Raw genomic sequence first — 228,038 nt, forward strand, 5'->3', positions numbered from 1 at the left:
ACTGACGAAACCCAGCTGGACCAGTTGGCCAAGCTGGCAACGCACCCGTCCTGAAACCCCGCGCCGATCTTGCACTTGCTGCCCCGACGAAAGCCGCAAAACGGTACTCATGGGCGACCACAACTGCAAGATCGACGGGGTTTCAGCAGGGCCTGGCGGCGGGGCGGTTCAGGAAGAGCAGTCGGGCTTGCTTCTCCGGCAGGTCGATGAGAGGTCCGGGGCGGAAGCCGGTGCGTAGGAACCTGTTGATGGCGCGCTCGTTGCGGGCGTCCGGTTCGATCACGACCCGCAGCCGTGTCGGGTCGGCGAGGACGAAGTCCAGGATCGCCCCGAACAGCGCGCCCGTGAAGCCGGGCTCGACAGTTACCGGCGGCCCGATCAGCAGGTGCACGCCGACGTCGCCGGGGCGTACCTCGTAGCACTCGCCGACCGGGTCGGCCTCGGGCTGGTACGTCTGCGCCAGCGCGGCCGGCACACCGTCGCGGTGCACCAGGTACGCGTGGTGGGTGTCCAGCGAGTCGAGGTACGCGTAGATCTCGTGCACCCGCTCGCGGCTCGCGTCGAGCATCCCCCAGAACCGGGCGCGTTCCTGGGTGACCCAACCGTGCAGCAGGTCGGCGTCCTCGTCGGGTCGTACCGGCCGGATGGTGACCACCCCGAACCCGGGGACGTCCCGCCGGTAGTGGTGCCCGTCGACGGTGGAGGTGTCACTGCTCATCTGGCTCCTCGGTGAGTTCGGCCCAGTCGGTGGTCACCGGCAGCAGCTCACCGGCCAGCCACGCTGGGCTCTGGTCGTCGTGGTGCCTGTCGCCGGGCACCCCGCTGGCGCCCAGCGGGACCACCCAGCGGCTGTCCGCACGCCGCGCCAGGTCCCACACGAAACGCGCGGCGGGCCCCCGGAAGCACCGATGTGTCACCCCGGGCACGCTTGACGTCGCCAGCACGCAGTCGTGGTCGCCGTCGAGCCGGGCGCCTGGTCCGGCCGCCTGGTCGGGCAGCGCCCGCCACGGCGTCAGCCGGTGCAGGTCCCCCCAGGGCACCGGCCGTTCGGCCGCGACCTCCTCGGCCGCCGCCCGGACCAGCGCCGCAACGTCCACGCCGGGCAGCGCGGTGCCGCCGAGCAGGTGCTCCAGCGCGTAACCCACCCTCGGCGTCAGTGCCAGCCAGGGCGCGAACACCTCGGGGTACGCGGGCGGGTCGGCGAGCGCGGCCAGCGCCGGATGGGCGGCGAACCGGCGGACGACGGCGGCCCGCAGTGTGGCGAAGTCCGCGGCGTCGGTGCTGTCGGCGCTCATCCGCCGGTCCCAGCGCAGCAGCCGGTCCCGCAGCGCGGCGGCGGTCGGGGCGAGCCCGGTCAGGTTCCGCAGCACCGTCAGGAGCGCGCCGGCCGACCCCAGGTACGTGTCGGTGTGCACAGTCGCCATCCGGTCGGCCGTCCAGCGTTGCCCGGCGTCGAGCAGTTCGCCGATCCGACGCGCGCGGTGCGGTGGGGCGAACTCGACCCCGAGCGGCGCGGCCAGCCCGCGTTCGTTGGCCATCACCGCCCGGCCGGTCACCTCGGCGCGGGGCATCGGGGTGTGCCAGCCCCGCCAGGCGTGGGTGGCCTCCCAGGCCGGGACCACCCGTCGGCAGTTGTCGGGATGCCGTACCGGCACGGCGCCGGCGACCCGGTGCAGCAGTCCGCCCGTCGTGTCGGCCGCCTGCACCACGTTCACCGGCTCCACCCAGCGCTCCACAGCCGCGTCCACGTCGGCCACCGTACGGGCGCGCAGCAGCGCCGGCAGGACCGCGAAGCCCAGCTCGGAGCGGACCCGGGGCGGATAGCGCAGGCTGATGCCCGTCTCGTCGTCCGGCCCGCCGACGATCAACGGTCCCCGGTCGGTCTCCACCACGTCCACCCGTACCGGCTCCGCACCGGCCACCTCGATCGTCTCGACATGGTGGTGGGCGTCCTGCCAGCCGTCCGGGCCGAGCGCCCGCACCCGGGTCCCGTCCCGGCGCAACCGTTCGGCGTACAGGTCCTGGTAGTCGGCCATCGCGTTGGTGATCGCCCATGCCACCGTCCCGGTGTGGCCGAAGTGGGCGATCCCCGGTACGCCGGGCACGGCCAGCCCCACCACGTCGTACTCCGGGCAGGCCAGCCGGATCTGCTGGTAGACGCCCGGATCCTCGATGAAGCGGTGCGGGTCGCCGGCGAGCAGGGCGGCGCCCGTGCCGGTGCGTTCGGGGGCCAGCAGCCACCCGTTGCTGCCGGCGACGGCCGGCCCGTCGATGGCGAACAGGTCGACGGACGCCGGGCCGAGCTTGCGTGCGACGTGCTCGCGCCAGAGCTTGCCGGGGAACCCGGCGAACAGGATGTGGTGGCCCAGCCACACAGCGAGCGGCGTCCACGGCTCCCACCGGCCGGGGGTCAGCCCGACCGCCGCGAACTCCGGTGCCCTGCCCGCCCCGGCGGCGAGGCCGTCGTTGACCCCGGTGACGTACGCGCCGACCCACTCGGCGGTCGCGGAGTCCAGCGCGGCGTGGCAGCGGCGGGCGGTGTCGGCGAGCCGGACCTGCCGGGCGAAGCGGTCCCAGGCGAGCGCGTCGGCGCCGAGGAACGCGGCGCTGGTGCCCTGTGCCCGGTGCCGTTCCACCTCGATCTGCCACGCCCGGTCGTACGCGGTGACGCGGCCCTGCGCCGCCGCGAGGGCGAGCGGGTCGTCGGCGCGAAGGTGCGGCACACCCCAGCTGTCGCGGAACCGCCTGGCGGGGCGCCGCCCACCGTCCTCGGTCACGCCAACCCCGGCACCGTCACGGCGGCCCGTCGGCGGGCGGCCGGGACGACGAGCGGGGTGCCGGTCTCCGGGTCGTCGATCACCTGGCAGGGCAGCCCGAACACCTCACCCACAAGGTCGGCGGTGACCACCGTTCGCGGGTCGCCGGCGGCCACCACCCGGCCGTCGCGCATGGCGATGAGATGGGTGGCGTAGCGGGCCGCGTGGTTCAGGTCGTGCAGCACCACGACAAGGGTGCGTCCCTGCTCCTCGTGCAGTTGGGCGCAGAGGTCCAGGATCTCGATCTGGTGGGCGATGTCGAGGTACGTGGTCGGCTCGTCGAGCAGCAGCAGCGGGGTCTGCTGGGCCAGCGCCATGGCGATCCAGACCCGCTGCCGTTGCCCGCCGGACAGCTCGTCGACGGGCCGGTCGGCGAGGTCGGCGACGCCGGTGGCGGCCATCGACTCGTCGACGATCCGTTCGTCCTCGCGCGACCACTGCCGCAGCAGCCCTTGGTGGGGGTAGCGGCCCCGGGCGACCAGCTCGGCGACGCTGATGCCGTCCGGCGCGATCGACGACTGCGGCAGCAGGCCGAGGGTGCGGGCCACCTTCCGGGCCGGCAGGTCGTGGATGTCCCGGCCGTCCAGCAGCACCGCTCCGGCACTCGGGCGCAGCATCCGCGACAGCGCGCGCAGCAGCGTCGACTTGCCGCAGGCGTTCGGGCCGATGATCACCGTGAACGACCTGTCGGGCACCTCCACCGTGAGGTTCTCGGCGATGGTGCGCCGGTCGTAGGCGAGCGTCAGCCCGGTGCCACCGAGGCGGGAACTGCCGTCCATGGATGCTCCTTCGAGGGCGTCGCGGGTGTTCACAGCCGACCCGCCCGGCGTTCGACGGCAAGCAGCCACACGAGGTAGCCGCCGCCGATCATCCCGGTCACCACGCCGACCGGGAGTTGGTGCCCGGTGAACGCGCGCTGCGCCAGCAGGTCGGCGCCGACCATCAGGGCCGCGCCGAGGGCCATCGACGGCAGCAGGTTCGGGCCGGGCGACCCGGTGAGCCGCTTGGCCAGGTGCGGCGCGACAAGCGCCAGGAAGGACACCGGGCCGGCGGCGGCCGCCGAGAACGAGACGAGCAGCACCGCCGCGGCGAGCAGGACGAGACGCAGCCGGCGCACGGGCACCCCCAGGGCGCTTGCCGTGTCGTCGCCCAACTCCATCATGCGCAGGGCCGGGCCGCAGACGACGAGCACCAGCGGCGCCAGCACGGCGGTGATGGCGAGCAGCGGGCCGGCGTTGGCCCAGCCCCGCCCGTCCAGGCTGCCGGTGAGCCAGAGCACCGCGCGGGCGGCGTCCATCAGAGGGGCCCGGGTCAGCAGGTAGCCGTTGACACCCGTGAGGATCGCGGCGACGCCGATGCCGACAAGGATGAGCCGGAAGCCGTGCACGCCGCGTCGCCAGGCGAGCGTGTAGATCAGCAGGCCGGTGCAGAGCCCTCCGACGACCGCCGCGCCGGCCAGGGCCATGCTGCTGCCGCCGAGCACGACCACCACGAGCGCGCCTGTCGACGCGCCCTGGGTGAAGCCGAGCATGTCGGGGCTGCCCAGCGGGTTGCGGACAAGCGACTGGAAGATCGTGCCGGACAGGGCCAGCGCCGCGCCGACAAGCAGGGCGGTGACCAGCCGGGGCAGTCGCAGCTCGTTCACGATGAACTGCTCGGCGGGGGTGCCGCCACCGCCCAGGGTGCGCAGCACGTCGGCCGGACCCATCGGGTAGTCGCCGCTGCCCAGCGCGACCAGGCCGAGCCCGGCCGCGAGCACTGCGGCGCCCGCGCCGATGGCCAGCGCGCGGGGGCGGAACCGCAGGGACAACCCGCCGGGGGTACGGATGACAGTCATGTCGCCGCTCCGCTGCGCTCCGCGCTGGCGTGCCGCGCCGAAACGTTCAGCCCGCTCATGGGTGTGCCACCCGGGAACGGGTGACCAGCCAGAGGAAGAGCGGGCCGCCCAGCACCGCGGTCACCATGCCCACCTGGAGTTCACCGGGTCGGCCGAGCACCCGGCCCAGCACGTCGGCGCCGAGCAGCAGCACCGGCGCGAGCACCGCGCAGTACGGCAGGAGCCAGCGCAGATCGGGGCCGGTCAGGGCGCGTACCAGGTGGGGGACCAGCAGTCCGACGAACACGATCGGGCCACAGGCCGCGGTCGCCGCGCCGCAGAGCAGTGTGACAGCGACGATGACGGCCACCCGGATGAGCGCGGGTCGGGCGCCCAGCGCACGGGCGGCGTCGTCGCCGAGCGCGAGGGCGTTCAGCGGGCGGGCGGCGGCGAGGGCGACCAGCAGACCGACCACGATGAACGGTGCCACCCGCGTCACTGTCGCGGCGTCGGCGCTGGCCAGTGAGCCGACCGTCCAGAACCGCAGCCGGTCCAGTGAGGCGGTGTCCAGCATCATGACCGCGCTGACGTACGAGTAGAGAGTGGCGTTGAGTGCCGCGCCGGCAAGCGCGAGGCGGGCCGGGGTGGCGCCACGTCCGCCGCCGACGGCGTAGACCAGGGCGGTGACCGCCGCGGCGCCGGCAAGCGCGAACCAGACGTACCCGCCGATGGCGGTGACGCCCAGCAACGCCGCGGTGGCAACGGCGGCGGACGCGCCCGCGTTGATGCCGAGCAGCCCGGGGTCGGCAAGTGGGTTGCGGGTGAGGGCCTGCATCACCGCGCCGGCCATTCCGAGCGCCGCACCGGCAAGCAACCCGAGCAGGGTGCGGGGTAGGCGCATCTGGTGCACCACCGCGTATTCGGCGGCGTCGCGGTCAAGCAGCCCGGCCCAGACGTCGGCGAGCGGCAGGGACTTGGCGCCGACCCCGATGCTGAGCACCAGGACGACGCCGAGCAGCGCCACGGCGGCGATCAGGCCGGCGGCGCGTGCCGCCTGGCGGGAGCGCCGCGCCGGCTGCGGCGCGGTCGGTGATGCCGTCGACCCGGGCGCGGATGGCGCCAGGGTGCTGACGGACGGTGTGGCGTCCAGGGTGAACTCCGGGGGTGTGGCGACACGGCGTACCGCTGTTGACAATGTCCGAGGTTAGGCTAACCTAAGCCCGCTGTCCCGGTCGACCCCGGCCGTCCCTTGATCGAAAGACGACACCATGCCCGAATCTCTGTCCGCCCGTCGCCTGACCCGCCGTGGCCTGCTGGCCGCCGGAGGCGCCGCCACCCTTGCCGCTCTGCTCGCCGGCTGCGGCAAGGACGATGACGCGAAGCCCGCCGCCGGCAACACCGGTGGCCCCTGGTCGTTCACGGACGACCGCACCAAGAAGGTCGAGGCGGCGGCCCGCCCGGCACGCGTGGTGGCCTTCACCGGGGTGGCCGCGGCACTTGTCGATTTCGGTCTCGACAAGCAGATCGTCGGCGTGTTCGGTGAGACCAAGCGGGCCGACGGCACGACAGACCCGCAGGCGGGCGACCTGAACGTCGAGTCCGTGGAGATCCTGGGCAACGTGTGGGGCGAGTTCAGTGTGGAGAAGTACGCGGCCCTGCGCCCCGAACTGCTCGTCACGCACATGTACGACCCCGACGCCCTCTGGTACGTGCCGGACGAGAGCAAGGACAAGATCCTGCCGCTCGCGCCCAGCGTCGCGATCACCACGGCCCGGGTGCCGATGACCAAGCCCATCGAGCGGTACGCCGCCCTGGCCGAGTCGCTCGGCGCGGACCTGTCCGCCAAGAAGGTCACCGACGCGAAGACCCGCTTCGACGCCGCCGCCGAGAGCGTCCGCCAGGCCGTCAAGGCCAACCCCGGCATCAAGGTGATGGCCTGCTCCGGCAGCCCCGACCTGTTCTACGTCTCCAACCCCAAGGTGAGCACCGACCTCATGTACTTCGCCGAGCTGGGCGTCGACATCGTGGTGCCCACCAAGCTCGAATCCGGCGACTACTTCGAGGCGCTGAGCTGGGAGAACACCGGCAAGTTCCCAGCCGACCTGATCCTGCTTGACAACCGCAGCACCGCACTTCAGCCCAAGGACCTGGCCGCCAAGCCCACCTGGGGTCAGCTGCCGGCGGTCAAGGCCAACCAGGTGACCCCGTGGGACGCGGTGCCCCGCTTCTCGTACGCAGGTGCCGCACCGCTGCTGGAGAACCTGGCCACCGCGATCAAGAACGCCAAGAAGGTCAGCTGACGCGACGGCGCGTCTGAGCGGCGACACAACCCATAAGGCAGTACGACCCCCGGCGCGGAACCGCGCCGGGGGAGGGTTCCGGCTGCCCATCGTCGAGAACGTGGAGGACACGTGACCGTGCCGACGTACCCCGCCGAGAGCATTCCGCCGGCAACGGCCACACAGTGGCCGGCCGCCGGGCCGCCGGGGACACTGGCCGGCGCGCGGGCGCAGCTGCTGCACGACGGCTCGGTCGAGCACTACCGGCGGACGATCGCCGACGGTGTCGACCGGGTCGTCCGGCGGGTGGCCACAGTGCAGCAGCCCGGTACCGGCGTCGCCCCCGCCGACCTGGCCCCCGTGGTCGACCGGGTCGACCTGGACCGGCCCCTCGGCGACGCGGGCGCGGCACTGGACGAGCTGGAGGACGTCTACCTGCGCGACACCGTGTGGTTCCACCACCCCCGCTATCTCGCCCACCTCAACTGCCCGGTGGTCATCCCGGCGTTGCTGGGCGAGGCGGTGCTCAGTGCGGTGAACTCCTCACTGGACACCTGGGACCAGAGTGCCGGCGCCACCCTCATCGAGCGACGCCTGATCGACTGGACCGCCGCCCGCGTCGGCCTCGGCCCGGACGCCGACGGCGTGTTCACAAGCGGTGGCAGCCAGTCGAACCTCCAGGCGCTGCTGCTGGCCCGGGAGGAGGCGTGCGCCGCTGCGCTCACCCCGGCGGCCCGCGCAGAGCTGCTGCCCCGGCTGCGCGTACTCACGTCCGCCGCCGGCCACTTCAGCGTGCAGAAGTCGGCAAAGCTGCTCGGCCTCGCCCCGGATGCCGTGGTCGCGGTCCCCACCGACGCGCGGCGGCGGATGCAGCCCGCCGCCGTCCGCGACGAGATCGCCCGATGCCGGCAGGCCGGGCAGGTGGTGATGGCCGTCGTCGGCACCGCGGGCACCACCGACTTCGGCTCCATCGACCCCCTCGCCGAGCTGGCTGGGATCTGCGCGGATGCCGGCGTGTGGCTGCACGTGGACGCCGCGTACGGCTGCGGTCTGCTCGTCTCACCGACGCGCCGGCATCTGCTCGACGGCATCGAGCGGGCCGACTCGGTGACTGTGGACTACCACAAGTCGTTCTTCCAGCCGGTCAGCTCCAGCGCGCTGCTGGTCCGCGACCGGCGGGTGCTGCGGCACGCCACCTACCACGCCGACTACCTCAACCCGGCTCGGATGGCCGAGCAGCGGATCCCCAACCAGGTCGACAAGAGCCTGCAGACCACCCGCCGCTTCGACGCGTTGAAGCTGTGGCTGACGCTGCGGGTGATGGGCCCGGACGCCCTCGGCGCGCTCTTCGACGAGGTGGTCGACAGGGCCGCGGACGCGTGGCAACTGGTAAGCGAGGATCCCCGCTTCGAGGTGGTGACGCGCTCCGAGTTGAGCACTGTCGTCTTCCGCTACCTGCCCACCGGCCCGGGTCGCGACCTGGCCGACGAGGCCAACCTGTACGCCCGGGAGGCGCTCGCCGCGTCCGGTGCCGCGCTCGTGGCGGGGACCCGTGTCGACGGCCGGCACTTCCTGAAGTTCACGCTGCTCAATCCGGCCACCACCGTCGACGATGTGGGTCACGTCCTCGAACTGATCGCCGCCCACGCCGGTCGGTACGTGGCCGAGCGTACCGCCGCCGACCTGGCCTGCCATGTCGGCTGACGCCGGCGCCGAGCAGGCTGCCGCGTCCACCCGACCCGTGACACCGCAACCGCGCCGGGAGGGCCGGATGTCCACCCATGACTTCGTCGCCATCGGGCTCGGCCCGTACAACCTGGGGTTGGCCTGTCTCACCGCGCCGATCGACGAGCTGGACGGCGTGTTCCTGGAGGCCCGGCCCAGTCTGGCCTGGCACCCGGGCATGCTGCTGGAGTCGGCCCGGTTGCAGACCCCGTTCATCGCCGACCTGGTCAGCCTCGCCGACCCGACGTCGCCGTACTCCTTTCTCAACTATCTGAAGGAGATCGGCCGGCTCTACCCGTTCTACATCCGGGAGAGCTTCTATCCGTTGCGCAGCGAGTACGACGCGTACTGCCGGTGGGCGGCGGCGAAGCTGCCGAACCTGCGCTTCGGTCAGGCGGTGACCACAGTGGAGTACGACCCGGCCGACGAGCGGTACGTCGTGCGGGCCGACACCGGCGAGGGGGAGAGCGTCGAGTACCGCGCCCGGCACCTGGTGCTCGGCACGGGCACCCCACCGCACCTGCCGGCCGCCGTGGACGGACTGCCCGGCGACGCGGTGCACAACTCGCGCTACCTGGAGCACCGGGACGCGCTGCGCACCAAGCGCAGCATCACTGTGGTGGGCAGCGGGCAGAGCGCCGCCGAGATCTACCACGACCTGCTCGGCGACCTCGACCGGTACGGCTACCAGCTCAACTGGGTGACCCGCTCGCCGCGGTTCTTCCCCCTCGAATACACGAAGCTGACGCTGGAGATGACCTCACCGGACTACGTGGACTACTTCCACGCGCTGCCCGAGGACACCCGCTACCGGCTGGAGGCCGAGCAGAAGGGCCTGTTCAAGGGGATCAACGCCGACCTGATCAACGACATCTTCGACCTGCTGTACGCGCACAGCGTCGACGGTCCGGTGAACACCCGCCTGCTGACGAACACCGAGCTGGTCACCGCCGAGCACCACGACGGTGAGTACACGCTGGGGTTGCGGCACGTGGAGCAGGAACGGGACTTCACGCTGCGCACCGAAGGGCTGGTGCTTGCCACCGGCTACCACTACCGGGTGCCGGAGTTCCTCGCGCCGGTGCGCGAGAGGATCCGCTGGGACGCGCACGGCCGTTTCGACGTGGCCCGCAACTACAGCATCGACCACACCGGGCGGGGCATCTTCCTGCAGAACGCCGGCACCCACACGCACAGCATCACCTCACCCGACCTGGGCATGGGCCCGTACCGCAACTCCTTCATCATTCGGGAGCTGCTCGGCCGGGAGCACTACCCGATCGAGAAGAGCATCACCTTCCAGGAGTTCGGGGTGACGACGTCGTGACCACCGTCTTCACCCGCACCGACGGGCGGCTCGGCGAGTTCGCGCTGCGTACCCTCGATCCGGACGGTGACGCCGCGCTGCTGCACGCCTGGGTGACGAACCCGAAGGCCGCGTTCTGGCTGATGCAGGACGCCGACGAGGCGGCGGTGGCCACTGAGTACCGGCGCATCGCCGAGCACCCGCACCACGACGCGTACCTCGGGCTGTGGCGGGGGACGCCCGCCTTCCTTGCCGAGCGCTACGACCCGGCCCACGTCGAGCTGGTCGGGCTCTACGACAACCAGCCCGGCGACGTGGGCATGCACTTCCTCTGCGCGCCCACCGACGCCCCGGAGCACGGCTTCACCCGTGCGGTGATCACCGCAGTGCTGGCGTGGCTCTTCGCCGACCCGTCGACCCGGCGGGTGGTGGTGGAGCCGGACGTACGCAACACCGCCGTGCACGCGTTGAACGCCGTCGTCGGCTTCGAGGTTGTCGGCCAGATCGCCAAGCCGGAGAAGGACGCGCTGCTCAGCGTCTGCACCAGGGCCCAGTTCCACGCCGCCGTCACCGATCTCGAAGGAGCCCAGGCGTGACCGCCACCGCCGTTCCCGCGTCACCGTCCGTGCCGGCCGTCGCCGCCGACCCGGTCGGGCACCTCACGCCGCAGCGCTGGGCGCGGGCCAACCGGCTGCTGGTCCGCAAGGCGCTCGCCGAGTTCACCCACGAGCGGCTGATCACGCCCCAGCCCGTGCCCGGCGACGACGACCGGCAGTGGTACGAGGTCCGCAGCGACGACGGCACTGTCACGTACCGGTTCGCCGCCCGGCTGCTCGCCCTGGAGCACTGGCAGGTCGACGCCGACAGCATCACCCGGCGGCGCGACGGCACCTCGCTGCCGCCCGACGCTGTGGATCTCATCGTCGAGCTGCGCGGCACCCTCGGACTCTCCACGGAGGTGCTGCCTGTCTACCTGGAGGAGATCACCTCCACGTTGGCCGGCAGCGCGTACAAGCTGGCCCAGGCCGGGCCGAGCGCCGCCGAACTGGCCGTGGCCGACTTCCAGACAATCGAGACGTCGATGACCGAGGGGCATCCCTGCTTCGTTGCCAACAACGGGCGACTCGGCTTCGGGGTCGACGAATACCACAGGTACGCCCCGGAGGCCGCCGCGCCGGTGCGCCTGGAGTGGTTGGCCGCGCACCGGGACCACTCGACGTTCAGCAGCGCCGCCGACCTCGACTACGACGCGTTGATCGAGGGGGAGCTGGACCCGGAAACCCGAGCCCGGTTCGCCGCCACAATGGCCGGTCTCGGCCTGGACCTCGCCGACTACCACCTGATCCCGGCGCACCCGTGGCAGTGGTTCAACAAGCTGGCGGTCACGTTCGCCGGTGAGCTCGCCGAGCGCCGGCTTGTGCACCTCGGTCCCGGGCCGGACGAGTACCTTGCCCAGCAGTCCATCCGTACGTTCTTCAACGTCACCGAGCCGCGCCGGCACTACGTCAAGACGGCGCTGTCGGTGCTCAACATGGGCTTCATGCGTGGGCTGTCCGCCGCGTACATGGCCGCCACCCCGGCGATCAACGACTGGCTGGCCGACCTGATCGCGGGCGACGAGGTGCTTGCCGGCACCGGGTTGACGGTGATCCGGGAGCGCGCCGCGGTGGGCTACCGGCACCGGCAGTACGAGGCGGCCACCGAACGCACCTCCCCGTACCGGAAGATGTTTGCCGCCCTGTGGCGGGAGAGCCCGGTGCCGGGCCTCGCGCCGGGGCGGCGACTGACCACGATGGCCGCGCTGCTGCACGTCGACGACGACGGCGGCTCGCTGGCGGCGGCCCTGATCGCCCGGTCGCAGTTGGCGCCCGAGGTGTGGCTGCGCCGCTACCTGGACGCCTACCTCACCCCGCTGCTGCACAGCTTCTACGCCCACGACCTGGCCTTCATGCCGCACGGCGAGAACGTCATCCTGGTCCTCGACGAGACCGACACCGTCGAGCGGGTGATCTTCAAGGACATCGCCGAGGAGATCGCTGTGATGAGCGCCGACGTCGTCCTGCCGGAGGCGGTGGAGCGCATCCGCGTCGAGGTGCCCGACGACACCAAGCTGCTGACGATCTTCACCGACGTGATCGACTGCTTCCTGCGGCACCTCAACGCGGTGCTCGTCGAGGCCGGGGTGCTGCCCGAGGGCGACTTCTGGCGGACGGTCGCTGCCTGCGCGTCCGACTACTTCGACACCGTGCCGCACCTGGCCGAGCGGGTACGCCACTACGACCTGTTCGCACCGGAGTTCACGCTGTCCTGCCTCAACCGGCTGCAACTGCGGAACAACAAGCAGATGATCGACCTCGCCGACCCGTCGGCCGCGCTCCAGTTCGTCGGCACCCTTACCAACCCGTTGGCCGCCCACGCCAGACGCCGCTGACGCCGCTCGCGTCCGGTGGTGCACTGTGGTGGGCATGGGTTTCCTCCGTAGCGCGAGCCTTCTCGCCGCCACCCTCACCACCGGTCTGACCGCCGGCCTGTTCACCGCGTTCGCCTACGCGGTGATGCCGGGTCTTCGCCGCACCGACGACCGCACGCTCGTGCTCGCCATGCAGCGGATCAACGAGTCCATCCTCAACGGGTGGTTCGCCATCTGCTTCGGTGGAGCACTGGTGTTCACGCTTCTGGCGGCGGCGCTGCACCTGGACGCCGGGCACCGGGCGGTGCTGCCGTGGATCGTCGCCGGGTTGCTGTCGTACCTGGTGGTGCTCGGCCTCACCGCAGTGGTGAACGTGCCGCTCAACAACGTGCTGGCCCGGGCCGGGGACGTCGACCGGGTCGCTGATCCGGCGGCGCTCCGGGAGCGTTTCGAGACGCCCTGGGTACGCGCCAACGTGGTCCGCGCCGTCGCGTCGACCGGCGCGTTCGGGCTGCTCGCGTGGGCTCTGTTCGAGGCCGGGAGGCTGCCCGCCTGAGCCGCGGGTGTTATCGATAACACCGTCGGCATCTGACGCGCCATCAGCGGTAACAGCGCTGATCAACGGACGAACCGCACTCATCGTCTTGAATGAAGGCGGTCATCGGCCGTAACATGCCGGACACGGATGTGAGCGCTAACGCTCGTGTCTGACCGCCCTGTCGAGCCCCGTCCCGCCCGGCTGTGCTCCGTCGCCTGTTGCGCTCTCCGTGGAGGTTCCATGTCACCCCTGCCCATCAGTCGCCGCCGCGTGCTGCAAGCCGCCGGCGCCACCGCCGTCATCTCCGCCACCGGCGGGACCGTCCTGAGCGCGGGCCCCGCCGCCGCTGCCGTCGTCCCGCCGGCGCGCGCCGACCTTGGCGTCGGGGCGTACCCCTTCGAACTCGGTCAGGTTCGACTGACCACCGGCCGCTGGCTGGACAACCAGAACCGCACCCTCAACTACCTCCGCTTCGTCGACGTCGACAGGCTGCTCTACAACTTCCGGGCCAACCACCGGCTGTCCACGAACGGCGCCGCCACCAACGGAGGCTGGGACGCGCCGTCGTTTCCGTTCCGGACCCACATGCAGGGGCACTTCCTGACCGCCTGGGCCCACGGATACGCGGTGCTCGGCGACACCACCTGCCGGGACAAGGCGAACTACATGGTGGCCGAGCTGGCCAAGTGCCAGGCGAACAACGGCGCTGCCGGGTTCGGCGCGGGCTACCTCTCCGGCTTCCCGGAGTCCGACTTCACCGCACTTGAGGCGCGGACGCTGTCCAACGGCAACGTGCCCTACTACTGCATCCACAAGACCCTCGCCGGGCTTCTTGACGTGTGGCGCTACACCGGCAACACGCAGGCGCGCTCGGTGCTGCTGGCACTCGCGGGCTGGGTCGACGCACGGACGAGCCGGTTGAGCTCCAGCCAGATGCAGTCGATGCTGGGCACCGAGTTCGGCGGCATGAACGAGGTGCTCACCGACATCTACCAGCAGACCGGCGACGCGCGGTGGCTCACCACCGCCCAGCGGTTCGACCACGCCTCCGTGTTCAATCCGCTCGCCGCCAACCAGGACCAGCTCAACGGACTGCACGCCAACACGCAGGTGCCCAAGTGGGTGGGCGCCGCACGGGAGTTCAAGGCCACCGGCACCACCCGGTACCGCGACATCGCCTCCAACGCCTGGAACATCACTGTCGGCGCGCACACGTACGTCATCGGCGGCAACAGCCAGGCGGAGCACTTCCGGGCGCCGAACGCCATCGCCGGCTACCTCAGCAACGACACCTGCGAGCAGTGCAACACCTACAACATGCTCAAGCTGACCCGGGAGCTGTGGCTGCTCGACCCCAACCGGACGGACTACTTCGACTTCTACGAGCGCGCCCTGATCAACCATCTGATCGGCGGCCAGAACCCCGCCGACAGCCACGGCCACATCACGTACTTCACGCCACTGCGGCCGGGCGGGCGTCGGGGCGTGGGTCCCGCGTGGGGCGGTGGCACCTGGAGCACCGACTACAACTCGTTCTGGTGTTGCCAGGGCACCGGCCTGGAGATCAACACGAAGCTGATGGACTCCATCTACTTCTACAACGGCACGACCCTGACGGTGAACCTGTTCGTGCCGTCGGTGCTGACCTGGTCGCAGCGGGGCGTCACTGTCACCCAGACCACCACCTATCCGGTGAGCGACTCCACCACGCTCACCCTGTCCGGCACGATGAGCGGCTCGTGGAGCATCAGGGTCCGCATCCCGGCGTGGACAAGCGGCGCGACGATCAGCGTCAACGGCGTGGCGCAGTCGGTGACCACCACACCCGGCAGCTACGCCACGATCACCCGGACCTGGGCCGCCGGTGACACCATCACTGTGCGCCTGCCCATGCGGGTGATCATGCGAGCCGCCAACGACAACGCGTCCGTCGCCGCCGTCACGTACGGGCCGAGCGTCCTCTGTGGCAACTACGGCAACACCACACTGAACGCGCTGCCGTCGCTCGCCGTCTCGTCCATCGCACGGACCAGCACCAGTTCGCTCGCGTTCACCGCCTCCGCGAACGGGGCGACAGTCAACCTCGGGCCGTTCCAGGACGCCCACGGCTTCAACTACACCGTCTACTGGAACACTTCGGGCAGCAGCGGCGGTGCCAGTCACCGGCTCGTCAACGTCGGCACCGGCCTGGTCCTCGGCATCCAGAACATGTCCACCGCCGACGGTGGGCTCGCCGTGCAGTGGGGTGACAGCGGCACCGCCGACCACAACTGGGTAGTGGTGACCGACGGCGACGCCGTCCGGTTCCGCAACGTCAACAGCGGCAAGGTCCTCGGTGTGGAGAACATGTCCACCGCCGACAACGCCCGCGTCCTCCAGTGGGCCGACAACGGCACCGCCGACCACAGGTGGATCCTGGTGAACAACGGGGACGGCACCTACAAGATCCGCAACGTCAACAGCGGCAAGCTGCTGGGCATCCTGAACGGGTCGACGGCATGGGGTGCGCAGGCCGTGCAGGACCCGGACAACGGCAGCGCCGACAACCGCTGGCGGCTCGTGCCCAACGCCTGACGAGGAGCCCGACCTGGCTCAGTCGGTCGTGCCGACCCGCTCGAACGCGCGGGCCAACTGAGCCAGGTCCAGGCCCTCGAAGTGCCGCAGGAACCGCCGGCGTACGGCCGCCAGATGGCTCGGCCAGGACTCCTGGAGGCGGGCCAGGCCCGCCTCGGTGAGGATGGCGTTCCAGCCGCGGGCGTCTTCCTCGCACCGTTCCCGCTTCACCAGGCCCTGGGTCTCCAGCCTGATCACGGTGCGGGTCATGCCGCTGAGCGAAAGGTGGCAGACCGAGGCGAGTTCATGCATGCGCATCCGTCGTTCCGGGGCCTCGGAGAGGTTCATGAGCGCCGTGTACTCGGTCAGCGGCAGTTGGCGGTCGCTGACCATGTCGGCGTCGATAGTGCGGGGCAGCACGTACATCATCTGGCCCAGAGCGCGGACCAGGGCCTCCTCGTCGGGGCCGAGGGGGCGTGGACGGGCAGGGCTCTCGTGCATTCCTTCAGCATAGTTGCTTGATTGAGCAAGTGCTCGCGCACCGTGTGACGACGGTCATGGCGGCTGTATTTGCTTGACGAAGCAAGTAATGGCTACGGTTCTCGACGGCACGCAGACCACGAACCTTCGGAAAGGCGCCAACACCATGACCAGGATCGGGATCATCCTCGGAAGCACCCGCCCGGGGCGTAACGGTGAAGCCGTGGCCCGCTGGGTCCTCGATGTCGCAAGGCAGCGCTCCGACGCGGAGTTCGAGCTGATCGACCTGCTCGACTACAAGCTGCCGCACCTCGACGAGGCATATCCGCCGGCGATGGGGCAGTACACCCAGCCGCACACCCTGCGCTGGGCTGAGACGATCGCGTCGTTCGACGGGTTCGTGATGGTCACCCCCGAGTACAACCACTCCACCTCGGGGGCGCTGAAGAACGCCATCGACTTCCTCTACGCCGAGTGGAACAACAAGGCCGTCGGCTTCGTCAGCTACGGCTCGGTCGGCGGCGCACGGGCCGTCGAGCACCTTCGCCTGATCGCCGGTGAGCTCCAGATGGCCGACGTACGCTCGCAGGTTGCTCTGTCGCTCTTCACCGACTTCGAGAACTTCAGCGTCTTCACGCCCAACCAGCACCAGCTGGAGGCGCTCGGCGTGACCCTCGACCAGGTGGTGGCCTGGAGCAGCGCGCTCGCACCGCTGCGCCAGAGCTGACCCACGAGGCGGCCGCGGGATCCCGTCCCGCGGCCGCCTCAGCTCGACCCACCCGTTGATTCCGACCACCGCGACGGGGCAGAGGAACTTTTTCGGCCGTCGATGCATCCGGGCGACCTGCCTGGTGCGAAGCATGGATCGTGACGAGACGTCACGGATCCGACGCATCGACGAAAGGCCCGCTGATGAAGATCGCACGACTCGCCGCCAGGATGGCCGTGGGCGCCATGGCCACCGCGCTGGCCACCACGGCTGTCGCCGTGCCGGCCGCTTCGGCGACCGGCAAGGCCAAGCCGCTCGGCACGACGTCCCTCGCCCAGGTGCTCACCAAGGACGCCAGCGGCTTCGACCGCAACTCGCGGGACTTCGACGTGCTGACCGCCGCCGTGCTGGCCGTGCTGGAGGCCAAGCCCAACTCGCCGGTCAAGGTGCTCACCGACGGCACCGTCGCCCTGACCGCGTTCATTCCGACCGACGCCGCGTTCCAGCAGTTGGTACGCGAGATCACGCAGGCCACGAAGCTGCCGAGTGAGAGCGCCGCGTTCAGCGCCGTCGCCGGCCTGGGCATCGACACCGTGGAGAACGTACTGCTCTACCACGTGGTGCCGGGCGCCACGATCGACCGTAAGACGGCGGTCCGGGCCGACGGCACGGACCTGACCACCGCGCTCGGCTCGACCGTCGAGGTCGACGTGCGCACCTACCTGTTCATCTTCCGTCAGGTGCGGCTTGTCGACGCCGACACCAACGACCGGGACGCCCGCGTCGTCACCTTCGACGTCAACAAGGGCAACCGGCAGATCGCGCACTCCGTGGACCGGGTGCTGCGCCCGATCGACCTGCCCTGATCGGGTTCGGGTGGCGTCCGACCACACGTCGGGCGTCACCCGCGCCGATCGTCAGCCCGTGCCGTTCGTCAAGGCGCGCCGATCGTCAAGCCTGGCGACCGTCAGGCTGCGCCGGCGGTGCCCCGATCGTGCTGCGGGGCGGGGCCGGCGGTGCCCCGACGGACCAGTTCGGCGGGGAGCACCTCGACCCGTGGCGTCGGCGTCTGCGCGCCGAGCACCATGGACATCGTCCGGACTCCCATGTCGACGAGCGGCAGTCGCACGGTGGTCAGTGCCGGAGTCACGTCCCGGGCGATGGGCATGTCGTCGAAGCCGACCACGGAGACCTGCTGCGGCACGGCCAGTGAGCGGGCCCGAAGGGTGGCGAGCGTGCCGATCGCCATCGAGTCGTTGAGCGCCACGATCGCTGTCAGGTCAGGGTCGGCGTCGAGCAGCCGGGCGGTTGCCTCGGCGCCACCGTCGCGGTCGAATTCGGCGTACCGGATGCGTCGTTCGGGAAGCTCGCGGCCCTGCTCGTCAAGGGCCTGCCGGAGCCCGGCGAGCCGGTCGGTGGTGGTGGTGAGGATGCGCGGGCCGGCGACCACGCCGATCGCCCGGTGCCCCAGCTCGCACAGCTCCCGGCCGGCGAGGTAGCCGCCCGTCCGGTTGTCGGGCATCACCGCGTCGCCGAAGTGCTCGTGTCGACCGATCACCGCGACCCGCCCGCCGGTCGCCTCGTACGCGGCGAGTTTCTCGTTGAGCTGTCGGGTGAACGTGTCGTCGTGATAGCCGGAGCCGGCCAGGATCAGTGCCGCCACCTGGTGGCCGCGCAGCAGCTCCACATACTCCAGCTCGCGCTCCGGGTCGCGGTAGCTGTTGCAGATCATCAGCAGCCGGCCGCGGTCGGTGGCGACCCGTTGCAGTCCACGGGTGATCTCGGCGAAGTACGGGTCGGAGACGTCGTGCACGATCACGCCGACCGCGCTGCGGTGTGAACGGGCCAGCAGTTGCGCATGGGCGTTCGGCACGTACTGCAACTCGGCGACGGCGGCGAGCACCCGTTCGCGCAGCTCGTCGGTGACCGGCTTGCTGCTGCCGTTGATCACGCGGGAGGCGGTGGCGGGCGAGACACCCGCGCGTCGTGCCACATCGGACAGCGTCGCCATGGCCGCCCCCTTGTTCTGTTGCCGGCGTTTCGCCGTGCCGGTCGAAACGCCACGGTACCGCGTTGAAAGCCCTTTCCCGCAGGCAGGTCCGAGAGGTGTGACGTGGGCCAAGGAAAGGCCTTGCCTGGCGTCTGCGGCCCGCCTACGCTTCCGGGAAAGCGTTTGCCTGACCGCCGCCCGGCAGGCTCCACTGCTGCTGCGCCGGGCCCAGAGGAGGTTCCGCGTGACCACGACCCGTAGGTCGATCGGCATCATCGTCAATGGTGTGACCGGCAGGATGGGCTACCGGCAGCACCTGGTCCGGTCGCTGCTTGCCATCCGTGAAGCCGGCGGCGTGGCGTTGGCCGACGGCACGACCATCTGGCCGGAACCCGTGCTGGTCGGGCGCAACGAGACCAAGCTGCGGGAACTCGCCCAGCGGCACGGCCTGACCGAGTGGAGCACCGACCTCACCTCAGCCCTGGCCCGCGACGACGTCGAGATCTACTTCGACTCCCAGGTCACCCAACAGCGGGAGAAGGCGATCCGCCAGGCCATCGAGGCCGGCAAGCACATCTACACGGAGAAGCCCCTCGCCGAGGACACCGCCGCCGCGCTCGACCTCGCGCGGGCCGCCGACGCCGCAGGCGTACGCACCGGCGTCGTCCAGGACAAACTCTTCCTTCCCGGCCTGCGCAAACTCAAGCGGCTCATCGACGGCGGCTTCTTCGGCCGGATCCTCTCGGTGCGGGGCGAGTTCGGCTACTGGGTCTTCGAGGGCGACTGGCAGCCCGCCCAACGTCCGTCGTGGAACTACCGGGCCGAGGACGGCGGCGGCATCGTCGTCGACATGTTCCCGCACTGGCACTACGTGCTGGAGGAGCTGTTCGGGCGGGTCAACGCCGTCTCCTGCGTCACCGCCACCCACGTGCCGGAGCGTGTCGACGAGGACGGCCGCGCCTACGCGGCCACCGCCGACGACGCGGCGTACGGCACCTTCGAACTCGACGGCGGCGTGATCGCGCAGATCAACTCGTCGTGGGCGGTGCGGGTGTACCGCGACGAACTCGTGGAGTTCCAGGTCGACGGCACCGAGGGCAGCGCTGTGGCCGGGCTGCGCCGCTGCCGGGCACAGCACCGGGCGGTGACGCCCAAGCCGGTGTGGAACCCGGACCTGCCGGTCACCGAGAACTTCCGGGCACAGTGGACCGAGGTGCCCGACAACGAGGAGTTCGACAACGGTTTCAAGGTGCAGTGGGAGGCGTTCCTGCGGCACGTCGTGGCGGGCGAGCCGTTCCGGTGGGACTTCCTTGCCGGGGCACGCGGCGTCCAGCTCGCCGAGCTGGGGCTGCGCTCCGCCCGCGAGGGCGTTCGTGTCGAGGTACCGGAGCTGCGCTCGTGACCGCGCCCGAGGTGGTGCTGCCCGGCGGACGCCGGCACCGACTGGCCGTCGGGGCCGGCTTCGACCGTCCGGCCACGCCCGCCGCCAGCCGGATCGCGTACGCCGCCGCCCACGTCGTCGCCGACCCGGGCGCGGAGAACGTGCCCGGTGCCCCGGCCGCCGTGGACTGGGACACCACCCTCGCGTTCCGGCGGCACCTGTGGTCGTACGGGCTGGGTGTCGCCGAAGCGATGGACACCGCCCAGCGGGGGATGGGGCTCGACTATCCGGCGACCCGGGAGCTGATCCGGCGCAGCGCCGCCGAGGCCCGCGCGGTGGGCGGGCGGATCGTCGCCGGGGTCGGCACGGACCAACTGCCCGCAGGCCCGGCCACCCTGGCCGCCGTGACCTCCGCGTACATCGAACAGCTCGGCGACGTCCGCGCGGCCGGCGCCCGGCCGGTGCTGATGTGCAGCCGGCACCTGGCCGCGGCCGCGCGCGGCCCGGAAGACTACCTGCGGGTGTACGACGAGCTGCTCACCGCCGCCGACGAGCCGGTGGTGCTGCACTGGCTGGGCCCGATGTTCGACCCGGCGCTGACCGGCTACTGGGGTGCCGATGACCTGGACCTGGCCGCCGACACGGTGGTCGAGCTGATCAAGGCACACCAGTCGAAAGTGGACGGCATCAAGGTGTCGCTGCTCGACGCCGGGCGGGAGATCGCACTCCGTCGCCGGCTGCCCGCCGGGGTACGCCTCTACACCGGCGACGACTTCCACTACCCGGAGCTGATCCGGGGTGACGAGGTCGGCCACTCCGACGCGCTGCTCGGGGTGTTCGCGGCCATCGCGCCGGCCGCCGCCGCCGCGCTGGCCGCGCTCGATCGCGGCGACCTGACGGCGTACGACGAGATTTTCGCGCCGACCGTACCGTTGGCGCGGCACCTGTTCGCGGCACCGACCTGGCACTACAAGACGGGCATCGTGTTCCTGGCCTGGCTTGCCGGCCACCAGGACCACTTCACGATGGTCGGCGGCGCGCAGTCCGGCCGGTCCCCGGCGCACCTGGCCACCCTGCTCACCCTGGCCGACGCGGCAGCGCTGCTGCCCGACGCCGACCTGGCCGCAGCGCGGGCGCGGGCCTTCTTCACCGTGGCGGGGGTGGCCCAGTGAGCGGGGCGGCGGACCCATCACCGGTCGCCGGTGGGCTGGAGCGGTTCTCGTTCAACCAGGCGACTGCCCAGCGCTGGCCTCTGCCGGACGTGGTGGCCGGTTGCGTGGCGGCCGGTGTGCCGGGTATCGGGTTGTGGCGGGAGCCGGTGGCGGAGTACGGGTTGGCCCGGTCGGCGAAGCTGGTCCGCGACGCCGGCCTCACCGTCACCTCGCTGTGTCGGGGCGGCTTCTTCTCCGCCGACGACTGGCGCTCGGAGAACCTGCGGGCCGTCGAGGAGACGGCCGTCCTCGGCGCCGGTGAGTTGGTGCTCGTCTCCGGTGGGCTGGCGCCGGGCAGTCGCGACATCGACGGCGCACGGCGTCGGGTCGCCGACGCGATCGGCGAGCTGGCGCCGCACGCGGCGGCGGCCGGTGTGCGGCTGGCCATCGAGCCGCTGCACCCGATGTTCGCCGCCGACCGGTGTGTGATCGCCACGCTCGGGCAGGCGCTGGACATCGCCGAGCTGTTCGACCCCACTGCGGTCGGCGTGGTGGTGGACGCGTACCACGTGTGGTGGGACGACACGGTGTACGCGCAGATCGCGCGTGCCGGCGCGCGGATCGCCGCGTTCCAGGTCTGCGACTGGGTGACGCCGCTGCCGGAGGGGGTGCTGCTCGGTCGGGCGTTGCCCGGCGACGGCTGCATCGAGCTGCGTCGGCTGCGCGAGGCGGTCGACGCGGCCGGTTATGTCGGCCCGATCGAGGTGGAGGTCTTCTCCGCCGAGGTCTGGGCGCGTCCGGGCGCGGAGGTGTTGGACGCGGCGGTGACGGGGTACCTGCGCCACGTCGTCTGAGGTAGCCCGCCCGCGCTGCCCGCTGCCCGTCGCTGGCGCCGGGACCATGCTGACGCAGTTGCGGGAGTACCTGCCGGCGGATTCCAACATCATCCGGTTCCAGCGGAGGTTCGAGGTGGAGCCACTGCCGGGAACGGTCACCGTCGCCGTCCGGAGGACGCGGTACCAGCTCGCGGCGCTTAAAAAACGCACTTGTCGTACGCACGGTGATCTTGCAGGTACCGGCGTTTCGTAACACCGCGCAAACCCTCGTTTAACCGTGGCTGCCTTAGGTGTGGGAGCGCTGACAACGCACAAGTTGTGCAGAATGATCTTCGCTCCACAGGGGAGCACGCGAAAGGAGTCTCGTGACCAACAGCACGAGCAGAGCCAGGCTGCGGCGATTGGCGATACCGACGCTGGTCGTCGCCATGATCACCGGCACAACCGGTGTCGCGGCATCGGCAGCCCCCGGCGACCAGCCGGCCACCAGCGGCCCGGGTTACTTCTCCGCCGGGTCCGACCGGACTGTCACCCTTACCGACGGCAACGACCGCCGGCCCGGCGGCGCCGACGCGGCCAACCGCCAGGCCGCCCCGGGCGAGACCGTCCCCGGCATGTACGTCGTCGAACTGACCGACGAGCCGCTGGCCACGTACACCGGTGATGTTTCCGGGCTGGCCCGGACCCGCCCGGCGGCGGGCGATCGTCTGGACGTGACGTCGGCGCCGTCGAAGGCGTACCGGGGACACCTGGACGCGCAGCGGGCAGCCGTCGCCAAGGCGGCCGGGGTCAAGGTCAACGGGGCCTACACGACCGCCTTCAACGGCTTCTCGGCGAAGCTGACGGCCCAGCAGGTGACCGCCCTGCGGGCGGACAAGCGCGTCCGTGCCGTCACCGCTGCGCGAGCGCTCGGCATCAGGACAACGTTGCCAAGCGCGACCGCTGCCACCTCGACCGCTGCCGTTCCCCCCGGGGCCGCCGCTGTCGATTCGCCGACGCCGACCACGGGTGCGGACCGTCCCGGGCCGGACAAGCCCGGCAAGCCGGCCGAGCCGGTCAAGCCCGGTCCCGGCACGGGCGCGGGCATGGTGATCGGCGTGCTGGACACCGGCATCTGGCCGGAGAGCGCGTCGTTCGCCAAGAAGATGCCCGCTCCGGCGGGTTGGCGCGGCACCTGCCAGACCGGTGTCGCCTTCGTGGCTGAGCACTGCAACGGCAAGATCGTCGGTGCCCGGTACTTCGCCGACTCGTGGCTCGCCTACGGCGGCTCGATCCCCGAGGGCGAGATGTTGTCTCCCCGTGACATGTCCGGGCACGGCACCCACACCGCCTCCACGGCGGCGGGTCTGCCGGTGCGGAACGTCACGATCGACGGCCGCGACTTTGGTCCCGTCTCGGGGGTGGCGCCGGACGCCCAGATCGCCGTCTACAAGGTGCTCTGGGCCGGCACCGGCCTCGATGCCGACATCATCGCCGGCATCGACGCGGCCGTCGCCGACGGCGTGAACGTCATCAACTACTCGATCGGCTCCCAGTTCGGCGACTTCGAGGCCAACTCCCCGATCAACTTGGCGTTCCTCAACGCCACCGTGGCAGGGGTCTTCGTGGCGGCGTCGGCGGGCAACACCGGCATCGTGAGCGGGGCGATCAGCAACGCGGCGCCGTGGGTGACCACTGTCGGCGCGGCGGTGACGAAGCTCGACGAGGCGACCGCCACGTTGGGCGACGGCACGAAGCTCGTCGGCGGCTCACTCGACGCCATGCCCGGTGGCGGCTCGCGGCCGCTGGTCTTCGGCGAGCAGGCCGGCTCACCCGGGTTGGGTGCGGTCTACTGCGAGCCCGGCAGCCTCGACCCGGCCAAGATCAAGGGCAAGGTTGTCGCCTGCGCGCTCTCCGACCTGTTCGGGTCGGCCGCCGAGATCAAGGCCAAGGGCGGAGCCGCGATGGTGGTGTTCGACCCGGCCGGCAACTACCGGATCAACTCCATCTTCAACTTCCCGGTGCTCTACCTGCCCACCAAGAAGCAGGCCGGCACGTTCTTCACCTATCTGGTGCGCCACCTGACCGACGGGACTGTCACTCTGCGCAACGGCGGTGACGGCTCCAGCGTCCCGGGACTGCCCAGCGTCGCGGACTTCTCCTCCACCGGCCCGACCGGGACGGCCATGGGCGTCTCCAAGCCAGACCTGGTGGCGCCGGGGTCGAACATCATCGCGGCGGTGTCCCCGGCCGGCAACTTCGGGCGGAACTACGACGCGTACTCGGGCACCTCGATGGCCTCGCCGTACGTGGCGGGCGCGGCGGCGATCCTGCGCGCCACCCACCCGGACTGGTCGCCCGGCGCGGTCGCCTCGGCACTGCGCACCACCGCCACCGACACCGTCGGCACCAGCAGCCCTCTGGACCAGGGCAGCGGCTTCATCAACCTGGCCAAGGCCGCCGACCCCGGAGTGGTGATCGAACCGGCGGCGGCTGACCTGGTCAAGTTCAGCCAGACGGCACAGCCCGACGGCAGGGAACTCAACCAGCCGGCCATCTCGTTGCGCGAGTACGACGGCACCCGGCAGGTGACGCTGACCCGCACTCTCACCAACGTCGGCACGGCCCGGGAGACGTACCACTCGTCGGTGTCCGGCCTGGACGGCATGAAGGTCAACGTGACGCCGGCATCGGTGTCGCTGCAGCCGGGCCGGTCCGCGACGGTGACCATCACCCTGCGCCGGGGCAACGCGCCCTGGGACAGGTACGTGACCGGTGCGATCACCTGGAGCGGCAAGGCACACAGCGCCCGGATTCCGGTCGCCGCCCGGCCGTGGGGTATCAGCCCTCGGCCGTACGGCGACGACGGCGAGGAGTTCGGCCGGATGGTCAACGGCGCGTTCGGCTCGATCCAGCCGGGCTTCACGGGGCCGCTCGCCGCCCGCAGCACCGGCTACACGCCGATGGTGCGCAAGGCGTACTCGATGCCGGCCGGCGTCGACGGCGGGGTGTTCGACCCGAACGCCACCGGAGTGAAGAAGGTCGACTTCACCGTGCCGGCGAACACCGCCGGCATCGTCGTCCAGCTCAAGACCGACAACCCGAACGCGAACCTGGATCTGTACCTGTACAAGGGTGACACCCTGATCCATCGCAGCGACAGGGGCTGGACCAGCGACGAGCAGGCGTACAAGTTCCTGCCCGAGCCGGGGCGCTACACGGCGTACGTGTTCGCCCAGGTGCCCGGTGGTCCGGTCGTCAACTTCGAGTTGGCCCACGCCATCATCGGCCGTAACGCCACGTACTCGCCGGCCACGCTGACCGTCCCTCGCACGGCGGAGCGCGGCATGACGACCAACTTCACCCTGACGCCCAAGACGCCGCTTCCCGCTGAGGGCGAAGTCTGGGGCTACACCGAGTGGAGCACCAACGGCACGGTCATCCCCGGAAACCTCGTCTACACGCAACGAAGCTCCTGGGAGTAACAGGTACCGACCGGTGGGGTGGTGCGTCCCGCACGCGCCACCCCACCGGTGTGTCATCCGCGCCAGACCAGCGGCTGCGCCGACCGGCCGCCGTCGACGGCCACGCCCGTGGGCGGCAGTGCGAGCGTCTAGCGCTGCCAGGCGTCGAGGGTCCGCACGCCGTCGCGTACCGCCTGGTCGAGGACTGCCGGGTTGCCGCTGGTGCCCTCCCAGCCCTGGTCGTTGAACACAGTGACCGCGCCGTCGACGCGCGCCACCGCGATCTGGCTGGTGGCGGTGTCGCCGGTGCGGTCTCCGTTCAGGCTCGTCTCGGCCCACGTCCGGGTCAGCAGCAGGGCTTCGTCGCCGGCCCCGGGCAGCGCGCGGCTCTCGACTTTCACCGGGTTGTCGCCCTGCTTGTAGGTGGGGCACGCCTGCACGGCGCTGCGAACGCGCTGCATGTAGTCCGAGGCGCCGTCGCCGTCGAAGGTGAAAATGGTCTGGTGGATCATGCCCTGCGGAACGTTGGAGGGTGGTTCGTCGGCCTTCTTGTAGGTGACGGTCATGGCGGCGCTCGCGGTCACCTGCCGCCCGCCGGTGCCGAACTCGTTGGCGCACAACTTCGGTAGGGCGTTGGACACGGGCGTTGTCTGTCGAGGGGACTTGCGCAGCTCGGGAGGCAGCTCGAAGAAGGCCGACGTGGGAATCGTCGTCGGCCGGGCGCTGGCCGTCGGTGATGGTTGGTCGCTCGGGTTCGTCGAGGTCGCCACAGCCGTCGGTGACGGCGCCGCCGACCCCGAACCGGTCGGAGGCGCACCGTCGGTGCAGGCCGTGCCCATCGTGACGGTGCCGAGCAGTGGCACGATCAGCGCGAGGACCTTCGTCGCCCGGGTGGTCGGTGGTGCGTACCGGCTCATGGTTACCCCCATCTCCACACCAGCAGTTTCCGTCGATCGGTACGCCGAAACGCGCACGGCCGCATCGACACGCCGCACGACGGCGCGTTCGCGCCTCGCGTCCCCGAGCCCGCCGTCCCGGTGCCTCAGGCCAGTGGCAGCTCTGGGGTCCGCTCACCGTCACCGGTCGCGCGCACCCCGGCCCGCGCCGTGATCGGGGCCGTGATGATGCGACTCGGCAGCACCGGCGCGTCCCGGCCCGTGCCCCGCCGGCCGTCGCGGTCGCCGTCGCCGGAGGACTGCTCGTGGTAGTCCTGCTCCACGTTCACCGACCAGACGTCGTGCGTACTGCCGGTGGCGATGTTCTCGACGGTGAGCATCGCGGTGAGCATCGAATGGTCCTGGTTGTTGTAGCGGTGCATGCCGTTGCGCCCCACCGGGTGCACGTTCGGCACAGCCCCGGCCAGCCACGACCGGATCACGTCCACGTTGTGCTGGTAGCGCTCGTCGTACACCGGGTAGGCCTTCGGCATCCGCACCACGTGACCGGCCTCCACCACGCCGGGCCGGACCAACCCCAACCGCTCCAGCTCCGCGCTGGCCAGCGCCACGAGGTCGGCGTCCGGGGTACGCCACATCTCGTCGTCCTCGAACACGAAGTACTCCAGGCCCAGGCAGGTGCGGCCGTCCTTGACGAGGTACGGCGACCAGGAGCCGAAGTTCTGGATCCGGCCGACCCGCACCGCCGGATCGTGCACGTAGATCCAGTTGTCCGGGAACGAGAACTCCGCGGGCACCACCAGTGCGACAGTCAGGAAGTCCCGGTAGCGCAGGTCGGCGGCGCAGGCCAGCACCTCCGGCGGCGCGGCCGGGCGCAGCGCCGCCACCAGCTCCGAGATCGGCATTGACGAGATCACGTCGTCGGTGGGCACTGTGCGCTGCCCGCCCGTGCCGTTGACCGTCACGCTTATCGCCCGCCGTCGCACTGGGTCGCGGTGCACGGCCGTCACCCAGGTGCCGGTGGACAGTTGCCCGCCGCGCTGGCGTACCTGCTCGGCGCAGCGTTCCCACATCATTCCCGGCCCGTACTTCGGGTACTGGAACTCCTCGATCAGGCTTGTCACGTCGGTGCGCCGCCGCCGGGGCAGCACCGCGTTGCGGATCGCCGTGGCCAATGACAGGTTCTTGATTCGCTGCGCGGCCCAGTCGGCCTGCAACCGGTCCGCGGGCATACCCCAGACCTTCTCGGTGTACGTCTTGAAGAAGATCGAATACAGCCGCCAGCCGAACCGGGCCGACACCCAACCCTCGAAGTGCGACTGGTCCTTCGGCGGGCGCAGCCGAGCCCGGGCGTACGAGCCGAGACAGCGTACGGCCTCCGGCAGCCCCAGGTTGCGCAGCGCGTTCGTGGCGCTGAGTGGGTAGTTGAACAGGGCGCCCCGGTAGAAGATCCGGCTCATTCGGGGTCGGGTCAGGAAGTCCTCGTCCGGCAGGATCTCGTGCCAGAACGCCTCCACCCGGGCGACCTTTGTGAAGAACCGGTGCCCGCCGATGTCGAACCGCCACCCGTCGCGCTCCACGGTCCGGCTGATTCCGCCGACCACCTCGTCGGCCTCGAAGACCTGGACCGGCCGGCCGTGTCGGAGCAGCTCGTAGGCGGCGGTGAGCCCCGCCGGCCCCGCACCGATGACCACTGTGCCGTGCTGCTCGCTCATGTCGCCGTACTCCCTGCTCACTGCCGCTGTTGAGGCACGGCGCGTACCCGCTTTGCGGCAGTTGTCACCTTCGCGACGCCGTGGTGCTGAGTTTCCGCTCCGTCCGCGCGCGATGGGGCGTACAACAGAAAGGGGCGAACCCCCGCGCGGCGGATGGGCCGGTCGGACCGGGGGAGCGGGGCGGATGCACCGGTGGCGAAGGGGCCGGCGACCGGCGGCGCTGGCCGCGCGGGTGGTCGGCGGGGCCGACGCCGCCACGCGCCTGGCCCGCCGGGTGCCGGCGCCCTGGCCGTACGTGATCGGACTGTTCCTCGGCGCGAAGCTGCTGTTCACGCTCGTCGGGCTGCTGACCCTGCACGCCTGGGACGGCGTCCCCGGAGCGCCGCCGCCGGACGAGACGTTGATGTGGGCGCAGCAGCGGGAGGTCTCCGGGCACCGGTGGATCTCGTTCTGGTTCGCCTGGGACGCGCTGCTCTACCTGCGGCTCAGCGAACTGCCGTTGACCGGAGCGCCGTGGAACGACTTCGGGTTTCCGCTGCTGTATCCGTTCCTGGCCCGGCCGGTCGGCGCGCTGCTCGGCGGCGACAACGCGCTGGCCCTGCTCTTGATCAGCAACGTGGCGTTCCTGCTGGCCCTCTGGTACGGCTACCGACTGGCCGAGGTGCTGCTCGGCGACGCGGACGCCGCCCGCCGGTTCACCAGGTACCTGGTGCTGCTGCCGACCGCGTTCCTGTTCCAGGCGGCGCTCACCGAGTCGCTGTTCGTCTGCCTCGCGTTGGCCGCGTTCTACTACGCCGAGCGGGGCCGGTGGCTGCTTGTCGGCGTGGTCGGCTACTTCCTGGCGATGAGCCGGTCGGTCGGCCTGCTCGTCGCGCTGCCGCTGGCGCTGGTGCTGCTGCGCCAGCACGACTGGCGGCTCGGCCCTCGCAGCCTGCTCGGATACCTGCGGATCGGCTGGCCGTTGCTGCTGCTGCCCGCCGGCTGGTTCACCTTCATGGCGTTCTGCCGGTGGCGTGGCGGGGACTGGTTCGCCTACCAGCACGCCCAGCAGACCGGCTGGGGGATCGAGGTGCAGAACCCGGTGCCGGTGCTGCTTGACGGGTTGACCGGGGAACCGCGCGACGCCGTCCGGGTCGCCTTCGCCGTTGTCGTGCTGGCGATCCTGGCCGCCGGGTTCCGCCGCCGCGACGTGGCCTACGTGGTCTACGGAGTGCTCATGGTGCTGGTGCCGCTGTCGATGGGGCCGCCGGTCTACAAGAGCCTGCTGCGTTACCTGCTCGCGGTGTTCCCGGTCGCCCTGGTGCTGGCCCGCTGGGCACGCCGGGCCACCGTCGACGTGTGGTTGACAGCGGCGCTCGCCGTGGTGCAGGGCGCGCTGTTCGTGCTCTGGCTCAGTTACTGGACCCACATGATCATCTGATTGGACCGCCCTCGGCCGGGGCAGGTTGAGGCGATGACCGAGCCACGGGTGAGCCTCGACGATCTGGGCGCCTGGCTGATCAAGGGCAATGCCGACAGGGTCGACCTGACCAGCCGATTCGCCAGGGATCCCCGGGTGACCAACTGGTGCGTACGTCCCGGCTACCGGGCGCTGTTGATGCGCGCCGGGCAGCCTGTGGTGTTCTGGGCCAGCGGCAGCCGCGCCCGCCTGCCGTACGGGGTGTGGGGGATCGGCCGGGTCACCGGGCCGGCCGAGCCGGACCCGCCCGGGCAGACCTGGTCGGTGCCACTGGACCTGGTGATCCTCGACGAGGCGGACCGGGTGCCCCGGCAGCGACTGCGCGCCGACGACCGGCTCGCTGCCCTGGAGGTCTTCCGCCAGCCGCAGGCCGCCAACCCGTCGTACCTCACTGTCGCCCAGTTCGCCGCCTTGCGGACACACCTGCCGGTCTGAGCGCGGGGGCCGGCGGTGCTGCGGCGTACCGGCCTGTGCGAGTCTGCTACCCGTCGTCCGACGCGTACCTGGAGGCCCGGTGTTCGCCCTGCCGCTGACCGACGAGGTCGAGCTACGCCCGCTGGAACCCTGGCGGGCCGAGGAGTTCCTCGCCAACCTTGACCGGTCGCGGGAGCACATCCTGCCCTGGGTGTCGTCGACATTCGTCGCCACCGACCTGCCGTCGGCCCGCGCGGTCTTGCAGCGCTACGCCGACCGCTGGGCCAGCGACAGCGGCGGCATCTGGGGACTGTGGCGGCAGGGGAGGTTGATCGGCGGGGTCATGTTCGTGTCGTTCGACGTCACCATTGGCGTCTGCGAGGTCGGCTGCTGGCTGGAGCCGGCCGCGCAGGGGCGGGGCTTGATGGCCCCCGCGATCCGCCGGATCATCGACTGGGCGGTACGCGAGCGTGGCATCCACCGGGTCGAGTGGCGGACCAACGCCGACAACGCCCGCAGCATCGCCCTGGCCCGCCGGCTCGGCCTGCGCCACGACGGCACCCTGCGGCAGGTCTATCCGGGTCCGAACGGCCGCATCGACCTGCAGATCTGGTCGGTGCTGGCTCCCGAGTGGCTGGCCCGGCAGGCGGATCCGGAGTCGACCGTCCACTGACGACTGCTGATTTCTGTCGTACCCGGGCGGCACCATGCATCCATGGCCGTTCCCGCGCTCACCCCTCATTCCGACCCGCCGCGTTCCGTGCCGCTGCGTGAGGCGCGCACCCGGTTCAGTCAGCTCGTCGCATTGGCCGAGCTGACCGACGCGGTCACCGTCGTCACCCGCGACGGCGATCCCCGCCCGGTCGCCGCGATCGTCCCCGCCGCAGCCGCCCGCAGTGGCGCCCAGGCCCGCGCCGACGCCGACCGGCTCGCCGCGGTCACCGCCGGTTGGGCCCGCCGCCTCGACGAGCAGCATCGCCGCAGCAGCCAACGGCACGCCGCCGAGTTGGGCGCGGTCCGAGCGGCGCTGGCCGAGGTGTGGGCCGAGCTGGATCGTCGAGTCGTCCCGGGCAGCGACCCGTCATTGGCGCGGCTGCGCGCAGCCCACGCCGACCTGCTCGCCGGCTGACCGCGCCCGAGACCGAATGGGCCGTGCTCGCGCGCGGCTGAGCAGGTCCGCCGTGCCGGGCGTGCGGGTGTGCCGGGTCCGCGCGTGCCGGGTCCGCGCGTGCCGGTTGTGCGGGTGTGCCGGGCGTGCGAGGTGTCAGCCGGTGGCCGGGTAGGCGTTCGTTTCGGCGGCCTTGACCGCCACCCAGACCGGCTGGCCCGGAAGCAGCCGCAGGTGGGCGGCGGCGGCCGGCGTGACGTCGGCTGCCACTCCGATCGGCCCGTCGACCTGCACCCGCACGTTGTCACCGTGTCGTTGGACGCCGACGACAGTGCCAGCCCAGATGTTGCGCGGGCTGCCTTCCGGGCGGGTCGGGTGCAGGGCCACCGCGGCCGGCCGGAACGCGACGAACGCCTCGCCGTCCAGCCGGTCGGCGACGGTCAGGGTCAGCTCCGGTGCGACCCGCACGCGGTGCCCGTCGGCCCGACCCCGATAGAGGTTCAGCCCGACCAGCCGGGCCACGTAGTCGGTGCGTGGGCGGGCGGTGACGCTCGGCCCGTCCCCTTCCTGCACCACCCGGCCACCCTCCACGATGACCAGACGGTCGGCCAGCGCCAGCGCGTCCAGCGGATCGTGGGTGACAAGCACCGTCGCGCCCGGGTGCGCGGCCAGGTGTCGATGCAGCTCCGCGCGGGTGTCCAGTCGGGTACGAGCGTCCAGCGCGGCGAGTGGTTCGTCCAGCAGCAGCAGTGACGGTGTCACGGCCAGCGCGCGGGCCAGCGCGACACGCTGCGCCTGACCGCCGGAGAGCTGCCGGGGCCTGCGGTGCTCCTGACCGGTCAGACCCACCCGGTCGAGCCAGCCCTGGGCCGTGGCACGCGCGGCCCGCCGGTCGACGCCGTGCCGGCGCGGCCCGAACGCCACATTGTCCAGCGCGCTGAGGTGGGGAAAGAGCAGGTAGTCCTGGAAGACCACGCCGACCGACCGGCGTTCGGTGGGCACCCAAGCGCGCGTCGCCGGGCGGTCCAGGTCGACGCCATCGAGGGTGACGTGCCCGTCGGTGAGCGGATGCAGCCCGGCCAGCGCGCGCAACGCAGTGGTCTTGCCGGCGCCGTTCGGGCCGAGCAGCGCGACCACCTCGCCGGGCGCGACCCGCAGCGGCACGTCGAGCCGGAAGGCGGCCCGGTCGACGACGAGCCGGGCGTCGAGCAGCGGCCCGCTCATGCGCTTGTCAACCAGCGGTCCCGCAGCGCCGCCAGGATTCCCACCGAGACGACGAGCAGCACCAGACTGAGCACTATGGCGGCCTCCAGGTCGGTCTCCAACGCCAGATAGACGGCGAGCGGCATGGTCTGCGTCCGGCCGGGATAGTTGCCGGCGAAGGTGATGGTGGCGCCGAACTCGCCGAGCGCCCGCGCCCAGCACAACACCGCACCGGCGGCCAGCCCGGGCGCCACAAGCGGCAGCGTGACGTGGGTGAATGTCGTCCAACGGCTGGCGCCCAACGTCGCGGCTGCCTCCTCGTAGCGGTGGTCGGCGGCGCGCAGCGCACCCTCCACGGCGATGACCAGGAACGGCATGGCGACGAACGCCTCGGCCAGCACGACACCGGCGGTGGTGAACGGCAGCGTGATGCCGAACGTGGAGTCGAGCCAGCCGCCGAGCAGCCCGCGCCTGCCGAAGACCAGCAGCAGCGCCACGCCACCGACCACCGGCGGCAGCACCAGCGGTACGGTGACCAGCGCACGGACCAGCCGGCGACCGGGAAACTCGACCCGGGCGAGCAGCCAGGCCAGCGGCACCCCGAGCAGCAGACAGAGCAGTGTGGCGAGGGTGGCGGTCTGCACCGACAGCCGTAGCGCGGTCAGTGCACCAGGCTCGGTGAGCCGCTGCGGCAATGTCGTCCACGGCGCCCGGATCACCAGCCCGGCCAGCGGCAGGACGAGAAAGAGCAGACCCAGCCCGGCCGGGATCAGCAGCGCCGCCGGCACCCGACCGCGTCGGTGCGGCACGGCGACCGTGTGGACCCGGCTCACGGCGACTGGAAACCGGCCCCGGCGAGGACCACCTGGGCCGGCGCCGAGCGGACGTACGCGACGAAGGCCCGCGCGCCGGCCGGATTCGGCGCGTCCTTCAGCGCGACGATCGGGTAGTCGTTGACCGCCCGCGCCGACTCGGGAAACTCGACGCCCGTCACGTCCGCGCTCGCCGCCCGCGCATCCGTTCGGTAGACGAGGGCGGCGTCGACCTCGCCCAGCTTCACCTTGGCCAACGCGCCCCTGACGTCCCGCTCAAGGGTCACCGGGGTCAACGCGACGCCGGCTGCGTCGAGGGCCGACCGGGCCGCTGCGCCGCAGGGCACCTGGTCGGCGCAGAGCGCCACCTTCACGCCCCGCCGGGTCAGGTCGGCCAGCCCGGTCAACGCCTTCGGATTGCCGGCGGGCACCGCGATCACCAGTTGGTTGCGGGCGAAGGTGACAGGCGTGCCGTCGGCGTTGCCGGCCTCGGCCACCGTCGTCATGTTCCGTGGTGCGGCCGAGGCGAAGACGTCCGCCGGTGCGCCCTGGTTGACCTGGTTGGCGAGGGCGGAGCTGCCGGCGAAGTTGAAGGTCACGGTGGTGCCCGGGTTGGCGGCCTCGAAATCCGCACCGAGCCTGGTGAACGACTCGGTCAGCGAGGCCGCCGCGAACACCGTCACGGTTCCGGTGACCCGGCCGTCCGCGCTGCCGCCCGGCGCGGGATCACCGCTGTTGCCGCATCCGGTCATCGCCAGCCCGGCCACCGCCACCAGGAGGGCCACCACCCCGCGCGTCGCCCGCGTCCTCATCCGTCTGACCTTCCCCTGGTCGGTGAGGGCGCGGCCCGCTCCACCACCACGGTCGTCGACTTGATCACCGCGACGGCCATCGACCCGACCCGCAGGTCGAGCTCGTCGACGGCCTCCCGGCTCAGCAGCGACACGATTCGGAACGGCCCGGCCTGGATGTCGACCTGGGCCATCACTGTGTCCTTGCGGACGTCCACGACGATGCCGCGCAGCCGGTTGCGGGCGGAGGAGAACTCGGCGCCCGCCTCCGGGTCCGCGGCCCGGGCGCGGGCGAAGGCGGCGAGGTCGACGCCGTCGATGACGCGGTGGCCGTGCTCGTCGCGCCCGGCGGGCAGTCTCCCGGCGTCCACCCAGCGACGGATGGTGTCGGCGCTGACCCCGAGCAGGTCGGCCGCCTCACCGATCCGGAACATCGTCACCGGCTCACCCTAGCGTCCGCACCTGCAAGCAGGTAAGGCATGGGACGCCAGCATCCGCAATAGCAAACGGGCTAGGAAGACAGCAGATGCGCCGTCCGGGCCTCGACCCATCCGCATGATCGTTCTTGATCCTGGATCGAAGGGTGCCGGTGAGGCCACCTTCCTGATTCGAGCGCGATCATCAGCGCGCAGCGCAGCGCAGCGGGCGTGGCGCATTGGGGGTCAGGGGCGGCGCGGGTGGCCCTTGAGGTGCCGGCCCAGTTCGCGGGCGATCTCCCGGTTGGCGTCCCGTTCGGCAAGCGTCTGCCGCTTGTCGTACGAGCGCTTGCCCTTGGCCAGGGCCAGCTCGACCTTGGCGTAGCCGTTCTCGAAGTACATCGACAGCGGCACCAGGGTCACCCCGCCCTCGCGGACCTTGTCCAGGATCCGGTCGATCTCGGCCCGGTGCAGCAGCAGCTTGCGGTTGCGGCGGGGAGCGTGGTTGGTCCACGTGCCGTAGGCGTATTCGGCGATGTGTAGGCCGTACAGCACGATCTCGCCGTCGCGCTCGTGGGCGAACGCGTCCACCAGCGAGGCCCGCCCCTCGCGCAGCGACTTCACCTCGGTGCCGACGAGCACGATTCCCGCCTCGTACGTGCGCAGCACCGTGTATTCGTGCCGTGCCTTCTTGTTGGAGGCGATCAGTCGGCGTTGCGGCTGTTGGGACCTGCTCACGCGGTGACGATATCCGGCCGCCGGGTCAGCCGGCGCGCAGCCGGCCGGCCAGGTCCCGTACGGCCGCCGCGAACTCCTCCTGCGACTCGCAGGGCAGGTGCGCGAGGATCGGCGGCGGCACACTGTCGCTCGCCGGCGGCATGACGTCCTGCGGATCCTTCAACCGGCGGTCCACGGTCGCGGGCGGGCCGGTCAGCGTCTCGGTGGTGCCAGGCCGGTGCGCGGCGAAGATCCAGCCGCCGATCGGGTCGGTGTCGCGCCACAGGTTGAGCCAGCGCCAGCCGACCCGCTGACCGACCTCGTGCAGCACCTCCTCGTCGACGTACGCGGGAAACAGCCGCGAGTACAGCCGTTGCAGTGGGGACCCGTACGTCAACAGGGCCACCCGGTCACTGACCCGAGGTGGTAGTTGCAGCACGGTGGCGGCGAGCAGCACCGAGCCGTGACTGTGCCCGGCTAGCAGCACACCGTTGCCCTGGTCCACGAGGTAGGTGATCCGTTTGGTCAGCTCCGGCACGGCCCGCTCGGCGTAGCAGGGCGGGGCGAACGGGTGCGCGGCCCGGGGCCAGAAGGTCCCCAGGTCCCACAGCACGCCGACGTACCGGCGGAACGGCGCCGTGCGGTAGGCGAAGATGCCGCCGAGGACCAGCCCGGCGATGATGAAGGCGATCGCGTAGCTGCCCAGCCCGATCATGAAGTTGACCAGGCCGACGGGCACCCCGATGAAGCGTTGCAGCATGTCGCCGGGCTGGAGCTGCATAATGCCCAGCGCGCTTGTCGCCAGGCCCAGCGCGATCAGGCAGGCGTACACCACTGTCAGCGGCTCCAGCCGCTCGGTGAACCGGGCTCGGGCCACGGCACGCTCGACCTGCCGCAGTCGCCGCCCCGCCTCCGGCGGCGCGTCCGGGAAGTCGGCCGCCACGATCGCGGCCGCCGCCCGCCTCCGCTGCCGCCGAGTCAGCATGGTGATCGCCCAGGCGACCAGCAGCGCGGTCATCACCGCAAGGAAAAACCCGAAGATCGCCCATTTGTACGCCAGCGGTGGGCTGGTTCCCAGGGCGTCGGCGGTGTCCCCGTCGCGGTCCAGCAGGTCCGACACCCGGTAGACCAACTCGGCGGAGAACGCCACGCCGAGCCCGGCGGCGATCGTGACGAACACGGGCGTACCCAGTGCGCGCAACGCCCCACCCCGTTGCCCGGCGCCGCGACCCCAGAGGACGACCGCGGCGAGGATGAGCACCAGCACGGTCTGGCTGACGAACAGGCAGGCCATGATCGCGCTGTATCCGGGGAGTGAACCCCCCTGCGGCCAGGGTGCCGGACTCCTGACGATGTGCGCGATCACCAGGATCGTCAGACCGCAGGTGACTGTGCGCAGCGCGCGGATGAGGCCGTCCATTCGGCGTTCCCGGCCGAGCCTGTCGATGACCTGCACAGAGGTGAGCAACCCCAGACAGGTGAGCAGCACCGCTCCGCACGCCACCAGCAGCACCACCATCACCGCCGAGGAGTGCTGGCTCGACCGGGCGACCAGCAGGCTGCCGTCCAGAGTGGCGAACGCGGCCGCCACGTGCACCGAACGCAGCCGCCCGACCAGCGGAGCGGCGTCCCACTGGCCGACGCCGCTCAGCCGGTGCGCCGAAGTCTGCTGCACCGGGGTCCGGAAGGCATCGAACGACTGGCCCTGGCGCGAACTCAGCCACCAGACGAGTCCGATGGCGGCGACCGGAACCACCGACAGCACCCCCAGCCGTACCCCCGGCGACCGTCCGGAGAGCCACGACAGCCAGCTCCGCCCGTTCGTGCACGACGGGGTGCCGATGCAGCGCCAGGCGACCAGGTCCAGCGCGCCTCCGACGATGGCCAGGACGTAGAGCATCGTGAGGGTCAGCGCGAGCACCCGGCACAGCGCGAGGACGGCACGCTTCGAGGCGTGGCTTCCCGGGCGCATCCACAACGCCACATTGCAGAGCATGAAGGGCAGCAGGAACACCAGCGACAGGGTCCGCATGGCTGTCCCGGACGGCAGGTCACTCCACCGGTACGCCTCCAGCGTCACCCCGCCCGGTCCGGTGGCGCCCGGATAGCCGGCGCGGGGGCGGTAGAAGCCGCCGTTGCGGTCCCCGGCGACCTGCTCGAGGTGCGGACGGTTGAGCACCTGGTCGGCGCCCGCTCTGGAGACGCCGTGTACACGCAGCTCCACGACCTGGCCCGATGTCGTCGGTCCGGTCGGTGACGCGTCCGCCATGGGCCCCCCGAGGTGTGCGCGGCAGTCGGGCGGGTCGGCGGTGTACGCCCGACCGCGCGGCCCACCGTCTTACCCGTCCAGGGCCCGGCCAACCGTGCCTCGCGTCGGTGAGGGTGCGGGCAGGATGACGTGTTCCTGACACACCCGCACGACGCGCCGGTTACGTGAAGACATCGTGTGATTGCCCGCAGTAGTCTCGGCCGGCGTCCGTGCCCCTGCCATCGAGGAGCGTCCGTGGAGTCGATGGCCCGCCAGCGCACCGCTGGCCCGGACGACGATCCGCCGGGCGATCCGTCGGGCGACCCGCCGTCGGGCGGCACCATGCTCCCGGAGTTGGAGGACCGCGACTGGTTGCACCACGCGCAGGAGTTCGCCCACACCAGCTTCTGGGCCGTGGCCCGCCGACTGCCCCGGCTGGTCCGGGAAGCGGTCGGGCTGGCCTGGTCCACCAACCGTCGCGACACCATCGCCTCCATCGGCCTCAACATCGCCGCTGGCGTGATGACCACGTTCGGCCTGCTCGCCACCACCAGCGTGTTGCGTGAACTGTTCGCCGCCGGCCCCACGCCCGACCGGGTTCGTTCCGCTCTGCCGGCGCTGGTCGTGGCCGCGGCGGCGGTGTCGGCGCGTGGCGGCCTGACGATCGCGGCCGGCTGGGCCCAGGCCCGGCTGATCCCGCAGATCAACTACCAGGTGGAGCTGCGGCTGTTCGAGGCCACCACGGCGGTGGACCTGGCGGCGTTCGACGACGCCGGCTTCGCCGAGGAGATGGACCGTGCGCGCGACCGGGGGATGGCCGAGGCGGCGTTCATCGTCGACCACACCGTCAACCTGGTAACCGGTGTGGTCGGGATGCTCGCCACCGCCGTCGCGGTGACAGTCATCCAGCCACTGCTGCTGCCCTGTCTGCTGCTGGCGGCTGTGCCACAGGCGATCACGGCGGTGCGGATGGCCCGCCGGGAGTACCTGGCGATGCTGGCCCGGATCACCCGTCGGCGGCGGATGTGGATGCTGGCCCACCTGATGGCCAACCGGCGCACCGCCGCCGAGGTGCGCGCGTACCAGATGCGCGACTTCCTGCTCGCCGAATACCGCAGCGTGATGACCGTGGAGACCCGTGCCCACCTGCGGTTGGTCCGCGCGCAGACCGGCACGCGGGTGGGCGGCGCCGCCGTGGCGGGGCTTGCCACGTTCGGGGTGTACGCGGTCCTGGGCGGCCTGCTGCTCAACGGGATGGTCGCCCTAGCCGCCGCGGCCACCGCCCTGTTGGCCCTGCAATCCGCGCGGACCAGCCTCGGCGTCGCGGTCGTCTCCACCAACTCGCTCTACGAGGACGCCCTCTACTACCAGGACTACCGCGACTTCCTGGCCCGCGCCCACGCCCGGGTGCCGATCGGCGGCGATCGGGTGACCGACGGCGTCGACGTCATCGAGTTGGACGAGGTGAGCCTGACCTACCCGGACACCGACGCTCCAGCGGTCGACCGGGTCAGTCTGACCGTCCGCCGGGGTGAGGTGATCGCGTTGGTCGGTGAGAACGGCTCCGGCAAGACCACGCTGGCCAAGCTGATCGCGGGGCTCTACCGACCGACCGGCGGGGTGATCCGCTGGGACGGCGTCGACGCTGCCGAACTGGACCCGCGTACCCTCGGCGCGCAGGTGGCCGTGATGACCCAGGAGTGGTGGAAGTTCCCGTTCACCGCCGGGCAGAACATCCGTGTCGGTCGGCACGACCGCCCGCCGGACCGACCCGGCCCGAGCGTGCAGGAGGCAGCAGCCTCGGCGGCGGCCCACGACATGATCGTCGGTCTGCCGCATGGCTACGACACCCTGTTGGACAGGGAGTTCAAGGATGGCCAGGAGCTGTCCGGCGGGCAGTGGCAGCGGCTGGTCGCCGCCCGTGGCCTCTACCGCGACGCCGCCCTGCTCATCTGTGACGAGCCGTCCGCCGCCCTGGACGCCCGCGCCGAACACGCCCTGTTCCAGCACCTGCGCCGTCGACCCGACCGGGCGGTCGTGCTGATCACCCACCGGCTGGCAAACGTCCGACACGCCGATCGGATCTTCGTGATGGAGCGGGGTCGCCTCGTTCAGCACGGCAACCACGACGAGCTGATGGCGTCCGACGGCCTCTACCGCGAGCTGTTCGACCTACAGGCCGCCGGCTACCTGGCCAACGCCCAAGCGAGCCGTCCCGCTGACACCCGATAGCCCGCCGTGCCCGGGCTGACCTCAAGATGGTCACACTCTCCTGGGGCGCGGTCAGTCAGGCGGTGCGGCGGGCCGTGAGGAAGTCGGCGAGTACCTGCGTGTGGGTGGAGAACGCCAGCTCAACCGGGTCGGTGACCACCAGCCACTCGGTCGCCTCCTCGGTCGGCGCCGATGGCGGCAGTTCCTCGGTCGCCCGCTCGGGCAGCACTCCGAAGATCATCATCGTGCCGCCCGCGGTGGCGCTGTGCACAGCGAAGAGCCGCACGTCCTGGGCAGCTGCGATCAGCCCGGTCTCCTCCCGCAACTCCCGGACCACCGCGTCGGACCACTCCTCGCCGTACTCGATGAAGCCGCCGGGCAGCGCGAGCAGCCCGCGGGCCGGCTCGATGTCCCGGCGGACCACCACCACGCCCAGGCCGTCGGCGGTGCGGACCGGCAACACCGCGACCGCGACGGGCAGTGGATTGCGCCAGACCGTCTCGCCGCAGACGGGGCAGATCCTCGGCCACCCGGCGTCCGGCCGGTAGGCGGCGCCGCAGTAGGAGCAGTGCGAGTACGGCGTACCGGTCATGCCGCAGCACGTTACCCGGGCCGCTGCCCGCACACCCGGTCGTGCGAACGACGGAAGCCCGCCGCCCGCACGCCCGGAAGCGCCGCCGCCCGCACGCCCGGAAGCCCGCCGCAGCCGCGCTGCGGGCGCGGCAGACCGTCGGGTCGGGCTCAGCTCGCCGGGGCGCCGGTGTAGAAGGAGGTGGTGCGCTCGGCGGCGGCCTTCGCCTCGTCGGCGTCGGTGCCGGCGGCGATGCTTGCCTCGCCCCACAGTTGGCTGCTCAACTCCATGAACCGACGTCCCTCGTCGGAGGCGGTCCACTCGGCGCTGTCCTCCGGGCGGACGCCGCTGCCGTCGCCGGCCAGGTACGAGGCGAGCCCGAGCAGGCCCAGATCCCAGCCCACGCCGACGGCACCCGGCCCGAACTGGGCCCACCGGTCCTGGTCGACGTGCGCGATGTGGTCGAGTTCGAAGCGGGTGCGTTCGGTGTCGACGGGGGTGAGGCGTACCTCGATCCAGCTGACCTCGCCGCCGTACTCCCAGGTTGCGGTGAAGCGGTGCGGCGGGTCGCAGCTCTCGATGGTGCCGCCGGCGTTGTCTTTGAGCTGGTACGTGCCGTGCAGCCGCAGGTCACCGGTGATCGGCAGGAACCAGCGGGGGATGCGTTCGGCGTTGGTGCAGGCGTCCCAGAGATCCTCGACGGTCGTCTGGTACGTCTGGCTGACGGTGCTGACCCGGGCCTCGCCGGCCTCCAGGGTGCGGCTGCCGACAGTGCGCTGAACGGCGTTGATCTGCTCGATGGTGTCCATTATTAGTTCCTCTCGTCGGGTCTATCGGAGGCTTCGCGTAGCCGGCGTTCGCGTCGGCCCCGGGCCAGTTCGGTGGCGAGGGCGGCCAGCGGTGGCGTCCAGAACCGGCGGAAGTGCTCCAGCCAGCCGTCCACCTCGCGCAGCGGGCGCGGGTCGACGGCGTAGAGCCGCCGGGTGCCGTCCGGCCGTACGGTGGCGAAGCCGTTGTCCCGCAGCACCTTGAGGTGCTGGGACACGGCGGGTTGGGAGATGCCGAACTCGTCGCGGATGACCGCGCTGACCGCGCCGGCGGTCTGCTCGCCGTCGGCGAGCAGCTCCAGGATGCGGCGCCGGACCGGATCGCCCAGCACGTCGAAGGCGTGCACGACGACATTTATATCAGCGACGGCTTATTTAAGCCAAGCCTGATGGGCACCTGGCGGGTCGCGTGTCGTCGGCCAGGAACGGAGAAGGCCGCCCGGGGCGCCGACGAGGCACCCCGGACGGCCTGTCTCGCCGACCCCGTTCAGGCCACCGGCGTCACGGCGCCGGCCGCCCCGGCGAGACGCTGGTGGGCGCGGATCAGCTCCGCGTAGCGCAGGCCGCTCGCCTTGACCGTCCGACGCTGGGTCGTGTAGTCCACGTGCACGAGCCCGAAGCGCTTGTCGTAGCCGTACGCCCACTCGAAGTTGTCAAGCAGGGACCAGACGAAGTAGCCGTCCAGCGGCACGCCCCGGGCCACCGCCGCCGCACACGCCGCCAGGTGCTGCTCCAGGTGGTCGGTGCGCTCCTTGTCCTCGACCGTGCCGTCCGCGGTGACCTCGTCCGGCCACGCCGAGCCGCTCTCGGTGACGATGATCTTCCCCGGCCGGTACTCCTCGTGGACCTCGACAAGCAGCCGTTCCAACCCTGCCGGGTACGTCTCCCAGCCCATCGCGGTCTGCACCGCGCCGGGCACCGGCACCTGCCGGGCGTACGGCGGCGGCCCGGCCGGGTCGTCGACAACCAGTTGCCGGAAGTAGTAGTTCACTCCGAGGAAGTCGGTGGGCGTGGCGATGACCGCCAGGTCGTCGCCACGTACCGGGGGCTCGACCCCGTAGGTGGCGATCATGTCGGCGGGGTAGCCACGCCCGTGGATCGGGTCGAGCCACCAGCGGTTGACGTGCCCGTCGGCCCGCAGCGCTGCCGCGACGTCCTCGGGCCGGTCGGTGGCCGCCTCGATCGGGCTGAGGTTGAGCACCAGCCCCACCGACGCCGGCCGGGTGGCGTTGGCCCGGATCGCCTGGGTGGCCAGGCCGTGCCCGAGCAGCACGTGGTGCGAGGTGTGCACGGCCCGGGTCAGGTCCCGCTCGCCCGGGGCCATCTTTCCCTCCAGGTGCCCGATCCACGACACGCAGAGCGGCTCGTTGACGGTGTTCCAGTCCGCCACCCGGTCGCCGAGGCGGGCGGCGACGACCGCCGCGTAGTCGGCGAACGCCTCGGCCGTGGCGCGCAGCGGCCAGCCGCCGGAATCCTGGAGGGCCTGCGGCAGATCCCAGTGGTAGAGCGTCACGAACGGTCGGATCCCGTCGGCGAGCAGCGCGTCGACGAGCCGGTCGTAGAAGTCCAGACCGGCCGAGTTGACAGGCCCGACACCGCCGGGCCGCACCCGGGGCCAGGCCACCGAGAAACGGTACGCGTCGACGCCGAGCCGGCGCAGCAGCGCCACATCCTCCGGCCACCTGTGGTAGTGGTCGCAGGCCACCGCGCCGGTGTCGCCGTTGTCGACGTTGCCGGGCGTCGCCGAGAAGGTGTCCCAGATGGACGGTGCCCGGCCGTCGACGTCGACGGCCCCCTCGATCTGGTACGCCGCGGTGGCCACGCCCCAGAGGAAGTCGGGTGGCAGCTTGGACAGGTCCGGCACGGGTCGGCTCTCCTCTGGGGTTGGGTGGCTCACTTGACAGCGCCGGCGGTGAGACCGGCGACGAAGTACCGCTGGAGGGCCAGGAACCCGGCGACGACGGGGATGCTGACCACAAGCGAGGCCGCCATGATCTGGTTCCAGTAGACGTTGAACTGGGTGGAGTAGCCCTGCAGGCCCACGGCCAGGGTGCGGCTGCCCTCGTCGGTCATCACCGAGGCGAAGAGCACCTCACCCCAGGCGGTCATGAACGCGTACACGGTGACGGCGACGACGCCCGGCACGGCTGCCGGCAGGATGACCCGGAACAGGATGCGCAGCGGCCCGGCCCCGTCGACCTGCGCCGCCTCGTCCAGCCCTCGGGGGATCGAGTCGAAGTAGCCGACGAGCATCCAGATCGAGAACGGCAGCGAGAAGGTCAGGTACGTGATGACCAGGCCGGTACGGCTGGCGTACAACTCGATGCCTGTGGCGTTGCCCAGGTTGACGTAGATGAGGAACAGCGGCAGCAGGAACAGGATGCCGGGGAACATCTGGGTGGACAGCACAGTCACAGAGAAGACGCCCCGCCCCCGGAACCGGTAGCGGCTCACCGCGAACGCCGCGAAGATGGCCACCGTCACCGAGCAGATCGCCGCGACGCTCGACACCACAAGGCTGTTCACCAGGTAGCGGGCCAGCGGCACCGTGCTCCACATGTCGACGAACGGTTGCAACGTGGGCCGACTGGGCCACCAGGTGAAGCCGTTCTGCACGTCCTGCAACGGTTTGGCCGCCGAGGTGACCATCACGTAGAGCGGGATGACGACGAAGAGGGTGAGCAGGGTCAGCACGATGCGCCGGCCCCAGCGTTCCCCGGCGGTCTCACGCATTGTCGTCCCTCCGACGGTTGGTGATCAGCAGGTACGCGGCCGAGACGACAAGCAGGAACAGCAGCAGCGCCACGGACATCGCCGAGCCGGAGCCGAAGTCCCAGGTCTTGAAGGAGCTGCGGTAGATGTGGATGGAGATCAGGTCGGCCTGCTCCGGCGCGGAGCCGCCGAAGAGGACGTACGGAGTGTTGAAGTCGTTGAACGTCCACAGGAACAGCACGAGCAGCAGCACCAGGTTCACCGGTCGCAGCATCGGCAGGGTGACCGAGCGCAGCCGCCGCCAGAATCCGGCGCCGTCGATCGCGGCGGCCTCGTACAGCTCGCCCGGGACGTTCTGCAGACCGGCCATCAGGCACAGGAACGCGAACGGCCAGTTGCGCCACACCGACACGATCAGCAGCGACCAGAAGCTGTTGTCGCCGATCAGCCAGAACGGTCGCTCGCCGAGCACACCGAGCTGGTCGACGAGGACATGGTTGACCAGGCCGGTGTCCCGTTGCAGCAGGAAGCTCCAGGTGATCACGGCGGCGTAGACCGGCAGGGCGTACGGGGTGAGGAAGAGCGCCCGCAGGATCGCCCGACCCCGGAAGGGCCGTTGCAGGACGACCGCCGCCGCGATGCCGAGCAGCCAGGCGAACGCGACCGATAGCACGCTGTAGGCCAGGGTGATCCAGAACGAGTGCAGCAGCTCGCGGCCGGCAGCGCTGTTGAAGTCGAGCGTCGCCCGGTAGTTCTCCAGCCCGATGAAGGGCGCCGTTGACCAGTTCCGGATGTGGAACTGGGTGAGCTCCAGCAGGCTCATCCAGACCCCGACCACCATCGGAACCACGTGGATGGCGAGTTCCAGCACGACGGCCGGTGCGAGCAGCAGGTACGGCAGGAGCGATCGGCGGGGGCCACGGGGCCTGCGTGCCGGCGTCCGGGCCGATGACCCGGCGAGGGGTTCGTGCCGGTCGGCGTCCGGCGCGGTGGTGCTGGTTGCCATCGGGGTCCTCTCGGAGGCGGTGGCCGTGGCCGGGCTCAGCACCCGACCCCGGCCACCGGTGACGCCTGGGTCAGCGCATCTTCTGCTGCGCGTCGGTCAGCTTCGCCTTCACCGATTCCTCGGTGACCGGCTTGCCGCTGGCCGCGTCGGCGAACAGCTCCTTCATCGCGGTGCCGACGAGGGTCTCGAAGGTGCTCTCGTCGGGCACCTGCGGCAGCGGGGCGGCGGTGGTGGCCAGGGTCTCCTGGATGACCTTCTGCTCCGGAGCGCTGAACGCCGGGGCGGAACTCGCCGTCTTCACCGCCGGCAGCGACCCGTAGGTGCCGTTGAGGATCGTCTGCTCCTCGTCGCTGGTCATGAACTTCACGAAGCTCAGTGCGCCGTCGCGGTTCTTCGTGTGCTTGAAGACCGCCATGTTGATGCCGGCGACCATGCTGTTGACCTTCTTGCCACCGGCCGGCGGGTTGGCCAGGAACGGCACCGGGGCCACCCCGTACGCGTCAGCGGGCATGTTCTGCGTCTTCAGGTTCGATCCGGCGGACTGCCACAGCAGCATGGCGGCCTTGCCGTTGGCGAAGTCGGAGACGGACTGGTTCTGCGCGTACTCGGCGTTGCTCGGATTGGTGATCTTGTCGGCGGCCATGAAGTCGATGTACCGCTTGATGGCCGAGACGTTCTGCGGGCTGTCGAATGTCGGCTTGCCGGCCGGGTCGAACCACTCGCCGCCGTACTGCTGGCTGAAGGTGAAGGCGTGGTGGGCGTTCTCCGACGGGTTGGCCCCCTCGATCGCCAGGCCCCACTTGCCTCCGGTGCTGAGCTTCCTGCCGTACTCGGCGAGCTGTTCCCAGGTGGTCGGCGGCGCGGTGATGCCGGCGTCGGCGAACGCCTTCTTGTTGTAGTACAGGCTGTAGGCCATGCTGTAGAGCGGCACGGCGGCCGGCGGCTTGCCGGGGGCGCCGGCGGCGGCGAGCGCGGCGGGCACGATCCGGTCCTTGCCGCCGACGGCAGTCAGGGCGGCGTCGTCGAACTCGACGAGCGCGCCGGTGGCCTGCAGGGAGGCCGACCAGGTGTTGCCGATGTTGACCACGTCCGGGCCCTTGCCGGATGCGGCGGCGGCGAGCAGCCGGTTGAGCAGGTCCGACCAGGGGACGACCTCGACGGTGACCTTGATGCCGGTCTGCTTCTCGAACTTGTCCAGCTCCGGCTGGAGGATCGTCTTGTCGGCCTCCAGGCTGGCGCCCTGGTTGCTGGCCCAGTAGGTGAGGGTCTTGCTCGATCCGGCGGAGTCGTCGCCGGAGCCGCCGCAGGCCGTCAGCGAGGCGGCGGCCAGTACGGCGGCGGCGAATATCCCGAGGTGTCGTCTCGACACGGTCAGCCCTTCCGGTGCGTGGTGGGGGTCCGCCGGCGTCCGTCGTCGATAGGGGTGAGGCGACGGAGGGCCGGCTGCGGACGGAGGTCGGGGCACGTCACCGGAGGCCGGCAGCGTTTCCCCTGACTTACATCACGGCTTAATGAATGTCGTCATTAAAGTTCCTGTCCAGTGGGTCGTCAAGCACGGGGCGGTTACAGTCGCTCGAACGGCCGAGGGGAACGAGGTGCCGAGTGGAGTTGGCGCGTGCCACCAACCGCAGTGTGCGGCTGCGCAACCGGTCCGCCCTGCTGACCAGGCTCTTCCTCGACGGCCCGCTCACCCGTCAGGACCTGGTTCGCGGCACCGGGCTCAGCCAACCGGCGGTGAGCAACGTGGTGGCCGACCTGATCGACGAGAAAGTGGTCGTCGAGGCCGGCGCCGCCGAATCCGACGGCGGTCGGCCCAGCATGCTCCTGCGGGTCGCCTCCCGGTTCGCGTTCGTGGTCGGTGTGGACGTCGGCGAGACCCGGGTCCGGGTGGAACTGTTCGACTTCGCCATGGCCCTGTTGGCGAGCGTCGAGTACCCGCTCGACCCGGCGCGCACCGAACCCGACGTGGTGGCCGGGCACGTGCTGGCCGGCATCGAGGCCGTGACCGGCCAGGCGCAGGTGGCCGCCAGCGACGTACTCGGCGTCGGCATCGGTGTCTCCGGGGTGGTCGAGCAGGGCGTCGAGGCAGTGGTGCACGCCCAGGCCCTCGGCTGGGACCGGGTGCCGCTGGAGCGACTGATCGGCGCCGGCACCGACCTGCCACTGCACATCGACAACGGCGCCAAGACCCTCGGCCAGGCCGAAATGTGGTTCGGTGCCGGCCGGGGCGCGCGGCACGCCGTCTTCGCGCTTGTCGGATCCGGCGTCGGCGCGTCAGTGGTGACCAACGGCGCCACCTACCGGGGCGCGTCCAGCAGCGCGGGGGAGTGGGGGCACACCACCCTTGTGTACGGCGGGCGTGCCTGCCGGTGTGGCGCACGCGGCTGCCTGGAGGCGTACGTGGGGGCGGAGGCGATCATCGACCGCTACCGGGAGGCGCGCCGAGGTCGAGCCGTGCCGGGTGAGGACGAGGAATCGCAGCTCGCCGCGCTCGTCGCCGCAGCCGGGACCTCGGCCACCGCCCGCCGTGTGCTTGACGAGACCGCCGGTTACCTCGGCGCCGGGGTGGCCAACCTGATCAACCTGTTCAACCCGGAGCGGGTGGTGCTCGGCGGGTGGGCGGCGATGGCGCTGGGCGACCTGCTGCCCGCCGTCCGGGAGGCCGCCGGACGGCAGGCGCTGCGCCAGCCGTACGAACAGACGTCGATCGAGCTGTGCCGGCTCGGGGTGGACGCCGTCGCGTTGGGCGCCGCCACCCTGCCGATCGCCCGGTTCCTCACCGAGGGTGGCGTCCGCCGCCGAGGGTAAAGCGCCCAGATCGAACCTGCGGGATAAGAAGCAGTCACCGTCTCCCTCGGTGGCGTCGGCACCATCAACCGGGTGATCAACAACGCCGGCGGGACCGCGAACGCGGCCAACCAGCAGGTGTCCCTGACCACCTACCCCTGACCTGGGCGCCCACCGGCCCGGCACCGCCGAAGCCGGGCCGGCCGGGTCGCACCGTGGGCCAGACCGGCGTCGCACCACCTTCTGCCTCCCCGCCACGGCACGACATCGCAGCCGTACACGCTGGTCATCGGCCGTCACCGGCGTACCGCCGAAGCTGTCCGGCGGTCCCGGCGCACGCCCGCGGCCCGGACCGGCGCGAAAGTTCCTGCCGGCGGCCTGTCGTGGTGGGCGGCGGCCGTTCGTGTAGAGGATGGGACATCGGCACCGGGCCGGGTCGTCGCCGCGAGGAGGAACGATGACGCTGTACCTGCTCAGCATCCAGCAGCCCCACGGTGAACAGCCGCCGGAGCCGGAGTTCCTGGCCGGGGTGATGCGCCAGGTCGGCGAGCTGCGCGACGAGCTGTCCGCCGCCGGTTCGTGGGTCTTCGGGCAGGGCCTGCACGGCCCGGAGACCGCCACGGTCCTGCGCGCCCGCGACGGCGACGTGCTGATCACCGACGGGCCGTTCGTCGAGGGCAAGGAGTACCTCGGTGGCATCGTCGTCATCGACGTGCCGGACCTGGACGTCGCCCTGGCCTGGGGCCGCCGCTACGCGCTGGCCACCACCCTGCCGATCGAGGTCCGTCCGTTCCAGGGTGGATCCGGGGCCTGAACGTGCCTGACATCGAGGCGGTGTTCCGGGCCGAGTACGGCCGCGCGGTCGCCGTGCTGGTCCGCCTGCTCGGCGACATCGACCTCGCCGAGGAGGCCGTTCAGGAGGCGTTCACCGTCGCGGTACGGCGCTGGCCGAGCAGCGGCGTGCCGCCCAGCCCGGCCGGCTGGATCATCACCACCGCCCGCAACCGTGCCATCGACCGGCTGCGCCGGGAGGCGACCCGGGCCGATCGGCACGCCGAGGCGGCCCTGCTGTACACCGCCGAACCACCCGTCGAGGAGGGCCCGGTGCGCGACGACCGGCTACGCCTGATCTTCACCTGCTGTCACCCGGCGCTCGCCCCGGCCACCCGCGTCGCGCTCACCCTGCGCCTGCTCGGTGGCCTGAGCACCGGCGAGATCGCCCGCGCGTTCCTGGTCCCGGAACCGACGATGGCGCAGCGGCTGGTCCGCGCCAAGTCGAAGATCCGAAACGCCCGCATCCCGTACCGGGTGCCCCGCGAAGCCGACCTGCCCGACCGGCTGCACGCCGTCCTCGCGGTGCTCTACCTGATCTTCAACGAGGGGTACACGGCCAGCGCCGGCCCGAGCCTTGTCCGCGCCGAGCTGTGCGCGGAGGCGACGCGGTTGGCACGGCTGCTCGTGGAGTTGATGCCCGACGAACCGGAGGCGCTCGGCCTGCTCGCGTTGATGCTGCTCACCGAGTCGCGCCGGCCGGCGCGCACCACGCCCGACGGTGAGCTGGTGCCTTTGCCCCGCCAGGACCGTAGCCTGTGGGACGCCGCGCTGATCGCCGAAGGCCAGGCGCTGGTCCGTCGCTGTCTGCGCCGCGATCGGCCGGGGCCGTACCAGATCCAGGCCGCGATCTCCGCCGTGCACAGCGCCGCGCCGCGCGTCGCCGACACCGACTGGGGGCAGATCCTGCGGCTGTACGACCAGCTGATGGTCCTCGCTCCCGGCCCGGTGGTGGCGTTGAACCGGGCGGTCGCACTGGCCGAGGTCGCCGGGCCGGAGGCGGCGCTGGTCGAGGTGGACCACCTCGACCTGCCCGGCTACCACGTGCGGGACGCCGTCCGCGCCGACCTGCTGGCCCGGCTCGGCCGACGTGGGGAGGCGGTTGAGGCGTACCGGATGGCCGCCGCAGGCACTGACAACGCGGCCGAACGGGCCTTCCTCACCGCCCGCGCCGTGGCGTTGGCGTCGGGCTGACCGGCGGCGGCGTGCCTACTGGTCGGCCACCGCTCGTCGTCCGGCCAGGCGGACTCGGGCCCGTCCGGGTTGGCCTGCTCCCACGCCCGCAGGCGCCCCGCGACACGACGGACCCGAGCGTGGCGTCCGCCCGCGCGTTTGCCGCCTGCCTTACGCGGGAAACCGGGGCGCCCCGGCCACGGGTCCACCCGTGGCCGCAAAACCGGATGGAGGCGGCCATGGCGTACCGTCCGACGACCGTCGACACCGTGCCCGACCTGGGCATCCTCACGCTCGGCGTGGAGGAGGAATACCTGCTGCTGGACCCGGAGAGCGGGCGGAACCTGCCGGTGGCCGACAAGGTGCTCACCGCGCTGCGCGGATCCGCCCGGGACCAGAGCCGCCAGGAGTTCCGGCACAGCATGGTGGAGATGGTCTCCCCGGTCTGCGCCGACCTCTCCGAGCTGCGTGGTCACCTGGTGGCGCTGCGCCGATCCGCCGGGGAGGCCGCCGCCGCGGCCGGGGCACGGCTGGTGGCGGTCGGTGCCACGCCGGTGGCCGAACCGCACCGGACGGTGCCGGACAAGCCGCGCTACCACGCGATGTCGCGCCGGTACGGGCCTGTGGCGCACGATCCGGCGGTCTGCGGCTGCCACGTGCACGTCGGACTGCCGGACCGGGAGTTGGCCGTGCAGGTCTGCAACCACCTGCGGGGATGGCTGCCGGTGGTGCAGGCCATCACCACCAACTCGCCGCTGCACGACGGGCAGGACACCGGCCATGCCAGTTGGCGGTCGATGCAGTTGGAACGGTGGCCGAGCATCGGACCGACGCCGTACTTCGACTCCGCAGCCGACTACGACCGCACCGTCGACGAGCTGATCGCCGCGGGCATCATGCTGGACGCGGCGATGGTCTACTGGTACGCCCGGCCGTCGTCGGCGTACCCGACAGTGGAGGTGCGCGTCGGTGACGTCTGCTCCGACGTGGATGACGCGGTGCTCGTCGCCGCGCTGGTGCGCGCACTTGTCGCCTCCCTCGCCGACGACGTACGCGCCGGTGTGACCGCACCGCGTACCCGTGACTGCCTGGTGGCGGCGGCGCACTGGCGTGCCGCCCACGACGGCCTGGACGGCGAGCTGATCGATCTGCGGGCCGGCGGCACCCGACCAGCGTGGACGATGGTCGACGACCTGATGGCCAAGGTGGCCCCGGCGCTGCTCCGTCACGGCGACCTCGGGTACGTGCTGGCGCAACTGGCCCGGCTGCGCCGTGACGGCACCGGCGCGACCCGCCAGCGTGAGGTGTTGGCGCGTACCGGTGACCTGCGTGCCGTCATCGACGACCTGGCGGCCCGCACGGCCGCCGACTGACCCGACCTGGCGCGGCCTCAGCGGATGTCGTGGGTCTGCAACCAGAGTTCCAGCAGGCCGAGCTGCCACAGCTTGTTGCTGCCGGCCGCCGCCTCGGCGCGGCCCGGTTCGGCGAGCAGCCGCGCCACGTACTCCGGGCGGAACAGCCCTCGCTCGCGCGCGGCAGGCGCCTGCAACGCATCGGCGACCAGCCCTCGGACCGGCCCGTCCACATTGCGCAGCGCCGGAACCGGGAAGTAGCCCTTCGGGCGGTCGATCACCTCGGCCGGCACCACCTGCCGGGCGACCTCCTTGAGCACGCCCTTGCCGCCCTGGGCCACCTTGTGCTCCGGCGGGCAGTGCGCGGCAAGGGTGACCAGGTCCTGGTCGAGGAACGGGGTACGCACCTCCAGGCCCCACGCCATGCTCATGTTGTCCACCCGCTTGACCGGGTCGTCGGGAAGCATGAGGTGGGTGTCCAGGCGCAGCACCGCGTCCAGCGCCGACTGCGCGCCGGGTGCGGCGAGATGCCCGGCGAGCAGGTCCCGGCTGGCGTCGTGGTCCAGCGCGTACTCCGGGCCGACGACCTGGCGTAGCTCGTCGTGGTCGCGGTCGAAGAACGCGGCGGCGAACGTCTCCTCAGCGCCGTGCCGGGGTGCCTGCACCAGCGGCTGGTGGTAGCCGTACCCGGCGAACACCTCGTCGGCGCCCTGCCCGGACTGTGCCACCTTCACGTGCCGCGCGACCTGCTCGGAGAGCAGATGGAAGGCCACCACGTCGTGACTGCCCATCGGCTCGCTCATCGCAAGCACCGCCCGGCGTGCGGCGGGTACCAGGTCGTCGTTCGACAGGCGGATCCGCTGGTGGTCGGTGTCGTACGCGCGGGCCACCAGGTCGGAGTAGTGGAACTCGTCGCCGGATTCCTCGCCACGGCTGTCGAAGCCGATGCTGAACGTCCGCAGGTGCTGTTGACCGGCCTCGGCGAGCAGCGCCACGATGAGGCTGGAGTCCAGGCCGCCGGAGAGCAGCACGCCCACGGGGACGTCGGCGACAAGCCGTCGGCGTACCGCGGTGCGCAGCGCGTCGCCGACGGCGGCCCGCCAGTCGGCGGCGTCCATTCCCGCGTCGGCCGGTTCCCGTACGTAGTCGGGCCGCCAGTACACCTCCTCCCGGCTGCGCCCGTCCGCCTCGATGACCCGCAGGGTGGCCGGCGGCAGCTTGCGCACGCCGCGCAGTACGGTCCGGGGCGCGGGCACGATGGAGTGCCAGGACAGGTAGTGGTGCAGCGCCACCGGGTCGATGCTGGTGTCCACGTCACCGGCGCTCAGCAGCGCGGGCAGGGTGGAGGCGAACCGCAGCCGTCCGGGGGTCTCGGCGAGGTAGAGCGGTTTGATGCCGAGCCGGTCCCGGGCCAGGATCAGCCGCCGTCGGGTCCTGTCGACAAGCCCGATCGCGAACATGCCCACGAGGTGGTCGACGAAGCGTTCACCCCAGTGCGCGTACGCCACAAGGATGACCTCGGTGTCGCTTGTCGAGTGGAACGCGTACCCGGCGTTTCGCAGTTCCTCGCGCAGTTCCGGGTAGTTGTAGATGCAGCCGTTGAAGACCAGCGCGAGGCCCAGGTCGTCGCGCACCATCGGCTGGCCGCCGGCGTCGGACAGGTCGATGATTGTCAGCCGGCGGTGGCCGAGGGTGACCCAGTCGGCGGTGTGGAGCCCTTCGCCGTCGGGACCCCGGGTGCGCATGGCCTCGGTCATCCGGGTGACCGCCGCCGCGTCGGGCGTCTGACCGTCGAAGCGGGCCTCCCCGCTGATTCCGCACATCAGGCGGCGCGGTGGTGGTGGTTCGGGCGGGACAGCAGCGGCACGAGAGTCCTCCTGTCACGTCGTCCCGGCAGGCGGTAGCCGGTCCCGTCGACCGGACGGGGGCGGCTGGCTACCCCGATACCGGGTGGCCAAACCGTGCGGCAGTGGCTCCCAGCTGTTAGGAAGGGCCCCTTCCTATGCACCAGGCGTTAACAAGGTGCCCTTCCTTGCATCAGGCGCGCAGGGTGCGCAGGATGCGGGCCAGCTCGGCGCGGTCGGCGTCGTCGAGGTGCCCGAAGAAGCGGTCCGCCTCGGCGCGGCGAGCGGACCGGATGGCGGTGCTGACCCGCTCGCCCTCCGCGGTGAGGACGACGAGCGTCGCCCTCCGGTCGGCAGGGTCACTGCGGCGTTCGACGAGCCCTCTGGCCTGTAGGTCGTCGATGACCTCGGTGGCCGAGCGGGGGGCGATGCGCAGGTGCTCGGCGAGGGTGCCGGGGCGCACCTCGCCGTGCCGGGCCAGCACACCGAGCGCCCGGGACTGGCTGGGAGTGATGTCCCAGGGCGCCAAGGCCTCACGGGTCTGCCGGCGCAGCCGGGACGCGACGCCCCAGAACGCCTCCGCGAGGCTCTCGTCCTCGCCGCTGTCGGCGGTGTCCGCGATCACCGGAATACCGTAGCAGGCAATGCTGTTGTTCCCTCATGTTGAGGTAACCTCAGCATATCCGATCGAGAGGTGACACCCCTTGGACCCCACCCCCATGGGCCGCGACCGCGGCCACCGCACCGTCAGCGCCGAGGAGAAGTTGCAGGCCCGTCAGGTTTCCCTGCGCCGCATCGGCCGCCTGTTCACCCCGCACCGACCCGCGCTGGCCATCGTCACCGCGATCATCGTGGTCTCCTCGATCATCGCGATGGCAACCCCGTTCCTCCTACGCGCCGTGATCGACAGGGCCCTCCCGCAGGGCGACCTGACCCTGCTCGTCTGGCTGGTCCTCGGCATGGTCGCCGTCGCCGCGGTGACCGCCGCCCTCGGCGTCGTGCAGACCTGGATCTCCACCCAGGTGGGGCAGCGGGTCATGCACCGGCTGCGCACCGACGTCTTCAGCCACCTCCAGCGCCAGTCGCTGGGCTTCTTCACCCGCACCCGCACCGGCGAGGTGCAGTCCCGCATCACCAACGACATCGGCGGCATGCAGTCGGTGGTCACCTCCACCGCCACCGCCGTCGCCTCCAACCTCACCACCGTGGTCGCCACCGCCGTCGCCATGATCGCGCTCTCCTGGCAGCTCTCCCTCGTCTCCCTCGTCGTGCTGCCGCCGGCCATCTGGCTGACCCGCCGGGTCGCCCGCATGCGCCGCGAGATCACCGCCCAGCGGCAGCGTGAACTGGCCGACCTCAACGTCACGGTCGAGGAAGGGCTCTCGATCAGCGGCGTGCAGCTCGCCAAGACCCTCGGCACCGGCCCGGCGCTCATCGACCGGTTCACCGCCTCCTCGGCCCGACTCGTCGACCTTGAGCTGCGCAGCGAGCTTGCCGGCCGTTGGCGGATGGCCTCGATGAGCATCATCTTCGCCGCCGTACCGGCGGTCATCTACCTCGCCGCAGGCCTGCCCGGCGCCGCCGGCACCCTGAGCATCGGCACCCTGGTCGCCTTCACCGCCCTCCAGGGCGGCTTGTTCCGGCCACTGATGGGGCTGCTCAACGTGGGTGTGTCGCTGACCGCCTCGCTGGCGCTGTTCGCCCGCATCTTCGAATACCTTGACCTGCCCGTCGACGTGGCCGACCCCGCCGAGCCGGTCGCTGTCGACCCCGCCCGGGCACGCGGACACCTGCGCCTGGACGACGTCACCTTCGGCTACCCCGGCAGCGACACGGCAGCCCTCGCCGGGATCACGCTCGACGTGCCCGCCGGCACCAGCCTCGCCCTGGTCGGCGAGACCGGCTCCGGCAAGAGCACGCTCGCCGGGCTGATCAGCCGCCTGCACGACCCCACCGCCGGTCGGATCACCATCGACGGCGTCGACCTGCGCGACATGCGCCTTGCCGACCTGGCCGCCATCGTCGGCGTGGTCAGCCAGGAGACGTACCTGCTGCACACCACAGTCCGGGAGAACCTGCGCTACGCCCGCCCGGACGCCACCGACGCCGAGATCGAGGACGCGGCCCGCGCCGCCCAGATCCACGACCTGATCGCTGATCTTCCCGACGGGTACGACACCATGGTCGGCTCACGCGGGCACCGGTTCTCCGGCGGCGAGAAGCAACGCCTTGCCATCGCCCGTACGCTGCTGCGCGACCCGCGCATTCTGGTCCTCGACGAGGCCACCAGCGCACTGGACACCGAGACCGAGCGGGCCGTGCAGCGGGCGTTCGACGTGCTCGCCGAGGGTCGTACCACGATCACCATCGCGCACCGCCTCTCCACCGTCCGCGACGCCGACCAGATCGCGGTGCTCGACCACGGCCGGATCGTCGAGTCCGGCGACCACGACAGCCTGCTGCACCGCAACGGCCGCTACGCCACACTGGCGGCCTGACCGCTGCTCACAACGGTCTCGAAATCGTCGCTAAACCGTCTCATTATTATCGGTCAGGTGCCGGTAGACGGTGGCCCGCGAGACCCCCAGCGTCGCGGCGATCGCGTCCACCGAGTGGGTGCCCGCCGCGTGCATCCGACGCGCCGCCTCGACCTGCTCCCGGGCCAGCGCCGGGGGCCGCCCTGGCCGGCGTCGACCAGCGCCCGCCTGCGGGGCCGGCGACCCCACGGCAGCGCCCGCCGTGGCCAGGTCCCGTGGAGGTGGGGGCGCGGCGTCCGGGGTCAGCAGTCGGCGTACGCCGTCGAGCATGTCGGCGCGCAGCACCTCGTCGGGCACGTCGGTGAAGAAGACGACCGGGTCGCTGCACGTGGCCACCGCCTGGACCGCCCGGACCCGGTCCCGGCGACCGCCGTCCGGCCCGGCGATGACGTCGTTGGCGCGCATCGCGATCGTCATCAACCGGTGGTACGTGTCGCCCCGGCCCACAAGCGCGATGTCGTGGAAGAGCATGCCGAGCGGCCGGCGGTGGGCGAGCATGATGTCGACCCAGCCCTCCAGAACCGTCCACCGTGCCTGCTCGGTCGGCTGCCCCTGTGCGGAGTCGAGCAGTGCCTCCAGGTCGGCCACCAACGGTTCGACAAGGGCGCCGAGCAGGTGCTCCTTTGCCGGGAAGTGGTACAGGATGGCGGCCTTGGTCAGCCGCAGCCGTTCGCCGATCTGACGCAGCGAGGTGCGCTGGTAGCCGTGTTCGGCGAAGAGGTCGAGCGCGGCACGCAGGATCCGGGTACGGGTGTCGTCCGCGGGATCGGCGGTCATTGCGCCAGCCTAGATGAGCGCTTCCGGGTCGATCGCCGACACCGAGTGGCGGTCGCCCTCGTTCGTGTGGATGGTCACCGTTGATTCGTCTGACCGTCGGTCAGTACAGTGAGGGTGATCGACGCAGCCAACGGCAGGAGGGGCGATGCCCGTCATCTCGATCGGCAACCTGGTCAAGACGTTCGGTGCCATCCGGGCACTCGACGGGCTCGACCTTCGGGTCGAGCGGGGAGAGGTGCACGGCTTCCTCGGCCCCAACGGCGCCGGCAAGTCGACAGCCATCCGGATCCTGCTCGGCCTGCTGCGCCGCGACTCCGGCGAGGCGCTGGTGCTCGACGCCGATCCGTGGCGCGATGCCGTCCGCCTGCACCGCCGGCTGGCGTACGTGCCCGGCGACGTCAGCCTCTGGCCCAACCTCACCGGGGGAGAGGCGATCGACCTGCTCGGTGAGCTGCGCGGCGGCCTCGACCAGCACCGCCGCGACGAGCTGCTGCGCCGCTTCGACCTGGACCCCACCCGCAGGTGCCGTACCTACTCCAAGGGCAACCGGCAGAAGGTCGCCATCGTCGCCGCGTTCTCGTCGAACGTGGAGCTGTACGTGCTCGACGAGCCGACCTCCGGCCTCGACCCCCTCATGGAGGCGGTGTTCCAGGACGAGGTCCGGCGGATCAAGCGGGCCGGCGCGACAGTGCTGCTCTCCAGCCATGTGCTCGCCGAGGTCGAGGCCCTCTGCGACCGGGTCAGCATCATCCGCGAGGGTCGGACCGTCGAGTCCGGCACCCTCACCGAGCTGCGCCACCTCACCCGTACGGCGGTGACCGTCGAAACGGCCCGCCCGGCCACCGGTCTGGCCGAGCTGCCCGGCGTGCACGACGTGCACGAGGTCGACGGTCGTACCCACCTGGAGGTCGAGCCGGCGCACCTGGACGAGCTGCTCGGCCGGCTCGTCCACTTCGGTGTCCGGGCGCTGACAAGCACACCGCCCACACTGGAACAGCTCTTCCTGCGTCACTACGGCGACGACCCGGCCGCCGCGAACGGCCGCGCCGCCGCCGCCGACGCCCCAGGGGCAGGTGCGCGGTGAGCGCCCTCACCGGTACGCCCCGGCTGGCCCGCCTGGTGCTGCGCCGCGACCGGATCCGCCTCGCCATCTGGGTCCTCGGCACACCGCTGCTCGGCTACGCCCTCGCCGGCAGCGTCGCCGGCATCTACCCCGACGAGGCCGCCCGCCAGGGCTACGCCACCACCTCGGCGTCCAGCCTCGTCGCCCGCGCCTTCAACGGCCCGATCGCCGGCACCGACCTCGGAGCCGTGGTGGTCGCCGAGACATACGTGACGCTGGCCCTGATCGTCGCGCTGCTGAGCAGCTTCGCCGTGGTCCGGCACACGCGCCAGGACGAGGAGACCGGCCGGGCGGAGCTGCTCGGCGCGTCAGTCGTCGGCAGGTACGCGCCGCTCACCGCCGCGCTGACGGTCGTCGTCGCGGCGAACGTGCTGGCCGCCGCGCTGCTCCTGCTCGCGCTGGTCGGCGCGGGTCTGCCACTTGCCGGTTCGGTCGCCGCGGCCGGCGCGATCGGTGGCGTCGGGATCGCCTTCACGGCCGTGGCCGCGGTCACCGCGCAGCTCTCGGTGACCGCCCGAGGCGCCAACGCACTCGCCGCCGCTGTCGTCGGGCTCTCCTTCGTGCTGCGCGCCGCCGGTGACGTCCTCGGCGAGCAGAGCGCCGACGGCACCCGGGTACGCAGCGCCTGGCCGTCCTGGCTCTCCCCGCTCGGTTGGGGCAACCAGGTGCGCGCCTTCGGCGACGAGCAGTGGTGGGTGCTCGCCCTGCCCGTTCTGCTGCTGGCGGCAGGGGTGGCGCTCGCGTACGCCCTCGCGGAGCGACGTGACCTGGGCGCCGGCCTCATCGCACCCCGGCGCGGCCCGGCCACCGGCGCGGCCGGGCTGCTCAGCCCCGCCGGCCTGGCCTGGCGTACGCAACGGGGAACCCTGCTGGGCTGGGCGGTCGGAGTGGCAGTCCTCGGCCTGTCGATGGGCGTCGCCGCCGACGAGTTCAACGCGATGATCGACGCGAACCCGGCCGCCGCCGAGGCGATAAACGCGATGGGCGGTGGCGACAACCTGCTCGACGCGTACCTGGCCGCGATGCTGGGGCTGTTCGCGCTGACCATCGGCGCGTACGTCGTGCAGGCCCTGCTGCGCGTACGCGGCGACGAGACCGACGGGACACTGGAGGCGGCGCTGGCCACCGCCGTGGGTCGTACCCGCTGGCTCGGCACCCAGGTGCTCGCCGCCGTGCTCGGCGCTGTCGCGTTGCTGCTGCTCGCCGGCCTGACCACAGGCCTCGGCTACGGCCTGGTCACCGGCGATCCGCTCGGCTCGGCCGTCGAGCTGGCTGGCGCCGCGCTGCTGCGGCTGCCCGCCCTCCTGGTGGTCGCCGGGGTGGTGACAGCGCTGTTCGGTCTGCTGCCCCGCCGGTCGGTGGCGCTGTCCTGGGCGGTGCTGCTGGTCTTCCTGCTGCTCGGGCAGCTCGGCGCGGTCCTGGAACTACCGCAGGCGGCGCTCGACCTGTCGCCGTACACCCATGTGCCGTCCGTGCCCGCTGTCGACCCGGTGGCGCTGCCGCTCGTGGTGCTGACAGCGGTGGCCGCGTTACTGCTCGCGGCGGGCGTCGCCGGTTTCCGCCGTCGGGACGTCCCGAGCTGACAGGCGTTGCCGCGCCTACCGTTTCTCAACGCAGTGGTATTGACACGTAACGCATTGCATCCCATGGTCGATGGACCCGTTTCTCCGTCGAAGGGTCGCAGGATGGTCAGCAGCGAACACAGGTACGTCATCGTCGGGGCCGGGCCTGCCGGCCTTCAACTGAGCTACTACCTCCAGCAGCAGGGCGCCGACTACCTGACGTTCGAGAGCGGCGACGCGCCGGGCGGGTTCTTCACGCGGTTTCCGCGCCACCGCCGGCTCATCTCGCTCAACAAGGTGCACACCGACAGCACCGATCCCGAGATCCGCCTCCGCTGGGACTGGAACTCGCTGCTCAACGACGACCCGGATCTGTTGTTCCCGAAGTTCAGCGAGGAGTACCTGCCGGCGGCCGACGACCTGGTGCGCTACCTCGCCGAGTTCCAACGCGTCCACAAGCTCAACGTCCGCTACGGCACGACAGTCGAGCGGATCACCCGGACCGACGACGGCTTCACGGTGCGCACCAACAAGGGTGAGGTGCGGGCGCGCTGCCTGGTCGTGGCCACCGGCTGGGGCCAGCCGTTCGTGCCCGCCATCAAGGGCATCGAACACGCCATCGGGTACGAGGACATGGTCGTCGACCCCACGGCGTACGACGGTCAGCGGGTCCTCATCATCGGCAAGGGCAACTCCGCGTTCGAGACGGCGTCGGCAATCCTCGGGCGGGCGTCGATGGTGCACCTCGCCAGCCGGCAACCGTTGCGACTGGCATGGAACACCAAACACCCCGGCGACGTCCGTGGCCAGTACGGCGCGATCCTCGACAGCTACCAGTTCAAGACGCTGCACTCGGTGCTGGACTGCACGATCGACGAGATCCGTCAGGTCGACGGACGGTACGAGGTGTCCATCACGTACACCCACGCCCAGGGGGAGACCGCGGTCCTCGACTACCACACGGTGCTCAGGTGCACGGGCTTCCGGATGAACACCGCAATGTTCGACGAGACGGTCCGCCCCGACATGGTGCGCGACGGCCGCATGCCCGGTCTGCGCCCCGACTGGCAGTCCCGCAACGTCGACGACCTGTACTTCGCCGGCACCATCGCCCAGGACCGGGACGCCAAACACGCCTCGTCGCCCTTCATCGACGGCTTCCGGTACAACCTGCGCACGTTCACGCGGATGCTGCGGGAGCGCTACGACGGCGTGCCGCTGCCGTACGCGACGACGCCCGCCGACCCCGCGTCGCTGACCAAACTCATGCTCGACCGCGTCAACTGGTCCTCGGCGTTGTGGACCCAGTTCGAGTACCTGTGCGACGTCTTCGTCCGCGACGACGCCACCGGCGACTTCCACCACTACGAGGACCTGCCGGAGGACTACGCGGTGGAGCGCTTCGGGGCCGCCGCTCAGTGGTACACACTCGCGCTGCGGTGGGGCCGCGACGACTACGGCGACGTCTTCGCCATCGACAGGCACCCGACCCCCGACCGGGCGAGGGAGAGCGCCTTCATCCACCCGGTGATCCGGCGTTACCGTGGCGCGGAACTGGTCGCCGAGCAGCACCTGCTGGAGGACCTGCTGGCCGAGTGGCGGCGCCCGGACCGCCACGTCGAGCCCCTTGTCGAATTCCTGACCGGGGACCTCACCACCGGATCATGACCTCATCGAGGGGTTTGCGGGTCAGATCGGGCACCTGGGCGTCCGGCGCGGGATACCCGACGGGCATCACCACGTACGGGCGCTCCTCCGGCGGACGCTCGCACACCTCGTTGAGGAACCGCATCGGACTGGGCGTGTGGGTCAGGGTGACCAGGCCGGCGTGGTGCAGCGCGGTGATCAGAAGACCGACGGCGATGCCCACGGACTCCTTGACGTAGTAGGGCTTCGGGCTGTTCGGCCCCTGGTGCACCTCGAAGACGACGATGACGGCAGGTGCGGTCTCCAGGAACGGCTTCCGCCAGTCGGTGCCTAGCCTGGCGATCGCACCCAGCCACTCCGCCGAGGCGCGGCGGTCGTAGAAGGCGCGTTCCTCGGCCTCCGCCGCCTCGCGCAGCCGGCGTTTGCGTGCCGGGTCGGTCAGCACCACGAACCGCCACGGCTGCACGTTCGCACCACTGGGCGCTGTCGACGCGGCCCGGATGGCGGCCTCGATCACCCCGTCGGGAATCGGGTCGCCGGCGAAGTCACGCACGGAACGGCGTAACGCCATCCGTTCGGCGAAGGCCTCCGCGTCGCGCACCATGTCCGCCGGGGGCCTCCGGTCGTGCTGGATGGCGACAGTGGACAGCAGATCTGCGTCGTTCACCTGGGACCTCCCCTGATCCGGTGCACCGGTCTTCACGGGAGGGCACGCCCGCCGTCGACATCCGGTTTCTCAAGCATTTCCGGGGCCGGGCGGCTTGTCGTTACGCCGTTGTGCTTTCTTCGTACATGGGCCGCTTGGACGGGGTTCGAGCAGCGACAGCGTGTGCGTCTCCCGCGTGGGCGGGCGCGTACCCGCCGGTGTCGTCATCGCGTGCGGGCGTGGTCCGGGCGGCGATCTCGTCGACGACGTCGGTCAGGCGCCCGCGTCGCGCCGCGGCGGCCCGCTGCCGGGTCGCCCCATCGCCGTTCGTGGCCAGCCACCCCAGCCAGGACTCCACAGGCTCCCGGTCGCCCGTGGCGTCCAGCGCCGGCCGGGCCAGCGCCACGAGCCGCTCGGCGAGAGTCGCCGCGGGCAGCAGCCGGCCCGTGATCACGTCGACGCCGTGCCCGCCCATCCCGTCGCGGGCCGCCCGCCAGTACGCGAGCCGCATCAGCTCAGCCGTCGGCTGTGGCCCCTCGTCACCTCTGTCGACGGCCTCCCCGGCGACGATCGCCAGGGCCCGCACCAGTGCCGCCAGCGCCGCCGATTCCACGGCGGTCAGGGGTACGTCGGCCACCCGTACCTCAAGAGTCGGGTGGTTGATCGACAGGCGGAGGTCCCAGAAGATCGTGCCGTGGTCGACAAGCGCGCCCGCGTCCAGGAGCATCGCCACGTGGTCGTCGTACTGCCGTGCCGACCGCAGGAACGGCGGCGGGCCGGCCACCGGCCAGCGCCCCCACGTGACAGTGCGCCAACTCGCGTACCCGGTGTCGCGCTCGGCCCAGTAGGGCGAGTTGGCAGTGAGGGCGACGAACACCGGCAGGTGCTGGCGCAGATGGTTGCCGATCAGCACGGCGCGGTCCCGGTCGGGCTCCTCCACGTGGACGTGGACGGCGCAGATCGCCAACTCGTCATGCAGCCCACGGAACATGGCGGTGCCCCGGTCCTGCCGGGGCCCCTCGGTGATGGGCGGCGGTACGGCACAGCCGAGCACCGGTGAGCCGCTGGCGATCGCCCGCAGACCCGCCGACCGGGCCGCTGCCTGGACGGCGGCGCGACCCTCGACCAACTGCGCGCGGAGATCGTCCACGCTGCGGCACGGGTCGGTGCGGGTCTCCACCTGGAACTTGGTGATCTCACCGCCGACCCGGACGCCGAGAGCCGGGCGCGCACCGTCAACCACAGTCGCCGCCTCCGGCACGACCACACCCCGGTCGGCGTCTACGACGAGGAACTCCTCCTCGACGCCGAGCAGGGGAACCGACGATGCCGAACGGTGTCCCGTAGTCATATCGACGCCGACCCCTCGCTGCCGGACGTTCGCCGGCGTTGAGCAGGTTACTGGATGTCGCCGACAGGTTGCGATCCGAAACGCTCCATCGTGGACAGAGCGTCAACGAGCCCGGCCAGGAGCGCCGTCCGCTCGGGCATCCGGTCGAGGCAGACGTACTCGTCGGCGGCGTGCGCTCCGCCACCCACCGCGCCCAGGCCGTCAAGGGTCGGCACGCCCAGCGCGGCGGTGAAGTTGCCGTCGGACGCGCCGGCAGCGGACGCGCCCACCAGCCGCGGAATGCCGAGCTGGCCCGCGATCGACTGAGCCAACTCCAGAAGCGGCCGCGCGAGCTCGGGGGACATGGGGTACCGATTGATCCCGCCCTGCACCGCGAGCGTCGCCTCGGGCAGGAACGGCACCAACCCACGGATAGCGTGATCGACCCGTTCGAGTTCGTCTCTGGTCCAGGCGCGCACGTCAACGGCCAGGCTGGCATGCTCGGGCACCGTGTTCGTCGTGGTGCCCGCCGAGAGCAGCGTCGGCGTGACCGACGTGCCGCCGCTGTCCGCCACGCCGAGCGTCCTCAACGTGAGAACCTGATGGGCGACCTCCACCGTGGCGTTGACCCCGCGCTGCGGTTCGACACCGGCGTGCGCGGCGCGGCCCGAGACCGTGAGCCGGTACACCGAACCGCCCTTGCGAGCCACCTTCACGTGCCCCTCCGGGGTGGCCGCCTCGCAGACCAGAACGGCACCCGAGCGCCGAGCCTCACGCTCGATCAACGGTCTCGACGTGACGGAGCCGGTCTCCTCGTCGCAGGTGAGCAGCACACCGACAGCCGAGGTGTCCTCAAGCAGGCCCAGCGCCGTGAACATCTGCACGATCCCGGCCTTCATGTCACACACGCCAGGTCCCGTCGCGACGTCACCGAGTACGGTGAACGGCCTCGACCGGATCGTGCCGACCGGGAAAACCGTGTCGAAATGCCCCAGGAGCAGCACACGCTGGTCGACGGCCGGCCACAGCAGGTGCGGCAGCCCATCGACAACGACCCGGCGGGCGGGCCGGCCGAGCACCTCCTCGCCCCAGCGGGCAAGCAGGTTGGCGCAGGTTTCCAGGTGGGGCAACGAGCCTGGCGCAGACTCGCACGAGACGAGCGCGTCCAGCCGGTCGACCATGTCGGTTCGGAGCTTCTCGGCGGCGTCAAGCAGACGGAGTGGGTGCTCCATCGATCCCTCCAACCGCACGACCGACGGCCTGGCCGGACGTGCCCATCGACCATCGCAGGAGGCCGGGGCTGTGGTCATCCTTGTCTTTGCTCAGCTGGACGGTGCCGGGCGATCACGTTGGTCGAGAACCGCTTACGCCACTTTCCCGACAGCGTCCGGGGTCGCAGCGGCGTACCGTTCGCGGTCGAGCGTAGGGAGGGGCAGGATGAGCCACCTGCAGCAGGCGGAGCAGTCGCCGGACACCGAGCGGATCTTCGATGCGGACACGAGTGCGATTGGCTACCTGCCCAACTACACAAGGTTGTTCGCCCACAGCCCGGCCGTGTACCTGGCCTGGCAGCAGCTCAACGGTGCGGTGAAGGCCGAGATGGAGCTGCGCCGCTACGAGTTGGCGACCCTCGCCGCAGCCCGGGCCCTGAAGTCCTCCTACTGCGGACTGGCGCACGGGAAGATCCTGCGCGACAAGTTCTTCGACGCATCGACCGTCGCCGCCATCGCGACGGAGCACGGCAGCGCCGACCTCTCCGCGCAGGAGGTCGCAGTCGTCACGTTCGCCGGGAAGGTCGCGACCGATGCGAGCTCCGTCCGCGAGGCCGACATCGAGGTCCTACGCGGTCACGGTCTCGATGACACGGAGATCTTCAGCGTCATCCTCGCCGTTGGTGCCCGATGCTTCTTCAGCACCGTCCTCAGCGCCGCCGGGGCAGAACCCGACCCGCAGTACAACGACAGCCTCGACGAAGACCTACGGCGGGCGTTGAGCTTCGGCGGCTAGAGCCAGGCCGACGAGTGGCCCGGATCAACGATGCCGTGCAGCGCTTCGCGGCAGGGTCGGAGAATGCTCAGCGTTCGAAGAACTCGGTCAACGCCGGCGCGAGGACGTCGTCGGGAACTCCGTGCCATTCACCGGGCAAGCTCCGGTGCAAACTGTTGGGCATCGCCTTCGCAATGGTGGCAGTCATGCCGGTGAGGTCGTCACCGCTCGCCTCGCTGCCCAGGACGAGGGTCGGCACGCTTACCGACGCCAGGAGTTGGAGCGAGGTGGCCTCGCTGACCATGCAGTCGTAGACCAGGGTGTGCGCGACCGCCTCCATCGCTGACCAGGACTGACTTTCGCGCATCCCGGCCACGACCTCGTCGGGCACGCCGACGCCGGTCAGGAAGTGCTCCACCGCGGCCGTACGGCGTTCCGCCGCTATCAGTTCGGCGAGTTCGGCGGTGAAGGCTGCTTGTGCGGACCTGTCCTCAGTGGTGTCGGTCGGCGGCTCGAGAAGCGCCAGCTTGGGGATCGTGAGTCCGTTCGCGGCAGCGTGCAGGGCGAGCAGGGCGCCAGAGGAAAAGCCATAGAGAAAGGCCGAACCGCCGGCTTCGTCGATGAGCGCGGCGAGGTCGTCGACTTCGCGCTCGACGGCGTACGGCTGGGTGTCTGTGCTGTCTCCCCGACCGCGGCGGTCGTAGTGGTAGACGGTGAAGTTGGCAGCGAGCAGGTCGATCAGCCCGCCGAACGAGCTGAGCCCGCGGTAGTGCCCGGCGGCGTCCACAAGGATGAGGGCGGGCCCGCTGCCGGCCTGCTCGTAGGCGATCGAGGTGCCGTCCCTGGACGTCACCGTCCTGCTGGTCGTTGGCTTCGGCATCGCCACTAACGCTCTCCCTCAACGATGGGTGTCCGGCTGATCAGCCCTTGGTGTCTCGTCGGTGAACCAGTTCGCTGATCCAGCGGGCGGCCTCCTTCTGCGCGGCGAGCATGCTCTGGCGGGCCTCGGCCACCTCCTCGTCGGTGTCCATGTCGGGGTACTCGCTCAGGATCGTCACCCACCTGCGGCTCAGCTCCTCGGCGTACGTCGCTCTGCGAAGCTGCTCGTCGAACTGGTACTCCAGTTTTACCATCCGGTCGACGTGCGGTTGGAGCGCCGGCATGATGCGCTCGTCGAGGCGGACAGCAGCGTCGGGCCGGCAGGTGATGAGGACGTCGCCGCGTCGATAGGACCACTCCGGATCCTCGGCGAGCGCCCGCTGCAACGCCACCTCCAGGTCCGCAGCCCGGTGTGGCGGTAGATCCCGGGCTGCGTCGGAGGCGAGCCGGGTCAACCGCTGGACGGCGTTGGGCTGGAAGTACTGCACGTACCAACTCAGCACCTCGGCCCGCAGGCTCGCCGGCGACGACCAGGCGAACGTGGCGCGGATGTAGAACGAGTACACGTAGCCGCGCGCGGGAACCGGGATCAGCCGGGGCGCGTCGCGCTGTTCCACGAGCGGGCCGGACGGCGACGGACCGGCTCCGGCGCCGACGGGTGCCTCGTCCTGGAGCGCGGCGACCAGCCGGTCCCAGCTCCGTGCCCACCAGCGCCACGCGCCGACGCTCACGTTCCGGGTGATGGTCAGCCCACGGATGCCGCGCTGCCGCCACTGGTCCGCGGGGCGCGGCCTCCCGTCGGGAGCGTCCGTCATGGCACCCCTTATGGTCACGGATCCGCGTTTCACGCTAACAACCCGTGACCGATATGCCCGTAGCCACGCCGTCGACCAGGGGAGCGGCGCTGCGGCGCGGGGAGCGGATCGTCCGTAGTTCACCGAGCATTGTGGATGCGTTGAGGCGCGAAGGGGTATCGCCGCGAGCCGGCAGCGGTGAGACTGGTTCCGATCCGACAGTGACGCGGATCGATGCATCGGATGGTCTGGAGGCAGCCTGTGTCCACCCTCGTGTCCCCGCCGGCCACGCTCGGCGCGATCCGCCGGCGTACCACCACCCTCGCCCTTCTCCTCGCCATGGTCGCCGCCGCCCTTGTCGGCCCGTCCGTGGTGGCCCCCCGGTTGACCGGCTCCGCCTCGGCGGCGGTCTACAGCTCCTGCACCATGAGCCGCTGCGCGGACGCCCGCACCGCCCGCTCCGGATGGTCCGCCAAGGGCTTCCCGACCAGCCGCGGCTGGTATTCCTGGAGCGGCGGCAAATCCAACTTCGCCGGCGGCCGGTTCTACAACTACGAGGGTCAACTGCCCACCAACGCCACCTACTACGAGTACGACGTGTACCCGCGCACCCAGGGCGCCGCCCGGGACGCGTACCGGATCGTCGTGAACCGCAGCACCGGCGTCACGTGGTTTTCGCCGAACCACTACACCGACTTCTACCGGCTCTGACCAACGCCGGTGCCGGCCGCCAATCGGCCGGCACCGGTGGTCGAGCCAGATCAGGGGGTACGCGATGGTCGACCGGAACGGTGGCTCGCCACCCGAGTGGTTGACCGTGTGCCGGACGGGGACGCCGACGGTGCCCGGAGCGTCGGTGCTGGACGGCGCGGCAACCCGAACCCGACCGGCGCTCTTCGCCGCACTGGCTGCGGCGCTGGCCCTGCCGGCCCACCTGGGAAGCACCTGGGACGCCCTCGCCGACGTGCTGCGGGATCGGCTGGACGCCGGCCCGCTCACCCTGCTGATCGACGACGCCGGCCAACTGCTCGCCGACGAGCCCGCCGGTGAGTACGCCGTGCTCCTCGCGGTGCTGGGCGACCTGGCCGCCACCGCCGCACATCCGCTACGCGTCGTCCTGCGCCATGCCTCGCCCTCCTGAGCGCTGCCGCTGTCGGCGCAGTCCACGAGTCGACCCAGGATCCCGTGCCGCCGCGAACGGAGGATTCCCGCGCACGCGCCCCCTCGCGGCCACGTGCACGGTTGTCGCACCGATGACCGCGGTGCCGCCTCGACGCACTGCCGCCTCGACGCACTGCCACGTCGACCTACTGCCATGTCACCCGACGCCGATCGGCTGACCGGATTCGCGTCATCGCCGCCTGGCGCGCGCCTCCGGAGATTCCGCGACCAGAGGTCCTCCCGGGTTCGGACAGGCGGGCGTCGCCCCACGGAGCGTGAGGGTGCTGGGGCGCACATGCTCCGGTGAACGTGATGACTCTGTGGCATCAAGATGACTGTGCGGTATCAAGCTCAACAGCGACCTCGGCCCCGCGCGTTGACCGGCACGCCGCGTCGGCCGGTTTGGCACCCCGCGTGGTCGGGCACGTCGCGTCAGTCGGTTCGGCACGTCGCGTCGGCCGGTTCGGCACGTCGCGTCGGCCGGTTCGGCACGCCGCGTGGTCGGGCACGTCGCGTCGGCCGGTTCGGCACGCCGCGTGGTCGGGCACGTCGCGGTGACCGGTTCGGAACGCTGCGGTGACCGGCGTCGCGTTGGTAGTGCGCTGCGACGACCCGGCGCTGCGTTCTTATGCGACGTGTTGACCGGCGCAGCGCTGGTGACGTGCGGCGCCGCGGTGGCCGGTGGCCGGTGGTCGGGGCGTGGCGGCAGTCGCTGTGCCGATGCTCAGTTCCCGACACTCGGGGTCGCCCCGGGGTCCGGTGACGGTGGCGGTGACGGTCGGGTGACGGCCGCTTCGCAATTCTCGTGCCGAGCCGGGCGGTAGGCCCCGGCACGGGCAGCGGGGGGAACGTGCGGTGGACTTCGTCGACGGGGTGCTTGTGCGGTTGGCCGATCCGGGCACCCGCGCCGCCGTCTTCGACGACGAGTCGCTGGCCCACCTGGTCGAGGCCGCGTACGACACCGAGGCGATGCCTGTCGCGCCTCCGTACTCGGCGGTGTTCGACGAGCTGACGCTCGGTTTCGCGGCCGCGCCGGTGACCCTGGCCGAGGGAGAATGGCTGGGCTCCGGCGGCACCGCGCGTACCGAACTGCGGGTACGGCTGCACGGCCTCGGCGGGTCGGCGCTGCGCATCGACGCGCTGTGGCGGGGCAGCCTGGTGGTGCGTACCAGCGTGGCCCGGGACCGGGTCGAGGACCTCGACGTGGCGGTGCCCGCCTTCGACGTCGATCCGCAGATCGTCGCCGACCTGGGCGCGCTGCCAACCGACCCGGCGGTGCTGGAGACCGAGCGCCGTACCCGGCTGGTGGCCCGGCTGCGGGACGGCCTGCACCAGCCGGCCGCGTTCACCGACGCGCACCTGGACCGGCTGCTCGCCGGTGTGGGGGCCGCGACCGCCGGCGACCTGGTGACACGCATGCGCGGGCAGGTCGCCGGTGCCACAGTGAAGCTGCGGTACGCGGCCCCGCCAGCCGCACCGCCCACTCCGCGTCACCTGCCGTTCGCCGCCGCAGTGCTGATCCGCGACCGAGGTTTCTCCCTGGCCGACCTGCTCGTCGAAACCCGGCTCGTGCGGGCTCGCGCCGAGGAGTTGGGGCTGGACGTGCCCGCACCGGACGACGTCCGGCGCCGGCACCGGGTGGTTGCGGTCTGGGTGGTGCCCATCGAGACGTTCGACGACGACGGCTGGCCCGGCGGCGACACCGGGACCGACGCGCAGAAGCGCGCCGCCCGGTTCGCTCGCGCCGGCCAGTGGCTGGCCCGCAGCGGCATCGGGCTCGCCGCAGTGGCGACCTGAAACGCCCGCCCACCGACCACAGCGGCCCGCGAGCCGCCCACCGACCACGGCGGCCGAGGCCGCCCACCGACCACAGCAGCAACTCCGTCCGGGAGGACCCGTGGCACCGACAGCAGCATTCCCGTTCATCGAGGTCCGGATCGTGCCGCCTCCGGCGCCACTGGCCCAGCGCTCACCGGGTGTCATCGCCGTGGTCGGCAAGGCGCCGTCCACGGCCGACGGTGGCTCGGCGCCGGCGAACACGCCGGTCCGGATCGAGACCCTCGACGACGCGGTCACCAACTTCGCCCGCCGGCAGGCCGGCAACGTCGTCCGCAACGCCCTCTACAACTCGCTGGAGTTGGCGTTCCTCCAGGACCCGCGCCCCGCCAAGGTGTACGGGGTCAAGGTGTCCGGCGACGACTACGCCGCTGCCCTCGGCGCGCTGGAGGCCGCCGACGACGTCACGATGGTGTCGCTGGCCAACGAGACGAACGTCGGCAACCCGGCCGGTGCGGGGGCGCCCACCGGCCTGCACGCCCTCAAGGCGCACGTGGAGACGATGTCCGCAGCCGGCCAGCGGCGCATCGGCTTCGCCATGGTCAACCCGGCCACCGACAAGGTGCCCACCTACGTCACCGACATCACCACGGCCGCGAACCCACTCAAGAGCAGCACCAGCCGGATGATGATGATCGCGGCCCGGGGCGCCGACGGCGACGCGGCCACCGCCGCGATGGCGGCCGTGGCCGGGCTGCCGGTGCACCACAGCATCGTGCTGAAGAAGATCCGTGGGGTGGCCATCCCGGTGGCCAAGCAGTACAGCCCCGCCGAGATTAAGGGCCTGTCCGAGGCGAACCTCACGCCGATCATCGACCCGACCCTGATCACCGGGGAGAGCCTGCACTTCGCCGACGGGCGGCTGTTCACAAGCGACGCGAGCCTGCTGCACGTCGACCTGGTCCGCACCCTCGACCAGATCGAGTTCATGCTCCGCGCGGGCCTGATCGGCCTGGTGGGCGACGCGCGGATCACCAAGCCGGGGATGACACTGCTGAAGACCCAGGTCGACGGCATCCTCGGACCCCTCAAGCGGCAGGCGGTGATCGACGACTACCGCATCGAGATCCCGGTGCTGGACATCCTCAGCATCCCCGAGGTCGCCCGTACCGCCACCGACACCTCGATCGTCACCGCCGCCCGGGCCGACCGCACTGTCGACCTGGTCGTCACCGTCACGTACGGCCCAGCCGTGAGCCGCCTGCTGGTCACGCTCGTGGCCAAGTTCTGACCGGAGGAACCAGACCATGGAGTGGAAGACCCGCCTCGCGGTGCAGTACACAAAGGGCACCGAGACGGTGCTGATCAGCCCGATCGACTCGTTCAGCCCGTCCTTCTCGCTCAACGTCGAGGCGCTGCACTCGTGCGAGGTGACCCACCTGGGCGTCATCCACGCGCCGGTGTCGATGAACTTCACGATGACAGTCAAGGCGATCGGTGACGTCGCCGGCCGGCTCACCAAACTGGCCCTCGACGGCGAGCTGTTCGACATCGCGCTGCTGGAGCACACCGGCGACGACTGGGCGTTCTCGTCCTTCGTGTTGCAGGACTGCCTGATCACCAGTGCGACGCCGACGACCGCCACGATCTCCGGCGCACCGGCGGCGACGTTCAGCGGCTTCAGCCTGGCCGCCACCGTCGACCCGAAGACCGGCGACCAGTCCGTGCTGCCCTGACGCGCGACCGACCGACAGTCGACGACAACCCGCCCACGATCAACCGGAGGTAGCAGATGGCGACCGGTGCTGGCCGTGCCGCCCGGGTCACCCGTACCGGGCTGGCCCTGGTGCACGCGGGTGAGCTGGTGTTGCCGGCGGCCGGTAGCGAAGCCGAGGCCGAGCAGGTCGCCGAGGACGATCGCGCTGTCATCGCGTACCACTTCCCGGTGGAGATCGAGGTGGTCTCGGCCGGCGGCGCGGTCGACGTCGACGCCCTCGCCGACCTCGCGCTGGCCCGGCTCGCCGAGCACCTGGACGGGCGGTCCTGACGTGGCCATCTCGGTGCACGTGCCGGTGCGGATCCGGTTGGACGCGCGCTCGGTGACCGGGCGGCCGGAGGCGGTGACCGACGCGCTCGGCGCGGCCCTCGCGCGAGCTCTGGAACGCTCCCGCCGCGAGGTGGTCGCGCCCCGCGGCGGCTACCTGGAGGTACGCGCCGCAGCGCCGGAGTTCCGCTGGACCGGCGCGGGCGGCGAGAGGGTGTCCCCGGACGACAGGCGTGCCTTCGAGGCCCGGCTGCGCCAGCGCATCGACGAGGTGGTCGCTGCCGCCCGGCTGGATCCGGGGCTGCCGGCCGGTGTGGCGGCGCCGCTGAGCCGGCCGGCGGTCGAGCTGTTCGACCCGCAGCGGCTGCGCAGCCTGCTTGCGGTCTACCGGGTGCCGTCCTACGACGACGCCGGCGACGCCGCCGAGGTGCCGGTGGACGGCGACGAACCGCCGCCGATGCGCTACGAGTGGCGGTTACGCCCAGTCACCTACCTCATCGGTCACTTTGACGAACTGGCCCGCGAGGCGGTCCGGCAGCACGGGGCCCTGTCGTCGGGCAGCCCGGCTGGCGTCATCGCCCGGGTTACCGGCCCGGATGGACGGCGGGTGTGGCTGGTCATCGTCGCCACCACCCCGCTGTCCTACCTGACCTTCGACCGGTTCGGCGAGACTGTCTTCCGGGCCACCCCCCGACCGCACTTCCAGATCGTGCCGCGTACGCCAAGCCCGCAACCGGGAACGGTGGACCGTCGGCTCGTCGCCGATCGGGCCGCGCTGGTGTCCATGGTGGACGAGGAGCTCGGCGCCGACATCCGGACCCGCCTGCGCACCGCGCAGCCGCGCGGTGGCACCACCACCGCCGAGGAGTACGCGGCGCAGATCGAGCGGGCCGTCGACGCGGAGGTGAACCGGCGCGTCCAAGGGATCCTCGATTCGCTGGGCGGCGCGACACCGACCAGCCTGGTCATCGTCCAGGTGGGTGGCACGTCGTTGCTGCTGATCGGCACCGAGGCCACCGACAAGACGCTGCACTGGACCGGGCGGGCCAACCTGCTGCCGATCACCGTCGCAAAGCGCCAAACGAGACCGGTCGACCCCAACGCTCCGCCCGGTGCCGGCACCGACGCGGGCGGCGGCACCGACGGCGGCACCGACTCCGGTACCGACGGCGGCACGGGCACCGGGGCCGGCACAGCCTCGGGAACCGGCACGGGTGACGGTGGCGGCACCGGCACCGGCACCGGCACCGGCACCGGTGACGGGGGCGGCACCGGCGCTGGAGCCGGCGATACGGCACGAGGCGGGTTCGTCTTCGACCCGAGCGCCCCGAGCGCGCCGCCGAGCACCACCGCGAGCCGGTTTCCGCTTGTCACCGGTGAGCGGGCGGAGATACCGGCGTGCGGATCGCTCAACGGTGAACTCGACCTCGACGCGCTGGGCGCGGACGCCGACGGTCTGCGTCGCCTGATGGACGACATCGCGTTCCGGCTCCAGATGAACCAGCCCTGCCGCTACCCGGCGACCTTCTGTCTGCAGGCCGCCGCGGTGCTGCGCGCCCGCGCCGCAGCGATCGGCGTGATGGTCGGCTCGGCGGAGCGGGAGGGATTCAGCCGGCCCGTCCCGGAGGGCACCGGTGGGCTCGGACCACTGGACTTCCGGCCGGTCGCCTCGCCCGCCATCCAGTTCCTGCGTCACCTCGCCGGTGTGGTGCCGGGGCTGGACCACCTCGCCCAGCGGATCATGGCCGTCTACCGCAAGCCGGAGCACTGGGCCAGGATCCGCAGCGCCGCGTTCGAGCACCCGGCAGCGTGGAACCTGCACTTCCTGCACGAGTTCACACCGGCAGTGAAGGACGCCGTCGGCACGATCTTCGTGATCGGCAACAAGGCAATGCTCGTGCAGTTGCTGCTCAGCTCCCGGCAGGGCATCCAGACGCGGATCACCAACTTTTCCGCGTACGCGCCGATCTTCGAGCGGCTGATCGTCTCCCAGCTCACCGACTACGTCGAGTTGCAGGGCCTGCGGGACCGGCTGCGCCGGCACGAGACGGCCCGGACCCTCCTGAACGCCACAAGCACCGGGGGAGAGGCGCTCGCCACCGCGAGCATGGCGAACCCGTCCACCGCCTGGTTCGGGGCGGCGCACTCGCTCGCCGGCGCGTTCCTCGCCGCGGAGGCCGCGTTTGCCAGCCCCGGGGCAGCCGGTGAGATCGTCGAACGGGACGGGGTGACCCGGATCCGGGACTCCCACGGGGTGCTCTGGACCGTCGCCGACATCGAACAGGCGATGGTCATCCAGCGTGGCGAGGCCGAGGGCATCGACCCGCTCGTCAAGCAGATCACCGACCTGCCCGACGTGCTGGCTCGCTTCGCCGGTGACCGCAGTGCCATCCGCGACGAGCTGTGGCGGGTGCTCCAGGACATGCGGCGCAACAACGTCGAGATGCTCGACCGCGCCCGGGGAGACGCCGGGTTCGCGTTCCGGGCCAGCCGGATCAGCGAACACATCCCGTCGGCCACCATCCCGGGTGGCCGGTACGCCCTCCAGGGCATCCACCTCGTCACCCACCAGCAGATCGGTGAGTTTTTCGGCGGCAGCAGCTTCTACACGCTCGGCGTCGACGACCTGTTCAGCAGTGAGCTGGGCAGGCAGGCGTTGTCCGCGTTCGCGCTGACCGTCGGCATCATCGCCCTGTCGGTGCTCTGCCCACCGCTGGGCTTCGCGGTCGGGGTGGCCGTCGCGGTGGGCGACGTGGTGCACGCGCACCAGCGCGAGCGGCTGTACGGCGCGTTGATCGACCCGGAGTTGGTGCTCACCCGCGCCGAGGTGGAGGTGGAGCTCTTCGCCGCGTACCTCGGTCTGGCGCTGTCTTTGATCCCGGAGGTCGGCACCATCGGCGGCGCGGCCGTGCGCGGCGGCCGGGTCGCCCTGCGGTACGGGCTGCGTGCCGGACTGCGGTCCGGTGGTCGGTACGTGGCGCGCCGGGTCGCCCGGCAGGTGATCGAGGCGGCTTCCCGGGACCTGCTGCAGGCGTTCGTCACCGAGATCCTCCTCAACGAGGTGTTGGAGCGCGTCGTGCAGAAGCTCATGGAGCCGATCCTCGCGTACGTCGAGCGGGAGGCGATGCTGCGCAGCGCTGTCGGCGGCCCGGAGGGCGCCCGGTTCCTCCTCATGGTGCTCGACTCCCAGCCCACAGCCGCCGGTCCCCGCGTCCCGGTGGTGCGGCCGTGACCCCGCCCCGCCGGTTCCGCGCGGGCCGCTTCCTGGACTCCGCGGCGGTACACGCAGCGGCCGACGCCAACCCGCGGTTGCGCCGGTTCATGCGTACGGTTGCCGGGCACAGCGAGGCCGGTGAGGTGCGGTCCCGCCGGCTGCTGGAGCACCTCATCCGCCGCATCGTCGACGACGTCGGTGACCTGCACCTGGGCAACGCGGTGAGCAGGCTGGAGCGGATCGCCGTGCTGCGGGAGAACATCGCCTCGATCCTCGACCACGTGCTCGACGGCCGCCCCCTGCCCGAAGGGACGCAGGTGGCGGCGTTGGGGGAGTACTTCGACCAGCTCAGAACGGAGATGCGCGACCTGAGCCGACCGCGCGACGGGATCGTGGGTGACGCGCCGTTGCGCCTGGCCGACGACGCCGCCGCGTACGCCGAGTCGTTGCTGCGGGATTTCGAGGCCGGCGGCGGCCGGCACGTTGAGCCGGCCGCCGTGGTCGACGACGCGTTCCGGGCCATGCCGGCAAACCGGAAGGCCGCCGTGCGCCGTGCCGCCGAGCTGGAGCCGCAGGCGCTGTGGCGGGCGGTGGCCAGCGAGACCGAGGGCGGTAAGCGGGCCGCCGTCGCGGACCTGGAGACCCGGCTCGGTGGCCGGCTCACACCCGACGAGCTGGCTCGGCTGCGGACCGCCGTCGACGACCTCGGTCGGGCTCGCTCGCGTGGCCTGCAGATGAGCGAGGCACGCCTCGCCGAGATCCTGGCCCGCATCGCCGACCCGGACCTGCGGGCGGTGGTGGCCAGTGGCGACGTGTGGCTCACCCAGCAGCTCGCCGCGCACAACCCGGAGGCCCTGGCCACCCTGTGGCAGCGCTTCCGGGACCGGGGCGGACGCGCCGACGACGGCCCCGGTTTCCGCTCCTACCTGCGCCACGACATGGTCACCTACGGCCGGGGCGTGCTCGGCGAGTACAGCGCGGCGTTCTCGCTGAGCAGCATCGAGTTGTTCCTCAAGGGGCCGGACGCCAACGTCAAGGTCGCCGGCACCGACCTCGTCGGCATCGGCCACGACGGCTGGGCGTGGCTGATCGACGACAAGTCACACCGGTCGACGAGCGTCAGTGGAGTCAGCGCGCTCACCGAGAACCTGGCCACCAACCTGCGCCGTGACGCCGCCGACTTCCGCGACGGCATCGCACGGCTGCAACGCGGCGACCCAGGCTTCACACCGGACCCACGCATCCTCGACGCGATCTCCCGGATGGAGGACGCCGCCGCCGAGATCGACCGGATCAACCGGCGCGGCTCGGCGGCGACCCGGCCGGCGCGGATCAGCAGGGCCCTCGAAGAGCGTCGACTGAGGCTGCGGGTCACCAGCGCCGCTGGCGAGGTCCGCGAGATCAGCCAGGCGCTGCGCGACCTGGGCCTGGCCGTCGAACGCACCGGTGCGCCGGTGCCGCTGCCACCGACCGGAGGGCGCTGAGCATGGCCATCACCAGCAGCTTCATGCGGTACGGCACGGTGCCGTCGGCGATCATCAGCGACGGGGTCCTGCCGATCCCGCTGTGGGCGGTCACCGCGATCTCCCTCGCGCAGACGTACCACCTGCCGCCGATCGGCTCCACCGCGCACAAGGCGATCGTTGCCACCCACGACGACACCATCACCCTGACCGGCGTGCTCGTCGGCGCGGAACGGTACGCCTGGAAGTTCGCGCTGGAGACGATGGCCGAGGCGAGCAAACGCGGCACCGCGCTGGCCGCGTACTCCGGTGGGAAGTTCGGCGGACTCATCCTCGTCACGTCCATGACGATCCGCACCGACATGCAGGTGCAGTCGCTGACCTTCAACGCGTCGGCGGCCCGCCGCGACGTCCTGGACACCACAATCACCCTCGTCCACGTGCCCCGTCCCAGCCTGCTCGGCAAGCTGCTCGACGTGGCAAGCATCGGAGTCGGCGCGCTCGCCGACGGGTTGGGAAACTGATGCCACCGTTCCCGATCGACCGTTACCTGCTGCCGGAGACACCAGTCGAGGTGCCCGACGGGTTCACCGAGGTGCGGCAGAGCCTCACCGCCGGCCTGCCGCACCGCGTCGAACTCGGCGCGGGCGTCCACGCGGTGCTGATCCTGCCCACCGGCCTGGCCCGGCAATGGCTGAACACTGACCCCCTGGCGGTGGTCAGCAGCTCCGCCGACGACCTGGCACCCCGGCCCGCGCCGCCGGCCACACCCCGGGCCCCGGCGCTTGTCGGCCGGGTGCCGCTGCGCCTGGTCGTCCGCCAGGGCACCCGGATCCTCGGCTCGGTGCCACTGGCCACCGGCCTGCGCCGGGTCTGCCCCGACACCGGCCCATCCACCGGTGCCGGCCCGTCGACCGCCGTGGAGCTGCTTGTGCTGGCCTGGCTGCTGCACGCCGGGACGGTACGCGGCTCCGGCGACTACGGCTCGACGCTGACCCTGGCCTGGCGGCCCGCCGACCGGGCCGTGGACCAGTTCGGACCGCCGCCGATAAACGAGTTCGTCTGGCGTCGCCGCCCACCCGCGCAGCGCGTCGAATCCGAACTCGGCCCCGGCAAGCTGCGCTACCGCTACCTGCTCGACAAGAAGATGCGGAGGGTCCTGCGATGACACTCACGCCGTTCCAGACCGGCCAGGTACGCCAGGGGGCGGTCGGCAACGACGCCGGCTGGACCCTGACCTTCCACCGGGAGACCCCGACCGGGCTCAGCCAGGACGCCACGCTCACGCTGTCCAGCGCCGACTACTACGCGGCCATCGACGCCGCCCTGCCCGAGGGGCTCGGCTCCGGCGCGTACACGATCACCGTGCAGGGGCTGATCGACGAGCACTTCGCGGCGCTGCGCACCGCCGAGGGGCAACCGCCGCTGGTGGCGAAACTGCACCTGTACTGGCGCGACGCCAACACCTCCGTCGGCGCGTTCTTCACCAACCTCGTCGGCGTCAACGCCGGCCCGTCGGCGGCCGAGCTGACGCAGGCGCTTGTCGCCGTCCTGCGGGTGACGAAGGTGCGCCGACTCACCGGCGAGCGGACGTACGACACCGAGCTGACCCTCGTCGAGCAGGCGTACGCCCGGCTCGGGCAGCGGGTCGCCGAACGGTTCGAGGCGGCGAACTTCACCGCCGCCGTCCGGGCCATCGCCGAGCGGACCCGGGTGGACATCGCCACCTGGGGTGCCAACCCGGACGGCACGATGACCCGGGGTGCCAGCGAGGCGTCCGGCGACGAGCGCGTCGCCTTCGGCGCAGGGCTGCCCTACCGTGCCGCGCTGGACCGGCTCGGCGGCGCGTTGCAGCAGTCGCTCAACGCGTACGGGCGGGGCATGCTGCTGATCCGCGACGGCACCGTGCACGTCGGCAAGCGCCCCATCCCGTACCCGGAGGGCGAGCCGAAACCGCTCACCCTCGCCACCGGGCTGCTGGAGTGCACCGAGAACGGCAGCCAGGACAGCGACCCGTACGCGGCCACCGAGGCGGGGGGCACAGCGCCGCCGCGCCGCCGGGCATGGACGTTGACCCTCAAGGGCCGCCCCGATCTCAAGCCCGGCGACCTGGTGCTCTTCGACCCGCCCGCGGTGAACGAGGCCACCACGCTGGGCAGCGTCGGCGCGGCGTTGCTCGGCTCGTTCGCCGCGCCGTTCGCCCCGTCGACAGGCGAGCTGGGCGCGGGAGCGAAGCTGCTCTACCTCAGCGCGGCCCGGCACACCCTGTCGCGTACCGCCGGGTTCGTCACCGTCGTGCAGGGCGTGGAGGTCTCCTCGCCCGCGCAGGCCTGGGACAACTGGAGCGACGCCTCCGGTGTGGCCGCCGCCGAGCCGGCGGGCCCGGCGTCGTCGCCCGGTGTGGCCGCCGCCGAGGCGGTGCGCCGGACCGCCCGCGCGGCCCGCGGCGAGACCCGCGGGCTGGAGATCGGCGAGGTACGCGCGGCGGCCACCAACGCCAGCGGCGCCGTCGAGCCGCCCGCGCAGACCGAGACGGTCTGGGAGGGGCTGGTCCGCCCCGACGGCCGTCCCAATGCCGCCCGCCGCCTGCCGGTACGCCGGCAGGAGCCCGCGCCGCTGCCCGGGGTGACCTACCTGACCCCGTTCGCGTGGGGTGGCTGTGGGCTGATCCTGCCCCGCTACCCGGGCACCCGGGTGGCGCTTGCCTACCGCAACGGCGCACCGGACGATCCGGTTGACGTCGGCGCGCTCTGGCCCACCGGGCACGCCCCGGTGTCGCATCCGGGGGACTGGTGGCTGTCCCTGCCCGTCGGGGTCGACACCAACAGCCGCTCGTCGATAGGCGACACGGTGGTGCCCGCCGACCACAACGGCAAGGTGACGCACGACCTCACCGACGGCGACGGCAACCGGGTCATCGAGGTGGGCGAGCTGACCGTGCGGGTGGGACGGGACGAGCTGCGCGGCCGGGGCCAGCGCCCGGCACGCGCCGACGACGCCGACAGCATCACCATCGAGCACGCCGCCGGCGGCTCGTCGATCGTCATGAAGCAGGACGGCTCGATCACCATCACCGCCAAGAAGATCGACCTGGACGCCGGTGACGGCGCGGTGAACATCAAGGGCGGCACCGTCACCATCGCCGCCGACGACGTCGACGTCCAGGTCGGCAACGCGATGAACGTCCACTGAGGAGAGCGACATGGCATTCGTGCTCACCACGTCGAGTAACGTGCACTGCCCCAGCCAGGGGACGGTCTCCCCGGCCGGTCAGGCGAAGCTGATCGTGGCCGGTGCTCAGGTGACACGCCTCGACGGCATCACTGGTAAGTCGGTGACCGGCTGCACGATCACCGACAGCAACCCCACGATGCAGTGCAAGAAAGTCGTCTCGGCGACCGGCGCCGCCGGAAAGCTGCTCGTCGGCAACGTCGGTGTAGCGCTCGACACCCTCAGCGGCGCCACCAACGGCACCACCCCCGGCCTGTCCGCCACCGCCGGGCAGAGCAAGCTGAAGGCGGTCTGAGGTGGACCGGACCGAGCGGGAACGGCAGGCCGCCCAGCGCCGCTACCTCGGCTGGGGCCTCGCCTTCGAACCCACGATGCCCGGCGTCGACCTGGCCCGCGACATCGTCTTCGACGACGGCCCCGACGGCCGGGTGCTGGCGCTTGTCGCCGGCACCCAGAACGTGGCGCAGAGCCTCTCGGTGGCGCTCACCACGCTGCGCGGCTCGAACGTCTTCGACGCCACCTTCGGCTTCGACGGGCTCAACGCCCTCGCCGAGCAGATCGAGCCGAGCCTCATCCGCGAGCAGGTGCGCATCGGCATCATCACGCTGCTCGACCGCGACCCTCGCGTCCGCAAGATCGTGGACGTGAACCTCGACGACGGTCGACTCGGCGCCACAGGCACCGACGACGCCGCCCACGCCGCGCTGCGTGCCTCCCGCACCCTCCAGGTGCAGGTCCAGTTCGAAACCATCACCGACGACAGGCTCTCGGTGCATCTCGGGGAGCTGCCCAGTGTCTGATCCGACAATGCCGGCCGAGCTGGCCGACGTCCTGGCCGTCGACGCCGCCGCCCTGCGGGCCACCGGCTCGACAGGCTTCGGCATCGTCGAAACCGGCTTCGTGCCCAAGTCCTTCGCCCGACTGCTCGCCGAGAAGCTCGCCACCGCCCGCCTGCTCTTCGGCGAGGACGTCGACCTGACCAGCGGCGCCGTCCTGCGCAAGGTCCTCGAACTGGCCGCCCTGGAGGACGCCCGACTGTGGGCTGCCCTCGGCGCGGTCTACGACAACTCGTACGTGGTGTCGGCCACCGCCGACGCGCTGACCCGACTCGGTGAGGAACTCGGCATTCCCCGGCCGTACCTGCCGGCCCGGGGGACCGTGAAGCTGAAGCTCAAGGCCGCCCTGCCGACCGGTCGTACCCAGCTCACGCTGCCCCGGGGCGCGCGGCTGTCCACCCCCGGCGGGCACCACGTCGCACTCGACGAGACGGTAGTGCTCTCCGCCGCCGTCGCCGAACGGGAACCAGCCGTCGCCGCCTTCTACCCCGGCCCCGCGCACAACCTCGACCCCACCCAGGCCAGCCAGAAGATCGACAGGTGGAACCGGGCCGACACGCTGCTCGCCGACCTGGACGACGCCGAGCAGGCCGCCGGCAAGGACCTCGTCGAGATCACCCACACCGTCGCGCTGACCGGCGGCGAACAGCAGGTCTCCGACGCCCGCTACCGCCAACTGCTGCTGGCCGCGCCCCGCTCCATCTGGACGGCCGAGGCGATCGGCCTGGCAGTGGCCACCGTCCCCGGCGTACGCCAGGTGCAGGTCTTCGACGGCCGGGGCGGGTTGGACCTCAACCAGTCCATCTTCGGCAACTTCAACTTCATCGAGCGCGTGTTCAGCACCGAACGCGACCTGGGCAACCCGTACTACGTCACGGTGCTCGTCGCGCCCACCGCCGCGGCCATCTGGGACGGCCCCGACGGGCTGCACGCCGCCGTCGAGTCGGTCATCGAGGACCTGCGGCCGGTGGGCATCTTCGCCTCCGTTGACCGCGCCGACGAGGTCGGCATCGGCGTCGAGGCCGACCTGGTGATCCGTGGCCTGCCGCTGCCCACCGGCTCGACGGCGACGGTGAACGCCTCCACGGCCGCCACCGAACTGCGCGCCCGCCTGCACGCCCGACTCCGCCGCTACGTCGACGAGCTGCCCTTCGGCGAACCCGTCCGGGCTGCCGAGGTGATCTGGACGCTCATGAACGAGCCGGGCGTCGCCGACGTCCGGAGCCTGCGACTGGTGCGCTTCCCCGCCGACTCGGCAGTCGTGGTGACCGGCAGCGCCCCCACCGGCGACGGCGTGCAGCGGCTGCCCGTCGGCGACAACGCGGTGCTCGCCGCCAACCAGGTGCCCGTCTACGTCGACCGGGACGACCCCCGGCCGTTCCGGATCGTCTGAGCGGGGGGCGCGATGACCGACATCCGGGTACCGGTGGACGGTGCCGACCCGTCCGTCGAACGTAACCTCGTCGACCAGTTGGAAGGCCCCTACCCGGGCACTGTCCGGCGAGTGGTCGTACCGATCGCCGCCGCCGGCACCGCAGCCGTGGACTGGACCAGCCGGCATCCGCTGCTCACCGTCGTGCTGCGCCGGGATCTGGTCGAGGAGACCGTCCGGGTGGCGGTCACCGTGGCACCGGGCGCCGAGGACGAACGGGCGCTGCCGCCCGTGGTGTTCGCGCCCTGGTCGGCCGCCGGCGCGTCGATCCCCGTGTACGCGCCGGACACCGCCGACGAGCCGCTGGTCGCCGCGTTTCCCGTGACCGTGACAGCCGAACGGATCGTCGACGGCGGTTCCGCCACTGCGGTCACCGGTGCGGCGCTCACCGCACTCGTGGAGCTTGCCGTGCTGGAGGGCAACCTGGGCCGGCTGCTCTACCTGGTGTCGTACGAGAAGCACCGGTTGCGCCGGGCGGCCCGGGAGGTGCACGCGTACCGGACCCTGGCACACGCCCGGCGCGACGCCCTGGACCGGATCGGCGCCGACGTCGGGGTGGCCCGCTTCGTCGACGAGCTGGTGCACGAGCCGGCCAGCGGCGAGGTGTACGCCCGCCGGTTGGCCCCGCCGGCCCGCGAGCCGGATGCGGCGTACGCCCACCGGCTCGGGCTCTACCGCCGGTTCCTGCTGCCCACACCAGGTGCGGTGCGCCGGCTGCTCAACGGGCCGGGAGCGGACACCGACCCGAACACCGGGCTGTTCGCGGACCTGCCCGGCGGAGCCCGGTTCACACTGCGCGAGGACGACGACCGGTTCGCGGTGGCGATCCGGCTTGTCGCCGCAGGGGACCCGCAGCACCGCACCAACTTCCTCGCTCAACTGCGCCGGGACCGCCTCGTCCTGCCGGCGAACACGCCGCCGAACAACACCACGCACGCCGGCCGGGCGTTGCCGGCGAGCCGGCTGACCGAGATCACGGCGCTGCGGGCCAGCCTGCGCCAGTCGTACGCCTTCGACAGCTCGCACGGCATCGCGCCGCCGCTGGCCGTAGCCCTGGACCGGGCGGGGCGGGTGTGCCGGGCGCTCGGCTCGTCAATCGTGTGGCAGGTGAGCCGGGCGCAGGACGGCGCTGGTGGCAGCCGCTACGAGCTGGGTCTCGGTGTCGACGTGAGTTGGCCGACGCCCGCGCAGGCCACCGATCTGCGCAACCGGGTGCTGGACACCGGCCGCGCGGTCACCGCCGACCGGACGGCCGAGGCGCTTATCGCCGCCGCCCGCGCGCGCGGCGTGCCAACGGTCGGGGCCGATGGCGAGCTGGCGTGGCTGTGGCGGGTGTGCGGGCTGGCGACGACGCACCGGATCAGCACCACGACCATGTACCTGTCGCACCTGCCCACCCGAGGGCTGGCGGTGACCGCGCCGCTGAGCGCGCCGGTCGGCGCCGACACGACTGTCGAAGCGCAGTTCCACGCTCCGGGTGACCCGGGCGGCAACGCGCTGCTGCTGGCTGGGCTGAGCGCGGCCAGGGCGGCCTGGAACAACGCCGGGGAACCGGCGTGGAACCAGCTGACCGACGCTGCGGCACGTACCCGGTGGGCGGCCGTGCCGACCCGCCCGGCAGGGCAGCCGGTCGATCAGGTGCTGGCCGCCGCAGGCCTTCCCGCGGTACGGGAGCCGGCGCCCGTGGTGGCCGCGCTCAACCGCCTGCCCGACGAACTGGTGGAGACCATCGAGCTGCCGGCGGCGCTGGCCTCCGCACTGATCGCCGGGCAGCCGGACGCCGGAGACCGGCTGGCCCGGCTCGTCGGGTTGCTACGCGAGCAGCACCTGGCAGCCGCGTTGCCGCTTGTCGAGACGGGCAACCGGGTGCTGCTGGTGTGCAGCGTCATCGGCCTGCCGCAGGCCGGGCTGAACCTGGCCGAGCGCCGGGCCACCGGGTTCCGCTGGTACACCGTCGGGCTCGGCGGCGGCACAGCGGAGATCAAGGCGGTCGGCGCGCGGACCGCCCTGCGACCCACCCACACCGGGCTGGTGGCCGTGGTGGCGCTCTCCTACGTGCGGACCGGCCTGACCGACCCGTACGAGTTCCGGGTGGAGCTGCCCGACGGGGTGGCGCTGACCCTGGCGCAGTACGAGCGGCTGATGAACGCGCTGACGCGGGTGTGCCCCCTCGGCGTGGAGATCAACACGTTCGGCATCCGGCGCGACCACGTCGACCTCGACGGCAACGGCACCGCCGAGCCGCTGCGCCCCGCGGTGGCCCGTACCTTCCGCACCTTCCAGCAGCGCCGGCACCGCGGCGTGTACGACCAGCTCTGAGAGGGACACCACAATGGCGAGCGAGATCAACTACGACGGGATGACCGTCACCGAGCTGTACGAGGTGTTCACCAAGCACGGCATCCCGCCCTCGGACGCCAGCGTGCTGGTCTCCTCCTGGATCTACGAGAACGTGGGCACCGCGAAGCGGGTGTTCAGCTACGCCGAGTCGTTCCCGGCGGTGGAGCCGGGCTGCGCGCCGCCGCCGTTCGCGCGGACCTTCGCGCACACCGACTGGGTCGACGGCGAGGACGTGGTGCAGGCCGGGCAGACCCCCGGCGAGCAGGGCTTCAACGAGCGGTTCCACCGTATCGAGCACGACCTGGACCACCTCGGCACCGACCTGGCAAAGGCGTTCGCGTGCATGGCCGCGATGCGGGTGAGCCTGCGCCGTCTGCTCGACGAGATCCGTACGGAGATCAACCGGCTGCACTCGACCGTCCACGAAAACAAGATCGCCCCCGGCCCGTACACGTTCGAGCAGATCCCGAACTACATCGGCGCGCTGGACTTCGGCAAGTACATGGGGACCACGATGTTCCTGGACAAGAAGGTGAGCATCTGGCAGACCAAGGCGGGCACGATCGTGCTGCCCGCCGTGGAGACCCTCGGCGTGGACGTCATCGCCGGGCCGAAGGTCCGTGGGGCAGCCCAACTCGCCCGGTACGCCGCCGAGCACGGAGACGTCCGGCAGCGGTTTCCGCGCGAGGTGAAGCTCGATGAGTTCATCCGCCTCTTCGGCGACGACGAGATGGCCGACGGTCGACTGATCCGCGACGTGCTCAAGGTGCTGCCGGCGAACACCAGCTACCAGAGCGTGGACGCGATGCTCGCCGAGGTGAGCGAGCGAGAGGCCGTCATCGTCCGCACCACCGTCGGCGCGCAGTCGGCGGTGTCCGCCGCCCTGGGCATCGAAGCCGAGCTGGAGAACGTCGCGGACGCCGACATCGCGATGCTCGCCGGGGTGCCGACCAAGGCGCGGGCGGCGCTGGCCCGCGCCGGGATCAGCACCCTCGGCAAGCTCGCCGAAACGCAGCCTGAGCAGGTACTCGGCATCATGAAGGAAGCCGGGATCCGCGCCGACGTCGGCGACGCCGCCGAGTGGACCGGGTACGCCCAGACGCTGAGCAAGCTGCGCTGAACGGCCGGGGCCGACTCCGGCGAACGGCTGATCCGCGCCGTTCGCCGGGTCGGTGTGACGACACTGCGCTGGCGCGTCGACCATCCACACCCGAGCGTGGAACTCCCACGGGGCGACAGGGTGCGAAGGGCACATCCATGGTTGTTCAAGAGGTGACGCACGACCTCCGGACCGCAGCGGGGGAGACCGATGCGCGGCAGCCACCCAGGTACGCGCTGCGCCTGCTCGGTGGGTTCGGGCTGGAACGCGGCGGCCTACCGGTCGCTGTGCCGCAGGGCGCCCGCCGGTTGCTCGCGTTTCTCGGCGTACGCCAGCGCTGTGCCCGCGCGGAGGCCGCCGGCACGCTCTGGCCCGGCTCCCACGAGGAGCGTGCCCGCGCCAACCTGCGCACCATGCTGTGGCGTCTGCACCGGGTCACGCCGGAGCCGTTGGTGGCCGAGGACGACCAGCTCGCCCTGGCCGTCGGCGTGACAAGCGACGTGGCCATCCTGGCCGCGGCGGCCGCCGCGTTGCTGGCCGGCGCACCGCCGGTGGGCGCTCCGGTTCCGGCGATGGCGACAGGCGAGCTGCTGCCCGGCTGGTACGACGACTGGGTGCTGACCGAGCGGGAGCGGCTGCGTCAGACCCGGCTGTACGCGCTTGAGGCGCTCGCCGAACGACTCACCGCCCAGGGCCGGTTCGGTGAGGCGGTGCAGGTGGCGTTGACGGCCGTGCAGTTGGAGCCGCTGCGGGAGAGCGCCACCCGCGTGCTGATCAACGTGCATCTGGCCGAACGCAACATCAACGAGGCGGTACGCCGGTTGGAGCTCTTCCGCACCGACCTGGGCCGGGAGTTGGGCGTCGCCCCGACCCCGTGGCTGGAACACCTGGTGCGGGCCGGCAAGGCCGGTGCCACGGTCCCGTTGCCGTGACCGCCAGAACACCTTCCCGTCACGTCCTTTGCTCTGCTTCAACCAGCGCAACACTTACGCCGTGTAGGTGTAGCGCCGGTTGAAGCAGAGCAAAGGCTGGGCAGGAGGTGGGTGCGGTGGGCGCGACTCGCCCGCCGCGCCCGTCGCGCCCGCCGCCCCCCACCGCCCTCACCGGGCCTAGACCGCTCAGGGCCTCGTGTGTGGGGTGGCGTGGCCTGCGCTGCCGTCGGCTGAGTTACCCGCAGGTCAACGCGCAGGCCGCCGGTCAGTGCGTCGCGGGCGGGATGCTCTGCTCGTACTGGAAGACGTTGTGCGGGTCGTACTTCGCCTTGACCCTGCGCAACCGCGGGAAGTTGCGTCCCCAGTAGGCGGTCTCCCACTCGGCCATGCCGATGTTCGGCACGTTGGCGTAGGCGCCGCACACGTAGGGCCGTAGCGCCAGGCTGAACTCGGCGATCCAGGTCTGGGCGATCGGGGTGAGAGCGTCGTCGCTGTCGGGCTCTCCGCGGGTGCCCCAGCCGACGCCGGGCTCGGAGTAGAGGAGCACGTCGCGGTGCGGGAACGCCGAGCCGCCGAACGGCTCCTGTGTGTGCGCACCCGTACCGAACGCCTGCGAGAAGAAGTTGGTGTCGTCCGTCGGGGCGCTCTCCATGAACGTGCGAACGATGTTGATCGCCTGCTTCGGGAGCGGTTCTCTGACGAACTGCGAGTAGAACTTCCACTTGCCGGGGTCGTCCGCGCTGGGGACCTGGAAGTCGGTGTAGACGTCGCCCCAGCCTCCGATCTGCACGGTCACCTCGGGGTTGCCGATTGACAGGATCGGCGCCAAGAGCCTCCTGGCCTCTTCCTCTGTGCCTTCGGCGAGCACCCCGAACATCAGGATCTCGTTCCTGTGGACCTCGAGTTGGCTGCCGAGCCGGGGGTCGGTGAAGGGTGTGGTGCGCTGCCAGGTGTCGAAGACCGGGTGCAGGTCGTCGAGGCCCGGCCAGGTCGCCTGGAGGTAGGCGACGCTCTTGAGTGGGGCCACCTTATAGGTCAGCGAGGTGACGATGCCGAAGTTGCCGATGCCCGCTCCGCGCAGCGCCCACAGCAGGTCCGAGTGGTTCCACGGGTCGACCTCGAGCACCTTCGCGCCGTCGGCGCCCGCCGCGACGACGATCTCCGCCCCGATCAGGTTGTCGCAGGCCATCCCGAGGTAGCGGGTGAGGAAGCCGAGCCCGCCGCCGAGGGTCGCCCCGGACAGGCCGACGGTTCCCTCTGTTCCCGTCGTCGCCGCCAGGTCGTACTCGCCGAGCGCGGTGACGGCCTCCAACTGGGTGAGCCCCGCGCCGACCTTCGCCGTACGGCTCGCGGTGTCGATGTGGACGTCCTTCAACTCGCTGACATCGATCACGATGCCGTTGTCGACGTTCGACCAGCCTTCGAGGTTGTGGCGACCACTGCGTACCCGAAGCGCGACGTTGTGCTGCCGCGCCCACGTCAGGGCGTTGACCACGTCCTGGGTCTCCTGGGCGAAGACGATGACCAGCGGATAGTGCACGAAGAGCTCGTCCCAGCCGAGGCTCGCGTCGGCGTAGTTGGGGCTCTGCGGGCGGACGATGCGCCCGGTCAGCTCCGCCGGGGGGTACTTCATGCCGGACCCGGGGCCATCGGCCGCGATCGCCGAGCTGCCGGCTAGCACGACCGGGATACCGACCGCTCCGGCGCCAACGGCCGTCGCCTTGAGCAGATCGCGACGAGAAAGGTCACGCATGGTCAGAGTCCTCTCGATCGGAGTGCGCCGAAATCGGTCAAGAAGGCTTATTGCTTCTCATCTGGCGCAAACAAACCGTAAGTGCAGAGGGCTCCTCGAAGATCCGAGAACTTGTCGCAGAACCCGGTCGAGTGACGCGGCGGCAGGGTCAGTTCGGGTGGGCGGGCTGGTCGAGGATGGCGCTGAACCGCTCCTCGGCCAGGTCGAGCTGGCCGAAGATGTGCCGCTTCACCGCCGGTGCGAGCGGCGTGTCCGGCCGGCCGATCAGGTCCCGGAAGAGCGGCACCAGGGGCCGGTACTTGCGGGCCGACGAGACGACCTTCGGCCCGATCGTGTGGATCACCCCGACGCCGTTGTCGGTGAAGTCCGACACCTTGATCACCCGGGCCCAGGGCTCCCGTTCCAGGCTGACCGCCAGGTGCTCCCGGTACTGCGTGTTGCGGTCCCGCTCGGGGTCGTACACCGGGTTGGTGACGGCGGCGACCAGGGTGGCCACCCGAGGCCCGAACCGCGCGGCGAGCGTGGCGAGCGCCGCAGCGGTCGGGTCGGTGTCCGTGCCGGCGTCGCCGTCGGCAAGCTCGACCGGGTGGTCCTCCACCGCGTCGTGCAGCAGACCGGCGACGATCACATCCACGTCACGCACCTGGTAGTGGTGCATGAGCCGGATCGCCACCCGCAGCAGGTGGTTGAGGTACGGCTCGCGGACCCGCCGGTCGTCGCGGTGCAGTTCGGCGGCGAGGTCGAGCGCGGCGCTCAACCGCGCCCGGGCGTCGTCGTCGAACTGGGCGACCTCCAGCCGGAAGCGTTCCAGCAGGCCCGGTTCGCCGTGGATCTCGGTGATCGCGTGCATCGGCATGCTGCCCAGGTGCGGCGGGAAGTCCATGCGTCACTTATAGCCGATCTTCACCACATCGATGACCCCCTACGTCGGCTGTCGGTCACAGCGGTAGCCGATCGGCGCCTGCCAGCGGGCCCACCAGGAGCGGGACCAGTGGCGTCGGCAGGACGGGGTCGCGGCGCAGCGTGGGCGTCCACCCGGCGTCGGCGCCCAGGTCCGGATCGTGCGCCGCGTTGTACGCCGCCAGCAGGTCGACCGGCCGGGCCGGACCCGCGCCCTGGCGGACCCAGCTGCCCCGCTCGGTGAGCGCGGTACCTCCCCAGTCGTAGAGCAGATCGGCCGGGTCGACCGCCGCGTCGAGGGTGAAGAAGTTGTTCTGCGCGTAGATCGCCGACTGGACGCCGACGCCGAGCGCGTACTCGAAGTCGTCCCCACCGAGCCGGTAGTGGTTGTTGTAGACGTCGACCTGGCCGAACCGCACACGGGGCAGCCGTTGCAGGACGCCGTCGAAGATGTTGTGGTGCAGGGTCACCTTCAACCGGCCCACGTCCGGGCCGACAGTGTTCGACGAGCCGATCAGCATCAGCTTGTCGCGCCCGGTGAAGCGGTTCCAGGACGCGGTGACGAGGCTCGCGGTGTGCGTGACGTCCAGCGAGCCGTCGTGCACCTGGTACGGCCGCCCGAAGTAGGTCGGCTGCGCGCTGTCCGGATTGTCGCCGTCGGTGAACGTGTTGTGGTCGATCCACACGTGCTCGCTGCGGCGCACCGAGATCTGGTCGTACTGGCTGTTCCAGTTGCCGGTGTCGCCGTCGGTCGGTGACCAGGCGGGGAAGCAGTCCCGGGCGTCGACGAAGGTCAGGTTGCGCACGATCACGTTCGACGCCCGGTCGATCATCAGGGTGAGACCGGTCAGCCGGGCACCCCGCAGCCCGATGATCGTGGTGTTCGGGCCGACGTTGATCTGGGTCTGCCGGGTCTGGTTGGCCACCGAGCGCACCCGGGCCTCCTCCAGCGGGCCGGCCGGCGTCACCCGACCCCACACCGCCGGGTCGTACGCGGCCAGGTAGGCGTCCAGCCGGTACCCCGGGTCGGCCAGGTCGGCGCAGCTCAACGGCGTGCCGTCGGGTCCTTCGAAGCCGTCGACGACACCGTCGACGTAGATCAGCTTCGGGGTGGCGTCGGTGGTGTTGCCAGCGTTGTCGCCGCCCAACGCGGCGACCAGTTCGGCCCGTGTGCGGACCACCCGGGTCCGGTCGGGTGCCGCGGTCGAGCCACCTGTGGTGCCGGCGCCCTCGGCCGCCCAGCCGTCCCGTTCCGGCACCGCTTGCCGGCCGAGGTGGCGGGCCGCCCAGGAGAGACGGTCGGCGGGGTCGGGACGGTCGGCGGCCAGGGCCGGTGCGATCGGTGCGGCACCGAGCAGGAGGGTGACAAGGGTCGCGACGGTGAGTGTTCTGCGCATCGATTCTTCCCATTCGCTGGTGGTGGAGGGGAGGGTCTGTCCAATGCGGCCCGTCACAGCTCGGGCGGGGTGCGCGCTCCGGTGCCCGGCGCCTCCCTTCAATCCGTCAGTTCGGCGCGGTACGCCGGTGCTGCCCACGGCACCGCCAGTTCGCTCGGCAGCGCTCCCCGCTCGACCGCCCGCCGCAGCACGTCGACAACGCCCCGCAGGTGCAGGACGCGGCTCTCGCCGTCGCCCACCGCCGTCACCAGGTCACCGTCGAGCAGCAGGGGTTCCGGAGCGCCGCGTAACGCGTCGAGCAGCGCGGTGAACGGCGCGGTACGCGCCAGCGGGGCGATCAACGGCACCCCGGCCGGGTCGGCGCGGTGGGCGAGCAGGTTCTCCAGCAGCCCGCGCCGGCCCGGGACCAGGCGGGTCGCCACGTCGCCGGGCAACCGCAGCCGGTCCGTCGGGTACTCCAGCACCGCCTGTCCGGTCTCGCCGGTGACCACGACCTCGCCCGCCACGAACTCCTCGGCGGCGAGGGTGACCGCCGCCAGGACCGGCGGGCCGGCTCGGAACCGGACCCGCAGCACCGCCGTGTCCTCCACCTCGATCGGCCGTACCCGGTAGCGCTCCACCTCGATGGCGGCCGGCCACTGTGGAGCGCCGCCCAGCGCCTCGGCGACCGCCAGGCACTGCATCACTGCGTGCGCGAGCGGGTTGGCAAGCGCGCCGTCCAGCACCGGCCGGCCGTCCAGGCTCCGCCGGCCTGCCCATGGGGAGCGGGCGTAGTACGCGTCCGGCCGCTGCCACGCCGCCACTGTCGCTATGCGGGTGACAGTGCCGAGTCGGCTGGCCGCCAGCGCGTCGGTTAGCGCGGTCAGCGCCGCCGAGCCGAGCGCCTGGAAGCCGACCTGCGCCACCCGCCCGGTCGCAGCGAGCGCCTTGCTCAACTCCTCGTGCTCGGCCATCGACAGCACCGGAGGCTTCTCCAGCAGCAGGTCCGCGCCGGCGGCCAGGGCGTCCCTGGCGATCGGAAGGTGGGTGTGCGGCGGGGTGCAGATCACCACCACGTCCGGCCGGGTGGCGGCGAGCATCGCCCGGTGGTCGGTGAACACCTGCACGCCGGGCGGCACCGGCGCCGCCGGCTCGTCCTGCACCGGGTGGACGTCGACGAGGGCGACCAGCCGCACCTGCCCGTCGGCGTGCAGAGGTGCGATCACCCGCCGATGCCACCGGCCGTGCCCGTTCGCCCCGATCACCGCCACCCGGGGCGCCGGCGCCACCCCGTTCACCGGGCACCGGGCAGGCTCGGCCCGCTCACCCGGGCACCGACCTGCGTGAGTCCGTCCACCGGGCGCCGGCCTACGCGAGCCCGTCTCACCGGGCACCGGCCAACGTGGCCTCGACGCCGTGGCGCTCCAGCGCGGTCAGCCAGGTGATCACCTCGGTGCGTACCTCGTCGTCCTCGGCCACCTCGGCCGGGATGACGTCACGCAGCGCGAAGATCGCGTCCACGGTGCCCGCCGGGCTCTGCGTCCCGGCGTCCAGCGCCGCCCGGATCGGCCCGGCGAGCGGGTCCTGGAACGGTAGCGGCCGGCCGTCGTCGGCGTACCCCAGCGCGAAGCGCAGCCAGGCCGCCACGACGAGCGCGCCCCAGCGCGCGGGCCGGCCGGCGGCGCGCAGGTCGGCGACGGTGTGCAGGACGCGCTGCGGCAACTTCTGCGACCCGTCCATCGCCACCTGAAGGGTGCGGTGGTGGATCGCCGGGTTGGCGAACCGGACGAGGACCTGCTCGCCGTAGTCGACCACCCGGACCCCGTCCGGCGGGGTGAAGCTCGCCGCGACGTCCTCGGCGATCAGCCGGCGCAGCACGTCAGTGAGGTGCGGGATCAGCAGCGCGTCGGCGATCGTCTCGCGCCCGGCCAACGCACCCAGGTACGCCACGGCCGAGTGCACGCCGTTGAGGGTGCGCAGCTTCAGCCGTTCCCACGGGCCGGCGTCTTCGGTGAGCACCGCACCGGCGTGCTCCCAGCCGGGCCGGCCACCGGGAAAGTCGTCCTCGATGACCCACTGCATGTACGGCTCGGCGGCCACCGCCGCCAGGTCGGTCACGCCGAGCGCCCGTCGGACCGCCTCGATCGTTTCCGGGGTGCTGGCCGGCACGATCCGGTCCACCATGGTGCCCGGGCAGGTGACGTTTCCGGCCACCCAGTCGACCAACCCGGCGGGCACACCCAGCGCCTGGCCGACCGCCTGGTCGACCATGCCGCGCAGCCGCCTGCCGTTGGAGGGCAGGTTGTCGCAGCTCACCAGGGCGATAGGTCCGGCGTCAGCGGCGGCGCGTGCGGCCAGCCCGCGCAGCAGCAGCCCCGGCACTGTGCTCGGCGGACGGCCCCCGGCCAGGTCCGCCGCGAGCTGCTGGTCCGGGCACAACCGGCCGGTCACCGGGTCGAGTTGGTACGCCTTCTCGGTGACGGTGAGCGTTACGACCCGTACCGCCGGGTCGGCGAGCAGCGCCACGACGGCGTCCGGGTCGCTCGCGGCGTGGCGTACGCCGCTCAACGCCCCCACCACCCGCGTGGCGCTGCCGTCGGCGGAGAGGGTGCTGACGCTGAACAGGTTGTCCTGCGCGGCGATCGCCTCGACAAGGGCGGTGCTGCGCGGGGCGACGGCCACGATGCCCCAGTCGCCGCCGGCAGCGCCGATCGCCGCCTCGGTGTAGACGGCCTGGTGCGCCCTGTGGAACGCGCCAAGTCCGAGGTGGACGATTCCGGTCGGCACGGTGCCCGGCCGGACGATCGGTCGGGCCTCGACGGGCAGCCGGCGCAGCACACCCATGCCGAGCCGGGACGCGCCGACGGTCACCGCCATGCCGGGCCGTCCGGGAATCGGAACTCGGCGATCGACTCCTGCTTCATCGTGGCGCTGTAGCCGGGCCGCTCGGGCAGCAGGTAGCGGCCGTCGCGGGTGCGGACCGGGTCGACGAAGTGCTCGTGCAGGTGGTCGACGTACTCGACCATGCGCCCGTCCAGCGCGGTACCGACCCGCAGGTAGTCGAAGATCGCCAGGTGCTGGACGTACTCGCAGAGACCGACGCCGCCGGCGTGCGGGCAGACCGGCACCCCGAACTTCGCGGCCAGCAGCAGCTCGGCCAGGACCTCGTTGACACCACCGACCCGGCACGCGTCGATCTGCATCACACCTATCGCGTCGGCCTGGAGCAGCTGCTTGAAGATCACTCGGTTGGCGGCCACCTCGCCGGTGGCCACCCGGCACCGGCCGCCGGTCAGCTCGGTCACCGCGCGGGCGATCCGCGCGTGCCCGAGGATGTCGTCGGCGTGGGTGGGCTCCTCGATCCAGTACGGGTCGACCTCGGCCAGCACTGTCATCGCCGCGATGGCCTCGTCGACGTCCCAGACCTGGTTGGCGTCCATCATCAGCAGCGCGTCCGGGCCGATCTCCTCGCGAATGATCCGAGCCCGGCGCAGGTCGTCGGCGAGCGGGCCGCCGACCTTCATCTTCATGGCCCGCCAACCCTCGTCGTACGCCTGCCGGGTCAGCGCCCGCACCTTGTCGTCGGGGTAGCCGAGCCACCCGACCGATGTGGTGTACGAGGGGAAGCCGTCACGTTCGAGCGTGCTCAGCCGGTCGGCCAGCCCGTCGCGTCCCTTGTCGAGGATGGCGGCAGCGTCGTCGGGGGTGAGCGCGTCGGTGATGTGCTTGAAGTCGATGCTTGCGACAAGCTCGTCGGTCGGCAGGTCGGCGAGGAACCGCCACATCGGCTTGCCGGCGAGGGTCGCCCGCAGATCCCAGACGGCGTTGACGAGCGCGCCGGTCGCCATGTGGATGACGCCCTTCTCCGGCCCGAGCCAGCGCAACTGCACGTCGGCGCTTAGCGAGCGCCAGAACGCCACAGGTTCGGCGGCGATCTCCTCGACCGTGCGCCCTTGTACGTGATGGGCGAGCGCGCGTACCGCCGCGCAGGTGATCTCGTTGCCCCGGCCGTTGGTGAAGGTGAACCCCGCGCCGGTTGGCCCGGCGTCGGTGCCCAGCTCCACGTACGTCGCCGAGTAGTCGCCCCGGTTGATCGCGTCGGAGCCGTCGCCCCGCGCCGCGGTCGGAAACCGCACGTCGTGCACCTCGACGGAGGTGATAGTGACACTCACTGTGCCTGCCTTTCGTTTGCGACTGCGGGGCTCCGCTGCGCTGCACTCCTCGCGCTCACCGGGCCTGCCTTTCGTTTGCGACTGCGGGGCTCCGCTGCGCTGCACTCCTCGCGTTCACCGGTCGTCCCGCCCGAAGTTGAAGACCTGCCTCGGCAGCCGGTACGCCAGGTCGACGATGGTCTCGGCTGCCTCGTCCATGGGCAGCCGGTGCTCGGCGACGAGCCGGGCCAGGAAGCCGGCGTCGACCCGGCGCGCCACGTCGTGGCGGACCGGGATGGAGCAGAACGCCCGGGTGTCGTCGACGAACCCGGCCGTGTTGTAGAAACCGGCGGTCTCGGTGACCGTCTCCCGGAACCGGCGCAGCACCTCGGGGGAGTCCAGGAACCACCAGGGCGCGCCGAGGAGCACTGCCGCGTAGCCGCCGGCCAGGGGCGCCAGCTCACGGGTGAAGGTGTCCTCGTCGAGGGTGTAGAGCACCACCCGCAGCCGGCTGTCGTTGCCGTAGCGCTCCAACAGCGGGGCGAGCGCGTGCACGTACTCGGTGACCTGCGGGATGTCGCCGCCGACGTCGCGGCCGTGCCGGGCGTACAGCCACCGGTTGTGGTTGCGGACCGCGCCGGGGTGCAGTTGCATGACGAGGCCGTCGTCGAGCGACATCCGGGCGAACTCCACGAGCATGTGCGCCCGGAAAGCCTCCGCGTCGGCCGCGTCGGCCTCTCCGCGCAGACCCCTGTCGTACAGCCGGGCGGCTTCCTCGGGTGCCAGGTCGAGCGTCCGCGCGGTGGGGTGCCCGTGGTCGGACGAGGTCGCCCCCGCGGCGATGAACGCGGCCCGCCGGCTCCGCAGCGCCGCCAGATAACCGGCGTACGTGCCGGTGTCCTCCCCGGCCAGCGCGCCGAGGCGCTGCACGTTCGTCGACCAGCCCTCGAACTCCATGTCCACCACGTCGTCCGGGCGGAAGGTGGTGATCACCCGGCCGCCCGGCCCACCCCACCCGTCGGCGGCGAGCTTGGCGTGCTGCCCGAGGTCGTCCAGCGGCGACTCGGTGGTGGCGAGCACCTCGATGTTGAACCGCTCGAACAGCGCCCGGGGCCGGAAGTCCGGCTCGGCCAGCCGCGCCGCCAGCTCGTCGTAGACGTCGTCGGCTGTCGACGGGCGCAACGGGGTGTCCACCCCGAACACCGTCCGGAACGTCCGCTCCAACCAGAGCCGCGAGGGGGTGCCCCGGAACAGGTGCCAGTGCGCGGCGAAGCGCCGCCAGATCACCCGGCCGTCGGTCTCCGCCGGGCTGCCGTCGCGGGTGGGCACACCCAACTGCGCCGGGGGTACGCCCTGGCTGAGCAGCATCCGGGTCAGGTAGTGGTCGGGCACGATGAGCAGCTGCGCCGGATCGGGAAACGGCTGGTCCTGTGCGAGCAGTGCAGGGTCGACGTGCCCGTGCGGCGAGATGATGGGCTGCTGCGCGGCGAGGGCGTACAGCTCCCGGGCAAGGGCGCGCTGGCCCGGGTCCGCGGGCAGGAGCAGGTCGGTCTGGTCGGCTATCGGCACGGGGACGGACTCCTCGTCGGTGGGTCAGCGGAGGGCGAGCGGGTCGGCCACCGGTCAGCGGGGGGTGAGCAGGTCGGCCACCCGGACCGGCTGGCCGGTTTCGAAGGAGCGGTTGGCGGCCAGGCCGGTGAGCAGGGCCAGCGCGCCGTCCTCGGCGGTCGCGGCGCGATGCAGAGGGTCGGGTTGGCCGCCGAGGAGGACCCCTGTCATCCGGACGTCCGCGCCGCCGTGGCCGTGCCGGCTGCGACCCTCCACGGGGATCTGCCGGGGCGGTTCCCAGAACGGGCGCACTGTGAGCGTCGCGCCGCCGCCCTCGGGTGCCGCCTCGACGCCGTGCAGGGCGGCGCCCTTCACCGCGCCGGCGGTGCCCCGGTCGACGAAGTCGTTCTCGGTGACCTCCAACTCCAGCCGGCCCCGACTGCCGTTGACCATCACCCGGTAGCCCTCCCAGGGCGCGTACGCGGTGAGGTGGTAGGTCATCGTGGCGCCGGTGGAGTAGCGGGCCAGCACCGCCATGTCGTCCTCGATCGTCACACCGGGGGCGAAGACGTTGCGGTCGCGTTGGTAGCCGTCCTCGGCCTCGGCGTCGAGGTACAGCTCCCGCAGCCGGGGGTGCGCGTCCAGCCGCAGCGCGAACGGGTCGTCGGCGGCGGCGGGGGAGCCGTACGCCCTGTCGTAGTCGCGGGCGTAGCCGTGCCGGCGGCCGTCCTCGCCGTAGAAGAAGAGCCGGCCGGCGGCGTACACCTCGACGGGAGTGGCGTCCAACCACCAGTTGACAAGGTCGAAGTGGTGGCTGGCCTTGTGCACCATCAGCCCGCCCGAGGTGGCCTTGTCGCGGTGCCAGCGGCGGAAGTAGTCGGCGCCGTGCCGTACGTCGAGCAGCCATTCGAAGTGCACCGAGCCGATCTCGCCGACCGCACCCTCGGCGAGCAGACGGCGTACCTGCTCGTGCAGCGGGTTGTAGCGGTAGTTGAAGGCGACGTTGACCCGGCCGCCGGTCTCGGCCACCGCGTCCAGGATCCGCCGGCAGCGTGGTGCGTCCACTGTCATCGGCTTCTCGGTGACGACGTCCCGGCCGGCGCGCAGGGCTGCCACCACGTACTCGTCGTGGGTGACGTCCACACTGGTGACCAGTACGACGTCGACGCGCTCCTTGTCCAGCATGGCGGCGAAGTCGGCGGCCGGGTACGTCGGCACCGGACGGTGGCCCAGCTCGGTCAGCCACCGGTTGTGCGCGTCCATCCGGGCCTGGTTGACGTCGGCGAAGGCGACGAGGTCGGTCGTGTCGGCGTGGTCGAGCACCAGGGCGCGGACGAACATCTCGGCCCGCGCGCCGGTGCCCACGACGGCGTACCGGACCCGTCCGTCGGATCTCGGTGACATTCGGTCGCCTCCCGGGGTGATCCTGCAAAGGTTTGCAGTGAAGTAACCACGGTCGATCCGATGTCGTCAACGACGGCGGCACAATCGGCGGTAAATGTCAGTGTTTGCGGGCTTGAATGTCACCCCGAGGGACGTTGGCGCAACAGAACCGCAATCATTGACCGTTGACACTGGAGCAACCGTTTGCATTAATGGGCGGCACCTGCGTGACCGCCGCCACATCGGACGAAGGGGCCGCCGTGCCAGTCACCATCCGGGACGTCGCCCGCGCCTCCGGCGTGCACATCTCCACCGTGTCCCGCACCTTCTCGGCACCGCACCTGGTCAACCCCGAGACCCGGGTCCGGGTGCTGGCCTGCGCGGAGGATCTGGGTTACCGGCCCAACCGGGCCGCCAGAGCCCTGATCACCGGGCGGACGCACAACATCGGCCTGATCATCGCCGACATCGCGAACCCGTTCTTCCCGCCGCTGATCAAGGCGGCGGAGAGCCAGGCCCGCCACCGCGACTACCACGTGTTCGTGGCCGACACCAATGAGGACCCGGCGGCCGAGGAGGAGTTGGTCCACGCCCTCGCCAAGCAGGTGGACGGGGTGCTGCTGTGCAGCCCGCGGATGAGCAACAGCCTCATCGAACAGCTCAGCCGCGAGGTGCCGCTGGTAGTGGTGAACCGTCAGGTGACAGGCCTGCCCTGCGTGCTCATGGACGTCGGGCAGGGCGCCCGCGCCGCGATCGAGCACCTGGTCGGCCTGGGCCACCGCAGCATCGCGCTGCTCGGCGGGCCGCGCAGCTCGTGGACCAACCGCGAGATGCGGCGGGCGGCAACAACGGCAGCCCGGGCCGTCGGCGCGGAGCTGACGGTGCTCGGCCCCAACGCTCCCACCGAGATCGGCGGTTCCGCCGTCGCCGAGCAGGTACGCCGCAGCGGCGTGTCGGCGGTGCTCGCCTACAACGACCTGATGGCGATCGGCCTCATCGAAGGGCTGGACGCGCTCGGGGTCCGGGTACCGCAGGAGGTGAGCGTCGTCGGGGTCGACGACATCACCCTGAGTCGGCTCACCCGCCCCAAATTGACGACGGTGGCCACACCCACCGGGGCCGCCGGCCGGACGGCCGTCGACATGCTGCTGCAACAGGACATCGAGTCACCGCGCGGTGCGCGGGGGTCCGGTGCCGGCACGGCGCTCGGCGTCCGTCGCACCACCGCACAGGTAATGCTCCAGACCGACCTGGTCATCCGCGACTCGACCGGCCCGGGCCCACACGCCCGACCGGCACGTCCCCTGGCCGCACCGCTTGGCCCGGACCCGCATCGCCCTGCGGGCCCGGGCATCCCGACTGCGACCACCGGTGACGCCGTCGCCTCCTAATGCCGAGGAGTGAGCGCACATGCACCCCGCTACGCCCCCCACCACTGGCGCGCCCGCCGGGCGCGCTGGCCGTACCGCCGTACCGAGGCGGCGGCTGCTGCGCGGCCTGCTGGCCGTGACGGTCGCCGCACCGCTGATGTTCGGTGCCGCCGCCTGCGGAGACGACGAATCCGCGGCCGACCCGAACGCCCCGATCAAGCTCTCCATCTTCTGGTGGGGTGCCGACGCGCGGGCCAAGCTGACCGAGGACGCCCTGGCCCTCTACACCAAGAAGAACCCGAACGTGACGTTCGAGAAGACCTGGCAGGCCAACCAGGGCTACTTCGACAAGCTGGCCACGCTCACCGCCGGCGGCAACCCGCCGGACCTGTTCCAGATCGACGACAACTACCTGTCCGAGTACGCGGCCCGCAACACCACGCTTGACCTGACCCCGTACCAGGAGTCCGGCAAGCTGGACACCTCCAAGTTCCCCAAGAGCCTCTGGCAGTACGGCGTTGTCGACGGCAAGCTCGCCGGCCTCGCCGCAGGGGAGAACACGCAGGGTCTGGTCTACAACAAGACGCTGCTGATCAAGAACAACCTGCCCGAGCCCACCACAGGGATGACCTGGGAGCAGCACATCGCCTGGGCCGAGGAGGTGGCGAAGAAGACCGGCGTGCCCGGCACCCAGGACCCGAGCGCCGACTACAAGGCGTTCTGGGTCTGGCTGCGCCAGCAGGGCAAGGACCTCTACAAGGGCAAGGAACTGGGCTTCGGCGCCGAGGACGTGACCAAGTGGTTCGAGCTGTGGAAGGGCGCCCGGGATCGCAAGGCCACTCCGACCGCTGACGTGATCCACGAGGGCAACTCCAGCGACATCAGCAAGCAGCTGGTGGTCACCGGAAAGTCGGCGACCTCCTGGGTCTGGGCCAACCAGATGCCCGACCTGAAGAAGAACACGAAGGACGAGCTGGGCGTGATCGCCTACCCGGGTGACCCGAGCGCCCAGTGGGCACGGGCCTCCATGTACTGGTCGGTGTTCAAGGGCAGCAAGCACAAGGACGTCGCGGTTGACGTGATCAACTTCCTGAACAACGACACCGAGGCGGTCAAGCTGCTCGGCACCGACCGGGGCCTGCCGTCCAACCTGGACCTGCGCCGGGTGGTCAGCGACGACACCACCGATCCGGCCATGAAGCAGTCCATCGCCGTCGAGGCGGAGCTGACCGAGAAGTTCGGCGAGTCCCCGCAGGTGCCGATCAAGGGCCACAGCAAGGTCAAGTCCGAGCTGATCAAGGCTGCCGAGAACGCCCAGTACGGCCGGGCCACCCCTGCCCAGGCCGCCGCCCAGTTCGTCGAGGCGTGCAAGGCCGCCATCGCCTGACCGCCCCACAAGGCGAGGAGAGGAGCCGTTCGTGGCGTTGACCACGGCGCCCGACCCGACCCGACGCGGCCCCGGAACCGACCGGGCCCACGCTGAGAAGCGTGGGCCCGGGCGTATCCGGCACAGCGAAGGTCTGGCGGGGTACGTCTTCCTGTCGCCGTGGCTCATCGGCCTGATGGGCATCACGGCGGTCCCCATGCTGCTGTCGCTCTACCTGAGCTTCACCAACTACGACATCCTCACCCCCTTCTCCGAGGCGCAGTGGGTGGGGCTTGCCAACTACGAGCGGATGTTCACCGCCGACCCGTCGTACTGGCACTCGGTGCGGGTCACACTGACGTTCGCGCTGGTCGCCGTGCCGCTGAAGCTGGCCGCCGCGCTCGGCGTGGCGCTGCTGCTCAACCGCGCCTGGCGCGGGGTGGGGCTGTTCCGTGGCCTGTTCTACCTGCCGTCGTTGCTCGGCGGCAGCGTCGCGCTGGCCATCGTCTGGGTCAACATGTTCAACCGCGACGGCGCGTTCAACTCGCTGCTGAGCCTCTTCGGCATCGAGGGCAAGCCGTGGGTCAACGACCCGGACTGGGCCCTGCAGACGCTCATGGTGCTTGCCATCTGGCAGTTCGGCGCGCCGATGGTGATCTTCCTGGCCGGGCTCAAGCAGGTGCCCACCGAGCTGTACGAGGCCGCGTCCGTCGACGGGGCGGGCCGGTTCAGCCAGTTCCGCAACATCACCCTGCCGATGCTGTCACCGGTGATCTTCTTCAACCTGGTGCTGGAGACCATCAACGGCTTCCAGGGCTTCACTGCCGCGTTCGTGCTCAGCAACGGCACCGGCGGCCCTGTCGACTCCACGCTGATGTACACGCTGAACCTCTACATCACCGGCTTCACCGACCTCGAAATGGGCTACGCCTCGGCGATGGCCTGGGTGTTCCTGCTCGCCATCGCGGTGATCACCGCGATCTTCTTCAGCACCGGACGGTTCTGGGTGCACTACTCCGACGGGGAGGACCGGTGATGGTGGCGGTGACCCCGACCGCAGCGGCGCCGAACGCGCGCCGACGGCCCGGCGGCCGGCCCGTACTGCGACTGCTGATCCTGGTGGCGATCGTCGCCGTGGTGCTCTACCCGCTCATCTGGATGGTGGGCACTTCGGTGAAGTCCCAGGAGGAAATCGTCAACAACATCGGGCTCCTGCCCGAGCGGTTCACCCCGGGCAACTACACCGACGGGTGGTCCAACTTCGACGTCAGCTTCGGCCGGTTCTTCCTCAACAGCGCAATGGTCAGCCTGCTCACCGTCGTGGGCAACGGGCTCTCCTGCCTGCTGGCCGCGTACGCCTTCGCCCGGCTGCGGTTCCGGCTGCGCGGCATGTGGTTCGCCGTCATGATCGGCACGCTGCTGCTGCCCGGCCACGTGCTGATCGTGCCGCAGTACATCCTGTTCCGGACGCTGGGGCTGGTCGGCGGCGAGTGGCCGTACCTGCCGCTGCTCATCCCGCAGTTCCTGGCCACCGAGGCGTTCTTCGTGTTCCTGATGGTGCAGTTCATGCGGGGCGTCCCGCGCGAACTGGACGAGGCGGCCCGGATCGACGGCGCCGGCCCGTACGGCATCTTCCGGTACGTCATCCTGCCGCTGAGCCGTCCCGCGCTGGTCACCACGGCGATCTTCTCGTTCATCTGGACCTGGAACGACTTCTTCCGACAGCTCGTCTTCCTGTCCCAGCTGGAGGACTACACGGTGCCTGTCGCGCTGACCCTGTTCATCGACTCGACGAGCCAGAGCGCGGTCGGTCCGATGTTCGCCATGTCGGTGCTGTCGCTGCTGCCGGTCTTCCTGTTCTTCGTGGCGTTCCAGCGGATGCTCGTCGAGGGGATCAACACCAGTGGCATCAAGGGCTGAACCGGAGGGCGGCCGTCGCGACTGGCGTGACGTCGCCCGCGACGCCGCCGACCTGGCGCTGCTCGGCATCCTGCTGACGCTCGCGGCGGCACCTGTCGTGACAGCCGCCGCGGCGGCCGGCACGGCCAGCGCCGCAGTGCACGACTGGACGCGTACCGGTAGCTGGCCGTCGGCACGGACCACAGTGCGCCGGTACGGCCGGTCGGTGCTGCCCGGCGTGCCGGTCAGCCTGCTGGCGCTCGCCGTGACCGGGCTGCTCGCGGTCAACCTGGCGGCGCTGGCCACCGGGCGGGTGCCCGGCGGGGTGGTGGCGCTGGCGGTGACCGTCCTGGTCGCCGCCGGCCTGGCCGGGTACGCGGGTCTGGTCGTCGTCGAGGTCGGCGGCTGCCGGCGGTGGCGGGCGGCGGCGCGCCGCGCCGGCCGCGCCTGCCTGGACGCGCCCACCCGTTGGGCGGCGGTGAGCGGGGTGACGGCGTTGGCCGGGCTGCTCGCCGTCCTTGTCACGCCGGTGGCGGTGCCGATCCTCGCCGGCTACACGGTGGCAGCCCTGCACGCCGTCGCCGGCCGCTGGCCGGCCCTCGCCCGAGCGGAACTGCCGTGAGCACCGGGCCGGAGCCCGCACGGCTGCTTGTCGGCCCGACGGAGGTGGCCCGGTACGTGGTCGACCCGCCGCTGGACGCGCGACACGGGCCCCGCCCCTACCTGCACCCGGTACGCACCCTCGCCGGCACTGTGGTCACCGACGCGCTGCCCGCCGACCACGTGTGGCACCTCGGCGCGTCCCTCGCCGTGCAGGACGTCAACGGCGCCAACCTGTGGGGCGGGCGCACCTACGTCCGGGACGTCGGCTACACCTGGCGTGACGACCACGGGCGGATCGCGCACACCGGCTGGACCGAGCAGGCCGCCGACCGGCTGGCGCACGACGCGCAGTGGCGCGACGCCCACGGACGGGTGCTGCTCACCGAGCGCCGGCGGCTCGCCGCGTCGGCAGTCGCGCCGGACGTCTGGCGGCTCGACCTGACCTGCGCGCTCACCGCACCGCCCGGTCACGAGGTGCGCCTCGGCAGCCCGGCCACGAACGGGCGCCCCGGCGGGGCCGGCTACGGCGGGTTCTTCTGGCGGGCCGTCGCCGACGGTGAGCCGACGGTGTTCGCCGCCGACGCCACGGGGGAGGAGACGCTCAACGGCAGCGCGGTGCCCTGGTTGGCCATGGCAGGTGTCGGGGCGGGCGGTGCGACGTACACACTTGTTTTCGCGGGCCTCGGGCCCGGCGACAGGTGGTTCGTGCGGACCGCCATGTACCCGGGTGTCTGCGTGGCGTTCGCGTTCGACAGGCCGGCAGTGGTGGCGGCCGGCGACACCCGGCACGGCCACTACCGGGTGTGGGTGGCCGACGGCACCCTCGACCGGGACCAGGCCGCCGCCCTGGTCGCGGCGGCCCCGTGAGCCCTACCCACCCGTCACCGGGTGGGTAGGGCGGCTGTCACCCGCACCGACTTGACGATGGCCGGGATCGAGCCGATCAACAGCACCAGACCCCACACGATGGCGACGATGGCGAAGACCAGCGCGCCCACGTCGTCCAGGATGCTCACCACGACCACCGGCACGAGCCGGTGCAGGAACTCCAGCACGACAGTGCAGAGCAGAGTGGTGAGCGCCAACAGCACCAGGCCCTTGTTCTGGAGAAAACGGGGCTGGGCCAGCAGCAGCATCGCCACCCACACCAGTTTCAGCACCAGCACCAACCCCAGCAGCAGGCTCGCCTCGCCCACCGGGAAGAACCCCCACAGCGCCAGGTACGCCAGCGTGCCGAACGGTACGGCCACGAACAACGACACCATGATGGTCAGCTCGACGAAAGCGATGATCAGCAACACCAGCGAGCCCAGGAGAAGCAGGATCGAGAAGATCAGCGTCGCCACGCCCTGGATCCGGCCCTGCGTCCGCTCGGGCAGCACAAGGCTCAGGCAGAACAGGCCTGTCGTCCAGAGCGCCACCGCGTCGATGAGCGCCAGATAGCTCGTCCCGCGCCCGGAGGGTTCGCTTATCGCACCGGCGTCCACCTCGACCCCGAGGTCCACCGCTCCGGCGCGCAGCGCGCCGGTGGCGTCCCCGCCGCCGGTGAGCAGCGACGACCCGACCTCGACAAGCACCACGAGGGTCACCGCTACCAACGCCAGTAGGAGGAATGGCTTGCGTAGGTCACCCACGTCGGACCTCCTCGTGGCCGCTGCCGGCCGGTAGGTGGATCAGGTGGCGGCGATGGTGACAGTGCATGCCACACCTCCCGGACACCTGAGCAGCACGACTGCCGCATCGTCGACGGCGATCCGGGCGACAGCCTCGCCGTCGTCGCCCGGCTCGGCGTCGGCCCGGACGGTGAGGTCGGCGTCCCGGGGCGCCGGGGCGGTCACCGTGAAGGCCCGACCGCTGCGCAGCACCAGCGTCCGGAGCCCGCCCGGGTCGGCAACCCGCAGCTCGCAGCCACCGACGAAGCTGAGCACGTCGGCGGTGCGGTCGCAGCCGGCCCGTACTGTCGCCGGGTCGACGGTGCTGCTCCCGCCGGCCAGCCCACTCAGCCGCCCGACCACCCCGGACGGTTCGCCCGCGCGTCCCCGCTCGCCGCCGCCCACGCCGACGGCAAGCGCGAACGAAGCCACAAGCAGCACCGCAAGCGTCACCAACAACAGCTTCTGCCGGCCGCTCATCGTTGCGCGACCGCCCCGCTGACCTCGGTGAAGCGGATCTGGTCGACACCGGCGAAGTAGCGGTTGACGCCCTGGGTCCGGCCCACCGCCACAAGCGTGAGCGTGTGCCGGCCCGCGCCGAGCCGGATCGTGCCCACGTCGGTGAAGTCCTGCAGGACCACCTTCGGCGTGAAGCCGAAGAACGTGCCGCCGAGCTGCGTGCCGTCGACCTGCCAGATGGTGTTGGCGTAGTCGAACGAGGTGGTGCGGGCGGCGGAGAAGAGCCAGACCGCGTCGGCCGGCAGGTCGACGGTGAGGCTGACCCGGTCGCCCGGCGCAAGGCCCTGGAAGAACAACTGCTTGTCGTCCGACCAGGTCACCGCGCAGCAGTTCGGCTGCGACACCACAGTCGCGCCGGTTCCGGCCGGTGACTCCACCTGCGCGCCGTCGACAAGGCTCTCCGCCTCCACCGTCACCACCCGTGGCGCACCGGGCGTGGTGCCGTCCGGCCGGGTCAGCAGATAGCCGGCCACCCCGCCCACCACCAGCACCAGCACCACCGCCGCTGCGGCGATCCACGGCCACGGCGTCCGCTTCGGCGCGGCCACCGCCTGAACCTCGTACGTCACCCGGCCGCTGGAGCGGGAACTCTCCTCCGGCGCGGTGTTCGCCGAGTACGCGAAGCCGGTCATGTCGTAGCGGCGAGGCGCGGTGCCGGGCGGAACGGCGAGCCGCACCAGGAACGAGACCGAGCCCGGCCCGGGCACCACCCGCTGCGGCTCTATCACGTCGAACCAGGCACGCTGGCTGCCCTCGCCTGGCGCGACGTCGAAGACCACTGTGTCCGGCGCCTGGTGCGGATTCGAGACGGTGAAGGTCAGCTCGCCCCGGTTGCCGGCGTCCAGTGTGAACTGGGAAGCGGCGGCGGCGACGGTCCATTCGGTGGTCATGACGGCTCCTCTGCGGAAGATGGGTGCGAGACGGGGTGGTGCGGCACCGCCGCCCGGCCGATCGCCGGGCCCGGCGTCGGGGTCGCCGCGTCAAAGTCGCCGTCCGGGGCCGGCGTCGGGATCGCCGCGTCGGAGTCGCCCTCCGGGGTGGGCGAGGGCGGGCCATGCAGGGCGACCTCGGCGGTCACCGCGACGGGCTTCTCCGCCTCGACGATGCGGGTGACGAGGGCGAGCTGACCGCCGGCGGTCGCCGGCACCCGCACCACGATGTGAAAGGGCTGCTCCGCCGGTTCGTCGATGACGAAACCCGGCACGCCGGTGGCCAGCTCAAGGGCCCTGCGCATCCCGTACGGGGTGCCACGCCACCGGGCCAGCAGCGCGGCGTTGGCCACCAGGTCACGAAGCCGGCCCAGCGGCAACGGCAGCGGGGCGTCCGGCCGAGGTGCGGCCACCACGTGGTCCATCGCCACCCAGCGGGTCAGCCGCACGACAAGCCCGTCCGGCGCCCGGTACGGATCGAACAGGGCGTCCACCTCGGCGAGGATGGCCTCGTCCGGGGCGTGCAGCCCCTCCATCACCTCCAGCAGCGCCCAGAGCACGCTGCCCGGCACGCACGCCCGCTGGTACGCGGCGGGCAGCAGCCGCTCAATCGCCGAGCGTCGCATCCTGGCGCACCACCTCGATGTCGTGCTCGCCGGAGCAGAGCAGCCACGTGTCCGGAACGGTCACCACGTCGGCGGTGGCCTGGTTGGCGCTGGCGGTCCAGTCGACCGCGTCGGCGCTGCGGTACACCCCGCGCTCGCCGCCGGCCAGGACCAGCCGCTCGGCCGCCGCGGCGCCACCGGTGGGGCTGGTCGCGGGGCCGCTCACCGCGATGGCGTCGACAGGTACGAACCGGGTCCTGTCGCGCAGCGGCAACCCGCAGTTGACCATCACCGGTTGCCACTGCGGCTGCGCGGCGAGGGTGTCCAGGCGTAGCACGCCACCGCTCTGCGTGGCCGCAAGCGCCAGCGGGCCGGCGAACGCTAGGTCCCGGCAGGTGCCGCCGATCCACCCGGCCTGCATCGTCTGCCACTGCACGTCCGACTCGAACAGTCGCGTGCGGTGGCAGCCCTGGCCGGGCTTCTTCGGATCCGGCTCACCCGCGCCGCTCCACAACAGCGTCGCGGGGCCGTCGTACTGCACCGACAACACCCGGTTGTCCACATTCGACAGACCGACGTGCGCGAAGCTCCCCGGCCGGCCGCCGGCAGTCGACAGGTACACCCCGAAGCCGGCCTGCGCCGCCACCGCCACACCTGGCGCACCCCGCTCGGAGACGAACGCCCGCACCGCGTAGAAGCCTCGATCGGCGTCGGACGGGTCGACGAGGATCTGCAACGGCACCGCGCCGGGCAGCAACGACACCTCGTACAGGCCGGTGTCGGTGGCCACCAGCAGCGCACCCGCGCCGTCGCGGTCCAGCCATGCCACGTCGGAGATGCGCGAGTCCAGGTCGGTCAGCAGCGACCAGGTCTCACCCAGGTCGGTGCTCAGGTGCACCCGGGAGCCACCGGACGCACGCAGCGTCACCACTGCCACCGAACCGGGACGCGGCACGATGCCGGGCCGCACCGGAGCGGGCGCGGGCGCCACCCGCAGCACCGTCTCGTCGTCGAACCGGCCGGTCGGCTCCCAGCCCGCCCCGGCATTCGTGGACCGGAACAGCACCGGACCGCGCCCGGCGTACCAGGTGCGGGGCTGGTACTTGTCGACGGCGAGAGCGCGTACCTCCGCGTCGGGCGCCTCGTCGACAACGAACCGCACCGACTCGACGTAGCGCACGCCCGGCTCGGCGTGCTCCAGCAGCCGGTAAACGTTCGACGCCCGCAGCGGCTCGCCGAACGGCCAGCCCGTCGGGTTGAGCGCGGTGGGCAGCGGGCTCAACGTCTGGTGCAGCCGGTCGTGGATGCGCCGCCGGACCGCGTCCACGTCCTCCTCGCGCCGCACCACCACGCGCGCCCGTACCGACACCGCCTTGAACCGGGCCCACGTCGCCCGGGACCGGACTCCCATCATGCGGCGCTGCTCCAGGTCGGCCTCCACGCGATGCCGCGCCTCGGGCACCTCGTGCTCGCGCAGCACCGCCACCGACAGCCGGTCACCCGGGCGGGCCGCCGGCGGGACGTACGGCACCAGCACCACCTCCACCTCGCCCGGCCGGGCGAAGCTGTACACAGCGGCGCGGGTGAACGCCCGCGCCCGCGCCACAGCGCCCGAGGCCGTGGCCAGCACCTCGAAGTCGCGGGCGGTGACCGCGCGCTGCTGGGCGAAGAACTCGTACGGGCCGCGCAGCAGCACCGACTCCAGCGCCTCCACCTCCCGCCCGCCGGCGGCCGGCGTGGGGTTGTCCACGCGTACCCCGGGCAGGGGATCGCGCAGGCTGGTGAGCGTGCCCGCCGCCACGTTGCCGGTCGGCCCGCCGCCGGCCCGGTACCAGAGCCGGACCTGCCGCCCGGCCGGCGGCACCGCCGCCACCGTCCCTGAGGGCACGCCGGTCCGGGCCGGGTCCGCGGGCGCGTCGGCGGGCGTCGCGTCGGCGGGCGTCGCGTCAGCGGGCGTCGCGTCGGCCCGGGTCGCGTCGGCGGGCGGACGCAGGTCGAGGGCCGGGGCGAAGGTGATCGTGCCCGAACAGCGGTCCACGAGGTACGCCTTGGCCTGCCTGCCGAGCCCTGCGAAGCTTTCCACCGGCTGCCAGATCTCGAACGTGCGGCCGTCGTGCTCGCGGGCCGCCGCCCCCAACTCCACCGAGCCGGCGGGCACCTCCACACCGAGCAGCAGGTCCAGCGCCTCGGCGGTGTGCGCCAGCGGAGCCCGGGACGCCCGCAACACCTGGCCCGGCTGGCCGGTGCCGACACCAAGCATCTCCGCCTCCACCGGCTCGCAGTGGTGCATCCGGACCGTCACCGACGCCTCGCCGGCCGCCAGCAGCGCCGGCTCGGTGGTGACGAACACGACAGGCCTGGGGTCCGCGCCGCGCGCCGCCGCGACCCGCAGACCCGCCGGGATCCGTACCGCGCCCCGATCGGTGCCGCTGCGTGTGAAACGGACGTCCGCCCAGGCCGCCGTCGGCGCGTGCCGGGTCACCCCGAGCAGGTTCAGGAACGAGACGTACGCCTTCTCCGGCAACTGGTTCAGCCGGTAGATCATCACCTCGGTGAGGTGCGCGAACGCCTCCACGAGCGCCATGCCCGGGTCGTGCGCCGACAGGTCGGTCCAGGCCGGGCAGGACTGGCGGATCCGCTCGCGGGCCTCGGTGACCAGGTCGAGAAACCCCCGGTCGTCCAGGTGCGGCACGGGCAGCGTCATGACGGTCCTCCCGGGTCGTCGGCGGCGAGCAGGTCCACGGAGAACACCAACTGCCCGGGCGTCAGGCTGGCCCGCACCCGGTAGTCCAGCCGGATCACCAACCGCCACGCGTCGTCCGGGTCCGGCCCGGCGTCCACGTCGATCACCTCGACCCGGGGCTCCCAACGGGCGATCGCCTGCCGGACGTAGTGGATGGCCAGCCCGGCCGTCGTGTCGTCGTTCGGCGCGAAGATCAAACGATGCAGCCGTGACCCGTACCCGGGTCGCATCAGCCGCTCGCCCGGGGTCGTCGACAACAGCAGACACAACGCCTGGCGTACGCTCTCGTCGCCGTCGGTCATCGCCAGGCCACCTGCGGCGGTGAGCGCCAGCCCTCCGCCCCGCCCGGCGTCGAAGCCCGCGCCGACGAACCGGAACGCCCTCACCGGTCCGCCCCCAGGAACGCCTGGCGCGCATCGCGCACCGTGTGGTGGACAGCGCCCGGCGGCGTGCCGTTGGTGAACCCCTCCAGGTGCGACAGCACCACCCGGTGCCCGTCGACGCGTACCCAGTCGCTGTAGCCGACCCGGACGGTGAGCGTCTTCGTGCACGGCTTGATTGTCGGGCCGTAGTTCGGGCAGGCGACGATCTTGCGACCTTCCGGGTCGTCGTCCACCAGCACCGGTACTGCGGTGACGGTCACCCACTCCTGCGACGGCCGGTTCTCGACCCGGCCGTCGTGATCGCAGGTGATCAGCGAGTCGCGGTGGATCCAGCGCATCAGCCGCCTCCTTCGTGATGGGCGCGGGCCAGCGAGGCGGCCTGCCGCGCCGCAGTGGCCGGGTCCTCGGTCGACTCGGCGTGCAGGAAGTCCACGCTGCGGGCGCGGACCACAATGGCCCGCCCGGGCGCGGAGATGACCAGATCGGTCGCCGCGTGCAGGGTCGCCAGATCGGGGGTCAGCTCCAGGAAACTTCCGCCCTCGGTCGCCAGACGCAGGCTGCGCCGTACGTCGTCCACGACGATCGACTGCCCACCCGCCGTCCGCAGCGACCAGCGGCGGGCCCGCCCGTCGTCGACACCCGCGTCGTACGGCTCGACGGCACCGAACAGCGAGCCCAGGACGATGCCCGAGGCCGGCTCGCCGCCAGGCAACACCACAAGCACCGTGTCGTCCGGGTCGGGCAACGCCACAAGCCCCTTGCCGCGCCCCGCACCGGGGCACAGAACGCCGAGCCATCCAGCGTCCAGATCCCCGTACGCCGGCAGGGTCAGCCGTACGCGGCCCAGCCCGTCCGGGTCGGCGACGTCGGTGACGGTGCCCAGCGTCACAGTGGCACCGGCACCTGCCGGACGGGCTGGTGCGGCCGGCGGCACCGTGGAGAACCGGGTCAGGTGCCCGTTGCCGTCGACCGTGTGCACCACCTCGGTCAGCACGTACGCGCCGGCGACCGGGTCGGGCACACCGGACAGCGTGATCCGTCGGCCCGGCCGCAACGCCGGATCGCCCTCGGCCACCCCCTCGGCGGTGACCAGCGCGGCGGCGCGCGTGTCCAGGCGGGCCTGGGCCAGCGCCGCCAACTCGTCGTCGCTGCGGCCAGGCTGGTCCACAGCGGTACGTACCCCGTCGGCGCCCACGTCGGCCGGGTCCGGACGGTCGCCTGCCGGTCGGCCGCAGCGCGCCTCGTCGACCCGCTGGCTGATCGGCTCGGCCCGCTGCGGATGCCAGCCCAACGCCGCGCTGGCACCGCTGGCCTGGTCGGAGTTCGTGGCCAACCGCAGCGTGTGCACGTCCACGCCGAGAGCCAACGCGACAGGCTCGCCGTAGCCGGCCAGCGAGACCAGACGTACCCCGTCGCCGTCGGCGGCCAGGTGCAGCCCCGCCCGGCCGGTCACCTCACGCAGCAGTTCCAGGTCGCTGTGCCGGTGCTGCACCAGCCGCTCCAGCCGTGGCCCGTCGCACTCGACGGTCACCGTCAGCCCCACCTCGCCACACAGTTCACCGGCCAGTTCGGCGGCGGTCACCGACGTGAAGACCCGAAGCCCCTGTCGCTTTCGCAGCCGGTGCAACGCGTCGTACGCCCGCAGGCGCAGCACCGCCGCGCCATCGGCGGCGTACTCCACCTCCACACAGGTGACCTCCCCGGCGAACAGCGCGTCGGCATGGTCGGCGAGACGCACGCTGAGCGACGTGCCCGGCCGTACCGGGGGATCGAAGGCGCCGCTGCCGGCACCGGTGGCGAGCACCAGTTCGGCCTGGGTGGGCTGGTCGAGTCGCGCCGCCACCCGCAGCGAACGGACCCGCTGTCGGGCCGGTGCACTCAGCTCGACGCCGTCGAGCAGAACCGTGAGCGCCCGGGGCGCGATGCTCGTCACGGCGTACCCCCCGGGTTGGTGGTGGGAGACCAGGTGGCGGCGCTGGTGGCGAGCGACGTGCCCACGAACGACGCGCCGGAGCCCACCGCACCGGCCACGGCGCGGGCGATCCCGGCCAGCGCCGCCCCGCCGGCGTCGGTGCTCGTGCTGCCGCCGCCCGTGGTGCCGCTGCCTCCGATGCCGCCGGTCGGCGGCGGGACGGCAAGCGTGGTGCCCGCAGGCACCGCCAGGGGGTCGGTGATCCGGTTGTGCTCGGCCAGCAACCGCCAGCGCAGCGGCGACCCGAGCGCGTCGTTGGCCAGCAGATCGAAGCGCACCCCGGTGCTGCCCGCCTCGGCCGCCCCGTCACCGGCGGCGACCACAGCGCTGCCGGGTGCGGCGGTCGGGGTGCTCGCCGCGGCCAGTTCCTCGGCGAATCCGGCCTCCGCCTGGTCGGCCGTCTCGGCGGCCCGAACCAGCTTCAGCCGCAGCCAGGAACGCCGCGGCGAGCCGGTACCGGTGAACGCGTCGAACCGCTCGGCCACCGCGATGATCACGCCGGGCACGTTCCAGGTCTTGCCCCAGACCAGCCGGACCAGCGGAGGCCGCAGCCACCCGTGCTCGGCGCTGGAGTTCTCCGCAAGCATCCACAGTGGACGGGTGAGCACCCGTACGTCGGGCGGACGGACCTGCGCCTGCACGAAGTCGACGTCGAAGAGCAGGTCGAGCACCAGCTCGGTCCGACCGCCGCCGGTGAAGACCAGCGGGTCGTCGGCAAGCCCGGACCCGGTGAGCTGACCGCCGGCCGCGCCCCGATGGCGTACGCCGGCGAGCCGTGTCACCTGCACGGTCTCCGGGTTGAGCAGGCAGTCCACCCGCTCCCCGGAGGAGTCGATGAGGAAGGCGACGCGCTCCATCAGTCGCTCGCCTGTTCCCGGTCCAGCCGATCCACCCGGGTGGCGTCCAGCGCCTCGCCAGGCACCGCCCACAGCGATCGGTCATCCGGCAGCGTCGGCCACGGGTCGGAAGTCCTGGACGCCCATCCGTCGTCGCGATGCCCGTGCCCCGGTCCAGCGGCCCGACCAGTTGCCGCGGCCGGCTGTCCGGGCCACGCCATCTCGTCCGGAAGCGCCGGCCAGGGCCCGCTGCCGGTGGAGCGAGCCACCTCAATCGGTCGACCGCCAGCCGCGCCTCCGGCATCCGCTGCGGCAACGCCGCCACCCGAGCGGTCACCTGCCACGAACCGAGTCCGCGAGGCCGCGTCCCCGCCGGCCACGACCCCCGTCGCCCCCGCCCTCGTCGCCCCGGCCCCCGTCGCCAACGCGGTGCCCGTCGTCAACATGGCTTCCGCTCGCGGGTCGGCGCTTGTCGCCCCGGAGCCCTCGGTGACCCTCGCACCTGTCGACCGCGCGCCCTCCGTCAACGCGGCAGGCGCGGAACCGCCCCGCCCGTCGGACCAGGCGGCATTGCTCAAGCCCTGTTGAGACGAGCGGCCGACCACGACCGAGCTGTTGGAGTTCCTCCAAACGCTGGGACTGCCCGGCGCGAACCGGCCACTCTCGACGCCGCGTTGGTCAGCCCGGGCTCCGCGCCGGTCGCCGCCGGTTGCGAGTTGGTCGTCCGCAACGCTCCGCTGGTCGCCCCCATGCCCTCGCGGGTCATCGTGGAAAGCGCGCGGATCGCCTGCGAGCCCATCACCGGTGGCTCCGAACGCGTTACCTCCAACACGCTGCCCTCGACCACCCGACCCGGACCGCCCTCCACCCCGCGCAGCAGTCGCAAACCAGCCCCAGACGCCCTGGTGCCGGCCGCCCACCCGCGTCGTAACGGATCTTGGAAGGAAACTGCCCCTGGAAGGGCCGAAATCTTCCAAGATCTCTGCTGGCGGCCACGAGCCGCGCCCGGGACGGGTGCTGGTCGTGAGGTGGGGGACCGCAGGGCGGATCAGCGGCCGGGCTCCCTCGACGGATCTTCCGGCTCGGGTGTCAGGACGATGCGCTCCTGTCGCGCTGCCACGCCCGGATGACCTGCCCGCGCCACGGTGCCCTCGATCCGGCTCTCCGCCGCTCTCGCGGTTACCTGGCCCCGCGAACCTGTCAGCTCCACCACCAACAACCCAGCCGGTAGCACCGAACGAGCCGCTCGCACCGACTGAACCGCCTGTACCGAGCGAGCCGGCCGTACCGAGCAAGCCGGCTGTACCGAGCGAGCCGGCCGTACCGCGCGAGCCGCTGGCCGCACCCACCGAGCCGGCGGCGCCCGCCTGCGGCCCGTCGGCCGCCGCCGCACCATGGACCGTCGCGCCGCCAGTGAACGCCCGCCCCGGACCCGTGCCGTCGCCGGCCCATTCGACCGGATCGGGGACGTCCCGAGCGTCGTCGTGTCGGTCTGTCGGAGCCCTGTCGAGATCCAGCTCGCGCAGCAGCCCGGGGGCGTGGGCGGCGACGAGGTCCAGCCAGTGCCGAGGCGGCTCCCCGAACCGACGCGGCGCCGCCTCGCCGACCGACGCCCGTCGATCGACCGGCCGGTCCTCCGACAGCCACTGCTCCACAGGCCCGTGCTCCGACAGCCGCTGCTCCAAAGACCTGTGCTCCGACAGCCGCTGCTGCGACCGCTGGTCCGAACGGTGGCCCGGCCGCGGGTCCACCGGCCCTTCGTCCGACGAGGCATGTGGTGGGTCGGCGTGCTCGACCTGACGGGCGAGGCGCAGCGTCGCCCCGGCGGCCGAGCGCAACCGCCCCGCCAGCCAGCTACGCGGGGGTCGGCGCGGTGGCACTGCCGGACTCCAGCTCAAGGCCCTCGTAGCGCAGCGTCAGCGACGCGATGGCGATCTCGTGGCTCAGGGTGTTGAGGTGCGCGCCGCGCCACCGGGTGGGCCAGGCGTCGATGAGGTTCCAGCGCAGCACCTCGGCGGTGCCCACCGAGTCCAGCAGCACCACCGACACGTTGCGGCGGTTGAGGGTGCCCTGGGCGGTGGCATTCACCCAGTCCCACAGCTCGCGGGACGCGGTGAGGCCGAAGTGCAGCGTCACCGGCTCGTACTCGGCCTGGCCCGGGACCATCCGCATCCGGCCGAGGCCGTGCTCGCGGTACGGCTGCCCGGGGATGTTCATCTCCAGCCCGCTCATCTCGGTGAAATGGCCGTTGGTGACGCCGTTGATGAGCAGCCGGAAGTTGTACGCCCGGTACGGGTCGGCCGGGGCGCCGGGCTGCGGGGTGGCTGTGGTGGGCATGGGTCAGCCTCCGATCGTCTCGGTCTCGGTGCCGCCGGCCCACTGGCTCAGCTTGAACACCACGAACTCGGCGGGCTTGACGACGGCGATGCCGATGTGGGCGATCACCATGCCGGCGTCGCGGACGTCCGGCGGGTTGGTCTCCTCGTCGCACTTGACGAAGAACGCCTCTTCCGGGCTGCGCCCGAGCAGCGCGCCGTCGCGCCAGACCCGGGTGAGGAACGCCCCGATGTCGCGTCGGATCGAGCGCCAGAGGGTGAAGTCGTTGGGTTCGAACACCATCCAGCGGGTGCCGTTGGCGATGGCCTGTTCGATGGCGATGCTGAGCCGCCGGACGTTGAGGTAGCGCCACTCACTGGCTTCGGCGGCGAGCGTACGGGCGCCCCAGACGCGGATGCCCTCGCCGGCGAAGTAGCGGATCACGTTGACGCCCTTGGGGTTGAGCACGTCGTGCTCGGGTCGGGTGACGAGGTAGCCCAGGTCGACGGCGCCGCGGACGGGTTCGTTCGCTGGCGCTTTGTGGACGCCGCGCAGGGCGTCGGTTCGCGCCCAGATGCCAGCGAGGTGCCCGCTGGGCGGGGTGAGTTCCAGTTCTCCGCTGATCGGGTCGCGTACCCGAAGCCACGGGTAGTAGAAGGCGCCGAACTCGGACTGCCGGGGCCGGTACGCAGCACCCTCAGGCCCACCGGAGCCAGCGCCGCCGCCCGAGCCGGAGCCGCCGCCAGCGCCGCCGCCCGAGCCAGCGCCAGCCGAGCCAGCGCCGCCGCCCGTACCCTCGGCGGGTTTCGGGGGTTTGCCTGACGACGGCGTGGCGACCTTCGTCAGCGCGGCGATGTCGTCGATGTCGGGCGCCGGGTCGCAGATCGCCACCATGGTGCGGGTCCGCTCGGCCATGCTGAGCAGAGCCTCGTGGGACACCACGTCGTGGAAGCCGGGGGCGGCGATGATGGAGATCTCGTCGACAGCCTCCAGCAGTTGCAGGCCGGCGCGGCGCTGGCCGGTGCCGGTGATGGCGCCGCCCTCGCCGACGTTCACCACCCAGCAGCGGGCGCCACCGTTGTCCAGGAAGCCGAAGACGGCCCGGGCCAGTGGGGTGCTCTCGGTCTGGTCGCCGTCGGCGAAGAGCCGCAGGAACTCGGTCCAGTTGTTGACGGGCACCGCCCTGCCCAGTTGGGCGGTGCGGTTCGGGGCGACGCCGACGAACGCGGCGATGCTGGTGCTCGCCGGTCCGATCGGTCGGGCGCCGCTGGGGACCTCCTCGACATAGATGCCGGGGGAGAAGTAGCTGGGCATCGGTCCTCCTGTGCGGGTGTGCGTCAGTGGGTCGGTGGCGCGCAGACGATGACGATGTCGTCCTCGCCTGGGTCGACGTCGGCGGTGAGCACGAGACCGCGCCCGCTGAGTCGGAGCCGTACCGGGCCGGGGTTGTCGGGGTCGTGCGGGACCCCGACGATGAGGAACCGCCCGTCGGGGCCGGTTCGGGCGGCGGACGCCGTGGCGGGCAGTTCGACGCGCATCGCGGCGAGAGGTTGGTCGTCGGGGCCGACCACACGGCCGGTGAGTGTGCGGACCTCCAACTGACGCAGCCGCAGCGGTTGCAGCACCGGTGGCGCGGCAGGGGTCGGGTGGTCCACCTGCGCCGGTACATCGATCAGTAGCGCCGGGCGGGGCGCGACGCCGAACGCGCTCCACAGCGGAGCGTCGCCGGCCTCCAGCACGATCGGGTAGCTACCGTCGCTGGTGGCGGCGGTGAGCACCCGGTCGAGGTGGTCCAGCCCGGCCGGCCCGGTCACGCTGAGCAGGTAGCGGATCGTGAACCGGTACGGTTCGCGGACCGCCCCGCTGGAGCGGGTCTGCCGGGCCGGGCGCAGTTCGAGGGGCCAGAGGGTGAGCCCGGCGGCGTCGCCGTCGGTTCGGGGCGGGCCGATCGGGACGGGTTCCCCCGCCGCGCCGGCAAGCCAGGCGGCCAGCTCGGCGGTGGCCGTCGCGATCGGTCCGCGCCCGTCGCTGCTCATCGCGGTGGCGTTCCCTGGATCCGGTACGCGATGGCCTCATTCCACACGTGCGGGTAGACGCCGATCTCGAAGTACCTGGTGAAACGGTTGATCGGGGCGTTCGTGTGGTCGTGGTAGAGCAGCCAGATCGGGGCGATGGTGAACAGCACGTAGTTCGCCAGCACCAGCGGGATGTAGAGCGGCCCGAGCAGGCGTGCCTGGAAGATGTGCACGTCCTCGTGCCGCTGGATGCCGGAGCTGGAGCCGGCGCAGACGGTGCCGAGGGTGGTGGCGTAGCGCGGTGAGACGCCCTCCACCACGCTGACCCGGCCGCTGCCCAGTGAGGTGGGCCTGTCCAGCGAGTGCCCGAAGATCAGGTGCACGGCCAGGTAGATCGCCCCGACCACTGTGTTGAGCAGGCTCCACGTGTGGTCGACGACGAAGAGGAAGATGCCGCGGGCGTCCGAGGCGTACACCCCGGCGGAGGCCACCGCCCAGCCGAACACCGCGCCGACAAGCAGGCCCACGACGGCGCCGATGAGCAGGCCGACCGGACCGCCGGCCAGGAGGCCGAAGACGGCGCTGGCGCCGACCAGGACCACCGCGCTGAGAATTCCGAAGATCATGACGACATCCCCTCAGACCCACGAGCGGAAGACACGGGGCTCACGACCCTGCGCGACCTGCGTCGGCGACGCCTGGGTCGCCTGCCGGTTGCCGGGCGGGAACTGGTTGACGCCGAGCGCGGCGGAGAAGATGACGAGCGCGTTGAAGAACGCAATGATCCACTTCTCGCCGCCGGCGTCGTCGGCGAACGCCGCCGTCACGTAGGACAGCAGCAGCGCGATGGCGATGGCGATCCACTTGCGGAGCTTGTCGCCGCTCGGGCCGATCAGCCCGCCGATGACGTTCGTGGCCAGCAGGGTGGCGGCGCTCGCGCCGGCCATGCTGCCCAGGGCTGCCCAGGTGAAGAGATCGTTCACGGCGATCCCCCTTTTCTGCGATGGTGCGACCGGATTGTGGTGGGTGGTGAGGTCCGGTGCTCCCGGGTGGGAGCCCCGGTGTCGGTCGCCGTCGTCGCGGGGCGACGCCGTCGGCGAGGTCGGCGCGGCCGGCAGGGCCGGCCACCGGATGGATCAGCCGGGTGAGCCCGCCGTCGGGCCCGGCACTGTTGGAGCGGGCCCGGCAGGTGCGGCGGCGGCCGGCGCCGTCGGGCGTCGGCGTCGCAGCAGGAGTACGCCCACAGCGGCGAGCAACAGCACCAGGAGTACGCCGCCGCCGACGAGCAGCCACGGGAACCCGCCCGAGGCGGCGGCGGCCACCGGCGAGCCAGAGGGGCGGGGCGGGGCCTCGGCGACGGCCCGCAACTCGACCGGCTTGTCCTTGTTGGAGTCCACCTTCCAGGTGACCGACCGCCCGTTGACGGTGCCATTGGTGTCGATCACCCGACCGGGAAATGTCACCGAGATCTCGAATGACATCAACCTGAGGAATGCCTGCTGTTGTTGCGGATTCTGTTGGGCGATTTTTCCGCCGTATCGCTTCGGGTCGAGCGGCAAAGTGAAGCGGTAGAAATCGCCGTCCCGGACGAGTTTGACGCTCTCGCTGTCGAAGCCCGCCAGCGGTGCCCTGTGATAACTGATCTGGGTGCCGAAGAGTTGGCTGTCCTCGTAGGTGGCCTCCTCGCCTGGCGGCAGCGCGGGAATGTTCTGCCGCAGCTCCGCGAAGGCCGCCGGAACGTTCTTGTTCCGCGAGGTCAGGACGGACTTCCGGGCGGTCAGCAGCAACTGCCCGTCGACAGTGTCGTCGGCGTTGACGGTGAGCCCCATGTTGAGTTCCATGCAGCTGCTCAGGGCGGCGAGAAGAAGGAGGCACACCGCGACGCGGAGTGCCCTACCGCGGTTGAATCTCCTGTTCATGGAGTCAGTGTGTGTGATCGCTTTCACCACGAGCAGTCAGCGATCGGTCACAACGCAGTCGCCGATCTTACCGGCCGGCTGTCACATTTCCATGAGGTCGGTCCCAGCGTGAATGTCTATCCTGGAGCTTTTGGGCCGACACTATTTTGGCGCCGCCGTGCCGCCTCGGGGTGTCCCGTTGGCATACGCTGCGGGCGTGGCTATGAACGCGTGCGTGCTGCTTGTGGATCCCGACGGACGGCTGCTGCTGCAACTGCGCGACGGCAACGCCACCTTCTACCCGAACGTCTGGGGCCTGCCCGGTGGGTACGGCGAGGCGGGGGAGACCCCGCAGCAGACCGCCGAGCGCGAGCTGTGGGAGGAGACCGGCCTGCGTGCCGACGCGCCCCTGCGTCCGCTCGCCGTGCAGTCGATGCCCGAGCTGAACCTGGAGGTGCACTACTTCCTCGGCGCCACACGAGCCCGGCAGGAGGACGTGGTGCTCGGCGAGGGCGCGGCGATGGTCTTCGTGCCCGGCGACGAGGTGCTCGACGGCCGCCCCTACACCCCGGGCACCGTCGAGGTGCTCACCGAGTTCCTCGCCTCACCCGAGTACGCCGCTGTGGCCTCCCGCCGCTGAGGTCCGACCACGGAGGCGCCTGTGAAGCTCCTGCGGACGTCAGGCGCTGACCCGGGCCACCAGGGCGGACGGGAAGAGGGTCAGCGGCGCGGCCGGACGCCCGGCCAGCACGGCGGTGGCCGCGGCGGTGGCGATCGTGCCCACCGGATGGCTGGCGGTGGTGAGCGCCGGAGCGGTCATCGCGGCGAGGGGGATGTCGTCGAAACCGGCCACCGACACATCGCCGGGCACCCGCACTCCCTCGTCACGAAGCGCCGCCATCACCCCGAGCGCCGTCTCGTCGCTGATCGCGTAGATGGCGTCGACGTCCGGCCACCGACGCAGCGCCTCGCCGGCCGCCACCCGGCCACGCGCGGCGGTGAAGTCACCGGGCACCACGCGTTCAGGTAGGCCGGCCTGGCGCATCAACGAGCGGTACGCCTGCACCGGGCGTCGCGAGCACGGCAGCCAGTGCGGCCCGGCCACCATGGCGATCCGGCGGCGACCCGTGGCGTACAGGTGGCGCAGCACCTCGCCCGCGCCGGCGGTGTTGTCGACGTCGAACGACGGCACCGTCGCCGAGCCGATGCCGATCGAAGCCACCCGACCACGCAACGACTCGGGTACGGCGTCCAGCACGTCCTCGGTGGTGTTGACCAGCACCACTCCGCAGACACTGCGGTCCCGGGCGAGCTGGTCCAGGCCGGTCAGATCGCCGAGCGGCAGCCAGTGCAGCGCCACACCGACGCCGGCCGGCCCGCAGACCCGGGCGGCCGAGCCGACGACCCGGTGGACGTACGGGTCGTCGAGCACCGCCTCGCTCGTTCCCGCGACGGCCACCACCAGTCGTACGCCCCGGCCCCGGACGAGTGCGCGCGCGGCCTGGTTGGGCACGTAACCGAGCTGGTCGACAGCCGCAATGACCTGCTTGCGCGCCTGTGGCGACGCGAACCCCGTACCGGCGATCACCCGGGAGGCTGTGGAGCGTGACACCCCGGCGGCCCGTGCGACGTCGTCAAGCGTGGCCGAGCGGTGTGCGGCTGTCGTCATGGTGCCCTCCCCGTGGCGCCCGTCCCGGGCAGACGTGCGCCTGCATGGAATCATCCTCCGGCCGTGGCGTTGCTGGTAAGGGCGGTCACACGCTTGTGGTGGAAGCGCTCTCAGGTGTGCGATCGTGCCAGGAGATCACCGTCGAGGAAGAGGAACCACCCCCCGTGAGCGCCCCCACCAGCTCGGTTGCCGGCCCGGCCACCGGCCTGCCGCCGCAGGCCGTCAAGCTCGCCCGAAACGGCGTCGCCGTCACCTTCAGCCTGAACGGACTCGCCGTCGGCAGTTGGTTCTCCCGGGTGCCTGCGGTCCGTGAGTCGTTGGACCTCTCCGCCGGGCGGCTCGGTCTGCTGCTGCTGGCGATGAGCATCGGCGCGCTGCTGGCCATGCCCACGTCCGGGCTGCTCGCCCAGCTGCTCGGCACCGCCCGCACCGTACGGCTGGCCACGGTGCTGGTCGCTGGCGGCCTGACAGTGGCGGGGTTGGGCGCGACCCTGACCGGTTCGTTCGTCGTCGTCGCGGTCGGGTTGGTTGCCTTCGGCTACGGATCAGGTGCCTGCGACGTGGCAATGAACGTCGAGGCCGCTGCTGTGGAACGGCGTCTGGGACGCACCATCATGCCCCGCTTCCACGCCGGGTGGAGCCTCGGTTCGGTGGCCGGCGCGGGCCTCGGCGCCCTGGCGGCACGCCTGGACGTGGCGGTCGGCGCGCACCTCTGCGCGGTGGCGGTGGTGGTGCTGGCCGGCACTGTGCTCGCCACGCGGGCCTACCTGCCGTCGTCGGCCCACACCCCGGAGGGCGACACGGCGGACGCCACTCCGGCGGGCCGTCGTCGTGCCCAGCTCGCCGCCTGGCGGGAGCCCCGCACCCTGCTGATCGGGCTGTTCGTGCTGGTGGCGGCGTTCACCGAGGGCGCCGCGAACGACTGGCTGGCTGTCGCGTTCGTTGACGGCCGGGACCTGAGCGAGGCAGCCGGAGCGGCGGTCTTCGGCGTCTTCGTCGTCGGCATGACCCTCGGGCGTACGGCGGGCACGATCGCGCTGGACCGCTGGGGCCGGGTGCCGGTGCTCAGTACCACAATCGGGCTCGCCGTCCTCGGCGCGTGTCTCGCGGTGCTGGCCGGCTCGGGGCCGCTGGCGATCGTCGGCGTCGCGCTGTGGGGGCTCGGTGCGTCGCTGGGCTTCCCGGTCGGGATGAGCGCGGCTGCCGACGAGGAGGCCCACGCGCCCGTGCGCGTCAGTGTGGTAGCGGTGATCGGCTACACGGCGTTCCTGGCCGGCCCGCCGCTGCTGGGGCTGCTCGGTGACCACGTCGGCATCCTGCGCGCCCTGCTTGTGGTGCCGGTGCTGCTGCTGCCGACATTGGCGCTGCTGCCGGTGCTGCGCCAGCCACGCTCCGGTTCAGCACATCAAAACTAACCCGGATCGACGCTCGGCGGTATCGGGTGCGTGGCCGACTGCGCACCGCACCCGTGCTGGCTAACCTCGCCAAATGCCAACCGACGAGATCAGTGCCGCAGCGGCGGGCAGCTGGACGCTGGGCGACCGTACTGTGCACCGGATGGGCTTCGGCTCCATGCGGATCACCGCGAATCCCGACCGGAACCACGCCATCGCCCTGCTGCGTCGCGCCGTGGAGTTGGGTGTCAACCACATCGACACTGCCGCCTTCTACGTCTCACCCGGCGGCACGCTGCGGGTGGGCACCGGCCCCGCCCGGTACGCCACCGAGCTCATCCGCGCGGCGCTCGCCCCGTACCCGGAGGATCTGGTGGTCGTCACCAAGGTCGGCTTCGGGTACGACCCGCAGGCCGGCTTCACCGAGGCGTACACCCCGGCGCAGTTGCGGGCCCAGGTCGAGGAGAACCTGCGCCGACTCGGCCGCGACCAGCTGGACGTCGTCAACCTGCGCCTCGGCCGGGGGCCGGGGCCGGTGCCGCTTGTCGACCGCTTCGGCGCGCTGGCCGAGCTGCGCGCCGCCGGGCTGATCCGGCACCTCGGGCTCTCCAACGTCCGACCCGAGCAGCTGGACGAGGTGGCGGGCATCGCGCCGGTGGTCTGCGTGCAGAACAACTACGGCGTGGACGCCTACCGGGAGCAGGACGCGTTCGTGAAGCTCTGCGGTGAGCGGGGGATCGCCTACGTGCCGTTCTTCGCGCTTGCCGGCACCGGTCGGGAGGCGGGTGCGAGCGCCGAGCAGGGCGAGGCGGTCGAAGCCGTCGCCCGCGTCCACGGCGTCACCCCGCACCAGGTACGCCTGGCCTGGACCCTGCACCAGGGCCCGCACGTGCTGGCCATCCCCGGCACCAGCGACCCGACACACCTGGAGGCGAACATAGCCGCAGCCGCCCTGAACCTGACCGAGGAAGACCTAACCCTCCTCACCTGACAAGCGCCCCGCCCTGCTCTCGCTCCGTTGATCATGAGGTTGGCGGCACGACACGCCGGCATCGACGAACGTTAACCTCATGATCACCGGGGAGGGGAGGGCGGGGAGGGCTCGCGGAGCCAGACTCGGAGGGGTGCCACCGCTGTGAAGCCCGCTTCGAGGGCGGGCGTGAGGTCCGGGCCGGATTCGTAGCCGACGAGCGGCAGCCCGGGCAGGGTGGCGAGCACGCCACGCCAGATCTCGTCAGGCCCGCCGGTACCGGCGAACAGGTTGGAGACGCCGAGTACGCCATCGCCGCTGACCACCGCGCCGCCGGCGACCTCGCCCCGATCGTCGTACCGAGCCAGCACCCGTACCCGGGGGTCGGCCAGCACAGCGGGCCGGAACAGGTCCCCGCCGCCGTGCGCCGCCGCCCACGCGGCCAACCCCCGCGCCGTCGTGACCCTGCTGAGCAGCCGTCCGGCCGGAGGGTCCGTCGGTGGGCGGTGGATCCACTGGGCGTCGAAGAGCACCTTAAAGCCGTACCCGGAGAGGTCGAGGTCGGAGAAGCTGTCCTTCACCGACGCACCGGGCCCCGCGTCGATCCGGGCCAGCAGGGCGTCGGCGTCGACGCCGGGGCGCAGCGTGACGGCGTCCGGGTACCAGGTCGGGGAGCGGCGGGGCGCCGACCAGGCGTCGGCGTCGAACCAGCCGGCCACCCCGTGACTGCCGCAGACGACGTCGCACCACTCGGCGTTGTTGCGCGCCGCGGCTTTCCGCACGTCCTCGTCCACGCCCGCAGCCTAGGAGCTTGTGAGGATGACGAGTTGCTGGGTCGCTCGGGTCATGGCGACATAGCGGTCGACAGCCCCTTCGATGCCCTCGCCGAACGACTCGGGGTCGACGAGCACGACCAGGTCGAATTCGAGGCCCTTGGCCAGTTCCGGGGTCAGCGACCGGACGCGGGGTGTCGCGGTGAATGTGGGATCGCCGATGACGCAGGCGACGCCCTCGTCGTGCGTGGCGAGCCAGGCGTCGAGGACCGAGCCCAGATCAACAGCAGATCCGTGTACGACGGGGACGCCGTCGCGCCGGATCGACGTCGGCACGTTGGCGTCCGGCAGCACGGCCCGGATGACCGGCTCGGCCTCCGTCATGATCTCTGCCGGCGTCCGGTAGTTGATGCTCAGCGAGGCCAGGTCGACACGGTCCAGTCCGATTCGTTCGAGCCGTTCCCGCCACGACTCGGTGAACCCGTGCCGGGCCTGCGCGCGGTCCCCGACGATGGTGAAGCTCCGCGACGGGCAGCGCAGCAGCAGCATCTGCCACTCGGCGTCGGTCAACTCCTGTGCCTCGTCCACGACGATGTGCGCGAACGGGCCGGCGAGCAGGTCCGGCTCGACGGTGGGCAGCGCGGCCCCGTCGACAAGGGCGTCCTGGAGGTCCAGTTGACGCAGGCTCGACAGCACCCCTTCGCCGTCGTCGTAGGTGTGGGCCTCGATCAGGTCGTCCACGACAGCGGACATGCGTTCGCGTTCGACGGCGATGGTGGCGTCGTGCCGGCGTCGGCGTCCGGACGCCTCCCGGTCGCCGAGTCGCTGTCGTGCGGCGTCCAGGAGTGGCAGGTCCGACACCGTCCACGCTTGGGCGTCGCCGCGCTGGAGCGTGCGGACCTCGTCGGGGCTGAGCCAGGGCGCGCACCTGCGCAGGTACGCGGGCACCGACCACAGGTCTCCGACGAGGTCGGCCGCGTCGAGCAGCGGCCAGGCTCTGTTGAAGGCCGTCCGCAGGTCCCGGTTGCGTGCCAGCGAGCCGCGGACGAGATCCTCCGACTCGTCACCGTCGTACCTGTCGACGAGGATCGTGAGCAGCGCCTCCCAGATCTCGTCCCGCGCCTCGTTGTGCGGCGTGCCCGGTCCCGCCGCCTCGAACGCCTCGGCCCAGTCGTCGGCGCTCAGCCGGAGGTCGGCGTCCTCGGTCCCGACAGTCATCCCCGTGGCCGGTGGCTCCTCGTAGAACCGGACGGCCGCCTCGATCGCCGTCACCATCTCCACTGACGACTTCAACCGGGCCACGTCGGGGTCGGTCTCGACCGTCGCCCCGGCGCCCTGCGGGACGAGGTCGCGCAGGGTGCAGGTCTGTACGTCCTCCTCGCCGAGGCTGGGCAGGACGTCGGCGACGTACGCCAGGTAGGGCTGGTGCGGCCCGACGAACAGCACGCCGCCCCGGCGGTGACCGAGGCGCGGGTCGGCGTAGAGGAGGTAGGCGGTGCGGTGCAGCGCGACGACTGTCTTCCCCGTGCCCGGACCGCCGTCGACGACGAGCGCGCCGCTGGATCCGGCGCGGATGATGGCGTCCTGGTCGGCCTGGATGGTGCTCAGGACGTCCCGCATCCGGCTGGACCGGCTGCCGCCCAGACTGGCGATGAAGGCGGACTGGTCGTCGAGGGCGACGTGCCCCTGCAACCCGTCGGGAGTGAACACCTCGTCCCAGTAGTCGGTGATCCGGCCCAGCGTCCAGCGGTACCGGCGGCGGCTCGCCAGTCCCATCGGGTTGGCGTGGGTCGCCCCGAAGAACGGCTCGGCGGCGGGGGAGCGCCAGTCGAGGAGCAACTGTCGGCCGTCGCTGTCGGTGAGACCGCGTCGTCCCACGTACACCGGTTGGAGGTTGTCGGCGCTCACCATGCGTCCGAGGCACAGGTCCAGGCCGAAGCGCCGCAGCGTACGCAGCCGGCTTGTCAATCGGCGGACCTCCTGGTCGCGGTCCGACGCCTGCCGGCCCTTGCCCGCCGGTGCCCTGCGCGCCGTGTCGAGGCGGTCGGACAGGTCGGCGGCCGTCTCCTCCAGGCTGTGCGCGATGGCCGTGAAGTGCTGCTCGTCCGCGCCGATCAGCGTCGTGTCGGCCTTGGCGCGCAGGCGGTCGGGAAGGTCGAACACGCTTGTGGTCGAGGGCTTCACGGCATCAGGCCGCATTCTCGTGGCTCCCATTTCCGCAGGTTAGGGCGTTGGCCGGGCAATTCTGGGGCATCACCCGGGTCTTGCCACAAGGCCCCGCCTGCGATATATGTTGAGAGTGGCAGGGAGTGAGTAGTACCTCCCGCTTCTCAATCAGGGCATCTGTTCGGCGTACACGAGGGTCATCGTGTCGGTGTGGCCGGCCCAGCGGAGGTCGAGACGCCAGCAACCGGCCCGCGGCAGGTCGATGATCGACGGGCCGGGACCGCCGGCGACCTCCCGGACCACCCTGGTGTCGGTACCGTCGAGCGTCGCGGTGATCGCCAGCGGCGCCGATGGCGCGTCGGTGGACGTGCGGGCAACCCACAGGATCTTGTTGCTCGACCCGTCCTGCCTGACCTGCGCCAGTGGGTGGCCGAACAGCACGGCCACGATGTCGCCCTTCGCGCCGAGGACGTGCGGAGCGTGGGCGTCACCGCTGAACCCGGCGTCCGCCCAGTCGGGCAGGGCACCCGTCTCGACCCGCGAGCCGCAGCTTGTTGCCCCCGGGCCGTCCGGTGTGGCCGGCTGGCCTGTCGTGCAGCCCGCCAGCAGGACGACCGACGCCAGCAGAACCATGCCCCTGGAACCCATCTCGCTCCTTCCCGGCACACGTCGATGCACGTCTCACCAGGACGACACCGGCCGGATGCGGTGGGTTCCGGCTAGCGCAGCGACTCGGCGATCCCGACGGCCTCGGCCCTGGTGAGATCGCCCTCGATCCGGTAGCTCACGCCACGGTCCTGCCAGATCAGGGTCGAGGCCGCGAGCCGGGCGGTCGACATCCGGACCGTCCCCGCCCGGTCCACATAGGCGAGCGTGTGCGGGCCGTCGACCCACACGGCGAAGTCGCCGTGGACCTGCGTCCACTCCACGATCGGGCCGCTGACCCGCTTGTGGAAGGCCACGTCGAGACGACCGTCGAAGGCGTCGACGCGCAGCGCGCCCCCGTCGTAGAGCAGCGTCGCCACCCGGTACCTGCCCGCGCCGTCGGGGTCGGCGACAAGCACCTGCTCGGGTACGCCGAGCTTCGCCGGCAGTCGGATGGGGAAGCGCACCACCCGTTGTGCCTCGTCCACTGTGGTGATCCGCTGCGCCGGCAATGGCGACGGAGTGCCGGTGGGCGCCTGCGGGCCTGGCGACGTGGCGACGGTGACTCCCGCGAAGCGCAGCAACCCGGCGACGGCGTCGGCGAGCGCAGCCCGTCCCGGCGGCAGCACCGCCACCAGCACGGCGACAAGCGCTGCGGCGACGTACCGGCGCCACCGGCGTCGGCGGGGCACGGGCGGCGTGAGCTGTGCGCGTACGCGCGCGGTGACGTCGGGCGGGTCGGGTGTCTCCAGCCAGGCCGAGAGGTCGCGTAGTTCCCTTTCGAGGTCATCCATGGCGGACCTCCGCACCGTCGAGCAGGCGGCGGAGCTTCGCCAGTGCCCGCGACGTCCGCGACTTCACAGTGCCCCGGGGCCAGCCCAGCATCGCCACCGTCTCCTCCTCGCTGAGGTCGAGGAAGAACCGACAGACGATCACCTCGCGGTCCCGGCCCGGCAGTTGGCGTAGCGCCCGCACAAGCGTGGCGCGGCGCTCCCCGGCCAGCACCGCGTCGACGGCGTCGTCCCCGGTGATCTCGGACCCCGGGTGTGCCGCCGCGGCCCGCAGGACGAGCCCGTCGCGGCGGGAGCGCGTCCGGTGCAGGTTCCGGGTCTCGTTGGCGACGATCGCCAGCAGCCACGCCCGGAAGGACGACTCGCCCCGGTAGCGGGCAAGGCCGTGGTGAGCCTTCACGAACGACTCCTGGACGACGTCCTCGGAGTCCGATCCCGCCCCGAGCAGCACCGCCGTCCGGTACGCGGACGCGGTGTGCCGGGCGACCAGGAGGTCGTACGCCTCCAGGTCACCTGCCCGAGCGCGGGTGACGAGCACGTCGTCGTCCAGGAGGGCCTCCGGTGGGGATCACACTCATGACACCGCCCGCGCCCGGGAGGTTCCATCCGCGGCTTGACCAGCTCACTCCCACCCGGCGTGCAGCATATTGCCAGGATTCGGTGGTGCACTGGAGGTCGTCGAGGAGAGGGGTGGGGCATGGGCTGGTTCAGTCGACGGTCCCGGGACGCCGGAGCGACCCCGACGAAGCTGGATCGGGAGGCGACCCGGGAGGACCTCGCGGCGCTGGAGGCGTTCGTCACCAGCCGGCAAGGTGTGGAGTTCTACCTGGAGCCGGAGACCACCGCTACCGACACCACGGTGATGGCTATCGCGCACGACGGTGAGTGGATTCGCCGCCGGACGGGCACGCCCCGCGCGGCGGGCGACATCGCCCGCAGGCACGCGGTGCCGCTGTACGAGGCCGCCCGCACCGGCTACCCGGAGCGGATGCGGGTGTGGAACCGGGCGCACCCGGAGCGCCACGCCCGCTGAGGCGCATACGTCATTGGCCCGGTGGTCGCTCTCCCGACCGCCGGGCCAATGACGCTCATTCGCTGCGGGCTGTCTGCGGCCCGGTGAGGCGTTCCAGCAGTGGCAGGGTGGAGGCGATGATGCCGAGGCACGCCGCCAACCCGACGACGACGATCACGTAGAAGCCGGGCCCCGGCGCGACGAGCGTGTAGCCCATCTGTGCCCGCAGGAACAGGTGCGCGGCGACCAGGCCCATGCCGATGGCGACCGCGGCGACGGCGAGCATCGGTACGGCGCTCTCCAGCGCCACCACCCGGCGTAGGACCCGCACCGGCGCCCCGCTGAGGCGCAGCAGGCTGAACGGGCGTCGGCGTTCGCTGAGGCCGCCGATCACGCTGACCGCGAGGCTGCACCCGGCCAGCGCGAGGCTGGCGATGATTGTGACGTTTGCCAGCTGCCCCCAGCCGCGCAGCGTGTCGGCGAAGCTCGACTCGAAGTCACCTGGCACGTTCGGCGCCACCCGGAAGGCCGGTAGGGCGGTCTCCAGGACGGTACGCGAACGCTCGACGGCGGCGGCGGAGCCGTCGGTGTTGACGACGATCGACATCACCGGCAGCCGTTGAAGCTCACCGAGCGGGACCGTCGCGGCCTGCCAGACCCTTGTGGACGATGCCGTCTCCCGGAAGGGGACGAGGCCTGTCGCCACCTCGGCGACGTCCGCGCCGTCGGGGCACCGCCCGTACGCGCTCGGGAGGTCGGCGCACGCGATCAGACCGGGCTCGCTGGCGGTCCGCATGTCCGGGTTCTCCAGCACCACTGAAGCGTGCCGTACGCCGGTGACCGAGCGCAGGTCGGTGAGCAGCGTGTCGGGCATTGTCGGTGCCTTCTCGCCGAAGTCCATCGACACCGTGCCGGCTGCCGTCGAGCCGATCGGCGCCGGCCCACGGTTGTCGACGATCGTGGTGATCACGCCGACGGCCACTGTCGTGACGAAGAGCGCGAGCATGATGCCACTGATGGCCCGGAACCCGGCCTTCGGGTTGTCGGCGAGGCGTCGCGCGGCGATGAGGGTGGCCGGGCGGCTGGCGTACCGAGCCATGACGCGGGCGCCGACCATCGTCAACCAGGGGCCGGCCAGCACCAGCCCGGTCATGATGAGCAGCAGACCGGGCAGGAACACCGCCGCCTGACCGTCGGAGGTCGGTGGCCGGTAGCCCAGCGCGAACACCAGCACGCCGACGCCGAGCAGGAGCGGGATCAGCCGGTACGCGCGAGGTGGGCGTGGCGTGACCCGGCGGGTGACGCCCAGCGGCGAGATCCGTACCCGGCGCAGCGACACCGCCGCCGCCACCGCCGCGCCAGCGGGGACGCCGAGCGCGACGAGCAGGACGTCCAGGATGCCCAGTGACATGTCGCTCGGGAAGAACGGCATACCGGTGAACGGGATGCTCGCCAGCGATCCCCGGAATGCGAAGAACAGCAGGAAGCCGACGGCGGTGCCGGTGACGCCCGCTGTGGTCGCCTCCACCGCGGCGACGACCCCGATCTGCTTCGGTGTCGCGCCGACCAGGCGCATCGCGGCGAAGCGCTGCTCCCGGCGGGCGGCGCTGAGCCTGGTGGCGGTGCCGATGAAGATCAGCACCGGGAACAGCAGCCCACCGGCGACCACGCCCAGGATGAGGTTCACCGTCGTCTCGGGCAGCGCGGGCGCGTCACCGACGCTTGTGACCTGCCGGGCCAGCGGCAACTCAGCGACCTCATCGGGGGTGCCGCCCATGACGACGAGCAGGGCGTCCGGTGAGGCCAATCCGGCCGGGCCGACGGTGCCGAGGTCGCGCCCCGGATAGCGGTCGCCCAGTTGGTCGGCCGGGTGAGTGGCGAGCAGTTCCCGCAACGCGGGCGAGGTGTAGAACTCCCCGGGCCCGGGGACGGTCGGGATGCCGACCGGCGTCGGCGCGCCCGCCCCGGTGGCGGCGACATCGATCCGGGTGATCTGCTTACCGTGGAAGAAGTCGTCCCGGGTCGACCACCACAGCGGGTCGGCGTCGCCGCCCGTGGAGGCGCTGGGATACATCGACGCGTACCTGGTGAGCTGGGAGTTGACGGCGTTGACCCCGGCGAGGGTGGCGAGCAGCAGCCCGCTGCCGACAGCGACGGCGGCGGCGATGATGGCCAGGCGGGTGAGTGCCTCCCGGCCGCCGGCCACGGCAAGGCGCAGCCCGAAGCCGATCACGAGGCGATCCGGTCCGGCGCGTTCACGCGCCCGTCGCGGACCATGACCTCACGGTCGGCGTACGCGGCGATCCTGGGTTCGTGGGTGACCAGGATGACCGTGGTGCCCTGCTCGCGGGCGGCGCTGACCAGCAGGTCCATTACCTGCTCGCCGGTGAGCGAGTCGAGCGCGCCGGTCGGCTCGTCGGCGAAGAGCACCTGCGGTTCGGCGACCAGGCCACGGGCGAGGGCGACGCGCTGCGCCTGCCCACCGGACAACTCGCCGGACCGGCGCTGCTCCAGGCCGTCGAGGCCGAGGCGTTCGAACCAGGCGTACGCCCGGCGCAGCGCCCGCGGTCGACGGACGCCGCTGAGCAGCAGTGGCAGGGCGACGTTCTCCGCAGCGGTGAGCTCGGGCACGAGCTGACCGAACTGGAACACGAAGCCGAAGCGGTCCCGGCGCAGGCTGCTGCGCGCGGCTTCGGTGAGGGTGTCGACCCGGTTGCCGGCGAAGTGGATCTCGCCGGAGTCGGGCACGAGGATGCCGGCGAGGCAGTGCAGCAGTGTGGACTTGCCCGAGCCGCTCGGACCCATGACGGCGACGATCTCGCCCGCGCTCACGCTGAGGGTGGCGCCACGCAGCGCGGGCGTCCGGCCGAAGGAGAGCTTCACGTCGCGTGCTTCGATCACCACGCTCATTGCCGTACCGCCTTTCGCAGGGCGTCCAACCGGGCGTTTGTCATCTCGATCCACCGGAGGTCGGCCTCCAGGTGGTAGAGGCCGTGGTCGGCGAGCAGCGCGTCGACCAGACTGCCGGCGCGCTTGACCTCGGTGAGCTCACGCATCCGTTGCAGGTGCGCACTGCGCTGCATGTCGAGGTACTCGCCGGCCGGCCGGTCCAGCATCAGCGCGAGCACGACCTTGGCGAAGAGGACCGTCTGAAGGTGCGGCTCGGGCTCGACCGGCTGGGTCAGCCACTGCTCGACCTCGGTCGCACCGAGGTCGGTGATGACGTAGCGCTTGCGGTCGGGGCCGGCGCCGGGGGCCACGTCACTGATCACCACCTTGCCGTCCCGGGCCAGGCGGCTGAGGGTGGAGTAGACCTGGCCGAACGGCAGCGGCTTGCCCCGGCCGAAGAAGGCGTCGTAGTCGCGCTTCAGGTCGTAGCCGTGGCTGGGCTCCCGTTCGAGGAGGCCGAGAAGGGTCAGTGGGACACTCATGTCAGCAGGCTACCCCGGGTGTATACCTCGCGTATATACCCTCGGTGTGTTCGATGCGGTGGGGCACCGTTGCCTGCGGGCCAGGCGGCTGTTGTGGTCAGCCGAGCAGGGCGTGGGCCAGGGCGTAGCCGGCGACGGCGGCGGCGAGCCCGGCGGCGACGCTGAGCATCACGTTCGCCAGCGCGAGGAGCCGCTTGCCGGTCTGCGCGAGGCGCAGCGTCTCGTAGCTGAATGTGGAGTAGGTGGTCAGCGCACCGCAGAACCCGGTGCCGAGCAGGGCGCTCACCGCCGGACCGGCAGGCAGGCCGACGAGGACGCCGAGCAGCAGTGAGCCGGCCACGTTCACCGTCAGCGTCCCCCACGGAAACGCCGAGTCGTGCCGGGACTGCACGGCCCGGTCGACGAGATAGCGCAGCGGGGCCCCGACGGCGGCGCCCAGCGCGATGAGCAGCACTGTCATCGGGCCACCCGACGCCGCAGCAGTCCCGACGCGGCCGCGTCGCCCACGGCGACCGCCGCGAGCGCCCCGAACACCGTGGCAGCCAGGTAAGCCACGGCCGTGCCCGGTGCGCCCGCGACAAACGCCTCCTGGACGTCCACCGCGTAGGTGGAGAAGGTGGTGAAACCGCCGAGCACCCCGACACCGAGAAACGGGCGGGCCAGGGGGTGCCCGACGCCGAGGTGCCCGAGCACCGCCATCAGTACGCCGACGAGCAGGCAGCCGGACAGGTTGACCGCGAAGGTCGCCCACGGGAAGCCGGTGGGCGGATGCGGGGCGGCGTGTTGCAGACCGGCCCGAGCCAGCGCGCCGAGCACCCCGCCGGCCGCGATCGCGGCGAGCACCGCCAGGGGATGGACGGCCAACTCCTGTCGGTCGGCGGGGACCCGCAGGTCGACGTCCGGATCGGTACGCGGCTCGGGCGGCTCTGGCACGACTGCTCAGCGTACTGCCGCCACGGCGGCGTCCGAGCCGCCGCGCCACACCGTCCCGACCTCGGTGAACCCGGCCTCGGTGAGTGTCTTCACGTGCCAGGACACCGCAGGGGCCCACTCTGGGCTGTGCCCGGTCGGGTAGATGGCGTGCCGCTCGGCGACGAGCGGGGCCAGCGTCGGGTCGGCACCAGCCCGCGCCCACCAGTCTGACCAGGAGAGCATCGAACCGGTGGCGTACCGCGCCTGGCGGCGCTCGCGCGCCCGTCCGGTCATCCGCTTCGTCAGCTCGGGCAGGGCGTCGTCGGGCATGTGGTCGGCGTTGACGAAGATCCCGCCTGGTCGCAGGACGTCGCGGATCTCCGCGTACAGCTGGCCGAGCCGGTCGCCGGGCAGCCAGTGCAGGGCGGTGGCGGTGAGCACGCCGTCGTACTCCTGGTGGGGGAGCGCGGAGCGCCACTCGGGGGTGCCGAGGTCGGCCGTGACGATCTCGGCCCGGTCGCCCAGCGAGGCGCCGGCGATGGCAAGCAACGCCGGGTCCAGGTCCAGCAGTGTCACCTCGGCGTCGGGGAAGCGCGCCAACGCCCGCAGCGAGATGGTGCCGGTGCCGCCGGCCAGGTCGAGCAGGCGTGGCGGTCGACGATCGAGTACGGCGTCGAGGGCGTCGAGCATGGCGGTGAACCGGTGTTCCCGGTCCGGCATGTACGCCTCCTGCTGACGGTCCCAGCTCTCCTGCCAGGCCCACGGTTCCACGAGGTAAGGAGTCATGGCGAGCAGACTAGTTACCGCTGCGGAGCACTGTCCAGACCTTGTTGCACATTCTTGGCAACTGCTAAAGAATGGCAGGGCGATGATCAGAGATGCGCCGGGCTGGTCGGATGGCCAGCCCGGCGCACCGCGTACAGCCGGATCTGGCGGCCTGGTCGGCAGGGGTGCCCCGGGCCGCACGGGCATTCGGCTCCAGCTCTGTTGACATAGGATCAGCGTCCATGCGCGTGCTGGTGGTCTCCGCCCCGCTGGTCGGGCACGTCTTCCCGCTCGTGCCGCTCGCTCTCGCGCTACGCGACGCCGGCCATGACGTACTGCTGGCCACCGGTGGCGGCGGGCTGGCAGCCGCCGACGCCGGCCTGCCGGTGCACGACATCGCGCCGGGGTTCGACTTCGGCCGGATCGCGCTGCGGGTCTTCCCCCGTCATCCGCTGATCGCGCGCGCCGAGCTGGCCGGCACCGCCGGCACCCGGGGCGCCGGCCTGCTGTTCGGCAAGCTCAACGACTACCTCACCGATTCGGTGGTCGCGCTTGCCACCCGGTGGCAGCCGGATCTGGTGTTGCACGAGCCGTTCGCCGTCGCCGGAGCGGTCGCCGCCGCGCGGCTCGACATTCCGGCCGTACGCCAGGAGAACGCCCTCTTCGACGGCCGGGAACTGGTCCGTGCCACCACCGCCCGGCTCGGCGCCGCCCTGCGCCGGCACGGCCTGGCCGAGCTACCGCCGCCGGCCGCCGCGCTCGCCGTGGCTCCGCCCAGCGTGGCCGCCCAGAGCGGCTGGCCGATGCGGTACGACTCCTATGCCGGCGGCGGCGAGCTGCCGGCGTGGCTGCGTGAGCCGGGGGAGCGGCCCCGGATCCTGGTCACCCGCAGCACCCTCACCGGCCCCGGCGACCGAGGGCCGATGCCCGCCGTGGTGGCCGCGGCCGCCGGGGTGGACGCCGAGATCGTGCTGGTCCGGCCCGATGCGCGGTCGGCTCGGTCGCTGCCCGGCAACGTGCGGGTGGTCGACTGGATTCCGCTCGACGAGGCGTTGCCGGCGAGCGCGGCGCTGGTCCACCACGGCGGTGCGGGCAGTGCCCTCGGTGCTCTCGCCGCCGGCCTGCCCCAACTGGCCACCGTGGGCGCGGGGGACCGGCGGCACAACGCCGAGCTGGTGGCCCGTCGAGGTGCCGGCCTGGCCCTGCGCCCCCGCGACATCACCGCGCTGACGCTCACCCGCCTGCTCACCGACGACGGCCTCCGCATCGCCGCCGCGGAGGTCAGCCGGGAGATCGCCGCCATGCCGCCGCCGTCGGAACTGGTGGACCGGCTGACGGCGTTGGCCTGACCGCGCTCCCGCGTGGCCGCACCGGAATCGTCGTCGCGCTGCGGCAGGATGACCTGATGCGACACGTCGTGCTGTTCCATTCGGTGTACGGGCTGCGACCCGCCGTACGCGCCGCCGCCGACCGGCTGCGCGCCGCCGGGCACCGGGTCGTCACCCCCGACCTGTACGGAGTGCCCGCCACCGAAACCGTCGAGGAGGGCTTCGCGCTGCTCGACAAGGTCGGCCACGAGGTGGTGCTCGACCGGGCCCGCACAGCGCTGCGGGACCTCCCGCCGGAGACCGTGCTCGCCGGCTTCTCGATGGGCGCCGGTGTCGCAGGAGCGCTGCTCGCCGAACGCCCCGACGCCGCCGCGCTGCTCCTGCTGCACGGCACCGGTGGCGCGCCGGACGCGGTTCGACCCGGGTTGCCGGTGCACCTGCACCTCGCCGACCCGGACCCGTACGACGCGCCGGACGAGGTCGACGAGTGGCAGCGGGCCATGACCGACGCCGGTGCCGACCTGACGGTGTTCCGCTACCCCGGCGCGGGGCACCTGTTCACCGACCCCGACCTCGACGAGTACGCCCCGGACGCAGCCGACGCGGCCTGGCCACGGGTGCTGGCCTTCCTGGCCGCCGGCTGAACGATCGACAGGTAACGCTGCCTCCCACCGTGGCGCGCGGTCCGTGTCCCGTCCGCCGCGGGGGTCCGCCTCGCCGCACTGCCCCGTGATGCCGGGCGTTCAGGCGGAGGCGGCCAGGCCCTCCAGCGGACGGACCGGCACCACAGCGGGTACGCCGTGCGCCGCACCGGGTAAAGCGCCGACGCCGGCCCGGGTGAGGCGTCCCGCAGAGCCTGGCACGGGGGGCGCCGCACGGTTCGCCGCAGGGAGCCGATCGGACCGCAGGGGTAACTGAGTGAGCGTGCCGGCGTGCGACACGGACCCCGGCAGGGTCCGGGCCGGCGGCGCATGACCGGCCGACCCGACGGCTCGGAGCCGTCGCACGCCCAGCGGACTGCTGATGTCGTGGATCGCCGCGGCCGATGGGGTGCCCGCCGAGACGGGAGTGCGGCGGGGCACCGGTGCCGAGCCGGCCAACGCGGTGTCGAGACGCACGACCTCGGCGTGCCGCGTGGGCGAGCCGCTGACAGTGCCAGCGCTGACAGTGCCAGCGCTGACGGCGCCAGGGTGGACGGCGGCAGCGCGGCTGTCGGGCTGCCGGGCCAACGAGTGGACGCTGTGCAGGCGCGGAGTGCCGGCGGCCCGGCGGGCGAAGACGGCCCGCAGCGCGCGGGGCAGCCGCTCGGCGGCAACCTGGCGCAGCGCGGGAGCGGTGAACGCGTACCCGCCGCCGCGGCGGGGGAGCAGCAGCCCGGCGGCGACCAGATCACGCAGCGCCGCGGCCGATCGCCCGGGCGCCCAGTCGAGCGCGCGGTCGATGGCCGCGCCGGAGATCCCGCCGTCGAGGGTGCCGGCTGCCATCAGCACCGCACGGTGCTCACCGCCGAACCGGTCCAGCTCCGCGCCGGCGGCCCTGCGCACCGCGTCGGGCAGCCCGCCCGCCGTCGGGTCCGCACACGTCGTGATCGCTGCCACGTACGCGGCCGCGTGCCCGGGTCGTCCTCCGACCAGCGGCAGCAGCCGGTCGACAAGGGCGACCGGCTGGCCGGCGCGGGCCAGCAGGTGGCGCAGCAGCCGACCGGACTGCACGGTGGCCAGCGGCCGGATCGCCACCCGGCGGGCCGGGCCGGGTCGGGTGTCGGCCCACTGCGGCTGGTGCACGGTGAGCACCGCCAGCGGGAGCTCGCGCGCCGTCGCGGTGCTGAACAGCGCGTGCAGGAACCGGCTCACGGCCGGCGCGGCCCGGTCCACGTCGTCCACTGCGACGACGAGCGGGCCGTCGGCGGCCAGGCGCAGCAGGACGTCGCGGCAGATCGCTGCGCCGGTCAGGGCGTCGGCGCCGCCGTCCGGAACGGCAAGCAGCTGCTGCAACGCCGGCACCGCCGCTGCGACCCGGTCCGGTGTGAACAACGGCGTCAAGGTGTCGGTCAGGCGTTTGCGGACCGTGGCCGGGCCGTCACCGTGCCGGATCCCGGCCAGGTTGCGGACCAGCTCCGCGACCGGCGCGAGAACCTGATCGGGGTACGGCGGGCAGCCCACCACGCACCACCGCACCGACACGTCGTCCATCGTGGACAGCGTTCGGGTCAGCTCGTGCAGCATGCGGCTACGGCCGCTGCCGGTCGGGCCGACCACTGACACCCAGCGGGGCGAGCGCTCCCGCAGCGCCCGGGTCAGCTGCTCGGAGATGGTGGCCAGCTCGCGGCGGCGGCCGATCAGTGGGCCGTCGTGCCGGGCGACGCTGGGGCGTATCGGGCCGACGGCATGCCAGACCGGCATCGGCGACACCCGGCCGGAGACCGGCACCGATACCAGTTGGCGTTGGGCGATCAGACCGGCGGTGGCCCGGGCCGTGGTGGCGCAGAGCGCGACGGCGCCGGGAGGCGCGTACTCCTGGAGGCGGGCCGCCGTGGTGATCACCGCGCCGCTGGCGACGCCGTGGCCCCCGCTGACCGCGTCGCCCAGGTCGACCACCACCTCGCCGGTGGCGACGCCCACGCGGACCCGCAGCCGGATGTCGCCGACCGTCGAGCGACGGTCCAGCGCGGCCTGGATCTCCAGTCCCGCGCGCACCGCCCGGTACGCGTCGAAGCCGTCGGAGTGCCGCGCCCCGAACAGTGCCATCACCGCGTCGCCGACGTACTTCTCGACAACGCCCTGCCAGCGGTGCAGCACTCCGGCGACGGTGTCGAAGTACGCGCGTTGCAGGGCGCGGACGTCCTCGGGGTCGAGCCTGTCGACAAGTGCTGTGGAGCCGACGATGTCGACGAACAGCACGGTGACTGTGCGTCGTTCCGCGGGTACCGGCCAATGTGGGTAGTCGGTCCGCGGCCTGTCGGCGACGATAGTGATCATGGGTAGCGCACCGGCCCTTTCCTGCTGACGGCTGATGACCCTCCGGACATTGGCATTCGTGGGCTGACCGGGGATCTGCCGAACGACGTATGTCGGCCACCCGCAACCTTTAGTCGCAATCTCGACGCGACGAGTACCACAAGCGGCAAGTGGTTGTAGAACGGTCCAGGGGCGTGTGATTAGGCTGCGTGCCATGGCCAGCGATGTGGACACCGCACCGCTCGTGGGCCGGGCCGGGCTGGTGCAGACGGTTCGGTCCGCCCTGATCGGTGACGTGGCACAGGGGCAGACGGCCGCCGTCTTCCTCACCGGCGAGAGCGGTGTAGGTAAGACCCGCCTCCTCGGCGAGATCGGTGCCCGGTTGCGCGACCAGGGCGCACTGGTGTTGACCGGCGGTTGCCTGGACATCGGCGATGCGTCCCCGCTGCACCCTCTCCTGCAGGCGTTGCGGCGTTTCGACGCCGACCTGCCTGCCTCGCAGGCGCGCACCTCCTCGGCCGTGCGGAGCCTGTTGCAGATGTTCGCCGAGGAGACCGGCGGCCCGGACGGCGCGAGCGCCCTGCTGGAGCGGGTGTCACGCGGGCTGCATCTGATCGCCGAGGGGCGACCGCTGGTGCTGATCCTTGACGACCTCCAGTGGGTCGACCGCAGCACCCGGCAGCTCCTGCTCTACCTGCTCGCCGGTCTCGGTGACCTTCAGCTGTCGGTGCTGGCCGCGGTGCGCGCCGAGTCGTTGCAGGGCGCCCACCCGCTGCGTCGGGTGCTCACCGAGCTGCGCCGGCTGCGCTCGGTGCGGGTGCTCGACCTGGCCCCACTGGATCGCGCCGACACGGAGAAGCTCGCCGCCGCGGTGCTGGGCGGTGACCTGCCCGCCGAGGCGGCCGACCAGGTGTGGCAGCGCAGCGGCGGCAACCCGTTCGTCGTCGAGGAGTTGGCCCGTGACCTGCGCGATGGGCGCGACGGGCTGTCCGAGACGCTGCGGGAGATCTTCCTCGACCGGGTCGACGCGCTGCCGCAGCACGCGCACGCAGTGGTGCACGCGGTGGCCGCCGGTGTGGAGCCGGTGCAGCACTGGCTGCTGGCCGAGGTGTTGGGGCTGCCGGAGGGGGAGCTGATCGACGCGGCCCGCGCCGCCGTGGCTCACCGGCTGCTGGTCGGCGCCGACGACGGCTACCGGCTGCGACACCGTCTCGTGGCCGAGGTGCTGGCGCACGAGTTGCTGCCGGCCGAACGCTCTGGCATCCACCGGCGCTACGCCGAGGCGCTGACCGCCGCGCCGGGCGAGCTGCAGCAGGCCAGGTTGGCGCATCACTGGCGCCTGGCCGGCGAGCCGGCCCGTGCCCTGCCGGCCGCTGTGGCCGCGGCCCAGGAGGCCGAGCGGCTGCACGGCTACGCCGAGGCGCACCGGCACTGGTCGGCGGCGTTGCAGCTGGCCGAGGACTCCGGCTCGCCGGCGGCGGACCGGGTCGAGCTGCTCGGCCATGCGGCCGAGGCGGCCCACCACTGCGGGGAGCACGCTCGTGCGTTGGCCCTGCTGGAGGAGCTTGCCGAGTTGCAGGGCGGGGAGCCGACCTGCGCACTGCACATCCAGCGGGCCCGTTACCTGGCGGCGGCGGGGCGCTCCGCGCTGGCCGAGGAGGAATACCAGCGGGCGCTGGAGGCGGCGGACTGCTCGCCGCGCGACCGGGCCACCGCCGCGGCACGCCTCGCCGAGCTGCTGCTGCACCTGGGCCGGTACGCCGACGCCGGACAGCGTGCCCGGGAGGCGCTGGCACTCGCCGCCGACGTGGAGGGCTCCGCCACCGAGGTGGTGCTGGCCAGCTCGGCGCTGGGCTTCAGCGACGCCTGCCTGGAGGACCCGGACGCCGGGTTGGCGGTCATGCGCCAGGCTCTCGAAACCGCCGAGCGCGCCGGTCAACCGGAGGACGTGGCGTGCGCGTACCTGCACCTCGCTGAGCTGCTGACCGGGCCGCTGAACATCCTCGAAGAGGGGGTGCTGGTGGCCCGGCGGGGTGCCGAGCGGGTCGCCGAGCTGGGTCTGGGCCGTACCTGGGAGACGCGGCTGCTTGCCATCGCCACCAATGGACTGTTCCGGGTGGGCCAGTGGGCCGAGGCGGAGAAGGTGGTGGCCGCCGCGCTGCGGCACCGACCGTCCGGGGCGGACGCCGTCGAGCTGCTGCTGGCCCGTTGCCGACTGTCGGTGGGCTACGGCGACATCGAGGCCGCCGACCGGGATCTCGACGCCGTGGCGACGGTGCTCGCCGGCGGTGGTGCCCGGCACGTCATCCCGCTGCTCACCCTGCGCGCCGGGCTGGCGATGTGGGAGGGCCGGCACGATGTGGCACGCCAGGCGGTCCAGCGTGGCCTGACCGAGAGCCGTTCGGACGACGTGACGATCCTGTCCGCGCTGGTCTGGCACGGCCTGCGCGCCGAGGCCGAGGCGCACGCCAGTCGTACCGTGGCGGTGGACCCCACTGCGGTGCGTCGTCTGCGTGGTGTGGCCGATCGCGTCGCGCGCAAGAGCGCGTCCGCTGCCCCGCCGGTGCGGTCGGTTGTGGACGGCTTCCTGGCGCTGTGCGCCGCTGAGGTGAGCCGCCTCGACGGCAGCGATCCGGAGCTGTGGGCTACCTCGGCCGCCGAGTGGGACCGCCGCAACCATCCCTACCCGGCGGCGTACTCGCGGCTGCGGCAGGCCGAGGCGCTGCTGGCCCGGCGTAGCCGGCTGGCCACCGCGGGCCGGCTGCTGCGCGAGGCGCACCAGATGGCGCAGGGGTTGGGCGCGGTTCCGCTGACCTCGGAGATCCGGGGGTTGGCCGGGCGGGCCCGGGTGCCGCTCCAGGAACGCGACGATCGCGCTGGCCGGGGTGCCACGCCGGCTCAGCCTGTCGACGACGAGTTGGCCGCACTCACCGCGCGTGAGCGGGAGGTGCTCGCCCTGGTCGCCGAGGGTCTGACCAACAAGGAGATCGGGCAGCGTCTGTTCATCAGCGAGCGGACCATCGGCGTGCACGTGTCGCACATCTTCGACAAGCTCCAGGTCCGCACCCGTGTTCAGGCCAGCGCGATCCAGCTGCGCATCGGGCGCGCCTGACCGACGTACGTAGTCCGCGCGGCGCCTGTGCGCGCCGGATACGTCGTTTTACTGATTCCGAGGGTGGGTGCCTGTTGAGAGGCTGAGCCCCGTCGACGGCGGTACGGCCGTGAACCAGCATGGAGGAGAGATGACCGAACCGGTCTGGGGACCTGTCCACGGGGACATCGTCGACCTGCTCGCCGATCACCCCGCGGACGTGCCAGCGGTGGTCGATCACCTCACCAAACTCCAGGACATGCTGGTGCGGCTGCCGCCGTTGGAGGAGAGCTGCCCGCTTGCGGACTTCAACAAGCTCTACCTGACGATCACGAGCAGCGTGCTCGACGGCCTGTACGACGACCGTTTCATCGACCCGGTGTTCCTCGCGCGGCTGGACGTCGAGTTCGCCGCCCGCTACTTCGACGCGTTGCGGTTGTGGACCGACTCCAGCCCCGGCACCCCGAAGGCGTGGTCGTGTCTCTTCGAGCGCATGCGCGGGCCGGACGCCCGACCGTTGCCGTCGGCGGCGGCCGGGGTGAACGCGCACATCAACTTCGACCTGCCGTTCGCGCTGGTGACCACGTTCGACCACCTGGAGTCGGAGCCTGTCGACGGCAGCGACCAGCACCACGACTACCTCGAAATCAACAACATCTTCGCGGACAAGATCCCCGGTCTGCGTCGCGGCTATCTGGAGCAGTGGCAACTGCTCATCGACATGCTCAACGGCGACATCGACGACTGGTACCAGGGGGAACTGGTCGAGTACACCCGCGATGTCGCCTGGCGCAACGCACAGAAGATCTGGCGGTGCCGGCACGATCCGGCCGCCCACGAGAGTGAGCGCAGACGGTTGGACAAGAACGCCGCCGCGCTCGGCCGGCTGCTGCTCTCGCCCCTGGGGGCGTTTCTGCAATAGCCGGGGACGGGGGGTCCCCGCGCTCTGCCCGGTGGTGGGGCGGCGGAGCGCGGGGACACGTCCCGCACGTTCCACCCACCCCGTGTGGCCGTCTGACGGCCGCGTCGGGGAGGCGGCCGGTCGGCTCCGGGGGGTGTCGACCGTCTGCCGCCGTCGGCCGGCTCGGGGGGTGCCGGCCGGCGGTTGGGGGAGCGGCGGGAATTCCGAGGGTGTCGGCGGGCCGGTACGGGGTACGCCCGCGCCATGACCGTCCTGGCCCGGCGCCGGCCCGCCGCCCGACCTCGGCCCTCCCGACCCCGCCGTGCGCGACCCGGCCCGTTGCGGCCGGGTGACCCGGTGCCGCGACCCGCTGCCCGGCCGGGTGCGCGTTGACCGGCGTACGGCGTCAGCGGTGACCGCTGTCGGCCCACCCGCGCCGAGCCGGTTGCCAAGCGGACCGGACCACCCCTGAGCAGGTCATCCACGTCCCCGGTTCCGCCGCTCGGGTCGTGGGCGACCACCTACCGTCGGATCAGAACCTGCGAGGGTGGGACGGGCGATGGCTGACGAGCACCGGGCGAGGCCGCGACGCTGGAGCGGCCGCCGCCACACACCGACCGGACCGGATCCGGCGCTGCGCGCCGCCCGCGACCCGGCCCGCCCGCACCGGGGCGGTCGCAGCGGTGTCGTGGTGCCCGAGCGGGTCGCCAGCCCGGCCCGGCCGGGGCCGCCGACGAGTCCGCTGCGCCGGTGGCTCTTCGAACACCGGGTGCAGCCGCCCGGCCCGGAGACGGCCGAGGGGCAGAACCGCAGGCACGCGTGGTGGCAGGTGATGTGCCTGACCGGCGTGGACTACTTCTCCACCCTGTCGTACCTGCCGGGCATCGCGGCGGTGGCGGCCGGTGCGCTGTCCCCACTGGCGACCCTGCTGATCGTCGCGCTGACCCTGTTCGGCATGTTGCCGATGTACCGCCGGGTGGCCCAGGAGAGCCCGCACGGGCAGGGCTCGGTGGCGATGCTGGAGCGGTTGCTGCCGTTCTGGCGGGGCAAGATCTTCGTGCTGGTGCTGCTGGGGTTCGTGGCCACCTCGTGGATCATCACGATCACGCTGTCGTCGGCCGACGCGACAGTGCACCTGCTGGAGAATCCGTACCTGCCGGACAGCATGCACGACCCCGTGGTCCCGGTCGTGGTCACTGTCGTGCTGCTGCTCGTCCTCGGCGGGGTGTTCCTTCTCGGGTTCCGCGAGGCGGTGGTGGTGGCCATCCCGTTGGTGGCGGTGTTCTTGCTGCTCAACGCGGTGATCGTGGTGGTCGCGGTGTCGCGGATTGTCGCCGATCCGACAATCGTGTCGGACTGGACTGCCGCGTTGACCGAGGGCGGCGCCGGCCCGGGCGAGGTGCTTGTCACCGCGGTGCTGGCGTTCCCGTTGCTGGTGCTGGGGCTGTCCGGGTTCGAGACCGGGGTCAGCATGATGCCCCTGGTGGCGGCCGACGGGCCGGATCGGCAGGCCCGCCTGGCGGCCCGGATCCGCAACACCCGGCGGCTGCTCACCACCGCCGCGCTGATCATGTCGGTCTACCTGATCTCGACGACGTTCGTGACCACAGCGCTCATCCCGGCCGAGGAGTTCCGCCCGGGCGGCGGCGCGAACGGTAGGGCGCTGGCCTTCCTGGCACACACCTATCTGGGCGAGGTGTTCGGCACTGTCTATGACGTGAGCAGCGTGTTCATCCTGTGGTTCGCGGGCGCCTCCGCGATGGCCGGGCTGATCAACATCGTGCCGCGGTACCTGCCCTCGTACGGCATGGCCCCGGAGTGGGCGCGGGCGGTGCGACCAGTGGTGATCGTCTACACCGTGGTCAGCGTCGCCATCACGATCGCCTTCCGGGCCGACGTGAACGCCCAGGCCGGCGCGTACGCGACGGGCATCCTGGCGATGATGGTCTCCGGTGCGGTGGCGGTGAGCATCTCGGCGGTCCGCCGCCGCCAGCGTGGCGCTGCCGTCGGCTTCAGCGTGCTGAGCCTGGTTCTGCTGTACGCGCTGATCGAGAACGTCTTCGAGAAGCCGGACGGGATCACCATCTCGGCGCTGTTCATCCTCGGCATCAACGCGGTGTCGCTGGTCTCCCGGGTCACCCGGACCACCGAACTGCGCGCCGAACGGATCGATTTCGACGAGCCGGCCCGCCGCTTCATCACCGAGTCGTTGGCGCACGACGGGCAGCTGCATCTGATCGCGAACAAGCGGCAGACGGGCTCGCTGAAGGAGTACACGATCAAGGAGCGCGGGCAGCGGGGGATCAACCCGGTGCCGGGGGCCGCCGACGTGCTGTTCCTGGAGATCGACGTGGGGGACCCGTCGGAGTTCAGCCAGGTGCTGGAGGTGCGCGGGATCGAGGTGGGCGGGTTCCGGGTGCTGAGGGCAAGCAGTTCCGCCGCGCCGAACGCGATAGCGGCGATCCTGCTGGCGTTGCGCGACGCCACAGGGGTCCGGCCGCACGCGCACTTCGAGTGGTCGGAGGGGAGACCGCTCGCGCACCTGCTGCGGTACCTGATCCTCGGCCGGGGCGACACCCCGCCCGTCGTACGGGAGATCCTCCGCCGTACCGAGCCGGATCCGTTGCGACGACCGGGCATCCACGTCGGGGGGTGAGGGCGCGCACCATCTGATGATGTAAAAGATGAATAGCAGCGTTATTCACGTTCACACCTTCCTGTCCGTATTGCGGCCCTATCGTGACCTTTGGTGGTCGGCGGCACGTCGAGCACCCCGCGCCCGGATCGGCGCGCGGTCACGTTGAGCAGTCAGGAAGGCAGGCACCACGATGTCCACGTACCGAGGAGGAGACCCGGCACGCCCCAGACGGCGATCCCGATGGTTCTTAGCCGGCGGCTTCCTGGCCGGGAGCCTGGTGGTGGGGGCGGCCGGCGTGGCGGGCGTCGCCGCGGCGGCCGACCGCGACCTCTCGCTCCCGGGCCTGGCCAAGCTCAGCACCGCGGCCAGCGACGACGACCGACGGCCCGGCGACCGGCCGGAGCGGGAGCGGGACCGGGACGACGCCGGGCGGGCCCCACGGAACACCCCCGGCACCGGCAAGCGCGGTGTGGTCGAGGTGCCCTGCGACTCCGCGAAGCTGGTGGCGGCCCTGGTGACGGCCAACGCGCAGGGCGGCGGCGAGCTGCGGCTCGCGCCCCGGTGCCGCTACGTCCTCAGCGAGGCGTTCCACGAGACGGACCAGTACGACGGCGGGATCCGCGACGCGCGCGAGGCCGCCGACGCCGCCGAGACCCCCGGTGACGCCGAGGCGCCGCCGCACAACCCGGCCGATGACACGGCCGGCCTGCCGGTGATCTACCAGCCCATCACCGTGGACGGCGTCGGTGCCACCATCGCCCGCGACGCCCAGGCCGCGCCCTTCCGATTCTTCACAGTCCGCGACGGCGGCGAGCTGACCCTGCGCGACGTCACGCTGCACAACGGTCGCTCCGCCATCGAGGGTGGCAGCGTGCACGTGGTGCACGGCGCGACAGCCGTCGTGGACCGCGTCACCGTCACCCACAGCACGTCGCTGTCGCCAGAGGGCGGCGGCGGTGGCATCTTCAACGACGGCAACCTGGTGGTCACCGACTCCACGTTCATCGGCAACAGCGCCTCCGGCGCCGCGGGCAAGGGCGGGGGCCTGCTCAACGGCGGTGTGCTGACGTTGAAGCGTTCCGAGTTCCGTAACAACAGCGCCAACGGCTACGGCGGCGGGCTCGGTAACTACCGGGGCGCGGCCGAGGTGGAGAGCGTCAGCTTCACGCAGAACAGCGCCGCGCAGGGCGGCGGCATGGCCAGCTTCTCGGCCCGGACCAAGGTCTCCGACACCGAGCTGCTGAACAACACAGCGCAGATCGGTGGCGGTGCCGCCAACTCCGACGCGGTGCTGGTGATGCGCAAGATGACCATCCGCGGCAACACCTCCACCATCAACGGCGGCGGCATCTCCACCGTCAAGGGTCTGCTGCCGCTCGACGACAGCGTGGTCGACGGCAACACCACCCACGGTCTCGGCGCCGGCATCTACGCCGAGAAGTCCAACCTGCTGGTACGCGGCAGCGACGTCACCGGCAACGAGGCGGTCGGCGCGGCGTCCAAGGGCGGCGGCATCTACGCCACGGCGGGCTCGTTGGCGCTCTACACCACGAAGGTCACAGACAACGCCGCCACCGTGAAGCCGGGCGGCATCTTCGCCCAGCACGCCCAGGTCAAGATCGACGACGAGAGCGTTGTCGTCGAGAACGAGCCGACGAACTGCGACGGTAGCGCGGTGCCGATCGCACGCTGCTTCCGCTGAGCGTCAAGCCAGACGACCATCCCGCGAACACCGCCTGCCGCCCGGACGAGCCCTCGCTCGTCCGGGCGGCAGCAAACGGCCCGCGCCCTTCGCAGGGGTGCGGGCCGGTGGTGCTCGGTGTCCTACTTGGACGGTTCGGGCAGCTTGCAGTCGACCTTGGGGTTGGCGCCGATGTAGTTCAAGGGCCCGGCCACGATGGTGACCAGGATGGTGCCGGCCTCGGCGCAGTTGGTGTCGTCTCCGCTGTAGTAACCCCGCTGGCCCGCGGCGACAGCGCCGATCACCAACCAGATCACGACGAGAACTCCGAGTATCGAGGTGCCGCGCATCGCTGCCTCCTGAAGGAATGTGGTGGATCTGAGGTGCACCGGTTGTACCCAATCGGGTCGCGCGGCTAACGGCGGTCGCCCGCGACCTCGGCGGGTCGTCCGTCCGGCTGATGTCAGTGGCCCGTCGGTACCGCACCGGCATCGGCCACCCGCACCACGTACCGACCGGCGGCTATCGGATCGCCGACCGTTCCCGCCGCCGCGTGGGCTGCCGGACGTAGAACTGCGTGAGGCCCCGCCGAGGAGGACTCATGGACGCCCGGACACCGCCCCTCTACATCGACCGCCCCGAGGACGTCGCGGTCGCCGCCCGCGCGCTGGCCGGTGGCGCGGTCGTCGCGGTGGCGTTCGCCAACTTCTACGCCATCGTCAGCCGTCCGGACGCCGCCACCGTGCGTCTGGTCAACCTGGCCAAGGGCCGCCCGATCGACCAGGTAGGCAGCATCACCACAGGCGTCTGCCGCATCCCGGCGATGTTCGACTGGTCGCGGGTCTCGCCCCGGTTGCCGGCCGGGCGGGTGCTGGCCCTGATGGACGCCCTCTACGGCGCCGGGCCATTCGGCTTCCGGGGCCCGGCCGCCGACCGGCTGCCCGAGCACCTGACCCAGGTCGACAGTGGGCTGCGCACCACCCAGGTCATCGCGCCCGGGCTGACCTGCCCGTCGAACGCCTTCTTCGAGCGGGCGCTCGCCGAGACCGGATCGGATCACCTCTACATCACCTCGGCGAACCGGTCCCGGCACCGCACCGGCCTGCCCGACGAGCCGGCGCACTGGAAATCCGGGGCGCTCGCCGCCGACTTCGCCCACCTGACCGACCTGGTGGTTCTCGTGCACCGCGACGAGGCGGCGGCCCGCGCCGCCTACCCCGGCTACCGCACCACCTCGGTGACCCTGCTCTCCTTCCACGCGCCGGAAGGCGAACTGGAGGAACCGCCGGTGCTCACCGTGGACCGGCACGGCTCGCTGCATCTGGACGACGTACGCCGGGCGGCCGCGCCGCTGGGCCTTCAGGTCCGCCTCGGCGACACCGCCGGGCAACGGCTGCGGGTCCGGGAGTACGCGGGTGCCCTGGTGTGAGCGGGTCCGGTGGCGCGGACCCCGCATCAGTGCGGTGGCGCAGGCGCCTCCGGAGGTCTACCCAGACTGCGGCGGTAGTCAGCGTAGGCAACGCCGGCCAGCACCAGCATCGCGCCGAGGGAGGCGAAGAACGACGGCAGGAACAGCGCCCCTGACGCGATGGTCAGCAGCGCCAGCACACCGCCCGGCCGGGACCACGACACCCGGCTGAACACCTCGTACTCGAAGGCGGCCCGGCCGACCAGGAACAGCGCCGGACCGCCGAGGATCACCGCCACCCACGCCGGTGGTACGCGGCCGGGATGTTCGTGCAGCAGCAGTTCGAACCCGGAGGCCGTGGTCACCACTCCGGCGATCATCACCAGGTGGGTGTACGGCGCGCTCAGCAGGAACCTGCTGGGCAACCTGGCCGACTGGATGGCGAGCGGCAGGAGTTGGCCGGACTTGTGGACGTAGATCCGCCACAGCAGCAGGGTGGTCGCGAAGGCCACCGCGAACGCGCCGATGTTCTGCCACTCGGAGTGCGCCAGGCTGAACATGGTGCCGATGGTCAGGATGGCGTCGCCGAGGGCGATGATGAAGAACTGCTGGTACCGCTCGGACAGGTGCTCGGCGGTGACGTTGCGCTGCTCCTCCGGCACCACCCCGAGGCCGGGCACCGGGTATGCGAGCCGGAAGCCCACGTAGTCGATAGCGAGCGCGAGGGCCCAGCAGGCCAACCGGGCGTCACCGCTGACGAACGCGCCGACGATCCAGGGTATCGCCGACACCGCGAACCAGGTGACGATCCGTGCCGCCCGGCGCTGGAACTCCGGCTCGTGCCGTACGGCGGGCATCAGGAACAGTCCGCGCCCGAGGTGGATCGCCACGTAGGCGCCGGCGAAGACGATCCCGCGGGCGCCGAACGCCTCCGGGATCGCTGTCGTCATCAGCAGCGCGCCGAACATCACCGCGCTGATCAGCATTTTGATCTCGGTGCGTTCCGGGTCGTACAGGTCGGTGACCAGTGTGGTGATCGCCCACGTCCACCAGACAGCGGCCAGCAGGACCAGTGCCTGGGCGGCTTGGCGCCAGTCGAGCTGCTGCACGAGCCCACGGGAGATGAGGGCGAGCGCGACGACGTACACCAGGTCGAAGAAGAGTTCGAGCAGCGTCACCCGGCGCGAGGCCTCCGGGTCGCGTGCCGGCGCCCGGGCTCCGCGTCGCCCGGGCTCCGACGCGGAGAGGGACACGGTCGCTCCTGCGGTGCCGACGCGGCGGACCGTGCGGTCCACCTCGACCGACGCTAGCGAGCAGCCGGCCGCGCCGCCCGGACTCGTCCATGTTCTCCCTCGACCGGGGGTGATCCGCCCCGTCGCCTGGGCTTCAGGGGCTCCTCCGTTGTGTGGCGGCTCAGGGCCACCGAACCGATCGTGGACGCAGCCCGACAAGGATCGAGCCCCTGGCCGGCGTCCCCGTGGGAACGCCGGCCAGGGGCTCGATGTCGAAACGTCAGCCCTGGTCGCCGCCGGGCAGCACCGCGACCGCCTCGTCGGCGGCACCGGCCAGCACCCGCGCCTGCTGGGGCCAGGTGGCCAGGCTGGGCGCGGCACGCAGGCCGGCGGCCCGGATCAGGTCCCGCAGGGCCGCCTCGTCCAGTTCGGCGAGCTGGCCGTAGGTGCGTACTCCGGCGGTCTGCAACGCCGCCGCCATCTTCGGCCCGACGCCCTGGATCCGGCGGAAGTCGTCGGCCGGGCCGGCGTCCGTGGAGTCCGGCGCGCTGTCGTCGGCCGACTGTGCCAGCGGGGCGGCGGCCGGTCGGACCGGCGGCGTGGCCCGCGCCGGCTCGGTGGCCTGGGCGTCCGCCGACGACACGCCCGCGGCGACGGCAGCCGCCGTCGCGGCAGAGGTGTCCTCGGTGTACGCGCCGTCGGCCGCCGTGGTCTCGGCCGGAGGCGCGTCGGTGGTCGTGGTCTCGGCCGGCGGGATGTCGGCGAGGGTGGTCTCCGCCGACGGGGCCTCGGCCTGCGGGGCCTCGGCCTGTGAGGTGTCGTCCTGCGGGGCGTCAACCTCCGAGGTGTTGGCCTGCGGGACCTCGGCGTGCGGGGCGTCGGTGAGCGGGAGGTCGTCCGCCGGCTCGCGGGGAGCGATGACGGACGCCGGGGCGGCCTGCTCGGCGGGCTGCTCCTCGGGCGCGATCGGTTCCGCCGTGGGCTCCGGGCGGACGTCCGCCGCGTCGGCGGGCTCGGCGGCGGGGACCGGCGGCGGGGCTTCGGTGAGGGCCATGTCGCCCACGTCGAACGTGTTCGGGGTGTCCGCTGGGGCGGGCTCGTCCGACGTGGTCACCGCAGCCGGTGCGCTGACCGTGTCCACGGGGGCAGGCCCGTCGACGACAGCGACCGGAGCGGGGTCGACGGTCGCTGCCGCCCGATCCTCGTCGATGGTCGCCGGTGTCGCCGGAGGGGCCACCACGGCCAGGCCGGCGACGGGGTCACCGTCCACCATCGACGGACTCTGCCCGTTGGACTGCGCGCCCTGCCGGCCGCGCAGCAACCATCCGGCGGCCAAGCCCAGCAACAGTGCCAGAATCACTATCAGTGAGTGTCCGATAGACCACTCCACGGCGAACCTCCCTCTCACGTCGTCGGAAAAGTCACGAGAAAAACTCGCCGCAGCTTCGCACATGCGCTGCGGCGACGACAGGCAGGATCGGTCAGGGAGGGTGTGGGTGGGACGGGCACCTCGCGGGGTGCGTGACGGGTGACGCAGCGTCGCGACGGACCGCCTCGCACAGCAGTCGACCCGGACACGCGCGGGGCGTGTGCCCGGGTCGGTGACGGCGGAAGTTCAGTCCTGGTCGCCCTCGTAGGTGTGGAAGTCGTTGACGAATCGGCGGCGCAGTCTCGGCACCCGGCTGGTCACCCCGAAGTAGCCCCGCGCCCCGAGCAACGCGAGCCGACCCACCACCGGCCGGTACATCCGGTCGTCGCCGCTGGTACCGCTGCGGTTGAGCGACTCGGCGACCCGTGCGAAGCCGTACGGCACCATCGTTGCCTCGTAGTCGGCCACCGCCTGCACCAGCGTCTTGTCGCCGTCGACGGCGCGGGCGAGCTGCTCGCAGAGCAGACGGGCGTCGCGCAGCGCGGTGTTCGCTCCCACCCCACGCCCCGGTGTCATGGTGTGGATGGCGTCGCCGAGCAGCGTGACTGTCGTGCTCTTCCAGGGCGGCGTCGGCTCGGACGTGCTCACCCTGATCGGCAGGGCACTGCCCGGATCGGCGCGACTGAGCAACTCCCGCAGGTGCGGATGCCAGTTCGGGGTGAGGTCCAGGGCCAGTCCGATCAGGTCGTCGCCCCGCATCCGCATGACATCGGCGGGAAAGCGGCGGGCCGTACTCCAGATGATCAGGTTGATGTGGTCGGTGCTGGTGTCCTGCGACAGGCCGGGCCAGGCCCGCAGCAGGGCGGCGCGGTCGGCGCTGACACCTTTCTTGATCGTCCGGTCGGTGTGCCAGGGGAACTCCATGACGTGCAGCACGCCCATGGTGCCGCCGGTGCCGAAGATGAGCGAGATGCCCGTACGGACGCGCTCGGCCAGGAGGTCACGGGTGTGCGGGGTCAGGGGGATCCGCGTGGCGATGTTGATGGTGCCGGCGTCCCGGATGACGGCGTGCGGCAGGTACTGCCGGCGTACCGCCGAGTGCGTGCCGTCGGCGGCCACCAGCAGGTCACCGGTGGCGGTGGTGCCGTCGGCGAAGTGCGCGGTGACGTCACCGTCGTCGTGCTGCTCGTACCGGATGAAGGTCTTGTCGAAGTGCACCACGTCGGCCAGGCCGGTCAGCAGTACCTGGCGCATCGTCATGCGACTCACCGAGTGTTCGGTGTGCACCGGGTCGACGGCGGGTCGCAGCTCGAACGAGGCGGTCTCGGTCAGCTTCTGTGTGAGCACGTTGAAGTAGCGCGGCGCCTGGGCGCACGTGGCCAGGAAGGTGGCGAACACGTCCGGTGGCAGACAGTCGCGCAGCGCTCGCGTGCCGGTCGGACCGATGCCCACCCGGTAGCCGAGGAGCCCTCCGGAGCGGTGCTGGTGCCGTTCGTAGACGGCGACGCTGATCCCGGCGCGACGCAACCCGTGCGCCAGGCACAGCCCGCCGGTGCCAGCTCCGATGATCAGGACGTGCGGCGGCGCGGTGGGCACGTCAGCCGGCCGGGTGGGCGGCGGTCGCGTCGGCAGCGTCCCATTGGTAGAAACAGTCGGCTATCGCGTCCTTGGGGGAGCGCCAGGTCGACAGGTACGGCGAGGTGTGTGCGGCGAGCCGCTCGTTCACCTGCCGGAACAGCGGATGGTTGCGGGCGGCGGCGAGCGCGTCCGGGTCGACGTCCGAGGTCTCGATGAGATGCACGTACAGGTCGTGCAGGCTGTAGAGGGATCGGTGGACGACACCGGTGAGACCTGGCAACTCGGTGGCGTCGGACTCGGCGAAGATCTGCGCGACGCGCCCCTCCTCGCCCGGGACGATCCGGCTGACGATCAGCAGACGACTCATGGAACCCCTTCCCCCGGTGACCGTTTCCGACCCTCGGGTCAGTGGCCACGTGCTCGATTCGCCAACCGTGGCGCACTGTGTGTCACGTCGCCGTCACGTGCGCCGGACGGCCGGTGACGGCCACCCGCCGACCTCCGGGCCGGTGCTCGTCGGGCGGGTGGCCGCGCGGATCGGGCCGAGCGTGTCGTCGAGCAGCGCGCTCATCGCCGGGCTGGGCTCCAGCCGCAGCTCCCGACGCAGCAGGTCGCGGTAGACGTAGAAGGCGTGCACGGCCTCGAAGGCGTTGCCCTCGGCGAGGTGGATGCGGACCACCAGCCGGTGCGGTGTCTCGCGCAGCGGCTCGGCGGCCATCGCCTCCAGCGCGGCCTGCAACGCCTCGCCGTGCCGGCCCGCGGTGAGGTGCTGCGTGGCCACCTGCTCCAACATGTGCAGGCGCAGCTGACGCAGCCGTTCGCGTTCCAGGAGCACCCAGTCGTCGTACCAGCCGGGCAGCAGGTCGTGCCGGCCGGCAGCGAGCGCCCCGGCGGTGGTCCGTACGTCGGCGCCGTCGCGGACCCGGGCGGCCGTGCCGACCAGATCGTCGACGTCCAGTCGGACCGAGGGGTGCAGCCGGACCGTGTCGCCGGCGACGGTCATCGGGCAGCACGGGTCCTGCCGCAGCCGCCACAGCGCGGTCCGCAGCGCCGACAGTGCCCTCTCCTCCGACGCGTCGGGCCAGAGCAGCCCGGCCAACTGACTGCGGGGGGCGCCGGGGCGCAGCCCGATGAGCGCCATCACGCGTTGCAGACCGCGCGGCACCACGACCGGCGCGGAGCCTCGCAGGAGTCGGAAGCCGCCGAGCAGGTGCAGCGAGATGTCGGCGGCTGCTTGGGAACCTCCGGCGGTCGGCCTGGACGGGTCAGCGGTCACGGCGGCACCCCCTGCGGAACGCTGGGTCCCGACTGTCTGCTGTGTCCGGATGGTTGCCCGTGACGCCGCTGTCGACCCCGTCGGTGGGGCGCCAACACTGCCGTCCGGGCGCGGCGCCGCCCGCCGGAGCCGCCGGGCTGACCACGGTGAAGATTATCAATCATGGTCACGGTGAGTCAACGACAGAGCGCACTTCTGTCAATGCCACCTACCGTGAGATCGGTTCTGAACTGCTGAAACCCTCTGGCCGAGGTGCCTGCGGACGCATAGCTGACACACAGGTTGAATCGACGCAGCGTCACCGCTCAGCGTCGTTGGCCGGCCCGTCACCGTGACGCCGTGGTGACGAAGGCTGCCGCATCGTGTCGGCAGTCGTCCAGCGTCCGGGAGTTCCCCGCCGACCGGACGCCGTGGGGGGAGGCCCAGACATGGACCGATCGTTGATCGTCGCGAAGGTCGTCCCGACCGCCGAGGAACAGGTGGCCGAGATCTTCGCCGAGTCGGACGCGACGGAGCTACCGCGCCTGGTCGGCGTCCGGCACCGCTCGCTGTACCGACTGCACGACCTCTACGTGCACCTGCTCGAAACCGAGCGACCGGCGCCGGACGCCGTGGAGGCCGTCCGGGAACACCCCGAGTTCGTACGGGTCAGCGACCGGCTCCGGCCGTACGTCTCGCCGTACCTGCCGACCTGGCGCTCGCCGCGCGACGCGATGGCGCAGTGCTTCTACAGGTTCGACGCCACCGACGCCGGGCGGCGCTCGTGACCGCCACCGCGCCCCGGGAGGAGCGGCTGTGGTCCCGCTGCGCCGGCTGCTCCAGCCTGCTCTACCGCAAGCGGCTGCGGCGCAACCTCGACGTCTGCCCGGAATGCGGTGCGCACGCCCGGCTCGGCGCCCCGGAACGGCTCCGGCAACTCGTCGACCCGGGGTCACTGTGCCTCCTGCCCGACCTGCTGCCCGCGACCGACCCGATCGACTTCGTCGACGTGCTGCCGTACCCGCACCGACTCACCGCCGCGCGGGCCGGCACCGGTCTGCCCGAGGCGGTGGTCTGCGGCACCGCCACCATCGGTGGACACCCGGCTGCCCTGGCCGTGATGGACTTCCGCTTCCTCGGCGGCAGCCTGGGCAGCGCGGTGGGTGAGCTGATCACCCGGACCGCCGAACGGGCGCTTGACGACCGGATCCCGCTCGTCCTCGTCACCGCGTCCGGCGGGGCGCGCATGCAGGAGGGCGCCCTGTCGCTGATGCAGATGGCCACCGTCAGCCAGGCCATCGCCGGGCTGCGCGAGGCGGGTCTGCTCACTGTCAGCGTCCTCACCGACCCGACCTACGGCGGGGTGGCGGCGTCGTTCGCCACAAACACCGACCTGGTGCTCGCCGAGAGCGGCGCGCGGATGGGCTTCGCCGGTCCCCGGGTGATCCGCCAGGTCACCGGCCGGGAGCTGCCCGAGGGCTTCCAGACCGCCGACTTCTTGCTGCGCCACGGCCAGGTGGACATGGTGGTGCAGCGCCGGTCGCTGCGGGGGCGACTGTCGGCGCTGCTCGCCGCCGCCGACCACTGCCGTCCGAGCCGTCCGCCCGTACCCCGGCAGGAGCCGTCGCCGTACCGCGAGCGCGGCACCGGTGACGGCCCGGCACCGGCCGCCGACGCTGTCGGCGCGGCGGCCGTCGGAGAGCCGCAGCCGGCGGTACGCGACGCGTGGGACACCGTGCGGATCGCCAGGCACCCGGGTCGACCGACCACACTGGACTATCTGGACTCCGTCTTCGACGGGTTCGTCGAGTTGCACGGCGACCGTCTCGGCGGGGACTGTCCGGCCGTCGTCGGCGGCCTGGCCAAGCTGGCCGGTCGACACGTGATGGTGATCGGTCACCAGAAGGGCCACACCACAGCCGAGCTGGTGGCCCGTAACTTCGGTATGGCCAGCCCGGCCGGGCACCGCAAGGCGTTGCGGCTGATGCGCCTGGCCGCCCGGCTCGGCCTGCCGGTGGTCACCCTGGTCGACACCCCGGGCGCCGACCCGGGGGTCAGCGCCGAGGAGCACGGGCAGGCGGCGGCGATCGCGGAGAACATCCTGACCCTCACCATGCTGCCGACCCCGGTGCTCGCGGTCATCACCGGTGAGGGCGGCAGCGGTGGCGCGCTCGCCCTCGCGGTCGCCGACCGGGTGCTGATGCTCCAGCACGCCGTCTACTCGGTGATCAGCCCGGAAGGCTGCGCGGCGATCCTCTGGCCGGACCGGCGCGCCGCGCCGCAGGCCGCCCGCGCGCTCCGGCTGACCGCACCCGAGCTGTGCCGCCTCGGCGTGGTCGACGAGATCGTGCCGGAGCCGGCATCCGCAGCGCACGACGACCCGGCGGAGACGGCCGACCGGCTGCGCGCCGCGTTGCTTGCCAACCTGCTGCCCCTGCTGGACGTGCCGCCCGCGACCCTGGTCCGTCGGCGCAGGCAACGGTTCCGGCGCTTCGGTGCGGCCCGCGCTGGCACCCGGGCGGGTGCCCGGTGACCGCCGGACCCGACGCCGCCGCGCCGCCTGATGTCACGCCGCTCGCGGCTGCGCCGCTCGCTGCCGCGGTGCCCGACGAGGAGGTGCTGGCCGGGCTGCGCCGGCAGGTACGGCAGCTGATGGCCGAGCTGGCCGGACCGGTGCGCCGCATCCGGCTGCACAGTGGGTCGACGGTGCTGGAGGTGGAGTGGCACCCCGGCGAGGCGTCGACGCTGCCAGGCGTACCCCCGGATCTGCCGCCTGCCGCGCCACCGCAGGCGACCGCTACGGCCTCCGGTCCGACGGCGTCGCTGATCCGGCCGCCGGTCCCGGGTCGCACGGCGGTCCGGGCGCCCGTCGTCGGCACCTTCTACCGGGCGCCGGAACCCGGCGCCGGGCCGTTCGTCGCTGTGGGTGACCTGGTCCGTCCGGGACAGCCGGTCGCCATCGTCGAGGCGATGAAACTGATGAACGAGGTGACCGCCGACCGCGCCGGTCGCGTGGCCGCGATCCTCGTCCAGGACGGCCAACCGGTGGAGTACGACCAGCCGCTTGTCGAGCTGGATCCGGCCTGACGGCGCGGATGGGGTGGCCATGTTCGAGACCGTGCTGATCGCCAACCGGGGCGAGATCGCGCTGCGGGTGCTGCGGGCCTGCCGGGAACTCGGCGTCCGGACGGCTGTCGTCTACTCCGCCGCCGACGCCGACTCGGCGGCGGTCCGCCTCGCCGACCAGGCTGTCCGGATCGGCCCGGCGTCGAGCCGGCGCAGCTACCTCAACGCCGCCGCCATCGTGGAGGCCGCCCGGCAGGTGGGCGCCCAGGCCGTGCACCCCGGCTACGGCTTCCTGTCCGAGGACGCCGACTTCGCCGAGATCTGCGCGGACAACGGACTGGTCTTCATCGGCCCGCCGCCAGCGGTGATGGCGGCGCTCGCCGACAAGTCGTCGGCGCGGGCCCTCATGAGCCAGGCCGGCCTGCCGCTGTCGCCGGGCAGCATCGCACCAGTCCCCACCGCCGCCGCGGCGGCCGAGGTTGCCGACGCCATCGGCTACCCGGTGATCGTGAAGGCCGCCGCCGGGGGCGGTGGCAGGGGAATGACGGTGGTGCACGCCCCGGGCGAGCTGGCCCGGGCGTACGCGCGGACGAGAGCCGCCGCGCAGGCCGCCTTCGGCGACGACCGCGTGTACGTCGAGCGGTACCTCACCACAGCCCGGCACGTCGAGGTGCAGGTGCTCTGCGACGCGCACGGCAACGGTGTGCACCTGGGCACCCGGGACTGCTCGGTGCAGAGACGGCACCAGAAACTCGTCGAGGAGGCGCCCGCCCCGGCGCTGCCTGCCACCACCCTCGACACCATCGCCCGGACCGCGCTCCGGGGAGCGTTGGAGGTCGGCTTCGTGGGCGCCGGCACCCTTGAGTTCCTCGTCGACGCCGAGGAGCAGTTCCACTTCCTGGAGATCAACTGCCGGATCCAGGTGGAGCACCCCGTCACCGAGATGATCACCGGGATCGACCTGGTGCACGAGCAGTTGCACATCGCCGCCGGGGTGCCGCTGCGCTGGCGGCAGGAGGAGATCCGGCTGCACGGCGTCGCCGTGGAGTGCCGGGTCAACACCGAGGACCCCGACCGCGACTTCGCACCCACCCCCGGCCGGCTGGACCGGTTCACCCCGCCCGGCGGCCCGTTCACCCGTGTGGACACCCACGCCCACGCCGGTTACCTGATCGGCCCCTGGTACGACTCCCTGCTGGCCAAGGTGGTGGTCTGGGCGCCCGACCGGGAGTTGGCGCTCAACAGGCTGGAGCGCGCCCTGGAGGAGTTCGACGTCGCCGGGCCGGGCGTGCACACCACCATCCCGTTCGTCCGGCGGGTCCTCGACGACGCCTCCTTCCGCAAGGGCCGCTACACCACAGGCATCGTCGACCGCCTGCTCGCCACACCACCTCCGACGCCCGCGCAGCGGTCGACGGCCACCACCGCAGCACGCACCGCGCCCGCCGCGGAGCCCGACGTTCCCCACAGGAGGACCCGATGACCGTCACCCATGGTCGCCCGCTGACCGCCGAGATCACCGACATCCTGGTGGCCCACTGCGGACTGGACGCCGACGCCGCGGCCCGCGCCCCCGCCGCCTCGCTTGAGGAACTGGGCATGGACTCGCTCGCCCTGCTGGAACTCTCCGCCGTCGTCGCCGACAGGTGGCAGGTGAGCATCCCGGAGCAGGCCGGGCAGCTGAGCATCCCGGCGGTCGCCGACCTGGTGGCCCGCCGCGCCGACCCGCCCGGTCACACCGAGAACGGCATCGTCATCGACGCGCCACTCCCACTGGTCTGGGAGGTCACCAACGACGTGGCGAACTGGACCGAACTGTTCACCGAGTACGCGGTGGTGGAGATCCTGCACCGTGACGGGCACACGGTGCGGTTCCGGCTCACCATGTACCCCGACGAGAACGGTGTGTCCTGGAGCTGGGTGAGCGAACGCACCGCCGACCCGGTGAGCCGGCAGGTCCGGGCGCACCGGGTGGAGACCGGGCCGTTCGAGTACATGCGGATCCACTGGCGCTACACCGAGGAGGCCGGCGGCACCCGGATGACCTGGACGCAGGACTTCGCCATGAAGCCGACCGCCCCGGTCGACAACGCCGCGATGACCGAGCGGATCAACACCAACAGCGTCGTCCAACTCACCGTGATCAAGGACCGGGTGGAGCGGATCGCCAGGCAACGCGCCGAGCACTGCGACACCGGCAGCGACGAGCCGACGGGAGCAGGCGATGAGTGACCTGAGCACCCGACCGATCGCCGCCGGGGACGTACCGGCCGACCGTCGGCGCGGTGGCGAGCTGCGGGTACTGCTCGGCCCACGCACCGTCGGCAGCACATCGGGCTTCCTCGGGGTGGCGACGCTCGCGCCGGGGGAGCGGATCGCCGAGCACTACCACCCGTACAGCGAGGAGTTCCTGTACCTGACCCGCGGCGCGATCATCGTGGACCTGGACGGCGAGCCGACGTCGCTGGCGGCGGGTGAGGCGCTGTTCGTGCCGGTGAACGTGCGGCACCGGCTGCGCAACACGGGCGTCGAACCGGCCGAGGTGGTCTTCCACCTGGGCCCGCTCGCCCCCCGCCCTGAGCTGGGGCACGTCGACACCGAGCTTGTCGAGTCATCGTGACCGGGCGGCGCACTGTGGTGACAGGCGTCGGGGTGGTCGCACCCGGCGGCGCGAGCCGGGACCGCTTCTGGAAGACCATCACCGAGGGGCGTACGGCCACCCGGCGGATCAGCTTCTTCGACCCGTCGGCGTTCCGCTCGCAGATCGCCGCCGAGTGCGACTTCGATCCGGTCGCCGCCGGGCTGACCGACGCCGAGCGACGCCGGGCCGACCGGTACGTGCAGTTCGCGCTGGCCTGCGCCGCCGAGGCGGTCGCCGACGCCGGCCTGGAGTTGACCGACGCGCAGCGGGATCGGGCCGGGGTGGTGCTCGGTACGGCGGTGGGCGGCACGACGGCCCTGGAGCAGGAGTACGTCCGGGTCAGCGAGCACGGGCGACGCTGGCTTGTCGACGCGGCGCGCGGTGGCCCGTACCTCTATCAGGCGCTGGTGCCCAGCAGCCTGGCCGCCGACGTGGCCTGCCGGCACGGCCTGCACGGCCCTGCACAGGTCGTCTCCACCGGCTGCACCTCCGGCATCGACGCCATCGGCTACGCCCATCAGATGATCGTCGACGGTGAGGCCGATGTGGTGCTGGCCGGCGCCGCCGACTCGCCGATCTCACCTGTCACCGTCGCCTCGTTCGACGCCATCAAGGCGACAAGCCCGGACAACGACGACCCGGCGCACGCCTCCCGCCCGTTCGACGCCGACCGGCACGGGTTCGTGCTTGCCGAGGGCGCGGCGGTGCTGGTGCTGGAGGAGGCCGGGCACGCCCGCCGGCGCGGAGCGCACGTCTACTGCGAGGTCGCCGGGTACGCCAGCCGCAGCAACGGCTACCACATGACCGGGCTGCGCCCGGACGGGCTGGAGATGGGCCTGGCGGTCACCGACGCGCTCAAGCAGGGCCGGATCGCCCCCGAGCAGGTCTCTTACATCAGCGCCCACGGCTCCGGCACGCGGCAGAACGACAGGCACGAGACGGCAGCGTTCAAGCGGGCGCTGGGCCAGGCCGCGTACCGGGTGCCGATCAGTTCGATCAAGTCGATGGTGGGGCACTCGCTCGGTGCCATCGGGTCCATCGAGATGGCCGCGTGTGCGCTCGCCATCGAGTTCGGCGTGGTTCCGCCCACCGCCAACTGGAGCACCCGCGACCCCGAATGCGACCTCGACTACGTACCGAACGAGGCACGCGAGGTCCCGGTGGACGTGGCCCTGTCGGTGGGCAGCGGCTTCGGTGGCTTCCAGTCGGCGATGGTGTTCCGCCGCCTGACCGGAGCGGTGGCGTGACAGCCCGGGCAGTGGTGACCGGCATCGGCGTGGTCGCGCCCAGCGGCATCGGCGTGGACGCGCACTGGCGTACGGTCCTCGCCGGCACCCGCCGCACCGGACCGATCACGCTGTTCGACCCGTCGGACTACCCGACCCGGTACGGCGGGGAGGTGCCCGGCTTCGCCGCCGACGCGTACGCCGGCAGCCGGCAACTGGTACAGACCGACAGGTGGACGCACCTCGGGTTCGCCGCCACCCGACTGGCCCTGGCCGATGCCGGCCTGCCCGAGCGGGCACCCGACCCGTACGGCTACGCCATGACCCTGGCCAGTTCGTCCGGCGGCAACCTGTTCGGCCAGCGGGAGCTGCAACGCCTCTGGGGCGGTACGTCGCGCACCGTCGGCGCGTACCAGTCGATCGCCTGGTTCTATGCGGCAAGCGTCGGGCAGCTCTCCATCCACCACCAGTTCAAGGGCCCGAGTGGCGTGCTTGTCGCCGAGGCCGCCGGTGGGCTGGACAGCCTCGCGCACGCGGCCCGTGCGGTACGCCGGGGCACGCCTGTGGTGATCGCCGGGGCGACCGAGTGCCCGCTGAGCCCGTACGCGCTGGCCTGCCAACTGCGCTCGGGACTGCTCAGCGACGTCTCCGACCCGGAGCGGGCGTACCGGCCGTTCGACGCCACGGCCAGCGGCTACCTGCCGGCCGAGGGCGGCGCGGTGTTCGTGGTGGAGGAGTTGGGGCACGCTTTGGCGCGCGGCGCCCGGGTCTACGGCGAGGTCAGCGGCTGGGGCTCCACCCACGACGCTGCCCACACCACGGCGGGCAGCGCGGGCGATCCGATCCAGTACGCCCGCGCCATGCGACTGGCCCTGGACCGGGCGGGCGTCTCGGCGGCCGGGATCGACGTGGTGGTGCCCGACGCGCTCGGCGTGCCCCGCTACGACCGCAGCGAGGCCCAGGCGCTGCGCGCGGTGTTCGCCGACCGGCCGCCTCCGGTGACAACGCACAAGTCGTTGACCGGGCGCGCACACCAGGGCGGGTCGGCGTTGGACGTGGCCACCGCGCTGCTCGCCTTCGCGCACGACACACTGCCCGCGTCCGCCGGCCCGGATCAGGTGGCCGACGGGTGCGAACTGGACTTCCTGCGGGAGCACCGCCGGCCGAACCGCCGGTTGGCGCTTGTCTGCGCGCGGGGCTTCGACGGGTTCAACAGCGCGCTGGTCCTGCGGGGGGCCGCGCCGACGGCGGGAGGAACGTCATGAGCGAGCAGCGAGCCCGGGTGGTCTTCCTGGTACGGGTGCCGGAGCCGCGTACGGAGGCGTTCCTTGCCGCGTACGAGCAGGTGCGGCACCTGGTGGCCGGTGGGGTGCCGGGGCACCTGGTCGACCAGGTGTGCCGCTCGTCGACCGACCCGGAGCAGTGGTTGATCACCAGCGAGTGGGCGAGCCTCGCCGACTTCGAGACCTGGGAACGCAGCCCTGAGCACCGGGACCTGGTGCGACCGATGCGGGAATGCTTCACCGACGCCCGCTCGCTGCGCTTCCACATCCACGCCCAGACGCCCACTGTCGCGCCGGCTCCCGTCCGCTGATCGCCGGCGAGTTCGCCCGGTTCATCACGTTGACACACCGCAGTCGCCTGGCCGCAAAGAGCGACGGTTGGCGTGCAGTCGTCCTTGGTGGACGGTCATAATGTATCCATGGTTGCCTGGGAGTACGCCTTGCTCGTCCGCCGCTATCAGGGTCAGGGCCGCAATTTCCACGTCTCGTTCGTCTGGTACGGCCCCGATGGGTCACGCAAGGACATCACGGCCTTCGGCGACACAGCGATCGCGCACCTCAACCGTGCCGGCCGCGAGGGCTGGGAGCTGGTAGCCGCCGCCGAGGACGTCAACAACGTCCAGGGCAGCACAGAAGTCCACCGCTACCACCTGAAGCGCCCCCTGAACTAACCCCGCTGCCCCTCCGTCCCGGTCCCACCTGCCACACGGGTCGATCATGGAGTTGTGGTGCCCGATACGGGAGGGTGGACGGCTTTCGTCCACCACCACAACTCCATGATCGACCGCGATGGGTTGCGCGCGACCGGGACAGGACAGGTCAGGTCAGGTTGATGCCCGGGTAGAGGGGGTGTGGGGCCAGCAGGTCGGTGGCCTGGCGGGACACCTTGTCGGCGAGCGCCGGGTCGAGGGTGTACTTCGCCTTCGACGGGGTGCCGTCAGCGTTGGCGCCAGCGGTGGTCTGGGCCAGCACGGTGTGGATCAGCTCCGCGGTCTGGTCCATCTCGGCGGTGCCGAGGCCCCGGGTGGTAAGCGCCGGGGTGCCGATCCGGATGCCCGACGTGTACCAGGCGCCGTTCGGGTCCTGCGGAACGGAATTGCGGTTGGTGACGATGCCCGAGTCCAGCAGCGCCTGCTCGGCCTGGCGGCCGGTGAGCCCGTAGCCGGACACGTCGATCAGCACCAGGTGGTTGTCGGTGCCGCCGGTGACAAGCTTCGCGCCGCGCCGCAGCAGACCCTCGGCGAGGGCCTGCGAGTTCGCCACGATCCGCGACGCGTAGTCGGCGAAGTCGGGGCGACGGGCCTCGGCGAGGGCGACCGCCTTGGCGGCCATCACGTGCGGCAGCGGGCCGCCCAGCACCATCGGGCAGCCCCGGTCCACCTGGTCGGCCAGCTCCGGGCCGCAGAGCACCATGCCGCCGCGCGGGCCGCGCAGCGACTTGTGGGTGGTGGTGGTGACGATGTGCGCGTGCGGCACCGGGTCGAAGTCGCCGGTGAAGACCTTGCCCGCCACCAGGCCGGCGAAGTGCGCCATGTCGACCATGAAGGTCGCGCCGACCGAGTCGGCGATCTCCCGCAGGATCCGGAAGTTCACCTTCCGGGGGTACGCCGAGTAGCCGCCGACCAGGATCAGGGGCTTGAACTCGCGGGCGGCCTCGGCCACCCGGTCGTAGTCGATCAGGCCGGTGGCCGGGTCGGTGCCGTAGCTGCGCTGGTCGAACATCTTGCCGGAGATGTTCGGCCGGAAGCCGTGGGTGAGGTGACCGCCCGCGTCCAGCGACATGCCGAGCATCCGCTGGTTGCCCAGCTCACGGCGCAGCGCGAACCAGTCGGCCTCGGTGAGGTCGTTGACCTGGCGGACCTGTGCCTTCTTCAGGGCGGGGGACTCCACCCGGTCGGCGAGCACCGCCCAGAAGGCCACCAGGTTGGCGTCGATGCCCGAGTGCGGCTGCACGTACGCGTGCGCGGCGCCGAACAGCTCCCGGGCGTGCTCGGCGGCGAGCGCCTCGACGGTGTCGACGTTCTGGCAGCCGGCGTAGAAGCGGCGCCCGACGGTGCCCTCGGCGTACTTGTCGCTGAACCAGTTGCCCATCGCCAACAGCGTCGCCGGGGAGGCGTAGTTCTCGCTGGCGATGAGCTTGAGGGACTCCCGCTGGTCGGTCAGCTCGGCGCCGATGGCGTCGGCTACCCGGGGCTCGACAGCCCGGATCACCTCAAGGGCACTCCGGAATGCGGCGGATTCGGCGTTTTGCGACATACGACCTCCTACAGACGTGCGGAAGGCCCAGGCGCTCGGCAAAAACGTCCTCGTGACGGGGCCGCTCCCTGATGGTTGTCCATCCCCACGCGCCAGTAACGGCCCGCGCTGATCCTACCGGGCCGGCCGGGGCGGACCCGGTCGACCTCCGGACCCGACCCGCCGAGGTTGCTTGGACGGCCCGTGGCGGGGCATTTGGTGGACGGCTGCCGCACCGGGCGCGCAGGCGGCGGCAGCGCCGTACGAGAGGAGTCAACCATGACCACACCGACCACGGACCGGCCGCTGGCCCTGGTGACCGGCGCGTCCAGCGGGATCGGGTACGAGTTGGCCGTCCAGTTCGCCGAGCACGGGTTCGACCTGATCGTCGCCGCCGAGGACGAGGGCATCGCGGCGGCGGCCGAGAAGCTGCGCCGCGACGGCGGGCCGCAGGTCTGGTCGATCCGCGGCAATCTGGCCCGCGAGCAGGACGTGCGGGAGCTGGTGGCGGCGGTCGAGGCGACCGGACGCCCGCTGGAGGCGCTGGCACTCAACGCCGGACGCGGCGCCGGCGGCGCGTTCGTCGGGGGCACGGACCTACGTGACGAACTGGAGATCGTGGATCTGAACGTGCGCTCGACAGTGCACCTGGCCAAGCTGCTGCTGCCCGCAATGGTCCAGCGGGGCGCCGGTCGGGTGCTGTTCACGTCGTCGATCGCCGCCACGATGCCGGGACCGTTCCAGGCGGTCTACAACGCGTCGAAGTCGTTCGTGCAGTCCTTCGCGGAGGCGCTGCGCAACGAGCTGAAGGACACCGGCGTCACGGTGACCGCCCTGTTGCCCGGACCGACCGACACGGCGTTCTTCGAGCGCGCCGACATGGAGGACACCCGTGTGGGCTCCGGGAAGAAGGACGACCCGGCCGAGGTCGCGGCGCAGGGCTTCGCCGCGCTGATGAAGGGCGACCAGACAGTCACCGCGGGATCGTTGGTGAACAAGGTGCAGACGGCCGCCGGGAAGCTCGTCCCGGACAAGCTCAAGGCCGCGCAGCACCGTCGGATGGCCGAACCCGGCTCCGGCGACTGACCCCGCCGAACGTCGTCCACGACGAGGGGCCCGGCAGCGCCGGGCCCCTCGTCGTACGGTGTCGGCTCAGGCGGTCACCGCGTCGCGTGCCTTCTTGATCGCCTTGGGTTCGGTGGGGGTCCGGGGCGCGTCCGCGCGCAGCGCGATCATCTTCTCCCCGATCTCCTGGAGCTGCTTACGCCCCAGCGCCTCGCGTACCTTCGGGAACCACTCCTCTTCCTCCTCCTCGACGTGGTGCGTGACGGTCTCGATCAGCACCGTGGTCTTGGCGTTGAAGCGCTCGTCGTCGGCGTCCATCCTGGTCAGCTCGAGGCAGAGCACGTCGGCCACGTGGTGCTCCTCGTACGACTCCAGGATGTCGTCCTCCAGGTCGGGCAGGAGCCGGCGGACCTCCGGGTACATCACCTCGTTCTCCAGGTAGGTGTGCACGGTGAGGGCCTCCAGGATCTGGTCCACGAGCTTCTGCCGCTTGCTGGCTGGGCCCTCCTCGGCGTCCTGGAACGCCTTGAACAGGCGGCGCATCTCCTTGTGGTCCTCTTTGAGCAGGACGATGGCATCGGTCGACACCGGCTGACCCCCTTTGGTGGCTCGTCTGGTGTCGATCCGGTACCCGGATGCTGAACTGCGGAAACGAGTGGAATCGGCCGAAGTGTCTGGTCAGGCGACGGTGGCGAGGGTGCGCGGGATCTCGTCGAGCAGTTCCCGGGCGAGGAAGCCGATCCGGCCGTACCGGGGGATGAGCCGCTGACCGCTGACCGCGTGCGCGAAGGCACCCCAGCAGGCGGCCTGCGCCGGGTCGGTGCCCCGGGATAGCAGCCCGGCCAGCAGGCCGGCGAGCACGTCGCCGCTGCCGGAGGTGCCGAGCCCGGCGTCCCCGCTCTCCTCGCGCCACCGGCGCCCGTCCGGGGCGGCCACGTGCCCGTAGAGCGACACGACGGCCTCGTACCGGGCGGCCAGTTCGGCGGCCTCGGCGTCCAGGTCGTCGCCCGGGTCCCGGCCGAGCAGGTGCCCGGCCTCGGTGACGTTGGGGGTGAGCACCACCGGCCGGCCCGAGCCGACCAGCAGCTTCGGCTCGTGGCTGAGCGCACCGAGGGCGTACGCGTCGAGCACCAGCGGCGTTCGCGGCCCGGCCGTCTCCAGGACCAGGTTGAGCAGCCGGACGGTCTCGTCGATGTCCTTGAGGCCGGGGCCGAGGGTGACCACGTCCGCCTGAGCGATCAGGTCGTCGAGCTGGCCGCCACGGTCGGCGACGACCGCGCCGTCGGAGGTCTCCGGCAGCCCGATCACGAGCGCCTCGGGCACCTGGATGCTCAGCGTGGCGGCGGTGGACTCGGCGGCGGCCAGCTGGAGCACCCCGGCGCCGGCGCGCAGCGCGGCCACACCGGCGAGCAGCACCGCGCCGGGGGTGAAGCGGGAGCCGCCGATCACCAGCACTGTGCCTCGGCTCTCCTTGCCGCCGGTCGGAACGGGCAGTGCCCAGTCCCGCAGCAGGCCCGGCGTGATCACCTGCACCTCAGACCGGTTCGGCATGGACCTCGTCCTCCCTGGTCGGCTCGGCGCCCTGCCGTCGCAGGTGACCGATCTCGTTGAACCCGCCCAGCACCAGCCGGCCGTCGGCGTCGGCGGACCAGTCGGTGATCGAGCAGTTGGCGATGACGTGCTGGCGGGTCAACTCCATCAGCTCCGGTTCGGTCAGCCCTTCGACCAGGTAACGAAGCAGGAAGACAAGCGCGTCGTGGCCGAAGAGCAGCACCCGCTGACCGGCGTGGTCCCGGCGCAGGTCACCGAGGAGGGCCCGCAGGCGCAGCGCCACATCGGTCCAGGCTTCGCCGCCGGGCGGCCGGTAGTAGAACTTGCCCAACCGGGCGCGGCGTTCGGCCTCGTCGGGGAACCGCTGACGAACCCCGTGCGCGGTCAGGCCGTCGAGAATGCCCAGCTCCCGGTCGCGCAGCCGCTCGTCGCGGCTGACCGGCACCCCCGTGTCGTGCAGCGCCAGTTCGGCGGTGGACACCGCCCGCAGGTACGGCGAGACAACGGCGACGTCGGGGCGGCGGTCCTCGGGCAGCCCGGCGAGCCAGCGACCGGTCGCCCGGGCCTGCTCCTCGCCGGTGGGGGAGAGCGGCACGTCGGCGTCGCGGTGGCTGAGCTCGATCAGCTCCGCGCCGGTGGTCTCGGCCCGGGTGGCCGCAACGTTCGCGGTGCTCTCGCCGTGTCGGATGATCCAGAGGGTCGACAGTTCCGCCATGCCGGACCCCCTACCCGGGCGTCGCCGGGGGTAACCGTGTCACGGCCGGCGCGGTGCCGGCCGTGACACCGCTCAGCCGCGTCGTTGCAGCAGCGCCACGGTCAGGCCGGTCACGTGGGTGACGCTGACCACGTCGTAGCGGCCGGTCAGCGCGGCTGCCTGCTTCTTGGGCAGCCCGGTCAGCGGCGCGTCGGTGATGGTCGGCAACAGCACCCAGAGGCGGGGCTCGTCACGCAGGCAGCGGGCCGGGTCGGCGCAGTCGGAGCCGAACAGCTCGTCGCGCTGGACCGCCGACCGCTGCTGGAAGACGTTGCGGGGGGACACGTCCGCCGGGAGGTAGTAGCGCACCCCCGGCTCGTGCATCCACCACCAGGGGCCGCCCGCCACAAGTCCGTCGCCGGGCTGGTAGCCCGCCTCGATGACCCGTGCCGCCTCGGAGTAGGACAGCGGCGCGAACGCCCGCGCCTGCGGATACGTGTACCAGCCGTGCGAGAACTCGTCGCGCAGTGCGAGCTGACCGGGCACGGACAGGGCGGCGATCACCACAAGCGTGGCCGCCACCAGCGGTGGGCGGCGCAGCGCGGCGATCCCCGCACCGGCGAGCACCGCCCAGGCGGGCACCAGGAAGAGCAGGTACTTGGAGAAGAAGTAGTTGATGTCGCCGGTGGAGGCCAGCAGGATCACCGGCAGCGGCAGGACGGCGATCACCGCCGCCATGACGGTCCGGGCCGCGACGTCGCGCCGCAGGTGGGTCAGGATGCCCACCACAGCCAGCGCGGTCACCGCGACGGCGAGCAGCGTCGAGCCGAGGGCCTGCTCCCAGACGATCCAGGGCGCGCTGTCGGGGATCCAGCTGATCTGCCGGCCCGCCTGCTTCATGCCCCGCAGGATCACCGGCGCGGCGATGCCCGCCCCGGCAGCGGCGGCGAGCGTGAACCAGAGCAGCGACCACCATCGGCGCTCGCGCCAGCAGTGGACGAGGACGGCCACGCCGTGCCCGAGCAGCAGTGTGAGCGCCACCACGTTCACCAGGCCGATGCCGGCCACTGCGAGCACGTACGCCGCCCACCGCAACCACCCGGGTCGCTCCAACCCGCGGAGCAGGAACAGCGTGGCCGCGGCCGCGGCGAGGACGACGAAGGCGTACGAGCGGGTCTCCTGGCCGAACCGGGTGACGGTGGGCACCAGGGCGAAGACGAAACCGGCGGCGACCCCCGCCGTCTGACCGAAGACCCGCCGCCCGACAAGCGCCACGCACACCGTCGCCAGGATCATGGCCAGCGCCGACGGCAGGCGTACCGCGGCCGGTGAGGTGCCGAACAGCGTGGTCCAGCCGTGCATGAACAGGTAGTACGTCCCGTGTACGGCGTCGACGTTTGCCAGCATCCCGATGATCTGCCGAGTGGAGCGGGTCGCCACGTCGACGGTCACCAGCTCGTCGTGCCACATCTCCGGGCTGCCGATACCCCAGCCGACCGCGAGGGCCGCGAACGCCGTCGGCCAGAACCAGGCGCTCAGCGCCACCCGCTTGACGAACGGTCGACGGTGCTCCCCGGGGCTCGGCGGGGGTGGACCCGCGTCGGTCCTCGCGGGGAGCGCGTCCGTGGTGACGGCGCGATCTGACATCGGCATCCGATCGGGGGGCGTGCGGTGCGGGCGCGACGATGATAGCCGTCGCCGAGGTCGCCGTCGGACCGGTCACAGGGCGGTCCGGGCGGTGGCGCGACGCGCCGCGCGGCCGGTTCGCCGGTAATCGATCCGAGCGCGATGCCTGATAATGTGGCCCGCGCCTGTCGCGCACTTCCACCACGCACAGTTAGGCCCGCGCACCGATGATTGTCGACATCATGCTGCCGTACTACGGGAGTGTGCCCCTCATGCAGGCGGCCGTCCGCAGCGTGATGGCGCAGAGTGACAGTGGCTGGCGCCTCACGGTGGTCGACGACGGCCAGGAGCCGGGGGTGCCGGAGTGGTTCGCGGGCATCGCCGACGAGCGGGTCCGCTACCAGCGCAACGAGCGCAACCTCGGGGTCACCAGCAACTACCGCAAGTGCGTCGGCCTCGCCGAGCACGAGTACCTGGTGATGATGGGCACTGACGACATCATGCACCCCAACTACGTCGCCACCGTGCGATCGGTGATCGAGGAGTACCCGGGCGTCTGCATGATCCAGCCGGGGGTCGAGATCATCGACGCCGAAGGCACCGTGGTCAACACGATCGTCGACGAGGCCAAGCGGCGGCTCTACGCCCCCAAGGTCGAGTCCCGGCAGCTGATGGGCGGCGAAGACCTCGCGGCCAGCCTGCTGCGCGGCTGCTGGTTCTACTTCCCGTCGATCTGCTGGCGGACGGACGCGCTGAAGGCCGTCGACTTCCGCGACGAGTTCCAGGTCATCCAGGACCTCGCCCTGGTGATCGACCTGATCGAGCGGGGAGAGCAGATGGCCGTCGACAACACCCTGTGCTTCCAGTACCGGCGGCACACGGTCAGCAAGTCCGCAGCCGACGCGGTCACCGGCTCCCGGTTCACCGAGGCGCGGGCGTTCTTCGTCGACGTCGCGCGGCGGATGGACGAGCAGGGATGGCCCCGGGCGGCGCGGGCCGCCCGCCGCTACACCTCGTCCCGGCTGCACGCCATCACGCTGCTGCCGGCGGCGGTCCGGTCGGGCACGATGACCGGTGTGCGCAGCCTGTCCCGGCACGCGTTCGGGCCGGGCCGATGAGCGACGACACCCAGGGGTACGCCGTGCCAGCCACGTCAGCAGTTCCGTCCGAGGATGCCGGCTCGTCCCTGCGGGTGACGGTGCTCGGCGGTACGGGCTTCCTCGGTCGCCCGATCTGCCGCGCACTCGCCGACCAGGGGCATGCCGTGGTGGCCGTCGCGCGCCAGCCGAAGGATCTCGGTCCGGGGGTGGCGGTCCGCGCACTCGACCTGGCCGCCGCCGACGTCGACGAGATCACCGACGTGCTGCGCGAGCTCGACCCCGACGTGGTGATCAACGCCGCGGGTGGGATGTGGGGGCTCACCGACGCGCAGATGCTCGCGGTGAACGTCACGCTTGTCGAGCGGCTCATCGAGGCCGCCGGCAGGCTGCCCCGGCGGGTCCGGGTGGTCCAGCTCGGCAGCGTGCACGAGTACGGGCTGGTCCCGGTGGACACCTCGATGCCGGAGGACCTGCCCGCCGCTCCGGTGATGCCGTACGGCGAGTTCAAGCTGCGCTGCACCACGGCTGTCGCCGAGGCCGACCGGCGTGGCCTCGTCGACGGCGTCACGCTGCGGGTCGGCAACGTCATCGGCGCGGGCCAGCCCGGGCACAGCCTGCTCGGCGTGGTCGTGGGAAAGCTGCGCGACGCCGAGCGGGCCGGTGAGCGCGCCCGGCTGGAGCTGGCACCGCTGGGCTCCCGCCGTGACTTCGTCGGGCTCAGTGACGTCGTCGCGGCCGTGCTGCTGGCCACGACTCGACCGCAGGTCGCCGGTCACGTGATCAACATCGGGCGGGGAGTGGCGGCCAGCGCGCGTGACATGGTCCAGCTCCTCATCGATGTGAGTGGAGTCCCGACCGACCTGGTCGAGGCCGAACGCACCGGCCCCGCCGAGACGACCTGGCAGCGGCTGGACGTCGGGTTGGCCGCCGAGCTGCTCGGCTGGTCGCCAAGCGATGATCTGCACACCGAGATGAAGCAGTTGTGGGAGCACGCCGGCGCCGAAGTGCCCGCCTGATGGTCGAGAGGTTCCTGGCCGCATGACTACCCCCGCCCTCCTCCGCTCCCGTGGCACGCTTGCCGACCTGCTCTCCGGTCGCAGCAACGGCATCGGGCTGATCCGACTCTGTCTCGCGGTGGGCGTCGTGCTGTCGCACTCCAAGCCGCTCGGCTTCGGCGCGAACGACCTCGGCTACCACCTGACCGGTCGGCAAACCAACGTCGGCACGATGGCCGTGTACGGCTTCTTCGTGCTCTCCGGTCTGCTGATCACCCGCAGCGCACGGCGTACCGGCATCATCCGCTACGCGTGGCACCGGGCCCTGCGTATCTTCCCCGGCCTCTGGGTCTGCCTGCTGATCACCGCGCTGGTGGTCGCCCCGCTCGTGGCGTTGCGCGAGCACGGCACCACGAGCGGCTTCTTCGACAACGCCTGGGACCGGGGCGGCCCACTGGCCTACCTGCAGGCCAACTGGTGGACCGGCGTCCGCCAGTACGGCATCCAGGACCTGCTCAAGGAAACCACCCCGTGGGGTGAGAAGAGCAATTCCAGCGTCTTCAACGGCGCCCTGTGGTCGCTCAAGTACGAGATGTTCTGCTACGTCGTGGTGGGCGTGCTGGCCGTGACTGCGGTGCTGCGCAACGCCCGCCGGTTCGTGCTCTTCCTGACCGTCGCGCTCTACCTGAGCATCCTCCAGGACTGGGTGAGCTCCGGGCGGGTGAGCGGCCCGGCATCGACGGCTGCCTGGACCTTCGACTCGCCCCTGGTGGGCGTCATGAGCTTCCACTACATCGTCTACCTGGGCTTCCTGTTCGCCTTCGGCGCGACGCTCGATCTCTACCGGGAGCGGGTGCCGATCAACGACGCGCTCGGCATCGGGTCGGCGCTGGCACTCGGGCTGTCGCTGCTCTTCGGTGGCTTCTTCGTCATCGGACTGCCCGCGTTCGCGTACCTGCTGGTCTGGCTGTCGGTGCGGATGCCGCGCCAGGTGCACTGGGTGGGCCGCAAGAACGACTACTCGTACGGCATCTACATCTACGGGTTCATCTTCCAGCAGGTGATGGCGAGCCTGGGTTGGAGCCGCTGGGGGTACGTGCCGTTCGCGGCGATGTCGGTCGCGGCCGCCTTCGCTGCCGCGTTCGTGTCCTGGAAGCTCGTCGAGCAGCCGGCGTTGCGGTTGAAGGACTGGACACCGCGCTTCGTGGCACGACGGTCGTCGCAGAAGGTGCCGGTCGAGCAGCAGACCGCGGTGGCCGAGGAGCCGCCCTCGACGCCAGAGGTGTCGGTCGGTGGCCCGACGCAGGAGCTGCCGCAGCAGCGCGCCACGCTGGTCCCGGGGCGGTAGCCCGCCGGCCGGCCGTCGGCGTCGTACCCTCGGGGCGTGGCCACGGCGGCGCAGGAGATCCAGGTGGGGGAGCGGCTGGTCCGCGTCTCCAGCCCCGACAAGCCGTACTTTCCGGAGCGCGGGCTGACCAAGCTCGACGTGGTCCGCTATTTCCTGGCGGTGGGTGACGGCATCCTGCGCGCGTTGCGGGACCGGCCGACGATGCTTGAACGCTGGCCGCGCGGCGTCTTCGAGGGCGCGACGATCGCCACCCGGCAGACCAACCGCGGTGACGCCTTCTACCAGAAGCGGCTGCCGGCTGGTGCTCCCGACTGGGTGCGCACCGCGCACATCACCTTCCCCAGTGGCCGTACCGCCGACGAGGTCGCGCCCAGCGAGCTGGCAGTGGTGATCTGGGCGGTCAACCTGGGCACCCTGCGGTTCCACCCGTGGCCGGTCACCGCCGCCGACGTGGAGCGCCCCGACCAGTTGCGCATCGACCTGGATCCGATGCCGGGGGTCGGCTTCGAGCAGGTGGTGCCGGTGGCCCGGGAGGTGCGGGCGTTCCTCGCCGAGCTGGGGCTGACCGGCTATCCGAAGACCACCGGTGGGCGTGGCCTGCACGTCTACCTGTCGATCGAGCCGCGGTGGAGCTTCGGCGAGTGCCGCCGCGCCGTGCTGGCGCTGGGCCGGGAGATGCAGCGCCGGCTGCCGGAGCTGGTCACCACCACCTGGTGGCGCGACCAACGGGACCGCCCGGTCTTCGTCGACTACAACCAGATGGCCCGCGATCACACGGTGACGTCGGCGTACTCGATCCGTCCGACGCCGCAGGCGCTGGTGTCGGCGCCGCTGGCCTGGGAGGAGCTGGACGACGCCCGGCCGGAGGACTTCGACGTGCTGTCGATGCCGGCCCGGTTCGCCGAGCGGGGTGACCCGCACGCCGGTCTCGACGGCGACCGGCATTCGCTGGAGCCACTGCTGGAGCTGGCCGACCGCGAAGGGCTGGAAGCCCCGCCCGAGCGGTAAGGAAGGCCCCCTTATTAGACACCAGGCGTTAGTAGGGGGCCCTTCCTTACACGTCAGGCCCAGGGGCTGCCGGCTCCGTCGAACTCCTCGAAGACCAACCAGGTGCGGGTGGACAGCACCCCGGCGATGCTCTGCACCCGGCCCAGCACCAGGTCCCGCAACGCGGCGTTGTCCGGCGCGCGGACAAGCGCGAGCACGTCGTGGTCGCCGCCGAGCAGGGCGGCGTGCTCGATGTAGCGCACCTGGGCCAGCTCGGCCGACACCTCCCGCCAGGTGTTCTGCTGGATCGTCAACGCGATGTACGCCGATGTGCCGAGCCCGGCGGCCTCGGGAGCCACCTGCGCGCGGAACCCGGTGATGACCCCGTCGCGCAGCAGGCGCTCCACCCGGGAGTACGCGTTGGTGCGGGAGATGTGGATGCGCTCAGCGAGGGTGCGGACCGACGTACGGCCGTCACGGACCAGCTCGTCGAGGATCCGCCGGTCCACGTCGTCGAGGGCGCGGACCGATCGTCCCGATCCCGCCGCCCGGCCGGCGTCCTCGGTGGCCTCCTGGCTCACTGGTGGGCCCCTGTCATGCCAATCGTCCCGCCTTCTGCGTGGATCTTGAGTCAATCATCCGTTAGGGGGAAGCATAGGCCCACCACACGTCCCAGGAGGTCCCGCCGTGACGACCACACCCCAGGCGGTCCGCAGGGCATCCCCCCGCACCCGCCGGACGGTCCCCCCGCCCGACCCGGCCCGCCCGCTGCTGCCGGACGCCGAGCCGGTCCGCCTGCTCGACCAGCGCGGCACACCGCTGCCGGCCCGCACCGACTATCCGGAGCCACCAGTGGAGGCGCTGCGTGAGCTGTACCGCCGGATGGTCCTCGGTCGCCGGTTCGACATCCAGGCGACCGCGCTGACCAAGCAGGGCCGGCTGGCCGTCTACCCGTCCTCCCGGGGCCAGGAAGCCTGCCAGGTCGCCGCCGTGCTCGCCGTCCGCGATACCGACTGGGTGTTCCCCACCTACCGGGAGTCGATGGCGCTCGTCGCCCGGGGCATCGACCCGGTCGAGGTGCTCACGCTGCTGCGCGGCGACTGGCACTGCGGCTACGACCCGACCGAGGTACGGACCGCACCGCAGTGCACCCCGCTCGCCACCCAGTGCGTGCACGCCGCCGGTCTGGCGCACGGTGAGGCGTACCAGGGGCGCGACACCGTGGCGCTGGCCTTCATCGGTGACGGCGCGACAAGCGAGGGCGACTTCCACGAGGGCATCAACTTCGCCGCCGTGTTCAAGGCGCCGGTCGTCTACTTCGTCCAGAACAACAGGTACGCCATCAGCGTCCCGCTGTCCCGGCAGACCGCCGCGCCGTCGCTCGCGTACAAGGGCGTGGGCTACGGGGTGCCCAGCGAGCAGGTCGACGGCAACGACCCGGTGGCGGTGCTCGCCGTGCTGACCCGCGCGGTCGCGCACGCCCGCGCCGGCAACGGGCCGTTCCTGGTGGAGGCGCACACGTACCGGATGGAGCCGCACACAAACGCCGACGACGCCACCCGCTACCGCGACGGCGCCGAGGTCGACGCCTGGCGCGACCGCGACCCGGTCGCCCGCCTGGAGACCTACCTGCGCTCGCGCGGGGTGCTCGACGACGCGGCCGTCGCCGAGATCGCCGAGCAGGCCGAGGCGTACGCGGCGGACCTGCGGACCCGGATGAACATCCAGCCCACAGTCGACCCGCTGAGTCTCTTCGACCACGTCTACGCCCAGCCCACCCCGCAACTGGTGGAGCAGCGCGAGCAGGTGCGCGCCGAACTGGCCGCCGCGAACGACGAGGACGGTGCCGCCTGATGGCCACCACGATGGCGAAGGCGCTCAACACCGCACTCGCCGACGCTCTTGAGGCCGACGAGCGGGTAGTCGTCTTCGGCGAGGACGTCGGCCAGCTCGGCGGCGTCTTCCGGATCACCGACGGCCTCCAGGCCCGTTTCGGCGAGAAGCGCTGCTTCGACACTCCGCTCGCCGAGGCCGGCATCGTCGGCTTCGCCGTGGGCCTTGCCATGTCCGGGCTGCGGCCGGTCGTCGAGATGCAGTTCGACGCGTTCGCGTACCCGGCGTTCGAGCAGATCGCCTCGCACGTCGCGAAGCTGCGCAACCGTACCCGCGGCGCGCTCAGCGTGCCCATCGTCATCCGGGTGCCCTACGCCGGTGGCATCGGCGGGGTGGAGCACCACTGTGACTCGTCCGAGGCGTACTACGCGCACACCCCCGGGCTGAAGGTCGTCACCCCGGCGACGGTGGCCGACGCGTACTCGCTGCTGCGCGAGGCGATCGACGACCCCGACCCGGTGGTCTTCATGGAGCCCAAGAAGCTCTACTTCGCCAGCGCCGACGCGGAGTTGCCGACGCGCGCCGAGCCGTTCGGCCGGGCCGTCGTGCGCCGGCCGGGACGCGACGCCACACTTGTGGCGTACGGGCCGGCGGTGCCTGTGGCGTTGGAGGCTGCCGAGGCCGCCCGCGAGGAGGGCTGGGACCTTGAGGTGGTCGACGTCCGTACCATCGTGCCGTTCGACGACGCCACAATCACCGCATCGGTACGCCGTACGGGGCGATGCGTGGTGATCCAGGAGGCCCCCGGCTTCGCGGGTGTCGGCGCGGAGATCGCCGCCCGGGTGCAGGAGCGCTGCTTCCACGCGCTGCACGCGCCGGTGCTGCGGGTCGCCGGGCTGGACATCCCGTACCCGGCGCCGATGCTCGAGCACACCCACCTGCCCGGCGTGGACCGGGTGCTCGACGCGGTGGCCCGCCTCCAGTGGGACGACCAGCCGGACGCGCGCTGGGCGGCGGCATGACCACCGTCGAGCGCACGCAGGTCTTCCTCCTGCCCGACCTGGGTGAGGGGCTGAGCGAGGCGGAGATCGTCGAGTGGCGTGTCGCAGTGGGCGACGTGGTCACAGTGGACCAGAGCGTCGTGGAGGTGGAGACCGCCAAGGCGGTCGTCGACGTGCCCTGCCCGTACGCCGGACGGGTGGTGACCCTGCACGGCGCGGCCGGTGAGGTCCGTCCGGTCGGCCAGCCGCTGATCACCATCGCGCCGCTGGACGGCGACGGCGACGAGCCGGCCGGGCACGCCACCTACCGCGAGGAGGAGCGGGCCGGCTCCGGCAACGTCCTGATCGGGTACGGCACCGGGCACGGCGGCGCGACCCGCCGCCGACGCCGCCCGAGGCTGGTGGTGGCGCCCGAGCCGACCGACGCCCCGCAGGGCGCGGCTGACACTGCCGTCGGGAGCAGCCCGACGGACGGCGCCGGCCCGGTCGCCGCCGACGCGCCGGCGAACGCGGGGTCGACGCCGGTCGTCGCGCTCGCCGGCCCGACCGCGAGCACGGCGTTGGCCGGCACGGCGCTCGTCATCTCGCCGATCGTGCGGCGGCTGGCCCGCGACCGTGGAGTCGACCTGAGCACGGTACGCGGCAGCGGACCCGGTGGTGTGATCCGTCGCGCCGACGTCGAGGCGGCGCTCACCACCCCGGCGGCCCGGCTCGCCGCGGCGCCGGACCCGCAGGTCGCCCTTGCCCCCGCCGGGGACGGCGACGTGGTCGTCCCGCTCACCGGGGTGCGCAAGGTGATCGCGGACAAGCTGTCCCGCAGCCGGCGGGAGATCCCCGAGGTGACCATCTGGGTCGACGTGGACGCCACCGGCCTGCTGGAGACCCGGGCCGCGATAAACGCGGCGACGCCGGACGCGCCGGTGAGCATCCTGGCTTTGCTGGCCCGGATCTGCCTCAGCGGGCTGCGCAGGTTCCCGCAGCTCAACGCCCGGGTCGACACCGAAGGGCAGCGGATCGTCCAGTCCGCCGGGGTGCACCTGGGCATCGCCGCGCAGACCGACCGAGGGCTGCTCGTGCCGGTGCTGCGTGACGCCCAACGGCTCACCACCGCCGAGTTGGCCGCCGAACTGTCGGCCACCACCGCTGCCGCGCGGGCGGGAACGCTGCCGCCGGCCCGGCTGACCGGGGGTACGTTCACGCTCAACAACTACGGGGTGTTCGGCGTGGACGGCTCCACGCCGATCATCAACCACCCCGAGGCGGCCCTGCTCGGCGTCGGCCGGATCGTGGACAAGCCCTGGGTCGTCGACGGGCAACTGGCGGTCCGCAAGGTGACCCAGTTGAGCCTCACCTTCGACCACCGGGTCTGCGACGGCGGGGTGGCTGGTGGCTTCCTGCGGCACGTCGCGGACTGCGTGGAGCGCCCGGCGCTGCTGATCGCGGCCACCTGATACGACGTACCCCCGGCCCCGGCCCCGCCCTGTGCGGGCGCCGGGGCCGCCGCGTGCCAGAGGTTTCCCGGACCTCGGATCGGGAAGTCGACCCCGCCGGAGTGCACCAGAGCGTCGGAGGGAGCCCGTCCGTGACGTACGAGGTGCTGTCCAACGTCGTCCGGGAACGACGACCCGCCTCGGCCGGGGCGCCGCTGTACTGCGACGCGCGGGAGTACGGGTTGCGCGGCGACGGCGAGACGAACGACCAGCCGGCGCTGGCCGCGCTCGTGGACCGCCTGGGCGCAGGCTACGCGGCGGACGGCCGCGCGCGGGTCATCTACTGCCCGCCGGGCATCTACTCGATCCGGGACGCCGGCACGGCGTGGCGCAGTGGCGTCTCGCTGATCGGCGCGGGCCCGGCGGCGACACGGTTCCTGCTCAGCAACGAGGGAAACCGGACCGACCCCACCCCGCTGGCGTTCTGGACCACCCTGCAACACGGCGCCGACCGGGACCGGCACATCGCCGACTGCACGTTCGCGGACTTCGAGATCGACGGGTCCGGTGTGGCGATGGCCGAGTACAACTACCTCGCCAAGGGCCTGGGCCTTCAGTACGTGGTGCGCGGCGTGTTCCGTAACCTCTTCATCCACCACACCGCGGCCACCGGCCTGGGCTGCGACTTCCTCCAGGACAGCCTGATCGACGGCTGCGTGGTGGTCGGCTGCGGCCGGCTGGACAACGGCGAGCAGATGGGCGGTGCCGGCATCGGCGTGGGCATCGGCGGGTGGGGCGACATGGAGCGGCTGACCATCGCCAACTGCACCACTGTGGCCAACGGCACCAACGGTATTTTCCTGGAGCTGCAGAAGGACTACTGGACGCCGCCGCGCGGCTACCGCATCGTCGGCTGCCACAGCCAGGGCAACAGGTTCGGCATCTCCGACTGGGGCGCCGACGGTCTCATCGTCTCCGCCTGCACGATGACCGGCAACCTGGAGGCCGGCTTCGACGTCTCGGCGAAGGGCACGGCGGGCGTGGCCGGACGCGGCGGGCTGCTCAGCGACTGCGTCGTCGACGGCAACATCCGCGACGGGGTCAGCATCGGCAACAGCCCCGGCCCGTACTCGATCCGGGGTAACCGGATCAGCGGGAACGGGCGCAACGGCTACCACGGTCACGACCTCGGGCAGGGCTACTCGGGGCCGGTCCGGGACGTGGTGATCGAGAGCAACGACTTCTGGAACAACGGGCTGGACGCCATCCGGATCGACCATCCGATGACCGACGCGGTGGTGCTGAACAACCGGATCCGCAACAACGGTCAGCAGCGGGCGGCCGGCACCACCGGCGCCGGTGAGGCTGTGCGCTACGCCGAGCGGTCCGTGGTGGACCGGACCGCCGACTGGCCGCCCGACGGGCACCGGGGCAAGGTCCTGCGGGTCGGACGGTCCGTCGCGGTGGTCGCCTCGAACACCGGCGAGGAGCTCGTCCTCGCGCCGGTACGCCCCGACGCCATCAGTGCGTGGAGCGGCGACGTCCCACCACCGGGCTGCCGGTACGAGCTGTCCACGGCACCCGAGCGGCGGGCCGGCATCGCCATCGACGCGGCGTTCGACTCGGCCACCATCCGCGGCAACCGGATCTGGGACAACCACGAGGACAAGACCCAGACCCACGGGTTGTGGATCACCGAGCGGGGCAGCTGCGTGGACTGCCGGGTCGAGGACAACGACCTCGCCGGCAACGCCGACGACGGAATGCTGCTGGACACCCCGCCGGTGGGCGGGCGCTGGCGGGACAACCACGTCGACAGCGGCTGGGGCTGAGCGGGCGCCGACCCTGGGCGACTCGACCGGGGCGGATTGTCCGGCGGTGGCTTGGGGTTGAGCGGCGGACGGGTGGAGTGGCGTGACGTTCGGTGGCGGCGGCCGGAGTGCTCCGGGCCGCCGCCACCGTCAATCCGCGTCGGTCAGCCGGCCAGGCCCGCGACCGGGTCGGGATCCAGCACGACCGTCGCCGTACCGGTCTGCGCCGGCACACCGGGATCGGTCGGCGCGTCGGTGTACTCCGCGACGAAGACCGCCGTCAGGTTGTCGGCCCCACCGTGCCCACCGTCGACGAAGGTGGCGATGGTCCCGGAGCATCCGGTAGCCGAGGAGAGCGGATGTCCGTGCTCGTCGTGGCCGAGCACGTAGGTGACCTTCACCCGTGAGCAGTCCACCGGCAGGTCGTCGGTGACCCGCACCTCGTACGCGACCGTCTGCCCGAACTGGAAGGGCTGCCCGGCCACCGGAGCGACGAACTCGACGACCGGCGCCCGCGGCCCGACCAGCAGAGGCAGGGTGGCAGCTGCCGACCGGCCGGTGCGGTCGGTCACCTTCAGCGTCGGGGTGTACGAGCCGTTCTCCTGGAACGTCCACGTGGGGTTCGCCTCGGTGCTGTCCACCGAGCCGTCCGCGTTGAAGTCCCACGCATAGCTGAGCCGGTCGCCGTCCGGGTCCGTGGTGCCGGCGCTGGAGAACGCCACGGTCAAGGGCGCCTGCCCGGCGGTCGGGGTCGCGCTGATCTTCGGGATCGGCGTGCGGTTGCCGCGGACGAAGTCGATCCGGGACAGCTGGGCGTCCGGGTTCTCGGCGAAGTAGCCGTCGCCGTACTCCAGCACGTAGAGCGCCCCGTCCGGGCCGAACTCCATGTCCATCGGGTTGTCCACCACTATCGACGGCACCACCGGCCGGATGTCCTTGACGTCGCCGTCGGAGTCGAGTCGGAACTCCTTGATGTAGTCCCGGGTCCACTCGTAGAACAGCGGCACCCCGTCGTAGTAGGCCGGCCAGCGGGTCCGCGACGTGCTGGTCCCGTCGTAGTCGTACGCCGGGCCGCCCATCGGGCCGATGCCACCGGTGCCCAGTTGCGGGAACTCACCCGACGCGGCGGACGGGTACCAGACCTCCGGCTGCTCCACCGGCGGCAGTTGCCGCTTGCCCGTGTTGTGGGGCGAGTCGTTGACCGGGCGCTTGCAGTTGAACTTCGGGCCGGACTGGCCGGTCGCGAAGTCGTAGTCGCGGTAGGCGATCGTCGGCGTCACGCAGTACGGCCAGCCGTAGTTCGCGGGCTTGTCGATGAGCATCCACCGGCCGTGCCCGGCGGGCCCGCGCTCAGGGTTCGACGAGGACGCGTCGGGCGAGTAGTCGCCCAGGTACACGTTGTCGGTGCGCCGGTCGACGGCGAACCGGAACGCGTTACGCAGGCCCATCGCGTAGATCTCCGGGCGGGTCTTCGCCGTACCCGGCTTGAAGAGGTTGCCGGCCGGCACCGTGTAACCCCCACCGGCCTTCACCTTGATGCGCAGCAGCTTGCCGCGCAGGTCGTTGGTGTTGGCCGAGGTGCGCTGGGCGTCGAACGCCGGGTTGCGGTCGGCCCGTTCGTCGATCGGGATGTAGCCGTCGGAGAAGAACGGGTTCGTGTCGTCGCCGGTCGACAGGTACAGGTTGCCCTTGCTGTCGAAGTCGATCTGACCGCCGACGTGGCAGCAGATGCCCCGGTCGGTGGGTACGTCGATGATCTGCTGCTCGGTGCTGAGGTTGAGCTTCATCCCCTCGAGCTTGAACCGGGACAGCCGCAGCGCGCCTCGGAACCGCTGCCAGTCGGCCTCGGTGCCGACAAGCGGCGCGTCACCCTCGTTGACGTCGGGGGTGGCCGGGTCGTCCACAGGGGTGTTCATCGGCGGCGAGTAGTAGAGGTAGACCCACTTGTTCTTGGCGAAGTTCGGGTCGATGGCGACCCCCTGCAACCCCTCCTCGTCGTGCTCGTACACGGGGATGTCGGCGGCGAGGGTGTTCAGCCCGGTACGCGGGTCGTGGATGCGGACCTCACCGGTGCGGGAGGTGTGCAGCACGCGCAGGTCGGGCAGGACGGCGAGGCTCATCGGCTCGCCGGGAAAGTCGTTGAGCGTCACCTTCTGGAAGCTGCTGTCCGGCGGCGCTGCGGGAGCTGCCGCCGCTGCCGTCGGTGCGGCCAGGCCGGCCGTCACCAGGAGCAGGGCGGACACGAAAGCGGTCCTGTTCATCAGGTAGTCCCCCGAGGTGGTGGTCAGTACCGGAGTGAGGCGAGATAGTCGAAGCCGACCCGGGCGGTGTCCAGGGCGTCGGCGGGGGCGCGCGGCGGGGTGCCCGCGTCGTCGCGCTCCACGATGTACTCCTCGATGCCTGCTTCCCGCTCGTGCGCGAAGATCCGGCCGAAGTCGATGACGCCGTCGCCGAGGTCGGCGAAGCCACCCTCGACGTCGAGGTCCTTGACGTGCACCTGGCGGACCCGGCCACGGTTGGCCCGGATCACGTCGACCGGGTCGTGCGCGCCCCGCCAGGTCCAGTAGAGGTCGAGTTCGAAGTGGACCAGCCGGGGGTCGGTCTGCCCGGCGAGGATCTCGAAGCCCGTCGAACCGTTGGTCAGCGGTACGAACTCCAGCTGGTGGTTGTGGTAGCCGAAGTCCAGCCCGGCGCGCTCGGCCAGCCTGCCGGCCTGGTTGAGGTCCCGGGCCAGCGCACGGTAGACGGCGGGGTCCCGAATCGGGCGTCCCTGCGCGTCGCGGCCGAAGTACGGGTGGACGATCTTCTTGCAGCCCACCACGTTCGCCTCGGCGAGGGCGCGTTCCCAGGTGGCGGCGTCGAACGGCTGCGGGATGCCGACGTGCCCGGAGGTGGAGCGCAGCCCGGCCGCGTCGAGTGCGGCGCGGAACTGCGCGGCCGTACGCCCGACGAAGCCGGCGTGCTCCACGCGGCGGTAGCCGATCCGCCGAAGGGCGGTGAGCGTGCCGGGCAGGTCGGCGGCGAGCTGGTCGCGCAACGTGTAGAGCTGGATGCTGATCCGGTCCACCGGCACCCGGCGGCGGCCGGGGGAGTGCCCTGCCGGTGCGGCGCTGGCCGGGCCGGCGAGCAGGCCGGCGGTGCCGACGGCGGCGGCGGAGACGGTCGCGGCGCGGAGCACTCCGCGCCTGCTGAGCGGCTCGGACGCCACTGGCGGCACCGGCTCGTTGGTCTGGTGATCCATGGTGGTGGTCCCTTCCTGACGGCTGGTGTGCCGTCTGCGGCGTCGACCGGCTGCCGCCGTCCGGGCGCGCCGAACCGGCCGGAGGCGGACTCCGGCTGGACGGTGAGGGACGGTGCGTGGGTGCGGCCCGGACCCGTGTGGGCCGGAGCGCGGCGACCCGGTGCGGGCGGCGGCAGGCTGATCGACGGATGGGCAACCCTCTATCTGAATCGCGACCTTACCCTTGCCTCCGGACGAAGGCAAAGCTTCGTCTCGATTGGCAGAAGTTTCGCTCCACCTGACAAAAGTGCGCTCACCGGGTGCGGCGGGCGCCCGCTCTCCGGCTCCGTACGCCGGCCGGTGCCGTCACGCTGTTCCGTCGCCGGAAAGTCGCACACCAGTGGTCATAGGTGCGAGCCCGGCGTGGCGAGGGCGGGACGGGACGTGCGGCCCGGGTGGGCCGGGGCCGGTCGGGTGAGGGCCACAGGCGGCAGTTGTGCGCTTTATTCGTCAACGGCACAACGCCGGAAAATGTGCCGATAAATGCGCGGCCGATTATTTCCGAATGGCCCGGACGACCGTGGTCAGGCCGCGAGAATATGGCGGAGGGAAGTCGAAAACGGGGGGACTGAACATGACGCCTAGGCGGCGATTGACGCTGTTGGCGGTAACCATCGCAGCCGCACCGCTCGTGCTGGGTGGGTGCACCGCCGACCGGAAGCCGGCGGCCGAATCGGCCAAGGAACACGCCCCGGCGCCCGAACTCACAGTGACGCCGGGGGACAAGACCCGCGACGTTCCGGTCAGTGCCGAGGTCGGCACGGCGGTCAAGGGAGGACGGGTCACCGCCGTCCGGCTCACCGACGACAAGGGCAAGCAGGTCGAGGCGGAGCCACGGGAGGACGGCTCGGGGTGGGTGCCCAGCAAGCCGCTGCAACCCCGGCGTACGTACACGGCGGAGGTGACAGCGACCGGCGACTCGGGCGCGACCACCACCCGGACCACGACCTTCACCACGATGCCCAAGTCCACGAAACCGCAGATCACCAGCACCCTCTATTTCGTCGGTAACCGGACGTACGGCACGGCGATGCCGGTAACCGTCGCGTTCGACCCGGCAATTCCGAAAGAGGCCAGGGCGGATGTGCAGCGTCGGTTGTTCGTAAAGACGAATCCGCCGCAGCCGGGGACGTGGTCGTGGCTGGAGGACGGTAGTCAGGTCTATTACCGGGCACCCGATTTCTGGCGGCCGGGGACCACGATCAGCGTGCGGGCCGGGCTGGAAGGGCTGCCCATCGGCAAGAAGCTTGTCGGCGACGCGGAGCGGACCGCGACCTCCAAGATCGGACGACAGGTCTCCCTGGAGATCGACAACGCCACCAAGCAGATGACGGTGCTGCGCGACGGCAAGCAGATCCGCCGCATCCCGGTGAGCCTCGGCAAGCCGAGTACACCGAGCTCCAGCGGCAAGATGGTGATCATGGAGAAGCATCAGCGGACCACCTTCGACACCCGTGGTGAGCCAAACGGTGGCTACGTGGTCGACGTGGACGACGCCCAGCGCTACACCTGGGGCGGCGAGTTCATCCACTCCGCCCCGTGGTCGGAGGGGGACCAGGGCAACACCAACGTCTCGCACGGCTGCGCGAACGTCTCCGCCGCAGCCGCCGACTGGCTGATGGGAGTGACCCAGGTCGGTGACCTCGTCACCGTCAAGGGCACCGAGGTCGAGTTGCAGCCGGGCAACGGCTGGACGGCGTGGAACGTGAGCTGGGACGAGTTCGTCAAGGGCAGCGCCCTGCCGGTGCCGGCCGGGCTCGGGCCCGCGCCGGCCGCGCCGGCCCACCCGGGCGCGGTGGCCGGTGGCTCACCCGCTCCGGCACCTTCGGTAAGCGGTCGCTGACACACCATCGACCGGGCCGGGCCGCCTCGCTGGCGGGCCGGCCCGGTCGCTGCGTCCACCGCCCGCCGTCCCGGCGTGGTCCAGGTCCGCCGTCCTGGTCGCCGTCCAGGCTCTGCCGGGCTGGCGGTCGCCCTCCAGGCCGCGCCTGCCTGGTCGCCGTCCAAAGGCCCGCCGGGCAGCCGGGATCGCCGCCCCCGGCACGGCACGGGCGTCGTCGCATGGTCAGTTCAGCGGTACGCGGGCCACCCCGGACCCGGTCAGGCTGCCCAGCCAGAGTTGGTCGCCGTGCTGGCGTACCCCGGTGATCATGGGATAGTGCCCGGTCGGGCCGTGCAGCGTCCGGCGGACCGCGCCCTGTTCGTCGACCAGGGCGACCAACCCGTAGCGGCGCGGCTGCGGCTGCATCGTGTCGGGCAGCAGCGCGGCGATCTGGCGCAGCCGGGGATGCGGCAGCAGTCGCTCGGCGATCGGCACGCGAGGGCTGGGCAGCGCGATCCAGTACGTCCCGTCGCCCACCGCCGAGAGATTGTCCGGATACGCGGGCAGGTCGGCGAGCACCCGGACGCCACCGCCCAACTCGACGCGGAGCAGCCGGTGGGTGGAGGTCTCCACGAGCATCAACGCCGACTCGTCCGGAGTCAGCGCGATTCCGTTGGGGAAGTACAGCCCGTCGGCCACCAGCTCGGTGTGCCCGCTGCCCGGGTGATGGGCCAGTACGCGGCCGTTGGGGCGGTGTTCCAGCAGGTCCCGTTTCCAGTGCGAGACGGGGAACCGGTCCGAGCTGTCGGTGAAGTAGACGGTGCCGTCGCGGGCCACCGTCGCGTTGTTGGCGAGGTGCACCGGGGGCGCCGTCCCGGTCAACTCGCGGACCGCGCCGTCGGGCGTGACCCGCAGCAACCCGCGGTACGCGTCACAGACGACAAGCGCCTCACCGGACGTGTCCACCTCGATGCCCAGCGGCCGGCCACCGGTCTCGGCCAGCAGCCGGGGCCGGGTGCCGGCCGGAGCGTCCGTCGGCCACCACCAGAGGTTGCCGTCCTCGTCGCCGCTGATCACCCGGCCGGCCGCGTCGACAAGGACGTCCTCGGGGCCGACCGCGCCCTCTGGCAGGGGCAGCAGGTCGACGTGGTCGAGTCGGCGGTCGGTGGCGGCCCACGCTCCGGTAAGCGGAGGCGCAACGGTGGCCGGCTCGCGGACGGGCCGGATCAGCCGGGGCGGCCGGGGTCGGGGAATCACCATCCGGTCATTCTCCACCCGGGCGGGTGGCGCTGGCGTGATCCACTCGGGTTCCGTGGAATCGGGGTGTCCAGGTCGGCGGGACACCCCGATTCCACCGAAGCCGAGTGGGTCACGCTCCGGCTGGCGGATCCCGGGGCGGTACCCCTGAGGGGGATCAGGGGTACCCCGGGGGTTGACCCTGGACGTACCCGGAATCACCGCGTGGAGGGACGAAACTGTCGGGGGTGGCGGCTAGATTTCATGGCATGGAAGATCGCAGCGACCGGCTCGACGTGCAGCTCAACGTGGGTGACCGGGTGGTCCAGGTGCGGGTGGCCGGCGAGGTCGACATCGCGACGGTGGCCGCGTTCCGATCCGCGCTGTGGTCCGCGCCAGCCCGGCCGGTCGTCCAACTGGAGATGTCCGAGCTGCGACTGCTGTCCGCCGCCGGGGTGCGCACGTTGCTCGCCGCACATCTGCGGATCCGAGCCCGGGGCGGCGAGCTCGTCCTTGTCGACCCGACGCCGATGGTGGCCCGGGTGCTGCGCGCCACCGGCCTGCACCGGGTGATGACGATTCTGGAGCCGACCCGGGTGGTCGAGGCCGCGCGTCGCCCGGTTTCCGCCGGCGTGGTCGGTGCCCCGCGTCGGTCGGTCCCCGTCGCCGCCGCACACCGCCCGCAGGCCGTGTCCGCGCGCTGTCTGCCGTGCGCGGCCTGACCGTCGGGCCGCGTCACTCATGATCACCGGGTCTCTGTCGGCCCTGGGCTGACTGTTCGCGCCCGTGGTGACGTCGGGCGCGGGGCCGCCGGTTCGAGCCGGCGACCCCACAGACGATCGGTCAGCGCACGCCGAGCAGGTCGACGACGAAGACCAGCGTCTCGCCCGGCTTGATGACGCCGGCCGCGCCGCGGTCGCCGTACCCCAGGTGCGGCGGGATGGTGAGCCGGCGGCGACCGCCGACGCGCATGCCGACCACGCCCTGGTCCCAGCCGGCGATGACCTGACCGCCGCCGAGCGGGAACTCGAACGCCTCGCCCCGGTTCCAGGACGAGTCGAACTCGCCGCCGGTGGAGTGGGCCACTCCGACGTAGTGCACGCTGGCCAGCTGACCCGGCTGGGCCTGCGGGCCCTCGCCCACGGTTATGTCCTCGATCACGAGGTCGGCCGGCGGGGCACCCTCGATCGGCCCCACCTCGGGCTTGCCCGAACGGGCGTCTGCTGCCTGGTTCATGCGGGAACTCCTGCCGTTTGGGTGATGTGTCCGGTCACCGTCGATCCTGCCGGATCGTCTGCGGCGAATGTCCGGCGGACCCGTCACCAGCCCAGCCGGCGCGGCGAAGCCCTCGAAACACGCCCGGAGGGGATGAAGTCCGGGCACACGCTTGCGGGCGTCACCGATGGTGACGCCCGCTGTGGGGATGGTGCCGTGTTCGGTCATCGCAGCCAGGGCAGCTGTCGGACGATCGGCAGCTTCGCCCACACCCGGCCGAGGCCCCAGGTGTCACCGGCGTTGACCAGCGCCAGGACTGCGAGCACCGCGGCGTAGATCAGGTGGTCGTCCATGAAGGGGTTGTTCTCCGGAGGCAGGACGGCGGTCCACATGAGAACCAGCAGCAGTCCACCGGCGACGGCGGCGATCCGCATCCCGATGCCGAGCAGGAGAGCGATGCCGATGCCCGCCAAGCCGATCATGAACAGCCAGTCCGCCCAGGCGGCGCCGGCGATCCCGGTGTAGAGGTCCTTGAACGGCCCGGTCACGCCGAAGGTGAGGAAACCCTTTGTGGGGCTGCCCCCGTTGATCCAGGCGTTCTTCGTCTCGGTGGCGAGCCCGAGGCCGAACAGTTTGTCGATGAACGCCCAGAGGAAGATCCAGCCGAGTGCCATCCGGGTGCCGGCCAGGATGTAGCGGGTGGCCCTCTCCCGGGTGGTGTCGGCCGCCGGAGCGGTGGTCTTCGCGGTGTTCCGCTCGATCGTCGCGGTCATGATGTCCACGTCCCTTCTCTGCTTCGCACCGCGCTTCCCGGTGGCATCTCAATTGGACACTTGCGGCGTCGGCGCTGGCAGGGCCGACCGGACCGCGATGGCCCGGGACCTTCGACCCCTTCCGACCCGGTCCGTCGGCACTGACCGCCGTCACTGTCTGTCAATAACGTGCGGGGTGCAGGCGTACGAGGGAGGCCGTGATGAGGACCTGGCAGGTGGGCGATGTGATGACCCGGGAGGTCGTGACAGTGGAGGCCACGACTCCGTACCGGGAGATCGTCGATGTGGTGTTGCGCCGCGGGGTCAGCGCGGTGCCGGTGGTCGACGGGTCGCTCCGGGTGTTGGGCGTGGTGTCCGAGGCGGACCTGTTGCACCGGGTCGAGCGTGCCGGTGAGCCGGCGCAGCGGCGGGTCTTCGAGAGCCGCCGTCGGCGCGGCGCGCGCGGCAAGAGCGAGGCGCTGCTGGCGGGCGGCCTGATGACCGCGCCGGCGGTGAGCACCCACCCGGAGGCGCCGTTGTCGGCCGCCGCACGGCTGATGGACCGCGAGCAGGTCAAGCGGCTGCCGGTCCTGGACGACCTGGGCCGGCTGGTCGGCATCGTCAGTCGCGCCGATCTGCTGCGGGTGCACCTGCGTTCGGACGCCGAGATCCGCGAGGACGTGGTCCAGGAGGTGCTGCGCCGGGTGCTGGCAGTGCGGGACGGCCTGGTGACGGTCACCGTACGCCACGGCGAGGTGACACTTGCCGGTCGACTGGACCGCCGTTCCGCAGTCGACCTCGCGGGACGGCTCGCGGGCCAGGTCAGTGGTGTCGTGAGGGTGGTAAACGCCATCGCCTACGAGGCCGACGACACGGTCACCGATCCCGCTCAGATGATGCCTGTCGCCTGAGCGTCGCCTGTGCTCCGGTCGTGAACTTCGGCCGGAGCGCCGACGACAGGCCGGCCGTTCGCCTAGGCTCGAAACGGCCGGCCGGCGGGCCGGATCCCCTGTCAGCGGCGTACGAGCGAGGTAGCGGCGGTTCGGCGAGGCGGTGGGCACGGGTGGATGACGTGGTCGCGGTACCGCTGTGGGCGTGGGTGGTGGTCGGTGCGGTGATCACCGCGCTGCTCGCTGTCGACCTGGTGTCGCATCGGGACAGCCACGTCATCGAGCTACGTGAGGCGCTGCTGTGGAGCGCCGCCTGGATCGCCGCGGGACTGCTGTTCGGGGTGGGCGTCTGGTGGGGCCTCGGCGGCGACGCGGCCATCGCCTACTTCTCCGGCTATCTGCTGGAAAAAGCGCTCTCGGTGGACAACGTATTCGTCTTCGCCCTGCTCTTCGGCTACTTCCGGGTGCCGGCGGGCTACCAGCACAAGGTGCTGTTCTGGGGGGTTGTCGGGGCGCTCGCCTTCCGCCTGCTGTTCGTGGTGGCGGGCGCGCAACTGCTGGAGCGGCTGGCCTGGGCCGGTTACGTGCTGGGAGCATTCCTGGTCTGGACCGGCTGGCGGCTCGCCGTACGCGGGAAGCCCGACGTCGACCCGGACCGCAACGTGGTGGTCCGGGTGTTCCGCCGGGTGGTGCCCACCGACGCCCGCTATCACGGTGACCGCTTCACCGCCCGGGTCGAGGGCCGCCGGGTGGCGACGTTGCTGCTGGTGGCGCTCGTGGCCATCGAGGCCACCGACGTGGTCTTCGCGATCGACTCGGTGGCGGCAGTCCTGGCCATCACCACGAACATCTTCCTGGTCTGGACGGCGACCGCGTTCGCCGTGCTGGGACTTCGCAGCCTTTACTTCTGCCTCGCCGGTCTGCTGCGGCACTTCGGCTACCTGCGCTACGGCCTGGCGCTGCTGCTCGCGTTCGCGGGAGTGAAGCTGATCCTCGCCGGGACACCGGTGGGCGAGCTGCCGATCTGGTTGACGCTCGCCGTCGTGGTGGTGACCCTGACTGTCGCCGTCGGGGCGAGCATCGTCCACCGCGACCGAACCGCCCGCTGAAAAGGCGTGCGCGGGTCAGGGACGGCCGGGTTCGATGCGGGCTGTCACGTCGAGGTGCGCCGGTTGGCAGCCGGCGGTCACGGCGAAGCGGCGGACTGCTGCGTCGACGTGTTCGCGGGCGCCGCCGCAGATGTCGGCGGCGAGGTCCACGCTTATCCACACGTCGGGGTGCGGCGGCGCGCCAGTCAGCACGACCCGTGCCCGGCGTACGCCGGGACCGCCGGTGAGGTCGCGTTCCAGTGCGTGGGCGAGCACGTCGGCGGGCAGTCGGGTCCGGCCCGGGCGTCGACCGGGGTGGCTGAGCGTTCCGCGCAGTGCGGTGCCGGGCTTCCGCAACTCCCGGGCGAGCAGTCGTTGCCCGGCCAGGGCGAGCAGCAGGCCCGCGACCGCCGCGGCCAGGGTGCTCCACGGAGCGGCCTGCCGCCACCCGTCCAGCAGCGCGGGGCTGAGCACCATCGCGTCCGGAGTTCCGTACGTGAGGGCCAGCGTCGCCGTACCGCCAGCCACCAGCAGCAGCGCGACGACGGTCCAGAGCAGCCGGTGCGCGGCGTTCGTCATGCGGGCCGTCCACGAGGTGGCAACCGGACCTCGATCCGGCCGGTCGCTGGCGCGGCCAGCCGGCGCAGTTCCTGGCGCACGGCGTACTCGACCTCCGGGCGGGCCGCGGGGTCGCCGGTGGCGCGTACCCGGTGACGCCACCGGCCGTCGCGCCGTCGGACCTGGACGCGGGCGCGGCGTACGCCCGGAACGGCGCCCGCCACGTCGGCGAGTCGCCGCTCCACGCTGCGGCGGTGCAGGTGCCAGCCGTCGGCGTCGTCCAGCCGCAGCCGTACCGGCGTCCACCGGCGTAGTTGGGCGACGAGGATGGCAAGGCCCAGGAACACTGCCGTGGCGGCGACCACCCGGACCGTCGGGTCTCGCCACCGGGTGGTGGTCAGCGTGTCGTACCAGCCGGTCCGATCCAGCACCGACGCCGGGCGGTGCAGGCTGACCAGCAGCGCCTGCACGGCCAGCAGGGCGCCGCCGAGGGCCAGCGCGACGGCCAGCAGCAGCGAGGCGACCCGGTTGACGGTACGCATCTCAGCCGCCGTCCACGCCGGGGACGAGCAGGTCGTCAACGGTGACGGTCACTGTCACCACGGTCAGGCCGGTGCTCGTGGTGATCCGGTCGGCCACCGCTGCCCGTACCGTCTCGGCAACGGCGGCAACGTTGTGCCCGTACCAGGTGATGAGGTGCAGGTCGAGGCCCACGGACTGGTCGTGCAGACGTACGGAGGCCGGGTTGACCGCGCAGACTCCGTCCACCTGTCGGGCGGTCTCCGTCGCGATCCGCGCGACTTCCGCCGCGTCGATGATCGGCTCGGGCAGGGCGACGCCCGGCACGGTCGGCGGGTGGGCGGTCATCGGCGACGCCGGGAGTCGGCGCGGTCGCCCAGTCCGGTGACCGCGAGGTCGCCGTCGAGTACCCGGACCACGAGCCAGCCGAGCAGGCCGGCCAGCACGGCGACGGCGGTCACCTCGACGCCGGCGAGCGCCCAGACCGCCACTCCGAGGAAGCCGGCGAGGAAGCCGAACTGCTGACGCGACATGTCACCTCCCGACCGGCGGTACCGGCGATGCCGCTGGATACACCCGGAGGCCACCTCTGGAACGTCAGCCGGATGTGATCCACGTCACACCGCGTCGCGGCCCGCCATGATCGACCACCTAGACTCGGCCGGTCCGAGCGACCGGGGGATGGCAGATGACGAGCAGCGACGAGCGCGGCTGGCTGCGGCCCCTGCCCGCCGACGGTGGGCGCGACGCGCTGTTCACCCGCGCCGGTCACCGGGTGTACGCCGACCGCCGGCTCAGCGAGCTGGTCCACGGGCGTCCGTCGGGCGTCACCGGCAGCCAGTGGAGTTCGGCCAGCCGGGCGTCCTTCGACCTCGTGGTCTGCGCCGCCGACTCCGGCCGGCCCGTCGTCGCTGTGGAGATCGGCCCGCCCGCGCTTCCCGGCTCGGCCGAGCAGCGCGCCGAGCGACTGAAGGACGCCGTCAGCGCGGCCGCCGGGCTGCCCGTGCTGCGGGTCGGTTCGCCGACGCTGCGGGCCGCCGACCAGGGCCGGCGTCTGGTCGAGTACGTCATCGACGCGCGCGACTATGCCTCAGGCGCCGGGATGGGCGGTACCGAGGACGACCCGGCCCCGGTGGGTTTCCGGGACATCCTCGGGCGGCTCCCGGACGGGCGTACCGGCCCGGTCAACGACCTCGGCGCTTTGAGTCGCGCGGCGGCGGTCGACGCGTACGTGGCGGGACGGGTGGCCGACCCGATCGTGCGTGCGCTGCACGTGCGCTGGGCGGACGGCCGGGCGGAGGGGTGGAGCTGGTTGCAGGTCCGCCCGGACGTGTGTCTGGTGGAGTGCGTCTCGGTGACCGAGCAGCGGTTTTCCTGTGGCGTCGACGCGGCCCGGTTGGCCGAGGATCTCGCGGCGGTCGCCGTCGGTGTGCGGCTGCGAGGGCTGGAGCCCGACGACCCGGCACTGCGGGCGCGGGCCGATCTCACCGCGGAGATCGTCGCGTTGAGCCGGCGTCGCCACGAGTTGGTCGGCGGTTTCGCGTTCGACCATCTCTGCGTCGACTGATCGGCCGTTTCCCCTCTGACCTGCTGCGCCTTCGATCAGCGTCGGGTCGGGTCAATTTTCTCCGCGCCGGTTTGAACCTTCCCGGACGCGGTCCCGTACTCCTGCGCGAATGAAGAGGATCTCCCCATCCGCGTCGACCGGGCGCGGGAGACGGTGCGGAAAGGGCATCGTCGGCCATCGACACGTTACCGGGTAGGTCGCGGTGGTCGCCGCCGTGGCGTGCCATCTCACATCCGTCGGTCCGCCGAGGGCAGGAATCCACTACCGGATCGAGAAGGAGAGCAATTCGATGCGCAGGTCCACTCGGGCACGCCGGCCATCCGGCATCGCGCGGAGCAAGCGTCTGCTGGCCGTTGTCGGCACGCTCGTGGTCTTCGGCGGAGTAGTCGCCGTCACCCAGATTTCGTCGGCCCAGGACCGGCGGACGAACAAGCCCCGGCCGGCCGCCGGACAATGCGTGGAGCCGAGCCCCGGATCGACCGCGCCGAGCGGCAACTCGACAAGCCGAACCTGGCAGAACGGCCGGTGGGTACGCAATCACTGGGGTGACGGGCAGCAGTCGGTCGCGGAATGCGAGGACGGTAAGGACGGCACTGTCGGCACCGGTTCGGCAATCGCCTGCCCGGATGTGGCGGCGCGGCTGCCGCAGGTGCCGGACCGGGCGCGTGCAGAGGTCGACCGCAATCTGGCGCAGTTGCAGACCCAGATCGCGGATGCCGACCGCCGGCTGGCCGCCGAGGGCAACAAGGGCGAGGCGTTCATCCGCAACGCGATCCTGCAGCCGTTGGCCGCCAAGCGGAAGGCGGTGTTGGACCGGATCACGCTCGCCATCGACCGGGTGGGACCGCGTCCGCAGGGTCTGGCGCAGCTCGCCGGGTGCCAGGTGCAGCCGACCGGCAACACGGGCGGCAACAACGGTGGCGGTAACAGCGGCGGTGGAAACACCGGTGGCGGGAACACCGGCGGTGGCAACAATGGCGGCGGGAACACCGGCGGTGGGAACACCGGTGGCGGCAACAACGGCGGTGGGAACAACGGCGGTGGCAACAACGGTGGCGGCAACGCCCCGGGTGCCGGCCTCGGTGTGCTGGCCAACAACTGCGACGAGAGCCAGTTGCAGGCGCACGACGGCTTCCAGAACGGCAACCGCTGCGTGAGCACCGCGTTCGGTGAGGTCGGCGCCGCCGCCAACAACCCGTCGCTGCTGATCACCCAGTTCCCGCAGCAGGTCGACCGCAACCAGACCTTCACCCTGCGGATCAGCACCCGCAACCTGGTCCGGGACCGCTTCCTCGCGGCCGGTCAGGGCGGGTACTACGTGGAGAGTTCGCTGCTCAACGCCCAGGGCCTGGTGCGGGGTCACTTCCACACCGCCTGCCGGATGCTGGACAGCCTGACCGCGCCGCCGGAGCCGCAGGAGGTGCCGGCGTTCTTCGTCGCCACCGAGGACGGTCGCGGCGGTGCCCAGCCGGACGAGGTGACCATCCAGGTCCCGGGCCTGCCGGAGTCGGGTACGGCGCAGTGCTCCGTCTGGGCTGGCGACGGGTCGCACCGTCTGCCGATGATGGAGCGGGCCAACCAGACCCCGGCGTTCGACGCGGTGCGCATCGAGGTCAACTGATTCGGAGTTCGACCGGCGGCGGCCGGCCACCCGGGGTGGGTAGCCCCGAGTGGCCGGCCGCACACAAACTGACGGGGTCACGCCGTTGCCGGCGGGACCCCGTCGTTGTGTCGCCCGATCAGCGGTTCTTGTACGCCTCGACGACCTCGACCGGGATCCGACCCCGCTCGGAAATCTTGTAGCCGTTCTTGACGGCCCATTCCCGGATGGCGCGGTTCTGCTCCCGGTCCATTCCCGCGCCGCTGGGTCGTCCAGGGCGCCGAACGGTCCGCGTGCTCTCCACCGGCCCCCGACCGATGCGCCGGCCGGCATTGATGTACGGATCCAGAGCCTTGCGCAGGACGCCGGCATTCTCGTCCGAGACGTCGATCGTGTAGGCCGCGCCGTCGAGGCTGAACTCGACGGTCCGGTCGGCCTTCCCGCCGTCGAGGTCGTCCGTCAGCACCGTGATTACTTTTCTCGCCATTGCCAATTACTCCCTGTGTGTGGCGGGATGTGCCCAAAGTCTGACCTATCATCCGGGGAAACCGCAACAATATGCGTCCCATTCATTTCGGCGCGTCGCGATTGGGGGACGCGCAAAACCGGGAACAGCTGCTGAATCAGCTGCGCTGGCGCAATGTCATTCGGTGAGGAGACCGGTCTGACCGGCGACGGCAGCGGCCTCCGCCCGGTTCGACACCCGCAGCTTACGCAGCAGCCCGGCGGTCATCCGTTTCACCGTCCGCTCCGACACGTGCAGTTCCTCGGCGACGTCGAGGGTGTTGCGTCCGGCGGCGATCACCCGCAGCAGTCGGCATTCCTCACTGTCCAGGTCGATGGGCGCGGGCCGGGTGGGTCGCAGCAGCGCGCGCAACAGGTCGGCCGGCAGCACCGCCCATCCGTCGAGGATGCCCAGCAGTGGGGGCAGTAGCTCCTCCGGCTCGCTGGTCTTCGGCAGGAACCCCTCGGCGCCGGCCCGCAGCGCCTCCAGCGCGGGCGCGGGGTCGGTGGAACCGGACATCGCGACCACCCGTACCCGGGGGGTGGTCCGGCGGATCGCGGCGATCGCCCGGATGCCGCCGGACGGCGGCATGTGCAGGTCGACGAGCGCCAGGTCGGGGCGGCAGCAGCTGACCAGTGCGGCGGCACCGGCGGCGTCACCTGTCGATGCGATCACCTCGGCGCGGCCGTCGGTCGTCGCCGGGATCCGGGCCCACGCCGGACGGCAAGGGCGAGTTCCGGTACGACGACAACCCCGTCGCGAACGGGTGTCAGCCCGCGTCCGGAGTGGCGCCGGCAGTGGTCTGGGTCACATGACGGAACAAGGGGAACGCTTTGTTACTTGAGTGGTACACGCTCAAGTCAACGCGATAGCAGGTGTTCGATGGCAACTCTTCCGGTACTTCCCCTGACCGACGCCGTTCTCCTTCCCGGCATGGTCATCCCGGTGACCCTCGACCCGACCACCCAGGCCGCCATCGACGCGGCGCGGGCGACCGGCGACCGCAAGCTGCTGGCCGTGCCGCGCATCGACGGCGAGTACGGCCCCGTCGGCGTGGTCGCCACCATCGAGAAGGTCGGCAGGCTGCCCGAGGGTGAGCCCGCCGCCGTCATCCGTGGCCTGTCCCGGGCCCGCATCGGCTCCGGTGTGCCCGGTCCCGGCGCGGCGCTCTGGGTCGAGGCGACCGAACTCGACGAGCCGGCACCCGCCGGCCGGGCCCGGGAACTCGCCCGCGAGTACCGCGCCCTGGTGACCTCGGTGCTCCAGCAGCGGGGCGCCTGGCAGGTCATCGACGCTGTGGAGCGGATGACCGACCTCTCCGAGCTGGCCGACTCGGCCGGGTACGCGCCCTGGCTGACACTGGACCAGAAGAACGAACTGCTCGCCGCGCCGGACGTCACCGCCCGGCTGGAACTGCTTGTCGGCTGGGTGAAGGACTACCTGGCCGAGCAGGAGGTCACCGAGCAGATCAACAGTGACGTCCGAGAGGGGCTGGAGAAGTCGCAGCGGGAGTTCCTGCTGCGCCAGCAACTCGCCGCGATCCGCAAGGAACTGGGCGAGGACGAGCCCGACGGTTCGGCCGACTACAGGTCCCGCGTCGAGAGCGCAGACCTGCCGGAGAAGGTCCGCGAGGCCGCTCTGCGCGAGGTGGGCAAGCTGGAGCGGTCCAGTGACGCCTCCCCGGAGGCCGGCTGGATCCGTACCTGGCTGGACACCGTTCTCGAAATGCCGTGGGGCACGCGTACCCAGGACAACACCGACCTGGCCGCGGCCCGGGAGGTGCTCGACGCCGACCACGCAGGCCTCGCCGACGTGAAGGACCGCATCCTGGAGTACCTCGCGGTGCGCAACCGCCGGGCCGAGCGCAACCTCGGCGTGGTCGGCGGGCGCGGCTCCGGCGCGGTGCTGGCTCTCGCCGGCCCTCCCGGTGTCGGCAAGACCAGCCTCGGCGAGTCCGTGGCCCGGGCGCTCGGGCGGAACTTCGTCCGGGTCTCCCTCGGCGGCGTGCGCGACGAGGCCGAGATCCGCGGTCACCGCCGCACGTACGTCGGTGCGCTGCCCGGTCGGATCGTCCGCGCGCTGCGGGAGGCCGGTTCGATGAACCCGGTCGTGCTCCTCGACGAGGTGGACAAGCTGGCCGCCGGCTATGCCGGTGACCCGGCCGCCGCCCTGCTGGAGGTCCTCGACCCGGCGCAGAACCACACCTTCCGGGACCACTACCTGGAGGTCGACCTCGACCTGTCCGACGTGCTCTTCCTGGCCACCGCCAACGTGGTGGAGTCCATCCCCGGCCCGCTGCTGGACCGGATGGAGCTGGTCATGCTCGACGGCTACACCGAGGACGAGAAGGTCGCCATCGCCCGGGATCACCTGCTGCCCCGGCAGCGGGAGCGGGCCGGGCTGACGGCCGAGGAGGTGGAGATCGCCGACGAGGCGCTGGCGCTGGTCGCGGGGGAGTACACCCGGGAGGCCGGCGTCCGGCAACTCGAACGGGGCCTGGCCAAGATCCTGCGCAAGGTGGCGGTGACACTGGCGACCGACCCGTCGCCGGTACGCGTCGACACCGGCAACCTCGCCACCTACCTGGGACGGCCGAAGTTCACCCCGGAGTCGGCCGAGCGCACCGCCGTGCCGGGCGTGGCGACCGGGCTCGCCGTCACCGGCGCGGGTGGGGACGTGCTCTTCATCGAGGCCACAAGCATGGAGGGCGAGCCGGGGCTGACCCTGACCGGCCAGCTCGGTGACGTGATGAAGGAGTCGGCGCACATCGCCCTGTCGTACCTGCGCTCCAACGGGCGGCGGTTCGGCATCGACCCGAACGTGCTGGCCGGACGCCGGATCCACGTCCACTTCCCGGCGGGCGCGGTGCCAAAGGACGGCCCGAGCGCCGGCATCACGATGGTGACGGCCCTGGCGTCGCTCGTCACCGGCCGCCCGGTCCGCCCCGAGTTCGGGATGACCGGCGAGGTGACGCTCTCCGGACGGGTGCTGCCGATCGGCGGGGTGAAGCAGAAGCTGCTCGCCGCGCACCGGGCTGGCCTCACCGAGGTCATCATCCCGGCCCGCAACGAGCCGGACCTTGACGACCTGCCGGCCGAGGTGCGCGAGGCGCTGACCGTGCACACCCTGGCCGACGTGGCCGACGTGCTCGCCCTGGCGCTGCGCCCGGCCGACGTCGAGGCGCTGGACGGTCCGGCGCTCGCCGCGGCCTGACGCTCCACCGCAACGGCCCCCACCGTCTCGTGTAGACGGTGGGGGCCGTTGACGTACTACTGTCTCGGTTGAACTCTCAACAACCCTCACCGCCGCGAGGCGGCGCCCCCCGGAGGAACCCCCGTGAACACCGTGCTCTGGGTCATCCAGATCCTGCTCGCCGCCGTCTTCGCCGGTGCCGGCCTGGCCAAGCTGACCCAGCCGAAGGAGAAGCTGCGCGACCGGATGGGCTGGGTCGACCCCGTCCCGCCCAGCCAGGTCAAGGCACTCGGTGCCGTCGAGGTGCTGGCCGCCCTCGGGCTCGTACTGCCCGCCCTCACCGGCATCGCCACCGTCCTCACCCCGCTGGCCGCCGTCGGGCTGGTCATCGTCATGATCGGCGCCATACTGGTGCACCTGCGCGACATGAAGAAGCAGGACACCGACGACAGGCGCCGCACGGAGATCCAGGGCGCCATCACCTGCGTGGTGCTGCTCGTCCTCGCCGCCGTTGTGGCCTGGGGTCGCTTCGGCCCGTACTCCTTCTGATCCGTGCCGGCGGCGTGCTCAGCGCTCGTCGCCTCCACGGTCGCGACGCACAGTGGCCTTGCGGCCCTTGATCGTGCTCTGGCGCAGTCCGGAGATCACCTCGTCGGCGACCCCCTGCGGCACCTCCACCAGCGAGAACCGGTCGGCGATCTCGATCGAGCCGATGTCCCGGCCGCGGATACCGGTCTCGCCGGTGATCGCGCCCACCAGATCCTGCGGGCGTACGCCGGCACGCCGGCCCAGGCCCACGAAGACCTGGACGGTGTTGCCGCCGCCCGGGCGCGGTCGGCCCCCGCCACGACGATCGCCGCCCCGGCCACCGGTCTCCGGCCGACCCTCGCGGGGGCCGCGCACCGGCGCCTGCGGGATCTCCTCCTCGTCGTCGGAGCCCGGCGAGGTCACCTCGTGCGCGAGCTTCACGGCGGCGAGGGCGACCTCCATCAGGTCGAACTCGTCGGTAAGCGTCTCCACGATCACCCGGTACGGGTCGAGGTCGTCCTCCAGCAGGCTCTCCCGCAGCGCCGCCTGGGTCAGCTCCAACCGGCGGGTACGCATGTCCGCAACCGTGGGGATCTTGTCGATGGTGATCCGCTGGCCGGTCACCCGCTCGATCGTCTTGAGCATCCGGTGCTCGCGCGGCTCGGCGAGGGTGATCGCCACGCCCTCACGCCCGGCCCGACCCACCCGCCCGATCCGGTGCACGTACGACTCCGGCGCCGACGGCACGTCGTAGTTGACCACGTGGGTGAGCTGCTCGACGTCCAGCCCTCGCGCCGCCACGTCGGTGGCCACCAGCAGGTCGGCGGTGCCGGCGCGCAGGCGTCCCATCACCCGGTCCCGCTGCTCCTGGCTCATCCCGCCGTGCAGCGCCTCGGAGCGGTAGCCCCGGCCGTTCATCGTCTCGGTCAGCCGGTCGACCTCCTCCCGGCTGCGGCAGAACACGATAGCGGCCGTCGGCGACTCCACGTCCAGCACCCGACCCAGCGCAGCCGGCTTGTGCGCCCGCGTCACGATGTACGCGCTCTGCCGTACCCGGGGCGCCTCACCCGCGACCTGCTGCTCCCGGCCGATCTCGATGCGGACCGGCTCGCGCAGGTGCTGGCGGGCCATCCCGTCGATGCGCGACGGCATGGTGGCCGAGAAGAGCACGGTCTGGCGCTGCGCCGGAGCGTGCTCCAGGATCGCCTCGATGTCCTCGGCGAAGCCCATGTCGAGCATCTCGTCGGCCTCGTCGAGCACCACGGTGGCCAGGCCGCCGAGGCGCAGGGTGCCCCGGGCGATGTGGTCCAGTGCCCGCCCGGGGGTGGCCACCACCACGTCCACCCCGCTGTCCAGCGCCCGCAACTGCCGCCCGATCGGCTGCCCACCGTAGATCGGCAGCACCCGCGCGCCCAGGTCCTTGCCGTAGCGGTGGAACGCCTCGGACACCTGCACCGCCAGCTCCCGCGTCGGCACCAGCACCAGCGCCACCGGGTCGCCGCCCTGACGGTGCGCCGTCATGAGGTTCAGCAGCGGCAGCGCGAACGCGGCCGTCTTGCCGGTGCCGGTCGCTGCCTGCCCCAGCAGGTCCCGACCTTCCAGCAGGGGCGGGATGGCCTCCCGCTGGATGGGAGTCGGCTCCTCGTAGCCGAGGGCGGCCAACGCGCCCAGCAGCTCGGAGCGCAGCCCCAGCTCCGTGAAGGCGTTCGCCTCGTCGGTGCCGTCGGGAGCGTTGTCGGTCGGGGCGTCGTGCTGTGCAGGTGCGGAACTCATGCGTCAAGCTTTTCATCAAGCCGCCGCGCCCGCTGCGCCGCCCGGCACAACATCAGCGCCCGTTGGCATGCGACACCGCCGAGGACGGACGCCAGGGCCGCCCGCCGCCCCGTGTCGGCGGGCGGCCGGATCAGCCGCCGATGCTCAGGAGCGCGAAGATCATCGTGGCGGCGATGGCCGCGTCCAGCACCCCGCACCACTCCGAGAAGGCGCGTGGCACCACCCGTCCGGTGCGGTGATGCGCAAGATCCCAGCCGGCGTGCGCCAACCAACCGAAGGCCACAAGCCAACCGGCGGTCCGCCCACCGGCCGCCACCGCGACCAGCGCCAGGCCGACCCAACCGGCCAGGCCGAGGAGCTGCGTGGCGAGCACCCCGGGCCCGCGCAGGGTCCGCCGTGCCACACCGATCAGCAGGTACGCCCCGGGCAGCACCAGCATCGTCCACGGGCTGAGCAGAGCCGGGTCGACCCACATGTCCACGGTCATCAGCAGGGCCAACCCGGTCGGCCAGCGGCGGGCGAGCGCCACGACGGCCGGGTGCCGGCGTACCGCCACAGGTGTCGCGTGCCGGTGCCGCAGCGCCACCAGCACCATCGCCGGCACCATCAGCAGGTGACCGCCGAGCAGCATCGCGTCGGCGTCCAGCAGACCGGCCCACATCGGCGCGAACAGCAGGAGGAACGGGACGTACATCGCGGCGGCCATCTCGCCGACCGCGTCCCATCCGTGCGCCCGGTACCGCATCCAGACGCTCATGCCGATTGTCATGTTGGTGGCCATCACCAGCGCGGCCACCTCCGAGCGGCCCAGCGCCCCGGCGATGCCGAGCAGCGCGCCGGCCGTGTCCCACACCGGGCCGAGCAGCAGCATCCCGGCGATCATGGCGATCGCCATCTCACCGAGGTGCCACAGTAGGCGCCGGGTGCCGCCGCCCGGTGGGTCGTTGTCCAGCGGTGCGTCGTCGGGAGGCGCGTTGCCCGACGGCGGGTTGTCCAGCGGCGCGTGGTTCGCCGGCGTGTGGTTCGGCGGTTTCGTGGGCGGCTGCGGTTCGGTCGGCGGTGCGACGAGAGTGTCGGCGTGTGTCTCTGTCTGTCCCATGACGTTCACACTGCCGGCGCCGCCGCGCTGTGGGCAGGCGCGTCCGTCACCGGAAGATTGTGCGGACCGCACGGGTCGACCGTGACATCTCGCAGGGGTGGACCGGGCGCGGGCCGGTCCTAGGATCGGTGCGTGGCGATGGAGGCGGTGATCCCCCGGGCGGACCGCCGGCTGCACCGGGCCCGGCAGGCGACCCTGCTGTCACTGGCCACCGGTGTCTGGGCGAGTGTCCTGCTGCCCGCGGTCGGCTTGACCCGCGAGCCCGACCCACGCCGGGTGGCGCTCGGCGCGGCCGGCATCCTCGCCTTCATGATCGCTCAGACCGCCGTGCTGTACGCGGCCGTGACGCCCTGGCTCGACCCACTGTGGCGTCGCCGCGCCCAGCTGAGCCTGGTCGGGGCGGCGGCCCTGACCGTCCCGCTGGTGGGGCCGGTGGCGGCAGGGGCCTGGCCGACCTGGGCCTGGTTGGGGGCGGCACTGATCGGCATGGGACCGCTGCTGCTCCGACTGCGGGCGGCACTGGTGATGGCGGCCGGCGTCCTGCTGGTGACGGTGGCTGTCGCCGTGTGGACGGGAGGTTCCGTCGCGCGTCACCTCGCCGTGACCGGCGGAGTCGGTGTCGGCGTCGCCGCCGTCCACGGGTTCCAGGTCTGGTTCTGGGATCTGCTCGTGGACGCCCGGCAGGGGCAGGCCGCCCAGGCCGGACTTGCCGCCGCCGAGGAGCGGCTCCGCTTCGCCCGCGACGTGCACGACGTCCTCGGGCACAGCCTCACGGTGATCGCGTTGAAGGCCGAACTCGCCGCGCGGCTGGCCGCTGTGGACCCGGAGCGGGCCGGCCGGGAGGCCACCGAGGTGCAGCGGCTCGCCGCGTCCGCCCTGGCCGAGGTGCGGGAGACAGTGCACGGCTACCGGGCCGTCGACCTCGGCGAGCAGTTGGAGGCCGTGGTGGGCGTCCTGCGCTCCTGCGGTGTGCGCTGCACTGTCGTCCCACCACCGGCGGACCTGCCGCAGGGCGCTGCCACCGAACTGGCGGCCGTGCTGCGGGAGGCGGGGACGAACGTGCTGCGGCACAGCCGCGCCGACTGGTGCCGGATCCAGTTCCAACGGGAGGACGACGTGGTCAGGATGACTGTGGCAAACGACGGTGTCGACGACCGAGGGCCCGACGGTTACAGCCACGGGCTGCGCGGGCTGGGTGACCGGCTCACCGCCGCCGGCGGCGAACTGCGGGTACGCCGGGACGACGCGGTCTTCACCATCGAGGCCGCCCTGCCGGTGACCTCGTGATCCGCGTCCTGCTCGCTGACGACGAGGACCTGATCCGGGTCGCCGTCGGCGCGCTGCTCGCTCTGGAGCCGGACATCGAGGTGGTGGGACACGCCGCCGACGGCCCGGCGGCGGTCACCGCGGCACTCGCACACCGCCCCGACGTGGCAGTGGTGGATCTGGAGATGCCCGGCCTGGACGGCATCGCTGTCGCCGCCGAGCTGACCCGCGTCCGTCCCGACTGCGCTGTGGTCGTCCTCACCGGGCACGGCCGTCCAGGGCACCTGCGCCAGGCGTTGACCGCCGGCGCCCGGGGGTTCCTGCCCAAGGGTGCCCCCGGCAGCGCGCTCGCCGACGTGATCCGCCGGGTGCACGCCGGCGGCCGGTACGTCGACCCGTCGCTCGCCGCCGACGCGCTCACCCTTCCCACCTGCCCGTTGACACCCCGCGAGCTGGAGACGCTGCGGTTGGCGGAGTTCGGCGCCCCGGTCGCGGTGATCGCCCGCCGGGTGCACCTGTCCACCGGCACGGTGCGCAACCATCTCGCCGCCGCCGTGCAGAAAATCGGCGCGGCAGACCGGGCCGCAGCCGTGCGCACCGCCCGGGACAACGGCTGGCTCTGACCCACCCACCGGCCGCCTGCACCCCCTCCCGGTGATCATGAGGTTGACGGGGTTCGAGCGGCATATCCCACCGCCAACCTCATGATCGACCCGGGAGAGGGCGGGGGCGACGGCCGGGGGATAGCTTTTCGGGGTGCGGACTGTGGAGTTGGTGTGTTCGGGCGGGTTGGACGGTGCGGTGCGGGCGGCGTGGGACCGGTTGGCGCAGGTCGGGCTGCCCAGCCTGGCCCGCAACACCCACCCCACAAACCGGCCGCACCTGACGGTCGCCGCTGTGGACAAGTTCCCGCCCGGAGTCGAGCCCCGCTTGGCCGATCTGCTGGACGCCGCGCTTCCGCTGCCGGTCATGCTCGAACGGGTCGTGGTCCTCGACGGCAGCGCGCCGCTGGTCTGGCTGGTACGCCCCACTCCGGCGCTGACAGCGCTGCACGCCGCCGTCTGGGACGTTCTCGCCGACGCCGACGGGCACCGCCCGTGGCACGCGCCGGGGGCGTGGGTGCCGCACCTGAGCCTGGCCCTGCGGTTCCGCGACGCGGACCTGCGGCTGGCCCGCGCCGTCACCGGTGGACAGCGCCCGACGGGCTCCTTCGTCGCGGCCCGCAGCTACGACGGCACGGACCGATCGGTGACCGCGTTGACCGGCCAGCAGTGCTGATGCCTCCACGGCCGTCCGGCCGGACGGCCGTGGAGGCAGGGGCTTCTGCGCCGGTGGGGCGGGGCCTCAGTTGCTGCCCTCGCCGTCGCCGTACAACTCGCCGCCACCCCCGCCGCCTGCGCCGCCGGCGTAGCCGTGACGGCCGTCGTTGAAGGGCAGGTCACCACGGATGCCGGGCGCCCTGGGCCGCTTGCCCGGCCCTCCGAGGTGTTGCAGGCAGAGAAGGCCGGCGCCCGGGAAGCATTCGCCGCGCCCGCCGCAGTCGGCCAGGTAGCGGTTGCCCTGCGGGACGCCGACTTCCTGGTCGACCCGGAAGAGCAGCGGCAGACCGGTGGGGCCACAATCCTCGTCCCGGCGGCTGTGGCTCAGAGTGGCCAGCAGCAGAGGGATGCGATCGACGTCGACCGCGCCAGCACTCGCCGCAGACCTCGGCCGGTGGTGCAGAAGGCTCCCGAACGCGGCGTCGCAGAAGGCGGCGTAATCCTGCGCGTGCAACGTCATTTCCTGCCACAGGACGTCCACAGCCACCGACGGCATTGTGACCTTCGTACTGGAATGGCGGACGACGAGTCGGAACCACTGTCGGGTAGCGGATTCGACCAGGTGAATGTCGTCGTCGCTGAGATGGGGAAACTGATTGCGTAGCCGCTGCCGCCCGCTTGCAGGAAACTGCAGGTCGTCCACGGCGCGAAGTCGGTGAGAGGTGCGGTCGCTTCTGAGCTTTGACCAGATCATGCGGCTGCTTCAATCCGCCCGCGGTGCGAGCGCTGGAGCCGCGACTTGCCACAATGGCGTCGCGGCTCCCTCATCGTACGACAGCCCGCAAGCAGGCAATTTGATCAGGAATGCTGTGTCGGCCCTCCTCGAAAAGCCTGACCCGAAACGAAGTGCCCCCTGGACCATCCAGGGGGCACTTCACCTCAGCGGTAGAAGCGCAGGTAGTCGAACTCGGCGGTGACCGCCGGCTCGGCGCCTCCGTGCGCGACGAGCCCGATCCGGGGGGTGGTGTCGGCCGGGAAGGTCCACACCGCACCCCACGTCCAGGTACGCCCGTCGCGGCTGGAGCCGGCCCGGAACTCGTGTTCACCGGTTGCCCGGTCGACGTGGTGCGCCAGGCGCAGCCAGGTGGTGGTGGCCGGGGTGCCGACGATGCTGCCCCCGTACACGGGTTGACCGGCGAAGGGCAGCTCGTAGCCGTACTCGACCTGGCGGGTGTTCCAGATCGCCACCTGGGCGAGGCGGGCGAACCGGTCGTCGTCCACGTAGGCGACCAGGCCGGCCTGCTGGTAGTTGCGGACGGTCTCCTCGCCGAGGTCCAGGGTCACAGTCGTCTCGACGACGTAGTCGCCGGTGGGCGCGTCGCGCAGCAGCACACCCGCCGTGTTGCCGGTGCCGGTCAGGTCGGCGGCCTGCACCGGCCAGCGCAGCGCCCCGCCGGAGACGGTGGCCGCGGGGTCCTCGCGTACCCACCGCCAGTCGCCGTCGAGCCCGTCGTCGAACTCCTCGGAGTACGCCCGCAGCGGCGCACCGGTCACGCGGGGTTCGGGCACCGCCCGCTTCGCCGGCTGGTACAGCCGGGCCACGCTGACGTTGTCGAACTCGGCCGGGCCGCCGGTGGCCGTCAACCCGACCGGGCCGGCCGCCGGGCGGTCCAGCCGCAACGACACCACGGCGAGCTGGTCACCCAGCCGGGCCGGGCTCAGCTCGGCGACGAGCTGCCGCCCGCGTACCTCGATGGCCAGATTGTGCCGGTCGGCCGGTGCGAAGCCGGCGGGCAGCGGCGCGCTGGCGCTCCGGCGGCCGTCGCTGGCGACGAGACGGCCGCCGACCACCCGGACCGCTACCCGGTCGTCGAGGGTGACCCCGGCGCTTGTCGCGCCGGTCAGCCGCAGGTCGGCCTCCGCGCGCACGTCTCCGCCGACGGTGGTACGGCTGGTCAGTGCGCCGCTGCCGGTAAGCCGGCCGTCGGCGACCCGCCACTGGCCGGTGCGTCGCCAGCGGGCCAGGTCGGTCGTGTCGAACCGTTCGTTGACTCGCCCGGTCGTGACCGGCGCGGGCCGGAGCCCGTCGGACGGGCCGGCGCCCGCGTTGACAGTCGGCCAGCCGTCGATCCAGTCGAGCCGGTCCAGCAGCATCGGGCGTTCGTTGATGCCGAACGGCTCGTCGAGGTACGGGTCGGCGCGGTCGATGGCGTGGTAGACGATCCAGTCCTGCCCGGACAGGTCGGTGACGAACCCGTTGTGCCCGGTGCCGATCCACCGGTTGCCGTTCTGGGTGAGGACCGGGGTGCCGCCGGCCCGGGACGCGGTGAGCGCGACACCGTCGCGGTCGGTGAACGGGCCGCGTGGGCTGCGCGCGCGTCCGACCTGGACGGAGTAGCCGGTGGCCGGCCCGGCGCAGCAGTTCGCTGTGGACGCGAACAGGTAGTACCAGCCGTCGTGGCGCAGCACGTAGCTGCCCTCGAACTTGTTGTCGACTGCCACCAGCGTCGGAGCGCCGACCGCCCGCAGCCCGTCCGGGCTCAATTCGGTGACCGAGATGCCGCCGTAGTAGCTGCCGTAGTAGAGGTAGTTGCGTCCGTCGACGTCGGTGAACTGGCTGGGATCGATGGTCCACAGGTAGCCGCCACCGCCGCCGGGGCGCGGCGCGACGACGGGCTGCGCGGCGAAGGTCCACGGCCCGGTCGGGCTGGGCGCGGTGGCCGCGCCGATGGCGTAGTCGCTGCCCTCGGCCGAGACGGTCGTGTCGGTGACCGTCACGTACATGACCCACTGGTCGCCGACCCGGCGCACGTCGGGTGCCCAGAACGCCGCACCGGGTGCCGCGTACGGCGGGCGCTGGTCCGGGCCGAACGCGTCGCCGACGTACGTCCAGTCGACAAGGTCGGCCGAGCGGGCCGTGGGCACCCGGTGGAACTCGTGTTCACCCTCGCGCAGCGGGTCGGTGGTGCCGTAGGCGTACCAGAAGCCGTCGTCGCCGCGGACGATGACCGGGTCGGCGAAGGTGTCGCCGACGGCGGCGGAGACCGGGTTGCGGTAGCGGGACGGGCCGGGGGAGCCGGCGACGGACGGGGACGGGGTCGCGGCCAGGAGCAGAAGGAGCACTGTGGCGAGCGCGCCGCCGCGGCGGAAATGTCGCATGGGGCCTGCCTTCGCGAGAGTGGGTGGCGGTGTGGCGACAGGGGACGGTGTGCGCCTCGTTTCTACAACGATGGATACAACGTTGTAAAGAGCGCGCGTGCACGACCGGGGAGCCGCCCGACCGGTGCGACGCGGGTCGCGGCGATGATGGGGGCATGAGTGGTGGCATCGAGGGACGGCCGATGGCCGAGCTGGCCGCGCTGCTTGCCGACGGCACCCGCGCCGACATCTGCGTCGCGCTGCTCGACGGCCGCGCCTGGACCGCCGGCGAGCTGGCCCGCCGGGCCGGCGTCGCCCCGTCGACGGCAAGCGACCACCTCACCCGACTCGTCAGGGGTGGACTGCTTGTCGAAGAGCGGCAGGGCAGACACCGGTACCTGCGCCTCGCCGGCCCGTCGGTGGCCCAGCTGATCGAGGCACTGGCCGGCCACACGCCCGCCGCACCCCGTCCGGCCACGTCGCTGCGCGCTGCCACCACCGCAACCGCGATGGCGTACGCCCGGACCTGCTACGACCACCTGGCCGGGCGGCTGGGCGTGCTGATGTACGACGCGCTACTGGCCGGCGGGCGACTGGACCGGGCCAGCGGCCTGACGCTGACGCCCGATGGGTGGGCCTGGGCCGCCGGGTTGGGCGTACCCGTGGATGTGCTGCGCGCCGCGCGGCGTCCCGTGGTCCGCGACTGCCTGGACTGGACCGAGCGCCGCCCCCACCTGGCCGGCGGCCTCGGCGCGGCACTCTGCCGCCGCTTCGCCGAGCTGGGCTGGACCACCCCCGGCGCCGGCCGCGCGGTCCGGTTGACGTCTGTCGGCCGCACCGCCCTGGCCGAAACCCTCGACGTCAGCGACGAGGCCCTCGCCCCTGCCGGCCCTCCACCACAGGCCAGCGGCCGGGCCTGATGCCGGATGGCGTCGCGCGCGCCCGCGTGACGGGCGAACTGACCGGCCGGGCTCACCCGGTCCAGCGTGGCCGGGCCGGTTCCCCCACCCGCACCAGCGGCCGGCCCTGCATCCGGCGCCCTGGCGCGGCCCTGTGCCTCGGCCGCTGGCGCCCGCCAACGGTGCCACGAGCCGGCCGGGCGCGGTGGTCCGTGCCGCCTGGTGCCGGCGCAGCCACGCCACCGCCGCCATCAGCAGCACGAGCACGACAACCATCCGCAGCGTGGTGATGACGGTCTGCGGGCCCGACCCGTACTGCAGGGCACACTGCCCAAGCCCCATCGCGAACACCACCCGCACCGTGCTCATCGAGCGGAGTGCGAACACCTCCACGGCCCCGAAGGCCAACCCGAGCAGCAGGGCGATGAGCAGCAATCCCACCGGCCCGTAGTACGCGACCACGGACCCGAGGATGGTGGGCAACCAGTCGACGTACTGACTCAGCCCGTGTGCCGAGTCGATGTACGCCTCTTCGCTGCGCTGCTCCAAGCTGCGGTTCTGTAGCTTCTCGGGGGAGAGGAAGCTGGGAACGAGCATCGCCAGGTTGTTGCCAATCGTTTCCAAGCCGATGGGCTGGCCCGCGCCGCGAAGGCTGTCGAACACGAGTGCCCCGAAGGTGTTCCCGTCGAACCTGTAGATGACGTCGTTGGTGATTGCTTCCCGGCTCTCCGCAGTGTGGATAGACGTCGCGCCGTCCAGTAGCGCCTCGACGCGTTGCCCGCTACCGGCGCCCGCGTCGAAGGCCTCCCGGCCGGCGACCGCGCGGGTGGAGGAGATCAACGCGGTGAACGCAGCGACGACGACCACGACGAGTGCCACCTGCCGTCGAGACGGTCGGAGACCGTGCAGCGCTGCGCCGATCAGGGTGAGGACCGCCGCGAAGACGATCATTGCCCGCGTGCCCGCCAGCGCGAGCAGCACCCCCTGCACCGCCAGGACGGGCACAAGCCACCGCATCCCCCAGCGCACCAGGATGACCGCCCCGATGACGCCGACCACCGGCACCAGGAACTCACCGGCCAGGTCGACGAGCACGCCGCCACGCTCGGGGATATCACTCTCGGCGGCCACCGGTGCCAGCGGTTGTAGCGCTCCCTTGCCTTGCCCGGTCGCCACGAGGAGCGGCAGCACCAGAAGGAGCAGCCACGGCAGGCGCAGCCGTGCGAGACCGGCCTCGTCGTGGGCGTGGGCGGCCGGCTTGCGGTGCCGTGAGCGCAGCACGACCGACCCGTAGGTGAGGGCGTAGCAGGTGATGGCGACGGAGACGAGCAGGATCCAGTTGTCGATCAACTGCTGATCGACGTACGTGCGGAAGAAGTTGCGCCCCGGCCACATCGCCTGCATGACCTCTGTGACGCCGTGGAAGACCACGGCAGCGGCCAGCATCAACGCCCCCGGCCTGCGCCCCCATTCACCTCTGACCAGGGTGTGCACCCAGATCAGGGCCGCCGCCTGGATCGTCAGACCCGCCCACACCGCCACCGTCACAACTGGTTCCCCCGAACCTGCACACGGGCTGGTTGCCGATCTCCGGCGGCCCGCACCAGCCCGAACCAGCAGGCCCGCCGCACTACTCAACGCACCGGCGCGCGTCACGTAACCGCCCCGACCCGAACGGCACCCGTTCGCGCCACAGGGGCGTTCCCCCGCCCGAAAGCGGGCACACGATCCAGGATGGAGTGGTATCGCTCGCGGTCGAGGCCACAGGATCCTGGATCGAGCACGATCACGCGGGCGCGGGCGGACTGTTCGGTCGGGGGCGAACGGTTCGGGTCCTACGGTCGGGCGGTGACCGACACCTGGCCCGTCATCGCGCCCGCCGCCGCAACGCCGGCATGTGGCCCACCCTCGTTCGCGCCTGCCCGTGGCTGGTGGGTAACCCGCCACGTCGACGTCCGGGCGGCGCTCACCGATCCGGCCTTCCAGGTGCCGGCCGTCGACACCGGTCCGGTCGGCACGCTCGCCTGGCTGCGCTCCGAGGTCAGCCGGTTCAGCCCGCCGCAGCGCCACGCGGGGCGGCGGGCGATCGGTGTGGACGCGTTGGCAGCCCTCGATCCGGACGACCTGCGACACGAGGCGGGCCGCCTCACCACCGGTGTTCTGGACGCCGCCGGTGACAGCCTCGACGTGATGCGTGACCTGGCCCGGGCGGTGCCGCTGCGGGTGCTGGCACGGCGGCTCGACTACGCCGACCCGGTCGCCGCCGCGTCGGCGGTCGCTGTCGTGGCTGCCGCATACCACCCGGGGGTCGACCCGGCGCTTGTCGAGCGGGCCGACCGGGCGGTGGCGGGATTGCTGACTCTGGCGCCGGCCGGCCCGCCGGAGGTGCGCGCGAACCTGATCGGCCTGCTCGTCCAGGCGTGCGACGCGACCGCCGGTCTGATCGGCGCCGCCACCCACCATCTGCTGGCACCGGCCGCGCCGAACCCGCCCGGGGCTCTGGAGACCGCCGACATGCTGTCCGAGGTGCTCCGGCTCGACCCGCCGGTGCGGGCCACCCGTCGGGTGACTGTCACCGGTGTACGCCTGGGCGGTCGTCATCTTCCGCCGGGCAGCCCGGTGCTGCTGCGCTTCGACGCGGCCAACCGCGACCCACGGGAGTTCACCGACCCGGAGGCCTTCCGTCCGGGCCGGCCCGGAGCGCGGATGGTGACCTTCGGCGCGGGGGAGCGCGGCTGCCCGGGTGACCGGCACGCCCTTGCCCTCGCCGCCGGGGTGTTCGACGTGCTGCGGGAGCGGTGCCGGCGTACCGATGCGGTGCTGCGGCACGAGCCACACCTCACCCTGCGCGTGCCGACGAGCTTGGAGGTGACCGTCCGATGACCGGAACCACTGCCCACACCGAGCGGCGTGCGGCGTTCCGTGCCCTGCACGACGCGGGCCGGTCCGGCCGGCCGCTGCTGCTGCCCAACGCCTGGGACCACGCCTCGGCGGCGGCCCTCGCGGCACGCGGCCATCCAGCGATCGGCACCACAAGCCTCGGCGTCGCCGCGGCCGCCGGTCGACCGGACGGCATCGCGGCCACCGCCGCCGAGACGCTGGCTCTGGCCCGCCGGATCGTTCGGCTGCCGGTGCTGCTCACCGTCGACGTGGAGGCCGGGTTCGGCGACGACCCCGCGACCGTCGCCGGGTACGTGTCGGAGCTGGCCGGGCTCGGCGTGGTCGGGATCAACCTGGAGGACGGACGCCCCGACGGCACCCTCGCCGACCCCGACGGCACGGCCGACACGATCGCGGCCGTGAAGGCGGCCGTACCGGACCTGTTCGTCAACGCCCGTACCGACGCGTGGTGGCTGGGCGTGGCAGACCCGCTGCCGCAGGGTCTGGCCCGCGCCCGGATCTACCGGTCAGCCGGAGCGGACGGGATCTTCGTGCCCGGCGTCGTCGACGAGGTGACGCTGCGTGTCCTCACCGGGCGGATCGACGCGCCGGTGAACGCGCTGTACCAACCGGGTGGGCCGAGCGTGGCCGAGCTGGGCAGCGCCGGGGTCGCCCGGGTCAGCACCGGCTCCCTGCTGTTCCGCGCCGCGTTGGCCGCCGCGCTCGACACCGCCGACGTGGTGCGCTCCGACGGGGTCGTCGACCCGGCGGGCCTTCTGTCGTACGCCGAGGTGCAGGGCCTGGCGACGGCGGCCGGTGCCTGACGGCGCGGCCCGCCTGACCCGCTCCCGTCTGTCGCACCTGCGCCGCCTCGCCCTGCCCGCTCCCGTTCGGGGCAGATAGGAGGATTGTTCGGTCCATGCCGGTCCCGATGATTACGGTGTGTTTCAGGGCGATCTGCCAGTGCCGTGACCGGAGAAGGGACCCCGTCATGCGAGTGCCCAGTCGTAGCCCGGGACAGCAGCCCGGCACGCCCGCGTCGCCCACCGCGCCGGCCCGCCGCCAGCCCTTCGGCAGCAGCCCTCGACGGCTTACCGCCGCAGCCGCACCCGACCTCGCCGCCTACCGGGCGGCCGTGGCCGAACTGCTCGTCGAGGTGGGCGCCCTGGCCGACGCGGCCAGCACCCGGGCCCGGCAGGTGCTCATCGACCAGCGGCTGCGCGAGCCCGCCCTGGCGGCGGTGCTCGACGCCACCCCGCAGGGTCTGCTCGGTGCGCGCGAGACGCTGCTGCTGGAGATGGCCCGCTACCAGCCGAACGACCGCACCTCGGCGCGGGACCTCACCGCGCTGGTCCGCATCTACCTGCTCTCCCGCATCGACGTGCTGTGGTGGCAGGACGCGCCGGTGTTCGTCACCGACGACCAGGTCAACGGCAGTGCCGAGCTCGTCGACCTGGAGTGGCTGCGCCGCCGTGACCTGCTGCGCTTCCGCTACCAGGAGCAGCCGGCCACCGTGCTGGGCCGCGCGGCGCGGGGGCTGCGCCGCCGACTGCGGCCGGACGCGACACCGCGCACCGCCGGACTGCTGTTCCGGCGCGCCCGGCGGGAGGTTGTGGCGCTGCTCAACGACCTCGGGCGGGAGTTCGCCGCCACCGCGCCCCCGGCCACGCCGCCACTGTGGGTGACAAGCCTTGTCCGCAGTACGGAGCACCAGTACCGCCTGCGCCGCCTGGGCTACGCGGCGATGCTGCCCAGCGGGCACTGCCTCGGCTACTCCGTTGACGTCGAACTGGCCTGGTTCGAACGGTTCGGCGCGCGGGAGGCCCTCGCCGAGCTGCTGCTGGCCCGGCAGGAGGCCGGAGAGCTGAACGTGATCGACGAGGGCCAGGCCTGGCACCTGTGCCTGGCACCCACCGCCCGGCGTCGACTGCGCCGGGCGTACGAGGCCGAGTTGGGGGTCTGAGCCCGTGTGTGGCATCGCGTTGAGTATCGGCACCGAGGCTGACCCGGCCACCTTCCGGCGGATGCTCGCCGCCCTCGCCGCCCGAGGTGAGGTCACCGAGACCCGCTCCGAGAACGGGCTGCTCGCCGGCACCCGCCGACTGCGGATCGTGGACCGGGATCGGGCCGTGCAGCCCTGGACCTCCACAGACGAGCGCTTGTTGCTCTGCTTCAACGGCGAGATCTTCAACCATCGGGAGCTGCGCGCCCAGCTCACCCGCCTCGGGCAGGTGTTCCGTACGCACAGCGACACCGAGGTGCTGCTCGCCGCGTTCCAGCAGTGGGGCGAGGCGGCGGTGACCCGCCTGCGCGGCGAGTACGCGTTCGCCATCGTCGAGCGGGCCACCGGCCGGGTGTACCTGGCTCGGGACCCGCTCGGGGTGAAGCCCCTGTACTGGTCGCGGCGACCCGGCTGTCTGCACGTGGCCTCCGAGGTCAAGGCGCTCGTCGGGCACCGCGCCCCGATCGTGGAGGTGCCGCCGGGGCAGCACGGCTGGGCCGAGCCCGACGGGCAGGTGCGCCTGCGCCCGTACGTCGACCTGCTCACCATCGGTGAGGGGTTGCCGGTCATCGACGACCCGGACGAGGCCACCCTGCTTGTCCGCGCCGCGTTGACCGACGCCATCCGGATGCGGGTGGACACGGACCTGACAGTGGGGGTGGTGCTCTCCGGTGGGCTGGACAGCTCGCTCACACTGCGGCAGGTGCGTGACATCCATCCGGACTGTGTGGCGGTGACCGTCGGCGTGCCGGACAGCCCCGACGTGACGTACGCCAGGCGGCTCGCCGCCGACCTCGACGTCCCGCACGTGGTTGTCGAGCTGCGCCCGCGCGACATCCGGCTGGCCGACGTGCGCGAGGCCATCCGGATCTCCGAGCTGACCGAGTACGGCGACATCATCAACGCCGTCGTCTCGGTGCCGATCTTCCGGCGGCTGCGGGATCTGGGCGTCAAGGTGGTGCTCACCGGGGACGGCTCCGACGAGCTGTTCGGCGGCTACTCGATGTATCACCAGGTCGACCCGGTCGCGTCCCGGCGGCTGTTCCTGCATCGCATCCGCAACCTGTGCCGCACCGAGTTGCAGCGGGTCGACCGGGCCGCCATGGGCCACGGCGTGGAAGCTCGGGTGCCGTTTCTCGACCTCAGCGTCGTGGAGTTGGCGATGCGGCTGCCGCTGGACCTGAAGCTGCGCGACGGTCAGGAGAAGTGGATCGTCCGCCGGGCGTTCGCCGACGTCCTGCCCGACTATGTGCTGCGGCGGCCCAAGAACCCGATGTCGTACTCGTCAGGGCTGCACGAGCGCGTCCGCCTGTACAAGCCGCTGTTCGCCCGCATGCACCGCGCGTTCGGCTACGACCTGCTGGAGCCGGTCCGCCGGGACTTCGACACGGTGCTGAGCCGGTGCGGCAACGACCTGGACCGGGCCATCGCCGACGGGATGAACCGGCCCGACTACACAGTCCTGGAGCACGCCCGCGACCTGGTCGGTGCGGCCAAGTGGAACGCCGCGCCGATGGTCCGCAGGCTCGTCGGCCCGCGCCCACCCCGCCGCTGAGCGGTGCCTCCACCGGGCCGCGGGCCGGTGCGGTGCGCTTGACTCTGACACGATGTCAGGGGCGAGTGTGGGGGGACCATGTTCACCATCGGAGACTTCGCCAGACTCGGCCGGGTGTCGGTGCGGATGCTGCGCCACTACGACAGCATCGGGCTGCTCCGCCCGGCAAGCGTCGACCCGCACACCGGATACCGGTTCTACCGCGCGGACCAGTTGCGCCGGCTCAACCGGGTGATCGCCCTCAAGGACCTGGGTCTCACTCTCGACCAGGTGCGGGCGATCCTCGACGACGCCGTCGACGTCGCCGAGCTGCGCGGCATGTTGCGGCTGCGCCGCAGCCAGCTGGCCGAACAGCTGGCCGCCGACACCGCGCGGTTGACCGCCGTCGAGGCGAGGCTCCGCATGATCGAATCGGAGGGTCGGATGACCACCCAGGACGTCGTACTCAAGGAGATCGCGCCGGTCCGCCTCGCGGAACTGACCGCCGTCGCACCCAGCTACCAGGCCGAGGACATCGGCCCGGTGATCCAGCCGCTCTACCCCGAGCTGTTCGGCCGGTTGTCGGCTGCCGGTGTCACCCCGACCGGGCCGGCCATCGCCTGGTACGAGCCCGCCGACCCGGAAGGCGACGCCGTCGTCGTCCACGCCGGGGTCATTGTCGACGCCGAGCCGTCCGCGACCTTCGACGTCACGATGCGGGAGCTGCCCGGGCTGCGCAGCGCGGCGACCATCATCCACCACGGCGCGATGGACGACGTCGAGTCGAGCATGCAGACGCTCGCCCGGTGGATCGATGAGAACGGCTACCGCACCGACGGGTTCGCCCGGGAGCTGTACCTGGAGTATTGCCCGGACACCCCGGAGAAGGGCATCACCGAACTCCAGCTCGCCGTGTACCGGGACTGATCCGCCCAGCGCCAGGTCCGATTGCCGCCAGCGTCCGTGCGGCCGCCGGGCAAGGCTGGACGGATGACGAACAGCTCATTCCGCATCCACGCCCTCCCGGCCGCAGCGCTCGACACCGTCCGCCGTACCGGCCGCGACGCCGCCGACCGACCGGTCGAGGCGCTCGCGGCCGGTGGCGGGGAACCGCTGCGCTGCTGCCTGCGCGACGCCGAACAGGGGGAACAGCTGCTCCTGTTCGGTTACGCGCCGCCGGTCGCTGCCGGCCCGTACCGGGAGGTCGGCCCGGTCTTCGCGCACGCCGCCGCCTGTCCGGGCCCGGACCCCGCGGGCGTCCACCCGCCTGCGTGGCGGGGACGACCCCAGGTCCTGCGGGCGTACGACCGGCAGGGCCGGATCTGCGGCGGCCGGTTGCACGACGGTACGGACCCGGAGGCGGTGATCGTCGAGCTGCTCGCCGACCCGGCGGTGCACCAACTGCACAGCCGCAACGTGGTGTACGGCTGCTTCATGCTCGCCGTGCAGCGGTCGGCCGTGTGACGCCAGCGCGACCGCTCGCCGCTCAGCTCACCAGCAGCAGCGCGCCGACCGCGGCGAGCGTGCCGGTGACGGCCAGCAGAGCGCTGCTCAGCACGAACCGGCGCATCGGCACCGTCACCCCGGCCGCCCGGCACCGCTCGAACCAGAGCAGTGTGGCCAGCGACGCCCAGGGCGCGGCCAGCGGGCCGATGTTGGTGCCGATGAGCAGGGCCAGCAGACGGGTCTCGTCGCCGGCAGGCAGCACCGACTCGCCGGCCAGGTACGCCGGCAGGTTGTTGACAGCGTTGGCCAGCAGCGCCCCGGTGCCTCCGGCGCGCAGCGCACCGGCCGTCCCGCCGTCGGTGCCGAGCAGCCGGGCCACCAGGTCGTCCAGCCCGTGGCGGCCCAGGGTCTGCACCACCAGGAACAGGCCGGTGACGAGCAGCAGCAGGCGTACGGGCACCAGGGCGGGACGCAGTGTGGCGGGGGAGCGGACGAGGAATCCGACGAGCACCAGCGCGAGCGCGACGGTGGAGGCGACACCGATCTCCACACCGGCGAGGATGCCGGCCACGAACAGCATGCAGCCCGCGAGGGCGGTGCGGTACAGCACCGGGTCGGCGGGTACGTGCCGGGCGGGTGGGACGAAGCGCCCGCCGACCGGCCGTTCTCGCCGCCACCAGGCGTACCAGAGCAGCGTCATGGTGACCGCCACGGCGGCGGCCTGCGGCAGCGCCATCCGCGCCGCGTACGCCAGCGGGGGTAGCCCGACCCGGTCGGCGGCCAGCAGGTTGGTCAGGTTGGACACCGGCAGCAGCAGGCTGGCGGTGTTCGCCAGCCAGACCGTGGTGACGGCGAGCGGGCCGGCCGGGACGCGCAGGCTGCGGGCCAGCGCGAGCAGCACCGGGGTGAGCAGCACGGCGGTGGTGTCCAGGTTGAGCACGAGGGTGGTGGCCGTGGCGAGGCCGCCGCAGAGCAGGAACAGCGCCGCCCAACTGCCACGCGAGGCGCCGGCCAGCCGGCTGGCCAGCACGTCGAAGACGCCGGCCACGGCGGTCAACTCGGCGAGCACGATCACGGTGCCGAGGAAGAGCAGCAGCGGCAGGACGCGGTGCAGGGTGGCGGCCGTCTCCGCGCGGGGGAGCAGCCCGCCGAGCGCGCAGGCCGCGCCGGCCACGGCGAGGACGGCAGCTACCAGGTCGAGCGGATGGGGACGCCAGCGCCGGGTCGGCCCGGGTGGGGGGAGGGGCGCGTCGGAGAGGGGCGCGACGGCGACGGCGACGGACTTCACGTCTGACCACGTTCTCACCAACGCCGGTCCGGCGCCCGCGCTGGCCCCGTCGTGGTGACCAGTCCCACCAGCGCACCGGGTGCTCGCCTGCCGTCCGGCAGCGGCACACCCGTACCTCTGGAACGTGGCCGGGCCCGGCCCCCGAGGTTCGGGGACCGGGCCCGGCGTCCTGCGCGGTGCCTGCCAGATCAGTGCGTAACGACTACCAGCTCAGGTAGCTGGGCTGGGTCTGCACGTTGAGCTCCTTGTACTTGACCAGCTTGGCGGTCCAGGTGCGCCAGTCGTTCAGCTCCAGGACGTCCAGGCCCTTCACCATGTCGTTGGAGTAGATGTACCCGTTGTAGTAGTACGCCGACCAGGTGCCACCGCCGACAAGCGTGTCGGCCGAGAGCGGACCGCGCTCCCAGAAGGCGATCTCCTTCGGCTTGGCCGAGTCGGTGAAGTCCCAGACCGAGATGCCGCCCTGGTACCACGCCTGGACCATGATGTCCCGCCCGAGCACCGGGATCAGCGAGCCGTTGTGCGCCACGCAGTTCTCGGTGTCCGCGTTGTTGCGGGGGATCTTGTAGTAGCTGCGGAAGTTCATCTTCCGGGCGTCACCGCGACCGGTGATGTCGTAGATGGCGTCCGCGCCCCGGTTCGGGCCGATGGCTTCGTTGCAGGTCGCCGCGCCGCCGCCACCCAACTCGTCGGTGAAGATCACCTTGGTGCCGGAGTTGTTGAACGTGGCCGAGTGCCAGAACGCGAAGTTGGTCGTGTCCCGCACTCGGTTGAGCACCCGGGGCGCCTCCCGGTTGCGGATGTCCATCAGGATGCCGTCACCCATGCAGGCGCCGGCGGCCAGGTCCTTCTCCGGGTAGGCCGTGATGTCGTGGCAACCGGTGGTCGCCGAGCCGCTCGTGCTGCCCGGGAAACCGCCATCCGGGAACAGGTTCGGCGTGGCGACCACGGCAGCGTCGGTGGGCTTCTTCAGCGGCACCTTGACGATGGAGATGGAGTCGTGCGGCGGCTGGCAGTCGGGGAACTCGGCCCGCGGGCTGTACGACGAGACGTACAGGTAGACCGCCTTGCGGTCCTTGCCCGGCACCAGGGTGTGGGTGTGCGAGCCGCAGGCCGTCTCGACGGACTTGATGTACCGCGGGTTGGCCTTGTTCTTGATGTCGAAGATCTTGATGCCCTCCCACGACTCCTTCACGCTGGCCGCCTGCGTAGTGCTGTTGCAGGAGTCGTCGCTGCGGGACGAGTCGGTGGAGAGGAAGAGCAGGTCACCGTGGACGGAGATGTCGTTCTGCGACCCCGGGCACAACACGCGCGACGTGACCTTCGGCGCGCTGGGCCGCGAGATGTCGTAGATGACGAAGCCGTTGTAGTTGCCCGCGAAGGCGTACTTGCCCTGGAAGGCGAGGTCGCTGTTGGTCCCGTCGAGGGGCGCGACCTTCGGGATGTTGGCGATCTGGCGGAGGTTGGGGCTGCTCACGATCTCGTCGACGCCGGGGATCGTGTTGGCGGCAGCGGGCGCCGGAGCCGACTGTGGAACGACCTGGGCGCTGCTTGCCGGTGCGGTGAGGACGCTGGCGACGAGGAGGCCGGTGGCGGCGAGCGCCACGATCCGAATCTGTCGGAACTGTGGTTTGTGGAGTCTGATCATCGGCGGGGCCCTTCGCACGGGGGAGACGATGTGCGCACATTACCGCCGGAAGAAGAGTGTCGATGTGAGCCGCGTCACATCACAACGCCTTTGTCAATGGATAGCATCGCGACTACCTCGACCCCAGGGAGTGGCCCATGACGAGTCGGCGCGCACGGTTGCTGGCGCTTGTCACACTGGTGCTCCTGCTGCCCGTGGTGGCGTTCGTCGTCCTCCGCGCACGGGACACCTCCGGGACGTCCGCCGCGCAGCCGGTCTCGGCACCCACCGCCGCGCCGACCGTCAGCCCGGTACCCACCGACCTCACGGTCATCGCACCCGGCCGGCCCGGCGAGCCCGCGGCCACCCGGCCGGCCCACGAGGTCCGCGACGCCGGCGCCGCCCCACACAACTCGTTCGACGTCTGGTTCGTCCGGATGATGATCCCGCACCACGCGCAGGCCCTGGAGATGGCACAACTGGCGCCCGACCGCGCCGCCAACCCGGCCGTCCGCGCCCTCGCCGACCGGATCCGGGCGAGCCAGGGCCCGGAGATGGGCCTGATGCGCGGCTGGCTGAAGACCCGTGGCATCCCGGAGGACGCCCCGGGGCACGACCACGGCACCATGCGCGGGATGCAGTCACCGGAGGCGTTGCGGCAACTGGCCGCCGCCCGCGGGGCCGAGTTCGACAGGCTCTTCGTCCGGATGATGACCGAACACCACGAGGGTGCCATCGAGATGGCCACCAACCTCCTCAAGGTCGGCTCCGACCTGACGCTCGGCGAGTTCGCCAACTCCGTCGCCACCGAACAGACCGTCGAGATCGACCGCATGCGCCAGGCCCTCGCCGGCTGAGCGAAAGGGCGGCCAGCCAGCGCGTACGCTGGGTGACCGTGAGTCGCACGCTGTTCGGTCGCCCGCTGCGCGGTGTCGCGTTCGACGTCGCCGTTTCGGCCGGGGTGCTGCTCTTCGGTCTTGCCGGGGCGACCAACCAGCCGGGCGGCTGGGCCGCCAGCGGCGTTGGAGCGGCGATGGCCGTGGCGCTGCTGTTCCGCCGCATGCACCCGTGCGCGGTGACAGTGGTGGTCGGGACGCTCGCCCTGTTACAGGTGATCGCCGGGTGGGGTCCGCTCGCCTTCGACGTCGCCGTCCTGATCGCGCTCTACAGCGTGGTGAAGTACGGCAGGCGCCTGCGCGACGGTGTCCTCGCCGGCGCGGTGGCCGCCGTGGGTGTGCTGCTCGCCGCCGCGCAGACCCCCGCCGGCATCAGCTGGTGGGGCACCGCGATGTGGTACGCGCTTGTCACCGGAGCGGTGTGGCTCGTCGCGCTGAACGTGCGCACCCGCCGGCTGTACGTGCTCAGCCTGGAGGAACGCGCCAACACCCTGGAACGCGAGCGGGAGGCCGAGTCCCGGGCGGCAGTCGCCGAGGAACGCACCCGGATCGCCCGCGAGCTGCACGACGTTGTGGCGCACAGCATGGCTGTGATGATCGTGCAGGCGGACGGGGCACGGTTCATGCTCGACCGCGACCCCGAGCAGGCGCGCACCGCCGTGAAGCCCGAGCAGGCGCGCACCGCCGTGAAGGTGGTCGCCGACACCGGTCGGGCGGCGCTGGAGGAGATGCGGCGACTGGTCGGGGTGCTCCGCGATGCCGGCCCGTCCGACGCCGGCGGGTCGGCGGTGGTGTCCGACCCGGAACACCGCCGCCTCGCCCTGGCCGAGTTGCCCGATCTGCTGGCCCGGTTCCGCGACGCCGGGCTGCGCGTGCGCGACACCGTCACCGGTGACGCGCCGGCGCTGCCGCCCGGCCTGGAGCTGACCGTCTACCGGGTGGTGCAGGAGGCGCTCACCAACGCGCTCAAACACGCGGGCGTCGGCGCCGACGTCGAGGTGACCCTCGCCTACACCGACGACGTCGTCGTGGTCCGGGTCGTCGACGACGGCCAGGGCCGCCCGGCCGTGGGCCCGGCGCCGTCCGGTGGGCACGGCCTGCTCGGCATGCGCGAGCGGGTGACTGTGTACGACGGCACCCTCACCGCCGGCCCCCGACCGACCGGGGGCTGGCAGCTGGAGGCCCGGCTACCGCTACGGTCGGAACCCGCAACGGAGGTGATCGCGGCATGACGGTCCGGGTGGTGATCGTGGACGACCAGGCGCTGGTACGCGCCGGGTTCCGGATGGTGCTGGACTCCCAGCCCGACCTGGAGGTGGTCGGGGAGGCCATCGACGGCGCCGACGCGCTGCGCGTGCTCGCCCGCACCGAGGCCGACGTGGTCGTGATGGACATCCGGATGCCCACCATGGACGGGGTGGAGGCGACCCGCAGGCTCTGCGCCGAGCGTCCCACCGGCCCGCCCCGGGTGCTGGTGCTGACCACCTTCGACACCGAGGCGGACGCGTTCGCCGCGCTCCAGGCCGGGGCGAGCGGCTTCCTGCTCAAGAATGTCCCACCGGAGGAACTGCTGGCGGCGATCCGGGTGGTGGCCCAGGGCGACTCGGTGGTCGCGCCGTCGATCACCCGTCGGCTGCTGGACCGCTTCGCCGGCCAGCTTGGCGCCGGCCCCACCGCCGACCCCCGGCTGGCGCAGCTCACCGACCGGGAACGCGAGGTGCTGCTGCTTGTCGCGCAGGGGCTCTCCAACGCCGAGATCGCCGCGAAGGTCCACGTGGCCGAGGCGACCGTGAAGACCCACGTCGGTCGGATCCTGGCGAAACTCCAGCTCCGCGACCGCGTCCAGGCAGTGGTGCTTGCCTACGAGAGCGGACTGGTGACCCCCGGCCGGTGACCTGACGTACGACCCGGGGCGTATGGCCGGCGGGCCGAGGGCTACTCAGGGCGTACGCGGGTCGAGCGCGCAGGTGGAGAACGATCGGAGCGCACCGGCCATAGCGTCGAGGGGACCGATCCACGCCTGTACCGGGAGCCTCTCCATGATCCGAATGACGCTGCGCTCGCTGCGCGCCGAAGCCCTGCGCATGCTGCTCTCCGCGCTGGCCGTCGTGCTCGGCGTCGCGTTCATCGCTGGCACTCTGATCTTCGCCGACGGGATGCGTGCCGGCGCGTACGACCGGGCCGGTGTGTTCGACAGGCACACCGACCTCGGTGTCTATCCGCGCGGCGACACTCCACTGCCGGCCAGCCTGGTCGAGCGGGTCCGGGCTGTCGACGGGGTGGCCGCGGCGGCCGGGGAGTTGACCGGCACGGCGGGGATTCTCGGCGTCGACGGCCGGCCGGTGCTCGGGTTCGCCGTGCTCGCCGCCATCCCCACCGAACCAGCCCTGCGCTCGTACGACGTGGTCGCCGGCAGGCTGCCCGACAGCGCCGGGGAGGTGGTGCTCGACGCGCCCACAGTTGCCGAGGAGGGCTTCACCCTCGGCGCCCCGGTCCAGATCGGCGGCACCGGTGGCGCCGCCCGCCCGTACACCCTTGTCGGGACCGTCGACGTGGCCGGCACCATCCGCGACGTCGGCGGACCGTTCATCGGTCTGGTCGGGTCCGACGCCCTCGCGGTCACCGACGGGCGCGGCTACGGCCGGATCATGGTGGCGGCGCGGGCCGGGACCTCCGGTGCGGCGCTTGCCGAGCGGGTACGCGCGGCCGTCGGCGCCGACGTCGAGGTGAAGGGCCGCCAGCAGATCCTCGACGACGCCGTCGACGACGCGGTCCGTGACCTCAACCAGTTCACGATGCTGCTGCTCACGTTTGTCGGTGTCGCGGTGGTGGTGGCCGGCTTCGTGATCGCCAACACCTTCGCCATCGTGCTGGCCCAGCGCACCCGGCGGACCGCGCTTCTGCGCCTGGTCGGCGCCACCCGGGGGCAGGTCTTCCGGGCCGCCCTGCTGGAGTCGGCGCTTGTCGGGTTTGTCGCCTCCGCGCTCGGTGTGCTGCTCGGTGTGGGCCTCGCCGCCGCGATGCGGCTGCTGATGTCCCGGCTGGACGTGCCGTTCACCGGCGGGCTGACAGTGGCCGGCTCGACAGTGCTGACCAGCCTGCTCCTCGGCACCGCGCTCACAGTGGCCGCCGCGCTGCTGCCGGCCTGGCGGGGCACCCGGGTAGCGCCGGTGGCCGCGCTCACCGACGCCGCGGTGCAGCCCAGCCAGGGCGCCGGCCTGCTGCGACTGGCCCTCGGCGCGGTGGTGCTCGGCCTCGGCATCGCCACGCTTGTCGGTGCCGCCAGCGCTGGGCAGGTGCTGCTGGTGGCACTGGGCGGAGTGCTCGCGTTCTTCGGCATCGTGCTGTTCGGGCCGGTGCTCGTACCGGCGCTGGTCCGGGTGATCGGCTGGCCCGTCCGCCGGCTGGTCGGAACGACAGCAGGGCTGGCGGTCGAGAACGCGGTCCGTAATCCGCGCCGGGTCGCCGCGACCGCGACGGCCCTGGTCATCGGGATCGGGCTGGTGTCGGCGTTCGTTGTCGGGGCGCGCAGCACCAAGGACGGCATCGAGCGCAACGTGGACGCCCAGATCGGTACGGACTTCGTGGTCACCGGCATCGGGCAGGACCTGCCCGCGCTGCTCGCCGCCGAGCTGGCGGCACTGCCGGAACTGGGCGTTGTGCACGAGCAGCGCACCATGATCAGCGACGACGTCCGGATCCGCACCGCCCATCCGGCGCTGGCCGGCCGGACGCTCAGCGGCGACGTCGGGCGGCTCGGGCCGGGGCAGGCGCTCGTGCACAGGGAGTTGGCGCAGGCGCGCGGCTGGCAGGCGGGCTCCCCGCTCACCATCGCGGGACGGTCGTTCCAGGTGGGCGCTGTGGTCGCCGACGACGGGACCGCCCCGGTCGCCGGTGCCGTGCCCGCGGGACACGTCATCTACCTGACCGGCGCGGACTTCACTGCCCTCTTTCCCGACCAGCGGGGCTTCCTCGCCGAGATCGACCCAGCTCAGGGCGTGAGCGCCGAACGGGCCCGCGACGCGATCGAGGCGGTGCTGGCCCGCTACCCGACGGTCAACCTGCTGGATCAGGGCGCGTACAAGAAGATGCTCACCGGCACTGTCGACATGCTGCTGGCGTTCGTCACCGCGCTGCTCGGCCTCGCCGTGGTCATCGCCCTGGTGGGCGTGGCGAACACGTTGAGCCTCTCGGTGGTGGAGCGCACCCGGGAGAACGGCGTCCTGCGGGCGGTCGGGATGACCCGGAGCCGCATGCGGGCCATGCTCGCCGTGGAGGCGGTGCTGATGGCGCTGGTCGGCGCGGTGCTCGGCATCGGGCTGGGCACCGGGGTCAGCGCCGCGGCGATGGCAGTGCTCGCCCGCCTGGGTGGCGACTTCCACGTGGTGCTGCCACTGGGTCAGCTCGGGCTGATCCTCGGCGTCGCGGTGCTGGCAGCCCTGCTCGCCTCGGTGCTGCCGGCACGTCGGGCGCTCTCCCGACCCGTGGTCGAGGCGCTCGGCGAGCAGTGACCGGCGCCTCAGCGGCCCTGTCGGCAGGTGTCGACACCCGCCGGCCGGTCCCGCCGTCTTCCCCGGCGGCGGGACCGGCCAGCGGTGCCGGGCCTAGAGGCGCTCGACCATCGGGCCGACGCACCGGTTGCGGGTGTCGAAGACGTACCGGGCGTGCTCGACCACCAGGTCGTAGTCGAAGCTGTCGTGGTCGGTGACCACCACCACCGCGTCCGCGTCCCGCACCTCCCGCTCGGTCAACCCGACCACTGTGATCCCTGCCGGGATGTGGTGCGCCTCGGCGTACGGCTCGACGGCGTGGACCTCGGCGCCGAGCGCCCGGAGGCGGAGGGCCACGTCGACAGCGGGGGAGTCGCGCATGTCCCCGGTGTTCTTCTTGTACGCCAGCCCGAGCAGCAGCAGCCGAGCGCCGTTCACCGCCCGACCGTCCCGGTTCAGACCCGCCGTGATCCGCTGCGTGACGTGCTCGGGCATCTCGTGGTTGACGTCGTTGGCCAGCTCGATGAACCGGAACTGCCGGCCCAGGCGTCGCTTGACCTGCCACGACAGGTAGCACGGGTCGATCGGCAGGCAGTGCCCGCCGACACCTGGGCCCGGCCGGAACGGCAGGAAGCCGAACGGCTTGGTCTCGGCGGCCTCGATCGCCTGCCACACGTCGATGTCCAGGTGGTGCGAGAGCATTGTCAACTCGTTGATCAGCGCGATGTTGACCTGGCGGAACGTGTTCTCGATCAGCTTGGTCAGCTCGGCGACCTTTGTGGAGTCCACAGGCACCGTGTGCTCCACCAGGCGCTTGTAGAAGCCGTCCACCCGGGCCAGCGACGCCGGGTCCACACCGGAGACCACCTTCGGGGTGTTCTCCAGACGCCAGGTCGGGTTGCCCGGGTCGATCCGTTCCGGGCTGTAGCCGAGGTGGAAGTCACCGGGGCTGGTCAGCCCGCTGGCCGCCTCCAACAGCGGGCGCAGCAACTCCTCGGTCGTGCCCGGGTACGTGGTCGACTCCAGGATCACCGTGCAGCCCGGCCGCACGTACGGGCCGATGCCGACGCCGGCCTGCTCGACGAAGCTCAGGTCCGGGGTGCCGTCGCGCAGCGGCGTGGGGACGGTGATGACGCAGATGTCGAAGCCCTCGGCGTCGGTGTACTCGGTGCTGGGGTGGTATCGGCCGCTGCCCAGTGCCCGGCCCAGCCGATCGGTGTGGATGTCCTCGACGAACGACTCGCCCGACGCGAGCCGCTTCACGCGGTCGGCGTCGACGTCGAGGCCGACCACGTCGAGTCCGGCCTCGACGGCGCGCATCGCCAACGGCAGTCCGACGTACCCCTGGCCGATCACGACCAACTTCTCAGCACTCACGCAGGCTCCCGCAGCAGGTGGAAATGACCTGCTCAGAGCCTAGAGAGAAGAACGGCGACGTAAGTCCGTTTTGGGGATAGTGGTGCTCGTGGGAATCAGAGACCGGCCGGAGGAGCGTCCGGATCGGTCGGCGCGGTCGTGGTGGGCACCGGGTCGGGCGGGGCCTGCGTCTGCGTCGGCGCTGGCGGGACGCTCGGCGTGGTTGGCGACGTGCCGGGGGGACTCGCCGTCGGCGACGGGCTGGTGGCCGGCTCGCTGGGCTGCGTGCTCGGCGTCGGGGTGATCGAGGTCGAGGAGGTGGGATCCGGAGTGTTCGGCCGGCTCGGGCGGCCCGGATCCTCGGTGATCTGCTCGTTGGCCGCCGGCACCTCCACCTGCTCGGTCGGCCTCTGCGACGGTGCGTTGGTCGGTAGGTTGACCGCCGGCTCGTCGCCGGCGTTGCCCACCGCGCTCAACGCCGCCCCGAGACCGACGAGCGCGACAAGGACCGCTCCGGCCGCACCGACAAGCGGCCCGCGCCGCCGCCGCCGCCCGGACTCCGCCGCGGTCGCCACCGCCGCGCCGAGCGGCACGTCGGTGCTGGTGCCCGGCCCGGCCCCGCGCAGCGGGGCCGCCGACGCCATCGCCGTCGGCGGCTCGCCGCCGGTCACCGCCGTACGGGCTGCCTCGGCCATCGCCGAGCCGCTGCTGAACCGGTCGGCCGGATCCTTCGCCAGAGCCCGCGACACAAGGGCGCGAACCGCCTCCGGGATGTCGTGCGGCAACTCCGGCGGCTCGTCGTCCAGGTGCCGGACCGCCACCTGGAGGGGGTTGTCGCCGGTGAACGGCGGACCGCCGGTGAGGCAGCAGTACGCGACAGCGCCCAGCGCGTAGATGTCGGTGGCGCCGCTGACCGGGCGACCCGCAGCCTGCTCGGGCGCCATGTAGAGAGCCGTGCCCGGCACCGCGTTGGTGCTGGTGATGCTTGTCACGTTCGTCGAACGGGCCACGCCGAAGTCGACGAGGACGACAGTGCCGTCCTCCTGGACCAGCAGGTTGCTGGGCTTGACGTCGCGGTGCACGATGCCGCCCCGGTGCGCCGCGCTCAGGGCGTGGGCCGCCTGGGCCACGATCGACATCGTCTCGGCCACGTCCAGCCGACCGGCCGCCTCGATCCGCTTGGACAGCGGCTCGCCGTCGACGAACTCCATGACGAGATAGTCCGCCCGGCCGCCGGAGGGCAGGTCGTCCTCGCCGACGTCGTACACCTGGACGATGCCGGGGTGCCGCAGCGCCGCCATGATCCGTGCCTCGGCCCGGAACCGAGCGATGAAATCGGGGTCGGAGACAAGCGCCGGCAGCAGGACCTTGACCGCGACCTGTCGGCCGAGGACCAGGTCAGTGGCACGCCAGACGTCACCCATGCCGCCGGTGGCGACACGTTCGTCCAGGCGGTACCGCCCGCTGAGCACAACCTCCGATGACAACACAGCCTTACCGTACCCAGAGTGGCGCGGAACGGCGCGCCGCGACCGGTCGGCCAGGTGGCCGTCCTCACCGGCAACAGCGCCCCGACCTCTGTGGACGTGGCCGGTGTGTGACGCCACGACAGCATCCCGTGAGAATGTGCGACACAGTCCTGCGTGCCGCCGGCCCGATCGCCACCACTCGGCGCCCGCGACGGTGCGAAGCGTCCGTTCCGTACCGTCTGTTACGGCGGCACGCCGGTGGAGCGGCTTGAGAATTGTCACTCATCCGTGACACGGCCCCAACTTGTCGCCCCGGTGGTCCCCTCCTACCGTTAGCCCGGCTCGGGCCGCCCGGCGGGCAGCGCGTCGAGAGCTGACCACCGTGGCGCTGGCCCCGACACCTCGCCCGGCCGGCCCGGAGGCGGGCAGGATCGGACTTCGGCGGAGGGCGGTGCGGGTGCGGGAGCTGTCCCAGACGGTCACCGCCGCGCAGGCCGGGGACGAGGATGCCTTCCGCCTCCTCTACCGGACTCTCCAGCCGGGGCTGCTGCGCTACCTGACAGCCCTGGTGGGCGCGGACGCCGAGGACGTCGCCTCGGAGACCTGGTTGCAGATCTCGCGCGACCTGCCCAGCTTCACCGGCGGCGAGTTCCGCGCCTGGACGGTCACCATCGCCCGCAACCGGGCGATGGACCACCTGCGCCGGCTGCGCCGCCGGCCATCGCTGCCGGTTCCGGTGCAGGCGCTCACCGAGTTGGCCGGCGACGCCGACACCGCCGAACGGGCGGGCGAGACGATCGGCACCGAGGCGGCCCTGGCGCTCATCGCCACCCTGCCGCCCCGCGAGGCCGAAGCCGTCCTGTTGCGGGCCGTGATCGGACTGGACGCGGAGTCCGCCGGTCGGGTGCTGGGCCGGCGGGCCGGGGCCGTCCGCACCGCCGCGCACCGTGGTCTGCGACGGCTCGCCGCCCTGCTGGACCAGTCGGCGACGGCCACAGCGTCGCCCGCTGCTGTCGCGCTTCCACCGACGGTTTGCCCCTCGGCCGACGCCACGACCATGCCGAGGGCCGACACGACGGCCCGCTCGGCCGCCGAGGGTGTCGCGCCGGAGACGGTCCAGGCGTCGCCCGCACCCCGCACGCGGACCGGCAGCTCCCGGCCGACGTCGCAGGCCGAGCAGGCGGACGGCTGACGTGAGGGGATTCCCGATGAACCCGTACCGGCCGGATCGGCGTGCCGACCGCGCCGAGACCGAGCGACTGCTCGACGCGGCCCACGCCGAGGCGACGGCCGAAACTGCCTCGACCGAGCCGGTGGCCCGGCTGCTCGCCGCCGCTGCCGCGCCGGCCCGACCAGAGGAGTTGGCCGGTACGGAGGCCGCCGTCGCCGCGTTCCGGGCCGCCCGGGCCGCGGAGGGCGTCACCGCTGCGCCACCGGTGGCCCGCCGTCCGCATGGCCGCCGGTTGACCACCGGAGCGCTGGCCTGGATCGGCGCGGTGGCCGCGACCGCCACGGCGGGTGCCGCGTTCGCTGCGGCCGGCCTGGACCTGACGCCCGATCCGGAGCCGCCGGCACCCACCAGCGCGCCGTCCACCTCCGGCGGCACCGCGGCGTCGCCGTCGGTCGCGCCGAGCCGGCCGACGCCGTCGACCACGCGGCCCGGCGTGCAGCCCGCCCCGCCCACGCCGCAGGCCGGGGCGTCGCCGAACAGCCACCTGCACGGGTTGTGTCGCGCCTGGCAGGCCAAGAAGCCCGGGCAGCGGGAGAAGGCCCTGCGGACGCCGTCCTTCCAGCGGCTGGTGACCGCCGCCGGAGGGGCCGCCGAGGTCGAGGCGTACTGCCAGCGGCTGGTGCCGGAGGCGAAGCCCGGCAAGTCCACGCCGCCCACGCCGCCCTCTCCGCCCGGCCCGTCGACGCCGCCGGAATCGGCGAAGGTCAAGCCGTCGCGGCCGGCGGAGTCCAGCCCGGCCTGAGCGGCGACCGGCGGGGTTCGTTCCGCCCTGCACCGGGAAATTCGTCTGTTAGACAGGGGTTGGTGGCGTCGTCGACGCCGCGACGGTGTCACAGGGTGGATTTACGGTGGCAGAGTGTTTCGGACGTGGCGCACGCAGAGGAGGCACCCCTGGTGGTGACATCGCCCGAGTTGGACCGCAGCGCGATCCTGCGTGAGTCCGCTGCGGCGGGCCGGCACCTCGCCCGAATCTGCTTCAAGACCGGTCCGCCGACGCATACGGGTGTCGAACTGGAATGGACCGTGCACGACGCCGACGATCCCGCTCGGCCGGTCGACCTGAGGCGCCTGCGGGCGGCGCTGGGCCGACACAGCCCCGTCACGCTTGACGCGACGAGCCCCGCCGAGCCGCTGCGACACGGCGGCATGGTGACGCTGGAGCCGGGCGGCCAGCTGGAGATCTCCACCCCTCCGCGGTCCTCGACCGCCGCGCTGATCCGCGCCACCGAGGCCGACATCGCCCAGGTCACCGACCTGTTGGCCGCCGCCGGTCTGGTCCTCGGTCGCAGTGGCATCGACCCGCACCGCAGGCCCTGCCCGGTGCTGGAAACTCCCCGCTACCGCGCGATGCGCGATGCCTTCGACAGGCGTGGTCCGGCCGGCCGGACGATGATGTACAGCACCGCCGGCCTGCAGATCTGTCTCGACGCCGGCGAGCCCGACCAGGTGGAGGCACGGTGGGCGGCGGCCCACGCTGTCGGCCCGCCGCTGCTTGCGGTGTTCGCCTCGGCCGACCGCCACGCGGGCCGACGCACCGGTTGGGCCTCCGCGCGGATGGCCGCCTGGCTGGCAATCGATCCGGCCCGCACCCGTCCGGTCTGGGTGCCGGGTCAGGCCGACGACGATCCGACGGCCACCTGGATCCGGTACGTGCTCGCCGCGCCGTTGCTGTGCTTGCGCCGTCAGTGTGGCGACTGGGCGCCGCCGCCGGGCGTGACGTTCGCTGACTGGATCGACGGGGCACTGCCCGACCCGCCGACCACCGATGACCTCGACTACCACGTCAGCACCCTCTTTCCGCCTGTCCGTCCGCGCGGCTACCTGGAGCTGCGGTATCTGGACGCCCAGCCGGGCGGGTCCTGGCGTCTGCCGCTTGCGGTGCTGAGCGCCTTGTTCGCCGATCCCGGCACTGTGCGTGCGGCGTACGCGATCGGTGCCCCGACGGCGCACCGGTGGTCGGCCGCGGCCCGGCAGGGCCTGGCCGACCCCGAGCTGGCCGCCGCGGCGGCGGAGCTGCTCGACCTGGCTCTGACCGCACTGCCCCGGCTGGAGCTGCCGGGCGGCATCCACGACGAGATCCGTGCAGGAGTACGGCGGCGGTTGGCCGCCACAGAAAGGGGAGTCCGGTGACCGCGAGGAGTGAGCCGGGGTTGCGAGCCCCGCAGTCGGGAGCGGAGGGCGGCGCGGTGACCGCGAGGAGTGAGCCGGGGTTGCGAGCCCCGC

The 228,038-nt window shown here is 72.0% G+C and carries 204 protein-coding genes and 1 riboswitch (1 of these 205 cut by a window edge); of the genes, 107 read left to right on the forward strand and 97 right to left on the reverse strand.

Annotated elements, in window-relative coordinates; genetic code table 11:
* Positions 1–54, forward strand: partial view of a bifunctional 4-hydroxy-2-oxoglutarate aldolase/2-dehydro-3-deoxy-phosphogluconate aldolase gene (locus ADK66_RS25740; protein WP_053659693.1) — the 3' portion only. The gene continues 555 nt to the left of window position 1, outside the view; only the last 54 of its 609 coding nucleotides appear in the window; the start codon falls outside the window, past its left edge; the stop codon is at positions 52–54.
* Between the two features lie 88 nt (positions 55–142).
* Here the strand turns inward: ADK66_RS25740 and ADK66_RS25745 are convergent, their stop codons facing one another.
* The 5 genes from ADK66_RS25745 to ADK66_RS25765 are packed head-to-tail and all read right to left on the reverse strand — an operon-like array spanning position 143 to position 5,755.
* Entirely contained in the window at positions 143–718 is a 576-nt protein-coding gene (locus tag ADK66_RS25745) for a GNAT family N-acetyltransferase (RefSeq protein WP_053659695.1), read from the reverse strand.
* Positions 708–2,777, reverse strand: a complete 2,070-nt coding sequence (locus ADK66_RS25750) for a penicillin acylase family protein (RefSeq protein WP_053659697.1) — start codon at positions 2,775–2,777, stop codon at positions 708–710. Before ADK66_RS25750 ends, ADK66_RS25745 begins: the two co-directional genes overlap by 11 nt.
* Positions 2,774–3,595, reverse strand: a complete 822-nt coding sequence (locus ADK66_RS25755; protein ID WP_053660050.1) for an ABC transporter ATP-binding protein — start codon at positions 3,593–3,595, stop codon at positions 2,774–2,776. Before ADK66_RS25755 ends, ADK66_RS25750 begins: the two co-directional genes overlap by 4 nt.
* Before the next feature lie 29 nt (positions 3,596–3,624).
* On the reverse strand, positions 3,625–4,653 hold the full coding sequence (locus tag ADK66_RS25760; protein ID WP_053659699.1) for an iron chelate uptake ABC transporter family permease subunit: 1,029 nt from the start codon (positions 4,651–4,653) through the stop codon (positions 3,625–3,627).
* A 55-nt stretch (positions 4,654–4,708) separates the two neighbouring features.
* The gene (locus tag ADK66_RS25765) at positions 4,709–5,755 is read right to left on the reverse strand and encodes an iron ABC transporter permease (RefSeq protein WP_053660052.1); all 1,047 of its coding nucleotides are present in this window, start codon (positions 5,753–5,755) and stop codon (positions 4,709–4,711) included.
* Positions 5,756–5,900: 145 nt separating this feature from the next.
* Between ADK66_RS25765 and ADK66_RS25770 the strand changes: the two genes are divergently transcribed.
* The 7 genes from ADK66_RS25770 (at position 5,901) to ADK66_RS25800 (ending at position 15,464) form a co-directional block, all read left to right on the forward strand.
* Positions 5,901–6,932, forward strand: a complete 1,032-nt coding sequence (locus tag ADK66_RS25770) for an ABC transporter substrate-binding protein (protein WP_053659701.1) — start codon at positions 5,901–5,903, stop codon at positions 6,930–6,932.
* Between the two features lie 111 nt (positions 6,933–7,043).
* Positions 7,044–8,615, forward strand: a complete 1,572-nt coding sequence (locus ADK66_RS25775; RefSeq protein ID WP_082377669.1) for an aspartate aminotransferase family protein — start codon at positions 7,044–7,046, stop codon at positions 8,613–8,615.
* Between the two features lie 67 nt (positions 8,616–8,682).
* Positions 8,683–9,963, forward strand: coding sequence for a lysine N(6)-hydroxylase/L-ornithine N(5)-oxygenase family protein (locus ADK66_RS25780; protein ID WP_053660056.1), 1,281 nt, complete (start codon positions 8,683–8,685; stop codon positions 9,961–9,963).
* Positions 9,960–10,538, forward strand: a complete 579-nt coding sequence (locus ADK66_RS25785; protein WP_053659703.1) for a GNAT family N-acetyltransferase — start codon at positions 9,960–9,962, stop codon at positions 10,536–10,538. The genes ADK66_RS25780 and ADK66_RS25785 overlap by 4 nt, the downstream gene beginning before the upstream one ends.
* Entirely contained in the window at positions 10,535–12,373 is a 1,839-nt protein-coding gene (locus ADK66_RS25790) for an IucA/IucC family siderophore biosynthesis protein (protein ID WP_369814825.1), read from the forward strand. Before ADK66_RS25785 ends, ADK66_RS25790 begins: the two co-directional genes overlap by 4 nt.
* A gap of 34 nt (positions 12,374–12,407) precedes the next feature.
* Complete coding sequence (locus ADK66_RS25795) at positions 12,408–12,908, forward strand: DUF1772 domain-containing protein (protein ID WP_053659704.1); 501 nt, start codon at positions 12,408–12,410, stop codon at positions 12,906–12,908.
* Between the two features lie 222 nt (positions 12,909–13,130).
* Positions 13,131–15,464 (forward strand): beta-L-arabinofuranosidase domain-containing protein, encoded by a 2,334-nt coding sequence (locus ADK66_RS25800; protein ID WP_053659708.1) that lies wholly within the window; start codon positions 13,131–13,133, stop codon positions 15,462–15,464.
* 18 nt (positions 15,465–15,482) lie between these two features.
* Here ADK66_RS25800 and ADK66_RS25805 read toward each other — a convergent pair whose 3' ends face one another.
* Positions 15,483–15,944: a MarR family winged helix-turn-helix transcriptional regulator gene (locus ADK66_RS25805; RefSeq protein WP_053659709.1), complete on the reverse strand. Its 462-nt coding sequence runs from the start codon at positions 15,942–15,944 to the stop codon at positions 15,483–15,485.
* A gap of 145 nt (positions 15,945–16,089) precedes the next feature.
* Between ADK66_RS25805 and ADK66_RS25810 the strand changes: the two genes are divergently transcribed.
* Together ADK66_RS25810 and ADK66_RS25815 are read left to right on the forward strand one after the other, a co-directional pair.
* Positions 16,090–16,650 carry an NADPH-dependent FMN reductase gene (locus ADK66_RS25810; RefSeq protein WP_053660061.1) on the forward strand — a complete coding sequence of 187 codons (561 nt, stop codon included), beginning with the start codon at positions 16,090–16,092 and terminating at the stop codon, positions 16,648–16,650.
* A 185-nt stretch (positions 16,651–16,835) separates the two neighbouring features.
* Positions 16,836–17,498 (forward strand): fasciclin domain-containing protein, encoded by a 663-nt coding sequence (locus ADK66_RS25815; protein ID WP_053659711.1) that lies wholly within the window; start codon positions 16,836–16,838, stop codon positions 17,496–17,498.
* A gap of 101 nt (positions 17,499–17,599) precedes the next feature.
* On the opposite strand, the gene ADK66_RS25820 is transcribed toward ADK66_RS25815, so the two are convergent.
* Positions 17,600–18,643, reverse strand: coding sequence for a LacI family DNA-binding transcriptional regulator (locus ADK66_RS25820; protein ID WP_053659713.1), 1,044 nt, complete (start codon positions 18,641–18,643; stop codon positions 17,600–17,602).
* 277 nt (positions 18,644–18,920) lie between these two features.
* Here ADK66_RS25820 and ADK66_RS25825 point away from each other — a divergent pair, with 277 nt between their 5' ends.
* The 5 genes from ADK66_RS25825 (at position 18,921) to ADK66_RS32640 (ending at position 25,454) form a co-directional block, all read left to right on the forward strand.
* Positions 18,921–20,024, forward strand: coding sequence for a Gfo/Idh/MocA family protein (locus tag ADK66_RS25825; RefSeq protein WP_053660064.1), 1,104 nt, complete (start codon positions 18,921–18,923; stop codon positions 20,022–20,024).
* A complete protein-coding gene (locus tag ADK66_RS25830) occupies positions 20,021–21,175 on the forward strand; it encodes a dihydrodipicolinate synthase family protein (RefSeq protein ID WP_053659715.1) in 1,155 nt (384 codons plus the stop codon). The genes ADK66_RS25825 and ADK66_RS25830 overlap by 4 nt, the downstream gene beginning before the upstream one ends.
* A complete protein-coding gene (locus ADK66_RS25835) occupies positions 21,172–22,008 on the forward strand; it encodes a sugar phosphate isomerase/epimerase family protein (RefSeq protein ID WP_369814826.1) in 837 nt (278 codons plus the stop codon). The genes ADK66_RS25830 and ADK66_RS25835 overlap by 4 nt, the downstream gene beginning before the upstream one ends.
* Before the next feature lie 46 nt (positions 22,009–22,054).
* Positions 22,055–22,243, forward strand: coding sequence for a hypothetical protein (locus ADK66_RS32470; protein ID WP_231640194.1), 189 nt, complete (start codon positions 22,055–22,057; stop codon positions 22,241–22,243).
* A 112-nt stretch (positions 22,244–22,355) separates the two neighbouring features.
* Positions 22,356–25,454 carry a S8 family serine peptidase gene (locus ADK66_RS32640; RefSeq protein WP_304438236.1) on the forward strand — a complete coding sequence of 1,033 codons (3,099 nt, stop codon included), beginning with the start codon at positions 22,356–22,358 and terminating at the stop codon, positions 25,452–25,454.
* 128 nt (positions 25,455–25,582) lie between these two features.
* On the opposite strand, the gene ADK66_RS25845 is transcribed toward ADK66_RS32640, so the two are convergent.
* Positions 25,583–26,350, reverse strand: a complete 768-nt coding sequence (locus ADK66_RS25845; RefSeq protein ID WP_053659717.1) for a hypothetical protein — start codon at positions 26,348–26,350, stop codon at positions 25,583–25,585.
* A gap of 125 nt (positions 26,351–26,475) precedes the next feature.
* A complete protein-coding gene (locus ADK66_RS25850; protein ID WP_053659719.1) occupies positions 26,476–28,044 on the reverse strand; it encodes an NAD(P)/FAD-dependent oxidoreductase in 1,569 nt (522 codons plus the stop codon).
* A gap of 184 nt (positions 28,045–28,228) precedes the next feature.
* On the opposite strand from ADK66_RS25850, the gene ADK66_RS25855 reads away from it, so the two are divergent.
* From ADK66_RS25855 to ADK66_RS25870, 4 genes are all read left to right on the forward strand, one after another.
* Positions 28,229–29,464, forward strand: a complete 1,236-nt coding sequence (locus ADK66_RS25855) for a hypothetical protein (RefSeq protein WP_053659721.1) — start codon at positions 28,229–28,231, stop codon at positions 29,462–29,464.
* 33 nt (positions 29,465–29,497) lie between these two features.
* Positions 29,498–29,938, forward strand: coding sequence for a hypothetical protein (locus tag ADK66_RS25860; RefSeq protein WP_053659724.1), 441 nt, complete (start codon positions 29,498–29,500; stop codon positions 29,936–29,938).
* Positions 29,939–30,017: 79 nt separating this feature from the next.
* Positions 30,018–30,590, forward strand: a complete 573-nt coding sequence (locus tag ADK66_RS25865; protein WP_053659726.1) for a GNAT family N-acetyltransferase — start codon at positions 30,018–30,020, stop codon at positions 30,588–30,590.
* A gap of 42 nt (positions 30,591–30,632) precedes the next feature.
* Positions 30,633–31,046, forward strand: coding sequence for a hypothetical protein (locus ADK66_RS25870; RefSeq protein ID WP_053659728.1), 414 nt, complete (start codon positions 30,633–30,635; stop codon positions 31,044–31,046).
* A 135-nt stretch (positions 31,047–31,181) separates the two neighbouring features.
* Here the strand turns inward: ADK66_RS25870 and ADK66_RS25875 are convergent, their stop codons facing one another.
* The 6 genes from ADK66_RS25875 to ADK66_RS25900 all read right to left on the reverse strand — a co-directional run bounded on the left by ADK66_RS25875 (position 31,182) and on the right by ADK66_RS25900 (position 37,188).
* Positions 31,182–32,249 (reverse strand): ABC transporter ATP-binding protein, encoded by a 1,068-nt coding sequence (locus ADK66_RS25875; protein ID WP_053659730.1) that lies wholly within the window; start codon positions 32,247–32,249, stop codon positions 31,182–31,184.
* The gene (locus tag ADK66_RS25880) at positions 32,246–33,061 is read right to left on the reverse strand and encodes an ABC transporter permease (RefSeq protein ID WP_053659731.1); all 816 of its coding nucleotides are present in this window, start codon (positions 33,059–33,061) and stop codon (positions 32,246–32,248) included. Before ADK66_RS25880 ends, ADK66_RS25875 begins: the two co-directional genes overlap by 4 nt.
* The gene (modA, locus tag ADK66_RS25885) at positions 33,058–33,852 is read right to left on the reverse strand and encodes a molybdate ABC transporter substrate-binding protein (protein ID WP_053659733.1); all 795 of its coding nucleotides are present in this window, start codon (positions 33,850–33,852) and stop codon (positions 33,058–33,060) included. Before modA ends, ADK66_RS25880 begins: the two co-directional genes overlap by 4 nt.
* Positions 33,849–34,271, reverse strand: a complete 423-nt coding sequence (locus ADK66_RS25890) for a molybdopterin-binding protein (protein WP_053659735.1) — start codon at positions 34,269–34,271, stop codon at positions 33,849–33,851. Before ADK66_RS25890 ends, modA begins: the two co-directional genes overlap by 4 nt.
* A 222-nt stretch (positions 34,272–34,493) precedes the next feature.
* The gene (smpB, locus tag ADK66_RS25895; protein ID WP_053659737.1) at positions 34,494–34,985 is read right to left on the reverse strand and encodes an SsrA-binding protein SmpB; all 492 of its coding nucleotides are present in this window, start codon (positions 34,983–34,985) and stop codon (positions 34,494–34,496) included.
* Between the two features lie 25 nt (positions 34,986–35,010).
* Positions 35,011–37,188, reverse strand: coding sequence for a hypothetical protein (locus ADK66_RS25900; RefSeq protein WP_231640195.1), 2,178 nt, complete (start codon positions 37,186–37,188; stop codon positions 35,011–35,013).
* A 288-nt stretch (positions 37,189–37,476) separates the two neighbouring features.
* On the opposite strand from ADK66_RS25900, the gene ADK66_RS25905 reads away from it, so the two are divergent.
* On the forward strand, positions 37,477–39,444 hold the full coding sequence (locus ADK66_RS25905) for an ABC transporter ATP-binding protein (RefSeq protein ID WP_053660072.1): 1,968 nt from the start codon (positions 37,477–37,479) through the stop codon (positions 39,442–39,444).
* A 55-nt stretch (positions 39,445–39,499) separates the two neighbouring features.
* On the opposite strand, the gene ADK66_RS25910 is transcribed toward ADK66_RS25905, so the two are convergent.
* The 7 genes from ADK66_RS25910 to ADK66_RS25940 all read right to left on the reverse strand — a co-directional run bounded on the left by ADK66_RS25910 (position 39,500) and on the right by ADK66_RS25940 (position 45,908).
* Positions 39,500–40,015 (reverse strand): NUDIX domain-containing protein, encoded by a 516-nt coding sequence (locus ADK66_RS25910; protein ID WP_053659741.1) that lies wholly within the window; start codon positions 40,013–40,015, stop codon positions 39,500–39,502.
* 149 nt (positions 40,016–40,164) lie between these two features.
* Positions 40,165–40,803 (reverse strand): SRPBCC family protein, encoded by a 639-nt coding sequence (locus ADK66_RS25915; protein ID WP_209273261.1) that lies wholly within the window; start codon positions 40,801–40,803, stop codon positions 40,165–40,167.
* A 2-nt stretch (positions 40,804–40,805) separates the two neighbouring features.
* Positions 40,806–41,168, reverse strand: a complete 363-nt coding sequence (locus ADK66_RS25920; RefSeq protein WP_053659745.1) for a helix-turn-helix transcriptional regulator — start codon at positions 41,166–41,168, stop codon at positions 40,806–40,808.
* Between the two features lie 140 nt (positions 41,169–41,308).
* Positions 41,309–42,685, reverse strand: a complete 1,377-nt coding sequence (locus ADK66_RS25925; RefSeq protein ID WP_053659748.1) for a GH1 family beta-glucosidase — start codon at positions 42,683–42,685, stop codon at positions 41,309–41,311.
* Positions 42,686–42,714: 29 nt separating this feature from the next.
* On the reverse strand, positions 42,715–43,554 hold the full coding sequence (locus ADK66_RS25930; protein WP_053659749.1) for a carbohydrate ABC transporter permease: 840 nt from the start codon (positions 43,552–43,554) through the stop codon (positions 42,715–42,717).
* Entirely contained in the window at positions 43,547–44,539 is a 993-nt protein-coding gene (locus tag ADK66_RS25935) for a carbohydrate ABC transporter permease (RefSeq protein WP_053660075.1), read from the reverse strand. The genes ADK66_RS25930 and ADK66_RS25935 overlap by 8 nt, the downstream gene beginning before the upstream one ends.
* Before the next feature lie 70 nt (positions 44,540–44,609).
* Positions 44,610–45,908 (reverse strand): sugar ABC transporter substrate-binding protein, encoded by a 1,299-nt coding sequence (locus tag ADK66_RS25940; protein ID WP_053659751.1) that lies wholly within the window; start codon positions 45,906–45,908, stop codon positions 44,610–44,612.
* Positions 45,909–46,141: 233 nt separating this feature from the next.
* On the opposite strand from ADK66_RS25940, the gene ADK66_RS25945 reads away from it, so the two are divergent.
* From ADK66_RS25945 to ADK66_RS25960, 4 genes are all read left to right on the forward strand, one after another.
* Complete coding sequence (locus tag ADK66_RS25945) at positions 46,142–47,347, forward strand: ROK family transcriptional regulator (protein ID WP_053659753.1); 1,206 nt, start codon at positions 46,142–46,144, stop codon at positions 47,345–47,347.
* A gap of 436 nt (positions 47,348–47,783) precedes the next feature.
* Positions 47,784–48,140, forward strand: a complete 357-nt coding sequence (locus ADK66_RS25950; RefSeq protein WP_053659755.1) for a YciI family protein — start codon at positions 47,784–47,786, stop codon at positions 48,138–48,140.
* A gap of 2 nt (positions 48,141–48,142) precedes the next feature.
* Positions 48,143–49,351 (forward strand): RNA polymerase sigma factor, encoded by a 1,209-nt coding sequence (locus ADK66_RS25955; protein ID WP_053659757.1) that lies wholly within the window; start codon positions 48,143–48,145, stop codon positions 49,349–49,351.
* A 218-nt stretch (positions 49,352–49,569) separates the two neighbouring features.
* Positions 49,570–50,703, forward strand: coding sequence for a glutamate--cysteine ligase (locus ADK66_RS25960; protein ID WP_053660077.1), 1,134 nt, complete (start codon positions 49,570–49,572; stop codon positions 50,701–50,703).
* 17 nt (positions 50,704–50,720) lie between these two features.
* Here ADK66_RS25960 and ADK66_RS25965 read toward each other — a convergent pair whose 3' ends face one another.
* Together ADK66_RS25965 and ADK66_RS25970 are read right to left on the reverse strand one after the other, a co-directional pair.
* A complete protein-coding gene (locus ADK66_RS25965; protein WP_053659759.1) occupies positions 50,721–52,505 on the reverse strand; it encodes an N-acetylglutaminylglutamine amidotransferase in 1,785 nt (594 codons plus the stop codon).
* A gap of 214 nt (positions 52,506–52,719) precedes the next feature.
* A complete protein-coding gene (locus tag ADK66_RS25970) occupies positions 52,720–53,151 on the reverse strand; it encodes a MarR family winged helix-turn-helix transcriptional regulator (protein WP_231640196.1) in 432 nt (143 codons plus the stop codon).
* Positions 53,152–53,245: 94 nt separating this feature from the next.
* On the opposite strand from ADK66_RS25970, the gene ADK66_RS25975 reads away from it, so the two are divergent.
* Entirely contained in the window at positions 53,246–55,024 is a 1,779-nt protein-coding gene (locus ADK66_RS25975; protein ID WP_197281643.1) for an ABC transporter ATP-binding protein, read from the forward strand.
* Positions 55,025–55,054: 30 nt separating this feature from the next.
* On the opposite strand, the gene ADK66_RS25980 is transcribed toward ADK66_RS25975, so the two are convergent.
* On the reverse strand, positions 55,055–55,840 hold the full coding sequence (locus ADK66_RS25980; protein WP_053659763.1) for a TetR family transcriptional regulator: 786 nt from the start codon (positions 55,838–55,840) through the stop codon (positions 55,055–55,057).
* 145 nt (positions 55,841–55,985) lie between these two features.
* Between ADK66_RS25980 and ADK66_RS25985 the strand changes: the two genes are divergently transcribed.
* The 3 genes from ADK66_RS25985 (at position 55,986) to ADK66_RS25995 (ending at position 60,193) form a co-directional block, all read left to right on the forward strand.
* On the forward strand, positions 55,986–56,924 hold the full coding sequence (locus ADK66_RS25985; RefSeq protein ID WP_053659765.1) for an ABC transporter ATP-binding protein: 939 nt from the start codon (positions 55,986–55,988) through the stop codon (positions 56,922–56,924).
* Positions 56,921–58,546: an ABC transporter permease gene (locus ADK66_RS25990; protein ID WP_053659767.1), complete on the forward strand. Its 1,626-nt coding sequence runs from the start codon at positions 56,921–56,923 to the stop codon at positions 58,544–58,546. The genes ADK66_RS25985 and ADK66_RS25990 overlap by 4 nt, the downstream gene beginning before the upstream one ends.
* 102 nt (positions 58,547–58,648) lie before the next feature.
* Positions 58,649–60,193 carry an NAD(P)-binding domain-containing protein gene (locus ADK66_RS25995; RefSeq protein WP_053659769.1) on the forward strand — a complete coding sequence of 515 codons (1,545 nt, stop codon included), beginning with the start codon at positions 58,649–58,651 and terminating at the stop codon, positions 60,191–60,193.
* Here the strand turns inward: ADK66_RS25995 and ADK66_RS26000 are convergent.
* The 3 genes from ADK66_RS26000 to ADK66_RS26010 all read right to left on the reverse strand — a co-directional run bounded on the left by ADK66_RS26000 (position 60,177) and on the right by ADK66_RS26010 (position 63,380).
* A complete protein-coding gene (locus ADK66_RS26000; RefSeq protein ID WP_157552942.1) occupies positions 60,177–60,776 on the reverse strand; it encodes a nitroreductase family protein in 600 nt (199 codons plus the stop codon). The two genes, ADK66_RS25995 and ADK66_RS26000, sit on opposite strands and share 17 nt — an antisense overlap.
* A 163-nt stretch (positions 60,777–60,939) precedes the next feature.
* Positions 60,940–62,169, reverse strand: a complete 1,230-nt coding sequence (locus ADK66_RS26005) for a glutamate--cysteine ligase (RefSeq protein WP_157552925.1) — start codon at positions 62,167–62,169, stop codon at positions 60,940–60,942.
* Positions 62,170–62,216: 47 nt separating this feature from the next.
* Complete coding sequence (locus ADK66_RS26010; protein WP_053660085.1) at positions 62,217–63,380, reverse strand: M20/M25/M40 family metallo-hydrolase; 1,164 nt, start codon at positions 63,378–63,380, stop codon at positions 62,217–62,219.
* A gap of 205 nt (positions 63,381–63,585) precedes the next feature.
* Here ADK66_RS26010 and ADK66_RS26015 point away from each other — a divergent pair, with 205 nt between their 5' ends.
* Entirely contained in the window at positions 63,586–64,155 is a 570-nt protein-coding gene (locus ADK66_RS26015) for a peroxidase (protein WP_053659770.1), read from the forward strand.
* Between the two features lie 67 nt (positions 64,156–64,222).
* Here the strand turns inward: ADK66_RS26015 and ADK66_RS26020 are convergent, their stop codons facing one another.
* A complete protein-coding gene (locus ADK66_RS26020; protein ID WP_053660087.1) occupies positions 64,223–65,014 on the reverse strand; it encodes an alpha/beta fold hydrolase in 792 nt (263 codons plus the stop codon).
* Positions 65,015–65,054: 40 nt separating this feature from the next.
* Positions 65,055–65,828: a hypothetical protein gene (locus ADK66_RS26025; protein WP_053659772.1), complete on the reverse strand. Its 774-nt coding sequence runs from the start codon at positions 65,826–65,828 to the stop codon at positions 65,055–65,057.
* A 240-nt stretch (positions 65,829–66,068) separates the two neighbouring features.
* Here ADK66_RS26025 and ADK66_RS26030 point away from each other — a divergent pair, with 240 nt between their 5' ends.
* The 17 genes from ADK66_RS26030 (at position 66,069) to ADK66_RS26110 (ending at position 85,335) form a co-directional block, all read left to right on the forward strand.
* Positions 66,069–66,518 (forward strand): ribonuclease domain-containing protein, encoded by a 450-nt coding sequence (locus ADK66_RS26030; RefSeq protein WP_231640197.1) that lies wholly within the window; start codon positions 66,069–66,071, stop codon positions 66,516–66,518.
* A 64-nt stretch (positions 66,519–66,582) separates the two neighbouring features.
* Positions 66,583–66,948 (forward strand): barstar family protein, encoded by a 366-nt coding sequence (locus tag ADK66_RS26035; RefSeq protein ID WP_053659773.1) that lies wholly within the window; start codon positions 66,583–66,585, stop codon positions 66,946–66,948.
* An 875-nt stretch (positions 66,949–67,823) separates the two neighbouring features.
* Positions 67,824–68,765: a hypothetical protein gene (locus ADK66_RS26040; protein WP_053659775.1), complete on the forward strand. Its 942-nt coding sequence runs from the start codon at positions 67,824–67,826 to the stop codon at positions 68,763–68,765.
* A gap of 100 nt (positions 68,766–68,865) precedes the next feature.
* Complete coding sequence (locus tag ADK66_RS26045; RefSeq protein WP_053659777.1) at positions 68,866–70,035, forward strand: hypothetical protein; 1,170 nt, start codon at positions 68,866–68,868, stop codon at positions 70,033–70,035.
* A gap of 16 nt (positions 70,036–70,051) precedes the next feature.
* Positions 70,052–70,480, forward strand: a complete 429-nt coding sequence (locus ADK66_RS26050; protein ID WP_053659779.1) for a hypothetical protein — start codon at positions 70,052–70,054, stop codon at positions 70,478–70,480.
* A 56-nt stretch (positions 70,481–70,536) separates the two neighbouring features.
* A complete protein-coding gene (locus ADK66_RS26055; RefSeq protein ID WP_053659781.1) occupies positions 70,537–70,791 on the forward strand; it encodes a hypothetical protein in 255 nt (84 codons plus the stop codon).
* 1 nt (position 70,792) lies between these two features.
* Positions 70,793–74,020, forward strand: a complete 3,228-nt coding sequence (locus tag ADK66_RS26060) for a hypothetical protein (protein WP_053659783.1) — start codon at positions 70,793–70,795, stop codon at positions 74,018–74,020.
* Entirely contained in the window at positions 74,017–75,486 is a 1,470-nt protein-coding gene (locus ADK66_RS26065; protein WP_053659785.1) for a hypothetical protein, read from the forward strand. Before ADK66_RS26060 ends, ADK66_RS26065 begins: the two co-directional genes overlap by 4 nt.
* A gap of 2 nt (positions 75,487–75,488) precedes the next feature.
* Complete coding sequence (locus ADK66_RS26070) at positions 75,489–75,989, forward strand: hypothetical protein (RefSeq protein ID WP_053659787.1); 501 nt, start codon at positions 75,489–75,491, stop codon at positions 75,987–75,989.
* Positions 75,989–76,633 (forward strand): hypothetical protein, encoded by a 645-nt coding sequence (locus tag ADK66_RS26075; protein ID WP_053659789.1) that lies wholly within the window; start codon positions 75,989–75,991, stop codon positions 76,631–76,633. Before ADK66_RS26070 ends, ADK66_RS26075 begins: the two co-directional genes overlap by 1 nt.
* Positions 76,630–78,657, forward strand: coding sequence for a hypothetical protein (locus ADK66_RS26080; protein ID WP_053659791.1), 2,028 nt, complete (start codon positions 76,630–76,632; stop codon positions 78,655–78,657). Before ADK66_RS26075 ends, ADK66_RS26080 begins: the two co-directional genes overlap by 4 nt.
* Before the next feature lie 10 nt (positions 78,658–78,667).
* The gene (locus ADK66_RS26085) at positions 78,668–78,991 is read left to right on the forward strand and encodes a hypothetical protein (RefSeq protein ID WP_053659793.1); all 324 of its coding nucleotides are present in this window, start codon (positions 78,668–78,670) and stop codon (positions 78,989–78,991) included.
* A gap of 1 nt (position 78,992) precedes the next feature.
* A complete protein-coding gene (locus ADK66_RS26090; protein ID WP_053659795.1) occupies positions 78,993–79,496 on the forward strand; it encodes a hypothetical protein in 504 nt (167 codons plus the stop codon).
* The gene (locus ADK66_RS26095) at positions 79,489–80,925 is read left to right on the forward strand and encodes a baseplate J/gp47 family protein (RefSeq protein WP_157552928.1); all 1,437 of its coding nucleotides are present in this window, start codon (positions 79,489–79,491) and stop codon (positions 80,923–80,925) included. Before ADK66_RS26090 ends, ADK66_RS26095 begins: the two co-directional genes overlap by 8 nt.
* A 12-nt stretch (positions 80,926–80,937) precedes the next feature.
* Positions 80,938–83,283 carry a hypothetical protein gene (locus ADK66_RS26100; protein WP_053659799.1) on the forward strand — a complete coding sequence of 782 codons (2,346 nt, stop codon included), beginning with the start codon at positions 80,938–80,940 and terminating at the stop codon, positions 83,281–83,283.
* Between the two features lie 13 nt (positions 83,284–83,296).
* On the forward strand, positions 83,297–84,424 hold the full coding sequence (locus tag ADK66_RS26105; RefSeq protein WP_053659801.1) for a hypothetical protein: 1,128 nt from the start codon (positions 83,297–83,299) through the stop codon (positions 84,422–84,424).
* A gap of 137 nt (positions 84,425–84,561) precedes the next feature.
* On the forward strand, positions 84,562–85,335 hold the full coding sequence (locus tag ADK66_RS26110) for a BTAD domain-containing putative transcriptional regulator (protein ID WP_082377673.1): 774 nt from the start codon (positions 84,562–84,564) through the stop codon (positions 85,333–85,335).
* Between the two features lie 265 nt (positions 85,336–85,600).
* On the opposite strand, the gene ADK66_RS26115 is transcribed toward ADK66_RS26110, so the two are convergent.
* The 8 genes from ADK66_RS26115 to ADK66_RS26150 all read right to left on the reverse strand — a co-directional run bounded on the left by ADK66_RS26115 (position 85,601) and on the right by ADK66_RS26150 (position 96,467).
* Positions 85,601–87,088 carry an FAD-binding oxidoreductase gene (locus ADK66_RS26115; RefSeq protein WP_053659803.1) on the reverse strand — a complete coding sequence of 496 codons (1,488 nt, stop codon included), beginning with the start codon at positions 87,086–87,088 and terminating at the stop codon, positions 85,601–85,603.
* 148 nt (positions 87,089–87,236) lie between these two features.
* On the reverse strand, positions 87,237–87,971 hold the full coding sequence (locus ADK66_RS26120) for an HD domain-containing protein (RefSeq protein WP_053659806.1): 735 nt from the start codon (positions 87,969–87,971) through the stop codon (positions 87,237–87,239).
* 55 nt (positions 87,972–88,026) lie between these two features.
* Positions 88,027–89,385 carry a polysaccharide lyase family 1 protein gene (locus tag ADK66_RS26125; RefSeq protein WP_053659808.1) on the reverse strand — a complete coding sequence of 453 codons (1,359 nt, stop codon included), beginning with the start codon at positions 89,383–89,385 and terminating at the stop codon, positions 88,027–88,029.
* A 98-nt stretch (positions 89,386–89,483) separates the two neighbouring features.
* A complete protein-coding gene (locus ADK66_RS26130) occupies positions 89,484–90,662 on the reverse strand; it encodes a Gfo/Idh/MocA family protein (RefSeq protein ID WP_053659810.1) in 1,179 nt (392 codons plus the stop codon).
* 85 nt (positions 90,663–90,747) lie between these two features.
* The gene (locus ADK66_RS26135) at positions 90,748–92,241 is read right to left on the reverse strand and encodes a mannitol dehydrogenase family protein (RefSeq protein WP_053659812.1); all 1,494 of its coding nucleotides are present in this window, start codon (positions 92,239–92,241) and stop codon (positions 90,748–90,750) included.
* Positions 92,232–93,536: an enolase C-terminal domain-like protein gene (locus ADK66_RS26140; RefSeq protein ID WP_053659814.1), complete on the reverse strand. Its 1,305-nt coding sequence runs from the start codon at positions 93,534–93,536 to the stop codon at positions 92,232–92,234. The genes ADK66_RS26135 and ADK66_RS26140 overlap by 10 nt, the downstream gene beginning before the upstream one ends.
* 114 nt (positions 93,537–93,650) lie before the next feature.
* The gene (gene uxaC / locus ADK66_RS26145; RefSeq protein WP_053659816.1) at positions 93,651–95,084 is read right to left on the reverse strand and encodes a glucuronate isomerase; all 1,434 of its coding nucleotides are present in this window, start codon (positions 95,082–95,084) and stop codon (positions 93,651–93,653) included.
* A 54-nt stretch (positions 95,085–95,138) separates the two neighbouring features.
* Positions 95,139–96,467 carry a Gfo/Idh/MocA family protein gene (locus ADK66_RS26150; protein ID WP_053659818.1) on the reverse strand — a complete coding sequence of 443 codons (1,329 nt, stop codon included), beginning with the start codon at positions 96,465–96,467 and terminating at the stop codon, positions 95,139–95,141.
* A gap of 239 nt (positions 96,468–96,706) precedes the next feature.
* Here ADK66_RS26150 and ADK66_RS26155 point away from each other — a divergent pair, with 239 nt between their 5' ends.
* From ADK66_RS26155 to ADK66_RS26180, 6 genes are read left to right on the forward strand one after another with little or no spacing between them, the layout of a single operon-like run.
* Positions 96,707–97,837: a LacI family DNA-binding transcriptional regulator gene (locus tag ADK66_RS26155; RefSeq protein ID WP_053660095.1), complete on the forward strand. Its 1,131-nt coding sequence runs from the start codon at positions 96,707–96,709 to the stop codon at positions 97,835–97,837.
* A gap of 19 nt (positions 97,838–97,856) precedes the next feature.
* A complete protein-coding gene (locus ADK66_RS26160) occupies positions 97,857–99,203 on the forward strand; it encodes an ABC transporter substrate-binding protein (RefSeq protein WP_053659820.1) in 1,347 nt (448 codons plus the stop codon).
* A gap of 31 nt (positions 99,204–99,234) precedes the next feature.
* Entirely contained in the window at positions 99,235–100,218 is a 984-nt protein-coding gene (locus tag ADK66_RS26165; protein ID WP_053659822.1) for a carbohydrate ABC transporter permease, read from the forward strand.
* Positions 100,218–101,102 carry a carbohydrate ABC transporter permease gene (locus ADK66_RS26170; protein WP_053659824.1) on the forward strand — a complete coding sequence of 295 codons (885 nt, stop codon included), beginning with the start codon at positions 100,218–100,220 and terminating at the stop codon, positions 101,100–101,102. The genes ADK66_RS26165 and ADK66_RS26170 overlap by 1 nt, the downstream gene beginning before the upstream one ends.
* Positions 101,086–101,703, forward strand: a complete 618-nt coding sequence (locus ADK66_RS26175) for a hypothetical protein (protein WP_053659826.1) — start codon at positions 101,086–101,088, stop codon at positions 101,701–101,703. The genes ADK66_RS26170 and ADK66_RS26175 overlap by 17 nt, the downstream gene beginning before the upstream one ends.
* A complete protein-coding gene (locus tag ADK66_RS26180) occupies positions 101,700–102,551 on the forward strand; it encodes a PmoA family protein (RefSeq protein WP_231640199.1) in 852 nt (283 codons plus the stop codon). Before ADK66_RS26175 ends, ADK66_RS26180 begins: the two co-directional genes overlap by 4 nt.
* Positions 102,552–102,565: 14 nt before the next feature.
* On the opposite strand, the gene ADK66_RS26185 is transcribed toward ADK66_RS26180, so the two are convergent.
* From ADK66_RS26185 to ADK66_RS26260, 15 genes are all read right to left on the reverse strand, one after another.
* On the reverse strand, positions 102,566–103,318 hold the full coding sequence (locus ADK66_RS26185; RefSeq protein ID WP_053659828.1) for a hypothetical protein: 753 nt from the start codon (positions 103,316–103,318) through the stop codon (positions 102,566–102,568).
* Between the two features lie 39 nt (positions 103,319–103,357).
* Positions 103,358–103,816, reverse strand: a complete 459-nt coding sequence (locus ADK66_RS26190; RefSeq protein ID WP_053659830.1) for a hypothetical protein — start codon at positions 103,814–103,816, stop codon at positions 103,358–103,360.
* Positions 103,813–104,745, reverse strand: coding sequence for a hypothetical protein (locus ADK66_RS26195; protein WP_053659832.1), 933 nt, complete (start codon positions 104,743–104,745; stop codon positions 103,813–103,815). Before ADK66_RS26195 ends, ADK66_RS26190 begins: the two co-directional genes overlap by 4 nt.
* On the reverse strand, positions 104,742–105,410 hold the full coding sequence (locus tag ADK66_RS26200; RefSeq protein ID WP_053659834.1) for a phage tail protein: 669 nt from the start codon (positions 105,408–105,410) through the stop codon (positions 104,742–104,744). Before ADK66_RS26200 ends, ADK66_RS26195 begins: the two co-directional genes overlap by 4 nt.
* Positions 105,391–108,093, reverse strand: a complete 2,703-nt coding sequence (locus ADK66_RS26205) for a putative baseplate assembly protein (RefSeq protein ID WP_053659836.1) — start codon at positions 108,091–108,093, stop codon at positions 105,391–105,393. Before ADK66_RS26205 ends, ADK66_RS26200 begins: the two co-directional genes overlap by 20 nt.
* On the reverse strand, positions 108,090–108,518 hold the full coding sequence (locus ADK66_RS26210) for a GPW/gp25 family protein (RefSeq protein ID WP_053659838.1): 429 nt from the start codon (positions 108,516–108,518) through the stop codon (positions 108,090–108,092). The genes ADK66_RS26205 and ADK66_RS26210 overlap by 4 nt, the downstream gene beginning before the upstream one ends.
* On the reverse strand, positions 108,515–108,853 hold the full coding sequence (locus ADK66_RS26215; RefSeq protein ID WP_053659840.1) for a hypothetical protein: 339 nt from the start codon (positions 108,851–108,853) through the stop codon (positions 108,515–108,517). Before ADK66_RS26215 ends, ADK66_RS26210 begins: the two co-directional genes overlap by 4 nt.
* Complete coding sequence (locus tag ADK66_RS26220) at positions 108,853–110,448, reverse strand: contractile injection system protein, VgrG/Pvc8 family (protein WP_053659842.1); 1,596 nt, start codon at positions 110,446–110,448, stop codon at positions 108,853–108,855. The genes ADK66_RS26215 and ADK66_RS26220 overlap by 1 nt, the downstream gene beginning before the upstream one ends.
* Positions 110,445–111,344 carry a hypothetical protein gene (locus ADK66_RS26225; RefSeq protein ID WP_053659844.1) on the reverse strand — a complete coding sequence of 300 codons (900 nt, stop codon included), beginning with the start codon at positions 111,342–111,344 and terminating at the stop codon, positions 110,445–110,447. Before ADK66_RS26225 ends, ADK66_RS26220 begins: the two co-directional genes overlap by 4 nt.
* A gap of 1,833 nt (positions 111,345–113,177) precedes the next feature.
* Positions 113,178–113,660 (reverse strand): phage tail protein, encoded by a 483-nt coding sequence (locus tag ADK66_RS26235; RefSeq protein ID WP_053659849.1) that lies wholly within the window; start codon positions 113,658–113,660, stop codon positions 113,178–113,180.
* A 3-nt stretch (positions 113,661–113,663) separates the two neighbouring features.
* Positions 113,664–114,953, reverse strand: coding sequence for a phage tail sheath subtilisin-like domain-containing protein (locus ADK66_RS26240; protein WP_053659852.1), 1,290 nt, complete (start codon positions 114,951–114,953; stop codon positions 113,664–113,666).
* 23 nt (positions 114,954–114,976) lie between these two features.
* Positions 114,977–115,675: a carboxypeptidase-like regulatory domain-containing protein gene (locus ADK66_RS26245; protein ID WP_053659854.1), complete on the reverse strand. Its 699-nt coding sequence runs from the start codon at positions 115,673–115,675 to the stop codon at positions 114,977–114,979.
* Positions 115,672–116,280: a glycine zipper family protein gene (locus tag ADK66_RS26250; RefSeq protein ID WP_053659857.1), complete on the reverse strand. Its 609-nt coding sequence runs from the start codon at positions 116,278–116,280 to the stop codon at positions 115,672–115,674. Before ADK66_RS26250 ends, ADK66_RS26245 begins: the two co-directional genes overlap by 4 nt.
* Before the next feature lie 12 nt (positions 116,281–116,292).
* A complete protein-coding gene (locus tag ADK66_RS26255; RefSeq protein ID WP_053659859.1) occupies positions 116,293–116,637 on the reverse strand; it encodes a hypothetical protein in 345 nt (114 codons plus the stop codon).
* Positions 116,638–116,790: 153 nt separating this feature from the next.
* Positions 116,791–117,495, reverse strand: a complete 705-nt coding sequence (locus ADK66_RS26260) for a DUF3153 domain-containing protein (RefSeq protein ID WP_231640200.1) — start codon at positions 117,493–117,495, stop codon at positions 116,791–116,793.
* A gap of 280 nt (positions 117,496–117,775) precedes the next feature.
* Here ADK66_RS26260 and ADK66_RS26265 point away from each other — a divergent pair, with 280 nt between their 5' ends.
* Positions 117,776–118,192 (forward strand): NUDIX domain-containing protein, encoded by a 417-nt coding sequence (locus ADK66_RS26265; protein WP_053659863.1) that lies wholly within the window; start codon positions 117,776–117,778, stop codon positions 118,190–118,192.
* Between the two features lie 39 nt (positions 118,193–118,231).
* Here the strand turns inward: ADK66_RS26265 and ADK66_RS26270 are convergent, their stop codons facing one another.
* On the reverse strand, positions 118,232–119,221 hold the full coding sequence (locus tag ADK66_RS26270) for a LacI family DNA-binding transcriptional regulator (RefSeq protein ID WP_053659865.1): 990 nt from the start codon (positions 119,219–119,221) through the stop codon (positions 118,232–118,234).
* Positions 119,222–119,385: 164 nt separating this feature from the next.
* On the opposite strand from ADK66_RS26270, the gene ADK66_RS26275 reads away from it, so the two are divergent.
* Positions 119,386–120,636 (forward strand): MFS transporter, encoded by a 1,251-nt coding sequence (locus tag ADK66_RS26275; protein WP_053660099.1) that lies wholly within the window; start codon positions 119,386–119,388, stop codon positions 120,634–120,636.
* A gap of 73 nt (positions 120,637–120,709) precedes the next feature.
* Positions 120,710–121,606, forward strand: a complete 897-nt coding sequence (locus ADK66_RS26280; protein ID WP_053659867.1) for an aldo/keto reductase — start codon at positions 120,710–120,712, stop codon at positions 121,604–121,606.
* 83 nt (positions 121,607–121,689) lie between these two features.
* Here the strand turns inward: ADK66_RS26280 and ADK66_RS26285 are convergent, their stop codons facing one another.
* From ADK66_RS26285 to ADK66_RS26305, 5 genes are all read right to left on the reverse strand, one after another.
* Complete coding sequence (locus ADK66_RS26285) at positions 121,690–122,379, reverse strand: hypothetical protein (RefSeq protein WP_053659869.1); 690 nt, start codon at positions 122,377–122,379, stop codon at positions 121,690–121,692.
* Between the two features lie 9 nt (positions 122,380–122,388).
* Entirely contained in the window at positions 122,389–124,557 is a 2,169-nt protein-coding gene (helR, locus tag ADK66_RS26290; protein WP_197281644.1) for an RNA polymerase recycling motor ATPase HelR, read from the reverse strand.
* A 135-nt stretch (positions 124,558–124,692) separates the two neighbouring features.
* A complete protein-coding gene (locus ADK66_RS26295; RefSeq protein ID WP_053659873.1) occupies positions 124,693–125,172 on the reverse strand; it encodes a hypothetical protein in 480 nt (159 codons plus the stop codon).
* Between the two features lie 71 nt (positions 125,173–125,243).
* Positions 125,244–125,963, reverse strand: coding sequence for a hypothetical protein (locus tag ADK66_RS26300; protein ID WP_053659875.1), 720 nt, complete (start codon positions 125,961–125,963; stop codon positions 125,244–125,246).
* Positions 125,956–126,498, reverse strand: coding sequence for an RNA polymerase sigma factor (locus ADK66_RS26305; protein WP_157552931.1), 543 nt, complete (start codon positions 126,496–126,498; stop codon positions 125,956–125,958). Before ADK66_RS26305 ends, ADK66_RS26300 begins: the two co-directional genes overlap by 8 nt.
* A 159-nt stretch (positions 126,499–126,657) precedes the next feature.
* Here ADK66_RS26305 and ADK66_RS26310 point away from each other — a divergent pair, with 159 nt between their 5' ends.
* Positions 126,658–126,993, forward strand: a complete 336-nt coding sequence (locus ADK66_RS26310) for a hypothetical protein (RefSeq protein ID WP_053659879.1) — start codon at positions 126,658–126,660, stop codon at positions 126,991–126,993.
* Positions 126,994–127,048: 55 nt separating this feature from the next.
* On the opposite strand, the gene ADK66_RS26315 is transcribed toward ADK66_RS26310, so the two are convergent.
* The 6 genes from ADK66_RS26315 to ADK66_RS26340 form a co-directional block, all read right to left on the reverse strand.
* Positions 127,049–129,205: an FtsX-like permease family protein gene (locus ADK66_RS26315; RefSeq protein ID WP_053659881.1), complete on the reverse strand. Its 2,157-nt coding sequence runs from the start codon at positions 129,203–129,205 to the stop codon at positions 127,049–127,051.
* Positions 129,202–129,882, reverse strand: coding sequence for an ABC transporter ATP-binding protein (locus tag ADK66_RS26320; protein WP_053659883.1), 681 nt, complete (start codon positions 129,880–129,882; stop codon positions 129,202–129,204). Before ADK66_RS26320 ends, ADK66_RS26315 begins: the two co-directional genes overlap by 4 nt.
* On the reverse strand, positions 129,879–130,403 hold the full coding sequence (locus ADK66_RS26325) for a PadR family transcriptional regulator (RefSeq protein WP_053659885.1): 525 nt from the start codon (positions 130,401–130,403) through the stop codon (positions 129,879–129,881). Before ADK66_RS26325 ends, ADK66_RS26320 begins: the two co-directional genes overlap by 4 nt.
* Before the next feature lie 97 nt (positions 130,404–130,500).
* Complete coding sequence (gene crcB, locus ADK66_RS26330) at positions 130,501–130,863, reverse strand: fluoride efflux transporter CrcB (protein WP_053659887.1); 363 nt, start codon at positions 130,861–130,863, stop codon at positions 130,501–130,503.
* Positions 130,860–131,336 carry a CrcB family protein gene (locus ADK66_RS26335; RefSeq protein ID WP_053659889.1) on the reverse strand — a complete coding sequence of 159 codons (477 nt, stop codon included), beginning with the start codon at positions 131,334–131,336 and terminating at the stop codon, positions 130,860–130,862. Before ADK66_RS26335 ends, crcB begins: the two co-directional genes overlap by 4 nt.
* A gap of 6 nt (positions 131,337–131,342) precedes the next feature.
* On the reverse strand, positions 131,343–132,101 hold the full coding sequence (locus ADK66_RS26340; protein WP_053659891.1) for a trans-aconitate 2-methyltransferase: 759 nt from the start codon (positions 132,099–132,101) through the stop codon (positions 131,343–131,345).
* Between the two features lie 221 nt (positions 132,102–132,322).
* Between ADK66_RS26340 and ADK66_RS26345 the strand changes: the two genes are divergently transcribed.
* Both ADK66_RS26345 and ADK66_RS26350 read left to right on the forward strand, forming a co-directional pair.
* On the forward strand, positions 132,323–133,429 hold the full coding sequence (locus tag ADK66_RS26345; protein ID WP_053659893.1) for a nucleotide disphospho-sugar-binding domain-containing protein: 1,107 nt from the start codon (positions 132,323–132,325) through the stop codon (positions 133,427–133,429).
* Between the two features lie 56 nt (positions 133,430–133,485).
* The gene (locus ADK66_RS26350) at positions 133,486–134,052 is read left to right on the forward strand and encodes a dienelactone hydrolase family protein (protein WP_053659895.1); all 567 of its coding nucleotides are present in this window, start codon (positions 133,486–133,488) and stop codon (positions 134,050–134,052) included.
* Positions 134,053–134,151: 99 nt separating this feature from the next.
* Here ADK66_RS26350 and ADK66_RS26355 read toward each other — a convergent pair whose 3' ends face one another.
* Positions 134,152–136,308 (reverse strand): AAA family ATPase, encoded by a 2,157-nt coding sequence (locus ADK66_RS26355; protein WP_231640201.1) that lies wholly within the window; start codon positions 136,306–136,308, stop codon positions 134,152–134,154.
* A gap of 271 nt (positions 136,309–136,579) precedes the next feature.
* On the opposite strand from ADK66_RS26355, the gene ADK66_RS26360 reads away from it, so the two are divergent.
* The 4 genes from ADK66_RS26360 (at position 136,580) to ADK66_RS26375 (ending at position 144,697) form a co-directional block, all read left to right on the forward strand.
* Positions 136,580–139,477, forward strand: coding sequence for a LuxR family transcriptional regulator (locus tag ADK66_RS26360; protein ID WP_053659898.1), 2,898 nt, complete (start codon positions 136,580–136,582; stop codon positions 139,475–139,477).
* Between the two features lie 130 nt (positions 139,478–139,607).
* Entirely contained in the window at positions 139,608–140,378 is a 771-nt protein-coding gene (locus ADK66_RS26365; RefSeq protein ID WP_053659900.1) for a DUF5995 family protein, read from the forward strand.
* Between the two features lie 538 nt (positions 140,379–140,916).
* Positions 140,917–143,013 (forward strand): APC family permease, encoded by a 2,097-nt coding sequence (locus tag ADK66_RS26370; protein WP_197281638.1) that lies wholly within the window; start codon positions 140,917–140,919, stop codon positions 143,011–143,013.
* A 172-nt stretch (positions 143,014–143,185) separates the two neighbouring features.
* Complete coding sequence (locus tag ADK66_RS26375) at positions 143,186–144,697, forward strand: hypothetical protein (protein WP_053659903.1); 1,512 nt, start codon at positions 143,186–143,188, stop codon at positions 144,695–144,697.
* Positions 144,698–144,819: 122 nt separating this feature from the next.
* On the opposite strand, the gene ADK66_RS26380 is transcribed toward ADK66_RS26375, so the two are convergent.
* Entirely contained in the window at positions 144,820–145,026 is a 207-nt protein-coding gene (locus ADK66_RS26380; RefSeq protein ID WP_053660102.1) for a hypothetical protein, read from the reverse strand.
* Positions 145,027–145,277: 251 nt separating this feature from the next.
* Between ADK66_RS26380 and ADK66_RS26385 the strand changes: the two genes are divergently transcribed.
* Positions 145,278–146,105 (forward strand): hypothetical protein, encoded by an 828-nt coding sequence (locus ADK66_RS26385; RefSeq protein ID WP_053659905.1) that lies wholly within the window; start codon positions 145,278–145,280, stop codon positions 146,103–146,105.
* A 26-nt stretch (positions 146,106–146,131) separates the two neighbouring features.
* Here ADK66_RS26385 and ADK66_RS26390 read toward each other — a convergent pair whose 3' ends face one another.
* The 5 genes from ADK66_RS26390 to ADK66_RS26410 form a co-directional block, all read right to left on the reverse strand.
* Positions 146,132–147,379, reverse strand: a complete 1,248-nt coding sequence (locus tag ADK66_RS26390; protein ID WP_231640202.1) for a low temperature requirement protein A — start codon at positions 147,377–147,379, stop codon at positions 146,132–146,134.
* A gap of 217 nt (positions 147,380–147,596) precedes the next feature.
* Positions 147,597–148,676, reverse strand: a complete 1,080-nt coding sequence (locus tag ADK66_RS32490; protein ID WP_053659907.1) for a hypothetical protein — start codon at positions 148,674–148,676, stop codon at positions 147,597–147,599.
* A 255-nt stretch (positions 148,677–148,931) separates the two neighbouring features.
* Complete coding sequence (locus tag ADK66_RS26400) at positions 148,932–150,281, reverse strand: NAD(P)/FAD-dependent oxidoreductase (RefSeq protein ID WP_053659909.1); 1,350 nt, start codon at positions 150,279–150,281, stop codon at positions 148,932–148,934.
* A 1-nt stretch (position 150,282) separates the two neighbouring features.
* On the reverse strand, positions 150,283–150,630 hold the full coding sequence (locus ADK66_RS26405) for a TcmI family type II polyketide cyclase (RefSeq protein ID WP_053659911.1): 348 nt from the start codon (positions 150,628–150,630) through the stop codon (positions 150,283–150,285).
* A 93-nt stretch (positions 150,631–150,723) separates the two neighbouring features.
* The gene (locus ADK66_RS26410) at positions 150,724–151,539 is read right to left on the reverse strand and encodes a BTAD domain-containing putative transcriptional regulator (protein WP_053659914.1); all 816 of its coding nucleotides are present in this window, start codon (positions 151,537–151,539) and stop codon (positions 150,724–150,726) included.
* Between the two features lie 428 nt (positions 151,540–151,967).
* Here ADK66_RS26410 and ADK66_RS26415 point away from each other — a divergent pair, with 428 nt between their 5' ends.
* From ADK66_RS26415 to ADK66_RS26460, 10 genes are all read left to right on the forward strand, one after another.
* Entirely contained in the window at positions 151,968–152,306 is a 339-nt protein-coding gene (locus tag ADK66_RS26415; RefSeq protein WP_053659916.1) for a TcmI family type II polyketide cyclase, read from the forward strand.
* Positions 152,303–154,051 (forward strand): acetyl-CoA carboxylase carboxyl transferase subunit, encoded by a 1,749-nt coding sequence (locus ADK66_RS26420; RefSeq protein WP_053659918.1) that lies wholly within the window; start codon positions 152,303–152,305, stop codon positions 154,049–154,051. The genes ADK66_RS26415 and ADK66_RS26420 overlap by 4 nt, the downstream gene beginning before the upstream one ends.
* Positions 154,048–154,605, forward strand: a complete 558-nt coding sequence (locus ADK66_RS26425; protein WP_231640203.1) for a biotin/lipoyl-containing protein — start codon at positions 154,048–154,050, stop codon at positions 154,603–154,605. Before ADK66_RS26420 ends, ADK66_RS26425 begins: the two co-directional genes overlap by 4 nt.
* A gap of 19 nt (positions 154,606–154,624) precedes the next feature.
* Positions 154,625–156,067 carry an acetyl/propionyl/methylcrotonyl-CoA carboxylase subunit alpha gene (locus ADK66_RS26430; RefSeq protein WP_053659920.1) on the forward strand — a complete coding sequence of 481 codons (1,443 nt, stop codon included), beginning with the start codon at positions 154,625–154,627 and terminating at the stop codon, positions 156,065–156,067.
* Entirely contained in the window at positions 156,064–156,816 is a 753-nt protein-coding gene (locus ADK66_RS26435) for an SRPBCC family protein (RefSeq protein WP_053659921.1), read from the forward strand. Before ADK66_RS26430 ends, ADK66_RS26435 begins: the two co-directional genes overlap by 4 nt.
* Positions 156,809–157,204 (forward strand): cupin domain-containing protein, encoded by a 396-nt coding sequence (locus ADK66_RS26440; RefSeq protein WP_053659923.1) that lies wholly within the window; start codon positions 156,809–156,811, stop codon positions 157,202–157,204. The genes ADK66_RS26435 and ADK66_RS26440 overlap by 8 nt, the downstream gene beginning before the upstream one ends.
* On the forward strand, positions 157,201–158,472 hold the full coding sequence (locus ADK66_RS26445) for a beta-ketoacyl synthase (protein ID WP_053659925.1): 1,272 nt from the start codon (positions 157,201–157,203) through the stop codon (positions 158,470–158,472). The genes ADK66_RS26440 and ADK66_RS26445 overlap by 4 nt, the downstream gene beginning before the upstream one ends.
* A complete protein-coding gene (locus tag ADK66_RS26450) occupies positions 158,469–159,716 on the forward strand; it encodes a beta-ketoacyl synthase N-terminal-like domain-containing protein (protein WP_053659927.1) in 1,248 nt (415 codons plus the stop codon). The genes ADK66_RS26445 and ADK66_RS26450 overlap by 4 nt, the downstream gene beginning before the upstream one ends.
* Positions 159,713–160,045: an antibiotic biosynthesis monooxygenase gene (locus ADK66_RS26455; RefSeq protein ID WP_053659929.1), complete on the forward strand. Its 333-nt coding sequence runs from the start codon at positions 159,713–159,715 to the stop codon at positions 160,043–160,045. The genes ADK66_RS26450 and ADK66_RS26455 overlap by 4 nt, the downstream gene beginning before the upstream one ends.
* A gap of 108 nt (positions 160,046–160,153) precedes the next feature.
* Positions 160,154–160,405 (forward strand): hypothetical protein, encoded by a 252-nt coding sequence (locus tag ADK66_RS26460; RefSeq protein WP_053659931.1) that lies wholly within the window; start codon positions 160,154–160,156, stop codon positions 160,403–160,405.
* 148 nt (positions 160,406–160,553) lie between these two features.
* Here the strand turns inward: ADK66_RS26460 and ADK66_RS26465 are convergent, their stop codons facing one another.
* Positions 160,554–161,990: a glycine hydroxymethyltransferase gene (locus tag ADK66_RS26465; RefSeq protein ID WP_053659933.1), complete on the reverse strand. Its 1,437-nt coding sequence runs from the start codon at positions 161,988–161,990 to the stop codon at positions 160,554–160,556.
* 18 nt (positions 161,991–162,008) lie between these two features.
* Positions 162,009–162,100, reverse strand: a riboswitch (ZMP/ZTP riboswitch).
* Between the two features lie 148 nt (positions 162,101–162,248).
* Here ADK66_RS26465 and ADK66_RS26470 point away from each other — a divergent pair.
* Positions 162,249–163,055 (forward strand): SDR family oxidoreductase, encoded by an 807-nt coding sequence (locus tag ADK66_RS26470; protein WP_053659934.1) that lies wholly within the window; start codon positions 162,249–162,251, stop codon positions 163,053–163,055.
* 66 nt (positions 163,056–163,121) lie between these two features.
* Here the strand turns inward: ADK66_RS26470 and ADK66_RS26475 are convergent, their stop codons facing one another.
* From ADK66_RS26475 to ADK66_RS26490, 4 genes are all read right to left on the reverse strand, one after another.
* Positions 163,122–163,622: a hemerythrin domain-containing protein gene (locus ADK66_RS26475; protein WP_053659936.1), complete on the reverse strand. Its 501-nt coding sequence runs from the start codon at positions 163,620–163,622 to the stop codon at positions 163,122–163,124.
* A 90-nt stretch (positions 163,623–163,712) separates the two neighbouring features.
* Positions 163,713–164,585, reverse strand: coding sequence for an NAD(P)H-hydrate dehydratase (locus ADK66_RS26480; protein WP_053659938.1), 873 nt, complete (start codon positions 164,583–164,585; stop codon positions 163,713–163,715).
* Positions 164,569–165,300, reverse strand: coding sequence for a histidine phosphatase family protein (locus ADK66_RS26485; RefSeq protein WP_053659940.1), 732 nt, complete (start codon positions 165,298–165,300; stop codon positions 164,569–164,571). The genes ADK66_RS26480 and ADK66_RS26485 overlap by 17 nt, the downstream gene beginning before the upstream one ends.
* 72 nt (positions 165,301–165,372) lie before the next feature.
* Positions 165,373–166,926, reverse strand: a complete 1,554-nt coding sequence (locus ADK66_RS26490) for a glycosyltransferase family 39 protein (protein WP_197281639.1) — start codon at positions 166,924–166,926, stop codon at positions 165,373–165,375.
* 206 nt (positions 166,927–167,132) lie between these two features.
* On the opposite strand from ADK66_RS26490, the gene ADK66_RS26495 reads away from it, so the two are divergent.
* Genes ADK66_RS26495 through ADK66_RS26510 form a run of 4 tightly spaced genes read left to right on the forward strand, consistent with a single transcriptional unit; the run spans position 167,133 to position 171,356 of the window.
* Positions 167,133–168,023 (forward strand): glycosyltransferase, encoded by an 891-nt coding sequence (locus ADK66_RS26495; RefSeq protein ID WP_053659944.1) that lies wholly within the window; start codon positions 167,133–167,135, stop codon positions 168,021–168,023.
* Positions 168,020–169,021: an NAD(P)-dependent oxidoreductase gene (locus ADK66_RS26500; RefSeq protein WP_053659946.1), complete on the forward strand. Its 1,002-nt coding sequence runs from the start codon at positions 168,020–168,022 to the stop codon at positions 169,019–169,021. The genes ADK66_RS26495 and ADK66_RS26500 overlap by 4 nt, the downstream gene beginning before the upstream one ends.
* A 22-nt stretch (positions 169,022–169,043) precedes the next feature.
* Complete coding sequence (locus ADK66_RS26505) at positions 169,044–170,348, forward strand: acyltransferase (protein WP_053659948.1); 1,305 nt, start codon at positions 169,044–169,046, stop codon at positions 170,346–170,348.
* Positions 170,349–170,384: 36 nt separating this feature from the next.
* Positions 170,385–171,356, forward strand: coding sequence for a DNA polymerase domain-containing protein (locus tag ADK66_RS26510; RefSeq protein ID WP_053659949.1), 972 nt, complete (start codon positions 170,385–170,387; stop codon positions 171,354–171,356).
* Positions 171,357–171,409: 53 nt separating this feature from the next.
* Here ADK66_RS26510 and ADK66_RS26515 read toward each other — a convergent pair whose 3' ends face one another.
* Positions 171,410–171,844: an Lrp/AsnC family transcriptional regulator gene (locus ADK66_RS26515; protein WP_369814830.1), complete on the reverse strand. Its 435-nt coding sequence runs from the start codon at positions 171,842–171,844 to the stop codon at positions 171,410–171,412.
* A 145-nt stretch (positions 171,845–171,989) separates the two neighbouring features.
* Here ADK66_RS26515 and pdhA point away from each other — a divergent pair, with 145 nt between their 5' ends.
* The 4 genes from pdhA to ADK66_RS26535 all read left to right on the forward strand — a co-directional run bounded on the left by pdhA (position 171,990) and on the right by ADK66_RS26535 (position 177,431).
* Positions 171,990–173,189 (forward strand): pyruvate dehydrogenase (acetyl-transferring) E1 component subunit alpha, encoded by a 1,200-nt coding sequence (gene pdhA / locus ADK66_RS26520; protein WP_369814831.1) that lies wholly within the window; start codon positions 171,990–171,992, stop codon positions 173,187–173,189.
* Complete coding sequence (locus tag ADK66_RS26525; protein WP_197281645.1) at positions 173,186–174,190, forward strand: alpha-ketoacid dehydrogenase subunit beta; 1,005 nt, start codon at positions 173,186–173,188, stop codon at positions 174,188–174,190. Before pdhA ends, ADK66_RS26525 begins: the two co-directional genes overlap by 4 nt.
* Positions 174,187–175,620 carry a dihydrolipoamide acetyltransferase family protein gene (locus ADK66_RS26530; RefSeq protein WP_369814829.1) on the forward strand — a complete coding sequence of 478 codons (1,434 nt, stop codon included), beginning with the start codon at positions 174,187–174,189 and terminating at the stop codon, positions 175,618–175,620. Before ADK66_RS26525 ends, ADK66_RS26530 begins: the two co-directional genes overlap by 4 nt.
* Positions 175,621–175,751: 131 nt before the next feature.
* Positions 175,752–177,431, forward strand: a complete 1,680-nt coding sequence (locus ADK66_RS26535) for a right-handed parallel beta-helix repeat-containing protein (RefSeq protein WP_053660110.1) — start codon at positions 175,752–175,754, stop codon at positions 177,429–177,431.
* A 143-nt stretch (positions 177,432–177,574) separates the two neighbouring features.
* Here the strand turns inward: ADK66_RS26535 and ADK66_RS26540 are convergent, their stop codons facing one another.
* Both ADK66_RS26540 and ADK66_RS26545 read right to left on the reverse strand, forming a co-directional pair.
* Positions 177,575–179,671 (reverse strand): PQQ-dependent sugar dehydrogenase, encoded by a 2,097-nt coding sequence (locus ADK66_RS26540; protein WP_053659956.1) that lies wholly within the window; start codon positions 179,669–179,671, stop codon positions 177,575–177,577.
* A 23-nt stretch (positions 179,672–179,694) separates the two neighbouring features.
* Complete coding sequence (locus ADK66_RS26545; RefSeq protein WP_053659958.1) at positions 179,695–180,651, reverse strand: sugar phosphate isomerase/epimerase; 957 nt, start codon at positions 180,649–180,651, stop codon at positions 179,695–179,697.
* 613 nt (positions 180,652–181,264) lie between these two features.
* On the opposite strand from ADK66_RS26545, the gene ADK66_RS26550 reads away from it, so the two are divergent.
* Positions 181,265–182,533, forward strand: a complete 1,269-nt coding sequence (locus tag ADK66_RS26550) for an Ig-like domain-containing protein (RefSeq protein ID WP_053659960.1) — start codon at positions 181,265–181,267, stop codon at positions 182,531–182,533.
* 222 nt (positions 182,534–182,755) lie between these two features.
* On the opposite strand, the gene ADK66_RS26555 is transcribed toward ADK66_RS26550, so the two are convergent.
* The gene (locus ADK66_RS26555) at positions 182,756–183,772 is read right to left on the reverse strand and encodes an SMP-30/gluconolactonase/LRE family protein (RefSeq protein ID WP_053659961.1); all 1,017 of its coding nucleotides are present in this window, start codon (positions 183,770–183,772) and stop codon (positions 182,756–182,758) included.
* 245 nt (positions 183,773–184,017) lie between these two features.
* On the opposite strand from ADK66_RS26555, the gene ADK66_RS26560 reads away from it, so the two are divergent.
* Positions 184,018–184,470, forward strand: coding sequence for an STAS domain-containing protein (locus ADK66_RS26560; protein ID WP_082377677.1), 453 nt, complete (start codon positions 184,018–184,020; stop codon positions 184,468–184,470).
* A gap of 121 nt (positions 184,471–184,591) precedes the next feature.
* Here the strand turns inward: ADK66_RS26560 and ADK66_RS26565 are convergent, their stop codons facing one another.
* Both ADK66_RS26565 and ADK66_RS26570 read right to left on the reverse strand, forming a co-directional pair.
* Positions 184,592–184,984: an FKBP-type peptidyl-prolyl cis-trans isomerase gene (locus ADK66_RS26565; protein ID WP_053659963.1), complete on the reverse strand. Its 393-nt coding sequence runs from the start codon at positions 184,982–184,984 to the stop codon at positions 184,592–184,594.
* A gap of 203 nt (positions 184,985–185,187) precedes the next feature.
* Entirely contained in the window at positions 185,188–185,745 is a 558-nt protein-coding gene (locus ADK66_RS26570) for a DoxX family membrane protein (RefSeq protein ID WP_197281640.1), read from the reverse strand.
* Positions 185,746–185,936: 191 nt separating this feature from the next.
* On the opposite strand from ADK66_RS26570, the gene ADK66_RS26575 reads away from it, so the two are divergent.
* The gene (locus ADK66_RS26575) at positions 185,937–186,626 is read left to right on the forward strand and encodes a CBS domain-containing protein (RefSeq protein ID WP_053659965.1); all 690 of its coding nucleotides are present in this window, start codon (positions 185,937–185,939) and stop codon (positions 186,624–186,626) included.
* A 161-nt stretch (positions 186,627–186,787) separates the two neighbouring features.
* Entirely contained in the window at positions 186,788–187,714 is a 927-nt protein-coding gene (locus tag ADK66_RS26580; RefSeq protein ID WP_197281646.1) for a TerC/Alx family metal homeostasis membrane protein, read from the forward strand.
* Positions 187,715–187,729: 15 nt separating this feature from the next.
* On the opposite strand, the gene ADK66_RS26585 is transcribed toward ADK66_RS26580, so the two are convergent.
* Genes ADK66_RS26585 through ADK66_RS26600 form a run of 4 tightly spaced genes read right to left on the reverse strand, consistent with a single transcriptional unit; the run spans position 187,730 to position 189,303 of the window.
* Complete coding sequence (locus ADK66_RS26585) at positions 187,730–188,272, reverse strand: hypothetical protein (RefSeq protein ID WP_053659969.1); 543 nt, start codon at positions 188,270–188,272, stop codon at positions 187,730–187,732.
* On the reverse strand, positions 188,269–188,793 hold the full coding sequence (locus ADK66_RS26590; RefSeq protein WP_053659971.1) for a hypothetical protein: 525 nt from the start codon (positions 188,791–188,793) through the stop codon (positions 188,269–188,271). The genes ADK66_RS26585 and ADK66_RS26590 overlap by 4 nt, the downstream gene beginning before the upstream one ends.
* Position 188,794: 1 nt before the next feature.
* Positions 188,795–189,118 carry an Asp23/Gls24 family envelope stress response protein gene (locus ADK66_RS26595; protein WP_053659973.1) on the reverse strand — a complete coding sequence of 108 codons (324 nt, stop codon included), beginning with the start codon at positions 189,116–189,118 and terminating at the stop codon, positions 188,795–188,797.
* Entirely contained in the window at positions 189,115–189,303 is a 189-nt protein-coding gene (locus tag ADK66_RS26600; protein WP_053659975.1) for a hypothetical protein, read from the reverse strand. The genes ADK66_RS26595 and ADK66_RS26600 overlap by 4 nt, the downstream gene beginning before the upstream one ends.
* Positions 189,304–189,458: 155 nt before the next feature.
* Here ADK66_RS26600 and ADK66_RS26605 point away from each other — a divergent pair, with 155 nt between their 5' ends.
* Positions 189,459–190,337 carry a DUF2726 domain-containing protein gene (locus ADK66_RS26605; protein WP_053659976.1) on the forward strand — a complete coding sequence of 293 codons (879 nt, stop codon included), beginning with the start codon at positions 189,459–189,461 and terminating at the stop codon, positions 190,335–190,337.
* 289 nt (positions 190,338–190,626) lie between these two features.
* The gene (locus ADK66_RS26610; protein ID WP_053660114.1) at positions 190,627–191,958 is read left to right on the forward strand and encodes a hypothetical protein; all 1,332 of its coding nucleotides are present in this window, start codon (positions 190,627–190,629) and stop codon (positions 191,956–191,958) included.
* Positions 191,959–192,076: 118 nt separating this feature from the next.
* On the opposite strand, the gene ADK66_RS26615 is transcribed toward ADK66_RS26610, so the two are convergent.
* Both ADK66_RS26615 and ADK66_RS26620 read right to left on the reverse strand, forming a co-directional pair.
* A complete protein-coding gene (locus ADK66_RS26615) occupies positions 192,077–192,424 on the reverse strand; it encodes an Lsr2 family protein (RefSeq protein ID WP_053659978.1) in 348 nt (115 codons plus the stop codon).
* A 156-nt stretch (positions 192,425–192,580) separates the two neighbouring features.
* Positions 192,581–193,117: a response regulator transcription factor gene (locus ADK66_RS26620; protein WP_231640204.1), complete on the reverse strand. Its 537-nt coding sequence runs from the start codon at positions 193,115–193,117 to the stop codon at positions 192,581–192,583.
* A gap of 207 nt (positions 193,118–193,324) precedes the next feature.
* On the opposite strand from ADK66_RS26620, the gene lon reads away from it, so the two are divergent.
* Entirely contained in the window at positions 193,325–195,655 is a 2,331-nt protein-coding gene (gene lon, locus ADK66_RS26625; RefSeq protein WP_053659982.1) for an endopeptidase La, read from the forward strand.
* Positions 195,656–195,778: 123 nt separating this feature from the next.
* Positions 195,779–196,183 (forward strand): DoxX family protein, encoded by a 405-nt coding sequence (locus ADK66_RS26630; protein WP_053659983.1) that lies wholly within the window; start codon positions 195,779–195,781, stop codon positions 196,181–196,183.
* Positions 196,184–196,201: 18 nt separating this feature from the next.
* Here the strand turns inward: ADK66_RS26630 and ADK66_RS26635 are convergent, their stop codons facing one another.
* Both ADK66_RS26635 and ADK66_RS26640 read right to left on the reverse strand, forming a co-directional pair.
* A complete protein-coding gene (locus tag ADK66_RS26635) occupies positions 196,202–197,935 on the reverse strand; it encodes a DEAD/DEAH box helicase (protein WP_053659985.1) in 1,734 nt (577 codons plus the stop codon).
* 130 nt (positions 197,936–198,065) lie between these two features.
* Complete coding sequence (locus tag ADK66_RS26640; protein WP_231640205.1) at positions 198,066–199,034, reverse strand: hypothetical protein; 969 nt, start codon at positions 199,032–199,034, stop codon at positions 198,066–198,068.
* 138 nt (positions 199,035–199,172) lie between these two features.
* On the opposite strand from ADK66_RS26640, the gene ADK66_RS26645 reads away from it, so the two are divergent.
* From ADK66_RS26645 to ADK66_RS26655, 3 genes are all read left to right on the forward strand, one after another.
* Positions 199,173–200,321, forward strand: a complete 1,149-nt coding sequence (locus tag ADK66_RS26645; RefSeq protein ID WP_053659987.1) for a sensor histidine kinase — start codon at positions 199,173–199,175, stop codon at positions 200,319–200,321.
* On the forward strand, positions 200,318–200,923 hold the full coding sequence (locus tag ADK66_RS26650) for a DNA-binding response regulator (RefSeq protein ID WP_053659988.1): 606 nt from the start codon (positions 200,318–200,320) through the stop codon (positions 200,921–200,923). Before ADK66_RS26645 ends, ADK66_RS26650 begins: the two co-directional genes overlap by 4 nt.
* Positions 200,924–201,056: 133 nt before the next feature.
* Positions 201,057–201,578, forward strand: coding sequence for a 2'-5' RNA ligase family protein (locus ADK66_RS26655; RefSeq protein ID WP_053659989.1), 522 nt, complete (start codon positions 201,057–201,059; stop codon positions 201,576–201,578).
* A gap of 66 nt (positions 201,579–201,644) precedes the next feature.
* Here the strand turns inward: ADK66_RS26655 and ADK66_RS31660 are convergent, their stop codons facing one another.
* Positions 201,645–202,106 carry a hypothetical protein gene (locus ADK66_RS31660; RefSeq protein ID WP_157552934.1) on the reverse strand — a complete coding sequence of 154 codons (462 nt, stop codon included), beginning with the start codon at positions 202,104–202,106 and terminating at the stop codon, positions 201,645–201,647.
* 392 nt (positions 202,107–202,498) lie between these two features.
* On the reverse strand, positions 202,499–204,718 hold the full coding sequence (locus ADK66_RS26665; RefSeq protein ID WP_053659991.1) for a family 43 glycosylhydrolase: 2,220 nt from the start codon (positions 204,716–204,718) through the stop codon (positions 202,499–202,501).
* Positions 204,719–204,873: 155 nt separating this feature from the next.
* Between ADK66_RS26665 and ADK66_RS31055 the strand changes: the two genes are divergently transcribed.
* From ADK66_RS31055 to ADK66_RS26705, 7 genes are all read left to right on the forward strand, one after another.
* A complete protein-coding gene (locus ADK66_RS31055; protein ID WP_082377679.1) occupies positions 204,874–205,617 on the forward strand; it encodes a helix-turn-helix transcriptional regulator in 744 nt (247 codons plus the stop codon).
* A gap of 1,827 nt (positions 205,618–207,444) precedes the next feature.
* On the forward strand, positions 207,445–208,479 hold the full coding sequence (locus ADK66_RS26680) for a cytochrome P450 (protein ID WP_231640206.1): 1,035 nt from the start codon (positions 207,445–207,447) through the stop codon (positions 208,477–208,479).
* Positions 208,476–209,300 (forward strand): isocitrate lyase/phosphoenolpyruvate mutase family protein, encoded by an 825-nt coding sequence (locus ADK66_RS26685; protein WP_053659996.1) that lies wholly within the window; start codon positions 208,476–208,478, stop codon positions 209,298–209,300. Before ADK66_RS26680 ends, ADK66_RS26685 begins: the two co-directional genes overlap by 4 nt.
* Before the next feature lie 167 nt (positions 209,301–209,467).
* Complete coding sequence (locus ADK66_RS26690) at positions 209,468–210,439, forward strand: DUF5715 family protein (protein WP_053659998.1); 972 nt, start codon at positions 209,468–209,470, stop codon at positions 210,437–210,439.
* 4 nt (positions 210,440–210,443) lie between these two features.
* Positions 210,444–212,033, forward strand: coding sequence for an asparagine synthetase B (locus tag ADK66_RS26695; protein ID WP_053660000.1), 1,590 nt, complete (start codon positions 210,444–210,446; stop codon positions 212,031–212,033).
* A gap of 78 nt (positions 212,034–212,111) precedes the next feature.
* Positions 212,112–212,939: a MerR family transcriptional regulator gene (locus ADK66_RS26700; protein WP_053660003.1), complete on the forward strand. Its 828-nt coding sequence runs from the start codon at positions 212,112–212,114 to the stop codon at positions 212,937–212,939.
* A gap of 63 nt (positions 212,940–213,002) precedes the next feature.
* Positions 213,003–213,476, forward strand: a complete 474-nt coding sequence (locus ADK66_RS26705) for a DUF1203 domain-containing protein (protein ID WP_053660005.1) — start codon at positions 213,003–213,005, stop codon at positions 213,474–213,476.
* Positions 213,477–213,498: 22 nt separating this feature from the next.
* Here ADK66_RS26705 and ADK66_RS26710 read toward each other — a convergent pair whose 3' ends face one another.
* Positions 213,499–214,746 (reverse strand): SLC13 family permease, encoded by a 1,248-nt coding sequence (locus ADK66_RS26710; RefSeq protein WP_053660008.1) that lies wholly within the window; start codon positions 214,744–214,746, stop codon positions 213,499–213,501.
* Between the two features lie 202 nt (positions 214,747–214,948).
* Positions 214,949–216,394 carry an LVIVD repeat-containing protein gene (locus ADK66_RS26715; protein ID WP_053660010.1) on the reverse strand — a complete coding sequence of 482 codons (1,446 nt, stop codon included), beginning with the start codon at positions 216,392–216,394 and terminating at the stop codon, positions 214,949–214,951.
* 137 nt (positions 216,395–216,531) lie between these two features.
* Here ADK66_RS26715 and ADK66_RS26720 point away from each other — a divergent pair, with 137 nt between their 5' ends.
* The 4 genes from ADK66_RS26720 (at position 216,532) to ADK66_RS26735 (ending at position 221,780) form a co-directional block, all read left to right on the forward strand.
* On the forward strand, positions 216,532–217,230 hold the full coding sequence (locus ADK66_RS26720; RefSeq protein ID WP_053660012.1) for a DUF305 domain-containing protein: 699 nt from the start codon (positions 216,532–216,534) through the stop codon (positions 217,228–217,230).
* Positions 217,231–217,262: 32 nt separating this feature from the next.
* Complete coding sequence (locus tag ADK66_RS26725) at positions 217,263–218,501, forward strand: sensor histidine kinase (RefSeq protein ID WP_053660014.1); 1,239 nt, start codon at positions 217,263–217,265, stop codon at positions 218,499–218,501.
* Complete coding sequence (locus tag ADK66_RS26730) at positions 218,498–219,163, forward strand: response regulator transcription factor (protein WP_053660016.1); 666 nt, start codon at positions 218,498–218,500, stop codon at positions 219,161–219,163. The genes ADK66_RS26725 and ADK66_RS26730 overlap by 4 nt, the downstream gene beginning before the upstream one ends.
* Positions 219,164–219,308: 145 nt before the next feature.
* On the forward strand, positions 219,309–221,780 hold the full coding sequence (locus ADK66_RS26735) for an ABC transporter permease (RefSeq protein WP_053660018.1): 2,472 nt from the start codon (positions 219,309–219,311) through the stop codon (positions 221,778–221,780).
* Positions 221,781–221,873: 93 nt separating this feature from the next.
* Here ADK66_RS26735 and ADK66_RS26740 read toward each other — a convergent pair whose 3' ends face one another.
* Both ADK66_RS26740 and ADK66_RS26745 read right to left on the reverse strand, forming a co-directional pair.
* Entirely contained in the window at positions 221,874–223,136 is a 1,263-nt protein-coding gene (locus ADK66_RS26740) for a nucleotide sugar dehydrogenase (RefSeq protein WP_053660020.1), read from the reverse strand.
* A gap of 95 nt (positions 223,137–223,231) precedes the next feature.
* A complete protein-coding gene (locus tag ADK66_RS26745) occupies positions 223,232–224,605 on the reverse strand; it encodes a serine/threonine-protein kinase (protein ID WP_082377683.1) in 1,374 nt (457 codons plus the stop codon).
* A gap of 361 nt (positions 224,606–224,966) precedes the next feature.
* Here ADK66_RS26745 and ADK66_RS26750 point away from each other — a divergent pair, with 361 nt between their 5' ends.
* The 3 genes from ADK66_RS26750 (at position 224,967) to egtA (ending at position 227,945) form a co-directional block, all read left to right on the forward strand.
* Positions 224,967–225,776: an RNA polymerase sigma factor gene (locus ADK66_RS26750; protein ID WP_231640207.1), complete on the forward strand. Its 810-nt coding sequence runs from the start codon at positions 224,967–224,969 to the stop codon at positions 225,774–225,776.
* Positions 225,777–225,792: 16 nt separating this feature from the next.
* Entirely contained in the window at positions 225,793–226,557 is a 765-nt protein-coding gene (locus tag ADK66_RS26755) for a hypothetical protein (RefSeq protein WP_053660025.1), read from the forward strand.
* A 152-nt stretch (positions 226,558–226,709) separates the two neighbouring features.
* Complete coding sequence (egtA, locus tag ADK66_RS26760; protein ID WP_053660121.1) at positions 226,710–227,945, forward strand: ergothioneine biosynthesis glutamate--cysteine ligase EgtA; 1,236 nt, start codon at positions 226,710–226,712, stop codon at positions 227,943–227,945.
* Positions 227,946–228,038 lie beyond the last annotated feature (93 nt).

It is taken from the genome of Micromonospora sp. NRRL B-16802, assembly GCF_001279555.1.
GTDB classification, from domain to species: Bacteria; Actinomycetota; Actinomycetes; order Mycobacteriales; family Micromonosporaceae; genus Micromonospora; species Micromonospora profundi.

Coding starts and splice junctions, on each gene's coding strand:
- ADK66_RS25745 (WP_053659695.1), bottom strand. CDS start 718: ATGAGCAGTGACACCTCCACCGTCGACGGGCACCACTACCGGCGGGAC.
- ADK66_RS25755 (WP_053660050.1), bottom strand. CDS start 3,595: ATGGACGGCAGTTCCCGCCTCGGTGGCACCGGGCTGACGCTCGCCTAC.
- ADK66_RS25760 (WP_053659699.1), bottom strand. CDS start 4,653: ATGACTGTCATCCGTACCCCCGGCGGGTTGTCCCTGCGGTTCCGCCCC.
- ADK66_RS25770 (WP_053659701.1), top strand. CDS start 5,901: ATGCCCGAATCTCTGTCCGCCCGTCGCCTGACCCGCCGTGGCCTGCTG.
- ADK66_RS25780 (WP_053660056.1), top strand. CDS start 8,683: ATGTCCACCCATGACTTCGTCGCCATCGGGCTCGGCCCGTACAACCTG.
- ADK66_RS25795 (WP_053659704.1), top strand. CDS start 12,408: ATGGGTTTCCTCCGTAGCGCGAGCCTTCTCGCCGCCACCCTCACCACC.
- ADK66_RS25800 (WP_053659708.1), top strand. CDS start 13,131: ATGTCACCCCTGCCCATCAGTCGCCGCCGCGTGCTGCAAGCCGCCGGC.
- ADK66_RS25805 (WP_053659709.1), bottom strand. CDS start 15,944: ATGCACGAGAGCCCTGCCCGTCCACGCCCCCTCGGCCCCGACGAGGAG.
- ADK66_RS25810 (WP_053660061.1), top strand. CDS start 16,090: ATGACCAGGATCGGGATCATCCTCGGAAGCACCCGCCCGGGGCGTAAC.
- ADK66_RS25815 (WP_053659711.1), top strand. CDS start 16,836: ATGAAGATCGCACGACTCGCCGCCAGGATGGCCGTGGGCGCCATGGCC.
- ADK66_RS25820 (WP_053659713.1), bottom strand. CDS start 18,643: ATGGCGACGCTGTCCGATGTGGCACGACGCGCGGGTGTCTCGCCCGCC.
- ADK66_RS25825 (WP_053660064.1), top strand. CDS start 18,921: ATGGGCTACCGGCAGCACCTGGTCCGGTCGCTGCTTGCCATCCGTGAA.
- ADK66_RS32470 (WP_231640194.1), top strand. CDS start 22,055: ATGCTGACGCAGTTGCGGGAGTACCTGCCGGCGGATTCCAACATCATC.
- ADK66_RS25845 (WP_053659717.1), bottom strand. CDS start 26,350: ATGAGCCGGTACGCACCACCGACCACCCGGGCGACGAAGGTCCTCGCG.
- ADK66_RS25850 (WP_053659719.1), bottom strand. CDS start 28,044: ATGAGCGAGCAGCACGGCACAGTGGTCATCGGTGCGGGGCCGGCGGGG.
- ADK66_RS25855 (WP_053659721.1), top strand. CDS start 28,229: ATGCACCGGTGGCGAAGGGGCCGGCGACCGGCGGCGCTGGCCGCGCGG.
- ADK66_RS25860 (WP_053659724.1), top strand. CDS start 29,498: ATGACCGAGCCACGGGTGAGCCTCGACGATCTGGGCGCCTGGCTGATC.
- ADK66_RS25870 (WP_053659728.1), top strand. CDS start 30,633: ATGGCCGTTCCCGCGCTCACCCCTCATTCCGACCCGCCGCGTTCCGTG.
- ADK66_RS25875 (WP_053659730.1), bottom strand. CDS start 32,249: ATGAGCGGGCCGCTGCTCGACGCCCGGCTCGTCGTCGACCGGGCCGCC.
- modA (WP_053659733.1), bottom strand. CDS start 33,852: ATGAGGACGCGGGCGACGCGCGGGGTGGTGGCCCTCCTGGTGGCGGTG.
- ADK66_RS25905 (WP_053660072.1), top strand. CDS start 37,477: ATGGCCCGCCAGCGCACCGCTGGCCCGGACGACGATCCGCCGGGCGAT.
- ADK66_RS25910 (WP_053659741.1), bottom strand. CDS start 40,015: ATGACCGGTACGCCGTACTCGCACTGCTCCTACTGCGGCGCCGCCTAC.
- ADK66_RS25915 (WP_209273261.1), bottom strand. CDS start 40,803: ATGGACACCATCGAGCAGATCAACGCCGTTCAGCGCACTGTCGGCAGC.
- ADK66_RS25930 (WP_053659749.1), bottom strand. CDS start 43,554: ATGCGTGAGACCGCCGGGGAACGCTGGGGCCGGCGCATCGTGCTGACC.
- ADK66_RS25935 (WP_053660075.1), bottom strand. CDS start 44,539: ATGGCAACCAGCACCACCGCGCCGGACGCCGACCGGCACGAACCCCTC.
- ADK66_RS25950 (WP_053659755.1), top strand. CDS start 47,784: ATGACGCTGTACCTGCTCAGCATCCAGCAGCCCCACGGTGAACAGCCG.
- ADK66_RS25960 (WP_053660077.1), top strand. CDS start 49,570: ATGGCGTACCGTCCGACGACCGTCGACACCGTGCCCGACCTGGGCATC.
- ADK66_RS25965 (WP_053659759.1), bottom strand. CDS start 52,505: ATGTGCGGAATCAGCGGGGAGGCCCGCTTCGACGGTCAGACGCCCGAC.
- ADK66_RS25975 (WP_197281643.1), top strand. CDS start 53,246: ATGGGCCGCGACCGCGGCCACCGCACCGTCAGCGCCGAGGAGAAGTTG.
- ADK66_RS25980 (WP_053659763.1), bottom strand. CDS start 55,840: ATGACCGCCGATCCCGCGGACGACACCCGTACCCGGATCCTGCGTGCC.
- ADK66_RS25985 (WP_053659765.1), top strand. CDS start 55,986: ATGCCCGTCATCTCGATCGGCAACCTGGTCAAGACGTTCGGTGCCATC.
- ADK66_RS25995 (WP_053659769.1), top strand. CDS start 58,649: ATGGTCAGCAGCGAACACAGGTACGTCATCGTCGGGGCCGGGCCTGCC.
- ADK66_RS26000 (WP_157552942.1), bottom strand. CDS start 60,776: ATGGTGCGCGACGCGGAGGCCTTCGCCGAACGGATGGCGTTACGCCGT.
- ADK66_RS26005 (WP_157552925.1), bottom strand. CDS start 62,169: ATGACTACGGGACACCGTTCGGCATCGTCGGTTCCCCTGCTCGGCGTC.
- ADK66_RS26010 (WP_053660085.1), bottom strand. CDS start 63,380: ATGGAGCACCCACTCCGTCTGCTTGACGCCGCCGAGAAGCTCCGAACC.
- ADK66_RS26015 (WP_053659770.1), top strand. CDS start 63,586: ATGAGCCACCTGCAGCAGGCGGAGCAGTCGCCGGACACCGAGCGGATC.
- ADK66_RS26020 (WP_053660087.1), bottom strand. CDS start 65,014: ATGCCGAAGCCAACGACCAGCAGGACGGTGACGTCCAGGGACGGCACC.
- ADK66_RS26025 (WP_053659772.1), bottom strand. CDS start 65,828: ATGACGGACGCTCCCGACGGGAGGCCGCGCCCCGCGGACCAGTGGCGG.
- ADK66_RS26035 (WP_053659773.1), top strand. CDS start 66,583: ATGGTCGACCGGAACGGTGGCTCGCCACCCGAGTGGTTGACCGTGTGC.
- ADK66_RS26050 (WP_053659779.1), top strand. CDS start 70,052: ATGGAGTGGAAGACCCGCCTCGCGGTGCAGTACACAAAGGGCACCGAG.
- ADK66_RS26055 (WP_053659781.1), top strand. CDS start 70,537: ATGGCGACCGGTGCTGGCCGTGCCGCCCGGGTCACCCGTACCGGGCTG.
- ADK66_RS26070 (WP_053659787.1), top strand. CDS start 75,489: ATGGCCATCACCAGCAGCTTCATGCGGTACGGCACGGTGCCGTCGGCG.
- ADK66_RS26075 (WP_053659789.1), top strand. CDS start 75,989: ATGCCACCGTTCCCGATCGACCGTTACCTGCTGCCGGAGACACCAGTC.
- ADK66_RS26080 (WP_053659791.1), top strand. CDS start 76,630: ATGACACTCACGCCGTTCCAGACCGGCCAGGTACGCCAGGGGGCGGTC.
- ADK66_RS26085 (WP_053659793.1), top strand. CDS start 78,668: ATGGCATTCGTGCTCACCACGTCGAGTAACGTGCACTGCCCCAGCCAG.
- ADK66_RS26100 (WP_053659799.1), top strand. CDS start 80,938: ATGACCGACATCCGGGTACCGGTGGACGGTGCCGACCCGTCCGTCGAA.
- ADK66_RS26105 (WP_053659801.1), top strand. CDS start 83,297: ATGGCGAGCGAGATCAACTACGACGGGATGACCGTCACCGAGCTGTAC.
- ADK66_RS26110 (WP_082377673.1), top strand. CDS start 84,562: ATGGTTGTTCAAGAGGTGACGCACGACCTCCGGACCGCAGCGGGGGAG.
- ADK66_RS26115 (WP_053659803.1), bottom strand. CDS start 87,088: ATGCGTGACCTTTCTCGTCGCGATCTGCTCAAGGCGACGGCCGTTGGC.
- ADK66_RS26120 (WP_053659806.1), bottom strand. CDS start 87,971: ATGGACTTCCCGCCGCACCTGGGCAGCATGCCGATGCACGCGATCACC.
- ADK66_RS26125 (WP_053659808.1), bottom strand. CDS start 89,385: ATGCGCAGAACACTCACCGTCGCGACCCTTGTCACCCTCCTGCTCGGT.
- ADK66_RS26135 (WP_053659812.1), bottom strand. CDS start 92,241: ATGGCGGTGACCGTCGGCGCGTCCCGGCTCGGCATGGGTGTGCTGCGC.
- ADK66_RS26150 (WP_053659818.1), bottom strand. CDS start 96,467: ATGTCACCGAGATCCGACGGACGGGTCCGGTACGCCGTCGTGGGCACC.
- ADK66_RS26160 (WP_053659820.1), top strand. CDS start 97,857: ATGCACCCCGCTACGCCCCCCACCACTGGCGCGCCCGCCGGGCGCGCT.
- ADK66_RS26170 (WP_053659824.1), top strand. CDS start 100,218: ATGGTGGCGGTGACCCCGACCGCAGCGGCGCCGAACGCGCGCCGACGG.
- ADK66_RS26190 (WP_053659830.1), bottom strand. CDS start 103,816: ATGAGCGGCCGGCAGAAGCTGTTGTTGGTGACGCTTGCGGTGCTGCTT.
- ADK66_RS26195 (WP_053659832.1), bottom strand. CDS start 104,745: ATGACCACCGAATGGACCGTCGCCGCCGCCGCTTCCCAGTTCACACTG.
- ADK66_RS26200 (WP_053659834.1), bottom strand. CDS start 105,410: ATGCGACGCTCGGCGATTGAGCGGCTGCTGCCCGCCGCGTACCAGCGG.
- ADK66_RS26205 (WP_053659836.1), bottom strand. CDS start 108,093: ATGACGCTGCCCGTGCCGCACCTGGACGACCGGGGGTTTCTCGACCTG.
- ADK66_RS26215 (WP_053659840.1), bottom strand. CDS start 108,853: ATGCGCTGGATCCACCGCGACTCGCTGATCACCTGCGATCACGACGGC.
- ADK66_RS26225 (WP_053659844.1), bottom strand. CDS start 111,344: ATGGAGCGCGTCGCCTTCCTCATCGACTCCTCCGGGGAGCGGGTGGAC.
- ADK66_RS26235 (WP_053659849.1), bottom strand. CDS start 113,660: ATGCCCACCACAGCCACCCCGCAGCCCGGCGCCCCGGCCGACCCGTAC.
- ADK66_RS26240 (WP_053659852.1), bottom strand. CDS start 114,953: ATGCCCAGCTACTTCTCCCCCGGCATCTATGTCGAGGAGGTCCCCAGC.
- ADK66_RS26245 (WP_053659854.1), bottom strand. CDS start 115,675: ATGAGCAGCGACGGGCGCGGACCGATCGCGACGGCCACCGCCGAGCTG.
- ADK66_RS26250 (WP_053659857.1), bottom strand. CDS start 116,280: ATGATCTTCGGAATTCTCAGCGCGGTGGTCCTGGTCGGCGCCAGCGCC.
- ADK66_RS26260 (WP_231640200.1), bottom strand. CDS start 117,495: ATGGAACTCAACATGGGGCTCACCGTCAACGCCGACGACACTGTCGAC.
- ADK66_RS26265 (WP_053659863.1), top strand. CDS start 117,776: ATGAACGCGTGCGTGCTGCTTGTGGATCCCGACGGACGGCTGCTGCTG.
- ADK66_RS26270 (WP_053659865.1), bottom strand. CDS start 119,221: ATGACGACAGCCGCACACCGCTCGGCCACGCTTGACGACGTCGCACGG.
- ADK66_RS26280 (WP_053659867.1), top strand. CDS start 120,710: ATGCCAACCGACGAGATCAGTGCCGCAGCGGCGGGCAGCTGGACGCTG.
- helR (WP_197281644.1), bottom strand. CDS start 124,557: ATGCGGCCTGATGCCGTGAAGCCCTCGACCACAAGCGTGTTCGACCTT.
- ADK66_RS26295 (WP_053659873.1), bottom strand. CDS start 125,172: ATGGGTTCCAGGGGCATGGTTCTGCTGGCGTCGGTCGTCCTGCTGGCG.
- ADK66_RS26300 (WP_053659875.1), bottom strand. CDS start 125,963: ATGGATGACCTCGAAAGGGAACTACGCGACCTCTCGGCCTGGCTGGAG.
- ADK66_RS26310 (WP_053659879.1), top strand. CDS start 126,658: ATGGGCTGGTTCAGTCGACGGTCCCGGGACGCCGGAGCGACCCCGACG.
- ADK66_RS26320 (WP_053659883.1), bottom strand. CDS start 129,882: ATGAGCGTGGTGATCGAAGCACGCGACGTGAAGCTCTCCTTCGGCCGG.
- ADK66_RS26325 (WP_053659885.1), bottom strand. CDS start 130,403: ATGAGTGTCCCACTGACCCTTCTCGGCCTCCTCGAACGGGAGCCCAGC.
- crcB (WP_053659887.1), bottom strand. CDS start 130,863: ATGACAGTGCTGCTCATCGCGCTGGGCGCCGCCGTCGGGGCCCCGCTG.
- ADK66_RS26340 (WP_053659891.1), bottom strand. CDS start 132,101: ATGACTCCTTACCTCGTGGAACCGTGGGCCTGGCAGGAGAGCTGGGAC.
- ADK66_RS26345 (WP_053659893.1), top strand. CDS start 132,323: ATGCGCGTGCTGGTGGTCTCCGCCCCGCTGGTCGGGCACGTCTTCCCG.
- ADK66_RS26350 (WP_053659895.1), top strand. CDS start 133,486: ATGCGACACGTCGTGCTGTTCCATTCGGTGTACGGGCTGCGACCCGCC.
- ADK66_RS26360 (WP_053659898.1), top strand. CDS start 136,580: ATGGCCAGCGATGTGGACACCGCACCGCTCGTGGGCCGGGCCGGGCTG.
- ADK66_RS26365 (WP_053659900.1), top strand. CDS start 139,608: ATGACCGAACCGGTCTGGGGACCTGTCCACGGGGACATCGTCGACCTG.
- ADK66_RS26370 (WP_197281638.1), top strand. CDS start 140,917: ATGGCTGACGAGCACCGGGCGAGGCCGCGACGCTGGAGCGGCCGCCGC.
- ADK66_RS26375 (WP_053659903.1), top strand. CDS start 143,186: ATGTCCACGTACCGAGGAGGAGACCCGGCACGCCCCAGACGGCGATCC.
- ADK66_RS26380 (WP_053660102.1), bottom strand. CDS start 145,026: ATGCGCGGCACCTCGATACTCGGAGTTCTCGTCGTGATCTGGTTGGTG.
- ADK66_RS26385 (WP_053659905.1), top strand. CDS start 145,278: ATGGACGCCCGGACACCGCCCCTCTACATCGACCGCCCCGAGGACGTC.
- ADK66_RS26405 (WP_053659911.1), bottom strand. CDS start 150,630: ATGAGTCGTCTGCTGATCGTCAGCCGGATCGTCCCGGGCGAGGAGGGG.
- ADK66_RS26415 (WP_053659916.1), top strand. CDS start 151,968: ATGGACCGATCGTTGATCGTCGCGAAGGTCGTCCCGACCGCCGAGGAA.
- ADK66_RS26430 (WP_053659920.1), top strand. CDS start 154,625: ATGTTCGAGACCGTGCTGATCGCCAACCGGGGCGAGATCGCGCTGCGG.
- ADK66_RS26435 (WP_053659921.1), top strand. CDS start 156,064: ATGACCGTCACCCATGGTCGCCCGCTGACCGCCGAGATCACCGACATC.
- ADK66_RS26440 (WP_053659923.1), top strand. CDS start 156,809: ATGAGTGACCTGAGCACCCGACCGATCGCCGCCGGGGACGTACCGGCC.
- ADK66_RS26455 (WP_053659929.1), top strand. CDS start 159,713: ATGAGCGAGCAGCGAGCCCGGGTGGTCTTCCTGGTACGGGTGCCGGAG.
- ADK66_RS26460 (WP_053659931.1), top strand. CDS start 160,154: ATGGTTGCCTGGGAGTACGCCTTGCTCGTCCGCCGCTATCAGGGTCAG.
- ADK66_RS26465 (WP_053659933.1), bottom strand. CDS start 161,990: ATGTCGCAAAACGCCGAATCCGCCGCATTCCGGAGTGCCCTTGAGGTG.
- ADK66_RS26470 (WP_053659934.1), top strand. CDS start 162,249: ATGACCACACCGACCACGGACCGGCCGCTGGCCCTGGTGACCGGCGCG.
- ADK66_RS26480 (WP_053659938.1), bottom strand. CDS start 164,585: ATGCCGAACCGGTCTGAGGTGCAGGTGATCACGCCGGGCCTGCTGCGG.
- ADK66_RS26485 (WP_053659940.1), bottom strand. CDS start 165,300: ATGGCGGAACTGTCGACCCTCTGGATCATCCGACACGGCGAGAGCACC.
- ADK66_RS26490 (WP_197281639.1), bottom strand. CDS start 166,926: ATGTCAGATCGCGCCGTCACCACGGACGCGCTCCCCGCGAGGACCGAC.
- ADK66_RS26495 (WP_053659944.1), top strand. CDS start 167,133: ATGATTGTCGACATCATGCTGCCGTACTACGGGAGTGTGCCCCTCATG.
- ADK66_RS26500 (WP_053659946.1), top strand. CDS start 168,020: ATGAGCGACGACACCCAGGGGTACGCCGTGCCAGCCACGTCAGCAGTT.
- ADK66_RS26505 (WP_053659948.1), top strand. CDS start 169,044: ATGACTACCCCCGCCCTCCTCCGCTCCCGTGGCACGCTTGCCGACCTG.
- ADK66_RS26530 (WP_369814829.1), top strand. CDS start 174,187: ATGACCACCGTCGAGCGCACGCAGGTCTTCCTCCTGCCCGACCTGGGT.
- ADK66_RS26540 (WP_053659956.1), bottom strand. CDS start 179,671: ATGAACAGGACCGCTTTCGTGTCCGCCCTGCTCCTGGTGACGGCCGGC.
- ADK66_RS26545 (WP_053659958.1), bottom strand. CDS start 180,651: ATGGATCACCAGACCAACGAGCCGGTGCCGCCAGTGGCGTCCGAGCCG.
- ADK66_RS26550 (WP_053659960.1), top strand. CDS start 181,265: ATGACGCCTAGGCGGCGATTGACGCTGTTGGCGGTAACCATCGCAGCC.
- ADK66_RS26555 (WP_053659961.1), bottom strand. CDS start 183,772: ATGGTGATTCCCCGACCCCGGCCGCCCCGGCTGATCCGGCCCGTCCGC.
- ADK66_RS26560 (WP_082377677.1), top strand. CDS start 184,018: ATGGAAGATCGCAGCGACCGGCTCGACGTGCAGCTCAACGTGGGTGAC.
- ADK66_RS26565 (WP_053659963.1), bottom strand. CDS start 184,984: ATGAACCAGGCAGCAGACGCCCGTTCGGGCAAGCCCGAGGTGGGGCCG.
- ADK66_RS26575 (WP_053659965.1), top strand. CDS start 185,937: ATGAGGACCTGGCAGGTGGGCGATGTGATGACCCGGGAGGTCGTGACA.
- ADK66_RS26585 (WP_053659969.1), bottom strand. CDS start 188,272: ATGACGAACGCCGCGCACCGGCTGCTCTGGACCGTCGTCGCGCTGCTG.
- ADK66_RS26590 (WP_053659971.1), bottom strand. CDS start 188,793: ATGCGTACCGTCAACCGGGTCGCCTCGCTGCTGCTGGCCGTCGCGCTG.
- ADK66_RS26595 (WP_053659973.1), bottom strand. CDS start 189,118: ATGACCGCCCACCCGCCGACCGTGCCGGGCGTCGCCCTGCCCGAGCCG.
- ADK66_RS26600 (WP_053659975.1), bottom strand. CDS start 189,303: ATGTCGCGTCAGCAGTTCGGCTTCCTCGCCGGCTTCCTCGGAGTGGCG.
- ADK66_RS26605 (WP_053659976.1), top strand. CDS start 189,459: ATGACGAGCAGCGACGAGCGCGGCTGGCTGCGGCCCCTGCCCGCCGAC.
- ADK66_RS26610 (WP_053660114.1), top strand. CDS start 190,627: ATGCGCAGGTCCACTCGGGCACGCCGGCCATCCGGCATCGCGCGGAGC.
- ADK66_RS26615 (WP_053659978.1), bottom strand. CDS start 192,424: ATGGCGAGAAAAGTAATCACGGTGCTGACGGACGACCTCGACGGCGGG.
- lon (WP_053659982.1), top strand. CDS start 193,325: ATGGCAACTCTTCCGGTACTTCCCCTGACCGACGCCGTTCTCCTTCCC.
- ADK66_RS26635 (WP_053659985.1), bottom strand. CDS start 197,935: ATGAGTTCCGCACCTGCACAGCACGACGCCCCGACCGACAACGCTCCC.
- ADK66_RS26640 (WP_231640205.1), bottom strand. CDS start 199,034: ATGGGACAGACAGAGACACACGCCGACACTCTCGTCGCACCGCCGACC.
- ADK66_RS26645 (WP_053659987.1), top strand. CDS start 199,173: ATGGAGGCGGTGATCCCCCGGGCGGACCGCCGGCTGCACCGGGCCCGG.
- ADK66_RS26665 (WP_053659991.1), bottom strand. CDS start 204,718: ATGCGACATTTCCGCCGCGGCGGCGCGCTCGCCACAGTGCTCCTTCTG.
- ADK66_RS31055 (WP_082377679.1), top strand. CDS start 204,874: ATGAGTGGTGGCATCGAGGGACGGCCGATGGCCGAGCTGGCCGCGCTG.
- ADK66_RS26685 (WP_053659996.1), top strand. CDS start 208,476: ATGACCGGAACCACTGCCCACACCGAGCGGCGTGCGGCGTTCCGTGCC.
- ADK66_RS26690 (WP_053659998.1), top strand. CDS start 209,468: ATGCGAGTGCCCAGTCGTAGCCCGGGACAGCAGCCCGGCACGCCCGCG.
- ADK66_RS26700 (WP_053660003.1), top strand. CDS start 212,112: ATGTTCACCATCGGAGACTTCGCCAGACTCGGCCGGGTGTCGGTGCGG.
- ADK66_RS26705 (WP_053660005.1), top strand. CDS start 213,003: ATGACGAACAGCTCATTCCGCATCCACGCCCTCCCGGCCGCAGCGCTC.
- ADK66_RS26715 (WP_053660010.1), bottom strand. CDS start 216,394: ATGATCAGACTCCACAAACCACAGTTCCGACAGATTCGGATCGTGGCG.
- ADK66_RS26720 (WP_053660012.1), top strand. CDS start 216,532: ATGACGAGTCGGCGCGCACGGTTGCTGGCGCTTGTCACACTGGTGCTC.
- ADK66_RS26730 (WP_053660016.1), top strand. CDS start 218,498: ATGACGGTCCGGGTGGTGATCGTGGACGACCAGGCGCTGGTACGCGCC.
- ADK66_RS26735 (WP_053660018.1), top strand. CDS start 219,309: ATGATCCGAATGACGCTGCGCTCGCTGCGCGCCGAAGCCCTGCGCATG.
- ADK66_RS26755 (WP_053660025.1), top strand. CDS start 225,793: ATGAACCCGTACCGGCCGGATCGGCGTGCCGACCGCGCCGAGACCGAG.